The organism is Flavobacterium flavipigmentatum (genome assembly GCF_020911905.1).
GTDB lineage: Bacteria > Bacteroidota > Bacteroidia > Flavobacteriales > Flavobacteriaceae > Flavobacterium > Flavobacterium flavipigmentatum.
In genome coordinates this window covers 2652888-2883573 of the sequence record NZ_CP087133.1, presented here as the reverse complement: position 1 = coordinate 2883573, position 230686 = coordinate 2652888, and the positions used below count along the sequence as shown (strand labels likewise).

197 protein-coding genes and 1 pseudogene are annotated in these 230686 nt (G+C 34.1%); 96 read left to right on the top strand and 102 right to left on the bottom strand.

Going from position 1 to position 230686, the window contains the following annotated elements; translation table 11 throughout:
• Nucleotides 1-48: 48 nt before the first annotated feature.
• On the bottom strand, nucleotides 49-1218 hold the full coding sequence (locus LNP22_RS12540) for a hypothetical protein (RefSeq protein WP_229973749.1): 1170 nt from the start codon (nucleotides 1216-1218) through the stop codon (nucleotides 49-51).
• Nucleotides 1215-2213 carry a DUF2157 domain-containing protein gene (locus LNP22_RS12535; protein WP_229973748.1) on the bottom strand — a complete coding sequence of 333 codons (999 nt, stop codon included), beginning with the start codon at nucleotides 2211-2213 and terminating at the stop codon, nucleotides 1215-1217. Before LNP22_RS12535 ends, LNP22_RS12540 begins: the two co-directional genes overlap by 4 nt.
• A gap of 220 nt (nucleotides 2214-2433) precedes the next feature.
• Here LNP22_RS12535 and LNP22_RS12530 point away from each other — a divergent pair, with 220 nt between their 5' ends.
• On the top strand, nucleotides 2434-3489 hold the full coding sequence (locus LNP22_RS12530; protein ID WP_229973747.1) for a pectate lyase family protein: 1056 nt from the start codon (nucleotides 2434-2436) through the stop codon (nucleotides 3487-3489).
• Nucleotides 3490-3570: 81 nt separating this feature from the next.
• Here LNP22_RS12530 and argH read toward each other — a convergent pair whose 3' ends face one another.
• The 11 genes from argH to LNP22_RS12475 form a co-directional block, all read right to left on the bottom strand.
• Nucleotides 3571-4851 (bottom strand): argininosuccinate lyase, encoded by a 1281-nt coding sequence (gene argH, locus LNP22_RS12525; protein WP_229973746.1) that lies wholly within the window; start codon nucleotides 4849-4851, stop codon nucleotides 3571-3573.
• Nucleotides 4852-5038: 187 nt separating this feature from the next.
• A complete protein-coding gene (locus LNP22_RS12520) occupies nucleotides 5039-6109 on the bottom strand; it encodes a M20 family metallo-hydrolase (RefSeq protein WP_229973745.1) in 1071 nt (356 codons plus the stop codon).
• Nucleotides 6110-6300: 191 nt separating this feature from the next.
• Nucleotides 6301-7074 carry an acetylglutamate kinase gene (gene argB, locus LNP22_RS12515; RefSeq protein ID WP_229973744.1) on the bottom strand — a complete coding sequence of 258 codons (774 nt, stop codon included), beginning with the start codon at nucleotides 7072-7074 and terminating at the stop codon, nucleotides 6301-6303.
• A gap of 103 nt (nucleotides 7075-7177) precedes the next feature.
• On the bottom strand, nucleotides 7178-8125 hold the full coding sequence (locus LNP22_RS12510) for an N-acetylornithine carbamoyltransferase (protein WP_229973743.1): 948 nt from the start codon (nucleotides 8123-8125) through the stop codon (nucleotides 7178-7180).
• Nucleotides 8126-8247: 122 nt separating this feature from the next.
• The gene (proB, locus tag LNP22_RS12505) at nucleotides 8248-9009 is read right to left on the bottom strand and encodes a glutamate 5-kinase (RefSeq protein WP_229973742.1); all 762 of its coding nucleotides are present in this window, start codon (nucleotides 9007-9009) and stop codon (nucleotides 8248-8250) included.
• A gap of 192 nt (nucleotides 9010-9201) precedes the next feature.
• Entirely contained in the window at nucleotides 9202-10395 is a 1194-nt protein-coding gene (locus LNP22_RS12500; RefSeq protein ID WP_229973741.1) for a glutamate-5-semialdehyde dehydrogenase, read from the bottom strand.
• Between the two features lie 72 nt (nucleotides 10396-10467).
• Nucleotides 10468-11601, bottom strand: coding sequence for an aspartate aminotransferase family protein (locus tag LNP22_RS12495; RefSeq protein WP_229973740.1), 1134 nt, complete (start codon nucleotides 11599-11601; stop codon nucleotides 10468-10470).
• A gap of 79 nt (nucleotides 11602-11680) precedes the next feature.
• Entirely contained in the window at nucleotides 11681-12658 is a 978-nt protein-coding gene (argC, locus tag LNP22_RS12490) for an N-acetyl-gamma-glutamyl-phosphate reductase (RefSeq protein WP_229973739.1), read from the bottom strand.
• Nucleotides 12651-13844 (bottom strand): argininosuccinate synthase, encoded by a 1194-nt coding sequence (locus LNP22_RS12485; RefSeq protein ID WP_229973738.1) that lies wholly within the window; start codon nucleotides 13842-13844, stop codon nucleotides 12651-12653. Before LNP22_RS12485 ends, argC begins: the two co-directional genes overlap by 8 nt.
• Nucleotides 13845-13909: 65 nt before the next feature.
• Nucleotides 13910-14551 (bottom strand): GNAT family N-acetyltransferase, encoded by a 642-nt coding sequence (locus LNP22_RS12480; RefSeq protein ID WP_210665889.1) that lies wholly within the window; start codon nucleotides 14549-14551, stop codon nucleotides 13910-13912.
• 467 nt (nucleotides 14552-15018) lie between these two features.
• The gene (locus LNP22_RS12475) at nucleotides 15019-17289 is read right to left on the bottom strand and encodes a M1 family metallopeptidase (RefSeq protein ID WP_229973737.1); all 2271 of its coding nucleotides are present in this window, start codon (nucleotides 17287-17289) and stop codon (nucleotides 15019-15021) included.
• 185 nt (nucleotides 17290-17474) lie between these two features.
• Between LNP22_RS12475 and LNP22_RS12470 the strand changes: the two genes are divergently transcribed.
• The 3 genes from LNP22_RS12470 to LNP22_RS12460 all read left to right on the top strand — a co-directional run bounded on the left by LNP22_RS12470 (nucleotide 17475) and on the right by LNP22_RS12460 (nucleotide 19578).
• A complete protein-coding gene (locus LNP22_RS12470; protein ID WP_229973736.1) occupies nucleotides 17475-18326 on the top strand; it encodes an aldose 1-epimerase family protein in 852 nt (283 codons plus the stop codon).
• A 9-nt stretch (nucleotides 18327-18335) separates the two neighbouring features.
• Nucleotides 18336-18887, top strand: coding sequence for a GNAT family N-acetyltransferase (locus LNP22_RS12465; protein WP_229973735.1), 552 nt, complete (start codon nucleotides 18336-18338; stop codon nucleotides 18885-18887).
• Between the two features lie 133 nt (nucleotides 18888-19020).
• On the top strand, nucleotides 19021-19578 hold the full coding sequence (locus LNP22_RS12460; RefSeq protein ID WP_229973734.1) for a DUF3575 domain-containing protein: 558 nt from the start codon (nucleotides 19021-19023) through the stop codon (nucleotides 19576-19578).
• Here the strand turns inward: LNP22_RS12460 and LNP22_RS12455 are convergent.
• Nucleotides 19575-19805: a VF530 family protein gene (locus LNP22_RS12455; RefSeq protein WP_210665894.1), complete on the bottom strand. Its 231-nt coding sequence runs from the start codon at nucleotides 19803-19805 to the stop codon at nucleotides 19575-19577. The genes LNP22_RS12460 and LNP22_RS12455 overlap by 4 nt on opposite strands.
• 354 nt (nucleotides 19806-20159) lie before the next feature.
• Between LNP22_RS12455 and smpB the strand changes: the two genes are divergently transcribed.
• Entirely contained in the window at nucleotides 20160-20615 is a 456-nt protein-coding gene (gene smpB / locus LNP22_RS12450; protein ID WP_210665896.1) for an SsrA-binding protein SmpB, read from the top strand.
• A 150-nt stretch (nucleotides 20616-20765) separates the two neighbouring features.
• Nucleotides 20766-21773 (top strand): helix-turn-helix domain-containing protein, encoded by a 1008-nt coding sequence (locus tag LNP22_RS12445; RefSeq protein WP_229973733.1) that lies wholly within the window; start codon nucleotides 20766-20768, stop codon nucleotides 21771-21773.
• Nucleotides 21774-21795: 22 nt separating this feature from the next.
• Here LNP22_RS12445 and LNP22_RS12440 read toward each other — a convergent pair whose 3' ends face one another.
• A complete protein-coding gene (locus LNP22_RS12440) occupies nucleotides 21796-22437 on the bottom strand; it encodes a protein-L-isoaspartate(D-aspartate) O-methyltransferase (RefSeq protein WP_229973732.1) in 642 nt (213 codons plus the stop codon).
• A gap of 519 nt (nucleotides 22438-22956) precedes the next feature.
• Between LNP22_RS12440 and LNP22_RS12435 the strand changes: the two genes are divergently transcribed.
• The 10 genes from LNP22_RS12435 (at nucleotide 22957) to LNP22_RS12390 (ending at nucleotide 33519) form a co-directional block, all read left to right on the top strand.
• Nucleotides 22957-25143, top strand: coding sequence for a prolyl oligopeptidase family serine peptidase (locus LNP22_RS12435; RefSeq protein WP_229973731.1), 2187 nt, complete (start codon nucleotides 22957-22959; stop codon nucleotides 25141-25143).
• A gap of 242 nt (nucleotides 25144-25385) precedes the next feature.
• Nucleotides 25386-26459 carry a sensor histidine kinase gene (locus LNP22_RS12430; RefSeq protein WP_229973730.1) on the top strand — a complete coding sequence of 358 codons (1074 nt, stop codon included), beginning with the start codon at nucleotides 25386-25388 and terminating at the stop codon, nucleotides 26457-26459.
• A gap of 2 nt (nucleotides 26460-26461) precedes the next feature.
• Nucleotides 26462-27184: a LytR/AlgR family response regulator transcription factor gene (locus LNP22_RS12425; RefSeq protein ID WP_229973729.1), complete on the top strand. Its 723-nt coding sequence runs from the start codon at nucleotides 26462-26464 to the stop codon at nucleotides 27182-27184.
• Between the two features lie 94 nt (nucleotides 27185-27278).
• Entirely contained in the window at nucleotides 27279-28244 is a 966-nt protein-coding gene (locus tag LNP22_RS12420) for a Gfo/Idh/MocA family protein (protein WP_229973728.1), read from the top strand.
• Nucleotides 28245-28330: 86 nt separating this feature from the next.
• Nucleotides 28331-29218: a 3-hydroxyacyl-CoA dehydrogenase family protein gene (locus LNP22_RS12415; RefSeq protein WP_229973727.1), complete on the top strand. Its 888-nt coding sequence runs from the start codon at nucleotides 28331-28333 to the stop codon at nucleotides 29216-29218.
• A gap of 12 nt (nucleotides 29219-29230) precedes the next feature.
• On the top strand, nucleotides 29231-29752 hold the full coding sequence (locus LNP22_RS12410; protein WP_229973726.1) for a hypothetical protein: 522 nt from the start codon (nucleotides 29231-29233) through the stop codon (nucleotides 29750-29752).
• Nucleotides 29743-30393 (top strand): YggS family pyridoxal phosphate-dependent enzyme, encoded by a 651-nt coding sequence (locus LNP22_RS12405; RefSeq protein WP_229973725.1) that lies wholly within the window; start codon nucleotides 29743-29745, stop codon nucleotides 30391-30393. Before LNP22_RS12410 ends, LNP22_RS12405 begins: the two co-directional genes overlap by 10 nt.
• A 54-nt stretch (nucleotides 30394-30447) precedes the next feature.
• Complete coding sequence (locus LNP22_RS12400; RefSeq protein WP_210665905.1) at nucleotides 30448-31809, top strand: exonuclease domain-containing protein; 1362 nt, start codon at nucleotides 30448-30450, stop codon at nucleotides 31807-31809.
• A gap of 15 nt (nucleotides 31810-31824) precedes the next feature.
• On the top strand, nucleotides 31825-32760 hold the full coding sequence (gene miaA, locus LNP22_RS12395) for a tRNA (adenosine(37)-N6)-dimethylallyltransferase MiaA (RefSeq protein ID WP_229973724.1): 936 nt from the start codon (nucleotides 31825-31827) through the stop codon (nucleotides 32758-32760).
• A 12-nt stretch (nucleotides 32761-32772) separates the two neighbouring features.
• Nucleotides 32773-33519, top strand: a complete 747-nt coding sequence (locus tag LNP22_RS12390; protein WP_229973723.1) for an acyl-[acyl-carrier-protein] thioesterase — start codon at nucleotides 32773-32775, stop codon at nucleotides 33517-33519.
• Nucleotides 33520-33576: 57 nt separating this feature from the next.
• Here LNP22_RS12390 and LNP22_RS12385 read toward each other — a convergent pair whose 3' ends face one another.
• From LNP22_RS12385 to LNP22_RS12310, 16 genes and pseudogenes are all read right to left on the bottom strand, one after another.
• A complete protein-coding gene (locus tag LNP22_RS12385; RefSeq protein ID WP_229973722.1) occupies nucleotides 33577-34113 on the bottom strand; it encodes a tetratricopeptide repeat protein in 537 nt (178 codons plus the stop codon).
• Nucleotides 34100-34789 (bottom strand): annotated as a pseudogene (gene prfH / locus LNP22_RS12380) (peptide chain release factor H). Before prfH ends, LNP22_RS12385 begins: the two are co-directional and overlap by 14 nt.
• Nucleotides 34790-34800: 11 nt before the next feature.
• Complete coding sequence (locus LNP22_RS12375; RefSeq protein WP_229973721.1) at nucleotides 34801-36192, bottom strand: RtcB family protein; 1392 nt, start codon at nucleotides 36190-36192, stop codon at nucleotides 34801-34803.
• A gap of 671 nt (nucleotides 36193-36863) precedes the next feature.
• Nucleotides 36864-37580: a response regulator transcription factor gene (locus LNP22_RS12370; protein ID WP_210665911.1), complete on the bottom strand. Its 717-nt coding sequence runs from the start codon at nucleotides 37578-37580 to the stop codon at nucleotides 36864-36866.
• Nucleotides 37581-37583: 3 nt separating this feature from the next.
• Nucleotides 37584-39170: a sensor histidine kinase gene (locus tag LNP22_RS12365; RefSeq protein ID WP_229973720.1), complete on the bottom strand. Its 1587-nt coding sequence runs from the start codon at nucleotides 39168-39170 to the stop codon at nucleotides 37584-37586.
• A 59-nt stretch (nucleotides 39171-39229) separates the two neighbouring features.
• Entirely contained in the window at nucleotides 39230-39826 is a 597-nt protein-coding gene (gene coaE / locus LNP22_RS12360; protein ID WP_229973719.1) for a dephospho-CoA kinase, read from the bottom strand.
• 1 nt (nucleotide 39827) lies between these two features.
• Nucleotides 39828-40826, bottom strand: coding sequence for a glycosyltransferase family 2 protein (locus LNP22_RS12355; RefSeq protein ID WP_229973718.1), 999 nt, complete (start codon nucleotides 40824-40826; stop codon nucleotides 39828-39830).
• 121 nt (nucleotides 40827-40947) lie between these two features.
• On the bottom strand, nucleotides 40948-42138 hold the full coding sequence (fabV, locus tag LNP22_RS12350; protein ID WP_229973717.1) for an enoyl-ACP reductase FabV: 1191 nt from the start codon (nucleotides 42136-42138) through the stop codon (nucleotides 40948-40950).
• 54 nt (nucleotides 42139-42192) lie between these two features.
• Complete coding sequence (locus LNP22_RS12345) at nucleotides 42193-42897, bottom strand: hypothetical protein (protein ID WP_229973716.1); 705 nt, start codon at nucleotides 42895-42897, stop codon at nucleotides 42193-42195.
• A 45-nt stretch (nucleotides 42898-42942) separates the two neighbouring features.
• Nucleotides 42943-44595 carry a DNA repair protein RecN gene (gene recN, locus LNP22_RS12340; protein ID WP_229973715.1) on the bottom strand — a complete coding sequence of 551 codons (1653 nt, stop codon included), beginning with the start codon at nucleotides 44593-44595 and terminating at the stop codon, nucleotides 42943-42945.
• Nucleotides 44596-44646: 51 nt separating this feature from the next.
• Nucleotides 44647-45534, bottom strand: coding sequence for a type IX secretion system protein PorD (gene porD / locus LNP22_RS12335; RefSeq protein ID WP_229973714.1), 888 nt, complete (start codon nucleotides 45532-45534; stop codon nucleotides 44647-44649).
• Nucleotides 45524-46738 carry a bifunctional phosphopantothenoylcysteine decarboxylase/phosphopantothenate--cysteine ligase CoaBC gene (coaBC, locus tag LNP22_RS12330; RefSeq protein WP_229973713.1) on the bottom strand — a complete coding sequence of 405 codons (1215 nt, stop codon included), beginning with the start codon at nucleotides 46736-46738 and terminating at the stop codon, nucleotides 45524-45526. Before coaBC ends, porD begins: the two co-directional genes overlap by 11 nt.
• Nucleotides 46739-46745: 7 nt before the next feature.
• Nucleotides 46746-47063, bottom strand: a complete 318-nt coding sequence (locus LNP22_RS12325) for a DNA-directed RNA polymerase subunit omega (protein ID WP_007807938.1) — start codon at nucleotides 47061-47063, stop codon at nucleotides 46746-46748.
• A 9-nt stretch (nucleotides 47064-47072) separates the two neighbouring features.
• Nucleotides 47073-47864, bottom strand: coding sequence for an outer membrane protein assembly factor BamD (locus LNP22_RS12320; RefSeq protein ID WP_229973712.1), 792 nt, complete (start codon nucleotides 47862-47864; stop codon nucleotides 47073-47075).
• Between the two features lie 136 nt (nucleotides 47865-48000).
• Complete coding sequence (gene dapA / locus LNP22_RS12315) at nucleotides 48001-48882, bottom strand: 4-hydroxy-tetrahydrodipicolinate synthase (RefSeq protein ID WP_229973711.1); 882 nt, start codon at nucleotides 48880-48882, stop codon at nucleotides 48001-48003.
• Between the two features lie 15 nt (nucleotides 48883-48897).
• Complete coding sequence (locus LNP22_RS12310) at nucleotides 48898-49410, bottom strand: DUF6913 domain-containing protein (RefSeq protein WP_229973710.1); 513 nt, start codon at nucleotides 49408-49410, stop codon at nucleotides 48898-48900.
• Between the two features lie 47 nt (nucleotides 49411-49457).
• On the opposite strand from LNP22_RS12310, the gene LNP22_RS12305 reads away from it, so the two are divergent.
• On the top strand, nucleotides 49458-50237 hold the full coding sequence (locus tag LNP22_RS12305; RefSeq protein WP_229973709.1) for a 5'-nucleotidase C-terminal domain-containing protein: 780 nt from the start codon (nucleotides 49458-49460) through the stop codon (nucleotides 50235-50237).
• A 61-nt stretch (nucleotides 50238-50298) separates the two neighbouring features.
• The gene (locus tag LNP22_RS12300; protein WP_229973708.1) at nucleotides 50299-51210 is read left to right on the top strand and encodes a bifunctional metallophosphatase/5'-nucleotidase; all 912 of its coding nucleotides are present in this window, start codon (nucleotides 50299-50301) and stop codon (nucleotides 51208-51210) included.
• On the opposite strand, the gene LNP22_RS12295 is transcribed toward LNP22_RS12300, so the two are convergent.
• The 10 genes from LNP22_RS12295 to rpsF all read right to left on the bottom strand — a co-directional run bounded on the left by LNP22_RS12295 (nucleotide 51200) and on the right by rpsF (nucleotide 71503).
• Nucleotides 51200-51886: a hypothetical protein gene (locus LNP22_RS12295; RefSeq protein WP_229973707.1), complete on the bottom strand. Its 687-nt coding sequence runs from the start codon at nucleotides 51884-51886 to the stop codon at nucleotides 51200-51202. The two genes, LNP22_RS12300 and LNP22_RS12295, sit on opposite strands and share 11 nt — an antisense overlap.
• Nucleotides 51873-53879, bottom strand: coding sequence for an NAD-dependent DNA ligase LigA (gene ligA, locus LNP22_RS12290; RefSeq protein WP_229973706.1), 2007 nt, complete (start codon nucleotides 53877-53879; stop codon nucleotides 51873-51875). The genes LNP22_RS12295 and ligA overlap by 14 nt, the downstream gene beginning before the upstream one ends.
• 243 nt (nucleotides 53880-54122) lie before the next feature.
• Nucleotides 54123-56057 (bottom strand): OmpA family protein, encoded by a 1935-nt coding sequence (locus LNP22_RS12285; protein WP_229973705.1) that lies wholly within the window; start codon nucleotides 56055-56057, stop codon nucleotides 54123-54125.
• 11 nt (nucleotides 56058-56068) lie between these two features.
• A complete protein-coding gene (locus tag LNP22_RS12280) occupies nucleotides 56069-57001 on the bottom strand; it encodes a PorP/SprF family type IX secretion system membrane protein (protein ID WP_229973704.1) in 933 nt (310 codons plus the stop codon).
• A gap of 44 nt (nucleotides 57002-57045) precedes the next feature.
• Nucleotides 57046-65250 carry an Ig-like domain-containing protein gene (locus LNP22_RS12275; RefSeq protein ID WP_229973703.1) on the bottom strand — a complete coding sequence of 2735 codons (8205 nt, stop codon included), beginning with the start codon at nucleotides 65248-65250 and terminating at the stop codon, nucleotides 57046-57048.
• Nucleotides 65251-66504: 1254 nt separating this feature from the next.
• Nucleotides 66505-66978, bottom strand: a complete 474-nt coding sequence (locus LNP22_RS12270; RefSeq protein WP_229973702.1) for a DUF6495 family protein — start codon at nucleotides 66976-66978, stop codon at nucleotides 66505-66507.
• A gap of 102 nt (nucleotides 66979-67080) precedes the next feature.
• A complete protein-coding gene (locus tag LNP22_RS12265) occupies nucleotides 67081-70251 on the bottom strand; it encodes a TonB-dependent receptor (protein WP_229973701.1) in 3171 nt (1056 codons plus the stop codon).
• Between the two features lie 101 nt (nucleotides 70252-70352).
• Entirely contained in the window at nucleotides 70353-70793 is a 441-nt protein-coding gene (gene rplI / locus LNP22_RS12260; protein ID WP_229973700.1) for a 50S ribosomal protein L9, read from the bottom strand.
• A 66-nt stretch (nucleotides 70794-70859) separates the two neighbouring features.
• Nucleotides 70860-71156: a 30S ribosomal protein S18 gene (gene rpsR / locus LNP22_RS12255; protein WP_002987043.1), complete on the bottom strand. Its 297-nt coding sequence runs from the start codon at nucleotides 71154-71156 to the stop codon at nucleotides 70860-70862.
• Between the two features lie 5 nt (nucleotides 71157-71161).
• Nucleotides 71162-71503 carry a 30S ribosomal protein S6 gene (gene rpsF, locus LNP22_RS12250; RefSeq protein ID WP_007810575.1) on the bottom strand — a complete coding sequence of 114 codons (342 nt, stop codon included), beginning with the start codon at nucleotides 71501-71503 and terminating at the stop codon, nucleotides 71162-71164.
• Nucleotides 71504-71682: 179 nt separating this feature from the next.
• Between rpsF and LNP22_RS12245 the strand changes: the two genes are divergently transcribed.
• On the top strand, nucleotides 71683-72381 hold the full coding sequence (locus LNP22_RS12245; RefSeq protein ID WP_210665933.1) for a LytR/AlgR family response regulator transcription factor: 699 nt from the start codon (nucleotides 71683-71685) through the stop codon (nucleotides 72379-72381).
• Between the two features lie 3 nt (nucleotides 72382-72384).
• Here the strand turns inward: LNP22_RS12245 and priA are convergent, their stop codons facing one another.
• The 5 genes from priA to nadC all read right to left on the bottom strand — a co-directional run bounded on the left by priA (nucleotide 72385) and on the right by nadC (nucleotide 77907).
• On the bottom strand, nucleotides 72385-74835 hold the full coding sequence (gene priA, locus LNP22_RS12240; RefSeq protein ID WP_229973699.1) for a replication restart helicase PriA: 2451 nt from the start codon (nucleotides 74833-74835) through the stop codon (nucleotides 72385-72387).
• 19 nt (nucleotides 74836-74854) lie between these two features.
• Nucleotides 74855-75607, bottom strand: a complete 753-nt coding sequence (bla-B1-FLAV, locus tag LNP22_RS12235) for a subclass B1 metallo-beta-lactamase (protein ID WP_229973698.1) — start codon at nucleotides 75605-75607, stop codon at nucleotides 74855-74857.
• A gap of 3 nt (nucleotides 75608-75610) precedes the next feature.
• Nucleotides 75611-76042 (bottom strand): DUF2147 domain-containing protein, encoded by a 432-nt coding sequence (locus tag LNP22_RS12230; RefSeq protein ID WP_229973697.1) that lies wholly within the window; start codon nucleotides 76040-76042, stop codon nucleotides 75611-75613.
• Nucleotide 76043: 1 nt separating this feature from the next.
• Entirely contained in the window at nucleotides 76044-76970 is a 927-nt protein-coding gene (locus LNP22_RS12225) for a YihY/virulence factor BrkB family protein (RefSeq protein WP_210665937.1), read from the bottom strand.
• 79 nt (nucleotides 76971-77049) lie between these two features.
• Complete coding sequence (gene nadC / locus LNP22_RS12220; RefSeq protein ID WP_229973696.1) at nucleotides 77050-77907, bottom strand: carboxylating nicotinate-nucleotide diphosphorylase; 858 nt, start codon at nucleotides 77905-77907, stop codon at nucleotides 77050-77052.
• 156 nt (nucleotides 77908-78063) lie between these two features.
• Here nadC and LNP22_RS12215 point away from each other — a divergent pair, with 156 nt between their 5' ends.
• Complete coding sequence (locus LNP22_RS12215; protein ID WP_229973695.1) at nucleotides 78064-79164, top strand: DNA alkylation repair protein; 1101 nt, start codon at nucleotides 78064-78066, stop codon at nucleotides 79162-79164.
• 74 nt (nucleotides 79165-79238) lie between these two features.
• Here LNP22_RS12215 and LNP22_RS12210 read toward each other — a convergent pair whose 3' ends face one another.
• A complete protein-coding gene (locus LNP22_RS12210) occupies nucleotides 79239-79652 on the bottom strand; it encodes a hypothetical protein (protein WP_229973694.1) in 414 nt (137 codons plus the stop codon).
• A gap of 1 nt (nucleotide 79653) precedes the next feature.
• On the bottom strand, nucleotides 79654-80115 hold the full coding sequence (locus tag LNP22_RS12205) for a Panacea domain-containing protein (protein WP_229973693.1): 462 nt from the start codon (nucleotides 80113-80115) through the stop codon (nucleotides 79654-79656).
• A 300-nt stretch (nucleotides 80116-80415) separates the two neighbouring features.
• Between LNP22_RS12205 and LNP22_RS12200 the strand changes: the two genes are divergently transcribed.
• The 5 genes from LNP22_RS12200 to rlmH all read left to right on the top strand — a co-directional run bounded on the left by LNP22_RS12200 (nucleotide 80416) and on the right by rlmH (nucleotide 84192).
• Nucleotides 80416-81297, top strand: a complete 882-nt coding sequence (locus LNP22_RS12200; protein ID WP_229973692.1) for a pirin family protein — start codon at nucleotides 80416-80418, stop codon at nucleotides 81295-81297.
• 3 nt (nucleotides 81298-81300) lie between these two features.
• Nucleotides 81301-81696, top strand: coding sequence for an OsmC family protein (locus tag LNP22_RS12195; RefSeq protein WP_229973691.1), 396 nt, complete (start codon nucleotides 81301-81303; stop codon nucleotides 81694-81696).
• A gap of 6 nt (nucleotides 81697-81702) precedes the next feature.
• Nucleotides 81703-81987 carry a GNAT family N-acetyltransferase gene (locus tag LNP22_RS12190; RefSeq protein ID WP_229973690.1) on the top strand — a complete coding sequence of 95 codons (285 nt, stop codon included), beginning with the start codon at nucleotides 81703-81705 and terminating at the stop codon, nucleotides 81985-81987.
• A gap of 207 nt (nucleotides 81988-82194) precedes the next feature.
• Entirely contained in the window at nucleotides 82195-83610 is a 1416-nt protein-coding gene (locus LNP22_RS12185) for an adenosine deaminase (RefSeq protein WP_229973689.1), read from the top strand.
• A 108-nt stretch (nucleotides 83611-83718) separates the two neighbouring features.
• On the top strand, nucleotides 83719-84192 hold the full coding sequence (gene rlmH, locus LNP22_RS12180) for a 23S rRNA (pseudouridine(1915)-N(3))-methyltransferase RlmH (RefSeq protein ID WP_210665944.1): 474 nt from the start codon (nucleotides 83719-83721) through the stop codon (nucleotides 84190-84192).
• Between the two features lie 44 nt (nucleotides 84193-84236).
• On the opposite strand, the gene LNP22_RS12175 is transcribed toward rlmH, so the two are convergent.
• Together LNP22_RS12175 and folP are read right to left on the bottom strand one after the other, a co-directional pair.
• Complete coding sequence (locus LNP22_RS12175; protein ID WP_229973688.1) at nucleotides 84237-84887, bottom strand: hypothetical protein; 651 nt, start codon at nucleotides 84885-84887, stop codon at nucleotides 84237-84239.
• 148 nt (nucleotides 84888-85035) lie between these two features.
• Nucleotides 85036-85860 (bottom strand): dihydropteroate synthase, encoded by an 825-nt coding sequence (gene folP, locus LNP22_RS12170; protein ID WP_229973687.1) that lies wholly within the window; start codon nucleotides 85858-85860, stop codon nucleotides 85036-85038.
• Between the two features lie 151 nt (nucleotides 85861-86011).
• Between folP and LNP22_RS12165 the strand changes: the two genes are divergently transcribed.
• The 6 genes from LNP22_RS12165 to LNP22_RS12140 all read left to right on the top strand — a co-directional run bounded on the left by LNP22_RS12165 (nucleotide 86012) and on the right by LNP22_RS12140 (nucleotide 91729).
• Nucleotides 86012-86551 (top strand): DUF1599 domain-containing protein, encoded by a 540-nt coding sequence (locus tag LNP22_RS12165; RefSeq protein WP_229973686.1) that lies wholly within the window; start codon nucleotides 86012-86014, stop codon nucleotides 86549-86551.
• A 59-nt stretch (nucleotides 86552-86610) separates the two neighbouring features.
• Nucleotides 86611-87732: a BT_3928 family protein gene (locus LNP22_RS12160; protein WP_229973685.1), complete on the top strand. Its 1122-nt coding sequence runs from the start codon at nucleotides 86611-86613 to the stop codon at nucleotides 87730-87732.
• 150 nt (nucleotides 87733-87882) lie between these two features.
• The gene (locus tag LNP22_RS12155; RefSeq protein ID WP_229973684.1) at nucleotides 87883-88551 is read left to right on the top strand and encodes a lipase family protein; all 669 of its coding nucleotides are present in this window, start codon (nucleotides 87883-87885) and stop codon (nucleotides 88549-88551) included.
• 328 nt (nucleotides 88552-88879) lie between these two features.
• Nucleotides 88880-89374, top strand: a complete 495-nt coding sequence (locus tag LNP22_RS12150) for a TlpA family protein disulfide reductase (RefSeq protein ID WP_229973683.1) — start codon at nucleotides 88880-88882, stop codon at nucleotides 89372-89374.
• A gap of 56 nt (nucleotides 89375-89430) precedes the next feature.
• Nucleotides 89431-90183, top strand: coding sequence for a triose-phosphate isomerase (gene tpiA, locus LNP22_RS12145; RefSeq protein ID WP_229973682.1), 753 nt, complete (start codon nucleotides 89431-89433; stop codon nucleotides 90181-90183).
• 229 nt (nucleotides 90184-90412) lie between these two features.
• Nucleotides 90413-91729, top strand: a complete 1317-nt coding sequence (locus LNP22_RS12140) for a serine hydrolase domain-containing protein (RefSeq protein ID WP_229973681.1) — start codon at nucleotides 90413-90415, stop codon at nucleotides 91727-91729.
• Nucleotides 91730-91837: 108 nt separating this feature from the next.
• Here LNP22_RS12140 and LNP22_RS12135 read toward each other — a convergent pair whose 3' ends face one another.
• Genes LNP22_RS12135 through hutH form a run of 3 tightly spaced genes read right to left on the bottom strand, consistent with a single transcriptional unit; the run spans nucleotide 91838 to nucleotide 95419 of the window.
• Nucleotides 91838-93178 carry an inorganic phosphate transporter gene (locus LNP22_RS12135; RefSeq protein WP_229973680.1) on the bottom strand — a complete coding sequence of 447 codons (1341 nt, stop codon included), beginning with the start codon at nucleotides 93176-93178 and terminating at the stop codon, nucleotides 91838-91840.
• Nucleotides 93179-93211: 33 nt separating this feature from the next.
• The gene (locus tag LNP22_RS12130; protein ID WP_210665955.1) at nucleotides 93212-93856 is read right to left on the bottom strand and encodes a DUF47 domain-containing protein; all 645 of its coding nucleotides are present in this window, start codon (nucleotides 93854-93856) and stop codon (nucleotides 93212-93214) included.
• 48 nt (nucleotides 93857-93904) lie between these two features.
• On the bottom strand, nucleotides 93905-95419 hold the full coding sequence (hutH, locus tag LNP22_RS12125; protein ID WP_229973679.1) for a histidine ammonia-lyase: 1515 nt from the start codon (nucleotides 95417-95419) through the stop codon (nucleotides 93905-93907).
• Between the two features lie 647 nt (nucleotides 95420-96066).
• On the opposite strand from hutH, the gene thrA reads away from it, so the two are divergent.
• The 4 genes from thrA (at nucleotide 96067) to LNP22_RS12105 (ending at nucleotide 102057) form a co-directional block, all read left to right on the top strand.
• Nucleotides 96067-98514 carry a bifunctional aspartate kinase/homoserine dehydrogenase I gene (gene thrA, locus LNP22_RS12120; protein ID WP_229973678.1) on the top strand — a complete coding sequence of 816 codons (2448 nt, stop codon included), beginning with the start codon at nucleotides 96067-96069 and terminating at the stop codon, nucleotides 98512-98514.
• Between the two features lie 147 nt (nucleotides 98515-98661).
• Nucleotides 98662-99582, top strand: a complete 921-nt coding sequence (locus LNP22_RS12115) for a homoserine kinase (protein WP_229973677.1) — start codon at nucleotides 98662-98664, stop codon at nucleotides 99580-99582.
• Between the two features lie 100 nt (nucleotides 99583-99682).
• Complete coding sequence (gene thrC / locus LNP22_RS12110; protein ID WP_229973676.1) at nucleotides 99683-100972, top strand: threonine synthase; 1290 nt, start codon at nucleotides 99683-99685, stop codon at nucleotides 100970-100972.
• 671 nt (nucleotides 100973-101643) lie between these two features.
• Entirely contained in the window at nucleotides 101644-102057 is a 414-nt protein-coding gene (locus LNP22_RS12105) for a VOC family protein (RefSeq protein ID WP_229973675.1), read from the top strand.
• 206 nt (nucleotides 102058-102263) lie between these two features.
• On the opposite strand, the gene LNP22_RS12100 is transcribed toward LNP22_RS12105, so the two are convergent.
• Complete coding sequence (locus LNP22_RS12100; RefSeq protein ID WP_229973674.1) at nucleotides 102264-103307, bottom strand: glycosyltransferase family 9 protein; 1044 nt, start codon at nucleotides 103305-103307, stop codon at nucleotides 102264-102266.
• 284 nt (nucleotides 103308-103591) lie between these two features.
• Here LNP22_RS12100 and LNP22_RS12095 point away from each other — a divergent pair, with 284 nt between their 5' ends.
• Nucleotides 103592-104122 (top strand): GNAT family N-acetyltransferase, encoded by a 531-nt coding sequence (locus tag LNP22_RS12095; protein ID WP_229973673.1) that lies wholly within the window; start codon nucleotides 103592-103594, stop codon nucleotides 104120-104122.
• A 103-nt stretch (nucleotides 104123-104225) separates the two neighbouring features.
• On the opposite strand, the gene LNP22_RS12090 is transcribed toward LNP22_RS12095, so the two are convergent.
• Nucleotides 104226-104795: a Crp/Fnr family transcriptional regulator gene (locus tag LNP22_RS12090; RefSeq protein WP_229973672.1), complete on the bottom strand. Its 570-nt coding sequence runs from the start codon at nucleotides 104793-104795 to the stop codon at nucleotides 104226-104228.
• Between the two features lie 228 nt (nucleotides 104796-105023).
• Here LNP22_RS12090 and LNP22_RS12085 point away from each other — a divergent pair, with 228 nt between their 5' ends.
• Nucleotides 105024-106133: a pectate lyase family protein gene (locus tag LNP22_RS12085; RefSeq protein ID WP_229973671.1), complete on the top strand. Its 1110-nt coding sequence runs from the start codon at nucleotides 105024-105026 to the stop codon at nucleotides 106131-106133.
• A 287-nt stretch (nucleotides 106134-106420) separates the two neighbouring features.
• Here LNP22_RS12085 and LNP22_RS12080 read toward each other — a convergent pair whose 3' ends face one another.
• From LNP22_RS12080 to LNP22_RS12070, 3 genes are all read right to left on the bottom strand, one after another.
• On the bottom strand, nucleotides 106421-106804 hold the full coding sequence (locus LNP22_RS12080) for a DUF3037 domain-containing protein (RefSeq protein ID WP_229973670.1): 384 nt from the start codon (nucleotides 106802-106804) through the stop codon (nucleotides 106421-106423).
• Nucleotides 106794-107576 (bottom strand): HipA family kinase, encoded by a 783-nt coding sequence (locus tag LNP22_RS12075; RefSeq protein ID WP_229976382.1) that lies wholly within the window; start codon nucleotides 107574-107576, stop codon nucleotides 106794-106796. The genes LNP22_RS12080 and LNP22_RS12075 overlap by 11 nt, the downstream gene beginning before the upstream one ends.
• A gap of 81 nt (nucleotides 107577-107657) precedes the next feature.
• Nucleotides 107658-108506: an NAD(P)H-hydrate dehydratase gene (locus tag LNP22_RS12070; protein ID WP_229973669.1), complete on the bottom strand. Its 849-nt coding sequence runs from the start codon at nucleotides 108504-108506 to the stop codon at nucleotides 107658-107660.
• A 237-nt stretch (nucleotides 108507-108743) separates the two neighbouring features.
• Here LNP22_RS12070 and gcvT point away from each other — a divergent pair, with 237 nt between their 5' ends.
• From gcvT to LNP22_RS12005, 13 genes are all read left to right on the top strand, one after another.
• Nucleotides 108744-109826: a glycine cleavage system aminomethyltransferase GcvT gene (gene gcvT / locus LNP22_RS12065; RefSeq protein ID WP_229973668.1), complete on the top strand. Its 1083-nt coding sequence runs from the start codon at nucleotides 108744-108746 to the stop codon at nucleotides 109824-109826.
• A gap of 253 nt (nucleotides 109827-110079) precedes the next feature.
• Nucleotides 110080-112110, top strand: coding sequence for a S41 family peptidase (locus LNP22_RS12060; RefSeq protein WP_229973667.1), 2031 nt, complete (start codon nucleotides 110080-110082; stop codon nucleotides 112108-112110).
• A 136-nt stretch (nucleotides 112111-112246) separates the two neighbouring features.
• On the top strand, nucleotides 112247-112960 hold the full coding sequence (locus tag LNP22_RS12055; RefSeq protein ID WP_210665969.1) for a YebC/PmpR family DNA-binding transcriptional regulator: 714 nt from the start codon (nucleotides 112247-112249) through the stop codon (nucleotides 112958-112960).
• Nucleotides 112961-113230: 270 nt separating this feature from the next.
• A complete protein-coding gene (locus LNP22_RS12050; protein ID WP_229973666.1) occupies nucleotides 113231-117952 on the top strand; it encodes a hypothetical protein in 4722 nt (1573 codons plus the stop codon).
• Between the two features lie 2 nt (nucleotides 117953-117954).
• Nucleotides 117955-120030 (top strand): fibronectin type III domain-containing protein, encoded by a 2076-nt coding sequence (locus LNP22_RS12045; RefSeq protein WP_229973665.1) that lies wholly within the window; start codon nucleotides 117955-117957, stop codon nucleotides 120028-120030.
• Nucleotides 120031-120034: 4 nt separating this feature from the next.
• The gene (locus LNP22_RS12040; protein ID WP_229973664.1) at nucleotides 120035-121333 is read left to right on the top strand and encodes a SprB repeat-containing protein; all 1299 of its coding nucleotides are present in this window, start codon (nucleotides 120035-120037) and stop codon (nucleotides 121331-121333) included.
• 85 nt (nucleotides 121334-121418) lie between these two features.
• On the top strand, nucleotides 121419-122600 hold the full coding sequence (locus tag LNP22_RS12035; protein ID WP_229973663.1) for a SprB repeat-containing protein: 1182 nt from the start codon (nucleotides 121419-121421) through the stop codon (nucleotides 122598-122600).
• 23 nt (nucleotides 122601-122623) lie between these two features.
• Nucleotides 122624-127522, top strand: a complete 4899-nt coding sequence (locus tag LNP22_RS12030) for a T9SS type A sorting domain-containing protein (RefSeq protein WP_229973662.1) — start codon at nucleotides 122624-122626, stop codon at nucleotides 127520-127522.
• Between the two features lie 90 nt (nucleotides 127523-127612).
• Nucleotides 127613-130063 (top strand): TonB-dependent receptor, encoded by a 2451-nt coding sequence (locus LNP22_RS12025; RefSeq protein ID WP_229973661.1) that lies wholly within the window; start codon nucleotides 127613-127615, stop codon nucleotides 130061-130063.
• Between the two features lie 54 nt (nucleotides 130064-130117).
• Entirely contained in the window at nucleotides 130118-135043 is a 4926-nt protein-coding gene (locus LNP22_RS12020) for a fibronectin type III domain-containing protein (protein ID WP_229973660.1), read from the top strand.
• An 11-nt stretch (nucleotides 135044-135054) separates the two neighbouring features.
• Nucleotides 135055-136014, top strand: a complete 960-nt coding sequence (locus tag LNP22_RS12015; RefSeq protein ID WP_229973659.1) for a hypothetical protein — start codon at nucleotides 135055-135057, stop codon at nucleotides 136012-136014.
• Nucleotides 136011-136688, top strand: coding sequence for a hypothetical protein (locus tag LNP22_RS12010; RefSeq protein ID WP_229973658.1), 678 nt, complete (start codon nucleotides 136011-136013; stop codon nucleotides 136686-136688). Before LNP22_RS12015 ends, LNP22_RS12010 begins: the two co-directional genes overlap by 4 nt.
• A gap of 303 nt (nucleotides 136689-136991) precedes the next feature.
• Nucleotides 136992-137561 carry a hypothetical protein gene (locus LNP22_RS12005; RefSeq protein WP_229973657.1) on the top strand — a complete coding sequence of 190 codons (570 nt, stop codon included), beginning with the start codon at nucleotides 136992-136994 and terminating at the stop codon, nucleotides 137559-137561.
• 353 nt (nucleotides 137562-137914) lie between these two features.
• Here LNP22_RS12005 and LNP22_RS12000 read toward each other — a convergent pair whose 3' ends face one another.
• Complete coding sequence (locus LNP22_RS12000; RefSeq protein WP_229973656.1) at nucleotides 137915-138670, bottom strand: hypothetical protein; 756 nt, start codon at nucleotides 138668-138670, stop codon at nucleotides 137915-137917.
• Nucleotides 138671-138983: 313 nt separating this feature from the next.
• On the bottom strand, nucleotides 138984-139814 hold the full coding sequence (locus LNP22_RS11995; protein WP_210665624.1) for a M57 family metalloprotease: 831 nt from the start codon (nucleotides 139812-139814) through the stop codon (nucleotides 138984-138986).
• A gap of 591 nt (nucleotides 139815-140405) precedes the next feature.
• Between LNP22_RS11995 and LNP22_RS11990 the strand changes: the two genes are divergently transcribed.
• Nucleotides 140406-143081, top strand: a complete 2676-nt coding sequence (locus LNP22_RS11990; RefSeq protein WP_229973655.1) for a S8 family serine peptidase — start codon at nucleotides 140406-140408, stop codon at nucleotides 143079-143081.
• Between the two features lie 186 nt (nucleotides 143082-143267).
• Complete coding sequence (locus LNP22_RS11985; RefSeq protein ID WP_229976405.1) at nucleotides 143268-143456, top strand: hypothetical protein; 189 nt, start codon at nucleotides 143268-143270, stop codon at nucleotides 143454-143456.
• 121 nt (nucleotides 143457-143577) lie between these two features.
• Here the strand turns inward: LNP22_RS11985 and LNP22_RS11980 are convergent, their stop codons facing one another.
• The 3 genes from LNP22_RS11980 to LNP22_RS11970 all read right to left on the bottom strand — a co-directional run bounded on the left by LNP22_RS11980 (nucleotide 143578) and on the right by LNP22_RS11970 (nucleotide 148112).
• Nucleotides 143578-144492 carry a LamG domain-containing protein gene (locus LNP22_RS11980; RefSeq protein WP_229973654.1) on the bottom strand — a complete coding sequence of 305 codons (915 nt, stop codon included), beginning with the start codon at nucleotides 144490-144492 and terminating at the stop codon, nucleotides 143578-143580.
• A 374-nt stretch (nucleotides 144493-144866) separates the two neighbouring features.
• Nucleotides 144867-145907 (bottom strand): cysteate synthase, encoded by a 1041-nt coding sequence (gene capA / locus LNP22_RS11975; protein ID WP_210665627.1) that lies wholly within the window; start codon nucleotides 145905-145907, stop codon nucleotides 144867-144869.
• 69 nt (nucleotides 145908-145976) lie between these two features.
• Nucleotides 145977-148112, bottom strand: coding sequence for a S9 family peptidase (locus LNP22_RS11970; protein WP_429670522.1), 2136 nt, complete (start codon nucleotides 148110-148112; stop codon nucleotides 145977-145979).
• Nucleotides 148113-148178: 66 nt separating this feature from the next.
• On the opposite strand from LNP22_RS11970, the gene LNP22_RS11965 reads away from it, so the two are divergent.
• Nucleotides 148179-148499, top strand: coding sequence for a YbaB/EbfC family nucleoid-associated protein (locus LNP22_RS11965; RefSeq protein ID WP_210665629.1), 321 nt, complete (start codon nucleotides 148179-148181; stop codon nucleotides 148497-148499).
• 97 nt (nucleotides 148500-148596) lie between these two features.
• Here the strand turns inward: LNP22_RS11965 and LNP22_RS11960 are convergent, their stop codons facing one another.
• Nucleotides 148597-149616: a threonine aldolase family protein gene (locus tag LNP22_RS11960; RefSeq protein WP_229973652.1), complete on the bottom strand. Its 1020-nt coding sequence runs from the start codon at nucleotides 149614-149616 to the stop codon at nucleotides 148597-148599.
• Nucleotides 149617-149768: 152 nt separating this feature from the next.
• Between LNP22_RS11960 and prfB the strand changes: the two genes are divergently transcribed.
• The 8 genes from prfB (at nucleotide 149769) to hemN (ending at nucleotide 157428) form a co-directional block, all read left to right on the top strand.
• A protein-coding gene (prfB, locus tag LNP22_RS11955; RefSeq protein ID WP_229973651.1) for a peptide chain release factor 2 occupies nucleotides 149769-150867 on the top strand; the annotation gives its coding sequence in 2 pieces (ribosomal slippage) (nucleotides 149769-149831 and nucleotides 149833-150867; 1098 coding nt in all).
• Nucleotides 150868-150948: 81 nt separating this feature from the next.
• Nucleotides 150949-151395: a peptide-methionine (R)-S-oxide reductase MsrB gene (msrB, locus tag LNP22_RS11950; protein ID WP_210665632.1), complete on the top strand. Its 447-nt coding sequence runs from the start codon at nucleotides 150949-150951 to the stop codon at nucleotides 151393-151395.
• A gap of 238 nt (nucleotides 151396-151633) precedes the next feature.
• Nucleotides 151634-152632: a UDP-3-O-(3-hydroxymyristoyl)glucosamine N-acyltransferase gene (gene lpxD / locus LNP22_RS11945; RefSeq protein WP_229973650.1), complete on the top strand. Its 999-nt coding sequence runs from the start codon at nucleotides 151634-151636 to the stop codon at nucleotides 152630-152632.
• A 145-nt stretch (nucleotides 152633-152777) separates the two neighbouring features.
• Nucleotides 152778-154406, top strand: a complete 1629-nt coding sequence (locus tag LNP22_RS11940) for an acyl-CoA carboxylase subunit beta (RefSeq protein WP_229973649.1) — start codon at nucleotides 152778-152780, stop codon at nucleotides 154404-154406.
• 122 nt (nucleotides 154407-154528) lie between these two features.
• Entirely contained in the window at nucleotides 154529-154951 is a 423-nt protein-coding gene (locus LNP22_RS11935) for a DoxX family protein (protein WP_229973648.1), read from the top strand.
• Nucleotides 154952-155017: 66 nt separating this feature from the next.
• Nucleotides 155018-155365, top strand: a complete 348-nt coding sequence (locus tag LNP22_RS11930) for a hypothetical protein (protein ID WP_229973647.1) — start codon at nucleotides 155018-155020, stop codon at nucleotides 155363-155365.
• A gap of 104 nt (nucleotides 155366-155469) precedes the next feature.
• Nucleotides 155470-155940, top strand: a complete 471-nt coding sequence (locus tag LNP22_RS11925) for a hypothetical protein (RefSeq protein ID WP_229973646.1) — start codon at nucleotides 155470-155472, stop codon at nucleotides 155938-155940.
• A gap of 123 nt (nucleotides 155941-156063) precedes the next feature.
• Complete coding sequence (gene hemN, locus LNP22_RS11920; RefSeq protein ID WP_229973645.1) at nucleotides 156064-157428, top strand: oxygen-independent coproporphyrinogen III oxidase; 1365 nt, start codon at nucleotides 156064-156066, stop codon at nucleotides 157426-157428.
• On the opposite strand, the gene LNP22_RS11915 is transcribed toward hemN, so the two are convergent.
• The 8 genes from LNP22_RS11915 to LNP22_RS11880 all read right to left on the bottom strand — a co-directional run bounded on the left by LNP22_RS11915 (nucleotide 157425) and on the right by LNP22_RS11880 (nucleotide 166065).
• Nucleotides 157425-158126 carry a sulfite exporter TauE/SafE family protein gene (locus LNP22_RS11915; RefSeq protein WP_229973644.1) on the bottom strand — a complete coding sequence of 234 codons (702 nt, stop codon included), beginning with the start codon at nucleotides 158124-158126 and terminating at the stop codon, nucleotides 157425-157427. The two genes, hemN and LNP22_RS11915, sit on opposite strands and share 4 nt — an antisense overlap.
• A gap of 10 nt (nucleotides 158127-158136) precedes the next feature.
• A complete protein-coding gene (locus LNP22_RS11910) occupies nucleotides 158137-158586 on the bottom strand; it encodes a FixH family protein (protein WP_210665640.1) in 450 nt (149 codons plus the stop codon).
• A gap of 12 nt (nucleotides 158587-158598) precedes the next feature.
• Nucleotides 158599-160017 carry a cytochrome c oxidase accessory protein CcoG gene (ccoG, locus tag LNP22_RS11905; RefSeq protein ID WP_229973643.1) on the bottom strand — a complete coding sequence of 473 codons (1419 nt, stop codon included), beginning with the start codon at nucleotides 160015-160017 and terminating at the stop codon, nucleotides 158599-158601.
• Between the two features lie 5 nt (nucleotides 160018-160022).
• Nucleotides 160023-160973: a cbb3-type cytochrome c oxidase N-terminal domain-containing protein gene (locus LNP22_RS11900; RefSeq protein ID WP_229973642.1), complete on the bottom strand. Its 951-nt coding sequence runs from the start codon at nucleotides 160971-160973 to the stop codon at nucleotides 160023-160025.
• Nucleotides 160974-160991: 18 nt separating this feature from the next.
• On the bottom strand, nucleotides 160992-161171 hold the full coding sequence (locus LNP22_RS11895) for a CcoQ/FixQ family Cbb3-type cytochrome c oxidase assembly chaperone (RefSeq protein ID WP_210665643.1): 180 nt from the start codon (nucleotides 161169-161171) through the stop codon (nucleotides 160992-160994).
• 3 nt (nucleotides 161172-161174) lie between these two features.
• On the bottom strand, nucleotides 161175-163364 hold the full coding sequence (gene ccoN, locus LNP22_RS11890; RefSeq protein WP_229973641.1) for a cytochrome-c oxidase, cbb3-type subunit I: 2190 nt from the start codon (nucleotides 163362-163364) through the stop codon (nucleotides 161175-161177).
• Between the two features lie 2 nt (nucleotides 163365-163366).
• On the bottom strand, nucleotides 163367-163558 hold the full coding sequence (ccoS, locus tag LNP22_RS11885) for a cbb3-type cytochrome oxidase assembly protein CcoS (RefSeq protein ID WP_210665645.1): 192 nt from the start codon (nucleotides 163556-163558) through the stop codon (nucleotides 163367-163369).
• 125 nt (nucleotides 163559-163683) lie between these two features.
• Nucleotides 163684-166065, bottom strand: coding sequence for a heavy metal translocating P-type ATPase (locus LNP22_RS11880; RefSeq protein WP_229973640.1), 2382 nt, complete (start codon nucleotides 166063-166065; stop codon nucleotides 163684-163686).
• A gap of 206 nt (nucleotides 166066-166271) precedes the next feature.
• Here LNP22_RS11880 and LNP22_RS11875 point away from each other — a divergent pair, with 206 nt between their 5' ends.
• Complete coding sequence (locus LNP22_RS11875; RefSeq protein ID WP_229973639.1) at nucleotides 166272-166958, top strand: Crp/Fnr family transcriptional regulator; 687 nt, start codon at nucleotides 166272-166274, stop codon at nucleotides 166956-166958.
• On the opposite strand, the gene mazG is transcribed toward LNP22_RS11875, so the two are convergent.
• The 3 genes from mazG to def form a co-directional block, all read right to left on the bottom strand.
• Nucleotides 166953-167723: a nucleoside triphosphate pyrophosphohydrolase gene (gene mazG / locus LNP22_RS11870; RefSeq protein ID WP_210665648.1), complete on the bottom strand. Its 771-nt coding sequence runs from the start codon at nucleotides 167721-167723 to the stop codon at nucleotides 166953-166955. The two genes, LNP22_RS11875 and mazG, sit on opposite strands and share 6 nt — an antisense overlap.
• 100 nt (nucleotides 167724-167823) lie before the next feature.
• Nucleotides 167824-168303, bottom strand: coding sequence for a DUF5606 family protein (locus tag LNP22_RS11865; protein ID WP_229973638.1), 480 nt, complete (start codon nucleotides 168301-168303; stop codon nucleotides 167824-167826).
• Nucleotides 168304-168370: 67 nt separating this feature from the next.
• Nucleotides 168371-168961, bottom strand: coding sequence for a peptide deformylase (gene def / locus LNP22_RS11860; RefSeq protein ID WP_210665650.1), 591 nt, complete (start codon nucleotides 168959-168961; stop codon nucleotides 168371-168373).
• Between the two features lie 201 nt (nucleotides 168962-169162).
• Here def and LNP22_RS11855 point away from each other — a divergent pair, with 201 nt between their 5' ends.
• Complete coding sequence (locus LNP22_RS11855) at nucleotides 169163-171385, top strand: FUSC family protein (protein WP_229973637.1); 2223 nt, start codon at nucleotides 169163-169165, stop codon at nucleotides 171383-171385.
• Nucleotides 171386-171421: 36 nt separating this feature from the next.
• Here the strand turns inward: LNP22_RS11855 and LNP22_RS11850 are convergent, their stop codons facing one another.
• From LNP22_RS11850 to LNP22_RS11830, 5 genes are all read right to left on the bottom strand, one after another.
• A complete protein-coding gene (locus LNP22_RS11850; RefSeq protein WP_229973636.1) occupies nucleotides 171422-172921 on the bottom strand; it encodes a malate:quinone oxidoreductase in 1500 nt (499 codons plus the stop codon).
• Nucleotides 172922-173029: 108 nt separating this feature from the next.
• Nucleotides 173030-173446, bottom strand: a complete 417-nt coding sequence (gene ruvX, locus LNP22_RS11845; protein WP_229973635.1) for a Holliday junction resolvase RuvX — start codon at nucleotides 173444-173446, stop codon at nucleotides 173030-173032.
• A gap of 24 nt (nucleotides 173447-173470) precedes the next feature.
• The gene (locus LNP22_RS11840) at nucleotides 173471-173740 is read right to left on the bottom strand and encodes a type II toxin-antitoxin system RelE/ParE family toxin (protein WP_229973634.1); all 270 of its coding nucleotides are present in this window, start codon (nucleotides 173738-173740) and stop codon (nucleotides 173471-173473) included.
• A 1-nt stretch (nucleotide 173741) separates the two neighbouring features.
• Nucleotides 173742-173975, bottom strand: a complete 234-nt coding sequence (locus LNP22_RS11835) for a hypothetical protein (RefSeq protein WP_229973633.1) — start codon at nucleotides 173973-173975, stop codon at nucleotides 173742-173744.
• 191 nt (nucleotides 173976-174166) lie between these two features.
• Entirely contained in the window at nucleotides 174167-174796 is a 630-nt protein-coding gene (locus LNP22_RS11830) for a PAS domain-containing protein (RefSeq protein ID WP_210665654.1), read from the bottom strand.
• Nucleotides 174797-175089: 293 nt separating this feature from the next.
• On the opposite strand from LNP22_RS11830, the gene LNP22_RS11825 reads away from it, so the two are divergent.
• Nucleotides 175090-175905, top strand: a complete 816-nt coding sequence (locus LNP22_RS11825) for a 2,3,4,5-tetrahydropyridine-2,6-dicarboxylate N-succinyltransferase (protein WP_026982140.1) — start codon at nucleotides 175090-175092, stop codon at nucleotides 175903-175905.
• A gap of 68 nt (nucleotides 175906-175973) precedes the next feature.
• Here the strand turns inward: LNP22_RS11825 and LNP22_RS11820 are convergent, their stop codons facing one another.
• The gene (locus tag LNP22_RS11820) at nucleotides 175974-176726 is read right to left on the bottom strand and encodes a glycosyltransferase family 2 protein (protein WP_210665655.1); all 753 of its coding nucleotides are present in this window, start codon (nucleotides 176724-176726) and stop codon (nucleotides 175974-175976) included.
• Between the two features lie 129 nt (nucleotides 176727-176855).
• Between LNP22_RS11820 and LNP22_RS11815 the strand changes: the two genes are divergently transcribed.
• Nucleotides 176856-177923, top strand: a complete 1068-nt coding sequence (locus tag LNP22_RS11815) for a glycosyltransferase family 9 protein (protein ID WP_229973632.1) — start codon at nucleotides 176856-176858, stop codon at nucleotides 177921-177923.
• Nucleotides 177924-177945: 22 nt separating this feature from the next.
• The gene (locus LNP22_RS11810; protein WP_229973631.1) at nucleotides 177946-178719 is read left to right on the top strand and encodes a glycosyltransferase family 2 protein; all 774 of its coding nucleotides are present in this window, start codon (nucleotides 177946-177948) and stop codon (nucleotides 178717-178719) included.
• Here LNP22_RS11810 and LNP22_RS11805 read toward each other — a convergent pair.
• Nucleotides 178700-179467 (bottom strand): lipopolysaccharide kinase InaA family protein, encoded by a 768-nt coding sequence (locus LNP22_RS11805; RefSeq protein ID WP_229973630.1) that lies wholly within the window; start codon nucleotides 179465-179467, stop codon nucleotides 178700-178702. The genes LNP22_RS11810 and LNP22_RS11805 overlap by 20 nt on opposite strands.
• 110 nt (nucleotides 179468-179577) lie before the next feature.
• Between LNP22_RS11805 and LNP22_RS11800 the strand changes: the two genes are divergently transcribed.
• From LNP22_RS11800 to LNP22_RS11785, 4 genes are all read left to right on the top strand, one after another.
• Nucleotides 179578-180630, top strand: a complete 1053-nt coding sequence (locus tag LNP22_RS11800; protein WP_229973629.1) for a glycosyltransferase family 4 protein — start codon at nucleotides 179578-179580, stop codon at nucleotides 180628-180630.
• 137 nt (nucleotides 180631-180767) lie between these two features.
• Entirely contained in the window at nucleotides 180768-181727 is a 960-nt protein-coding gene (locus LNP22_RS11795) for a WaaS/CpsH family glycosyltransferase (RefSeq protein ID WP_229973628.1), read from the top strand.
• A gap of 9 nt (nucleotides 181728-181736) precedes the next feature.
• Nucleotides 181737-182705, top strand: coding sequence for a hypothetical protein (locus LNP22_RS11790; protein WP_229973627.1), 969 nt, complete (start codon nucleotides 181737-181739; stop codon nucleotides 182703-182705).
• A 14-nt stretch (nucleotides 182706-182719) separates the two neighbouring features.
• Entirely contained in the window at nucleotides 182720-183673 is a 954-nt protein-coding gene (locus LNP22_RS11785; protein WP_229973626.1) for a WaaS/CpsH family glycosyltransferase, read from the top strand.
• Between the two features lie 2 nt (nucleotides 183674-183675).
• On the opposite strand, the gene LNP22_RS11780 is transcribed toward LNP22_RS11785, so the two are convergent.
• A complete protein-coding gene (locus tag LNP22_RS11780; protein ID WP_229973625.1) occupies nucleotides 183676-184779 on the bottom strand; it encodes a glycosyltransferase in 1104 nt (367 codons plus the stop codon).
• Between the two features lie 308 nt (nucleotides 184780-185087).
• Between LNP22_RS11780 and LNP22_RS11775 the strand changes: the two genes are divergently transcribed.
• Entirely contained in the window at nucleotides 185088-185648 is a 561-nt protein-coding gene (locus tag LNP22_RS11775; RefSeq protein WP_210665664.1) for an L-threonylcarbamoyladenylate synthase, read from the top strand.
• Nucleotides 185649-185811: 163 nt separating this feature from the next.
• Here LNP22_RS11775 and LNP22_RS11770 read toward each other — a convergent pair whose 3' ends face one another.
• The gene (locus tag LNP22_RS11770) at nucleotides 185812-186936 is read right to left on the bottom strand and encodes a cysteine desulfurase family protein (RefSeq protein WP_229973624.1); all 1125 of its coding nucleotides are present in this window, start codon (nucleotides 186934-186936) and stop codon (nucleotides 185812-185814) included.
• Between the two features lie 86 nt (nucleotides 186937-187022).
• On the opposite strand from LNP22_RS11770, the gene LNP22_RS11765 reads away from it, so the two are divergent.
• Complete coding sequence (locus tag LNP22_RS11765) at nucleotides 187023-187976, top strand: hypothetical protein (RefSeq protein ID WP_229973623.1); 954 nt, start codon at nucleotides 187023-187025, stop codon at nucleotides 187974-187976.
• 161 nt (nucleotides 187977-188137) lie between these two features.
• Here the strand turns inward: LNP22_RS11765 and LNP22_RS11760 are convergent, their stop codons facing one another.
• Nucleotides 188138-188689, bottom strand: a complete 552-nt coding sequence (locus tag LNP22_RS11760; RefSeq protein WP_229973622.1) for a Smr/MutS family protein — start codon at nucleotides 188687-188689, stop codon at nucleotides 188138-188140.
• Nucleotides 188679-188864, bottom strand: a complete 186-nt coding sequence (locus LNP22_RS11755) for a hypothetical protein (protein ID WP_229973621.1) — start codon at nucleotides 188862-188864, stop codon at nucleotides 188679-188681. Before LNP22_RS11755 ends, LNP22_RS11760 begins: the two co-directional genes overlap by 11 nt.
• Before the next feature lie 123 nt (nucleotides 188865-188987).
• Here LNP22_RS11755 and LNP22_RS11750 point away from each other — a divergent pair, with 123 nt between their 5' ends.
• Entirely contained in the window at nucleotides 188988-189254 is a 267-nt protein-coding gene (locus LNP22_RS11750) for a DUF2752 domain-containing protein (RefSeq protein ID WP_229976381.1), read from the top strand.
• Nucleotides 189255-189270: 16 nt separating this feature from the next.
• Here the strand turns inward: LNP22_RS11750 and LNP22_RS11745 are convergent, their stop codons facing one another.
• A complete protein-coding gene (locus LNP22_RS11745) occupies nucleotides 189271-189972 on the bottom strand; it encodes a DUF1003 domain-containing protein (RefSeq protein WP_229973620.1) in 702 nt (233 codons plus the stop codon).
• A 190-nt stretch (nucleotides 189973-190162) separates the two neighbouring features.
• Between LNP22_RS11745 and LNP22_RS11740 the strand changes: the two genes are divergently transcribed.
• The 3 genes from LNP22_RS11740 to LNP22_RS11730 all read left to right on the top strand — a co-directional run bounded on the left by LNP22_RS11740 (nucleotide 190163) and on the right by LNP22_RS11730 (nucleotide 192387).
• The gene (locus tag LNP22_RS11740; RefSeq protein WP_210665671.1) at nucleotides 190163-190954 is read left to right on the top strand and encodes a serine O-acetyltransferase; all 792 of its coding nucleotides are present in this window, start codon (nucleotides 190163-190165) and stop codon (nucleotides 190952-190954) included.
• A gap of 1 nt (nucleotide 190955) precedes the next feature.
• A complete protein-coding gene (gene cysM, locus LNP22_RS11735) occupies nucleotides 190956-191843 on the top strand; it encodes a cysteine synthase CysM (RefSeq protein ID WP_229973619.1) in 888 nt (295 codons plus the stop codon).
• 103 nt (nucleotides 191844-191946) lie between these two features.
• Nucleotides 191947-192387: a hypothetical protein gene (locus tag LNP22_RS11730; protein WP_229973618.1), complete on the top strand. Its 441-nt coding sequence runs from the start codon at nucleotides 191947-191949 to the stop codon at nucleotides 192385-192387.
• Here the strand turns inward: LNP22_RS11730 and LNP22_RS11725 are convergent, their stop codons facing one another.
• On the bottom strand, nucleotides 192388-193263 hold the full coding sequence (locus tag LNP22_RS11725; RefSeq protein ID WP_229973617.1) for a sensor histidine kinase: 876 nt from the start codon (nucleotides 193261-193263) through the stop codon (nucleotides 192388-192390).
• 331 nt (nucleotides 193264-193594) lie between these two features.
• Here LNP22_RS11725 and rlmD point away from each other — a divergent pair, with 331 nt between their 5' ends.
• The 4 genes from rlmD to LNP22_RS11705 are packed head-to-tail and all read left to right on the top strand — an operon-like array spanning nucleotide 193595 to nucleotide 197299.
• The gene (gene rlmD, locus LNP22_RS11720) at nucleotides 193595-195007 is read left to right on the top strand and encodes a 23S rRNA (uracil(1939)-C(5))-methyltransferase RlmD (RefSeq protein ID WP_229973616.1); all 1413 of its coding nucleotides are present in this window, start codon (nucleotides 193595-193597) and stop codon (nucleotides 195005-195007) included.
• 10 nt (nucleotides 195008-195017) lie between these two features.
• Nucleotides 195018-195560 (top strand): DUF6452 family protein, encoded by a 543-nt coding sequence (locus LNP22_RS11715; protein ID WP_210665676.1) that lies wholly within the window; start codon nucleotides 195018-195020, stop codon nucleotides 195558-195560.
• Nucleotides 195532-196344, top strand: coding sequence for a DUF6048 family protein (locus LNP22_RS11710; protein WP_229973615.1), 813 nt, complete (start codon nucleotides 195532-195534; stop codon nucleotides 196342-196344). Before LNP22_RS11715 ends, LNP22_RS11710 begins: the two co-directional genes overlap by 29 nt.
• 10 nt (nucleotides 196345-196354) lie before the next feature.
• Complete coding sequence (locus LNP22_RS11705) at nucleotides 196355-197299, top strand: XAC2610-related protein (protein WP_229973614.1); 945 nt, start codon at nucleotides 196355-196357, stop codon at nucleotides 197297-197299.
• Between the two features lie 77 nt (nucleotides 197300-197376).
• Here the strand turns inward: LNP22_RS11705 and LNP22_RS11700 are convergent, their stop codons facing one another.
• Nucleotides 197377-197613, bottom strand: a complete 237-nt coding sequence (locus LNP22_RS11700; RefSeq protein WP_210665679.1) for a hypothetical protein — start codon at nucleotides 197611-197613, stop codon at nucleotides 197377-197379.
• 142 nt (nucleotides 197614-197755) lie between these two features.
• Nucleotides 197756-198913: a THUMP domain-containing class I SAM-dependent RNA methyltransferase gene (locus LNP22_RS11695; RefSeq protein WP_229973613.1), complete on the bottom strand. Its 1158-nt coding sequence runs from the start codon at nucleotides 198911-198913 to the stop codon at nucleotides 197756-197758.
• A 130-nt stretch (nucleotides 198914-199043) separates the two neighbouring features.
• On the opposite strand from LNP22_RS11695, the gene LNP22_RS11690 reads away from it, so the two are divergent.
• Nucleotides 199044-199808 carry a class I SAM-dependent methyltransferase gene (locus LNP22_RS11690; RefSeq protein ID WP_229973612.1) on the top strand — a complete coding sequence of 255 codons (765 nt, stop codon included), beginning with the start codon at nucleotides 199044-199046 and terminating at the stop codon, nucleotides 199806-199808.
• A 99-nt stretch (nucleotides 199809-199907) separates the two neighbouring features.
• Nucleotides 199908-200576, top strand: a complete 669-nt coding sequence (locus tag LNP22_RS11685; protein ID WP_229973611.1) for a ZIP family metal transporter — start codon at nucleotides 199908-199910, stop codon at nucleotides 200574-200576.
• Between the two features lie 220 nt (nucleotides 200577-200796).
• On the opposite strand, the gene LNP22_RS11680 is transcribed toward LNP22_RS11685, so the two are convergent.
• Nucleotides 200797-203187 (bottom strand): TonB-dependent receptor, encoded by a 2391-nt coding sequence (locus LNP22_RS11680; protein WP_229973610.1) that lies wholly within the window; start codon nucleotides 203185-203187, stop codon nucleotides 200797-200799.
• Nucleotides 203188-203341: 154 nt separating this feature from the next.
• On the bottom strand, nucleotides 203342-204484 hold the full coding sequence (locus LNP22_RS11675) for a helix-turn-helix domain-containing protein (RefSeq protein WP_229973609.1): 1143 nt from the start codon (nucleotides 204482-204484) through the stop codon (nucleotides 203342-203344).
• A 222-nt stretch (nucleotides 204485-204706) separates the two neighbouring features.
• Here LNP22_RS11675 and murQ point away from each other — a divergent pair, with 222 nt between their 5' ends.
• From murQ to LNP22_RS11645, 6 genes are all read left to right on the top strand, one after another.
• Nucleotides 204707-205519, top strand: coding sequence for an N-acetylmuramic acid 6-phosphate etherase (gene murQ / locus LNP22_RS11670; protein ID WP_229973608.1), 813 nt, complete (start codon nucleotides 204707-204709; stop codon nucleotides 205517-205519).
• Between the two features lie 113 nt (nucleotides 205520-205632).
• Nucleotides 205633-205854 (top strand): DUF6095 family protein, encoded by a 222-nt coding sequence (locus LNP22_RS11665; protein WP_210665684.1) that lies wholly within the window; start codon nucleotides 205633-205635, stop codon nucleotides 205852-205854.
• 237 nt (nucleotides 205855-206091) lie between these two features.
• Nucleotides 206092-206664, top strand: coding sequence for a pentapeptide repeat-containing protein (locus tag LNP22_RS11660; RefSeq protein WP_210665685.1), 573 nt, complete (start codon nucleotides 206092-206094; stop codon nucleotides 206662-206664).
• A gap of 2 nt (nucleotides 206665-206666) precedes the next feature.
• Nucleotides 206667-207239 carry a DUF1572 family protein gene (locus LNP22_RS11655; protein WP_229973607.1) on the top strand — a complete coding sequence of 191 codons (573 nt, stop codon included), beginning with the start codon at nucleotides 206667-206669 and terminating at the stop codon, nucleotides 207237-207239.
• Nucleotides 207240-207408: 169 nt separating this feature from the next.
• On the top strand, nucleotides 207409-207780 hold the full coding sequence (locus LNP22_RS11650; protein ID WP_210665687.1) for a DNA topoisomerase IV: 372 nt from the start codon (nucleotides 207409-207411) through the stop codon (nucleotides 207778-207780).
• Between the two features lie 33 nt (nucleotides 207781-207813).
• Nucleotides 207814-208671 carry a TerC family protein gene (locus tag LNP22_RS11645; protein ID WP_229973606.1) on the top strand — a complete coding sequence of 286 codons (858 nt, stop codon included), beginning with the start codon at nucleotides 207814-207816 and terminating at the stop codon, nucleotides 208669-208671.
• Nucleotides 208672-208755: 84 nt separating this feature from the next.
• Here LNP22_RS11645 and LNP22_RS11640 read toward each other — a convergent pair whose 3' ends face one another.
• The 8 genes from LNP22_RS11640 to ychF all read right to left on the bottom strand — a co-directional run bounded on the left by LNP22_RS11640 (nucleotide 208756) and on the right by ychF (nucleotide 219318).
• Nucleotides 208756-211476: a DNA gyrase/topoisomerase IV subunit A gene (locus LNP22_RS11640; RefSeq protein ID WP_229973605.1), complete on the bottom strand. Its 2721-nt coding sequence runs from the start codon at nucleotides 211474-211476 to the stop codon at nucleotides 208756-208758.
• Nucleotides 211477-211521: 45 nt separating this feature from the next.
• Nucleotides 211522-212124, bottom strand: a complete 603-nt coding sequence (locus tag LNP22_RS11635; RefSeq protein WP_229973604.1) for a hypothetical protein — start codon at nucleotides 212122-212124, stop codon at nucleotides 211522-211524.
• A gap of 29 nt (nucleotides 212125-212153) precedes the next feature.
• The gene (locus LNP22_RS11630; protein ID WP_229973603.1) at nucleotides 212154-214022 is read right to left on the bottom strand and encodes a DNA topoisomerase IV subunit B; all 1869 of its coding nucleotides are present in this window, start codon (nucleotides 214020-214022) and stop codon (nucleotides 212154-212156) included.
• 162 nt (nucleotides 214023-214184) lie between these two features.
• Nucleotides 214185-215360, bottom strand: a complete 1176-nt coding sequence (pncB, locus tag LNP22_RS11625; protein WP_229973602.1) for a nicotinate phosphoribosyltransferase — start codon at nucleotides 215358-215360, stop codon at nucleotides 214185-214187.
• Between the two features lie 90 nt (nucleotides 215361-215450).
• Nucleotides 215451-216428, bottom strand: a complete 978-nt coding sequence (locus LNP22_RS11620) for a transglutaminase domain-containing protein (RefSeq protein ID WP_229973601.1) — start codon at nucleotides 216426-216428, stop codon at nucleotides 215451-215453.
• A gap of 3 nt (nucleotides 216429-216431) precedes the next feature.
• Entirely contained in the window at nucleotides 216432-216956 is a 525-nt protein-coding gene (locus tag LNP22_RS11615) for an NADPH-dependent FMN reductase (RefSeq protein WP_229973600.1), read from the bottom strand.
• A complete protein-coding gene (locus LNP22_RS11610; protein ID WP_229973599.1) occupies nucleotides 216953-217885 on the bottom strand; it encodes a YihY/virulence factor BrkB family protein in 933 nt (310 codons plus the stop codon). Before LNP22_RS11610 ends, LNP22_RS11615 begins: the two co-directional genes overlap by 4 nt.
• Nucleotides 217886-218223: 338 nt before the next feature.
• On the bottom strand, nucleotides 218224-219318 hold the full coding sequence (gene ychF / locus LNP22_RS11605) for a redox-regulated ATPase YchF (protein ID WP_210665698.1): 1095 nt from the start codon (nucleotides 219316-219318) through the stop codon (nucleotides 218224-218226).
• 321 nt (nucleotides 219319-219639) lie between these two features.
• On the opposite strand from ychF, the gene LNP22_RS11600 reads away from it, so the two are divergent.
• Complete coding sequence (locus LNP22_RS11600) at nucleotides 219640-222417, top strand: TonB-dependent receptor (protein WP_229973598.1); 2778 nt, start codon at nucleotides 219640-219642, stop codon at nucleotides 222415-222417.
• Between the two features lie 83 nt (nucleotides 222418-222500).
• A complete protein-coding gene (locus tag LNP22_RS11595; RefSeq protein ID WP_229973597.1) occupies nucleotides 222501-223253 on the top strand; it encodes a class I SAM-dependent DNA methyltransferase in 753 nt (250 codons plus the stop codon).
• On the opposite strand, the gene LNP22_RS11590 is transcribed toward LNP22_RS11595, so the two are convergent.
• Nucleotides 223243-224406 (bottom strand): hypothetical protein, encoded by a 1164-nt coding sequence (locus LNP22_RS11590; RefSeq protein ID WP_229973596.1) that lies wholly within the window; start codon nucleotides 224404-224406, stop codon nucleotides 223243-223245. The genes LNP22_RS11595 and LNP22_RS11590 overlap by 11 nt on opposite strands.
• A gap of 187 nt (nucleotides 224407-224593) precedes the next feature.
• Complete coding sequence (locus LNP22_RS11585; RefSeq protein WP_210665702.1) at nucleotides 224594-224941, bottom strand: 4Fe-4S dicluster domain-containing protein; 348 nt, start codon at nucleotides 224939-224941, stop codon at nucleotides 224594-224596.
• Between the two features lie 151 nt (nucleotides 224942-225092).
• Between LNP22_RS11585 and LNP22_RS11580 the strand changes: the two genes are divergently transcribed.
• The 6 genes from LNP22_RS11580 to LNP22_RS11555 all read left to right on the top strand — a co-directional run bounded on the left by LNP22_RS11580 (nucleotide 225093) and on the right by LNP22_RS11555 (nucleotide 230183).
• Entirely contained in the window at nucleotides 225093-226166 is a 1074-nt protein-coding gene (locus LNP22_RS11580; RefSeq protein WP_229973595.1) for an acyl-CoA reductase, read from the top strand.
• A gap of 91 nt (nucleotides 226167-226257) precedes the next feature.
• On the top strand, nucleotides 226258-227328 hold the full coding sequence (serC, locus tag LNP22_RS11575; protein WP_229973594.1) for a 3-phosphoserine/phosphohydroxythreonine transaminase: 1071 nt from the start codon (nucleotides 226258-226260) through the stop codon (nucleotides 227326-227328).
• A 218-nt stretch (nucleotides 227329-227546) separates the two neighbouring features.
• On the top strand, nucleotides 227547-228497 hold the full coding sequence (locus LNP22_RS11570; protein WP_229973593.1) for a D-2-hydroxyacid dehydrogenase: 951 nt from the start codon (nucleotides 227547-227549) through the stop codon (nucleotides 228495-228497).
• A 105-nt stretch (nucleotides 228498-228602) separates the two neighbouring features.
• Nucleotides 228603-229160, top strand: coding sequence for a DUF937 domain-containing protein (locus tag LNP22_RS11565; RefSeq protein WP_229973592.1), 558 nt, complete (start codon nucleotides 228603-228605; stop codon nucleotides 229158-229160).
• Between the two features lie 220 nt (nucleotides 229161-229380).
• Nucleotides 229381-229815, top strand: a complete 435-nt coding sequence (locus tag LNP22_RS11560) for a DUF6146 family protein (protein WP_229973591.1) — start codon at nucleotides 229381-229383, stop codon at nucleotides 229813-229815.
• 50 nt (nucleotides 229816-229865) lie between these two features.
• Nucleotides 229866-230183, top strand: a complete 318-nt coding sequence (locus tag LNP22_RS11555; protein WP_210665708.1) for a DUF6787 family protein — start codon at nucleotides 229866-229868, stop codon at nucleotides 230181-230183.
• Nucleotides 230184-230686: the final 503 nt, after the last annotated feature.

Here is a 230686-nt window from a genome sequence, read left to right as displayed (position 1 = left end):
ATTTTTAGACGTTTCACATTTCACATTTTACTTTTAACAGAAACCAAATTAAAATGTTCCACCAGAACCACCTCCGCTAAAGCCGCCACCACCAAAATCCATTGGGGAAGCTTGTGGTTTTAGTTCGGGTTTTATTCCAAAAGCTGAGGCAACAATTAAAGCTTCGGCATTCAGGATAGCATTCGAATTATTAATTCTATCGGGTTTAAAGGTTAATCCAGTTTCGTTGTCTTTTAATTTTCTTATCGAAAAATAAGCAATTCCAAACAAGAAAACTCCGCCTAAAGTAAGCGCAATTTCTATGGGTAAAATCGAATGATAAAATCGGATCGTATAAATTGAAAAAGCAATTGCTAAAAAGCTAATCCAAAGGAGAATTCTATCTTTTGTTTTTAATGCCTGAACCAAGTAAATAGCGGGTACGATAAAAGTAAAAGCATAAAAGAAATAAGTAAACGGAATATCTTTTCCTTGCGCAATTTCGTCTCCTAACAACTCTAGAGAAAGCTCTCTTACAACCAAATAATTGCATGACAAATAAAACAGCACCAGACAAAAACTATTGGCAATCAAAATGCCTTTATGATAGTAATACTGAGTAGTTTTTTCATTCAATTTTTTAGTAAAAAAATAAAAACCCACTGCGAAAATCATCGCTACAAAAGGTAAAATTGTTTTTCCGATAGTTCCAAATTCAAATAGTCCGTAAAATAATATTGCAGAACAAGAGCAGCAAAAAACGAGCATTGACAAAAGATGCAGATATCTTTTGTACATAATAAACGAAGTAATTGCAACAAAAGTCGCGATTATTAGTTCGTTTTGGTCTGTTACGATCTCGAGTGCAATTCCTATATTTAGTATTGATCCTAAGATAAATGCATCTTCTAAACCATGCTGATAATAATTTTGATAGGATAAAGCCTCTGCGCCCACAAATCCTACGATCGCAAAAATAAAACAAACGATCTTGAAAAATGATTCATTGATACCCGATAATCCAAATAAAGCAATTACACCACAAATAGATAAGTACAAAAAGACTCCTAATAAAAAGAAACCGAGCCGAACCAAAATATTAGTATTGCTTTTGAATACTGGTAATTCATTTTTCAAAATTGATACCTGTTCTTTAGATATAAAACCTGCCTCTTGTAAAGAACGCGCTTCTTCGACCAAAATTAAATTCTCTAATAAAGTTTTATCGTGAACTATCATGCTGCAATTTCTTTGTTAAAGTTTTTAATTAATTTTATGAATATTACTATTGAACCAATAAAATAGACTGGCAAAATTATGACAAACAATTCCCAGATTTCAAAGAAATCAATGTATTCACAAATACTAAACAGGAAGACATTGATACCAATATAAGCGTAAATAATCATGAAAACATACAACGAAATTGCTTTAAGTTCGTAGCTGATTTTATAAAAATAATATGCAGATCCCGCTAAAACAACTACAAAAAGCATCCAAAGACTATTATTGTGATAATCGGTTAAACCGCTAATAGATGCAATACTTATCAAGTGCAAAGCGAAAGTTAAATAAAGGAGTTTAAAATGCGTTTTTAATGCAATTTTTGAACTATAAATAGTCCACACAATAAGGATTCCACCCAATAAAATCGCTGAATAAGTTAAGTTTTGACTGGCATAAAAATTATTCCTGAGCAAATCCTGCGGCGTGGCTGAGATACCCACATAAGCTGCTAAACCCGTAATCGCAATAGTTAGTACACTTTTATTATCAAAATAATAGGCACAGAAAAAACTAATTAGAGTCGGAATTAAAGTTGCTAAACCATAATGGGTTCCAAAAGCTTCATATTGAAACTGCAAATAACCTATAAAAATACATGTCAAGATAGTAGCGGCCAAAACCAAATATTCTAAAACAGGACTATCGAAAATGGTTTCTGTTTTTTGAAATCCTTTTGAATTTTTAAAACAATAGTAAAAACAAACGCCAATAATTATAAAGAGAATTGAAAGTATCGCAATATGGCCAATGGTATCAATGTTTTGATAAATTAAAATTCCGATTCCGGAAGTAAATAGCAAAACCGATAAATAAAGGAAAAATTTTAATTCCGCATGAAGCGAAAAAATATTGCGATTGCGGTATGCCGTAATTTCTTCAAACTGATTTTCAGTTATGAATTTACTTTCCAGAAGCTTTTTAGTTGCTTCGCCTTCAAACTTCTTCATATATTATTTTAAGATGCAAACCAAAAATAGTGTTTTTTTATTTGAATAAAACTCCAGCAGTAAAAATAAACTTACTAAATAAAACAGCTATTTAACTATGATGAGTGTTTATTACAATATCTTGCCAAAATGATAGTTTTTAACCATTATTAAACTAAATTAGTGTAATCGATTACAAATAAAACTATCTTACCAAATAACCTCCAAAAATTTATTTATAATGAAGAAAAATCTAATCCTACTCTTTTTCCTTCTGAATCTATCACCTCTTTTTGCCCATAATTATTATATAGAATCGCCTGAAGGATTTGGGGCTAAAGCCACTGGAGGCAGTACTTCAAATCCTATTACAGTAGCATCTTACGAAGATTTAGTTGCAAAAATAAAATCGAATTCTCCCGAGGTCATTTTAGTGTCCGGAACAATTACAATTCCGAGCGGAAAGCCTATACAGGAAATCGTTACGAATAAATCGATAATAGGATTGCCAGGTGCGAAACTTGTAAATGAAAACCAATCGAATCCCGGAGCGGGGATTTTGTATTTAAAATCGGGTTCGAATAATGTAATCATCAGAAATCTGGTTTTTATTGGTCCCGGATCTTATGATATTGATGGTCAGGACAATTTAACAGCCGACTGCACGAATCTTTGGGTGGATCACTGCGAATTTCAGGATGGTCAGGACGGTAACTTTGACAATAAAGGAAAAACAGATAATGTCACTATTTCATGGTGTAAATTTACCTATCTAAAAGGTGCCAAATTAGGAGGTTTTGGAGGAGCTGATGATCATAGCTTCAGCAACTTGATTGGTTCTAACAAGAACGATTTTCCTGCTGACGGACACTACAGTATCACTTTTAAAAACTGTTATTGGGCTAAAGGCTGTAAACAAAGAATGCCACGCGCCAGAAATGCAGAACTTCATATCTTAAATTGTTACTTCAACACGTCTGAATCCGGTTCTTTGGCGATTGGTTTAGGTGGTGGTGTAAAAAACACTAGCTGTTATATTGAAAGTACAGATTTTGCAAAAGTGGATAAGGTTTTTAGAGGATATACCAGCACAGACGGCGGAACCGTTGGAATCGCTTTTTCAAATTGTCGTAAAGGGCCTATGGATTTTGGTACCCCAGTAAATAAACCTTCCTATAATTATACTACAATTCCATTAGGAAAAGTCGAAGAATATGTAACGAATACGTCTTGTGGTGCGGGAGCAACTCTGCAGGTTAGTTCTACTGGCGTGATAAGTACAAGTTGTAAACAATAAAAGCGAATCACTATTTTTATTTGCATAAAAAAACCGATTTGTGTGTGATACAAATCGGTCTTTTTATGAATTGAAATACTTTTAAAAAGCAGCTTTCATTTTATCTTTTATAGCATCCAGACACAAATTATTAATGCTTCCTTCATGCGTATGTTGGGTCTCTTTTGGAGATTGATACGTTCCCGCTTCCAATTGCTCCGCAACCGCTTTGTAGGCGTCTCTAAAAGGCATTCCACTTACAACCATTTCGTTTAAAGTATCTACTGTAAAAAGATAATCGTATTTTTTATCTTTTAGAATATTGTCTTTTACCGTGATGTCTTTTACAGAGAAAATCGCAATATCCAAACACGCTTTTAGGTTTTGAAGCGCAGGAAACAAACCTTCTTTTAAAAGTTGTAAATCTCTGTGATAGCCACTTGGCAAATTATTGGTAATTAATGTGATTTCGTATGGCAAGGCCTGAATCTTATTGCATTTTCCTCGAATTAGCTCAAAAACATCAGGATTTTTTTTGTGTGGCATAATACTCGAACCTGTGGTAAGATGTGCCGGCAAACTGATAAAATCAAAGTTTTGGCTCATGTACAAACAAACATCCATCGCCAATTTTGATAAAGTGGCAGCAACGCTACTCATGGCAAAAGCTACCGTTTTCTCTGCTTTTCCACGACTCATTTGTGCGGCAACGGCATTAAATTTTAACGTTTCAAAACCTAATTCTTTGGTGGTAAAAGTCCTGTTGATAGGAAACGAACTTCCGTAACCAGCAGCAGATCCCAACGGATTTTGATCTACAATTTTTAACGCTGCGTTTAACATAGTTACATCATCTATTAAACTTTCGGCGTAAGCAGAAAACCACATTCCGAAAGATGATGGCATTGCAATTTGCAAATGCGTATAACCTGGTAATAAAACATTTTGGTGCTTTTCTGCAGATTCCATAAGCAAATCAAACAATGTTTTTACTTGTTCTTTTAAGGCTTTTACTTCGTCTTTTAAATACAAATGTACATCTACTAAAACCTGATCGTTACGAGAGCGTGCCGTATGGATTTTCTTTCCGGCATCACCCAATTTTACAGTTAATAAATATTCTATTTTAGAATGTACATCCTCAAAACTGTCTTCGATTTCAAAATTTCCTTTTGCAATATCAGCGATAATTTCGTTTAAAGCCTCAACTAGAGAAGTTGTTTCTTCTGAAGTCAACAACCCAATTTGCCCCAACATTTTTGCATGTGCAATCGAACCTAAAGCATCGTATTTTGCCAAAACCAAATCGAGTTCACGATCGTTACCAACGGTAAAATGTTCGATTTGTTTGTCTGTTGCAATTCCTTTTTCCCAAAGTTTCATAAGCTGTATGTTTTTTTGCTACACAGAGTTTCTCAAAGAAAAACTCAAAGATTCACAAAGTTTTATTTTAATTTATTGTGTTTCTTATTCACCGAATGTCCTAGCCCCGATAGTAGTGGAAATCCTTTTGTGCCGGGGTTCGGCACAAAAGATTGCAACGGATAGCGGGATTAGCTACTAAATAATATTATAATTTAAAGAAATCTGTTAGTATTTTGATGTACAAGTCGACACCTTCTTCGATTTCGTTGATAAAAATAAACTCGTCTGCCGAGTGTGAACGCAGCGTTTCACCAGGTCCTAATTTTAGAGATTGGCAACTCAAAACCGATTGATCTGAGAGCGTTGGTGAGCCGTAAGTTGTTCTTCCTAAAGCGATTCCAGCTTGCACTAAACCGTGCTCAATTGGAATAGAAGAAGCGTTTAAATGCATAGATCTTGGCGTAACCTCTGCTTTTACGTTGGCTTTTACGACTTCGAGAATTTCACTGTTCGAATAGCAATCGTTTACACGAATATCGATCACCAAATCACATTCTGATGGCACGACATTGTGCTGTTTCCCAGCATTAATCTGCGTTACAGTCATTTTTACTGGGCCCAAAACCTCTGAAATTTTATCGAATTGATAGTTTTTGAACCATTCCATTACTGGAATTGCTTTGTACAATGAATTATCATCGTTTTGATGTGCGGCGTGACTTGCCGTACCTTTTACTTTTACGTCAAGAACTAACAAACCTTTCTCAGCCACAGCCAATTGCATTAAAGTAGGCTCGCCTACAATGGCGCAATCTAATGTTGGTAAATGTTGCAAAACACTGTTTAAACCGTTTTTTCCGCTGCTTTCTTCTTCGGCGGAAGCCACAATTACAACATTATGAGACAAGTATTGATTCTCATAAAAATGTACAAAAGTTGCTAATAATGATACCAAGCATCCTCCTGCATCGTTGCTTCCTAGTCCGAATAATTTGCCGTCTTTTTCTATGGCTTTAAACGGATCATTTGTATAGGCTTGATTGGGTCTTACGGTATCATGATGTGAATTCAGTAAAAGCGTTGGTTTGCTTGGGTCAAAATATTTATTGAACGCCCAAACATTATTATTTTCTCTCTTGAAAGGAATTTGATTTTGATTGAACCAGTTTTCTATTAAAAGTGCTGTTTGATCCTCTTCACTTGAAAAGGAAGGAGTTTCAATCAAATTTTTTAATAGACTAATTGCTTCCTGGGTAAGCGTTGCAATATTTTTCATAGTTATGGTTTCTTTGCCGAAAAGGCACGAAGTCACAAAGTTTTAATTAAATCTGTGACATTTTTAATTTGTGTAAATTTCTTAAATTAATATTTAAAATTAATAGCGCAATTCTATTTTTTTGCCACAGATTAAAAGAATTTTCACAGATTTTTAATCCATTTTAATCCATTAATCTGTGGCATTACCTTTTATAAAGTAATGGTTGTATGCAGAACATCGGGATTTTGAAGCATTTTATGATGCCCGATTTTGATTTTTTGCACGCCTCTTGACAAACTATTAAAACAATTATCCAATTTTGGAATCATTCCGGAATGGATTACTTTTTCGGCTTTTAATTTCTTGTAAAGTTCTTCGTTTATCGCTGTAATTACTGAAGAATCATCTTCTGAATCTTGCAAAACACCTTGTTTTTCGAAACAATAGGTTAGCGTAACCTCAAAAACTTCCGATAAAGCAATGGATAGTTCACTTGCAATGGTATCGGCATTTGTGTTTAATAATTGTCCGTTTTTATCATGTGTAATGGCACAAAAAACGGGCACAATATTGTTTTCAAGCAAAGTCTTTAATAAAGTAGTATTGACTTGCTGTACATCTCCTACAAATCCGTAATCTATCGTGGGATGATTGCGTTTTACCGACTGTATCAAATTCCCGTCGGCTCCTGAAAAACCAATAGCATTATTATCTTTTGCCTGCAATTGCGCGACAATGTGTTTGTTGATTTGTCCTGCATAAATCATCACCACAACATCAAGCATTGGGGCATCAGTGATACGGCGTCCCTCAATCATTTGAGGGACTAAACCAATACTTTCCGCCATTTTTGTGGCCGATTTTCCGCCACCGTGTACCAGCACTTTATAGCCTTCGATCTTAGAAAAATCGGTTAAGAATTGTTCTAATTCTGTTGGGTTGTCAATTATGTTACCGCCAATTTTTATTACTTTAACTTCCATTTTTTTATAGGTTCAAAGATTCAAAGGTTCAGAGGGGCAAAAGGTTTTTTTTAAGGTTATACAACCTCTGAGCCTTTGCAACTTTGTGCCTTTGCACCTCAAATTATAACTTCTTTAAAATTTTCTGTAAAACCAATTGTGCCGAATAGGTTCTGTTATTCGCCTGCTGAATTACGATTGAATTTTCGCTATCGATCACTTCGTCACTTACTATCACGTTACGACGAACTGGCAGGCAATGCATAAACTTTCCATTATTGGTAAGAGCCATTTTCTCTGCTGTAACTGTCCAACTTGGGTCGATATTAGTTACTTTTCCGTAATCGTTGAAGTTACTCCAGTTTTTTACATAGACAAAATCAGCATTTTCGAATGCTTTGTCTTGATCGTATTCTATTTTACAATCTTTAGTGATTTCGGGGCTCAATTCGTACCCTTCAGGATGCGTGATTACAAAATCCATGTCTTTTTGCATTTGCATCATTTCTACAAACGAATTGGCAACCGCCTGAGGTAATGCCTTTGGATGCGGTGCCCATGAAAGCACTACTTTTGGTTTGTGTTTTGTTTTGTATTCCTCCATTGTGATGGCATCTGCCAACGATTGCATCGGATGACGAACCGCACTTTCCATGTTAACAATGGGCACAGTAGCATGTTTTAGAAACCCTGAAATTACCGTTTCGGCATAATCTTTTTCTTTGTCCATTAAACCTGCAAAGGCACGAATGGCGATAATATCACAATATTGCGACACTACTTCAGCCGCTTCTTTGATGTGTTCAGACGCGCCCGAATCCATGATGGCGCCGTCTTCAAATTCTAACGTCCAGCCTTCATTGGTAAAATTCATTACCATGACATTCATTCCTAAATTTAAAGCCGCTTTTTGCGTACTCAAACGCGTTCTCAGACTCGGATTAAAAAATAACATTCCCAATGTTTTATTTTTGCCTAACTTCTGATTTTTAAGTGGGTTCTTTTTGATTTTTAACGCACTTTTTACCCATTTTGATAATGAGTCGATATCTTGAATTGAAATGTAATTCATTGCTTTTTGTTTAATCGGTTAATGGTTAATTTGTTTATTTGATTAAAAAATTAACTTTATATTTTTCTTTTCTTTGTAGCGCTATCGATTAACCGAATTAACGATTAAATAAATAAACATTGCTACACAATTTTAGTAAACGGAATTTCGTCTTTTAATGCTTTTAAAATAAAATTATCATCCAATCCGTTGACGATCCAAGTTTCTATATTGGCCGCTTTTGCAATTCCGGCCGCCTCAATTTTGGATTGCATTCCGCCTGTTCCGTGTGATGATTTTGATTCTCCAATTTCTTTTTCTAAAGTTTCTAAATCCTTTACTAATTGTATAGTTTCGGGAATTTTATCATAAATGGAATTTTTCGTGTAAATGCCATTTGTATTGGTCGCAATGATAAGAATATCAACATTTAGAAGAACCGCCGTTAAAGCCGCTAGTTTGTCATTATCGCCAAACCGAATCTCATCTGTCGCAACAGTATCGTTTTCATTAATAATTGGAATATAATTATTTTCAACCAAAACATTGATGGTATTGACAATATTTACTTTTGATTGCTCTTTTTCGAAATCAGAATAAGACAATAAACATTGTGATGTCAACAAACCTAAATCACTGAAATTCTCATGAAAAATCCGCATTAAATGAGGTTGCCCAATCGAAGCAAGAGCTTGTTTTAATGCAATTTCTTTGCCTTTACTTTCGAGTTTTACAAATTGTTTTGCGGCGGCTATGGCTCCAGAACTCACGATTACAAATTCGTAATCTTTGTTTAAAGCGGCGATTTGCATCCCGATATCCTCAATTTTTCCCCGCGAAATATGATTGGTTTCCTTGGTTAAAGTATTGCTTCCTATTTTTAATAAAATCCGCTTTTTTTCCATTTTTATTATTTTAACCGCAGTTTTTTTAACCGCAAGTGCGCAAGGTTTTTTTATAATGTTGTGTTTACAAACGCTAAAATTCGCAAAGCTATATCATTAAATAAATTCCAAATTTTTAAATTCCAATAATCAAAAATCAGAAATCGTTAATCATTAATCATTAATCTAAAATCTGAACTTTAAAATCTAAAATTACCTAATCTGTCCCTCTCCGTAAACGTACCATTTATTGGTAACCAAATGTTGTAAACCAATTGGGCCTCTTTGATGTAATTTATCGGTGCTTATCGCTAATTCTCCGCCCAAACCAAACTGTCCACCGTCTGTAAAACGAGTCGAAGCATTTTGATAAACTGCTGCTGCATCAACTGCTTCCATAAATTCTTGTGCTACTTTATTGTCTTTTGTGATAATAACGGCCGAATGTCCGCCACAATATTTATTGATTTTTTCGATTGCATGTTCTTCAGAATCAATTGCTCCAATAACAATTTTATAATCTAAAAATTCTTCATACCAAATATCTTCGTTTTGAAGTGTTGCTGTATCTTCAAAATTTTCTAATGATTTATCGACGATTACTTCGACATTGAATTCTTTTAATTCTTCAATTAAAATAGCTGTAAAACCTTCAAAATTAGGCAATTTACAATCTATTAAAACCTTATCTACTGCATTGCAAGCTGATATTTTTGAAGTTTTTGCATTCAAAATTATTTTTAAAGCCAAATCTGTATCTGCTTTTTCATGAACGTAAACAAAATTATTTCCGCGACCACTTACAATTACTGGGCAAGTGGCGTGTTGCTTGACAAATTCAATTAGTTTTTCTCCTCCTCTCGGAACAATCAAATCTACTTTTTGAGTCGGTTTTTCTAAGAAAGCCTGTGTTTCAGCACGATCAAAGTTCAAATATTCTACCCAATCTTTAGCAACACCATTCTCTTCCAACGCTTGGTGCCACAAACTCACAATCTTCAAATTAGATTGTAGTGATTCTTTCCCGCCTTTTAATAAAATTTTATTTCCGGATTTAAAGGCAATTCCACCAGCTTCAATCGTGACATCTGGTCGAGATTCATAAATAATCAAAATAGTACCAAAAGCAGCCGTTTTATTAATCACTTTTATACCATTATCATGAACAAAATGAAAACGCTCTACTCCAACCGGATCTTCCTGAGAAGCCAATTGATTGAGTGACAAAATCATTTCTTCAACCTTTTTATCATCTACTTTTAAGCGTTCTTCCATAGCCAAATCTGAGCCATCGTAAGCCAGTAAATCTTCCTGATTGGTGAGAATTATTTGACTCCGCTCCTGCTCGACCAGCTTTGCCATGGTATGCAAAACTAAGTTTCGCTTTTCGATTGATAATGGATTCATTTTTTTTGTTTAAATGGTTAATCGTTAATTCGTTTAATCGATTAACCAGTTAAAGGATTAAATAAATTAACATTATAGCTCTTCCAAACTTTCTTTTAAAGCTACAATAAAGGTATCAATATCTGCTTTTTTTACTGTTAATGGCGGTAAAATTCTCAAGAGATTTTTATTGCTGGCACTTCCTGTAAAAATATGTTTCTCTATAATTAGTTTTTTTCGTAAAGCGGCTACATCAAAATCAAATTCAACGCCAAGCATCAATCCTTTACCTTTTACTCTTTTGATTCCAGGAACTTGTGTGATTTTTTCTGAGAAATAAGCCGAAACTTCGTTTACATTGTCTTGTAATTTCAATTTTTCTATGACATCCAAAACTGCAATTCCTGCAGCACAAGATAAATGGCTTCCGCCGAAAGTTGTTCCTAATAATCCGAAACTAGCTTCAAATTTTGGAGAGATCAAAATCCCGCCAATTGGAAAACCATTCCCCATTCCTTTCGCCACAGAAATAATATCAGCGCTAATGCCGTGATGTTGGAACGCAAAGAATTTTCCACTTCTTCCGTATCCTGATTGCACTTCATCCAAAATCAAGACTACATCGTGTTTTTTACATGCTTTTTCTAAAGCCTGAAAAAACTCGGTTGTTCCCTGATCTAAACCTCCAACACCTTGAATACCTTCGATAATTACAGCAGAAACATCGCCTTTTACTAATTCTGCTTCAACCAATTCTATTTGATTTAATGGCAAAAAAGTAACTACTTGTTGTGCGTTAATGGGGGCTACAATTTTTTTATTGTCTGTAACCGCAACAGCGGCAGAAGTTCTTCCGTGGAAAGAATTATCAAAAGCTATAATTCTCGATTTCCCGTTATGGAAAGAGGCTAATTTTAAGGCATTTTCATTCGCTTCAGCACCAGAACTGCATAAAAACAACTCATAATCTTCTAAACCCGAAAGCTTGCCTAATTTCTGCGCCAATTCAACCTGCAAAGGATTCTGAATCGCATTCGAATAAAATCCTAAATGATCTAATTGATCTTTCAATTTCGCCACATAATCAGGTTGCGTATGGCCGATCGAGATTACACCATGTCCGCTATATAAGTCTAAATATTCTACTCCGTTTTGGTCTGTAATTGTACAATCTAGTGCTTTTACAGGCGTAATATCGTAAAGTGGGTATACGTTGAATAAATTCATTTTTTCTTAGTTTAATTGTTTAACCTTTCTTTTGTTTAATCGATTAACCGAATAAACGATTAACCGTTCTGACAACAATTTAAAATCCGCTTGGTTTCAAATGTAAACCGGTGGTTTCTTCTAGTCCGAACATTAAATTCATGTTTTGAATCGCTTGTCCTGAAGCTCCTTTGGTTAAGTTATCAATAATAGAAGTGATTAAAATCCGGTTTCCTTTTTTCAATAAACTGATGATACATTTGTTGGTTTGAACGACTTGTTTCATGTTGATGTTTGTCGTGGTAACCGTTACAAAAGGCTCATTTTTATAAAAATCTTCATATTTGGCAACCAAATCTTCTAAACTTTCATCAGAAGTGGTGTACAAAGTCGCGAAAATTCCTCGAGTAAAATCACCTCTATTCGGAACAAAAATAAGTTCATCTGAAAAATCAGCTTGTAATTGATTCACACTTTGGTTGATTTCTCCCAAATGTTGGTGTTCAAAAGCTTTGTAATGCGACATGTTATTGTTTCTCCAGCTAAAATGCGAGGTTTCGGCAAGACTTACACCAGCACCCGTACTTCCAGTAGTTGCATTAATATGAACGTCATTTTTTAGCAAGTTATTTTTAGCCAAAGGCAATAAAGCCAACTGAATAGCCGTAGCAAAACAACCCGGATTTGCAATGTAATTTGCTTTTTTTATAGAAGATTTATTCAATTCAGGTAAGCCGTAAACGAATTCTTTTCCTTCGAAATGAGCATCTTTGGTCAATCTGAAGTCATTTCCTAAATCGATGATTTTAGTGTGACTCGCAAATTGATTTTCTTTCAAAAAAGAAATCGATTTTCCGTGACCCAGACATAAAAAAACCACATTTACATTAGGATTAATTGTATCTATAAAATTCATTTCAATGTCCCCCATCAAATCGTGATGCGCCACAGAAAGTGGTTTTCCTGCATTTGTTGTGCTGTAAACAAAATCGATGTTTACGTGGGGATGATACATTAATATTCTGATGAGTTCTCCGGCTGTGTAGCCAGACCCACCAATTATTCCGATATTAATCATGGTTTAAATGATTTACAGATGAAAATATATTTTGTGCATTTCCTAAAATCTTAATAAACCCTTTGGCATCATCAGACGTCCAAGCATTGTTCATCTCTCCGTATTGTCCAAAACCTGTATTCATCAAATCATTATCAGATTCAATTCCGTCAAGCGAAAAATGATATGGTTTTAGTGAAACGGTTACAACTCCATTTACAGTTGCCTGCGTGTCTTGTAAAAATGTTTCGATGTTACGCATTACAGGATCTAAAAACTGACCTTCGTGAAATAACATTCCGTACCAGTTTCCTAGTTGTTCTTTCCAGTATTGTTGCCATTTACCCAATGTATGTTTCTCTAATAAATGATGTGCTTTGATGATAATTAGCGGAGCAGCAGCCTCAAAACCAACTCTTCCTTTAATTCCGATAATGGTATCACCTACGTGAATGTCACGCCCGATTGCGTAAGCGTTTGCCAGTTTTTCAAGAGCTACGATATTGTTTGAAGGTTTGTCAATGGTACCATTTATACCTACCAATTCTCCTTTTTCAAAATGCAAAGTCACTTTTTCTTCGCCTTCTTTTTGCAATTGCGAAGGATATGCTTCACTTGGCAACGGTTTACCCGACGTCAAAGTCTCTTTACCTCCAACACTGGTTCCCCAAAGTCCTTTATTGATAGAATATTGTGCTTTTTCCCAAGAATAATGTACTCCGTTTTGAGCCAAATAATCTACTTCTTCCTGTCTCGAGAGTTTCAAATCTCTAATTGGGGTGATAATTTCAATTTCGGGAGCAATAGTTTGGAAAATCAAGTCAAAACGAATTTGATCATTTCCTGCGCCTGTGCTTCCGTGCGCGATAGCGCTTGCACCTACTTTTTTGGCATATTTTATAGCTTCAATAGCCTGAAAAACACGCTCAGCACTAACTGATAAAGGATACGTATTGTTTTTTAATACGTTTCCGAAAATCAAATATTTTATCGCTTTGTCATAATATTTATCTACAATGGTTAAGTTAGCGTGTTGCGCGCTTCCTAATTCGTAGGCTCTTTTTTCAATTGCTGATAATTCTTCAGCATCAAATCCTCCTGTATCTACTAGTACGGTATGCACTTCGTATCCTTTTTCGTTTTTCAAATATTTCAAACAATACGAGGTATCTAATCCTCCACTATAAGCTAATACAACTTTTTTCATTTTTTATAATTTAGGCCAATACTTTCGTATTTAGCAAGTTTGAGATTTCATTTTAATTAATATTCTTAGGATAAAAAACCGAAAGACAGCATTTTATTTAAAAATAAAGATTGCTTAATTTTTTTCAATCTTTTCAAAACAGCTTCATTAAAAGGATGTCTTGGCGGATCTTTTTGTTTTTCTTTAGGATCGTACAACATTCCAGTACATAGACACATTTTATTCTCTTTGCTTTTTAGAATTTCATAATTCGTACAGGTTTTACAGCCTGACCAAAAACTCGGATCTGTGGTAAGCTCTGAGAATGGCACAGGTTTATAACCTAAATCAGAGTTGATTTTCATGACAGCCAAACCGGTTGTAATACCAAATATCTTGGCATCTGGATATCTTTTTAGTGAATAATCAAACACTTTTGACTTGATTTTTTTGGCTAAACCTAAGCTTCGGTAATCCGGGTGCACAATTAAGCCAGAATGTGCCACGAATTTTCCGTGTTGCCAACTTTCGATATAACAAAAACCTGCAAATTTTCCGTCTGCCAAAGCAATCATCGCATCACCGCTCGACATTTTTTTCTGAATGTATTCAGGAGTCCTTTTAGCAATCCCCGTACCTCTTAATAAGGCCGATGATTCTATCGTGTCGCAAATTTCTTGCGCAAATTTGAAGTGTTCTTCCTGAGTAACAACAATAGAGATTTTCATTTCAATAGTTGAAGTTAGAGTTATAAATTAAAGCATTTTGTTGAGTATGAAATCTGAAAACCAATACAATAAAAATAGACAAGATAGAAGTAACTTTCTTAAAATCAAATAGTTGATTAAAAAAATTAAGGATACAATATGTACTTTTAGGATAGGTTTGTCCAATGGACAAATGATGTGATTTCAAAATGAAAAATGAATATAAATAAATACGCGGCGAAAAACTCTGTGAATACTATAGAGATAGCATCCGTACTTCGGGAGAAGTAGCAGGTGAGTTTGTCCGTGACAAAGAAGTTGTATGTAAACTTATTTTATTCATCGGTGCAAAAATACACTATTTTTTTATTCGTAAAACAAATTTTTAAAATTCTAACATATTTTTATCATATTGTGATTTTTGATCACAAAAAAACCCGATAGCAATCATTAACTATCGGGTTTTCAGAATTTTATTATTTTAAAAATTACTTTTTAGTAAACGGAATCACTTGTCCGTTATCTAAAATAATCATATCAAAACCTGTTTTAGCTTCATTAAATTTAAATTTTAGCCCCGCACGTTTCGATTCAAAACTATCTTTTTCGCCTGCTATTGGCTCTAAAGTAAACTTTGGATAATTGGTAATTTCGGCATTCAAAGTACTATTTTTCTCTGTAAGCTCAATTGTTAAAGGTGCTGTTGGTGTAGAAAAAAGACCTAAGTATCCGTCTAAAACAATGTCTTTTTCTACTTTGCCTGTTCCTGTTGTCCAAACATTATTGCTTTCGTTATAATCTGGAAAAACGTGATCTGGATCTAATGTTATGCTCTCTATTTCTTCTGTAGAATTATGCTTGAAAGACCAGTCTTTGTTACGTTGCCATATTTCGACCGGCAATTTAACTCTTTGTACTTTTCCGCTTTTTGTTTTCACATCCAAAACAATTGGCATAGGCATTTTATCAAAATTTTCAACTGTAATGATAACGCCTTTGGCAGGATCATTTTTTACATATTTGACAGAATTGATGCCTTGGTCAAAACGCCAGTTGTTTACGAACCAGCTTCTCCAGAACCAACTTAAATCCTCACCAGCGACGTTCTCGATTGTTCTAAAGAAATCATCTGGGGTTGGATGTTTGAAAGCCCAGCGTTCAACATAAGTGCGCAATGCTTTATCAAAACGTTCCTCTCCCAAAACTTGCTCTCTTAAAATTACCAATCCTGCGCCAGGCTTTGCATAACATAAAACGCCAATATTGGCTTCTTTCATATTATCTGGCGAACTCATGATTGTTTCTAATTTCGGACTTGTAAAATATTCTGCTTCCTGATGCAAATTAGCCGCTGGCTGTTTGTATTCGCCATTATTAAAGTCATAAGAGCTAACCGAGTTGATAAAAGTGTTAAAACCTTCATCCATCCAAGCAAATAAACGCTCGTTTGACCCTACAATCATAGGGAACCAAATATGTCCAAATTCGTGATCGGTTACTCCCCATAAATCATCGCCTTTAGATTTCCATCCGCAAAAAACGATTCCAGGATATTCCATACCACCTTCGTTTCCTGCCACGTTTGTAGCTGCCGGATAAGGATATTCAAACCATCTTTTAGAATAATTTTCGATAGATGCTTTGGTGTATTCTGTAGAACGACCCCAAGCCTCATTACCGGAACTTTCTACAGGATAAGCAGACAATGCCAACGCTTTTTTGCCACTTGGCAAGTTAATTTTTGCTCCATCTAAAATAAAAGCTGGAGAAGATGCCCAAGAAAAATCACGAGCATTTTTTATCTGATAATGCCACGTTTTTTCAGCGGTTGCATTTGTATTTGCTGTTGCGGCTACTTCATCAGCAGAGCGAATAACAATCGTTTTGTCACTTTGCTTTGCATCATTGTATTTCTTTAACTGTTCTGCCGAAAAAACCTGAGAACCGTTGATCAACTCACCAGAGCCTACCACATAATGATTGGCCGGCGCAGTAATTTTTACATCAAAATTACCGTATTCTAAGTAAAACTCAGATGCTCCCAAATACGGATTGGTATTCCAGCCTCGTACATCATCGTACACACACATGCGCGGGTACCATTGTGCAATTGTAAAAATCTTTCCGTTTTTGGTTTCTAAAACTCCCATTCTATCCGATCCTTCAAACGGAGCGATAAAAGAGAATTCTATTTTAATTTTTACAGAACCTCCTTTAGAAGCCAATTCTCCTGGAAGAAAAATTTGCATTCTGGTGTCGGTCACAATATATTTTGCCTCTACCTCTGTCTTTGTTTTTCCACCAGAAATAACTTTAACCGATTTGATTTTATTTCCGCCATCAAAAACCTGACCCTGAGCACCATTACGACTTCCTGTCAAGGGCAAAATTGCATTTCCCCTTGAATCTGATTTGAATAAATTTTGGTCCAAATTCAACCAAACAAACGATAATTTATCAGGACTATTATTAGTATAAGTAATTTCATCGGTACCAATAATTTCATTGGTAGCATTGTTCAACTTTACCGTTATCGCATAATCGGCTCTGTTTTGCCAATACTCAACACCTGGCTGGCCACTTGCAGAACGGGTTGGTGTACCATTTTTTGTGTAAAAATGAGGTGCAAACGCATCATGATAATCATAGTTATTAACTGGAGTCGCAGCTCCTGCAGATGGGGTTTGTTGCGCCCAAACAGAAGACATTCCAGCAAACAAAGCCATCGTTAAAAAGGCTTTTAAGGTTTGTTTTTTCATACTTTTTAGCTATTTATCTAGCAAATTAATGAAAAAAAAAGGTATTTATATAGAAAAATTAAAGCGTAAATTTATTTTCGAATAAAATTTATGAAATTAGTAATTTGAAAGTTTTTTTTAGAAAAGATAAAATTTATCAAATATATTTACAATGTAAAAAACTAATCCTTTTCAATCGTAAAATTTTGATCACAACCCTATCCAATGCAACGCTCAGTGCTTCTATAAAACATAAAGGAGCCGAATTATATTCTTTAAAAAACCATCAAAACCAACAGTACATCTGGGAAGGTGATCCAGCATTTTGGGGTAAACATTCACCTATTCTTTTCCCAATTGTAGGCACTTTAAAAAATAATACTTTTACCATTGATGGAAAAAAATATCAATTACCAAGACATGGTTTTGCTCGTGATATGGAATTTCAATTGATTGAAAAAACCGAAAATAGTGCCACTTTTTCATTACTGGCAACTTCAGAAACACTTTTGAATTATCCTTTTGAATTTGAATTGCAAATTATTTACACCCTGAAAGAAAATGCCTTGGTTATTGCTTATAAAGTAGTTAATAAAAATAATTCGAAATTGCCTTTTTCTATTGGTGCACATCCTGCCATTGCTCTGCCAGGTGATTTTGAAAGTTATGCTTTTGAATTTGAAAAAGAGGAGAAACTAACATTTTTTCTGCTTGAAAATGATTTAATTTCGAATAAAACCAAAATTTTAGAGACTACAAAAAATGTAGTACCCTTGACGTATGAGCTGTTTAAAAATGACGCTTTGATTTTTAAAAATCTAAAATCTAAATCCTTGAGTATTCTTAAAAATTCAAAAGCGTATGTAAAAGTTGATTTTGAAGATTTTCCGAGTTTAGGACTTTGGACAAAAGATCAAGCTCCGTTTGTCTGTATCGAACCTTGGTTAGGTTACTCGGACACGACTGATAATTCTGGTGATTTATTCGAAAAAGAAGGAATTTTTATTTTGGATGCTCATCAGACTTTCGATGCAAAATTTAGTATCACAATATTATAACGCAAAAAAATGCTAATATTCAATTTTAATCCATTTCCAGTAATTACAACTGAGCGTTTGCTTTTAAAACGCATAACAAATGAGGATGTTGCAGAAATTTTTGAACTACGTTCGAATCCTGAAACGATGAAATATATCCCGAGACCTTTGGTAAAAACAACCGAAGATGCTCTGGAACATATCACTATGATCGAAGATAAAATTGAAACAAATACCGGTATAAATTGGGGAATAACACTCAAAGGAAACCCGAAGTTACTCGGAATTATAGGGTATTACAGATTGCAGCCCGAAAATTATCGTGCCGAAATTGGTTATATGTTATTACCTAATTATCACGGTAAAGGAATCATTCCGGAAGCGGTAAATAGATTGATTGATTATGGTTTTGATGAGTTGCATCTGCACTCAATAGAAGCTGTTATTGATCCGGAGAATCTTGCCTCAGAAAAGGTCTTGCAAAAATGTGGTTTTGTAAAAGAGGCACATTTTAAAGAATCTGACTTTTATGAAGGTCGTTTTTTAGATAAAGTAATTTACTCATTATTAAAGAGTAAGTAATTTTAACACTTTAAGAAAAAAACAATTCTCGTTAAATTATACTATTTCGATAATAGTAAATAGGCAGTTTACGTTATATTTGCACGCGAAATAATAAATTTTGCATTATACCTGCACTTATAAAATCTCTTCCATGAAAAAATTATTGATTTTAATTTTTGTTTTTGTTACTGTAACATCCCAAAGCCAGACTTATTTAAAATTTAATGCCGTTTCTGCATTAATTTTAGTTCCTAATGTTGGAATTGAAACCAGTATTGGCAAAAAAACTACTTTTAGCGTTGATGTTATGGCTTCTTTTTGGGAATCTTTTAATGGACATAGTCCGATGAAACTTTACACGCTGACTCCTGAAGTTCGTTACCATTTTAAAGAAAAATACAACGGATTATATGTTGGAGGGCATGCGGGACCAGACATTTATGAATTACAAAAATGGAATTATTTTAATACAAACATGTATGAGCATGGTTTCGGCTATCGATTAGGAGTTACCGTGGGTTATAATGTAAAAGTAAGTGACAAATTGTTGCTGGATATTTTTGCAGGAGGCGGATGGCATCAAGGTTTTTACCACGGATATTACAACGACGGAACGCCTGGAAGGTACGAAAAAGCAAAAAACTGGAACAAAAGTGGCGAATGGCTTCCGTACCGCGGAGGCGTAATGCTTTCGTACAAACTTAACTAGTTTTCAGGAAACTTCGGAATTGATTTTATATACAATTCTTCTACCTTTTTGCGCGCCCAATCTGTTTTTCTTAAAAAAGTTAAACTCGATTTTACACTTGGATTTGATGTAAAACACTTTATCGGAATCAATTCTGCTAAAGTATCAAAACCATAAAAAGTAACTAGGGTTTCGACTATTTTTTGAAGTGTAAGGCCGTGTAAAGGATCTTTTGACTGGTTTTGCATCTTAGAATTTTAGAATAACAATAAAAAGACCGTCCTCTAAAAAAGTACGGTCTTTCTTTTTTACAAAATTAGTAAATTGAAATCTAAATTAATCCATAACTTTTTAGAATATAAATTTAAATCCAACTGAAAGTTCCGAGCCACGCTGTATCTCAAACTTGATTTATATTTATACTTTCAATTTTAGATAATAGATGGAATGTTTAAAAGCTTCACTTTTTTTCAATATTGAAATTATTTAACAAAGTTTCTAAGTAAGTTTACGATGTTAAATAACAAAAATAACAGCGCAAAAAAAATCTTTCATTATATTTGATGACGTAAAAGTTTTCAATTTTGCATACCTTTGCTACTATGTTAAAAACAGTCAATATACTTAATAAAAGAGCCCGTTTTGATTTTGAAATAATCGATACCTACACTGCTGGGATCGTTTTATCCGGTACCGAAATCAAATCGATACGACTAGGAAAAGCCAATATCACCGAAAGTTTTTGTGAATTTAGCAATCTCGAATTGTTTGCAATCAATACTTATATCGAAGAATATACCTTTGGAAACCAATTCAATCATAAATCAAGAAGCGAAAGAAAATTGCTTTTGAATAAAAAAGAGCTAAAAACTCTTCAAAAAAGTGTTCAGGCAAAAGGATTGACCATTGTTCCTCTTAAATTGTTTACCAACGAAAAAGGTTTGGCCAAGCTTCAAATTGGTCTTTGTAAAGGAAAGAAAAACTACGACAAACGCGAATCGCTGAAAGAACAGGATACGAAACGTGATTTGGACCGTATAAAAAAAGCATACAATTAAAAAAAAGTCCAAATTTGAAAAGTCTTAAAATCAAAAGACTAGAGCACTTTTATTCCTTAACTCAACAAGAAAACAATATTTAAAGTATTGTTTTTTTTATCAAAAGAAAATGACTCAATTTGTCAAGACTTTTTTTAACACGTTTTTTAAATGAAAACACTTCTTAAAAATGCTCGTGAGCAAAAAGGATTTAAAACTCGTGAAGTAGCGCAAATTCTGGGTATTGATCAGGCTTTGATTAGTAAATTTGAAACGGGAACCCGAAAACCAACCAAAGAACAAGTAACAAAATTGGCACAGCTTTTAGAAATAGATTATGAGACGATCATGATCGCATGGCTAAAGGAAAAAATTCTTTACGAAATTGGCAACGAAGAATTTGCCTTGAAAGCTTTACTGCTCGCAGAAAAAGAACTTCAGAAAAATAAAAAAACAATCCATTCTACATTTTTAACCACGATACAAAGCGTTCTGGACGAAATTGAAACTTTAAAACAACAAATTCAGTCATTTCACCATTTTGATTTACACCGTATTTCTAAAATCCTCGAATTAGAATTTATCTCTGAAAGTAATCGTTTGAATGGAAACTCGCTAACATTAGAAGAAACTAAATCTGTTATAAATGAAGGACAAACCATTACCGGAAAAAGCATGAATGAACATCTTGAAGCTATTAATCTTCACGAATCAGTTGCTTACATTAAAGATTTAAATCAGAAAAAAGTACCCATCACCGAAAAAGATTTTCTAAACATTCATAATCTTGCTTTGAGAGGTATAAAACCAGAAAAATCAGGGAAATATAAAAACGATCCAGAAATCATTCGTGAAATGAATTTGTTTTTTAATTGGTACGAAACCAACAAAAATAACCTGCATCCAATACTTTTGTCATCAGAAGCACATCTAAAAATCCTGACAGTCCTTCCTTTTGAAAAAGGCAATCTACAAATAGCAAATTTATTGATGAACTGGATTTTACTTCAAAATGGGTATGTTTTTGCTACCATACAAGGAGATGAAAAACATAAAAATGAATATTTACAGGTTGTGGAACAATTTCAGAACACGAATGATAAATCTTTTTTTATAAATTATATCCTTCAAATCGAAAAAGAAAATCTAATTCGCGCCATTGACTTAGTCTCCAAATAAAAATTAAAAAAACTTTCTTTGCTTAATTTTTATCTTCTAATAAGGGAACAAATCGAAATTCTCCAAACTCATGTTTTTCAAATTGTGTCTCGTTTTTACGGATCAATAATGTCATAATCTGCACTTGTTCTCCCAACGGAATAACCAACCTGCCTCCTATTTTAAGCTGCGCCATCAAAGGCTGCGGAATAAAGGGCGCACCCGCTGTCACTATAATACCATCAAATGGCGCATGATGTGGCAAACCTTTATAGCCATCACCAAAAGAAAGATGTTTTGGTCGAATATTGAGCTTAGGAAACAAAATAGAGGTTTGTTTGAACAACTCGTTTTGTCTTTCTACACTATATACTTTTGCTCCCAACATGCATAAAACTGCTGTCTGATAACCAGAACCAGTGCCAATTTCGAGAATTTTATGCTCTTTTTTCACTTCCAGAAGTTGAGATTGAAAGGCAACGGTGTAAGGCTGCGAAATAGTTTGCCCCGCTCCTATCGGAAAAGCCTTGTCCTGATAAGCATAATCTTCAAAACTTGAATTCAGAAAAAGGTGTCTTGGGATTTTTTTTATCACATCCAAAACAGCTTTATCGGTAATTCCTTTTTGTTCTAAAGTGCTTACTAATTGATTGCGAAGTCCTTGATGTTTGGCTGTATCTTTCAAAATTGATGTAATTATTTTTGGTAAAAATAAGAAAGTAAATCAATTTTAAATGCTTTCGTAAAGAATGTTTTCAACTCAGAAACTTCTTTCAAATTGCCAAAATTGCAAATCATTTACCACTCAAATGCTTGTATTAACCGTTCGTCATTTTTTTTAAAATTTTCATTACATGTGTTCCTACTTTTGAATCATCAAACAAGAAATAATAACTTAAAAAAAATCAAATCATCAATCAAATAAATCAAATCAATTAATTAATCACTAAAATCAAAAACCATGGAAACTAAAAAAGAAGTAAACGTTTACAAAATTGCAAAATCATTTGTCGTAGGATTTGCAGTAGGATTTATACTTTATAAATTCTTTACGCTAATTGTATTCAAATAATCATTAATCAATCAATCATCAATCAATCAATCATCAATCAATCAATCAATCAATCAATCAATCAATCAATCAATCAATCAATCAATCAATCAATCAATCAATCAATCAATCATCAATCAATTCTAATTAATCATGAAAATAAATACACTTAAAAAAATCACCATTTTATCGCTGGGAATTATTATGTCAGGGAATACTTTTGCACAAAGCAAACAAGAAAAAGCACCTTCTGTTCCAGCTACAGATACTTATTTCGGAATTAAAGTGGAAGATAAATATCGAAATCTGGAAGACTTAAAAAACGAACAAACTCTTACCTGGCTGAAAGGTCAGGCTGATTATACTAACAATATTTTAAATTCAATTCCGGGAAAACAGAGCCTTATCAATGAGTTGACTTCTATAAACGACAGAGTTAGCGAAGTGATTAGTGGAGTGCAAATTATGCAAGATGGAACTTATTTTTATCAAAAAACAACACCAAAAGATCAAGTAGCAAAATTGTATAAAAGAAATGGTTTAAAAGGAAAAGAAATTTTAATTTTTGATCCTGAAAGCCTAAAAGGTGAAGGAAAAGACACTTTTAAGATTAGTTCTTTTTCTCCAAATAAAAGTGGAAAACTTATTGGGGTAAACATCTCGAAAAATGGCGGTGAGATGAGTGAAATGCTACTAATAAATGTAGCTGATAATAAAATTCTATCTGATAAAATTGATAAATTGAGATTTGGCTATGCCAATTGGCTGAAAGATGATAAGTCTTTTATATACATTCAATCTCCGACAACAGACATTCATGATGTAAAAGCGCAAATGAATATTGTGACCAAATTGCATGTCGTAGGTACCGATATTGCTCAGGATAAAGTGATTTTTTCTAAAGCAATGTATCCCGAATTGAATGTTACAGACGAAGAAATTCCTGTTCTAAGTTATGATCCAGATAGTGATATGCTTTTCTTTTCTCCATCTTCGGTAAATTCTAATATAAAATTATTTATAGCAAAAGGCTCTGATTTATATAAAAACAAAATAACATGGAAATTATTGACGGACAGAAAAGATGAAATTAAAGCCTTTGCATTTAGCAATAAGGACATTTATTTTTACACAACTCTAAATTCTCCTAAATTTAAAGTTACAAAAACAAGTATTAATAATCCAAATTTAGCAACAGCAACACTTGTAATTCCTGAAGATAAAGAAGCAAATTTAAATCCGATTACGATTACCAAAGATGGAATTTTTTATACCAGAACAAAAAACGGAATTGAAAGCAAATTATACTTTACAGATTTTGATGGTAAAAATCATAAGGAAATTAAAACACCAAAAAAATCTGCTACAATAGCCCTAACTTCACGAGGAAGCAAATTTTCAGACTTATGGGTTAGAACAACTGGCTGGACAACAAAAGGAGAACGTTACAAATATGATATAAAAACAAATACGTTTATCAGAGAAGAACTTTCTACCATCACTGAATATCCAGAATTTGAAAATTTTGAAATTGAAGAACTAATGGTAAAATCGTATGATGGTGTTGAAGTTCCGCTTTCGATTATTTATAAAAAAGGAATTAAAAAAGACAAAAATACTCCTGTTTTATTCTACGGTTATGGCGCCTACGGAATGTCAATGTCTCCAAACTTCAATCCAAGTTTGCTTTTATGGGTAAAAAGAGGCGGAATACTTGCTATTGCTCATGTAAGAGGTGGTGGAGAATTGGGCGAAAAATGGCATTTGGATGGGCAGAAAAGCACAAAACACAACACATGGAAAGACGTTATTGCTTGTACTGAATATATGATTAAAGAAGGATACACAAACACAACAAAAACAGTTATTTACAGTCGAAGTGCAGGAGGAATATTTGTTGGAAGAGCCATCACAGAAAGACCTGATTTGTATGCTGTAGCCATTCCTGGAGTCGGTAGCATGAATACTGTAAGAGGAGAAAATACACCAAACGGACCAGTAAATATACCGGAGTTCGGAACTATGAAAGATGAAAATGATGCTAAAGCTCTAATCGAAATGGATTCTTATTTGCAATTGAAAGAAGGAGTAAAATATCCCGCAACCTTGACTACAGCAGGTTTTAATGATCCAAGAATCATTGTTTGGTCGCCAGCTAAATTTGCAGCCAGACTATTAGAAGTAAATACTTCTAAGAAACCCACTTTATTAAAAGTAGATTATGAAGCAGGACATTTTGGAGGAGCATCAAAAGCAAAATCTTACGAGGAAGTTGCAGATGTTCTAAGCTTTGCCTTATGGCAGGTTGGGCATCCTGATTTTCAACCAAAAAATAATTAGATAATAATGTAACTTTGGCAATAGCAATTATTGCCAAAGTTTTTAAACTTAAAATCATGATTAAATTCGTAATCGCTTTTACTATAGTACTTGTAAAATGGTTTTCACAAATTTAAATTTATATTTGAATAAAAATAATAGCAAAAATACTAGTAATCCTAGTAGTTGCAGTTTGTCTGATTTTTGTATCTGTAATTTATGCTGGATATAAAATGCCTTTTGAATGTTAAATAAACAGTAAAATGCTTAAAAAAAAGAAATATATTTTTGTCTTAGTTCAAATCATCATCTGGACTATCTATTCGGGTGTAAATATTATTCCTGCAATTATTTTTCCGAAATTTAATGTTTTAGGATACAAAAATTGGCAACTTCTTCTTGATTTTTTTTTCAGTGTTTGCTTCCTTACTGCTGTTTCAATGGTTTTAAAATTTGTTTATGACCGCTATATAAAATTAGACGATTTTAAGTTTTGGGAAATCATTAAAATGCTTTTTTTGGTTTTTACATCTGCAATGCTTTATTATGGTGTAATAATTGCTTACAATTACTTTATGCTTTATTATATTTATCAAAGGCCTGAAGTTTTTGACCATCCTACGCAATCAGCAAAAAAACAAGTTCTTTTTATTTTTGTAATGGGATTCCTTTTCTTTCTTTGGATAATTGTGTACACTATTTACAAAACAACTTCGCAGATCAAAAACAATAAAATGGATCGAATGGAAATTGAAAACAATTTGAAAGATTCACAATTAAACGCTTTAAAAGGCCAGATCAATCCCCATTTTATGTTTAATAGTCTCAACAATATTCGGGGATTAATTTTAGAAAATCCTGAAAAATCAAGAGAGATGATAACACGATTATCTGAAATGCTTCGCTATTCTCTAACAAAAAATGATATAACCAAAATTGCTTTGGAAGAAGAAATCGAAATGGTAGAAAATTTCATTGAAATTTCGAAAATACAGCTAGAAGAGCGTTTAAATTTTACTTCTGAAATAGAAAAAAACACTCTGAAATTAGAAATACCACCTATGATTATTCAAATGTTAATTGAAAATGCTGTAAAACACGGAATTGCAAAACTAAAAGATGGAGGCCAGATTTCATTACAAACAAAACTAGAAAATAACAGCTTGCTCATATTCGTTTCAAATACAGGAATGCTTACTATTGAAAAAGATTCTACTCAATTAGGAATCAAAAATATTGAAAAAAGACTGCAATTAATTTATGGCGAAAATGCTAGTTTTAAATTGCAGGAAATAAAAAATGAAGTAATTGCAAAAATAATTATTCCAATACTTTAAGTATGAAAAAAATAAAAGCTGTTATAGTTGAAGATTCTCGTTTGGCACGAAATGAGTTGAAAGAATTACTAAAAAATCATCCTGAAATCGAAATTATCGGGGAAGCTGAAAATGTCGATTCTGGTTTTACGCTCATACAGGAAACTCAGCCCGATTTGCTATTTTTAGATATAAATATGCCCGAAAAAGATGGTTTTGAATTATTGGAAATGCTGGACAAAGTACCCATCACGATTTTTACGACTGCTTTTGACGAATATGCCATTAAATCATTCGAATACAATGCCTTAGATTATTTACTAAAACCAATAAATCCAAAAAGATTTGCTCAGGCAATCGAAAAAGTAGAACAAAATCTTACTGAAAAAGAAGAAAAAAACAGCAAGAAACTCACTTTAAACAATCAGATTTTTATACGAGATGGCGAAAAATGCTGGTTAGTAAAAATTGCTGATATTTTTTTATTTGAAGTAGATGGCAATTATACCAAAATATTTTTTCAGGACGAAAAAGCAATAATAAATAAGTCCTTAAATAACATTGAAGAAAAACTCCCTCATGATTTTTTCTTCCGAGCCAATCGAAACCAAATTATAAATGTCGAATATATCCTAAAAATAGACCCTTGGTTTAGTGGTAATCTGCTTGTGCATCTTCCGAAAGAATTAAAAGTAGAGATATCCAGAAGACAAACCAATAACTTCAAAGAAAAATTAAGCCTATAAATACATTTAAAATTGTTTAAATAATTTAGACTTTGTAGTAACTAAACTTTTACTTTCAACAAATAAATTATATTTTTGTTTAAAATACATTATCATGTTAAAAGTGGGAGTTTTAGGTGCTGGTCATCTTGGTAAAATACATTTACGCTTATTACAACAGTCTGACAAATACGAATTAGTCGGATTTTATGATGAAAATCAAGAAAACGCCGAAAGAATCTCAAAAGAATTTGGCTATAAAAACTTCAGTACAATTGCAAAATTAATTCATGCTGTTGATGTCATCGATATTGTAACACCAACACTTTCGCACTATAAATGTGCAAAAGTAGCGATCAAATCAGGAAAACATATCTTTATAGAAAAACCTATCGCCAATACTGTCGAAGAGGCCGAAGAAATTATTGCTCTGGCAAAAGAGTACAATGTAAAAGGCCAGGTAGGTCACGTTGAGCGTTTTAATCCCGCTTTTATTGCGACCAAAAACATGATCGAAAACCCAATGTTTATCGAAACGCATCGATTGGCCGAATTTAATCCTCGTGGTACAGATGTTCCGGTGGTTTTGGATTTAATGATTCATGATATCGATGCTATTTTGAGTGTTGTAAAATCAAAAGTAAAAAATATCAGCGCAAGTGGTGTTTCAGTAATTAGCGATACACCCGATATTGCCAACGCCCGAATTGAATTTGAAAGTGGCTGTGTGGCGAATCTTACGGCTAGCAGAATTTCTATGAAAAACATGCGCAAAACACGTTTTTTTCAGAAAGATGCGTACATTTCTGTTGATTTTCTAGAAAAAAAATGCGAAGTCGTTCGCATGAAAGACGCTCCTGAAACTCCGGGAGATTTTGATATGATTTTGCAAAATGCCGAAGGGGTAAAAAAACAAATCTATTTTACAAATCCTGAGGTAGAACAAAACAATGCCATTCTAGACGAATTAGAATCGTTTGCAAATGCCATTGTTACCGATACTACTCCAGTTGTTACGCTGGAACAGGCTACAGACGCTTTGCGAGTGGCGTATCAAATTATTGATTGTTTCCAGAAATAATATAAATTATACTCATTAATATTAAGGTTTAAAGATTGCTGAAAAGTAACTTTAGACCTTAAATTTTAAAAACAAAATACAAAAAAATGAAAACTATAGCTGTAATTGGTGCAGGAACAATGGGTAACGGAATTGCTCATACTTTTGCACAAAGTGGTTTTACCGTAAAATTGATTGATGTTTCAGAAAAATCATTAGATAAAGGAATGGCTACTATTGCCGCAAATTTAGACAGAATGTTGTCTAAAGGAACCATTACTAAAGAAGATGTGGCCAAAACCATTACCAATATTATTACCTATACAGACCTAAAAGATGGTGTTGTGGGTGTCGATTTGGTGGTAGAAGCAGCAACTGAAAACGTTGAATTAAAATTGAATATCTTCAAACAATTAAACGAAGCTTGTTCGCATAATACCATTTTAGCAACCAACACTTCTTCGATATCAATTACGCAAATAGGAGCTGTTGTTGCTCATCCTGAAAGAGTTATCGGAATGCATTTTATGAATCCGGTGCCGATAATGAAATTAGTCGAAATCATTCGTGGGTACAATACGAGTGACGAGGTGACCAAAACTATTATGGACTTGTCTGTAAAATTAGGTAAAACTCCGGTTGAAGTAAATGATTATCCGGGTTTTGTGGCCAACAGAATTTTGATGCCTATGCTAAATGAAGCAATTGAAACGTTATATAATAAAGTTGCCGGAGTTTACGAAATTGATACGGTAATGAAATTAGGAATGGGACACCCAATGGGCCCCCTTCAACTAGCTGATTTTATTGGTCTTGATGTGTGTTTGGCAATCTTAAACGTAATGTACGAAGGTTTCAAAAATCCTAAATATGCTCCTTGCCCATTATTAGTTAATATGGTACGAGCTGGGAAATTAGGTGTCAAATCTGGTGAAGGTTTTTATGATTACAGTGAAAGTAAAAAGGCAGAGAAAATTTCGAAACAATTTGTGTAATAATTTTTAAATATGATAACATTTGAGAGTGAATATAAAAATTTCAATCAACGGTTATTTAGTTTAAAGAATTTATTATTTCTTGTTAACCTTATTGTTATTTCATCTGTAATTATCATTTTTAACCTTTCAATTTTTTATATAATTATAATTGAATTGTTTCTTTTGACAATTTTTGTCTTTATCATCATCAACAGAAGTAAAAGTAATATTGATATAATATCTTTCAAAGAAAATAATATTATCTTGAATGGTGAAACATTCAATACGAAATGGGAAAAAATAATAAATATAAAAGAAACTCAAATCGAGATTCAAAGTATAGGTTCTAAACAAGGATTACGTGGTGCAATTTTTTATTTAATACTAAAAAATAAAAAAGATAATTACATCATAAATTCATTTGAAACATATTCAGATGAAGGAATAATGCAGATTTTCAATGAATTTAAGAAATTCAAAGACGAAAAAATAATTATAGACGAAAGACTAGTATTATTGAGAATTCAAGAAAAAATAGAAAAATGTCAATAACATCGAATTTAAATACAATCAAAACCAGTTTACCCGAAAAGGTAACTCTAGTTGCCGTTTCAAAAACCAAACCTGTTTCTGACTTAATGGAAGCCTACGAAGCCGGACAGCGTATTTTTGGAGAAAATAAAATCCAGGAAATGGCCGAGAAATGGGAACAAATGCCAAAGGACATTCAATGGCACATGATTGGTCATGTGCAATCGAATAAAGTCAAATTTATGGCGCCTTTTGTAAGTTTGATTCATGGGGTTGACAGCTTAAAATTATTGCAGGAAATCAATAAACAAGCTTTAAAAAATAACAGAATTATCGATTGTTTGCTTCAAATATACATTGCCGAAGAGGAATCTAAATTTGGTTTGGATGAAAATGAACTGAACGAATTATTATCTTCATCTGAATTTAAAGAAATGAAAAATATTCGTATCTTAGGGTTGATGGGAATGGCAACTTTCACAGAAGATCAAAACCAAATTAAAAAAGAATTTACACATTTAAAATCTATTTTTGATTCGATAAAAAATAAATTAGAATCCGTATCTACTCTATCTATGGGCATGTCAGGAGATTATCAACTTGCAATTGAATGTGGTAGCACCATGGTGAGAATTGGCAGCAGCATATTTGGAGGCCGATAATGTTTTATTGTAGCTGCTAACTGAATACTAAAAACCGAATACCCAACACTGAATTTGTACGCAATATTAGACATAGAAACAACTGGAGGCCAGTTTAATGAAGAAGGAATTACCGAAATCGCCATTTATAAATTTGACGGTCATGAAGTTGTCGATCAGTTTATTAGCCTTGTGAATCCTGAAATTCCGATTCAGCCTTTTGTAGTAAAATTAACGGGTATAAATAATGCTATGTTACGTTCTGCTCCAAAATTTTTTGAAGTTGCAAAACGCATTATCGAAATTACCTCAGATTGCATTATCGTAGCACATAATGCCTCATTTGACTACCGAATTTTACGTACCGAATTCAGACGCTTAGGGTATGATTTTGAAGCCAAAACACTTTGTACGGTTGAACTTGCCAAAAAACTAATTCCAGAACAACCTTCTTATAGCTTAGGAAAACTGGTTCGTGCCCTCGGAATTCCAATGGCAGACAGACATCGCGCCAGCGGAGACGCTATGGCAACGACCAAATTGTTTAAAATGCTTTTAGAAAAAGATCTTGAAAAAACAATCGTAAAAGATTTTATAAAACTGGAAGTCGAAAAAGGCATTGCGCCAAAACTTTTAGACATAATGAGGCAACTGCCTTCAAAAACAGGTGTTTATTATATTCATAACGAAAGCGGTGATTTAATCTACATTGGAAAAAGTCTCAACATAAAAAAGAGAGTCAACCAGCACTTTACGGGAATCACTACAAAGAGTAAAAAAATTCAAGCAGAAGTTTTTACTATTACTTATGATGAAACCGGAAGCGAACTGATTGCACTTTTGAAAGAAAGTGAAGAAATAAAAATAAACCGTCCGAGGTACAATCGTTCGCAAAGAAAAACAATCTTTTTATACGCACTTTACGCCGAAAAAGACGCTAACGGTTATCTGAATTTGAAACTGGAAAAAGCAGATGGCCGTAAAAAAGAAATTACTTCGTTTGCAACTTTACAAGAAGGAAAAAATGCACTTTTCAAATTTACTGCCTCCTACCAATTGTGCCAAAAATTAACCGGATTGTATAGTACCAAAAAAGATTGTTTTCAATACAAAATTAAAGAATGTGATGGTGCCTGTGTGGGTAAAATAAGTCCTGAAATTTACAATGCGAGGGTACAACAATTTATTTCGCAAAGCAGTTTTGAGAATAAAAGCATGATTTTATTAGACAAAGGCCGAAATATTAATGAAAGAAGTGCCGTACTTGTTGAAAACGGAATTTACAAAGGTTATGCTTATTATGACCTTAATTATCAGGTTACGAATATCGATATTTTGAAAAATATTTTAATTCCGATGCAAAACAATCGAGATGTAAAGAACATTATTCAGAGTTACATCAGAAAAAGCAAATCTCTCAAAATACTTAATTTTTAAGGCAAAAAAACTCTTTTGAAATACTTAATCACCATAGTAGGACCAACAGCAATAGGCAAAACGGCTCTAAGCATTGCTTTGGCAAATCATTTTGAATGCGAAATTGTTTCTTGCGACAGCCGTCAGTTTTTTAAAGAAATGACCATTGGTACAGCGGTTCCAAATAAGGAAGAATTGCAATCTGCTACACATCATTTTATTCAAAATAAATCGATTTTGGAGAATTATACAGTTGGTGATTACGAAAAAGAGGCTTTAAATGTTTTAGAAGAATTATTTAAAAACAATGATTTTGCTGTTCTAATTGGAGGATCTGGACTTTACGTAGATGCTATTCTTAAAGGTTTTGACGAATTTCCAGAAATTGATGCTTCGATAAGAACGACGGTAAATTCTAATTATGAAAAACTCGGAATAGATTATTTACAAGAACAATTACAACTTTTGGATGCAAACTATTTTCAACAAATAACAAAAGAAAATCCGCAAACATTGCAAAATCCTCAACGAATGATGCGCTTTGTAGAAGTCTGTCTAGGAACAGGAAAACCGTACTCTTCTTTCTTAAATCAAAAGAAAAACAATCGCAATTTTACGCCTATTTTAATTGGTTTAGAAGCCGGCAGAGCGATTATTTACGAACGAATCAATCAACGCGTAGACACAATGCTTCAGGCTGGTTTGGTTGAAGAAGCAAAAGAATTATATCCTAATAAAGTTCTTAATGCATTGCAAACTGTGGGCTACAGAGAATTATTTAGTTATTTTGATGGTGAATTTTCATTGCCTTTTGCTATCGAAGAAATCAAGAAAAATACCAGACGTTTTTCTAAAAGACAATTAACATGGTTCAAACGAAATGAGGCTACCAGATGGTTTGATTATACAACACCACAAAGTGAAATTATATCGTACATTCAATCTAAAACCAATAATCTAAAAAATCAATAATCTAAAATCCCAATGCCAATATCACCCAATTTTAATTCAGTTTTAAGCAAAGACTGGGAAATCAATTTTACACAATGCACACCAAATGGGTATTTAAAATATACAGATTTATGTAATATTTTACAACTTACTGCCGCTGCACATTCAGAAATAGGCGGTATTAGTTTTTATGATATGCAAGAATTTCACCAAGCTTGGGTTTTAAGCCGAATGCGAGTTGAAATTACAGCTTTGCCAAAATGGCAAGATGTCGTAACGGTAAAAACATGGATTAATAGTTTAGAAAATTCACGTTCTGTTCGTGCACTCGAAATGTATGTAAAGGGTAAAAAAATAGTAGGTTGCGAGACGTATTGGGCTGTTTTTAATACACAAACTCGTCGTCCTGAAGCTTTGGCTTTGCCGTATGAACATTTTGAATTGTATCCTGAAAACAAAGCGACAGTAGAAGGATTTTCTAAAATAAATATCAATCATGAAAAAGAAGCTATCTTTGAAAAAACGGTTTATTTATCAGATTTAGATATTGTCAATCATGTTAATAATGTAAAATATTTAGAATGGTGTTTGGATCATGTTGATGCAAATAGAATTCTAAAGCAAGAAGTAAAAAGCTTCGAAATGAACTTTATGAAAGAGTTGTCATTAAAAGACCAGGTCGTCATTCACGAAAGTGAAAATAACGATAATTCAGCGGCTACTTTTAGCATTGCAAAAGATGAAAAAACTTGCTTTGCTTTACACTTGCACTGGAAATAATATAAAAAAGATGCCTTTTCTTCCTTGAAAAAGCATCGTTTTTGTTTTGGTCAAAAATTATTTAGACTTCTTTTTTGAAGTCTTTTTTGACTTTTTAGACTTCTTTTTATTTTCGGATAAATCAATTTTAGACTTGATTCTTTTCTCCATTTCGACACAATCTGCTTCTATAAAATAATGAACTGAATGCAATTTGGCATTTTTAATTTCTTTTAAAGCTTTTTTAAACTGCATTTGTACTTCAAAAAGAAAGGTTTTTTTAAGCAATATTTCTGCCTTATTGATACCTTTTACAGTTAGTGCAAAATCGATAAGTTTTTCTGCTTCTTGATAATCTTCATTCAAAATTAAAGTATGAATATAATGCGGATAAACCTCAAGAGCTTGAATATTAATAACCAAAGCCTCCTGAAAATAGTTTTTAGCCTCCTCATAATTCCATAATTGTTCTGCCTGAATTCTCCCGTACAAACACAAAACCATAGTGTTTTTAGAATCATACGAAAAAGCATAGTCTAAGGATTCTATCGTCTCTTCGAGCGAATATGGGTAATTATCCATCGCCTGAAAAAGATATTTATCAATTGTTTTCATTTCGTAAATCGTTTTTTAATTTCTGACGAGCTCCTTTATAACTTTTGGTTATTTTATTCTTCTTAAAATCACTTCCGGTAAAAGTTCTCACAGGATTGCCACGCTGAATATTCAGTTGATTTTCCCATTGTTTTACTACATGATTTTTAAGTTGCTGTAGCGCTTCGTCTTCTATTTTTTTTAATAATCTTTCTGTTGCCAGTTTTTTGTTTTGATGCTGGGAACGACTATCCATAGCCACTACAGCAATCCCAGTAGGAAGATGTGTTGCCCGAATAGCAGAACTCACTTTATTAACATGTTGTCCTCCTGCTCCCGAACTACGCATTGCCTGATATTGGATATACATGTCTAAAATTGATGCATTTTTCTGCGGTTCAATCTCAAAAATTCCTATAAACCAATTTTTACGCTTGTGCATTTTTCGAAACTGACTTTGACCAATCCACAGAATCGTTCCTATCCAGGAATTAGCAAATGTTATAGCATTTTTCCCTTTTACGGAAATTGTTGCTGTATTAATCGTGCCATTTTCCTGACCCACTTCTCACTGAAGCAGAGTAATTTCTAATTGTTGCTCTTGTGCTTCTTCCAGCACCTTTTTTAGTACTTGCGCCACCACCCAAGTACATTCTGATGGTCCGCGACCCGCAGTTATCTGAATTATTTTCTCCATTTTTAATTTTTTTATCGGTCCATTCTAACGATTTTAGGCGTAAAAGTCCCTAGTACTTCAACCAAATCAGTTTGATTGGCCATCACTTTCTCTATGTCTTTATAAGCCATTGGCGCTTCATCAATATTGCCTCCAATTAAGGTTACATCATTTGCTTTCAGGACTTTTTTGATTTCGCTTTGTGTAAAAGTACTTTTGCACTTGGCTCTTGAAAATAATCTTCCAGCACCATGTGAAGCAGAGTTTAAACTACTCTCATTTCCTTTTCCTTTTACGATATATCCCGGAGCTGTCATAGAACCAGGAATTATCCCTAGTTGACCTTCTGCTGCAGGCGTTGCGCCTTTTCTGTGCACGATACTTTCTTTACCGTTTACCAACTCCTTCCAGGCAAAATTGTGATGATTCTCTATCGTTACCACTACTCGCTTTCCAATTGCTTTGGCAATTCTTCTATGGATATCATCATGACACGCTTTTGCATACTCTCCGGCCAAATTCATTGCCAACCAGTATTCCTGACCGTCATGCGTATTCAAATCTAACCAAGCTAAATGTTGTACATTTTTGGGCAAAGGACATTGTTTGGTGGCTAAATAAGTATAATGTTTAGCAATATTAGCTCCCAAACCTCGAGATCCACTATGCGACAATACAGCAAAATATTCTCCTGCACCAAGTTTCCATTCATTCTCAGGATTGTCAATTTTGGCGATACCAAACTCTACAAAATGATTACCTCCACCAGAACTGCCAAGCTGCTTGTACGCTTTTGGCAAAAGATTTTTTAGCAAAGGAATATCCTGAAACTCACTTTTGTAAAAAACATCGTGATCGGCTTTTGTTGCATGCGTCTCATTCATCCCAAATTTGGTATTCTCTTTTAAAATTGCCTGTAATTGATGCTCTTTTCCTTTAAAAAATGAAGCTGGCAAATCATAAATAGACAAGCTCATTCTGCAACCAATGTCAACTCCTACACCATACGGAATCACAACATTGTCTGTGGCTAAAACCCCGCCAATTGGCAAACCATAGCCCGAATGGGCGTCTGGCATTAAGGCTCCAGCTACCGAAATTGGTAGTTTCAATGAATCATACAATTGAAACTTTGCCTGTTGATCGATTTCGTTTTCGCCAAAAATGGTAAAAGGAGCTCTCGTTGTTTTCAATTGGTGCATTCTTACCTGAACAGGATTTATAAGCCCTTCGGCAACTTTTCCCCAGGTTCCGTGTCCCTCGAACTTCTCAGGATGCAACAAAACTTCTTTGGCTTCTGTTAGAATAGACTCTTTTTTTTCTCTTTTTCTGTATCTATTTATTTGCCCGAGGGCTATGTTTATTGAATTGTTTTTTGGAAAGCCTAATTTGATCAGGTCTTTTCCAGATAATTTATTTCCCATAAATTTTTTAATTATTCTTACTTTTTTGCATGCGAATTTTAGCCCGAAATGTTTCGGAATAAAATGTAAGCGTGCGGGATCTTTTATCTTTTTGAGATAAATAATGGAACTGTTATTCGGGAAAATTTGAAGTGTCTAGAATAAAAAAAGCCCGAAACTAATTGTCTTCGGGCTTTTTTATATATCTAAAAAGAATTTCTAAGATTGAAATAAGCCACGAAGAAGTGCTGCACCAAATATGTTTGGTGTGAAGCCTTGATATGATAATGTAAATTCAAACATTTTTCTTCGTTATTAAAGGATTATTACTTTTTCGTGTGCAAATATTCAGAATTGTTTTTTGAATTTCCAAATTATTTTAGAAAAAAAAATAAAAAAAGATTTTTAAAGTGTTTATTTCTAATTTAAAAAAAAATGTACCTATCTGAAAAACAAACCCCTAGCCCTGATAGAAGCGGTATCCTTTTTCTTGCTTCTTTAGCAAGGAAAAGATACAAGCGAATAGCAGGAATAGCTTCTTAAAATTGAATTTGAAATTTTTAAAATATAAAATACAAATGATTGAGGTGTTTTGAGATCATCCTCAAATAGCGAGATTATGTGGCGATTACAGTTAAAATTGAACAAAAAAAGCCCTGATTTCTCAGAGCTTTGTTTTTTGTAAGTGAAAGTTATTCTGACACTTTGCTTTTTACAACCAATCTGAAACCTTCACCGTGAATGTTTAAGATTTCAACATCTTCGTCAGATTTTAGGTATTTTCTAAGTTTGGCAATGTAAACATCCATACTTCTTGAAGTAAAATAGTTGTCGTCTCTCCAGATTTTTGTCAATGCTAATTCTCTTGGCATCAAATCATTTTCGTGAAGAATTAACATTTTAAGCAATTCGTTCTCTTTTGGAGATAATTTTATTGCTTCATCATTTTCAAAAGTTAAGAATCTTAGTTTTGAATTAAGGTGAAACTTACCAATATTAAATTCAAACTGAACTTGTTCTGCTTTTGTATCGGCTGATTTTCTTTGAATAATTGCTTTGATTTTCATCAAAAGCACTTCTGAATCAAATGGCTTATTTAAGTAATCGTCTGCACCGGCTTTGTATCCTTTTAACACATCCTCTTTCATCGATTTTGCAGTTAAGAAGATAATTGGCACTTCGCTATTTTTTTCTCTAATTTCTTTAGCCAGTGTATAACCATCTTTATATGGCATCATGACGTCCAGAATACATAAGTCATAAACATCCTTCTTGAATTTCTCGAAACCTTCCATACCGTTTTTAGCTAAAGTAACTTCAAAGTCATTTAACATTAGATAGTCTTTAAGAACTGCCCCAAAATTAAGGTCATCTTCTACTAAAAGTATTCTTTTGTTATTATTTTCCATATTTTAATTTATTAATGGTATTTTTATTATAAAGGTGCTACCTTTTCCTTTTTCGCTTTCAACATATACTTGACCATTGTGGTCTTCAACTATTCTTTTTACGTAAGCAAGGCCTAAACCGTGACCTTTTACGTTATGCAAATCTCCAGTATGTTCTCTGTAGAATTTCTCAAAAACTCTTTTTTGAGCTATTTTACTCATTCCTAATCCATTATCTTTTACTTTTATCAGAATCATGTCTTTTACATTTTCTGTAAAAATTTCGATTTCAGGAATATCAGGTGAATATTTTATAGCGTTTTCTAAAATATTAACCAACACGTTTGTAAAATGTACTTCATTTATCAGACAGGTTGTTCTGGCAGCATTTAGATGTTTTACTACGGTACCATTTCTGTCTTCTAAAATTAAATTTACGTGCTCTATTGCATCTTCTATAATATCATGAATTGCCGTTGGCTCTTTGGTGATATCAAGCTCTTTCTTTTCTAGCTTAGAAATACGTAACACGTTTTCAACCTGAGCATGCATGCGCTTATTTTCATCGCGAATCATCTGGAGATAGCGAAAAACCTTTTCTTTATCTTCGATAATTTTAGGGTTTTTTATCGCATCGAGTGCCAAATTTATAGTTGCGATCGGAGTCTTGAACTCATGCGTCATATTGTTGATAAAATCTGTTTTTATCTCTGATATATGCTTCTGACGTAATAACTGATTTAATGCACTAGTATATGCAACAATAATAATAAGCGTAAAAATGATTGATAATATTGTGATACTTACTAAATCTGATAACAAAAATTTCTTTTTGTTAGGAAACGTAACTAATAACTCATATTTACTATTGCCTTCATTATCGGCAAAAACTGGCGTATTGTAGGTAGCGTCTTTATCAAAATGAAATCCATCCGATTTGATTTTTGTTGCAATCCCGCTACTGTAAATTCCAAATTCAAATTTGGTTTTTACACCATGCTCTTCTAATTCTTTTTTCAGGAGATTCTTTACTTTCTCTTTTGTAATTCTTTCATTTATCGGTAATGCCGAAGCATAATCTTTATATGAAATTTGCATTTGGGCTTTGTTCAGGATGTCTAAATTCCCTTCTTTTTCGATCTTTACATCAGGTATAATGCTTTGATTTAAAGTATTATTATCGATACTATTGTTATTGTTATAAATTTCGGTTAACCTTTTTGAACTAAAATTTTTAAATCGATCAGAACTGAATTTTTTATCAAATAACGAACCGCTTAAATCATAATTTTCAGAGATAATGCTGTTTTTATAAACAATCGTTTTATTTGTTTTTGTATTTCTTTGAACAAATAATATCTCTAATAAATCTTCTTTTTGAGGAATTTTACCTGTACTGTCTTTAATACGGTTAATCTTCTCATAAAAACCATATTCTTCTTGTTTTTCTAACTTATCAGAAACATCACTAATTACTTGAGTAACGTGGTATTTAAACTGTTCGTCATTGTTTTTGAACGAAGAATTGAACCAATATACTTGTACCAGAATGATCCCGATAAGAGATAAACTCATCAATAAAACAAGTATTCTAAAAAATAATTTATTCATCGAAACAAAATTAATATTTTAACAATATACTGAACAATACATTAACCAAATATTAACATTTAAGACTGTTTTTGTTTTATATTTAAAATTTTAAGAATTTCTATCACTTCTTCTCGGGCTTTTTTAAGATTAGTGTTATTAATTACAAAATCGCTTCCAGAAATTCGTTTTTCATCATCCCATTGCATTTTCATTCGGCTTAAAACCTGCTCTCTGGTGGTATTATCTCGTTTTATCACTCTATCAATTCTTATTTCTTCCGGAGCTGTAACCGTTATTATTGTATCACAATGCTTATAACGTCCACTCTCAAACAAAATTGCGGCTTCATAAACCACAAAATTATATTCTTTTTTTTCTGCTAACCATGCATCAAAATCTTTCTTTACTGCGGGATGCACAATGGCGTTTAACTGCGCTAATTTATCAGGATCTTTAAATACAATTTCGGCCAATTTGGTTCTGTTTAGAATAGTATTTTCAAAGATACCTTCGCCAAAAGCAGTTTTTATTTCCGAAACAATTTCTTTACTTTGCATCACTTTTTTAGCTTCATCATCAGCGATGTAAACCGGAACTCCAAACTCTTCAAAAAAATTTGCAATTGTAGATTTACCACTTCCAATACCACCTGTAAGACCAATAACTTTTGTCATATTATATTTTAAAAAACATTCCTGAAAAAGCTTCCTGAGGCTTTCTTTTCAGAAGAATAATTTTTATGTAGGATTCTAAAAATCCTGTTCCATATCCATAAAATTGTTTCCAAACAGCAATAACCGCTAAATATCCTATCTTAATACTTCTATTTTGAATTGTTGCTGTAAGAAAAATTATAACGAAATATACGAAATATAATTGTAACAACAGATCAAAATTAAAAATTAATAGTATAAAAGCTAATAATAATCCTAATATGAATGCTGTCGGAAAGAAAAAAGTCAATTTATTGTGCTCTGGATACCAACTATTTAATATAGGTCTTGCCTTTCCAAATTTATTCACCTGAACCGAAAATTTTTCCCAATCAATTCTTCTTTTATGATATACATACGCATTTTGAAACAATCTGGTTTCAAAACCTAAGTTCCATAATCGGATAGATAAATCAGGATCTTCCCCAGGATGAATATTTCCAAATCCTTTTGAGGCTTCAAAGGCTTTTTTTGAAATTCCCATATTGAAACTTCTGGGTTGAAATTTTCCGATTTTCTCAGATCCGCCGCGAATTCCACCTGTAGTCAGGAATGAAGTCATTGCAAAATTGATTGCTTTCTGGATGTCCGAAAAACTATCCAGCGCTTTATCTGGCCCTCCAAAACAATCCACATATTCGTTATTAAGTGCTTTTCGGACTTCTGATAAATAATTAGGCGGAATGATACAGTCTGAGTCGAAAATAATAAAATAATCTCCAACTGCTTTTTGCATTCCGAAATTTCTTGAATCACCAGGCCCTGAGTTGGCCTTAAAATAATACGAAATATTGAGTTTTCCCTGATAGGTCATCACTACATCTTTGCAAGGAATCGAAGATCCATCCTCTACAAGAACAATTTCAAAAGCTTCATTATAATCAGATTTTGATAAACTTTCCAAAAGTTCATCAACTTCATCCTGTCGATTATACACGGGTATAATTAGAGAAAAAATCATAGCAGAATATGCGTATTAAGTGGCAATTATTGTCAAATTGAAAATTGGAACAAAGATATGTTATATTAACAAAAAAACCATCAACTTTTGATTGATGGTTTTAGGATTATAATGGATGTGATTACTTGATACTTTCTATACCAACTAACTCACTTGTATCTGCTTCGTAATCTACTCCTTCAAACGCAAATCCGAACAGGTTTAAGAAATCATTTTTGTAACCTGCCAAATCGCCAATTGCAGGCAAAGTTTCTGTAGTTGCTTCCAACCAAAGTTGTGCCACTTTTGCCTGAACATCGTCACGCATTTCCCAATCGTCAATTCTAATTCTTCCTTTCTCATCTGTAGGAACATCAGAACCACTGTACAATCTGTCTTTAAACAAACGCTGAATCTGCTCAATACAACCTTCGTGAATTCCTTCTGCTTTCATAATTTTATACAAAAGCGAAATATAAAGCGGAATAACCGGAATTGCAGAACTTGCTTGTGTTACTAACGCTTTATTTACCGAAACATACGCTTTACCTCCTAAATCTTTAAGACTGTCGGTAATTGTAAAAGCTGTGGCCTCCAAATCATCTTTGGCACGGCCAATTGTACCTTTGCGGTAGACTGCCTCTGTCAATGATGGCCCTATGTACGAATAAGCAACTGTTGTAGCTCCTTCTGCCAATAAGTTTTCGGCTTTAAGAGCATCCATCCACATTTTCCAATCTTCTCCACCCATTACAGCAACAGTATTTGCTATATCTTCCTCATTTGCCGGAGCAATAGAAACTTCCGAAACATTTCCTGTATGAAAATCAACGGTTTTATTAGTAAATGTTTGTCCAATTGGTTTCAAGACAGAACGGTGCAAAATCCCTGTATTCGGATTGGTACGTACTGGCGAAGCCAAGCTATAAATCACTAAATCCACCTGACCTAAATCAGCTTTGATTAAATCTAATGTTTCTCTTTTTATTTCATTTGAAAAAGCATCACCATTAATACTTTTTGCATACAAACCCGCTTTGTGCGCTTCTTTTTCAAAAGCCGCTGAGTTGTACCAACCTGGCGAAGCCGTTTTACCTTCTAATGGAGGTTTTTCAAAGAAAACACCAATAGTAGCTGCATCAGAACCAAAAGCACTTGTGATTCTTGATGCCAGTCCGAAACCTGTTGAAGCACCGATTACTAATACTTTTTTTGCCCCCGAAATGGCACCTTTTGATTGTATATATGCTATTTGATTTTTTACGTTTTGCTCACATCCTTCTGGATGAGCAGTCAAACAAATAAATCCTCTCATTCTAGGTTCTATAATCATCTTATATTGTTTATGATATTAATTTAGCTTTTAATTTTGTACTACTCTAAGTAGCTATTTTATTATTTTATCAACATTTTCACGAACAGATGTTATATCTATTTTTTTTTCGGTACAGTCAATAATATTTCCGTTATATTCTTCAATAAGAAGATTTAAATCTTTACAATCTCTTATAAAATTGAATTCTTTTTTCTTTACATCAAAAACAACACCTTTTAAACTATTTAGGTTGGCACCAATTGCTCCTCCAACCGCACCGCCAGTACCATAGGCAAATGCTTTTGACCAGGCATTTGCAAATGGTCCTTCTAAATAGAAAAATTTACCATCATTTATAACTCTGTGATACGAATTTGAATTGTCTCCATCCTGATTCTTATCTGCTTTTACAGAATATTCATGGAAATATTTTTGTTGGATGTAAAGATTGCCGTTATAAGAAATAGCAAAAAAATCTGTGACCTTTATTTTATTTTTTGTCCATGAAAAAAATGCATGATCTACAAGAACATCTTTAGGTATAGATTTGTAACCGAAAATAGTTTTTCTTTCAATCGCATTACCCATATTAATAGCTTTTTTTTGAAGAAAATCTTCATAAGTGTGGTAAACACCTTCTGGAAAATCTTTTATCAAATATAAAGAGTCATTTTTAACTTCTTTTGAATCCACCACGGCGTTTTGAGGCAAATCTTGTGCTTTAATTTGAGTCACAAAAAAGCATAAAAAACATAAAACCTTAAAAATCTTCAACATACGGATTTAATTCTAAAATTGACTAAACAAATATAATTCAAAAATTTAATTTAATAATTCTTTTGCGTGGTTTAATGCCGAATCAGAGATGTTTGCACCAGAAAGCATTTGCGCGATTTCTACGACACGCTCATCTTTTGATAAAAGTTTCAATTCTGATTGCGTATCGTCATCAATGGTAGATTTGAAGACTTTAAAATGCGACTCGCCTTTGGCAGCAATTTGTGGTAAATGTGTAATAGCAAAAATTTGCATGGTAGCACTCATTTCTTTCATGATTTCTCCCATTCTAATGGCAATTTCACCGGAAACTCCAGTATCAATTTCGTCAAAAATCAAGGTTGGCAACTTAGAATATTGTGCCAAAATTGCTTTTACAGCCAACATAATTCGCGACATTTCTCCTCCCGAAGCCACTTTTTTCAGCAATCCGAAATCGGTCCCTTTATTCGCAGAAAATAAAAATTGCAATTCGTCTTTTCCGTTTTGGAAATACGTTTCAGATGGCAAGAGCTCAATATTAAAACGTACATTGGGCATGCCTAAAGTTTCTAAAATAGCGATTAACCTGGCTGATAAAACCGGAATGGCTGTATTTCTATTTTGATGAATTGTTGCTGCAAAAGCATCCAATTCTTGCGTTTTTAAATCGATAGAATTGGTTAATGAAGCAATTTCTTCTTCAATATTTCCTAATTCTAAAACTGAATTTTCTAAATCAGCCTGAATTTGCAATAATTCGTCAACAGTAGTAACCTGATGCTTTTTTTGCAAATTATAAATCAATTGCAATTTTTGACTGATAAATTCTAACTGAGTTGGATCATTTAATAATTTCTCTGAACAATTTTGAAGCTCTCTGGAAACATCATCAAATTCGATTGTCAGGCTGGTAATTCTTTCAAATAAAACTTGATACTCCGAAGAAAAAGGAGCGATTTTTTGCAACGAAGCCTTAATTTCGTTCAGATTATGAAAAACACCAAATTGCTCTTCGTTGGCAATTATCAAAGATTTATCAATAGATTCTTTAATAATTTCTACATTATTCAGCTTTTCAAAATCGGCTTCGAGTTCTTCCTGCTCACCCGATTTTAGCTTTGCTACAACCAATTCATTCAATAAAAAAGTATTGTATTCCTGCTCTTTTCCAGCATCACTTTGCTTTTTCAACAAAGCATTGAGTTTTGACTTCTCTGATTTGTACGTTTTTAAAAGCTTTTGATAGGATGAAATAACTTCTGTGTTATTTGCAATGGCGTCAATAATTTTAAACTGAACACCTTCATCAGAAAGTTCTTGTGTTTGCTGTTGCGAATGAATATCGATCAAAAAAACGCTCAATTCCTGCAATTCCTGAAGATTTACAGGGCTGTCATTTATAAAAGCACGCGATTTTCCCGAAGGCAAAATTTCACGTCTAATAATCGTTTCCTCCTCATAATCAAGATCATTCACTTCAAAAAAAGATTTTAAATTGTATTTAGATATTTCGAATTGTGCTTCGATAACACATTTTTCTTCTTTGTTTTTTAAAGAAGTTAAATCTGCTCTTTTTCCCAGCACCAATCCTAAAGCGCCCAATATAATAGATTTACCAGCACCTGTTTCACCCGTAATTATCGAAAACCCTTTTGAAAAATCAATAGAAAGTTTTTCAATTAGTGCATAGTTTTTAATCGAGAGCGAAGTAATCATATAGCGTAAAAGTAAAAAATTATTGAAGTAGGTAATGGCTTAAAAAATCAACTAATATTTGATTTGGCTCCATTTGACAGCGTTAAGAGGCGAAACTTTGCCTAATGTTTCTTTCAAATCTGTAATGGCAATACTTGGACCACCTGAAAAAACAGAAACAATCTCATCTGACTTAGAATCAAAAAAGACTCTGGTAAGAAAGGCATTCGGTTTAACCGAATTTAGCTTTGCTATCAATAAAAGCGATGATTTCATTTTTTCCTTGGCACTTTTTAAATCCTGACTCATGGTATCTAATCCTGAATGATAGCCGAAAGCAGTTTGACGCAAATCTGAATAAGTAGGCGACAATATATCATTTATTAGAAAATAACGATTTTGAAGACCATCAGACTGGTTCCAGCCTTTTGAACCGCCTTGTTGAGCAACATTACAGATATTTTGAGCAATCTCAAAATAGCGATTTCCAGAACCCAACTGAAAAGTATCGGCATCCAAGCCTAAAATCATATAACTGTAAAAAGAAATTACAGAGACCAAATTAGACTCAAAAGTAGCCGGATTGAACAATAAAGGCTCGTATTCTGTATATCTAAAGTTTAAATCTTTATCACTAAAATTAAAAATCGGAGACGAATAAGACGAATTGTAAATCAATCTGGACGATTGTACCTGTATCGTTCCCGCAAATTGATCTGAATTTGCAGAAGAAAGTGTAATGTACATCGAACAATTGATTCGCTCGTTTGGGTTTAGCACAGCTCCTGTCCAATCTGTTTTGTTTATAAATTCAGCCAAAGCCGTTTGCAACGTTTTGTACACTTGCTGATTGGGATTTGGTAATCTTTCAGAATTTATAGTAACCGTACAGTTTAGCTGTTGCGCCTGAGTAAAGCCAAAGATTAAAAATACTAAGAAAGTAACTAATTTATTTTTCATAGAAATGCGAAATCACTTTGTTTAAAATATCAACTGCAACTGACTCTTTTGATTTTAATTCCATTGGCTCAATTTGAAATGAGTTGTCAATAAAAGTAACTTTATTAGTAGGTTTTTGAAAACCTGCTCCTTCATCCTGCAATGAATTTAAAACAATCAAATCTAAGTTTTTTTTCTGAATTTTCAACTTAGCATTCTCAATTTCATTTTCAGTTTCTAAAGCAAACCCAATTAAAAACTGATTTTTTTTAATGGCTCCTAATGAAAGCAAAATATCTTTTGTCTTTTCGAGTTCTATCGAAAAAGTCTCCGGAGCTTTTTTTATTTTTTGAACAGCAACGACTTTTGGCTTATAATCGGCTACAGCCGCGGCTGCAATCGCTACATCTACTGCATCAAAATGCAAATGGCATGCAGCATACATTTCTTCTGCCGAAACTACGTTTATAACCTCAATCGAGCTGTTTTTTGCTTTAAAATGTGTGGGTCCGGCTACTAAAACGACACTTGCGCCCAAATTTGCAGCTTCATTTGCAATATCAAACCCCATTTTTCCTGACGAATGATTACCTATAAAACGCACAGGATCTATTGCTTCGTATGTTGGACCGGCAGTAATTAGTATTTTTTTTCCTTTTAAAGGTAATTTGCTTTCTAAATCAGCTTCGAGAAAAGCAATAATATTCTCCGGTTCTGCCATTCTGCCTTCGCCATATAAACCACTAGCCAACTCACCGTTCTCAGCAGGAATCATTACATTACCGTACTGATGCAAAGCGGTAAAACTAGCAATGGTAGAAGGGTGTTTGTACATGTCTAAATCCATTGCAGGCGCAAAATAAACAGGACATTTTGCCGATAAATAAGTGGCTATTAAAAGATTATCGCAGTTGCCAGTTGTCATTTTAGACAAGGTGTTGGCTGTTGCAGGAGCAATAAGCATCAGATCTGCCCAAAGAGCCAATTCGACGTGATTGTTCCATTCAGCATTCTCGTCATCTTCATTAAAAAAACTGGAATGTACAGGATTTTTTGACAACGTTGATAACGTAAGTGGTGTTACAAAATCCTTAGAAGCAGGTGTCATTATCACTTGGACATGTGCACCTGCTTTTATAAAAAGTCGTACTAAAGATGCTGTTTTATACGCTGCAATTCCACCAGAAACTCCCAGTAAAATTTTCTTCCCGTTTAAAACTGACATTGTACTATTATTTGTTTGAACCTCTGTGGTACGTTTTACCATCTAACCACTCTTGTACCGCTAAAGCGTGTGGTTTTGGTAATTTTTCGTAAAATTTAGAAACCTCAATTTGTTCTTTATTTTCAAAAACTTCTTCAAGACTGTCATTATATGTCGCAAATTCTTCTAATTTCTCTGTCAATTCTTTTTTAATTTCAGAATTAATTTGATTTGCTCTTTTAGCCATAATGGTAATTGCCTCATACACATTTCCTGTTGGCTCTTCAATAACTGTTTTATTATAAGTTATTGTGTTTACAGGAGCATTCGTCTTTTTTAAATCCATGAATTTATTTTATTTAAATTTTTGTAAATCTGTTTCCACTCTGGCATTCATCTCGTCTGCCTGTTTTTTGTATTTGCTGTTGCTGTTAAATTTTACCAAATTGCCGTAAGCAACTTTAGCAGCATTTAAACGATCCTGCATTTTTGACTGAACACTATTAATGGCCAATTGGTATGCCGAATCGAATTTGTAAAAAAGCGCATCCTCTTTGAAAATTGTTCCAGGAAAATCAGCAATAAAATTATCAAAAGCAATCAATGCCGACTTGTAATCTGAAATCGTGTTGTATCCTTTTGCATTTTCGTATGCTTTTTTCTCCAACTTCTCGCTTAACATTTTTACCGCCTCATTGGCTTTTGGAATGTATTCTGAGTTTGGATAATTATCAATAAAAGCCTGTAATTTCTCTAATGCTTTATTCGTATCTGTTTGATCTAAACTGTAAACCGGAGACAATTTTGAATAGCTGTAGGCACCTAAATAAGCCGCTTCCTGCACTTTTTCGCTTCTTGGATAACCCGAAACAAAACTTTCAAACTGATAACCTGCCAAGTAATATTGCTCTGTTTTGTAATACGCCTGCGAAAACATGTAAAACAATTTTTCGGCTTGTGGTTTTCCTCTATAACTAGGCGCTAATTGCTCAAAAAGCCTAATTGCTTTGTTGTATTTTCCTGCATCATACATTTTTGTTGCTATTTCAAATTTTGCTGCAACATCTTCGTTTTTTAACGCTTTCTGATAGTCACTACAAGAATATAAAAGGACAACAACAACCAATAGAGATACTATTTTTTTCATTTTATTACTTTTATTATGATTTCTTAGTCAATTGTGACTAAACAAAATCACACCGAAGTTTCGGTGGCAAATTTAGTTATTAATTTAGCTACTACAAAATATTTTTTTCTTTAATAAAATACAGCAAATTATGATTTTATCGAATACTGTTTTTTACAAATTCATTTAACCTGCCTGCCAGCGAATCGTCCACTGGTACCAAGGGCAAACGTACAGTATTATCAGCAATACCAAGGGCTTGAAAGACTTGTTTGATTCCTGCAGGATTTCCCTGTTCGAAAATCATATCGATGCAATCTGACAAAAAGTACTGCGTTTTGAATGCTTCATTTACTTTTCTGTTCAGTCCTAAACGAATCATTTCTGAAAATTCTTTAGGAAAACCTTGCCCAATGACCGAAATTACCCCTGCACCACCAGCCAAAACAATTGGCAAAGCGATCATATCATCGCCAGAAATGACAAGAAAATCTTTTGGCGCATTTTTTATCAATTGCAACGCTTGCGCCATATCACCCGCTGCTTCTTTTATCGCCACAACATTACTAAAATCATTGGCCAGACGAATTACCGTAGAAGGCAACATATTACTCGCTGTTCTTCCCGGAACATTGTACAAAATTACCGGTACAGGAGACGCCTCTGCTATGGCTTTAAAATGCTGATAAATACCTTCTTGAGTAGGTTTGTTATAATAGGGAGAAACGGAAAGAATAGCTTCGAAAGCACTAAAATCTCTGGTTTTTAATTCTTCTACAATTTGCATAGTATTATTTCCTCCAACTCCAAGAACCAAAGGCAATCTTCCTTTATTTGTATCGATTACTGTATGGATCACCAACTCTTTTTCAGCTGAAGTAAGTGTAGCATTTTCGGCTGTGGTACCCATAACAACCAAATATTCAACTCCTCCGTCTATCGAAAAATTGATGATTCGGCGTAAAGCTTCTATATCTATTGAGAAATCTTTTTTAAATGGCGTCACAAGTGCAACACCAGTCCCTATTAATGATTGCATATTCTAATTTATAATTTATTTTATGTTACTTAAATACTTAAACAATTCTGAAACGAAAAGTTTATAATTTTCTAAAGGAATGGCTATCATCCAGCGGTTAAAACGCAAATCAATTGAAGCAAATCCTACTTTAAATTTTGCTTTCGATTTTTGTGTTACCATCATCAAAGCGGTCTTTTCGACATCATAATAACTAATCAAAAGATCAAATTCTGCAGCGATAAATTCATTCAAAAAAGTGGGTTCAAATTCCCCTTTCCAATTCATTTGCTTTTTTCCAAAAGTAGCTAAAACGTATTCTTTTTTCTTTTTGAATTTATCTCTGTACACCACTATCTTTATATTTTCCGGGAGAATTCCATTCAGAATAAGCTCTTTCTGCAAAGCTTTAGTATGCCTAAAATTGCTTTCATCAACCAGTAAACCAATAGTTTGTATATTACTGGTAAAGACTTCGTTTTTTACAATATGCAAGTTTTTATTTAATGTTTTTTTTACAAAAAATTCCTTTATATAATTTAAAAACATAGTACTTTTACCAAATTACAAAATTAATTATTTAAGTCTCATTTAAGATGGTAAATCTAGAAAAGTATAACGGGTTTTTAAAACTTTTTGTTATATTCTTAACACTTTTTTTTACTTTTTCCTGCACTCACAAGAGTTACAACCTCACAAAAATTGAAGGAAAGCAGCTTCCGGTAACCGAAAAAGAAGCACAAACTACTGAAATAGAAAATTTTATAAAACCATATCGCGAACATATCAATAAAGATTTAGATAATATTTTAGCTTACTGTCCCGAAACATTAGAAAAAAGTTCTGGCAAATGGCAAACCAGCATTGGGAATCTTATGGCTGATGTTTGTTTGCAAAGAGGAAATATTGTTTTTAAAGCAAGAGAGAAAAAAGAGATCGATCTTTGTCTTTTAAATCATGGTGGTATTCGTGCCATTCTTCCAAAAGGAAATGTAACCACCAGAACTGCTTTTGAAATCATGCCTTTTGAAAATAATTTGGTCGTTTTAGCTCTTAAAGGAACACAAATTACAGAAATGGCGACTTACATCATTAAAGAAAAAAAGCCACACCCTTTGGCGGGTGCTACTTTTACGATCTCAAAAAACAATATTCCTACCAATATAATGATTCAGGGAAAACCGCTTGATTCTGATAAAATATATTATGTTGCCACCAATGATTATCTGGCCAACGGTGGAGACAACATGAATTTCTTTAAAACCAATGTCGCCAAATTTGATTTGAATTATAAACTTCGAAATGTATTGATTGATTATTTTAAGGAAGTAGATACGATTCCGATTGCGAAAGACATTCGAATTACAGAAGAGTAATTTTTCTATTTTTAATACCATACCGATAAAAATTCAGACGTATTTGTCTAAAAATATAGCCATGAAAAGAAGAGAATTCATTGAAAAAACAGCTGCTAGTACCGCATTATTAAGTTTAGGATTGTCCTTGAGCAGTTTTGAAACCAGCGATATAAAACACCTGACTATTTTGCACACCAACGATGTGCACAGCCATATTGATCCTTTTCCTGCCGATGATACCCGTAATGCTAACAAGGGTGGTGTTGCGCGTCGTGCAGCACTTATTGAAACAATACGAAAAGAGAATCCAAATGTACTTTTGCTTGATGCGGGTGATATTTTTCAGGGAACTCCGTACTTTAATTATTATGGAGGTGAATTGGAGTTTAAACTGATGAGCATGATGAAATACGATGCTTCGACTATAGGAAATCATGATTTTGATAATGGCTTGGATGGTTTGTATGCTCAAATGCCGCATGCTACTTTTGAATTCATCAATTCGAATTATGATTTTAAAAATACCGTAATGAATGGCCTCGTAAAGCCTTATAAAATCTTTAATAAAAACGGAATAAAAGTAGGCGTTTTTGGCGTTGGAATCGAACTCTCCGGATTGGTAGACAAGCAGATGTACAAAGAAACTGTATATAATGATCCTGTAGAAATTGCGCAGGACATGACACAATTATTAAAAAAAGAAGAGAAATGCGATTTGGTTATTTGTCTTTCGCACTTGGGATATAGCTATCGCGACGACTCTTCAAAAATTTGCGATTTGAAACTAGCCGAACTAACTCAGGATATCGATTTAATAATTGGCGGGCATACGCACACTTTTCTGGACAAACCTACTGTTGCAAAAAACAAAGTAGGTCAGGATGTACTGATTAATCAAGTGGGCTGTTACGGAATTAATTTAGGCCGAGTTGATTTTTATTTCGATAATAATAAAGCACATACCAACCAAGGAAAATCAATTATTGTGTAACGTTTTTTGTTTTTTTAATTAATAAATAGCGCGTCATAAAATAATACGACAAAATCTGGCAAAGATCTTTAATCACCACCAAAATATCTGAAAAAGGATAATATTGACTAAAAATATAAAACAAGTCTGAAACGATAAAACAGACCGACATAACACTCATTACCAACGCAATATTGGTGCCTTTTGTAATGTATTCGATAAAAGAAACAATACTCAAAAAGCTTAAAATAAAGCCATAACCGCCATATTGTATCTTAAATTGACTCATTTTATCAAACTCTAAACTTAATATCGAAATTAGTAGATACGAAATAAATAGTATTATCATCAAAGTAGGCAAAAGATCTATTTTCTTAATTTTTATTTTGATAGAATCATCGATAAGAATCATTTTTAAAAGTATAAAATAAACAATCATAAAAGAGAAAAGAGATCCCATTTCTGAAATCTCTACATCCATCAAATCAAACACTTCGCCTAGAAAGCAACAGAAAAAAACCAGTCCTTCTTGCTTTGTAATTACATACTGATTACTTACCAAAAAGTAAAAAAATATAGAAGGCACCACGATGGTTTTGGCATACATCGCTACAAATTCAAGATTAAAAAAATCGAAAAAAAGAGTGGCGAATAAGGCTAAAAAGTACAGGATAAGTGAAGGCCTATTCGGTTTCATTTAGTTTTTTTATAAAATCATCCTCCGAAAGAATTGGAATATTGAGTTTGGTTGCTTTTTCAAGTTTTGCTGGCCCCATATTGTCTCCGGCCACAACAAAATCAGTTTTTGCAGAAATAGAACTTCCTACTTTGCCCCCATTATCTTCGATGGTATTTTTTAATTCATCTCTTGAAAACTGTGAGAAAACACCTGAAACCACAAAGGTTTTACCGACAAATTTTTCGGTGGCGTTAGGATTTATTTTTTCAACAATTTCAAACTGTATACCATGATTTCTTAATCTTTCAATTATACTTTGATTCTCATCGTTTTCAAAAAATTCGATCACACTTTTGGCAATTCTTTCGCCAATTTCATCTACCAGCACCAAATCCATTAAAGAAGCCTGACGTAAAGCATCAATATTTTTGTAATGTTTGGCTAATTTTTTGGCAACCGTTTCTCCGACAAAACGAATTCCGAGTGCAAAAAGCACGCTCTCAAACGGAATTTCTTTTGAATTTTGAACGCCTTTTACCAAATTTTCAGCCGATTTTTGCGCCATTCTTTCTAAAGGTAAAATCTGTTCTACCGTTAGTTCATACAAATCGGCATAATTATGAACCAATCCATTATTAAAAAGTAACGCTACTGTTTCACCTCCAAGTCCCTCGATATCCATTGCTTTTCTAGAAATATAATGCTGAATACGGCCAATAATCTGCGGAGGACATCCGTAAAAATTAGGGCAATAATGATTGGCTTCGCCTTCGTTCCTCACCAGCTCTGTTTCGCATTCCGGGCAATGTGTGATGTATTTTGTAACCTCTGAATTTTCAGGTCGTTTTTCTAAATCTACTGCAATGATTTTTGGAATAATTTCGCCTCCTTTTTCAACAAAAACAGTATCATGAATTCTAATATCCAGTTTTTCTATTTGATCAGCATTGTGCAAAGACGCTCTTTTTACGATCGTTCCAGCCAATTGTACAGGTACAAGATTGGCAACCGGAGTTATCGCCCCTGTGCGCCCAACCTGATAGGTTATAGAGTTTAGTTTGGTCGAAACCTGTTCAGATTTAAACTTATACGCCATTGCCCAACGAGGCGATTTTGCTGTATAACCCAGTTCTTCCTGATGCTGAATATCATTTACTTTTACCACCACGCCATCTGTTTCGTACGGTAATTGATGACGATGTGTGTCCCAATAATCGATAAAATCAAAGACTTCCTGAAGATTGTTTGCCAATTTTGCCTCCTGAGGTACTTTGAAACCCCATTTTCTGGCAGAATCTAATCCTTCAAACTGAGAAGAAAAAGGCAAATTATTTCCAGTAACAAAATACAATAAACATTCTAATGGACGCTTGGCAACCTCAGCACTATCCTGCAATTTTAGACTTCCAGAAGCTGTATTTCTAGGGTTAGAATAAGGCGTTTCTCCAATTTCAATCAGATCTTGATTCATTTTTTCGAAACCAGCAAAAGGTAAAATTATTTCTCCCCTGATATCAAATTTTTCGGGGAAGTTTCCTTTTAGCTTTAGCGGAACCGATTTTATAGTTTTGATATTATTGGTCACCTCATCACCCTGAAAACCGTCGCCTCGGGTTAAAGCCTGAACCAATTTTCCGTTTTCATATTTGATACTTATCGAAGCGCCATCATACTTTAATTCGCAGGTATATTGTAGCGCCACATTCCCTAAAACTCTTTGAATACGAGCTTCCCAGTCGATCAAATCTTCTTTAGAATAGGAGTTATCAAGAGAATACATTCGATACTCATGCGCAATCGTTTTGAAATTTTTGGTAATCGCACCACCTACTCGTTGCGTTGGAGAATTTTCATCAAAAAATTCTGGGTGCTTATCTTCTAAATCTTGAAGTTCTTTTAATTTTTTATCGAAATCATAATCAGAAATACTGGCATTATCAAGCACATAATAATTGTAATTGTGCTGATTGAGTTCTTCTCTTAAATTTTGAATGGTATCTTGAATGTTCATAAAGTATTGTAATGAAGCGAATTATAATTTGATGATCTGTACCTCAAAATTAGAACTATTTTATACATATTTATCAAAAAAAGTAAAGTTTTAAAAAAGTAAAAATCAAGTTGCAAAAAGATGCAACTTGATTTTCTCCATTTTCGTTTATTTAAAAAAATTAAACAAAAAACTAACTTCCAAATGGTCTTGTAAAACTCTAAATTTCACCTGACTTTAAACAAGTTACAAGATCAATCTAGATTATTTATGAATAATGATAAAATCTGAACGACGGTTTACAACATGTTCTTCGTCGGTACATTTTACACCATTTTTGCAATTATTTATTAATCGTGTTTCGCCATAACCTATAGCACTCTCGATTCTTGAAGCTTCAATTCCTTGCGAAACAATATAATCGCGTGTAGATTTTGCTCTGTTATCTGAAAGTTTTAAGTTATAAGCGTCCTTTCCTCGAGCGTCGGTATGTGACTCAATTTTGATGCGGATATTAGGAAATTTTTGCATTAAAAAAACCACTTTAGACAGTTCCTCTACTGCCAAAGGTGTGATGTCGAACTTATCAAAATCAAAATAAATAGGTTTTACATCTACTTTTTCTACCCCTTTACTTTTAACAACCAGATCATCATAATTAGTGAGCTGAAAATCGACATCTTCTATCTCTCCGCCATTTGTGCTTGCAGTCTGCACGGTTTTTTCATCATCACTATAATTCATCTTTGTTGCCACCAATCGTACTTTTTTGTCGCAAGGAGCCGAAATTACATATTTTCCCTCTGCATTGGTTTCAGTTGTGCCAATAGATTCATTGAATGCATTATAAGCAATGATCAAAACATCTGACAAAGGCAATTTTGATTTTGTATTTGTAGCAATTCCGGTAATTAATTGGTTGCAAACTTGTTTTCCTTTGATAAAAGAATAAATATTATCGTCACCTTTTCCTTCGGCACGATTTGAAGAAAAATAACCAAACCTACCTGCTGCATCAATAGTAAAAGCAAAATCATCCTTATTACTATTGATGGGTGTGCCCAAATTTTTAGGTTCGGCAAAAGTTTCATTTTCTAAAAAAGCACTTTGATAAATATCCAAATCTCCCAAACCGTAATGTCCGTCTGAGGAAAAATAAAGCACTCCATTTCTAAAATAAGGAAACAAATCGTTGCCAATCGTGTTAATTTTTGACCCCAAATTTTTTGGAGAACTCATGGTACCATCTGCTTCAATTTTTACAACGTACAAATCGGTTTCTCCGTAACCGCCAGGCATATCTGATGCAAAAAACAACCATCTTCCGTCTTCACTAAGCGCAGGATGTCCCACTGAATAATCAGTACTGTTAAAAGGAACTTTTTCAGAATTTACAAGCTTTCCGTCAACAATAGTGCCTTTGACGATCTGAAAATTATTGGTTTTAGATTCATCAATAACCAATTTATTTTTTTTGACAATATTGGTCGAATAATAGATTGTATTCCCGCTGCTATCAAAAGTTGCCGTTGCCTCATGATATTTGGTCATAACGTTGGGCAGGAACAAATTTTCGTTAAACAGGCTATTATCTGCGGTGTTTCGGTCAGCTACATATAAATTCAGGAATGGCTGATTGTTCCAGCTGTAGAGTTTTTCTCCAAAATTGGTGGTATCTCTCGCGGATGTGTATACAATTTTATCTCCATAAAAAGTGGCTCCAAAATCTGACTTACTCGTGTTGATTTCGAGATTTTTGATGTCGTAAAGCGATATTGTTTTGGCCAAACTATCCAACTGTTTTTTTTGAGTCACATATCGATTTATTTCTTTCTGATCTCCTTTTCTATTGAGATATTCTTTTGTAATTCTATCGGCGTTATCATAATCCATAACTCCTTTCATAGACTGAATGTAGCGTAGATAGTAAATATCTGTTAAATTATTTCCTTGCACTTCGTAGAGTTTTTTGTACCATTTGAGCGCATTTTGAGTATCAGAAATAAAATAATACGAATCGGCTGTATTTTTTAATGTTTGTGCAGAAGGTTTTTTGATATTCTGCAAACATTCTTCGTAAGCTTTTGACGCATCCAGATAAGAATAATTCTTAAAAAGTGCATCGGCTTTCTTTAAATTAGTCTGAGCAAAACAAATCGTAAAACTCAACACTAAACTTAGGCTATATAATTTTTTCATAAGTTGTCTTTTTAGAAGAATCGAGGAGATTTAATTTTGCTTTGATCTTTGTTAAACTGATAACGAAGGATGATTTCGTGCGAACCATCATTGTATTTGTTTAATTGGCTTATCGTGTAATCGAAGGAATATCCAAGATAGAAATTTCTCGAAAATTGAAAGCCTGCAAGTGCGCTCACAGATTCATCTGTTCTGTAAGAAGCTCCTATTACAAATTTTTCGGCAATCATAAAATTTGCAGAAACATCAGCAATGACTGGAGCACCAGTCACTGCTTTTACTAAAAAGGCGGGTTTGAATTTTAGATTCGGATTCAAATCAAAAACATAACCTCCCATAAAATAATAATGAAGTCTGTCGTAATTAACCGACTCTTGTACATCATCATAATAAGAGTTTCGAATAAAGCTAGGTATCGAAAGTCCTAAATACCATTTTTCGGTATAATAATAAACTCCGGCACCGATAGCCAAATTGATCTGATTGTTAATATTCTGATTCAGCAGAACATCATTAGGATCGTAAAACTTTCCTTTTGACCAATCTACATCGAGCATTCTAAAACCTGCTTTAAGACCAAACGCTAATCTTTTTTCGTATCCTAAAGGCAATGAATATGAAAAGTTTCCGTCAAGATATACTTCATTTGAAGGTCCTATTTTATCATTTACGATACTCAATCCTAATCCGATTTTTTCGTTTTGAAGCGGCGACTGAATAGAAAAGGATTGCGTTTGCGGCGCACCCGAAATACCTACCCATTGAGAGCGGTGTAAAAGTGTTGCCTCTAAACCTCCTGTAGATCCCGCATAAGCTGGATTTACAGACATTGTATTGTACATATACTGTGTGTACTGAGGGTCTTGCTGTGCGTGAGCATCAACCGTGATAAAAGCACATATTAAGACAAAATATGTTGCTAATGATTTTATATATAGTTTCATAACGATACTTATTTAGTTAAATTAATTAGATGATCGCAAGGTTATTATCTCATAATAGATAACCATCCTTTTTTAACCGTCCCGTTTCCAATATCTATCACATAAAAATAAGTACCTGTTGGCAACAGATCTCCTCTACTGATAGTTCCGGATACATTTGCAGTACCATTCCAATCATTTTCATAATTTACTTTACTATATACTAAAGCTCCCCATCTGTTAAAAACTTTCAGTTCGTTGTTTGGATATGATTCGATACAATCAATTCTAAACAGATCATTTGCTCCGTCATTATTGGGTGTAAACTCATTATAAACGGTTAGACAAATTGGCTGTACAGATGCTGAAGCTGAATTATTTGTAGGGTCAACATCTAACGGAGTTGAAATTTCTATGGTGGCTACATTTAAGTAATTACCTGTTGGCAATACAATAACTCTCACTTGTAATGTTTGGCTTTCTCCTCCATTTAAAGTTGGAATTGTCCAAACCTGCGTTCCGGTATCGTATACCCCTGTAGAAGTGGTAGCCGATACAAAACTATATCCGCTTGGTATTAATTCGCTTACAAGCGTATTAAGAATAGTACCCTGACCCACGTTATTTACTGTTATTGTAAAGACTACTTCCTCACCAAAATTGGGTGTAGGATTGCTAACGGTATTCGTTATAGTAAGATCTGAACAAGTTGCTACTGTTACATCTAATGATTTTGTTGTTGTCTCATCACAGGTGTTTGTGTAAGTTACCTCAACTTTTCCCGGACCAACAAATGGCCATGAAATCGTTACATTTCCATCATTGCTTCCTCCTCCTGAAGTAATAGTTCCGTTTGTAACAGACCATACATAATTTGATTTTCCGTTTGCAATAGAATAACTTACCCCTTGGAAAACACATGGTGTATCATCACTTGCAGTAATGGGTACCGAAGCATCATTTACAAAACCAACTACTATTGCCAGACGTGTAGCGCTTTCGCAACCATTAGTTGCATTGATAGCAGCCGATGCATAATAGGTAGTAGCAATAAGTGGTGTATTAGTAGCTAATGGAGTTCCTCCTATTGGTGTGCTGTACCAAACCACATTTGTTTCGTTTACCACTAAACTGGCTATTGTTGGTACTGCAGATAAACAAAAGTTCTGAGTTGTGTTTGGTGTTGTTATTACACCAGGTATATTAACATTTACCGTCACTACTAATCTTACGGAATTCTCACACCCTGCTGTATTTGAAATTGCTCCATAATACAAACCGCTAACCAAAGGTGTTGTTGCTGGCAGCACCGTTCCGCCTGTTGGGGTACTGTACCAAACTACATTTGACTCATTTAGCTGAATATTAGCTACGGTTGGTGTACTAATACTACAAAAGTTTTGAGTTGTAGCATTTGTAGTTGGCGTTGCACCAGGAGTATTTATCGTTACGGTCACTTGTAGTCTTGTAGTACTTTCGCAACCAACTCCCTGACTTATGGCTCCATAATAGATTCCGTTAGTCAAGGCTGTCGCTACTGGTAATACAGTTCCTCCTGTTGGTACACTGTACCATACTACATTTGACTCATTTACCTGAATGTTGGCTACCGTTGGTGCGTTACTACTACAAAATTCTTGTGTATTATCTGTAGTGGTTGGTGTTGCAGGATTGCTTACCGTAACAGTAATTTGCAATCTTATTACACTTTCGCATCCTGTAACAGCATCTTTAATCGCAGCATAATATACTCCGGTAGTTAAAGCAGTTGTTGCTACGATAGCCGTTCCTCCTGTTGGGGTTGCATACCAAACTATGTTGGTTTCATTTGTCTGAATATTTGCAAATGTTGGCATATTTGCAGAACAGAAACTTTGAGAAGCATTGGATGTAGAAGGTGTTCCTGGATCGGTAACAGTAATTGTAATTTGCAATCTTGTGGCACTTTCGCATCCTGTTACTGCATCTTTGATTGCGGCATAATACACACCTGTCGTTAAAGCAGTTGTTACAGCAATAGCAGTTCCTCCTGTTGGTGTCGCATACCAAATAATATTAGTTTGATTTACCTGAATATTTGCAAATGTAGGATTGTCTACTGCGCAAAAACTTTGAGAAGCATTCAACGTTGAAGGTGTTACCGGATTGGTTACAGTGATCGCAACTTGCAAACGCACAGAGCTTTCACAACCTGTAGCTGAATCTCTAATTGCTCCGTAGTAAGTTCCGCTGGTTAAAAGCGTTGTCAACGGAATCTCTGCTCCTCCTGTTGGTGTCGCATACCAAACCACATTGCTCTCGTTTACCTGAATACTTGCAAATGTTGGCGCATCTACGGTACAAAAACTTTGCGGATTGCTGGTAGTTGTTGGAGTATCCGGATCTGTAACAATAATGGTTCCTACTTTAAGATCTCCTGCCAGATTTTCGCAACTGGTATCGCTGGAAACAGCCACATAATACGATATAGGAGACAATGCTTTTGTTAATCCTGTAACCGTCAAAACTCCTGTTGGACTTATGGTATACGAAACTCCTGCAGGTACTCCGTTGGTAACAGGCTGTGTTTTATTATTATCTAAATACCATGTAAAAACAGGATTTGTTAAAGTAGTAGTTGGTGTTAATGATGCTGGCACATTCGAACAAACAGATGCATTATTTAACTGAATATCTGTTGCTTTTGACTCAGGTAAAATCGTAAACGTTACCGATTTTCTATCTGCCGGTGCAGTCTCACAAAACTCATCTGAACTAACTCCTATGTAATAGGTATAAGTTCCAGACAATAAACCCGTTAGTAATAATTGATTGGACGTTTCACCCACGATTAGTTGACTTGTCGTTCCATTAAACTGATACCAGTAATATACAGGATTTGTCAAAGCTGGGGTTCCGGTTACAGCAGTCTGCAAAGTAACTGACCCTGTTGAAGAGCAGATTGTTGTATCTGTTCCACCATTTACGGTTATATTGGCTATCGCTCCTTGTGGTGCAGTCGCTTTTACTTCTACAATAACTTCTCCTCTGGCCAAATTCTCGCAATTATATCTAATCGACTGGATGTAAAATCTGTAAATCCCTGCGGGTGTGCCTGCCGGTAAGGTATAAGAAACTCCGGTAGTAATTTGATTACCACCCGTTGCCGAATCATACCAGGCATATTTTGCACAATTTTCTTCGGGTATCGAAAGTGTAATAGGCGTTCCCGGACAAACAATTACTTTATTATTGATGTCGCTGCCTATCACTTTTGTATTGGCCAAGCGTTCTACCGTGTGTACTCGCAAAAAGTCTAATACACCAGCAACTCCTCCAAAACGAATTCTAACTTTATCATAAGCCTCTGGCTGATAAAAAACTACAACCGCAGATGATAAACCTCCGTTTAATAATTTTACTTCTAAAATACTGCTGGTATTATCAATAGGAGCTCCCACGGGAACATTACCTAAAAAACGTTGAATAGTTAATCCCGTAAGTACACCCGCAGTCAAAAGAACAGCCGGTTTAGAAACTACTATTCTAAGCGTATCCGAAGCAATAGAAGGCGTTTTAAACAATACTGTTAGATCTGCAGCTGCCAGAATACCAGCACCACTATACATGGTCGCGTAACTGGAGGCATCTCCATCTGCGACATTCCATGCATCACTAACTCCCACGGTGGCAGTTGCTACTCCTACACCTAAGTCAGTTGCTCCATAAAAAACATCTTTTATATCGCCCGGAGTACAAGTAACAGTCGCAACTTGTCTGGAATAATATGCCTCATAAACTTTAGTATTTTGAGCTACGCTTAAAAGTGATGAAGATTGAATTCTAATCTCATCATACTCTTTCGGCCCGGTTGCATCCGCAGGAACAAAGGTAAACTCGAATGAATTATCTCCAGCTAATACATTCAATAAAGAACCAGAAACCGACTGAAAATTTCCTATTTGAACTCCATTTCTAAATCCAACTACAGATAAATTTTCAGCCAAAGCAACTCCGCTATATTCCGAACCTAATTTTACGGTTACCGGAGTTCCTTGCGCAACAGGTGCTGACCACTGCAAATTTTGCCACGTAGTACCAATCCCTAAAAGACCAAGTCCTGTAGTAATGGTCGAAAATGTTTTAACATCTCCGTCGATTGCATTACTTCCGTTTGATACCGTACCCGTTACTATTGAACCCGAGCTTTGGCTATTAGCATAAACTCTTTCTGTTAATGACTGACAAGTATTTGGATCTATAACATTTATAAAAAAAGTACCAGTTTTAGAACAATTTCGAAGTGTTGCTACAACGGTGTATGCATAAATTCCCGGCGTTGTCAAAGTAACTGACGGATTAGCAGGCAATGGATTTCCTTGAGGATCAAACCATGATAAAGTTCCGTTTGAAGTCGCTGCTAAAGCGATAGGACCTGCATTTGGCGCCACTGTAACTGGATCTGCCACAACCAAAGTTGGTGATGGACTGATCGTAACTGTTACTAATTTTCTATCAGAAGAACAATTTCCAATACTACCCTGAGCCTGAATATAATAATCACCTGAAATAGTGATATTTGAAGCAACATCAACTGTTATTGGATTATTTGAAGCATCAAAAAAAGTATAAATCGTACTTCCTGAATTGTCTATATTTTGAATAGCATCTTTTAAATTGGCTTTATCACAACCTGCTAAAGTTGCATTAACATTAAAAGTAGTCACTGCCGGAAAATTAACAACTACTTGTTTTAAAGTGCTTGCCTCATTTTCGCATTGCAAAGCATTAGAAACCGAAATATAATAGGTATAAGGACTTCCTAACGCTGTAAGGCCTGTAATGGTCAAAGCGCCGGTTGCACCGTTTATACCTGTCGTGATTTCACCTGTTTTGTCCGGATTTGCATAGTATTTAAATTGTGCTCCAGCTAAAGCTGATGTTGGTGCCAGAATAACCTCGCCTGTACATGAAGCTGTAAGCGGACTATTAATTATAATATCGGCAGCCACAGATTTTGGTAAAACAGTAACCGTTACTATCTGACGAACACTGTTGGCACAAGTACCACGTGTTGCCTCTAAATAATAATTTGTGGTCGCTGTTAATACCGGCGTTGTATAAGTAGAAGAAGGTACTGCATCTAGTGGCGTCAATCCGTTTGGGGTTGCGTACCAAAGAAATGTTTCTGTACCTACCAAGGAAGATGCTGTTAAAGTGGTTGTATTTCCCTCACAAATTGTTGTATTTCCTGTGATAACAGCCTCTTTGTAGCGATAAGAAGCGTTATAAATATCCAGACGAGCCAAGGCCGTTAGCAATCCACCAAGGGTAACTCTAACGCCTGTAAAATCTCCTCCAGCGGCAAAACTCGCTCTAAAACGATTTCCGCCTAGCAATTGAATATTTAAAAGCGGATTATTAACAGCCGTTAGATCGAGGTTATTACTTCCTCCATTATAACTTTGCAAAGTAATATTTGAAAGTAATGAAATATCTAATAAACCTCCCGGGACTCCCAATTCAACTTCGATAATATCTCCTTGTAAACCTGAATTTGTAAAATCAATTTCTTGAAAAATATCCTGCCCAAGTCCAAGCGGAATTGACAGTGAAGCTGCCGAATCAATATCTGTATCTACAGAATTATTTGGAGAGTTTACAGCACACAATACACATAAAATACCATCGTAAGTTGTAGTTACAGCATTGCCTCTCAAACATCCCGTAAGGGGCTTATTTACAATAACATTTACAGTAGTTCTTACCGGATTTATACATCCTGACGCCGTATTTGTTGCAATAATATAATAAGACGCATTTGCTGTTAAAGGATCTGTTTGGTATGCTGTACCAACAAATTTGCTTTGATCGTTTGAAGCATCAAACCATTCGTAAGTTACTCCTGCTTCAGGATTCGAAACCATCAATAAAGCACTTTGCCCTGATTGAATTGTGACATTTGCCGAAGCCACCGTTGGCGCTGATGGCAATGGATTTACGGTAACAGCTACCTGAGTTCGGCCTGTACTTGTACAAGTGCCTATTCCTGCTTCTACATAATAACTTGTATTAATCTTTAAAATCGGAGTTGTAAACGAAGTACCTGTAGCTAATAAAGTACCTCCAATAGCAGCATCGTACCATCTGTAATCTGTTTCTGTTACTGGATTTGTTATGGTTAAAGTAGTGGCATTACCGGCACAAATAATGGTTCCTGTAGCAGCAATTGTTGGTGCAATAGGATTGTTTACATTCACTTGTACGGAAGTTCTTTCGCTATTTACACAACCATTTCTGGTAAGTTGCACATAATAAGTAGTGGCACCGGTAAGCACTGGCGTGGTGTAACTGGCTGTACTAGCTAATAAAGTGCCCCCGGTACTGCCATCGTACCATGCGACTGTTTCTCCAACACCAAGAGCGGCTGTTAAAGTAGTAGTCTGACCGCTGCAAATTGTTGTGTTTCCTGTGATGGATGGTGCTTTATAACGATAAGAAGCATTGTAAATATCCAAACTTGTAAGCACACTTGCTACGCCTCCCAATCGTACTTCAACACGATCAAAGGCTGCTCCTGCTACAATACTTGCTCGAAATCTGTTTCCGCCCAGCAACTGAACATTCAATAAATTATTAATTGAAACTCGATCATTATTATAAGTAGTACTATTATAAGTAGCTAAAGATATATAATCTAAAAGTCCTACATCCAGTACTCCAGCAGGTAGTTCCATTTCAACATCAACGATATCTCCTGCTCTACCCGGATTATTAAATTGTAGCGTTTGCTGAATGTATGCGTTGACCAATCCTACCGGAACAGAAAGTCGTGTTGCAGTAGCTATATTTCCATCTACAGAAAAATTAGAGTTTGCAACTCCACACAACAAACACAATCCGTTAGCAAAAGTCTGCTGACTGCTTGCCTCAAGACAAGTGCCTAATGGCGATGGTATTACGGTAACTGTTACGGGTACTCTTACAGTGCTTACACAATTTCCTGTAGCACTTTCTGCTTCTACATAATAAGTTTTTGAAGCTGTTAAGATGGGTGTTGTAAAGGATGACGTATTACTTGCAATAGCAACGCCTCCTGTTGGTACATCAAACCAGTTTAAAGTAACATTTGGTTCAGTTGTCATCGCAATCAAAGTTGCATTTTGACCTGATTGTATGGTTACACTTTGCATTAGTACAGTAGCTGCAGCTGGAATTGGTGTAGCGATTACTGTCACTTGAGTTCGGGAAGAACTTACGCAACTACCAATAGAAGCTTCTACATAAAAATTGGTTACTCCAACAGGAACTGTTGGCGAATAACTAGTTCCGCTTGCGAGAGCAACCCCACCACTTGCGGTAGAAAACCATCTATATGTAGTTCCAAGAACCGGATTAATAACTGATAATGTAGTCTGTTGGTTTGCACCGCTGGTACATATAGAAGTCCCTGAATTATTAATAGCAGGAGCAACAGGATTTGACACATTGATTACGACTGGCAATCGCTCACTGCCCTCACAACCTGCAAGTCGTGAGACCCCTATGTAATAAGTCGTATTTGCTGTCAATACAGGAGTCGTAAAACTATTTGCTGTAGCCAATGGAGTTGTAGAAACTGCTGAGCTGTACCATGCTATGGTAGTATTGGCCGCTGGCGTAGCTGTAAGCGTAGCCGTATTTCCTGAACATATTGTTTGATTCGAACCTCCGCTTATAATTGGTTTTGCAAAATCTAAACGCACATCATACAGTCGTAAACTTACTAACAAGCTTAGAAGACCTCCTACTCTAATCTCAATTTGATTAGCATCTGCAGGAAGCGTATACTTAATCATTGCAATAGTATTACCATTAAGCAAATCGAGGTTCAAAAGCGGGCTATTTAATGCCTCTCTGGGACCTACATCGGTTCCAGATAATTTTGCTTGCACAGAAACATTTGAAAGTAAACTTAGATCTAACAAACCATTGCCTGTACCAATATAAAATACTACTTGGTCACCTGCTTTTGCAGTTTGATTAAAAGTTAATGTTTCCTGAACAAAACATCCTACACCTATCGCATTGTTTAGCGTGGCATAAGTGTTTAAACCTGCATCTACATCGAATGCATTGTTAGGACTATCTACATTTAAACCAATACATAAAATTCCGCCCTCGCTGTTCGTCTGAGAAATGGGTCTACAAACGGTTTGAGCCACAGCATTCGTGCATAAAAGCAAAAAAAACAACAGTCTAAATAATCTTGTCTGTAAGTTAAGATTATTGATTTTTAGATAATTTCTCATAATTTGGAAGATTAGAAAATGGACAATAAAATACCTGTTGAGATAAGCCGAAAGGCCTATTCAATTTTAAAATACTAATAATCAAATAATTGAGACTTGTTATGATTAGCTACTTCATAATAAGTCCATTAGAACTCAATTAAAAGCTCAAAATAAATTCATGTTGTTTGGTTCTGAATAAAACATAAAATTCTATCAACCTTATTTTTTCAAACAAGGCAAATTTTAAAAACGGAAACTTGAAGTACTCAATTTTCCAGACAGGAGAGATTTGTGTGGGATTGTATTTTCTAAAAAAAGAAAATCTAAAATTATAGTAGAATTGGGCAATTCTTTAAAACAATATCATAAACTTTTTGCTCAGGAGTTATTTGTAGTTGATTAGAAAACAAATAACAAATCATCGGGAAAGTTGTTAATTACAACTCCCAAATGATCAACAAGTACTAATGGGTTTAGGATGCAACTTATTAAAAAAAGCTTTCAATAAGTTTGGTTGGAAATTTAAAAACGGGTATTCTTTTTTATCCCCCTCTAAAATAAAAGTTGGAACTAAAGAAATAAAATAAACACTCCGTGTGATCTGATTAAAAAAAGTAATTATTAGATTCATAAGCATACTATTAATTGTTCTTGAAAAACGAAAAACTGATTAAAAAACCATCATGTTTAAATACAAGTTAAATGCCTAAAAAACAATTTTCAATTTCATTTACCAACAATAAGCTATAATGCTTATTTCTACATTTGTTTTTGTATAAAAGCATATAATTGCTTTAACTTTTGTTGATTAAAATTACAACCTTTTTTTAAAACTAACAAATATTTAATTCATAATATTTCAAATTATTACATAAAAACAACTGACAGAAATAGCTTATATTTTTAAAAAACCTTATAAAATAAGGAACTTTTTACTTTCATTAATTTCACTACTACAAAATAAAAAAACATCAATATGTTATCAAAAATAAGTAATTACTTACTTTAATGACATAAAAAGACATATTATACTACAATTATGTATTCTGCTAAAGTGTTATAATTTGAAAACTTTGTTACATTAAACACTTACAAAATAAATTTTAAAAATATGAATATAATAAAAAAATAGCAATTAAATAATAAAAAAAACAGTAGACTTTAATAATTCAAAAAAAATAAAGATAAACAAATGTTAAAATAAAAACAAAAAAAACAAGTAATTGTAAGAAATTACCTGTTTTAATTTTTTAATGATGTAATTGGTAGATATTATGACTCTATTATCGTATTAATCTGTTTAAACAACTGACCATCAGTCAAGAAAGCACCTTGCTGTATCAATTCGAAGATCGATAGGTTTCTATCTTCAGTAAATACTTTTTTACCCACTTTCATCTCAATATTTTCCGTAAACATATTATCACTTAACCATTGCAACCCTTCTTTGGTTAGAAAATCTGTTTCAGAGACCAATGCTTTCAAAACAATTGATTGAACGTGTGTTTCAAAACATTGAAACAAAAAGATATGATTTTTAGAAAAATGCTCTAAATATTCTGCCCTTGACAAAACACCTTCCCAAATCAAATCTGAAAAAACATCTAATTCTTGTTCTGCAACTTCTGGTTTGTTTTGCTTTATCGAGTCCCACTCTGCTTTATCAATAGCCTGTGTTGCTAAAAAGTTGGTAAATTCAGCATGTAATTCATCAAATTGCTCTTTTGTTAATCTCGCGTATTTCATTGTTTCTTTTTTGAATATTATAGTTTCATTAAAAGAGGTAAATTAAATTCATAAAAAAGCCCTCTCCAACGAGAGGGCAAATTTAATACATTTTTTATTTGACTAGAAAATATATCTAATACCAAATTGCGCTTGCCACCTTGACGCTAGACTAGCATCATAATTAAACGTTTTGGTCTGTGTATTCGTAAAAGTATACGTTGGGGTAGTACCAACAACCGAAACTCCTATCGGCTGTACACTTGTAGGATTCTGAACCAATCCCCAATCTGAATTTAATAAATTACCGATATTTAAAACATCAATACTAAATTGAATCGTATTTTTTTTCTCTGATGCAGATGATACTTTAAAGTTATAATCTTGTAATAATTTTAAATCCCATCTTCCTCTCCACGGTGCAATAGCACCATAGCGCTCTACATATTCGCCTCTTCTATCTCTTAGATATTTATCCTGACTAATAAATTTATCAAAAGCTTCGCCTTGACCAGCTCCTGTAAAAGTCATTTGACCAATTTCTGCCGTTGTAGGCACGTAAATTAAATCATTTACCGCTGAACCATCATTGTTAATATCTCCACCGTAAGTGTAATTAAAACGCCCTCCTTGTGCATATTCAAAGAAAGTAGACACTGTCGTTGCCCATTTGTCTTTGCCATATTTCCATTTTTTTGAAGCTACCCCAATAAAACGGTGATTGTCTCCGTATTTAGAATTAGAAAGTACCGCATTATTTACGTTTCCTAAAGCAGGGTTAAACGCAAAAGCATCACCAGTGATTTCTGCTTCAATAGAGTTAACGTCTTGAGATTTCATGTAGTTATAAGCCAAACTTGCATACAATCCGTTATCGAAGGATTTTTGCACTTTTACCGAAGCATTAAAAGCACTTCCTTTATCAGAGTTTGTCATTACATACGCATTATTTGCACCTTTGTCACCTGCTGTATAAATCAATCTGTTGTCAGCTCCGGCTAAAGTTCCTGTTGGCGCTTTTAATCCCCAGTTTTGTACTTGCACTCCATTGATATCCTTATTATAAGACATATCAAAAGTCACAATATAATTACTTTCAAATCTGTGATCGTAACCTAAACTCGTTCTCCAGACTTGCGGCCATTTATAATCAGGATCCATGATCTGAAAAAAACTGTCATCGGCACCACTTACCTGGTTTCCTAACCACACAAATGGAATCCTACCTGTAAAAATTCCTGAACCACCACGAAGCTGCGAAGTAGCATCTCCTTTTACATCCCAATTAAATCCGATTCTTGGAGACCAAAGCAATCTGTCGCTTGGCAGATCTGTAGAAACTAAAGGTGTTGCCTCTCCTGTTTCAGGATCAAAATAATTTACGGTATTATCTCTTCCTGCACCACCATTGTCAGTATCTATATATTTTTGAATTAAATCTGCTGTATCAAAATACAAAGGCTTATCAACACGCAAACCTAGTGATAACTTAAAATGATCTGTTAAACTAATATCATCCTGCGCATAAAATGCCAACTGACCAACATTAAGTTCTGCCAGTTTCCATCCGCCATCACTTCCTACTGCAAAATTACTTTTTGAGTTGTAAGTATCTTGTGCATATTGCAAATTTTGCGCTATAATACTTGAAGCATAAGGTCTTGCTGCGTCATCCAAAAATGCCTGAACATTAGAGTAAGGCGTAAAGAAAGTACCAGCGTAACCATTTGGATTTCCAAAATTATCATAACCAGCTAAGTTAAACGAATTTTTAAATTGAAATTTCTCAAATGAAGTTCCAAAAGTAAAAGCATGTTTACCAACAGTATACGTTAAATTATCTGTGATCTGAATTACTTTTTGATCTAAAGTATTATTGATAGAAAAGGGCTCATGCCCCGCAATAATGTAATTGGCACCTGATCCGTCCTGAATATTAATAACAGGAGCAGGAACTGAAAACGGTACTCTGTAATCGTCAAAATGGGTATATCCTGCTTGTAATTTATTCGATACTGATTCGCTAAACTTAGAATTCAGTTCCAATAAAAACGAACTCAATTTGTTGTTGATCTGGTAACCTGAATTCTGAAACTGAAGAATAGAAGCATTTGGACCTCTAAAACCTAAAGCCGTTGGATGAGCCGGTTTGTCTTTTGAAGAATCCAGAAAGTTATATATCACCGCAAGCTTATGATTGTCATTAATATTCCAATCTAATTTTATAATTCCTTTACTCGAATTAGATTCATGCTTAAAACCTTGGTAAGCACCGGTATTATAACCTAAATTTGCCAAAGCATTAGAAACAGCAATCAAATCTGACTCTAAAACTCTGGATTCGTTAATTCCCGCTACACCATCATTGTTGTTTGCTCCAAAATTAGAACCTAAATCACTTCTTTTATCAATTTCGAAATTTCCAAAAACAAATAATTTATCTTTAATAATGGGAGCACCTAAACTAAAACCAGCCTGGGTTTGCTCTAAAGAAGGTACAAATATTTTCTCACCTTTTATTTTGCTTCCTGTTAAATCCTGATTTCTGTAAAAAGCATACGCTGTACCGTGAAATTCATTCGTACCCGACTTGGTTACCGCATTTACAGAAGCACCTGTAAAACCCGACAAAGTAACATCATAAGGCGCTGTTGCCACCTGAATTTGCTCAATTGCATCCAGAGAAATAGGCTGTGCACCAGTTTGTCCACCAGGAGTCGCCGCATCTAACCCAAACGGATTATTAAAGACCGCACCATTTAAAGAATAATTATTGTATTGATCATTTCGACCTCCAAAAGAACCGCCACTTGCCGTTGGCTCTAAACGTGTAAAATCTTCTGCAGATCTCGAAATAGTAGGCAACGAAGTCAATTCTCTTCGGCCAATTGTAGTTTCTACACCGGTTCTTCCGCTTTGAAAGACTTTGTTTTTAGAAACCACTTTTACCTCTTCTAAAGCCTGACTTTCATCGGCTAGAAGAACATCCAAATTAAATACTTTTCCCAAATCAAGATACACATCGTTGTATTCCTGATTTTGATATCCTACAAAGCTAACTACTATTTTATAAGGACCTCCAATTCTCATATTCAAAATACTAAACCTTCCATCCTCATTAGAAAGTCCAGAATATTTAGTTCCTGTAGGAGTATGAATTGCCAGAATGGTAGCGCCCGGCAAAAGTTCATTTCCTGAGCTTTTTACAATTCCCTTAATGCTCGAAGTCGTTGTCTGCGCTGTCACGCTTATAAAGCTAAAGACACACAACAATAATGTAAAGATTTTTTTCATTTTCCTTAATTTTGAATGAGTTATTTCGCTCAAAATTAGGCAAAAAAAAATCACTCCGAAGAGTGATTTTTATATTTTATTAACAAAATGTTAACAGAATATTATTTTTCAGCGATAATTTCGTAAGGCAATTCTACGATAACATCTCTGTGTAAACGGATGCTTGCAGTATATTTTCCTGTACGTTTTACGATACCACTAGTAATGAATTTTCTATCAATAGCGTTACCTGATTTCTCTAAAGCTTCTGCAATATCGATGTTTGTGATAGAACCAAAAAGTTTCTCTCCACCTGCTTTTGCAGTAAGTTTTATTTCCAAAGCTTTTAAGCTTTCTGCAACTGCTTTTGCATCAGCAACCACTTTAGCTTCTTTGTGCGCTCTTTGTTTTAGGTTTTCAGCCAAAACTTTCTTTGCAGAAGGTGTAGCTAACTGTGCGAATCCCTGAGGAATTAAAAAGTTACGACCGTAACCAGCTTTTACTGATACTACATCATCTTTAAAACCTAAGTTTTGTACGTCTTGTTTTAAAATAAGTTCCATGTTGTTGTCCTTATATTTGAGAAGTTAGGTTCCTTTGACGGGAAACCAACAACTTTGTTTTTAATATTATTTTAATAAATCGGCCACGTATGGCATTAAAGCCAAGTGACGCGCTCTTTTTACAGCTACAGACACTTTTCTTTGGTATTTTAATGAAGTTCCTGTTAAACGACGAGGAAGAATTTTTCCTTGCTCATTAACAAATTTCAATAAAAAATCAGCATCTTTATAATCGATATATTTGATACCTGATTTTTTGAAACGACAATACTTTTTAGTTTTGTTAGTTTCAATATTTAAAGGCGTAAGATATCTAATATCCCCGTCTTTTTTTCCTTTTGCAGATTGCTCTATTGTAGACATAATAATTAAGCTTTAGTAGATTTTAATTTGGCTCTTCTTCTTTCAGCCCATGAAATAGCATGTTTGTCTAAACTTACAGTCAAGAAACGCATAACTCTCTCGTCACGTCTAAATTCAGTTTCAAAAGCAATTAGAACTTCTCCAGCTACTTTGAATTCGAATAAGTGATAAAAACCACTTTTTTTGTTCTGGATTTCGTAGGCCATTTTTTTCAGACCCCAATCCTCTTTCGATACCATTTCAGCTCCTCTACTAGTAAGAAATTCTTCAAATTTCGTTACTGTTTCCTTCACCTGAACCTCAGATAAAACGGGATTTAAAATGAAAACAGTTTCATAATGATTCATAAATACAATTATTTATTTGTTAAAATTGGGTGCAAAAGTAAGGATTAAATTTAAATATACAACACTTTTTTATCTTTATTCGTTGTAAAGCGAAAAACATAGCTGTATTTTAGTTTTATTATTAAAAATATAATACATTTACTAAGCTATCCTGAATTTATTCTAAATTTTTAAATGTTATGAAACTAAACTGTGTTGTCGTTGATGACAGTTCTATACAGCGGACAATTATTGCTAAATTAGCAAATAATCACCCTGGTTTGCATTTAATCGGGGACTTTTCGAATGCAATTGAAGCAAAAAGCTGTATCTCTCTAAATAATATTGACTTAATTTTCCTAGATATAGAAATGCCCGTTATTAATGGATTTGACTTTCTTGACGGGTTAAAAACAAAACCGCAAATTATTTTTATCACTTCTAAAGCAGAATATGCCTTAAAAGCATTTGATTATGATGCCACAGATTATCTGCAAAAACCATTATCTGTAGAACGTTTTAATGCTTCTGTAAAAAGAGCGCTCGACTTGCATATCCTTAAAAAGGATATAAAAGAAGAAGAAGGTGATCATATTTTTATTAAAAGTAATCTAAAAAAACTCAAAATTTTTACCTCAAAAATAAAATGGATTGAAGCTTTTGGCGATTACGTGCGGGTAGTGACTGAAGATGACAGCAATCTGGTACTTTCGACAATGAAATCTTTTGAAAATGATTTATCAAGAGACAAATTTATCAGGGTACACAAGTCCTATATAATTAATATCGATAAGGTAGAACGCTTTAATAGTAAATTTGCAGAAATTGGAATTACCAAAATTCCTTTAAGCCGAAACAAAAAAGAAGATTTGGTAAAAGCTCTATCTGCAACTCCGTAGTCGTTAATAAAAATCAACGTTTACCGCAACTTTTATTGCTCTGTACTGAGCTACAGCCTCAAAACTATTCAGCATTTTCTGAATAGTTTTTTTTGTGTTTCCCAATGGCTCGTTTTGCGGAATCTTAATCAAAATTGTTCTAATATATTCATTCCTGATTCTACTAATCGCCGGTTCTTCCGGACCTAAAATAGGCATTTTCAAATTTTGACTTAAAACCTGATACAACCACATCGAACCTTCTTTTAATTTATCAAAATCACGGTGTTTCAACGTCAGTTTTATAATTCTAAAATAAGGCGGGTATTTGTAAATCTGACGATCGTACAATTGCTCCTTATACATACCTATATAATTATGAGTTGTAACTTGCTGTATCGTATTATGATTTGGATTATAGGTTTGAATAACGACTTTTCCTTGTTTTTCTGACCGTCCCGCTCTTCCTGCCACCTGTGTCATCATCTGAAAACTGCGTTCAAAAGCCCTAAAATCGGGATGGTGCAGCATATTATCTGCATTCATAATGCCCACGAGGCTCACATTATCAAAATCCAAACCTTTGGCTAACATTTGCGTTCCTACCAAAATATCAATTTCTCTATTTTTAAAAGCATCAATTATTTTCTCAAAACCAAACTTTCCGCGAGTCGTGTCTTGATCCATCCGACCTGTTTTGGCTTTTGGAAAAAGCGTCATTAGTTCTTGCTCTATTTGCTCGGTTCCGAAGCCTTTTGTTGTCAAATCAATACTCGAACAACTATGGCAGTGACTTGGTTTGGCAATAGAATAACCACAATAATGGCATCGCAATTGGTTTTTATGTTTATGAAAAGTGAGACTCACATCGCATTGTTGGCAATGCGGCACATGACCACAAGTCATACACTCTATAATAGGTGAGTAACCTCTTCTGTTCTGAAACAAAATAACCTGCTCACCCAAAGACAGCGCTTCTGCCACTTCTTCAATTAAAAGATCGCTAAAATGTCCCGTCATTCTTTTTCTAAAATGTTTGTCTTTCAAATCGACAAGAACAATTTCGGGCATTCGCACATTATTATAACGTTCCGAAAGGGTTACCAACCCATATTTTTCAGTTTGGGTATTAAAATACGTTTCGATACTTGGTGTTGCCGAACCCAAAAGCACTTTGGCTCCATGAAAATTAGCCAATACAACCGCGGCATCACGGGCGTGGTATCTTGGTGCAGGATCGGTCTGCTTAAAAGTCTGCTCGTGCTCTTCGTCAACAATCAAGAGGCCTAAATGGGCGAAAGGCAAAAACAACGCAGACCTTGCTCCTATCACAATCTGAGCTTTGTCTGCGTTTTCGAGTGTCTGCCTCCAAACTTCTACTCTTTCATTATTACTATATTTCGAATGAAAAACGGCTACTTTATCGCCAAAATGGTGTCGCAAACGTGACACCAATTGTGTTGTAAGCGCAATTTCAGGCAGCAAATACAGGACTTGTTTGCCTGTTTGAAGGTGTTCTTCAATTAGTTTTATATAAATTTCAGTCTTTCCGCTAGACGTTACGCCATGAAGTAAACACACTTCTTTTTTAGCAAAATTTTCTTTTATTTGATTAAAAGCTTGTTCCTGTGCATCACTCAATTGCAATTGTTTTTCTGAAGCTTTTCCGGCAAAAGAAACTCTGTCGTGCTGCAGAAAATACTCTTCAAAAACCTCTTTTTCGATCAAAGCTTTTACAATCGCAGCGGAAGATTGAGACGTTTCTACCAATTTCTTTACCGTAATGGGTTTCTTCTCAGAAGCGCTCAACTGAAAATAAGTCAGAACGATTTCTTTTTGTTTGTTGGCTCCTTTCAGAATTTCAAGTAATCGCCCTAAACCTTCATCCGACTCATATTTCTCGTGCAATTTTACATATCGAATGAGTTTGGGTTTGTAATTTTCTTTGATTTCATCTTCTAAAACAATGATATTTTTGGCTATCATGGTTTGAAGAATCGGAAAAATATTTTTCTTATTTAATATCGAAATAATATCCTGAACTTTTAATGAACTCTGTTGCTGCAAGGCTTCGTAGACAAGAAACTCATCATTTGAAAGTTCGTTTTTATCAACAAAAACATCTGTTTTGTGCGAAATAATGGTTTCATTTTCTAATAATAATCCTGTGGGAAAAGCACCTCGATACACATCGCCAATACCACACATATAATAGTTAGCCACCCAAAGCCAGTGTTTAATCTGTATTTCGGTAGCAATTGGTTTTTCGTCTAAAATTTGATGAATCTCTTTGGCATCATATAAACTTGGAGCATTTTGATGCATGTCCAGCACCAAAGCGGTGTAGATTTTGCTTTTACCAAAAGGTACGGCGACACGCATTCCTTTTTTTATAAAATGAAATTCGGCCTCAGAAACACGGTACGTAAAGGTTTTGGCTAGTGAAAGCGGTAAAATAACTTCGACAAAAAACATGTGATTTTTAAACTATATATTAAGATTTCTTTCTGCCAGAAGCTTTTTCTGCCAAATATTTCTCTACCAATTTTAAAGTATGATACAAAGAGTCTGTACTGGTCCAATCATCATGCCCAGGAATTATATAAACGGGACTTTTAAATTTAGCTTGCACTTTTTTTATCGATTTCCTCCATTCCTTAACATCGGCATCACCTAAATAACCTAAATCTTTTGCTTCGGCACTTTTTATAAAACAGCCTCCGTACATCACTTTTTCTTTGTCAAACCAAACTACAATATTGTCCGGAGCATGACCTTTACCAGGATAATATACTTGAAAAGTATGTTGCCCAACAGTAAAAGTAGTATCATTCGGAATAACAAATTCGGCTCTGTTTTTTCCTTCTTTTTCAAGAATTTGATCCGTAAGTTGGATGCTATATGTTTTTATACCCTTTTGTTTATAAAAACCAAAACCACCCGATCTGTCGTCATGTGAATGAGTCCCAAAACACATCACAACTTCTTTATGATGTTTCGCTTTTATGCTGTCCAGCAAAGGCTGAAATTGCGTTTCATCCCAAGGAGCATCAAAAAGCACAACCCCTTTTTCTGTAACAAGATACATGGCATTGGCAGAAATCAGATTTCCTTTGTAATCATAAAATGTTTTATAAACATAAAAGTCACCCGTAAGATGACTTATTTGCAATGCGTTATTTTTAGATTGTCCAAAAGCATTTGATAACCCTACTAAAAATAAAACTATCGATGCTACTTTTTGCATATTTTAGTTTTTTACTCGAGTCCAATATTGCGTTCTTCCCATAAGGGCTACTCCAACATAACCGCGCAGTTTCAATTTATCGGCAGACTCTAAAGTGATGTAACATTTGTATTTTTTACCGTTGGTCGGGTCCAGAATAGTACCTCCGTTGTACTCATCATCATCTTTTTTGAGTCCGTTTATAATGTTCATTCCTAAAATTGGTTTGTTTTTTTCTGCACCATCACATTTTGTACATAAATCTTTTTTATGACTGGCTCTTAGTATTTCTACCACTTTACCGTACACCTTTCCAGATTTTTCATAAATTTCTACAACTGATTTTACTTCACCTGTTTCGTCATCAATTGTTTTCCATTTTCCAATAACACTCTGACTCTGCATTGTGTTTAGAGCCAGAAAAACAACTCCAATCGTTAACATCCAATTTCTCATACTATTTTTTTTTGTTTTTTTGTTTTAATTTTCTGATTGAGGCATTCAATTCAAATCCCAAAAGCAGAATCATACAGTTAATCCAAATATAAAACATTAGAATTAATAATGTGCCAATAGAACCATAAAGTTCGTTGTATTTTGAAAATTTTATAACCCAAATTCCAAAAAAGAACGAAGATATAACAATTAATATGGTCGTAAAAACCGATCCAATACTAATAAAAGGTACTTTGTTATATTGTTTTGTACCGTAACGCAATAATAGCGAAGACGTTACCAAAATCATCAGTAAAATAAACAAATACCTGCTCAAAATGATCAGCGGAATTTGATCACTTAACACATCCTGGATAATGGTTTTCTGAATTATCACCTCAAAAACAACGATCGTTGCTACTGTTACAAACAATATTAAGGTCATTACCAGCGAAATAGCAAGTGCCGCTAAATATTGACTAAAAAAACCTCGTTTATCAAAGACATGTTTAGAGGATTCAAAGCCACTTAAAATTCCGTTAATACCATTGGCCATTAAAAAAATAGAAAGCAAAAAACCCGAGGATAAGAGTCCCGAATGACTATTGTTTAAAATATCACTAATAATTTTATTAATCGCATCATAGGTATTTGGAGGAACTCCTTGCTGCACAAACTGTAAAAAATCTGCCTGAAATCCTTCTATAGGTATGTACGGAATTAAATTTAAAATAAATAAAGTAAAAGGAAACAAAGCCATAAAAAAACTGAAGGAAACCGCACTCGCATGATACGAAAATGCGCCCTCAATAATTCCAATGATGTACATTTCGAGCAAATCGTATAGCGAAAACCCTTCCAGCGAAGGGAATTTTATCTTCTTTAAAAGCCGAACTAAATTTCGAACAACAGGGATTTTTTCAATCCGAGCTTCTATTTCTTGCGACATAATTTTATTTTAGATTTTAAAATTCAGGTTTTAGATTAGAATAAAAACACAGAGTATAAATTCCCGTAACTCACGACACTCAAAAAGCTTTCAAACTCAAATCCATGTTGTAAACAGAGTGCGTTAAAGCACCCGAAGAAATATAATTGACACCACATAAAGCATATTCGCGAATGGTTTTTTCGTTAATATTTCCTGAAGATTCTGTTTGGCATTGCTTTCCAATCAAAGCAACAGCTGTTTTTGTATCTTCATAATTAAAATTATCAATTAATATCCTATGCACACCTTCGCTTTGGAGAATTTCACGAATTTCATCCAAATTTCTGGCTTCTACAATAATTTTCAAATCCAGATTATTATCTTTCAAATAATCTTTTGTCGTTGCAATGGCACGTGTAATACCTCCCGCAAAATCAATATGATTGTCTTTTAGCATCACCATATCATAAAGTGCAAATCGATGATTCTCGCCGCCACCAATCTTTACCGCCCATTTTTCGGCCACTCTAAAGTTGGGTGTTGTTTTGCGTGTATCCAAAATTTTTGCTCCTGTCCCTTCCAAAAGCTTAGTATATTGATGTGTTTTGGTCGCAATCGCAGACATACGCTGCATCGTGTTCAAGACTACTCGTTCTGCTTTCAAGATCGATTGCGAACTTCCTGAAACTTCAAAAACTACATCTCCGTAATGCACCTCTTCACCATCTTCTATAAAAGTTTTTACTCTCAATAAAGGATCTACATATTCAAAAATCATTCTGCCCATTGTAACACCGGCAATAATTCCCTGATCTTTTACTAACAATTTAGCTTGCCCATGTGCCAATTCTGGTATACAAGCCAGCGAACTGTAATCGCCTGTACCCACATCTTCTCGAATTGCATTGCTAATTAACAGTTTTAATTCGGATTGAAATTGTTCTTCGCTAATCATTTTTTTAGTTTTATGAGGTGCTAAAGTAGGATAAATTTTGTCTATTTGAAAGTTTCACTTCTTCGAAAATCGAAAAATATGACCAAAACTTCTTGTCCTTAATTACAATAAATTAAAGGAACATTAAATATCTTTGATCCTCATCTTATCAAGATCATGGCATTAATAAAAGACATTTACTCGGTTACTTTTTACGAAAAATTCGGTCAGGCTGTAGCCGAAGTTCATCCAACATTTGATAAACAGCAATTTATCGATACGATTTACCAAGACGATTTTGCTCAAAAAGAATGGAAAGACCGAATGAAGCATACAACAGTAGTTTTGCATCAATTTATGCCCGAAAGTTTCTCAGAAGCCGTTTTACTGATCGATAAAATCATCCAAAACTTAAAGAAAAACAAGTTTACAGAGGGCAATCTGGCTTTTATATTCTTTGCCGATTATATCGAAATGTATGGCTTAGACGATTTTAAAACTTCGGCGAAAGCCTTTGTTTCTATCACTCAATTTATCAGTTGCGAGTTTGCTGTTCGTCCTTTTATTCTTAAATACAAAGAAAAAATGATTGCCGAAATGGTGCAATGGTCCTTGCATGAAAACCATCATGTACGCCGACTTGCCAGCGAAGGAAGCCGTCCTAGATTGCCGTGGGCAATTGCGATTCCGTTCCTGAAGAAAGATCCCGCTTCTATCCTGCCAATCTTGCAAAACCTACACCAAGATCCGTCAGAATACGTGCGTAGAAGCGTTGCTAATAGCCTGAACGATATTGCCAAAGACAGCCCGCAAACTGTGCTCGAAATAGCCAAAAAATGGCGCGGAATCAGCACAGAAACCGATGGTATTATTAAGCACGGCTGTCGCACTTTGCTTAAACAAGGACATCCAGAAATACTGCAGCATTATGGTTTAGACAGCCTAAATATTGTGCTTTCTTCTTTCGAAATTAAAACGCCAGTAGTAAAAATCGGGAGTTATCTGGAATTTCAATTTCAATTGAGTAATAAAAATAGTGAAGCAAAAACTGTTCGTTTAGAATATGCCATTCACTACAAAAAAGCAAAGGGTCATTTGGCCAAAAAAGTATTCAAAATTAGTGAAAAAAGTTATCTGCCGAATCAATCCATTATCATTGAAAGAAATCAATCTTTCAAGATTATTACCACACGTGTTTTTCATACGGGTATCCATCAACTTTCGATCATCATCAACGGAACGGAGAGTGAAGCTTTAGCATTTGAACTTATTTCATAACCAAAATCAAATAACAGATTTATATCTTACATCTACTATTTGCTTGTTTTCTATTTAAAATTAGCAGTTTGGTTTTAAACTTTTGTGGCATTCAAATCACCCGAAGGAAATAGGTTTTTGAGAATAATCAGCATCATTCCGATAACATTTGCTGTAGAAGTAACCAGCAATGCAATTAGCACATTATCGCTAAGATTATAACTATTACAATAGTTCCCTACAAGAATCATAATTACAGCAAACAGCCATAAAGCAATTATAGAGGTAAAAACCATCGCTAATGATTTTCTAAGCGTGGTATCTTCTCTATATCTTTCGACTTCAGACAGTAATTTCTGAATTTGAGCGTCTTTTAGATAATCTTTTGTTTCTAATCTCTGATCGGCATTTGTTGCATAACTTACAGCCTCAGCATAGGCTTTGCCATCAGTATAAATAGATTCTAAATTTTTTGGACTTTGAATTTGATCTAATTTACTTTCTTCCATATTAAGCGCTTTGAGCTCTTTTGGAGTCGTAATGATCTCGTATCAAATTATCTGGAATAGTCAAATTAAAAGTGCTTGCTTGTTGTTTGGCTTTTTCCCAAGTTATCGACCAAGGAGTGCCCGATTCGTGAGTCATTGCACTTAGTTGCAAAGCGCTATAATCTTTGTAAGTATCCCAAATTTTATCTAGAAATTTTGTTAACTCTTCATCTTTTATAGGATTCTCGGCAATTTCAATATCAATTTTTTTATTACCAAATTTTCTAAATTCATCGTATAAACTCGGAATTACTGGACCATATTTCCATGCCTGAGGTGACTCGGTAATCAAAACTTCGTTATACAATCCAAGTCTCCAGCCATGCGCTATATAAACCAATTTTATAAGTTTCATTGTGGTCATATTAGCATCGGTTTGCCCTTTAAATAAAAAGAAATCTGCAATTTGCTTTGGTGAGTACATAATGAAAAGTTTAAATATTATTTACAAATTTATAGATTATTTTGATACCATAAACGCTTCTTTAACATGATTTTAAAATTTCTCTACTACAATTGTGCTATTCTCTAATTTTTACTTCACGTAAAAGGCTTTTTTTTATAATGACACTAAAAAATATTCCTCATTTTTAATTAGAATAGCCCTCTTTTCAGTGGATTTTCCTATTTTTATAAAACAATAGTAAAAAAGTTCTTTCTTAACCTAAATTAAGTTAAAGATCAATAGTAGCAATGTAATTTTGTCTCAATAAAAACCAAAACCATGTCAAATATCAGTTTAATTATCGAAGAACGTTCTGCCAATATTGGCAATTTTATGGTTGGCAGACTATTGCCTTTTCGCGAGAAAAGAGCGGTTGGACCATTTGTTTTTATCGACCACATGGGGCCTGCACACCTCAATGAATATCAGAACATGGATGTGCCTCCTCATCCACATATTGGCCTTTCTACACTAACTTTTTTGTTTGAAGGAAGTATCATGCACCGCGATAGTTTAGGAACAGAACTTGAGATAAAACCAGGCGCCGTAAACTGGATGACAGCAGGAAAAGGAATCGTACATTCTGAGAGAACGCCCGAATACCTGAGACATTCTGACAAAATGCTTCATGGCTTGCAAATTTGGGTCGCATTGCCGAAAGCATTAGAACAAATGGAACCTAATTTTGCACATATCGAAGCAGACGAAATACCAAGTTGGGAAGCCGATGGCGTCTCATATAAACTTATTGCGGGAGAAGCTTTTGGCAAAAAATCGCCCGTTCCTGTCTACAGTCCTTTGTATTTTATCGAAATTAAAAGTACAACTGCGCAAAAAATCAATATTGGAGACCATTTATTTGGAGAAAGTGGCCTGTACATACTCGAAGGAAGCATCAAAAGTGGCGATCATGTTTACGATCCAAAACAAATTCTAATTACCAACGACAGTACTTTATGTGAGTTTGAATTGGCAGAAAACACAACCGTTTACATCTTTGGAGGAACGCCTTTTCCTGAAGAACATTTTATCTTTTGGAATTTTGTTTCTTCGGATAAAAATCTAATCGAAAAAGCAAAAAAAGACTGGACTGAACAAACTTTTCCGAAAGTACCAGGCGAAACCGAATTTGTGCCTTTACCTGAACCAAAAATCAAATAATTTATGCAAACGATATCTGCAACAATCGATACACGTCTGTATCGCACCGAAATAAAATCTTCCAGCGATAATGTTATAATTGCCGATGAACCTCAAGAAATGGGTGGCAAAAATTTAGGATTTAGCCCTTCCGAACTTTTGGCTGCCTCACTGGCGTCCTGCACGCTAATTACGCTGCGAATGTACATCAATCGCAAGCAATGGGAAGTTTCTGAAATCAATATAAAAATTGATTTTGAGAAAGATGCCGAGCAAAATGTGGCACTATTTACACGAAAAATAGAAGTTATAGGCGAAATAGACGAAATACAAAAACAACGTTTGGAAACCATTGCCAACAGTTGCCCCATTCATAAAACATTAACACATTCAATCGAAATTAAAACCACTTTAATATAATTTATCATGACAATAGAACAAACAAACGACGGAAGAAAAGGCTATTTTGAAGCTCTAGAAGAAGGGAAACAAGCCGGAAAAATGACCTATACATGGGCAGGAGATACCAAATTTATCATTGATCACACCGAAGTAAATGAAGCGTTTAACGGAAAAGGTGTTGGTAAAAAAATGGTTATGGCTGCCGTAGAATATGCTCGAGAAAACAATGTAAAAATTCTGCCGCTTTGTCCTTTTGCAAAAAGTGTTTTTGATAAGACACCAGAGATTCATGATGTACTTTTTTCTTAAGGTTCTAAGTTTTTTTTACCGCAAAGCACACAAAGAATTACGCAAGGTTCGCAAAGTTTTAGAGGTAAAGCTTTGCGAACTTTACGTTTGTATTAAGTCTGCAGATAAAAAATCTTGCGTTCTTTGCGTTAAAAAAAATATCACGAAAATCAAATTTTTTAATCTCCTCCAAAAGTCATATATTTGCATGTAATTTAAACTTAGAGTATGTCAAGGATAATTACACTTTTCTGTTTTTTTATAGCACAAATCGGCTTTTCTCAATCGGCTGAAAATTATTTAGAAAAAATCAGAAATAACGAAGCTCTATTAACAGCTTTCTTTCAACAAATGCCAAAAGGTGGCGATTTACACCATCATTTTTCGGGATCAGTTTATGCAGAACCTCTTTTGGAAAGAGCTATTGCAGAAGATTTTTATCTGAATTTAGAAACGATGGCAGCTTCTAAAATAAAACCTGCTGTTGGCAATTGGCAAACTTTCTCTTATCTTAAAAACGAAGGCAAACTGCATTTTTACGAGCAACAAGTCATGCAAACCTGGTCTGCTAAAGATTATAATGGTTCTGTGCCTTCTGATGATTTATTTTTTGATTCCTTTATTAAATTTGAAACCACTATTGCCGGTCATTTTGCAGAAGGTTTGGTTGAATTAAAAAAACGAGCGCTTACAGAAAATGTCAGTTATATCGAAACACAATTGTCTACGATTCCGTGCGACATGAAAATGGATGATTTGAGTGATTTTAATGTAAAACTTCGCCAAGCTGCAACTCAAAAAGACGAGAAAGCCGTGCTACAACTTTTAGACGAATTGTATCAATCAATTCAGAAAAAAGAGGCCAAAAAATATGCTGAGGATTTCAATAACAATTTCATCGCAAAACTACACAACGATTTAAAAATTGATGATGACCGTTTTACAATGCGCTATCAAAATTTTGTACTGCGTTTCATGAATCCGATTGATTTGTTCAAAAACCTGACTATTGCATTTATTTCGGCAAACAGCAGCAAATTGGTGGCGGGAGTTAACATTGTTTCTCCAGAACATGGTGATACTTCTATGAAGGATTACTGGCTGCACATGATGATGTTTAAATATTGCCATACTAAATTTCCAGCTGTAAAATATACCCTTCACGCTGGTGAACTCACTTTAGGATTGGTACAACCAGAAGATTTAACCTGGCATATAAACGATGCTATTTATGTAGCAGGTGCCAACAGAATCGGGCACGGAGTAGACATTGCATACGAAGCAAACTCGTATAATTTGTTGCGCTACATGGCAAAAAATACGATTCCGATAGAGATTAATTTGGCCAGTAACGAATTTATTTTAAAAGTAAAAGAAGGCCGTCATCCATTTACACTTTACAAAGAATTTAACGTACCCATCGTAATTAGTACAGACGATGCAGGAATTTTACGTACCAACATGACCGAACAATATGTTTTACTGGCCAAAAGATATCCTGATGTTTCGTATGCCACCATCAAACAATATGTTTATAACAGTATCAACTACAGTTTTATTCAAGATGAAGCTGTAAAAAAACAATTACTTAAGGATTTGGTTGCAAGATTCAAAACTTTTGAAAATCAATTTTCGAAGAATTAAATATTTTTTATGCCAAAGATTAAAGGAGTAAAAAGGATTATTTTTTAATTCGCTTTCTATTAATCTGTGAAAATCTTCTTAATCTGTGGCAAGAAATAAAACTAAACAATGAACATCAAACTTATCGCCATTGGCAAAACCGACAATAAATCGTTACAGACTTTGATTGACGATTATACCAAACGTTTGTCGTTTTACATCAAATTTGATTTAGAGATCATTCCGGATATCAAAAACGTAAAAAACTTATCTGAAAGCCAACAAAAGGAAAAAGAAGGCGAATTGATTCTCTCAAAACTAACGCCAACCGATCAGTTGATCCTTTTGGATGAAAACGGAAAAAACTTCTCGAGCGTTGGTTTTTCTGAAGAATTGCAAAAAAAGATGAACTCCGGAATTAAAACTTTAGTCTTTGTAATTGGCGGTCCTTACGGATTTTCAGAAACGGTTTACAGCAAATCGCAAGGTAAAATTTCGCTTTCGCTAATGACGTTTTCACACCAAATGGTGCGCTTGTTTTTTATCGAGCAATTGTATCGAGGATTTACTATTTTAAGGAACGAACCGTATCACCACCAATAACGTTTAATCGTTGATTTGTTGATTTTAGTTAATCCTAAAATTATTTAGTAGATATACTCTTTTTCGTCATTTATAAAAACGAAAGGAATCTTTTTATCAACTATCGTTTTTACCAATATTTTACATTGAATATAATCTCCATAAAGCATCTTTTTATCGTATGAAAATATAATTTCAGCTTTTGGATTTATTACTAAGCTATACAGAAAAGGTTTCAAATTATTTTTAGGAAAATCATACGTTTTTCTACCTCTATATTCTATCATTCCATTTTTTCTGAAATACAATTGGCTGCTGTTTTTACTGACATTTTCCATTTTATAATACACTTTCGTGAAAGGTAAAAAGGCTAAATTTTTTCCGATAGAATCGGCGTAAGAGTAATAATTCTCAGCTTTCTCATTTTTATGAGCGCTGTCTCCGCGCTTTTTTTCCTGCAACTTCATTACTTCGGGAATTACCAATTTTAAAGGCAGACGTTTGTCGATATTAAAAATCCAATTGGTCGAAATAATACTATTTTTTCGGTTTACATCGGCGATTGTGTCTTTTCCTTCGGTTTTAAAAAAGATGTAAATAGGCGAATGATCTTCTACCTCTTTTACAATTGTTACGTTTGATTTTGGTAATAATACATCTTCCTTTTTTCCGCAACTAAAAAGAATTAAAGTAATAATTAAAGTAATATATTTCATAATTATTTATTTTTTAAAAACACAAAGTATGTCATTACGACGAAGGAGAAATTTCATCAAGAAACTCGGTAAAAAAAGCCAATCTTTGTCGATTCTGCAACGAAGATTTCTCCTTCGTCGAAATGACAAATTGAAATGTTTATTTATTTTATAAACTAATCTTACTAAACAAAGTAACACATTCTACCGCTTCTTTTACATCGTGAACACGTAAAATTTTTGCCCCTTTTGTCAATGCAACGGTATTCAAAACTGTTGTTCCGTTTAAGGCTTCTTGCGCAGTCGTTTGCAATGTTTTATAAATCATCGATTTTCTCGAAACACCCGCTAAAACAGGCAATTCTAGTATATTAAAAAGTTCCATTTTTTGCAAAACTTCATAATTTTGATCAGTCGTTTTGGCAAAACCAAAACCAGGATCAAGAATCAAATCGTTGATTCCTAAACTTCTTGCTTTTTTTACTTTTTCAGAAAAATAGAACAACATTTCTTTTACAATATCATCGTATTGCGTCAAACTCTGCATCGTCTGCGGATTACCGCGCATGTGCATCATGATATACGGAACGTTGTACTTTGCAATCACGTCAAACATTTTATCGTCTAACTCTCCGGCGGCAATATCGTTGATCATTGCTGCTCCGCTTTCTAAACTCACTTTTGCCACTTCGGCTCTAAAAGTATCAATAGACAATAATGCCTTTGGAAAATGCTTTAAAATAAGTTCAATCGCAGGAACAATTCTCTTAATCTCTTCTTCTTCCGAAACAAATTCGGCACTTGGTTTGCTCGAATACGCGCCAATATCAATAAACGTAGCGCCATCAGACAACATTTTATCTACTTGCGATATAATTTCCTCCTCATTTTTATATTTTCCTCCATCAAAAAAAGAATTTGGCGTAACATTTAAAATCCCCATTACTTTAGGAATCGACAAATCAATCAGTTGGGCTTTGCAGTTAATCAGCATTTTTATTGTTTTTGTTTCAGGTTTCAAGTTTCAAGTTATTGGCATTAACACTTTGTTTAGAAAAAACTTGAAACAAAGAAAACCTTAAACTTGAAACTCTTAAAAAATTATCCTTATTTTTGAAGAAATTTTAGCAAATATACAGCAATAAATGAAGAATACTTCCCTTGAATATGATAATGTAATTACGGTTTGCCGCACTTTATTTGTCAACAAAATGAAAGATTACGGCAGCGCCTGGCGTATCTTGAGATTGCCTTCTCTAACCGATCAAATATTCATAAAAGCACAAAGAATCAGAAGTTTACAGGAAAACGAAATTCGCAAAGTAGATGAAGACGAACAAGGAGAATTTATCGGAATCATCAATTATTCGATCATGGCTTTAATTCAATTAGAATTAGGTGTTGTTGATCAACCTGATCTAGATGTAGAAAAAGCAACTGAATTGTACGATGCTAAAATTAAATTGACCAAAGAATTAATGGAAGCCAAAAATCACGATTATGGCGAGGCCTGGCGTGATATGCGTGTAAGTTCTTTAACCGATTTGATTCTCCAAAAGCTCCTTCGCGTCAAGCAAATTGAAGACAATAAAGGCAAAACTTTGGTCTCAGAAGGCATAGATGCTAATTATCAGGATATGATCAATTATGCTGTTTTTGCCCTAATTTTAAATCCTATTAAATAAATATTAAGCTGCGAATTACATTATTTAAGTGTTGTGATTTGTCGCAAAAAAATTAAAATATGAAAAACATCCTTACTCAGTTTTCCCGATTATTTGTCGGAGTATTATTTATCATTTCAGGATTGATTAAACTTAATGATCCTGTTGGATTCTCTTATAAACTAGCAGAATATTTTAGCGAACCCGTTTTTAACATGCCGTTCTTAGAGCCGTTGGCATTGGCATTGGCGATCATTTTGGTTATTCTCGAAGTGGTTTTGGGCGTAATGTTGCTGGTAGGATATAAGTCAAAAATAACGATTGGAAGTTTACTGATTTTAATTGTCTTTTTTACCTTCCTTACCTTCTACTCCGCCTATTTTGATGTTGTAAAAGACTGTGGCTGCTTTGGCGACGCTTTGCACCTTACACCATGGCAGTCGTTTACAAAAGATATCGTTTTACTTTTCTTTATTTTGATTTTATTCTTCAATCAAAAATTAATAAAACCTCTATTTACAGGTCAAAAAAACAATTTTGTAGTGTACGTGAGCGTTGCTTTATGCGTCTTTATGGCCGTTTGGGTATTGAACCACAATCCGATAAAAGATTTTCGACCTTATAAAGTGGGAACCAATATCGAGAAGGGGATGGAAATTCCTGAAGGAGCGCCAAAATCTGTGGTTGAAATGATTTTTATCTATAAAGTAAACGGCGTTGATAAAGAATTTAGCGAAAAAGATTTGATGAACATTCCGGAAGGAGCCACTTTTGTTGACCGAAAAGACAAAGTAATCACAGAAGGTTATGTGCCGCCAATTCACGATTTCACCATGACAAAAGACGATTCTGATTATAAAGAAGAGCTGCTAAAAGAACCAAAATTATTGATTTTTGTTACCTACGATTTAAAATTGTCTGCACAATCTGGAATGCAGAAATTAGAAAAACTGAATCAGGAAGCAAAAGCAAAAGGTTACAAGGTAATTGCCATGACGGCTTCTGGAGCTGATGAAATTGCAAAAGCAAAAAAACAATTTGGCTTAAATGTAGATTTTTATTTCTGTGATGCCACGACCTTAAAAACGATCGAAAGAGCCAATCCGAGTATTGTGGTTTTGCATAACGGAACTATAATTCAAAAAGTACATTACAATGATATTGCTGATTTAAAATTATCAGACGTTGCTTATAATCTTTAAAAAACGATAATTTATAAATACAGAGGGCGCCAATATTCTATATTAGATTATTGGCGTTTTTTTTTCTAAAGATGGTATAAAAATAAGAAAGTTTAGCCTGAACTATTTTTCTTATATTTGTTGAAAATATTTCGAAAAAAAAGCCTTTTAATGAAACGATTTCAAAGATTCTTCTTTACTTTTTTATGTATTACACTAAGTTTTTTCACAGGCTTTAGCCAAGAAAAGACACCAAAACAAGATCAACATTATATATTCTTTTTGCACAATAAATTTATTGAAGAAAATGATTTAAGTGTTGCGCATCCTGAATATGGAAAAGCGGAATACAATGAAATTTTGGCCTCATACAGAAAAGATGGTTTTATTGTTTTTAGCGAAATCAGAAGCAAAAATACCAATGCAGCTGAATATGCTGAAAAGATTGCCAAACAAATTAAAAAATTAATTAAAAAAGGCGTAACTGCTAATAAAATTACTGTGATCGGAACTTCAAAAGGGGGTTATATCGCACAATATGTATCGACTTATCTCGCAAATCCAGATGTAAATTTTGTTTTTATTGGATGTTTTAGAGACACTGATATAGCAGAAATTCAGAATATTAATTTCTGTGGAAACATATTAACTATTTATGAAAAATCAGATATATATGGTGTTTCGGCTGTTAACCGAAAAGAAACGTCTACACTTACAATAAATCATTTTAAAGAAATCGAATTGAATACGAATCTTAAACATGGCTTTTTATACAAAGCTATGGACGAATGGATTATTCCTTCTAAAAAATGGGCAAATGGCAATTATGATTTGAATTAAAAAATATGAGTAAAAGCCTTCAAAAAAGTCTTCAGTACATTCTAAATTCAGAATAAGTATTAAAGGCTTTTTTATGTATATCTGACGTTTTTTGACTTCTTAAATTTCTTTTTAAATAAAAAAACATTATTTTTTTTACTCCCTTCTTAAAAGCTATTGCTCAAAATTCATTAAAATTTGAGATTTCTACAACCAACTATTACGATTTCAGAACCTTTTTTCTAACCAAAATTTTAAGATTTGTGATAAAATAAAGGAGTGTTCAAATTTTGTTAATCTCCATTTGGCATTCAAATTGTTTGATTAACTTTGTTTAAAACAAATTAAAATGAAACAAATAGCACTACTACTTTTTGCCGTTATAACTTTTTCTTGCTCACAAGCTCAAAAAACAAATTTTTCTAAAGAGGCTTTGTCTCAAAAATTATTAGCTACAGATGACAGCCAGGTTACTTTCAAAAACATCTTAAAAAAATACAAAGGAAAAACTTTGGTGATCGAAGTTTGGGCTTCCTGGTGTGGCGATTGTGTAAAAGCAATGCCTAAAGTAAAAGAACTTCAAGCAAGCCATCCTGAAGCTTCCTATTTATTTCTTTCAGCTGATAAAACGGCGGATAAATGGAAAATCGGAATTGAAAAACACGAATTAAAAGGCGATCATTTTATGATGAATGACGGTATGAAAGGTGTTTTTGGAAAAGCCATTGATCTTGATTGGATTCCGCGATACATTATCGTAGATAAAACAGGTAAAATTGTTTTGTACCGCGCTATCGAAACTGATTTTGATAAAATCAACGAAACTTTATCGAGCCTGAAATAAATTTGAAATTCAATTTCAAGAAAACAAACAAAAATTAAAAAATAAAAACTACCAAAATGAGGAAAAAAATTGTTGCAGGAAACTGGAAAATGCACAAAAACGCTGGTCAAACAGAAGAATTATTAACTGAATTAATTACTAAAATACCAGCTCAAACTACTGCTCAGGTAATTGTTGCACCAACATTTGTAAACTTAGCTGCTGCTGTGGCAAAAGTAAAAAACACAACTATTGGAGTTGCAGCACAAAACGTTCATCAGGCAGAAGGTGGTGCATTTACAGGAGAAATTTCTGCAGACATGCTTAAAAGCGTTGGTGTCAATACTGTGATTTTAGGCCACTCTGAGCGCAGAGCTATTTTTCACGAAAGTGATGCCTTAATTGCATCTAAAGTTGATACTGCTTTGAAACATGAAATGACTGTAATTTTTTGTTTTGGAGAAGAATTGAAAGATCGTCAATCAGGAAATCATTTTAATATTGTTGAAAATCAATTGCGTGATGGTGTTTTTCATATTGCAAAAGAATCGTGGGCCAATATCGTACTGGCATACGAGCCTGTTTGGGCAATTGGAACAGGAGAAACAGCTTCACCGGAACAAGCGCAGGAAATGCACGAATTTATTAGAGAAACCGTTCGTAAAGCTTTTGGAGCCGATATTGCTGACGAAGTTTCTATTTTGTACGGTGGTTCTGTAAAACCGGATAATGCCAAAGAGATCTTCTCTAAACCAGACGTAGACGGCGGTCTAATTGGAGGAGCTGCCCTAAAAGCAGATGACTTTGTAGCAATCGTTACTGCGATCTAAATTTTAGATTTATATAAAATTGAAAAGCGATACTTAACGGTGTCGCTTTTTTTTTATGCTTTTAGTATATGAATGACTCTCATAACTCGTAATTAGTTTTTTTAAAAGCGATGCATTCAAAAAAATAAAATTATTACTTCAATAAAAATTAACACTATTATCTTTATTGTTTATCTCTCTATTTAGTATATTTTTATACTACAAAAAATCAATTTAAAAACGATACTTCATGAAAAAATTACTTTTTTCTTCGCTGTTCTTCCTTATTATTAGTAACGGATTTGCTCAAAATTTCAACTCAAAACGACTTGACAGCCTTTTTCAGCTATTAGATAAAAATAACAAATACATGGGAAGTATCGCAGTTTCTGAAAATGGCAAAATAATTTATTCGAATGCTATTGGATATGATGACATCGCGACCTCAAAAAAATCAGATGCGCAAACAAAATACCGAATTGGTTCTATTTCCAAAATGTTTACCGCCTCTTTGATTTTTAAAGCGATTGAAGAGAAAAAATTAAATTTGAACCAAACAATCGACAAGTACTTTCCGACAGTAAAAAATTCGAACAAAATTACCATTTCTAACTTACTCAATCATCGCAGTGGTATTTATAATTTTACTAGTGATAAAAATTACGCAGAATGGCAAACACAGTATCAGTCTAAGGAGAAAATGATTGAAAGAATTAGTTCGGGAGAAATTGTTTTTGAACCAGATACAAAAGGAGAATATAGTAATTCTAACTATGTTTTACTCACATTTATTATTGAAGCTGTTTACAAAAAATCGTATTCTGAAATTTTAAATCAAAAAATCATCAAACATCTACAACTAAAAAACACGTATTACGGAGGAAAAATCAATTTAGATACTAAAGAGTGTAACTCGTATACTTTTTCGGGAGAATGGAAAAAAAGCACAGAAACAGACCTATCAATCCCACAAGGCGCTGGAGCACTTGTGTCTAATCCTACTGATTTGACTATTTTTATTAAAAATCTTTTTGCTGGAAAAATAATTTCATTAGAAAATGTAACTTTAATGAAAACCATAAAAGACAAATACGGAATGGGAATGTTTGAATATCCTTATTTTGAAAGAAAAAGTTACGGACACAGCGGAGGAATTGATGGTTTTAGATCTTTATTGAGTTATTTCGAAAAAGAAAAACTTGCGGTAGCACTTACTTCAAACGGACTGAATTATGATCTAAATAATATTGTTTTATGTGCTTTGAGTTCTTATTTCAACAAACCTTTTGAAATGCCTAATTTTGAGAAAGTAACATTAAAAACCGAAATATTAGATCAATATTTAGGCACTTATGCTAGTTTAGAAATTCCGCTAAAAATAACCATTACTAAAAAGGAAGCTTCCTTGATGGCGCAAGCAACAGGTCAATCTGCATTTCCTCTGGAAGCAAATAGCACAACAGTTTTTAAGTTTGATCAGGCTGGGGTTGTGTTAGAATTTAAGGCCAGTGAAAAACAAATGACTTTAAATCAAGGGGGAAAAGAATTTTTATTTACAAAAGAATAAAAGCAATATAAAAGTATAAAAAAAAGCTAGTTTCAAATTCAGAAACTAGCTTTTTTTTTATGTTCTAAAAATGCGATTTTATCTTTCACATTTTACAAAAATCATTATTTACATAAATATACTTAAAATAAAATAAACCAATCCAGCCAAAATTGCCGAAATAGGAATAGTCAATATCCAAGCCCAGATCAAACTAACGGTAACTCCCCAACGAACTGCGGAGACACGTTTTGTTAATCCAACTCCAATAATAGAACCTGTAATTGTGTGGGTTGTACTTACTGGAATTTTTAAATGCTCAGTAAAATATAATGTTAAAGCTCCAGCTGTTTCTGCGGCAACACCTTCAAAAGAAGTTACTTTTGTGATCTTAGAACCCATTGTTTTTACAATTTTCCAACCACCACTTAAAGTTCCTGCTGCAATTGCAGAATAACACGCTAACGGAATCCAACCCGGCATTACACCTTTTATACCCATATCATCATTTGGCAGTACAACGTCTAACCATGAAGCCATGTGAACTCCCGGATTTGTATTGATATAAACTGCAACAGCCGCTGCTATAATACCCATTACTTTTTGAGAATCATTTCCTCCGTGACCTAAACTAAAAGCCGCAGAAGATAATAATTGCATTTTCTTTAGCGCAGCATCAGCCTGATGTAGATTTAAACTACTAAAGATCAAACAAAAACCACTTACTGTTAAGATAATAAAGGCCACTAAAAGCCATTTGATATTATGCGGATCGAAAGCTACGCTCCAAAAATGCGAATCAAATCGAGGTTTTCCATGCGCAACAATCTCTTCATAAGGAACCATCAAGCGACTAACAACCCATACAGTAGCGATCATTAAAACAACTGTGAATATTTTAGGGCCAATAACTTTACGAGAAGCATTTAACAACCAGATTGAAATTAGGTATGATGCTAATGCTCCCAATAATGGTGCTAAAACAATAAAGGCAATAATGATAAGAACTCCCGAAGGCATTGCACCATCTTTACCTGCTTTGTACCAACTTACGATTTCGTACCAATAATGTGTAGTTCCATCTTCGCCTGCATAACCAGAAAAACCGTGTACTGCTATTGCGTGAGCCACAGCTGCTCCGGCAAAACCACCGATCAGAGTGTGTGATGAACTAGAAGGAATTCCTAACCACCATGTCAATAAATTCCAGCAAATAGCCGCAATAACACCCGCTAAAATCACTACCAAATTAATCTCCATGGTATGTGCGGTTTTTGCTACTGTATCTGCAACACCAAATCCGAAAACCCAATAAGCTAAAAAGTTAAAAAAAGCTGCCCAAAGTACGGCCTGAAAAGGCGTTAGAACCTTTGTTGCAACAACTGTAGCTATAGCATTTGCCGCATCATGAAAACCATTGATGTAATCAAAAATTAAAGCTAATACTATAATAATTATAAGTAGCGTCATAAAATTATAACTTCAGAATGAAATAAATTGAATTTAAGAATGTTTTACCGAAATAGATTCTAGTATGTTTGCAACACTTTTACATTTGTCTGTTGCAGATTCTAAAACAGATAACACTTCTTTATATTTAATAATATTTTTAGCGTCTGTTTCGTTTTCAAAAATTTCAAAAACTGCTTTGTTATAAACGTTATCCGATTTGTTTTCAAGTTTATTAATTCTGGCACATGCCTCCTTAATAACATTCATGTTTTTTAAGTTGCTCAACTCTTTTACGGCACTGTCAATATTTTGACACGCCTCAAGGTTGATTTCGGTCATCTTTCTGATTGATTTTGTAATTTTATCAACCTGATATAATCTCATTCTGCTGGCTGCACCATGCAAATAATCAGCCACGTTATCAATAGATGTTATTAATGTGTGAATGTCTTCTCTATCGAATGGAGTTATAAAGTTTCTACTCAACTCTAAATTAGTCTGACGTGTAATGTCTTCTCCTCTTTGTTCTAACTCATCTATTTTCTGAAAAAGAACTTCTCTTTCTTTCAAAGGAAGGTTTACAGCTTCGTGTAAATTAGAAGCCAATTCGATCAAATTGCTTGAAGCCTCTTCAAAAAGTGGAAAGAATTTTTTGTCTTTCGGCACTAAAAATTGGAAAATACTGTTTATTGACATTTTTATATTTTTGATACCGCAAAATTACTTCAATATTAATTTGCAATGTTAAGCCATTGTTAACAAATCGTTTTCTATTTGGAAACTATCCAGGAATACAACGGTCTTTTCGATATCGTAATGCAAGATCCTGTCTTCTTTTACCAAAGGCACAATCTCTCTGTAACTACTGAGAAACATCTCGATAAAATCACTTGATTTCAGGGGTGCTCTATACGCAATTGCCTGCGAAGCATTCATTAATTCGATCGCCAAAATACGCTCTAAATTATCCATAACACGAAGTGCTTTTGTGGCTCCATTTGCGCCCATACTTACATGATCTTCTTGCCCATTGCTCGAAACAATACTGTCTACACTAGACGGAGTTGCCAATTGTTTGTTCTGACTTGCAATACTTGCAGCAGTGTATTGCGGAATCATAAAGCCGGAATTCAAACCAGGATTATCTACCAAAAAAGCAGGAAGATTGCGCAATCCCGAAATCAATTGATAGGTTCTTCTCTCTGAAATACTGCCTAATTCGGCCAAAGCAATTGCTATAAAATCTAAGGCTAAAGCCAAAGGTTGACCGTGAAAATTACCTCCCGAAATAATCTCATCGGCTTCTATAAATATATTGGGATTATCGGTAACCGAATTGATTTCGGTTTTGAATACTTTTCTAACATAATCCATCGCATCTTTTGAAGCTCCATGAACTTGAGGCATACAACGGAAAGAATACGGATCCTGAACATGTTTTTTCTCTTGTGCAATAATTTCGCTTCCTTCCAAAAACTCATTGATGCGCTGTGCAGTCAAAATTTGTCCTTTATGAGGGCGCACAAAATGAATCAATTCGTTAAAAGGTTCACTTCTTCCATCAAAAGCTTCTAGCGAAATAGTTCCGATTAAATCTGCTAAATACGAATATTTGTAGGCTTTCATCAAAATATGAGCTCCGTAAGCACTCATAAATTGCGTTCCGTTTAGCAATGCCAAACCTTCTTTAGATTGCAAAACGATCGGCTGCCAGCCAAAATGTTTCAAAACTTCGCTGGCATGTACTTTTTTGCCTTCAAAAAACACTTCGCCTTCTCCTAATAAAGGTAACGACAAATGTGCCAAAGGTGCCAAATCTCCCGAAGCTCCCAAAGAACCTTGTGTATAGATAATAGGTAAAACATCATTATTATAAAAATCAACCAAACGGTTCAAAGTCTGCAATTGTACTCCCGAATGACCATAGCTTAGCGACTGTATTTTAAGCAATAACATTAGTTTTACGATTTCTAATGGCACTTCTTCGCCTGTTCCGCAAGCATGCGATTTTACAAGATTTTCCTGAAGCTGTGATAAGTTTTCGTTCGAAATTTTTACATTACAAAGCGATCCAAAACCAGTATTGATTCCATAAATAGGCTCCGAATGTGTGGCCATTTTTTTATCTAAATAATCACGGCATTTTTGAACATTTATTTTGGCTTCGTCAGACAATTCAATCATTTTTTGATGTACAATTATTTCTTGCAAAACTTCTAATGTCAATAATTCTGAACTTATATAATGGATTTCTTTCATCTTATCTGTATTTTGAGAGCTCAAAATTCAACAAATCAATATTAAAAAGCAACCTTTATTCCTAATAATTAAAATTTTAACCTTTTATAAATTATCTTTTTATTCCGTAAACAAACGTAACTCAGCAATAAACCATATGTTTACTTTTTTTACCTGCGCTGTCTCTTTAAATTTCAAAAAAATCATTTACAAAAACATATTCTACTTAACATATAGGACAAAGTAGGTATTTTTTTATTCCTTTTTTATAAAATAAATCTTTGAAATTCAGTTTATAGCATCAAAAAAATAAGTAAAATTATACGAATACGGTAACCTTAAAGATTTAATTTTAGTAAATACGTAATATTAAATTGGTACTTTTTGAATTATTGAAATATTCGCAAAAAGAAAATAAAGGTTTTTCTCTTTTATAAAAAACTGTACTTTTGAAAACAAGAAATGAAAAGTAACAGCTACAAATATCTATCTACAATGACAACTCAAAACAGAGTTGCAATTGCTGCTACAACATCTACTACAACTACTACTACCCCTTAGGGGTATACATTTTTACATATAATCCTTGGTTATCTATACTTTTTTCTCGAAAGAAGAGAGTCGTTGGATACATAAAAACATTTGCTTTAAAAGAAAAAAATATCAAAATGAAAGTATTAAAATTTGGCGGAACTTCGGTAGCCAATGCACAAAATATAAAACTCGTTCTAGAAATTATTAATCAAAATTCAAAAGAAGGAAGACTAGCAGTAGTCGTTTCGGCATTAAGCAAAGTAACCGATTTACTGCAACTGGCAGCAGCAAAAGCAGCCGCTAACGATGAAAGTTTTAGAGAAATCGTTGCCGAAATTGAGAAAAAACACCTGGATGCGCTAAAAGAATTAATTCCGGTAAGCGAGCAAAGCAGCTTGTTAAGTCATATAAAACGAATTATCAATCACCTAGAAACTTTGCTGGATGGCTGTTTTTTATTAGGCGAATTGTCTCCGCGAACTGCCGATACTATTTTGAGTTTTGGAGAGCTGCTTTCGTCTTATATCATTGCGCAAGCGTATCATCAAATTAATAAAAACTCTGTTTACAAAGACAGCCGCGAAATCATTAAAACAAATGGTAACTTTGGTAAAGCGGTAGTAAATTTTGAAATTTCAAATCAATTGATTCAAAAATACTTTGCTCAAAACGAATCTCAAATCAATATTTTACCAGGCTTTATCGCCTTGACTCTTGACGGCATCACAACTACTTTAGGTCGCGGAGGTTCAGATTACACCGCGGCAATTCTTGCCGGAGCGCTTGATGCTGAACAACTCGAAATCTGGACTGACGTCAACGGAATGTTTACTGCTAACCCAAAAATCGTAAAACAAGCCCAGCCAATTGCTACTATTTCGTATCAGGAAGCGATGGAGTTGTCGCATTTTGGAGCCAAAGTTCTGTACCCGCCAACAATTCAGCCGGTTTTGCGCAAAAATATTCCAATTTTAATTAAAAATACTTTTGATCCTCAGGCAGAGGGTACTTTAATTACCAATCAGGCACCTGCAAATGGCACAGCCGTGAGAGGTATCAGTCATATTGATAACATTTCGCTTTTAACACTAGAAGGCCCAGGAATGATTGGAGTTTCAGGTTCTTCAAAACGATTGTTCGAAGTCTTGTCACACGAAAAAATCAATGTTATTTTTATCACTCAGGCTTCTTCAGAGCATTCTATTTGTATCGGAATTCTAAATTCGGATGCTGATAATGCCGAAATTGCCATCAATAAAGCTTTTGAAATTGAGATTTTACAAAACAAAATCGATCCGTGTATTGTAGAAAAAAACCTTTGTATTATTGCTTTGGTCGGTGAAAATATGAAAAATCATCAAGGTCTAAGCGGAAGAATGTTTAGTACTTTAGGAAAAAACAATGTCAATATTCGCGCTATTGCACAAGGTGCTTCTGAAAGAAATATCTCTGCAGTAATTAACGAAAGAGACGTAAAAAAAGCATTGAATACACTACATGAAAACTTCTTTGAAGAAAACACCAAACAACTCAATTTGTTTGTGATGGGTGTTGGAAACGTTGGAGAAAAATTCATCGAGCAAATTCACAATCAAAGAAAATTTTTAAAAGATAATTTAAAGATAAACGTTCGCGTAATTGCGTTGTCAAATTCTAGAAAAATGCTTTTTGACGAAGACGGAATTTCTCTAAAAGAATGGCAAGCGGCTTTAGAGAATGGCGAAATTGCCCAAAAAGAAGCATTTATCGCCCGTGCGAAAGAACTCAATTTACGCAACAGTATTTTTGTAGATATTACAGCCAATGCAAGCGTTTCTGAAACCTACGAGCAGTTCTTAAAACAAAGTATTGCCGTGGTAACCTGCAATAAAATCGCGTGTTCATCGGCTTACGAAAATTATAAAAAACTAAAGAGTTTATCGCGTCAGTACAACGCTCCATTTTTGTTTGAAACCAATGTGGGTGCGGGATTACCGATTATCGATACGGTAAAAAACTTAATTGCTTCTGGTGATAAAGTACATAAAATACAGGCTGTTTTGTCTGGAAGTTTGAACTTTATCTTTAATAATTTTGATAAAAATAACTCGTTTCACGATGTGGTAAAAGAAGCGGGTGTACAAGGTTTTACCGAGCCTGATCCGAAAATTGACCTCAGCGGAATTGACGTAGCACGCAAAATACTGATTCTCATTCGCGAAAGCGGTTACGAAATGGATATTGACGCCATTGACAACGAATCATTCCTGCCAGCCGAATGTTTAGCAACGACTAATAACGAAGACTTTTTTACCTCTTTAATCAAACATGCTCCTCATTTTGAGAAAATCTATGAAGAAGCACTCAGTAAAGATTCGAGATTGAAATATGTAGCGCAATTCGAAAACGGAAAAGCAAGCGTTGGCCTGCAATTTATTCCCAAAGATCATCCTTTTTATAATTTAGAGGGAAAAGACAATATCGTCCTCTTTTATACCGATCGCTACGTAGATCAGCCATTATTGATAAAAGGAGCCGGAGCTGGTGCTGCCGTAACGGCTTCTGGTATTTTTGCAGATGTAATTCGTATTGGGAATAATTAAAGGTGCTAAGCTACTGAGTTGCTAAGTTTCTAAGTTTTTTTATAAACTTATCTTAGCAACTTAGTTACTCAGAAACTTAAAAAATATTACAGCAAAACCTTAGCAACTTAGAGACTTAGAAGCTTAGAAACAGAACCTTAAAAAAAAATGACAGAAATAAAACTCTTTTGCCCAGCCACAATCGCGAATCTTTCCTGCGGATTTGACGTTCTGGGACTTTGCCTGGACAATGCAGGTGACGAAATGATTGTTCGAAAAGTAGACCAAAAAGGTGTTCGCATTACTAAAATTATAGGTGCCGATTTGCCTTTAGAAACCGAGAAAAATGTTGCAGGAGTAGCCGCTCTCGCAATGCTGGCAACCTTAGAAGTGGATTGCGGATTTGAAATCGAAATTTACAAACACATCAAAGCCGGAAGCGGTATTGGTAGTAGTGCTGCTAGTGCTGCAGGAGCTGTTTTTGGCATCAATGAATTATTAGGAAAACCTTACTCTCGCAAAGATTTGGTGCAATTTGCCATGCAAGGCGAAAAATTAGCCAGCGGAAATGCACATGCCGACAACGTTGCCCCTGCCCTTTTGGGAGGTTTTACGCTGGTGCGAAGTTATCATCCACTGGATATTATCAGGATTGACAGTCCTGAAGAATTGTTCGCAACGGTGGTTCACCCTCAAATTGAGTTAAAAACTTCTGATGCCCGTTCTGTTTTAAAACAAACAGTTTCCCTAAAAAGTGCCATCATGCAGTGGGGAAATGTAGGTGGGTTAATTGCAGGGTTGTACACCAAGGATTATGATTTGATCGGGCGTTCGCTTCATGACGAAATCGTAGAACCGTTGCGTAGCGTTTTGATTCCTGGTTTTGATTTAATCAAACAAACAGCTTTAGAAAACGGTGCTTTGGGCTCCGGAATCTCAGGTTCTGGCCCTTCTATTTTTGCTTTAAGCCGAGGAAAAAATACCGCAGATCAAATTGCCAAAGCGATGAGTGACGTATACGAAAAAATGAATTTGCCTTATGAAATTCACGTTTCGAAAATAAATCCTGATGGCGTGAGAATTATTTAAAATGAGTACTTAGTTCTTAGTAATTGGTCCTTAGTTGCAAAAGCTAAAGATTGAAATTAAGACTAAGGACTAGGAAGTAATAACTAAGAACTTAAAAACAATGAAATACTATAGTTTAAATCACAATGCACCAGAAGTTTCGTTTAAAGAAGCTGTAATTCAAGGACTAGCAAGTGATAAAGGATTGTATTTTCCGCAAATCATTACACCTTTAAATCCAGCGTTTTTTAACGTAATCGAAAATCTCAGTCACAATGAGATTGCTTTTGATGTCATTCATCAGTTTGTAGGTGATGAAATCCCCGAGGCAAATTTAAGAGAAATTATTGCCGACACTTTAAGCTTTGATTTTCCAGTTGTTGAAGTCGAGAAAGATATTTATTCTCTAGAATTATTTCATGGTCCAACTATGGCTTTCAAAGATGTTGGTGCCCGTTTTATGTCGCGTTGTCTGGCCTACTTTAATAAAGACAACAAAGACAGCAAAAATACCGTTTTAGTAGCCACTTCGGGAGATACAGGTGGTGCTGTTGCCAGCGGATTTTTAGGCGTAGCTGGTGTCGATGTCGTGATTTTATACCCTTCCGGGAAAGTGAGCAACATTCAGGAAAAACAGTTAACGACTCTCGGAAAAAACATCAAAGCCCTAGAAGTTGATGGTGTTTTTGATGATTGTCAGGACATGGTCAAAAAAGCTTTTTTAGACGACAGTTTGGCTCACAAAAACCTTACTTCGGCCAATTCTATCAATATTGCGCGCTGGCTGCCACAAATGTTTTATTTTTTCTTTGCTTACAAAGCTTTAAAAAAACTAAACAAACCTTTGGTTTTCTCTTGTCCGAGTGGAAATTTCGGAAATATTTGTGCCGGAATCATGGCAAAAAAATTAGGCTTGCCAATTGAGCATTTTGTAGCGTCTACCAACGTAAACGATACGGTACCAAGATTCTTAGCAAGCGGAGAATACGACCCAAAACCTTCAAAAGCAACGATTTCTAACGCAATGGATGTGGGCAACCCGAGTAATTTTATCCGAATTCAGGAATTGTACAATCATGATCTAAAAGCTATCGAAAAAGACTTCTCTTCTTATAGCTATAACGACGAGCAAACACTTGAAGCTGTGAAAAATATTTATAACACAAACGGCTACATTGCAGAACCGCACGGTGCCGTGGGCTATTTAGGGCTTAAAAAACAATTACAAAAACACGATAATGCCATTGGTGTTTTCTTAGAAACGGCACATCCTATTAAATTCCTAGATGTGGTCGAACCTGCTTTGGGCATTACGCTCCCAATTCCAACACAAATTGAAAGCGTGATAAACGAAGAAAAAGTTAGTGTAAAAATTTCTAATTATGAGGATTTGAAAGCCTTTTTACGATAATTTTTTTACTGTTTTAAAATACAAGCCACAACATACAACCAATATATTTTGATGTAAGTTGTGGCTTTCTTTTTTATTTTTGAATACGTTTTTTACCTTTCAATACTATATTTTTTTAACCACACTATTAAACATAAGTAGCTATATTGTCGTGGTCTTTTATACTAAAATGAAAGCTGCTGTTTAAAAAAACTAGCGAAGCAATTCGCAAAACTCGTGAAGCAAGTTATAAACCTATCGAAGCAGTTTGTAAATCTTGCGAAGTAATTTATAAAACTCGTGAAGCAAGTTGTAAACCTAGCGAAGCAGTTTATAAATCTTGCGAAGCAGTTTACAAAACTCGTGAAGCAATTTATAAACTTAGCGAAGTAATTTACAAAACTAGCAAAGCAGTTTATAAAATTCGTGAAGCAAGTTATAAAACTAGCGAAGTAGTTTATAAATCGAAAGAGTCACCAAAAAACAGTGTCCCTTTGCCACTTACAACCAAACAACATAGCAGAAAAACCATGACTTCAATAGCAACATTAGCCGATATTCTCGCATTAAGCACCTTGATTAATTCTGCTTAAAGAGTCAGAACTTGCATAGATAAAGCAATAAAAGAATCCAATATATTGTATAGAATGACAACTTTAATTCTTACATTAGTACAACTAAAAAACTAAAAAATGAAAGAGCAAAACAACGATACAAATAAAGACATGACCCCGAAAGTAACCGGAATTGGAGGGATTTTCTTTTTTTCTGACGATCCAGCAGCAACAAGAGCTTGGTACGATAAGAATTTAGGAATTGAAACAAATGATTATGGTGCCAGTTTTGAATCTAGAAATATCGATAACCCTGAAGAAATAAACATGCTGCAATGGTCGCCTTTTACAAAAGGGAGCGCATATTTTGCTCCTTCAAAAAAAGAATTCATGATCAATTATCGCGTGCAAAATATTGAAGAACTTGTAAAGCATCTTAAAAGCAATGGTGCGACCGTACTAGATGATATTGAAAATTCTGAGTACGGAAAATTTGTTCACCTACTTGACCCAGATGGAAATAAAATAGAATTATGGGAACCTACCGAATAAAAAATCTTTCAAAAAAACAATAATACAAAAAATGCCTCCATTAATAGGAGGCATTTCCCTTCTAACACCATAAAAAAACAATAAAATTCATTATGAAAATAATTTCTCTCTCTATTCAAATTCCTATTTGAGTTTTCTGAGTTATACCCTTTTTTAGATTGCTGCTTTCTTGCTGATTTGCTTTCTCTATTTTGCTGCGGAGCTTTTTATTTTTCAAGAAGTATCTCGATCTTTTCGATAATGGTTTGTATGGTCAAGTCATTGGTATTGAGTGCCAAATTATTATTGCCATAAGGGCCATACGCTTCTTTGTCTGTGGTTTTAAATAAACCAATAGTCGTCGTACTAGTAGCGTTTGCCAAATGCATAATATCGCCATCTGTACTGATAATCAGTTGTAAATTATCAATAAAACCAGCCATTTCTCTGATAGAAGGACTAAAAAATTTCGGAATCTTATCCTTAATATTAGATCGCTTGGTATCGGGCAAAATTTCGACAAAATCATAATCGGGTAATGTACTTTTTAAACCGTTGTAAAGCTCCTCCCACCAGTCACTATCATATTCTTTTTCACAGGTTGTCGCCGTATACAAACCTATTACCTTCTTGGTCGTATGTAGGACATCAAAAACTAAATCAAGTCCTTCTTCTACTTCTAAAGGTGTTAATCGTAAATCTAATTTTGGAAAAAAATTATAGTTCATAATCATACCGCTATCCATATAAGTTCTTAGGGCAATAATTGGTTTAAGCGCAATGTGTTTGTTTGTCTTGATAAAAGGATAAGCACAATGTGTATATATTTTATTTTTCGAATGTACCAATCGTGTCGCCAGTCTTCCAGAATTAGAATTTTCTACAACATTGATCACCAAGTCATAACGTTTAAAAGGTAATGTTAGCCAAGTAAATAAGTACAAAAAAATGTCTCTAAAATGATGTTTAGGCAAAGAAATGATCGACACATTTTTATACGATTTAAAAATGGTAAAACTCACCTTTCCTTTTACAAATAATTGAATAGCGGCATTCGGAAACTGATTTTGCAATTCGGTCACCAAAGGCAACAGCAGCAATTGATTTCCTAAACTATGTTCGGGTCTTACCACTAATATCTTAGTGATACTTTCGCAATTTGGTGCAATAATGCCCATTTTATTTTCCTTCGAAACTACTTTGGTTACAAGACTCAGTACACTTTGTCTATAACCATTTATCTTTGCTTTTGTCTCAATAATATACTCCATCGTATTGCGTTGCTAAAGGTTATTTTTTAGGTCTCTGAGCAGATGCTACTGCTTTTCTCTACCAAAATTAGACACAATATTGAGCGAAAAAATATTATTTATTCCAAATGAAAGAAACTGTCGACCAAATGCAATTTTCGTTAGATTTACTAATGAAGGCCTTTGCAACAAAAAAGCAGCTACTTTGTAACAGAAAATGTCAAAGTACTCAAAAGAAGTTTTTCTTTTATAAAACGAACGAGGCCACTTATAAAAATATAGAGTCTCCTAAAAACAATGTACCTTTGAAAATTATAATTACAGCAACCATGATTTCAATAGCAACATTAGCAGACGTTCCCGCATTAAATACCTTAATGAATTCGGCCTACAGAGGCGAAACCTCAAAAAAAGGCTGGACTACAGAGGCCAATATCCTCTCAGGAAAAAGAACCACCGAAGATGAACTGACACAAACCATCTTAGACCCTAAAAATACGATACTGAAATATACTCAGGAAAACACTATTATCGGTTCGGTTTTGTTGGTAGCACAAGAACATCAATTGTATTTGGGAATGCTCACTGTTTCGCCCGAATTGCAAAACAGCGGCATTGGCAAAAAGATGTTGGCCGAAGCAGAGAATCATGCCAAAGCTTTAGGATTGTCGAGTATTATCATGACGGTAATTTCGGTTCGCGAAGAGCTGATTGCCTGGTACAAACGTCACGGTTATGAAGACACAGGCAAAAGAGAAGCTTTTCCAGAAAGCGATATTCACATTACCACTTCAAAAGAACCTTTAGAATTTATTTATCTAGAGAAAAAGGTTTAATTTTTATTTCAGGTTAATCGCAAATTTCGCGAAAGGGTTTTTAATATAAATCAATAAAAAAACCTTAGCAACTCAGCATCTAAGAACCTTATTTGCTAAAAAATTAACAACTACGCTTAATCTTCGATAAAAATTCATGAGAAACCCCCAAATACGAGGATAAATTTCTGTTGTTGACGGTTTTTATTTTGTGTGGATATTTGTTTATAAAATCCAGATATCTTTCTTTGCCGGTTTTGTTCAAAACATCCAAAAGCCTCTGTTGTATGGCAATGTTGGCTTTTTCGACCATTAAAATATGAAACTGAATTAGTTTGGGAACTTCCTTAAATAAGAGGGTTTTATTGGCTTTATTAATGACCAATATCTCGCTGTCTTCTATCGCTTTTATATTGTAGGTAGTGGGTTTTTGATGATAAAAACTTTCGATATCACACATCCACTCATTTTCGAAAGAAAAAAAAATAACAGTTTCTGTTCCGTTATCATTTAGAATGTAAGTTTTAAATGAACCTTTGAGAATAAAGACTTCATAAGAACTATTGGAGTCCTGAATTTGCAGGAATTCATTTTTCTTCAATTTAATAAATTCTACTTTTTCTGCAATACATCGCCACTCTTCATCGCTGAGACTAATTTTTCTTTCAATACTTGATCTGAGGGACTGGTACATGTTTTTTGTTTTTATTTCTATCTAAATTATTTTAAATAACGGAAACAATTAAAATAATGTAATCGATTACGCAAATGTACTTTTTTTATAGTTTTTTGTAAACTTACAACTGTTAAAAAAATATTTTTACCCTAATTATTTTCAAAACGTTGAACTTGTTCAACTTTTCTTTCAGTTTTTATAATCAGATTTGTACTGTTAACTATTTATAACCTCAAATTTTTTATTATGAATTTTAAATCAAAATGTTCAGCGCTTTTAATGGCACTGATGATCGGTCTTACGGGATGTAATACCGAAGAAATGGCTTCGACAGCAAATGCTGAAGCAACTGTAGAAACAACAGTACCTACAACAACTGACTTTACAGCAAAAGTGGGTAATTGTGCTCAAGTTCCGGGATGGGCCTCTCAAAACGGAGGAACACTTGGTGGAGGAACGTCCGCCGAAACAACGGTTACTACTTACGCTCAATTAAAATCTGCCATAGAAAGCAGTTCTGTAAAAGTGATCAAAGTTACGGGTACTATTACCGTAACAACAAGACTGTCGCTCCAAGACCAAACCGGTAAAACTATTTATGGTACAAGCGGAGCAAAATTGGTTTCTACCAACCAGACAAAAGATGGCTCAGGTATCATCAACATCAAAAGATGTAAAAATCTAATTATCAGAAATCTTATTTTTGAAGGACCCGGCGCTTATGACACCGACGGATGGGACAACGCTATTTTGGACGATTGCCAAAATGTATGGGTAGACCACTGCGAATTTAGAGATGGTGTAGATGGCAACTTTGACATCAAAAACAAATCAGATTATATTACGGTTTCTTATTGCAAATTTGGTTATTTAAAACCACCAAAAGCTGGAGGTTCAGGAGGTTCGGATGATCACAGATATTCAAACTTAATAGGTTCAAGCGATGGCGCAACTGCAGATCGCGGGAAACTAAGAATTACTTTTGCTCGTTGCTGGTGGGCTCCTGGCTGCAAAGAAAGAATGCCAAGAGTTCGTTTTGGAAAAGTACATTTGATCAACAATTACTTTAACAGCACCGTAAGCAATAAATGTATCGCTGCAGGATTTGAAGCTGATATTAAAGTAGAGAACAATGTTTTTGAAGGCGTAAAAACTCCTATTGATTTAATGACTGGTTTTACAGCTGTTACAGCAGTTGGAAACGTGTTTACTAATACTAGCGGAAATACAGCAGGAAGCAAAACAGCTTTTACACCTCCTTACACTATCGTAACGCTTGCGGCTTCGGCAGTAAAAGCGGATGTTACTGGTGGAGCGGGCGCTACATTCTCAGGTAATACTTGCGGTTCTTTCTAATTTTTCAAAAAAAGAAACCACAATTCTATTACCAATTTTTAAAACTTTAGTTTTAAAAATAATAGTAGTTATTAAGTTTTGGTTTTGTCTAACCCTATTTTTGATATAAGTAATACAAAGTTCAAATTAACTCTGAACTATTATTTACTTATATCAAAAATAGGGTTATTCCTTTTTTAAGAGAATAGATTTGCCTACGAGTTAGGACACAAATAATTCTGTAAAAGCCTAAAATTAGAAACAAAAAACAGTAAATGATTAGATTTAAAAAACTAATAAATTGCTTTTTACAATACTAATTCTTCAAATAAACGTTGCATTGTTTTCTCTAAATCTAAAGAGAGTCCCGGATGCGGTCGTGATGTTTGTATCGCCGAACTGCGAATCGCAGTTAACCAGCGAAAACGCGACGGAATATCCATCGCTGCAATGGGGCCGCCATCTTGGGCACCATTAGCTATTTTTTCCAGAGCGGTCAAATTACATTTGAGTTGTTCGATATCAAAATCATTAGAAAGTGCTTCTATTTTTACTTCATTAATATGGAAGAGCACTTTTATAAATTTGGCTTTTTTGCAAAACAAAATCACTCCGATATTCAGGAATTCTTCGCGTTCCACCCTTGGTACCGCACGAATTACGGCATACTCATATAAGTGACTATCTTGCATTGTGCGCTTGATTTACAAAGATTTCTGAATGATTTAAACGAGTTGTCAAAAACTGCAAATAGATATTTCGCAAAGCCTCGGGAGATTCATCGGTATCCTCCCACTCGAGCCATTCCAGCGGAATAGTATTTACAATTTCTTCTACTATTTCGGGAGTCAAAATAGTTTTAAACTCGGCATCAACTTCTTTTAAAAGCGTTGCTTGTGGCAATAAAACATGATCTTTTATAAGAGCAAAAGGACTTTTGGCATGTTGCTCCCAATTGTTCCAGGAATGATGAAAATATAAGCACGCTCCGTGATCGATGAGCCATAATTCTTTGTGCCAGATCAGCATATTGGTATTTTTGAAAGTTCTGTCTACGTTTGTAATATAAGCATCTAACCACACTATTTGCGAAGCTAGTTTGGCATCAACGGTAGTCACAACGGGATCAAAAGTGATGGCACCAGACAAAAAATGAAGTGCCAGATTGAGTCCCTGACTGCCTTGTAGCAAATCCTGAATTTCTTCGTCGGCTTCGGTTCTTCCAAAGGCTTCATCGAGATTTGCAAAAACCAATTCGGGCAATTGCAGTTGCAATGCTTTGGCTATTTGACCACCCACCAGTTCTGCAATCAGGGCTTTTACACCGTGACCCGCCCCTCTGAATTTTAAGACATATTTAAAATCGTCATCGGCTTCTGCCAAAGCTGGTAAAGAACCTCCTTCTCGCAAAGGAGTAATGTAACGCGTTACGTTTACGGTTCTGAGATCGAAGTTTTTCATAATACAAATCTACAATTTTGTTTATTGAACCGCAAAGATCAAAAGGGTTTTGCGTAATTCTTACCGAACTTCTTTGCGATTAAATTATTTCTCTAAACTTAAAAAAGCTCTTCCTAAATTCGCAATAATATCAGATGCTATAAAAGATTGATAACCTGTTTCTGGCAGCGAAATATCTGCTGTTAATCCGTGGAGGAAAACACCAAGTTGGGCTGCATGTAGCGGTTCGTAACCTTGCGCTAATAAACTTGTGATGATACCCGTAAGGACATCACCACTTCCTGCAGTTGCCAAAGCGGCGTTTCCGGTTGTATTTTGGTAAATTGTATTTTTAAAAACAATGTGGGTTGGAGCGCCTTTCATGACCACGATTACGTTGTACTTCTCTGAAAAAGCCATTGTATTCTCAACCTTTTCAGAATCTGACTGCCATTTACCTATTAAACGTTCGAGTTCTTTCGGATGCGGTGTCAAAATACTATTTGGAGGCAATAATCCCAACCAAGATGGGTTTTGCGCCAAAATATTAAGTGCATCTGCATCAATAACCAAAGGCAAAATGTTATTTTCTAGAAATTTGAATACTGCTGTTTGAGTAGCTTGCTCCTGACCTAATCCCGGACCAATTCCGATTGCCTGAGGAATTACTGGAAGTTGAATATCGGTAATGAAATTAGAATTTGCATCGGTGACAACCATCACTTCGGGAATAGTCATTTGGAGGATTTCATAGCCACATTTAGGCACAAAAGTAGTCACGAGACCGCAGCCCGATTTTAAAGCGGCTTTGGAACTTAAAACCGCTGCTCCTATTTTGCCATAACTCCCCGCAATTATCACGGCATGTCCCTGAATTCCTTTGTGTGTAGCAGGATTTACTGGTTTGTAAATCTTTAGTATCTCTTGTTTTGTAATGGGAATTGGAATTTTCATTTGGAATACAATTTTCCTTAAATTTACGTAATTTTCTTTGAAAAGCCGACTATTACTTGATTATCGAGATGCCCTAGCCCTGATAAAAACGGCATCCTTTTTGTTTTTTCTTTAAAAACAAAAAGATATAGTGAATAGCAGGAAATAGCTCCTCATCTTTGCGATTTTTATAATTTATACTGCTTCTTTTCGATATTTTTTGAATAAATTTGCGTCACAATTTTATAAAACAACACAATGAAAAATACTGCGCTTACGCACATACATGAGAGTTTGGGAGCAAAAATGCTTCCATTTGCTGGTTATAACATGCCGATTACTTACGAAGGCGTGAATGCTGAACACGAAACGGTTCGTAACAGTGTGGGCGTTTTTGACGTTTCGCACATGGGTGAATTTTTACTTACGGGACCGAATGCTTTGGCTCTGATTCAGAAAGTGACTTCGAATGACGCTTCGACTTTGACAATTGGAAGAGCACAATATTCTTGTTTACCGAATAATGACGGCGGAATCGTAGATGATTTGATTGTATATAAAATGAAAGAAGAGCAGTATTTACTGGTAGTAAATGCTTCGAATATTGAGAAAGATTGGAATTGGATTTCGGCTCACAACGATTTGGGTGTTGAGATGAAAAACCTTTCTAATGACTATTCTTTATTGGCCATTCAAGGTCCGAAAGCAGTTGAAGCGATGCAACCTTTGTCTTCAATCGATTTATCTGCCATCGCCTATTATCATTTTGAAGTGGCTGATTTTGCTGGAATAGAAAACGTAATCATTTCGGCTACAGGATATACTGGTTCGGGAGGTTTTGAAATTTACTGCAAAAATAGTGAAGCTGAACAAGTTTGGAATAAAGTTTTTGAAGCGGGCGCTGCTTATGGTATCAAACCAATAGGATTGGCGGCTCGTGATACTTTACGTCTGGAAATGGGTTTTTGCCTATACGGAAACGACATCAACGATACTACTTCTCCGCTGGAGGCTGGCTTGGGATGGATTACAAAATTTAATAAAGATTTTACCAATTCTGAGAGCCTGAAAAAACAAAAAGAAGCAGGTGTTACCAAAAAATTAGTCGCTTTTGAAATGCAAGAACGTGCAGTGCCAAGACATGATTACGAAATTGTAAATGCTTCCGGTGCTGTGATTGGAATTGTAACCTCGGGAACGATGTCCCCTTCTATGAATAAAGGGATTGGTTTGGGATATGTTACCGTAAACAACAGTGCTCTTGACAGCGATATTTTTATCCGAATTAGGAAAAATGATGTTCCTGCAAAAGTGGTAAAATTACCTTTTTATAAAAAATAAATTTTAGTATTGATCAATTAGAAATGCACTATTTTTAAAAGTAGTGCATTTTTTTTATCGTTTAAAATCTTTTTGTTTTCTTGTTTTTAAATTCAATTTTAGCATTAAAAAAAGTAGAAAGTCTTTTTTATTGCTAAAAAATGATGTTTTTTTTATTAAAACAAATCGTTTGTATGTAAGATTTTTTAGAAAAAATATAATGCTTGGTAAAATAAATTAGTGTAATTTTAATCTAAACGATGTTTTTCGATTTATGAAAAAAAATTCTCTACTCTTTTTGCTGACCTCAGGTGCCCTATTTAGTCAAAATAGCACCAAAACATGCGAAATATTAAATAAAATAAATTCGCTTATCCAGTCAGAACACATTCAGCCTAAACCTGTAGATGATAGTTTATCTGCTTTTGTTTTTGACAATCTCATGAACGAATTAGATCCCGCACGAAACATCTTTTTTAAAAGCGAATACAAAGAACTCTCGCAAAAATACCGTCTGAATCTTGACGATTTAATTTTAAAAAACGATTGCAGTTTTCTTTCAGATATTGAAAAAACATACCATACCGGATTGGAAAGAACCAAATCTGTTCTGGAAAAAATTAAAGTGCAGCCCATTGATTATAATTTAAAAGATACCATTCGGTTTTATAAAAAATCATTTGATTTTTATGTAGAAAAAGAAAATCTGGAAAAAGTATGGACAAAAAAAATTCGTTATCAGATTCTGGATGATATTGCAGAATCGAGCGAGGATCCAGATGCGGCTCAAACTAGCTTTAAATTGCTAGAAAGTGCTTCTAAAGAAATGATTTTAACCAATGAAATTTGCAGAATCAACACACTTCTGGAAACCAAAAATACGCAGGAAGAAAAACTATATAATTTTTTCTGTATCTATTTTGATCCGCATACGGCCTACTTTAGCAACGATTCTAAATCAAGTTTTGTAGCTTCATTATCCAAAGAACGTTTGTCACTTGGCATGAGCGTCAATCTGAATGAAAAGAACGAAATCATCATAGAAGAAATTGATCCGAAGGGTCCCGCCTTTAAAACGGGGAAAATAAAAAAAGGCGATCAGATCATATCTATTTCCAATCAAAAAGAAACGTTGCATGTTTCGTGTTCTTCGTTAGAGTCAATTTCGACGATGATTTTATCCGAATCTAATAAAAATATTACGCTTACGCTCAAGCGAAATTCTGGTAAAAACTTTGAAGTATATATCGAAAAACAAGTAATGAAAAATGAAGAGAATTCGGTTTTTAGTTTTCTTATTGGTAAAGAAAATAAAATTGGTTACATAAAAATTCCGAGTTTTTACGCTGATTTAGACGGTAATTCTAGAAAAGGATGTGCTGATGATGTGGCGCGCGAAGTATTAAAATTGGAAAGAGACCATATAAAAGGTCTGGTGATCGATTTAATTGATAATGGCGGTGGTTCTATGGAAGAAGCTATAAAACTAGCCGGAATGTTTGTAGACTACGGCCCGATCTCGATTGTTGTTGATAATAAACTTAATCAATCTATTATCAACGATCCCTACAAAGGTGTTATTTATAAAGGCCCAATAGTGATTTTGGTAAATAGCAATACGGCTTCTGCAAGCGAATTTTTTTCATCTATTTTGCAGGATTACAATCGCGCTTTGTTGCTTGGGAGCGGTACTTTGGGCAAAGCAACCATGCAAACCATTGTTTCTCTTGACGAAAATAAAAACACAGATTTCCTAAAAATTACTATCAATAAATTTTATCGTGTTACGGGCAAAAGTCATCAAAAAAATGGGGTAAGTCCCGATGTGATTCTCCCGGAATTTTACCAAGATATTTTCCAAAAAGAAAGTAATTTCAGTACCGCAATTCCTAATGACAGTTTGCCTCAACCGCTAAAATACAGACCGTATGTAAAACGGGGTATTATTGATAAAGTAGCGCATAACAGTTCGGTGCGACTTGCCGATAATTATTATTTTAACAACATTAAAAAAATAAATCAAAAAATAGATGAGATGGTCAATACGCCAAAAGCAGAGATTCCGATGACTTTGGATGCCGTTTTTGAACAGAAAAAAATCCGAAATAGTTTGTGGAAAGAAATCAATACCCTTAATGAAGAAAACAATCCTTTGGACATTTACAACTCAACCGTAAATCAGTTTTTATTAGGCACCTACCCTTCTGAGAAAGTGATGAATGAGTATCAAATTAACAGTCTGAAAACCAATCCTTATCTAAATGAAGCGGTAAATATTATTAATGAATTTAATGGTTTCAAGTAGTTTCAGGTAAAAAAACTTGAAACTTGAAACTTTTTTAACTTGAAATTTGAAAAACATAAATTAAAAAAGAATAGAGATTGATTTTGGAAAAATAAGGAATAACCGTATTTTTGCATCTCAAAATAAAAAATTAGTAATGGGAAGAGCGTTCGAATTTAGAAAAGGAAGAAAAATGAAACGTTGGTCAGCAATGGCTAAAACATTTACCCGAATTGGTAAAGACATCGTTATGGCGGTTAAAGAAGGCGGTCCTAACCCTGATGCCAATTCTAGATTAAGAGCCGTAATACAAAACGCAAAAGCCGCCAACATGCCTAAGGACAATGTGGAACGCGCTATAAAAAATGCGAGTAATAAAGATACTGCCAACTATAAAGAAATTTTGTTTGAAGGGTATGCGCCTCACGGAATCGCAATTTTGATTGAGACTGCATCGGACAATAATAATAGAACAGTTGCCAATATTCGCAGCTACTTTAATAAATGCAACGGAACAATGGGAACTCAGGGCTCGGTTGAATTTATGTTTGATCATACTTGTAATTTTAGAATTGCAAAAGGAGAACTTGATCCAGAGGAATTGGAGTTGGAACTGATTGATTTTGGTGCAGAAGAAGTTTTTGAAGATGAAGACGGCATTTTAATCTACGCCCCTTTTGGAAGCTTTGGTGCCTTGCAGAAAGAATTAGAAAATAGAGGTTTAGATATTTTATCTTCCGGTTTTGAGCGTATACCGCAAATTACAAAAGAACTTACCGAAGCTCAAATCGCCGATGTTGAAAAACTAATCGAAAAAATAGAAGAAGATGATGACGTAATGAACGTTTATCACACAATGAAAGAAGAATAACATTTTTGTTTTTTTATACCCACAAAAGCTCTGAATTTTTTCAGGGCTTTTTTTGTTTTATGATTTGATTGAGATTTTTTGGCTCTAAAAACTACTTAAAATAGCAGTAAATAAAAACATGTTAAAAAATATTTAAAAAACTTTTTTTAACATGTCTTATTCTTGTTAAATAAATTATATATTTGAACGCCATTAACAAATTCTACATATAAAAAATAGGTTTTTTCTTAAATTCTATTGTTTTATTTTAGAAACTTAACAAGTCTAAAATTGAAAAAAACTACTCTTCAGTTACGCTCTTTTCTATACTCTATTATTTTATTTTCGCTCAGTTTAAATTGTTTTTCAAGTACTTATACCGATACGATAAGCAATTCGAAAAAAACTTTAGCAGTTAAAAATGTTCTTTCTAAGGATCATATTTCCTCAGAAAAAAAATCCTTTGTTTATAAGCAAAATTCAGAAAGTGAATTTACAGATGAATATTTAAGAAAGAATTTTCCTGTTAGTAGCCAGACTGGTGACGATTTAAAAACTGCAATGGCAACTTGTCTTAAAATAGACGAGAGTGGTAATTTAACAGATGTATTAGAACCTAAAAAATTGTCGATGCTACCACTTGGTATCAAAAAGACAATTGGTGGTATCCAATATTTATTAGGAATAAGTAATGCCAAATTTACACCTGAATATACTGAACTTACGGCTTTTGTTAGAATCATCATACCACAACACGGTGCAGACGGAAAACCAAAAGAATTATTTTTTGGAGCCAACAATATTAGATTATCCCACAAAGGAGGTTTAGTTGGCGATACAAATTTGGTTTTATTAGGCGACGTACCTATCAAAATTAATGGTGAAAACTTACTATTGATTCTGAAGGGCGGAATGGATATGAAGACTGGAGTCGTTAAAAACGAAACATACGTAACTATAGATTGTAAAGGTTTTAAAGAACTTGGAATAAGTGCTGAAGTACAATTTTCAAGAAAACTTTTAGAACCTGTAGATAATAATTATGTTGCTTTAGCAGACCCCGCTCTTGTTAAAGGGACGTTTAAAACTGTAGTTTCTAACTGGAATGACATTTTAATCGAAATATCATTGCCTAAATTTCAATTAACTTCTAAAAAAGGCTTCTGCTTCGAATTAAACACAGCCGTAATTGATTTTAGTGATTTACGAAATTCTACAAGTGTAGTTTGGCCTCCCAATTATGCAAGTAAATATTTAGTTCCAGGAAATGAAAATCTTTGGCGTGGCCTTTATGTACAATCTCTTAAAATAGTTTTACCCGAAGAATTTAAGAAAAAACAAAGTAAGGAAAGAATTCGATTTGAAGCAACAAATCTACTGATAGATCGTATGGGGGTCTCTGGAACGTTTTCAGGTACTAACCTAATAGGAATTGATGAGGGAAATGCGTCTGGATGGCAAATGTCCCTTAACAGTGTGAGTATAACATTAGTTGCGAATTCTTTGACTGCTGCCAGTTTTGGCGGTGATATTCTTTTACCTGTTTCTGATAAATCAGAAAAATGTAATGGCGGCACAAGGTCTGAATTAGCTTATAAAGGATTGATAGACCCTGTTAATAATGAGTACTTATTAAATGCCCAGGTTACAAACGGAATTTGTTTTCAGGCTTTTAAAGCCCAAGCTGTCATCGAAAAAAACTCTTATGTCGAATTAAGAGTAAAAGATGGCAATTTTCTCCCAAAAGCAGTTCTATACGGTACTTTATCATTAAATGCCAGCAACAAACCTATAACTGCAGCTGAAGCAATTGCATTAGAAAAAACGGACTCTGGAAGTGGAAATTCTGCTACAGGAGAGAAAAAAGAAACTGTATCCTTTAAAGGGGTTATTTTTCAAAATCTAATGCTTCAGACTGTTTCTCCCTATATTAGTGCCGATTATTTTGGGTATAAAAATGTGCAAAATGATGGTTCAACTGTTAGTAATTTCCCAGTTACTATCAATGAAATTGCTTTAATGACTACTCCAGAAAGTGCTAGCTTAAAGGTAGATCTTGCCATTAATATGATGGAAAATCAATTTAATGGGCAAACTAAATTTTACGTAGTTGGAAAATTTGGCAAGGATGAAGGAATTCAGAAATGGAAGTATGATCATCTTAAATTTGAACAAATTTCGATTGGAGCAGATTTAGGTGGAATGAAATTAAAGGGAAGCATTACCATAATGGATAATGATCCAGTTTATGGAAAAGGCTTCAAAGGAATGTTAAGCTGCGACTTCACAGGTGGGATAAAAGTAGAAGCAAATGCTATTTTTGGGTCTATAGGTTTTAGATACTGGTACGTTGACGCAATGGTAGATGGTCTAAACATACCAGCGGGTGCCATTACTTTTAAAGGTTTTGGTGGAGGCGCCTATTATCGAATGAAAAAAGACGGTTTCAGTAATCGCTTTGCTGCTTCAGGGTCTAATTATGTTCCTGATATCGACTCTGGTCTTGGTGTAAAAGCCATGATTAAATTTGCGGGAACCGCAACCGCTGATGCTTTTTGGGGTGGTGCCGGTTTTGAAATTGCCTTTAATAGCAAAGGAGGTATAAATCGAGTTAGTATTTATGGTGAGGGTCACGTTATGCAGACTTTTGAAATTCCTGGCGCAAGTGAATTAACTGACGCCTTAAAAGCGGTAACAGAAAATGAATCTCTAATGGGTAAAATAGCCGTAGAAGCCCTAAAAACAACTAATTTATCAAAAGCGGCTGCACAATTATACCCAAATGATGTGGGAACTTCTATGGGTATTAATGCTTTTGCTGCTATAGAATATGACTTTAGAGCCAAAACATTACACGGTTCATTCGATTTATATATCGCTACTCCTGGTGGTTTTATTCAGGGTCGTGCCTCAGGAAACAGAGCTGGATGGGCAGTTTTACATTTTGGCCCAGATAAATGGTATGTCCGTGCGGGCACACCTACTGATAGATTAGGAATAAAATTAGCTATTGGATCGTTTGAAGTTGAAGCTGGTGGTTATTTTATGATGGGAGATGATATTCCTGCAAGTCCACCGCCGCCGGATATTGTTGCTAAGTTACTTGGTGTTGATGTTGCAACTCTTGATTACATGCGAGATGAAAATAGTGTGGCATCTGGTAAAGGATTTGCTTTTGGCTCAGATTTTAGCCTAAAAACAGGAGATTTAAGCTTCTTAATGTTTTATGCCAATTTTCAGGCTGGTTTTGGTTTTGATATTATGGTAAAAGATTATGGCGAAGCACAATGTAAAGGATCTGGACAAATTGGCCTTAATGGATGGTACGCCAATGGTCAGTCGTATGCCTATTTACAAGGTGAACTCGGAATTAACATAAAATTGTTTTTTATTAGAAAGAAAATATCCATTATAAAAGGTGGAGGTGCTGTTTTACTACAAGCAAAACTTCCAAACCCAGTCTGGATTCGTGGTTATATGGCAGGATATTTTGATATCTTGGGTGGTGCGATTAAAGGTAGTTTCCGATTTAAACTCGAATTTGGTAAACAATGCGAATTTGTAAATGATGCACCTTTAGGAGGACTAAAATCTATTGCAGATATAACTCCTTCTGAAGGAGCCAAAGATGTAGATGTTTTTACGGTACCTCAAGTTGGTTTTAATGTGCCCGTCGAGAAAAATTTTACTCTAGAAGAAGATAGCGGCACAAAAACTTATAAATTAAAATTGGAAGAATATACTATTAAAAAAGATGGTGTAGCCCTTCCCGGACAAATTTCTTGGAATGATACCAAAGATTTATTAAGTTTTACCTCTACAGATATATTGCCTCCTAATTCTGATTTGATATTGACTGTAAAAGTAAGTTTTCAAGAATATACAAATGGGGCATGGAAAACTGTTTTAGACAAAGGACAAATTGCTACAGAAACAGAAACAAGAAATTTTGCGACTGGTACAGCTCCAAAAAATATTCCAGTTAATAACATTTCTTACTCTTATCCCGTTTTTGATCAAAAATATGTCTATCAAAACGAGTCTAAACAAGCGTATATCGTATTAAAACAAGGTCAGCCTTATCTCTTTGATCTAAAACCAGGTCAGTCACAGCAGGCATTTTACAAAACAGGAGATAATACAGCTACAGGTTTAATAACTTATAACAATTCAGATAGGAAGGTTAGTATTGATTTACCTGCCTTGCAAACATCAAAGCCATATAATATTACTTTAATGACATTGGAAACCAAAACCGATGCTAATTCTAATTTATCACAAAATTACGAATCTCAAGATCTGGGTGATGGTGCAAATATTGAAATGAAAAGTAATACATTAAATGCAACGGTAACAAGCGGTGAAGGTGTAGAATTATTACAATACAAATTTAATACCAGCCAATACAACACATTTAAAGAAAAAATGGCTGCCAAGAAACCAAAACAAACTTTGGTAGAAATCATTTATTCAGATGTACACGCATTACAATCTATGAACAACTCAACAGAACCTTTTGATGAAATTGAAATTATCGGAAATTTAAAAAGCCAAAACATACCTTTAGTAGCTGTTGAGGCGGTGTTGGATGACAATTATTATAAAAACGAAATATTTCCTCTAATATATGCCGGATATCCACTAGAACGAGATTTAACTTTAGACAGAGTTGATGCGAAATTAGGAATTCCACCAATTAAAGGAGTGGAAACAATGGCATGGTATCAGGATTATATCCTTAATAATCCGAGTAGTTTTATGTTAAAAGAGTATTTACCTTATCGCTACAATCTACCTTATTATTACAAAACAGATTTTGTTAATTTAAGATATAAAGTCGTAAACAAGTACTTGAATACACTCAATCAGGCAATGATTACTAAATACGATTATATCATAAACGGTAAATTTCCATACATCAAACAAGGAATTTACACTATTAAATTAAACTATACTCTCCCTGGCGGCCAAGCGGGAACTAGTTCAATTTTTACATTCAATAAATCAAATTAAGCATGAAATTCAAATTTTTAATTATACTTTTTTTTACCATCATTAGTAATGGTTTTTCTCAAGATAAAACCGAACCCATTGCTGCTGAAAATAAAAAGCCAGAAATACAAGTTATTGCAAGAGTACAAAAAGATAGAATTTTATTGCGTTGGGCTGTCACTAGCCCAATCGCTTGGAAAAAATTAAATAAATATGGTTACTCAGTAGAAAGATACACTGTCACAAGAGATAATAAAACTTTGTCTAGCCCTGAGAAAATAGTTTTAGTAAAAAATTTAAAACCAGCACCTCTAGAAGAGTGGGAAAAACTCATTGAAACCAATGATAATGGAGCTATCCTTGCGCAAGCAATTTATGGAGAAGAGTTTGCTGTAACAGGAAAAGATAATTTAGAGTCGATTATTAACCTTTCTGAAGAAATAGAACAACGATTTACTTTTGCGCTCTATTCAGCCGATAAAGATTTTGAAATTGCTAAAATAGCGGGTTTAGGATTTGAAGACAAAACGGCGAAGATAAACGAAAAATATGCATACCGAATTTCCTCTAACGTACCGGAAATCGAATTAAGCATTGACTATGGCGGACTATTTGTTGGATTGAAGGAATACGAACCGTTGCCAAAACCTATGGATTTTACAGCTCATTTTACAGATAGCAGTACTATGTTGAGTTGGAATTTTAAAATATTAGCTCACGCCTACGGAAGTTACTATATAGAACGATCGACTGATAAAGTAAAATTTGAAAGGATTACAGAGAAACCCTATACAAGTTTAAATCAGCAAAATGCGAATAATAATCGTATCTTTTATGTAGATTCTATTCCCAACAATACTTCTTACAGTTATAGAATTCAGGGTATTTCTCCTTTTGGAGAGCTCAGTCCTTATTCCGACATTGTTACTGGAAAAAGTAAAGCTTTACTAAAATATGTACCACATCTTACAGTAAAAGAATTTAAAGATGATACAACTGTAAACTTAATTTGGGAGTTTCCTGAAGAAGGTGATAATGAAATTTCTGGTTTTGAGCTTAATCGTTCCGATGAAGAGGGTGACAATTATAAAACAGTACTAAAAAATATTTCTCCAAAATCTCGTAATGTGGTGTACAATAAGTTATCGGCAACCAATTATTTTACCCTTACTGCAATTGGTAAAAACGGAAATAGTAGAACCTCTTTCCCAATGTTAGTGCAACCGGTAGATTCAATTCCACCGGCAAAACCAATTGGTCTAAAAGGAGTTATTGATAGTTTGGGCGTTGTAAAACTTACATGGACACCTAATAAAGAAAAAGATCTTCTAGGGTATCGTATTTATAAAGGGAATATAGCCGAAGAAGAATTTAGTCAATTAACGATTAGCCCTAGTGAATCCAATACTTTTGAAGATAAAGTATTAATTAAAAACTTGAATCCTAAAGTCTATTATAAAATTATCGCAGTTGATTATCGCTACAATATGTCTGATTTTTCAGAAACCTTAATTCTTAAAAAACCAGATATTATTCCTCCTGCATCACCTGTTTTTATGAATTATGAAATAAAAGACGGTGCTGTTTTCCTTGAATGGGCAAATAGTCACAGTGAAGATGTGGCAGTACATCAATTGTATCGAAAAGAAGATGATCAAAAAGAATGGAAATTAATTTTAGAAACAAAAAATAAAGAAGAAAAATTTGAAGATAAAACCGCCCTTGAAGGACATACCTACACGTATGCCATTTTTGCAAAAGATGAAAGCAAATTAGTCTCTAATCCTTCTCCTGAAATACACTTATTTGTACCCAATTATTCTGTAATGCCTCCTGTAAAAGGTTTTTTTGCACAGGCTAATAAAACAACAAATACAATTGATCTTTCTTGGGAATACCCAAATGCCAATGTTGATAGTTTTGAAATCTATAAAGCATCTGACAAAGATCCTTTGCAATTAATTCAGATTGTGGGAGGAAAGATTAAGCGTTTATCAGATCCAACAATTGCCATAAATACCAATTATAAATATGGTATAAGAGCCATTTTTAAAGACGGAAGAACCTCTCAAATGGATTTTTATTCTGTTAAATTTTAAATATATGAGAAAACTTTATATATTATTTTTCATCCTTTTTAGTAGTGTGTTTTTTGGACAAACATATAGTATAACTCTTAGATATAGAGCAAATGGTGCTGGATGCCATGCTGCTGGATACAACTGGAGTTTTTATGGTAATACAACTTCGCTAGCTTCATTTAGTGATGGTGGAAACAGTATGGATGTACCTACTACTTATACCACCTACGCAAATGTTGCTAACTATCTTTCGTTTAAATTGTACCTCAGTAATTCCTGCGTTCCTCTTGGGGCAGCCACAAAAGACTGTAATGATAATAATAGCTCAGAGGTTACCACTATAAACCTCATAAAAGGAGCATATTTAGGATTGAACGGTTGCAACGGAGGAGTTTCTGTTGATAAATTTATACCTAACGTAAATATTAAAAATCTAGACGTAGCCAACCCAACAGAGGTTTGTGCTGGTTTTCAACTTGGATTAGCTGCATTTCCTGACGGATTTCCTGCGGAAGCATATCATTGGCAATATAGTTCAGATAATATGATCACGTGGGTTGATGTCCCTGCGACCATAAATGGAGTTAGAACTAATGATATAAAAACAGTAAATTTTTCGATGCAGGATATTTTAGGTACCAATCATGCCAATTTTCTTGATAAACAAATCTATTTTAGATTAGGATATACGCAAACTAGAGCTTTTTCTTCTCCAATTGCCATCAAATATTCGTCATGTGCTCCTGTTGTAAAGCAAGTAGTTTATATTGCTCCTAAATGTAATGGTGATAATGTTCAACAAATTGATGTTTATTTTAATCGAAACTTAAAACCTAATGAAGATATTTTTCCTCTTTATTTAAAAAATGAAGATCCAACTAAAACATCCCCTCTTTTTCAGCTTCCTTCTCCTGTGACTTCTTTAAACTTTGATACCGCAACTAATTGGTATACCTATTCTTTTATAAATCCAGGAGTACTAGAAAATAATAATAGTTACACTATAAAATATCAAGCCAGATTAAGTGGTGAACCTGCAGGTTCCCTACAATCTTCGCAAACTCCATTTGTTTATACAGATCCTCCAAAAATGCAATTTAAAATAACGGGGCAAACGCAGCCAACTTGTTTTGGTGGTCAAGATGGAACAATTGATATAGAAATATTGAGTGGTACATCTCCCTATAATTTTTATGTGGATAATGTTCTCACAGCAGCTTCCAAAATTGATAATTTACATTATAAAATTACGAGTTTAAAGGCAAACCATTTAGGATATAAAATCAAAGTAACCGATACAAATGGCTGCATTGAAAAATAATAATCAATAATTTATGAAGAAACTTTACTTTCTTTTTTTTCTTTCTCTAAGTTGTGTTAACAATATGCAATCTCAAATGTATATTATGAAAACTAATTATGGAGGTTGCTGGAATTTTCATGATGGTACTCATACTTATGAAGATGACTTTGAATATAAAATAACATCTCTTGATGGAAAATGGTTATGCCAAATTACTGAAGTTGGACAATATCTGATTTTTAATGAAAAACCTAACTATTATATTTACGCAGATTTTAAAACGGAATCAACAGGATGCAATGGTCCTTGCGGAGATGGCTACTCAGTTTCCTTAATGACGACTTTAAATGACTGTCAAAAAGCTGTAGGGACTGTTTATGGTAACTATTGGTCAAACGCTCCTTTTTTTGAAATAATGAGTAATAAAGTTTTAATACCCCCCACTGTTGTTAGTAATTCTTTTTGTAATAAAATAACATTAACTGCTGTTGGGTGTACAGGAGCTCAAAGATTTTTTTGGGAATATAGTACGAATGGTAATGATTTTTATAAAATAAATATTAGTACCGGATTTAATGAAAACTACGACTTTATTAAAGAAAATTTCCCTTTATTAAAAAATTATTCAGGAAACATCAATTTTCGCGCATTAATCGACTCCGATTCTGAAATTACTGGAGAAGAAATTTATTCAAATATAGTTTCTTACAATATTATACCTTGCTCTCCCAATTTAGTTGGAAGTCCTGAAATAATAAAACCTTCTTGTTTTCAGGGTAAGGATGGTCAAGTTACTTTTACTTTTGATCGAGATTTGATTGATAATGAAACATTTTTATTAAATCTAACGCAAGTAGTAAATGGCAATAATCTTCCTCCGAAAGAAAAAAACGTTTCAAAAGCAGAATTTCTCAATAAAAAAATAACCTTTACTGGACTAGAATCTGGCAATTATTTCTTGCATTATCAAACTTTTCAAAATAATAACACTACTCCAACAAGTGATAACTTAAGTGACCTTTTTTTTGTAGATCAGTCAAAAGCACTAAAATATATAATCAATACTACTAATCCTTCATGTTATGGAGCGAATGGAGAAATAGTAGTAGAAGCATCAGGTGGAACACCACCCTACTACTATTCTATCAATAATGCAACTAAAACACCATTTACAAATCCCTTTACTTCAGATGCGAACGGATTTAAAGGAAGCCAAATATTGACAATTCCAAACGGTAGTTACAATATAAGAATAACGGATAGTAATAATTGCATAGAAAACTAAACAACCCAAAACACAAAATACTGATGAAAAAATATTACTTACTACTATTATTCTTTACTAGTTTATTGGGTTATTCTCAGGTTGGTGCTCTTCAGGGCGACGGATCAAGAGCTGTAACCATCACAGAACCTTCAGCCATACTAATATCTGGGACAGCTGTTGATGCAAAAGGATTTAATGAGACTAATGGGCAAATTACTGGTTATGGAATTTCTGGAGGAACACCCTTTGGCGGTAATACTTATACGCAAAACTGGACAAGGAATGGCCTTCCATTTACGATGACAAATTTTAATACGCTTTCTGCAGGTAGCTATGTCATAAATGTAAGTGATTCAAAAGGCTGTCCGGCAAGCAAAACCTTTATAGTTAATCAACCTGCATTACTTGAAGTTACAATTTCAAACCCAGATAAAATAACATGTAATGGCAAGAATACTGGAACATTAACTGCAAATCCAGTTGAAGGTTATCCTATAGGACCATCAAATATGGTTCGTACTTATTTTTATGAATGGTATGAAACAGATGATTTAGCGGGAACAAATCCTGTATCTATTAACCAATATTCAAAAAATGCAATTAACTTAAAAGCAGGATTTTATAAAGTAATTGTTAAAGATCAAGCAAATAATGTCGCATCAGTTGTAAAAGAATTAGAACAAAACAAACTTATAACTGTTACTCCAACCTTAACACATGTAAAATGTTTTGGTGAAGAAACTGGAGCCATAATTTTAAACATTATTAACGGCACAGGTGCTTATACAGTTACCTGGAATGATGGTCCTACTACCAAAGACAGAACGAATTTATCCGCAGGGATTTACACATATACTATTACCGATGCAAATGTAGCCGGATGCTCAGTTACAGGCAATGTTACGATTACAGAACCCAGTAGTCCATTAGTCATTGATCCTATCACACAAACGCAACCCTCTACTCCACTTTCTAGTGACGGAACTATAAAAGTTACAGCAAGTGGCGGAACGCTTAATTATACCTATAACTGGACAAAAGACGGAGATCCTTTTACTCCAAACACAGACCCTATAACAGGACAAACAACAGGTTTATCCAACGGAAAATATAAAGTTGTTGTTGTTGATGGTAATAATTGTACAGAACCTAGTGCCGAAATAGTTTTGGATGCATTAGGTATCGTTCTTCTTGATAAAGTAAATGTGTATTGCAAAGGCGATACAAGTGGAAGCATTACGATTAAAGGAGTTGGTGGTTTTGGAAATTACGACTACCAATGGTATAAAATGAACGGTGCAATAGCAAATATTCTAAACGGAGAAACAAATCCATCGCTGACAAATCGGGAGTTCGGAACCTATCGCATTATTGTCAAAGATGGTGTAAATCCAGACGCTTATGAAGATTATGAATTAACAGAACCTGCGCAACCACTTACGGCAACTTTTACGGCTACAAACGTTAATTGTGCTGGCGGAAATGACGGAACTGCTTTTATAACAGCAGTTGGCGGAACCCCAGATAATGGTGTTTACAACTATCAATGGTATAAAAATGGAATAATATTGCCCGCAGTTACGACTGCTAGTTCAAGTACGCTATCTGCAGGAGTTTATAAAATAATCATAAAAGATAAACTATTGTGTAGTACAGAAGTAAGTTTTACACTTACTGCACCTCAACCTATTATTATTCCTGATGCAACCATTACAAAAGTTGCTATTTTTGGACAAAGTACAGGAGCTATCGCACTGAATCCTGTAACGGGTGGAAACAGTGGTTACAGCTACAAGTGGACATACAATCTTGATCCATTATTCCTAAAAACAACCAAAGATATTTCGAGTTTAAAAGCCGGAATTTACACTGTTGAAGTTCACGATGCAAAAGCGGGAGTTCCTGATAATACAGGTTGTATAGCCACAAGAAGTTTTACTGTTACTCAAAATCCGGAATTGCTTGTTACATTAAACGAAACAAAATCAATTCAATGTAATGGCGATTTTAATGGTGAGATTAAAGCGAACGTAATTGGAGGAGTTTTAGGCTACACGTACCAATGGTCTAACAGTAAAGGAGATATAATTGGTGGAGATAGCAATACAATAAGCAATTTAGGCGCTGAACAATACAAAGTAATTGTAACCGATTCTCAGGGAGCGCAAACAACTTCTGCTGTTCTCGATTTAATTCAGCCTGAAAAATTAACGGTATCGCTTACCAATAAAACAAATGTTCTATGTTTCGGAAATGATACTGGAATTATCAATATCGATGTGATCGGAGGAACAAAACCGTATACTTTCGAATGGAAAAAAGATAATGATGCCGCCGTATATGCAACAACCGAAGATTTGGCAACATTAAAGTCTGGTGTTTATAGCATTTATATTTCAGATGATAATGATTGTATCACAAAATTAGAAAACATTACCATAACACAGCCTAGCGCACCATTGATAATAACAGATATTGAAGTTAAAAACTTAAGCGGTTTCGAAACCACAAACGGAAAAATAGAGGTCTCAATTTCTGGTGGAACTCCCGCTTATACTTATGCATGGAGAGTAAAAGGTTCCCCAACAGTTATTGGAAACGCAAAATTATTGGACCAATTAAAGATTGGTACTTATGAATTGACTGTGACCGATAGTAATAATTGTACTATTGTTAAAGAATATTCTTTAATACAACCTGACAAACTTTTAATAACCGGAATTACTCAAACCGATTATATAAAATGTTTCAACAATAAACAAGGGGTTCTTCAAGCAACAATAACAGGAGGAGCACCAATTGGAACTTTAGATGCCGATAAAAGCTATATTTACAAATGGTACAATCAGCTTACACCTTCAGTGGTTGCATCAACAACCAATCCTTCTGAGGCATTACTTGCTGGTACTTATTTACTAGAAGTTTCTGATGGTTTTGGAAATAGCTTTACATCAACTCCAGTTACAATAGCACAACCAGCACTTTTAAAAATTAATTATACCCAACAAAATGTTTCCTGTAAAAATGGTCAGGATGGTGCTATCAATATTACAATTACAGGAGGAACTGCACCTTACAGCATTGTATGGAGCACGGGTCAAAATACCAATCAAAATGCTATAACAGGCCTTAGAGCAGCAACCTATACCGTAACCGTAACCGATGATAATTTATGTACCACTTCGGAAGAAGTTACAATTACAGAACCCGATCTTTTATACTTGAGTCAGATTGTCAAAACGCCTCCATCAGCATTAGGAGTAGATGATGCCAGTATTGCGGTAACTGTTCAGGGAGGAACTCCAAACTACAATTTCCAGTGGTATGATAAAGACATGAACTTGATTTATACCGATAATAATAAGGCTTCAAATACAAGTATCTATAACATATATGTCGGTCAATATTTTATTTCTGTTACCGATGCAAAAGGCTGCGTAATTACCAAAAGAGATTTAGATCAGGTAGATCCTTTATTTATTGAGGTAAACCAAATTAATATCGTAAAATGTCACGGAGATGCAACCGCAAGTATAAAAGCAAACACTACTGGTGGACTCCCAACTTATTATTACAAGTGGTATGAAATCAGCAATCCGGCAGTTATAGTGGGTCAGGCAGAAACCTTAACAAATGCAAAAGCAGGAACTTATTATGTAGTTGCAACAGATTCTTTCGGTAAATCAATTCAAAGTCAGAATATTACCATTACAGAACCAGCCGCTTTAACAAATTCACTTTCTGCTGAGTATGTTCGTTGTGGCGATGGTAATGACTGGACCATCACATCGGCAATTGCAGGAGGAACTTTACCTTATACCTATTTATGGAATACGGGAGCAAAAACTGCCAATTTAGCCAATACACTTCCCGGAAATTACTCGTTACTCGTAACCGATAACAATGGTTGTACAATTACTAAAACAATTACAATCACGGCTCCAACACATTTAAGTGCCACTCAAATTACAAAAATTCCAACCTGTTTTGGAGGTTCTGATGCATCGATCGTGGTGACTCCAGTCGCAGGAATTGCTCCTTACAGCTATTTGTGGAATACGGGCGAAACTTCGAATATATTAAGTAATGCTAAAGCGGGTACTTATACTTTAGAACTAAAAGATAACAAAGGATGTATCATCAATGAAACGTACATTATTGAAAATCCTCCAAAAGAGGTAATAGATCTTGGTGAAGATGTAACCTTGTGTTTCGATCAGACTCTAACGATCAATGCTACAATAAGCGACGATCAAGCAAAATATCTATGGACATCCGATAAAGGTTTTACTAGCAATAAAGCTATGATTACGGTTTCTGAGGCTGCAAACTATACCGTAGTTGTAACCAATAGACTAGGTTGTGAGGCTACAGATACCATCAAAATAGGAAGTCAAAGCACTGCTATTAGTGCTGAGTTTGCTATGTCATCTCAAGCATTTCTCAACGAAAAAATCATCATAGTAGATATTAGTAATCCTATTCCAGACTCTTTAGAATGGGTACTACCTGCTGGCGCAAATATAATTTCAAAAAATAAGGATTATGCTGAATTAAGTTTTAATACACTTGGTGAACATGATATTACCCTCATTACAAAAAAAGGAAATTGTGTAGCCACTCAAACCAAAACTATCATGGTTACAGAAGGTGAATACCAAAATCCAGATGATACGGACGCACAGAAAAAGTTTGATCTAAAAATTTATCCTAACCCGTCAAGCGGAAAATTTACTGTAGATGTAACATTGGATAAAATAATGCCGGGACATATCAAGGTGTACAACTTAAGCAACAATCAGGTGATTGCTTCTAAATATGAAGAAGGAAAAGATAATTACTCTTTCAATTTTGAGTTGAATGGTCTTGCTTCAGGAATTTATTTTGTTCTCTTTGAATCACAACAGGGAACTAAATTGAGAAAAATAATCATTCAGTAATTCATTTTTTTCAAAACAAATAGCAAATAATAATGACAATCAATCGGCAGAAAATAACGCTGTCGATTTGATTTTCATAGCACAAAAAAGATGATTTTAAAAAGATTAAAATTTCACATACTAGCATTTTTTGTCTGCACATTGAGTTTTGCACAAAACTTTAATGTTCAGGAAGTCGCAAAAGCAAAATTAGTAAACGTATCCGGAGGTGCCTCTGCCAATACTGTATTCTATTCTGGAAATGCAGCCAGAGACCCATTCAGCTACTTTTTAAACGGAAATATTAATTTTAACATAGCAGGGCTTTACAATATTCCATTATCGTTTTCATACACCAACCAAAAATTTGGATATGAACGACCTGTATTAATGAATCGGTTGAGCATACACCCATCCTACAAATGGATCACGGCACATATTGGAGATGTAAGCATGACTTTTTCTCCGTACACCTTGAGCGGACATCAATTTTCAGGTTTTGGAGTTGATTTAACACCGCAAGGAAAATTTAAAATTAGCGCGATGTACGGCAGATTATTAAAAAATAGCGAATACAACAGCGCATATCCTGACTTGCTGCCTACTTATAAAAGATTTGGTTATGGATTTAAAACCAATTATGCTTTAGAAAAAATAACTTTAGGAGTTACCTTTTTTAAAGCTAAAGACGAAATAAACTCCATCACAAACCCAGTTCCATTTGAATTAGGGATTGCTCCAAAAGAAAATACCGCTATAAGTTTTGAAACCGGTTTTAAACTTTTTCAAAAGCTACAAGTATCTACAGAATTTGCCAACAGTAGCATTACCGAAGATACCCGAACAATTGATGGTTCGAAAGCTAAAGGAATAGCTGCTTTGTTTTTAAGTCCGAACAATACAACAGCGAGTTATAATGCCTTCAAAGGTCAGCTGGTTTATCCTGCAGGAAAAGGTACTTTGGGCTTAGGATATGAACGAATCGATCCTAATTACAGAACTCTCGGAGGTTATTATTTCAACAATGATTTAGAAAATATTACTGTAAATGCTTCGCAATCGCTTTATAAAGACAAAGTTTCTGTGTCTGTCAATTTAGGACTTCAAAAAGACAATTTAGACAAACAAAAAGAAAGTCAGATGAAACGATTGGTATCGGCACTGACTCTTGATTACAGAGCCAGCGAAAAACTTAATTTTAATATTAATTATTCTAACTTTCAGTCGTATACCAACAGTCGCAACCAATTTGATTACATCAATCAGGTTTCTGATTTTGATTATCTCGATACTTTAAATTTTAGACAAGTCAATCAAAACGCTTCGCTTGCGATTAATTATTTATTAAAAAATGATAAACGAATCAAAAAATCGATCAATGCTAATTTTTCGATGCAAGATGCCGTCAATCAGCAACAAGGAAAAACAATTGAAGGTGGCGCTAGTACCTACTACAATTCTGGAATAGCCTATAGCATTGGCTATCCCGAAAAAGATTTGAATATAAATGCTTCCATTAATAACACTTACGGAAAAACAGATAGTGGCAAAAGTTTGATCTTTGGCCCTACCATTGGTGCTACAAAATTATTTTTTGACAAAAAATTTACAACCTCTGCTTCTACCAGTTATAATACCAGTTATAACGATGGAACCAAGCAAAACGATGTAATCAATTTTAGAGTAAACGGATCGTATATTTATATGCAAAAACATAATTTTAATATGGGTCTTATCTCCTTGTTTAGCAACTCAGCCACTCAAAAGAACAATGATTTTACCGGAACTCTGACCTATACCTATTCTTTTGATAAAATAAAGCTACGTCCTAAAAGGGCTCCTAAAACAGAAGAAGATCAGGATGTAAATCCAACGCTGAAAATAAGTTTTAACGGAAAAGTTTTCGAAGGAAGTCGTGATCAAATTGCAACTCAGCTCAAAGACATGCAGTTGGCTCTACAACCTTTGCCCGCAGAAGAAAACACCAATTTGGAGCGTTTGCTTACACTGGCTACCCTAACTCCTGATGATAAACAGTTTAAAGAAAAAGTACTGGATTATCTCGAAGCTTATGATGCAACCGCTGAAACACTAAAAAAATACAATGAATATCTGGCAGAAGCTTCTCAGAAATTAGAAAAAGATATGGCTAGTAAAGACCAAAGTCTTGAAAATGATTATCTAGTTGCTGTTGGCCGAGTAAATAATCATGCCTTAAATGGCAAAGAAGAAGCAGATGTAACCAATAAAACTGCGTATAAATCGTATTTGAAATTAGTTGAAAGAAGCAATAATAACCGTGATAAATTAATGCATCATCGATGGATGTATCGCGAAATTTCGGCATTATCGAAAATTCCGTCAAGCGAAATACAACAAAACCAATATGCAGCTAATTTTAGCATTCAAGAAATTGAAGAAGCTTTTAAATTAATAAAAGACAAAAAATCAGCAACCGAAATAGTAGATATTATTGAGGTAAAAATGATTCCGTTTTATCATGATCTGGCCGTTAAAAATGCCACTATTGATGATATTGATTTAAAACATATTCAGAAATAAAACTGTAGAAAACTAAAGTCGAAAGACAGTAATAAGATAGTAATACCAAAAATAATGGATAAACCGCAAGTACCCAAAATGCTAAAAAAACTACACCTTCTTGTTTTTATTGTATGCTCTTTTATAGGATGGAGTGGCCACGCACAGACATTTCCTGTTACAATTAGCACTCAAATCACGCAGCCCTCTCCTATTTACTTGAGTAACTATGCCGATGCGACAACCATAAATAGCCCGATTAAAATACAAGTGGCTTTAAACGATTTGACGATCTCGAACCGACAAGTGCGATTAAAGTTCTATTTTCAGGGCAATTCTATTTCGTTTGCTACCAACGATTTTGTTGTAGGCGCAAGACCCTTATATCTTGAGGGAGGTTTTCCGTTACAACTTACCAATGTTGACTTAGCACCTTATTTTGAATTTCAAAACATACTGGGTCTAAATCCAAATCAGTACGCGCAGCCTTTGCCGGAAGGAATTTACAATTTTTCTGTTGAGGTATATGATTTTGCTACCAACAAAAAGCTGTCTAAAAAAACGAGTGTCACCACTATTATTTTCCAGAATGAGCCTCCGTTCTTAAACTTGCCTTTGAATAATGCTTCTATAATGCAGTCCAATATTCAGAACATTGTATTCAGCTGGACACCAAGAAGTATCAATGTTAGCAACGTAGAATATGAGTTTTCTTTGGTAGAAATTTGGGACAATTATACACCTGTTCAAAATGCTTTTGCTTATTCTCCGCCTTTATACACCACTACAACCAGAAATACAACGCTGCAGTATGGCATCAATCAGCCACAGCTTATACCGGGCAAAAAATATGCCTGGCGCATAAAAGCAAAAGCCATCTTAGGCGCCGAAGAAATTGGAGTATTTAAAAACAATGGTTATAGCGAAATTTTTTCTTTTAACTACGAAGTATCTTGTACAGCTCCCTTATCGATCACAACCACTGGCGTGAGCGAAAATCAAGCCAAGGTAACCTGGAGTGGCAATATTGATAATTATGATTATCAGGTCAATTATCGCGAAAAAAATGCCAACTCAGAGTGGTACAAGATCGTTACACCCAGAGAATCTGCAACCATTAGCAACTTAAAACCCAATGCTACCTACGAATATACCGTAGGAGCTTCTTGTGATGTGGGCAAATATATCCACAGCACCATTCACGAATTTACGACACTTGCACAAGACGAAATTGCTTTTGCAGGTTGCGGAATCAAGCCAGACCCAAAGGATTTGGCCAACAAAAACCCTTTACCTCAGCTTTTTCCAAACGATGTTGTTACCGCAGGAGATTTTCCTATTGTAGTTTTAAAAGCAACAGGAAACAACGGCAACTTTACCGGAGAAGGGTATGTAACACTTCCTTTCTTAGAAAAATTTAGAAAACTAATAGATGCCGCAGATGCTTTAGGCGGGGAAAAAATAAACATCGGGCAGTTCTCCCGTATCCGAATCACCTTTAATAATATCGGAGTCAATACCGATTTTAAATTAATTTCAGGTGAGATTGTAGCTAGTTATGATCCGGATTGGAAAGGGATGGCTGATCTAGATGGTGTCGTAAATGATGCTTTTGGTGATGCCGGTAATGTTGTCAATCATCAGTATGATTTATCTATAAAATCTGTTGTAAAGAATCCTGATGGAAGTATAACAGTTACTAGTTCTACAGGTGTAACTTCTGTTATAGAGAAAACGGTAAATGATATAGTCATTACAGATAAAGACGGAAAACAATTTGCTGTTCCTGCCAATGCTCTCGCCGGAGATATTAAACAAACAGGACAATTAGCTCCGGGCGGAATTCCGACTTCTAAAAACACAAACGGAATGGGATCTGGCGGCGACGTAGCCGAGATTTCTTCTGCAGATGTAAACGTGGTTTTCTCTAAAGGAGATGGAAAATATGCCTTTGATACTGCACCAGCAACCGAAAACGGAAGCCTGACTAAAACCTATCAAACCATTCCTCAAAAAAGCGGTGGCACTTACAAAGTAAATTATAAAGCGATATCAGACAACCCTAGCACTGATGTTGTTGTGGCTACAGTAGATTTTAAAAATGGGAAAACCAAGAAAGATCTTGTCTTTAAAACCCAAAATGGTACCGCAATAGACAGTACTCAAATTGCCTGGAAAGACAATGTTGCAACGCTAACTTTGAAAAAGACTTTAGATTTTGCTAAAGAAACGATCATTGCAACTGTAAAACCAGCAACGCCTAAAGATCCTAAGGAAGCAGCAGGAAAATATGATATTGCAGGAACTATTGATTTGTGGCATTTGACCAATAAAAAAGTGAATGTGACCTTGGTAAGTGTTAATAAAGCTACGATACCAAGCAATGCTCAGAAGCAATTAAACGAAATTTATGAGCCTGCAGGAATAACTTTCAATGTAAATACCATAGATGTAACCTTAGATAATATTTGGGGTGAAAGCATACAAACTAGCGAAAGTGGTTTATTAGCTACTTACACAGACGAACAACAGCAAATAACGGCCAACTTAAAACAAAAATTAGGCGCAGATTACAAAAAAGATACTTACTATATAATTTATACTGATGCTCCATCAGACAAATCGAATATACTAGGTTTCATGCCTCTAAAGCGCCAGTATGGTTTTATATTTAATAAAAACAATATTGTTCGCACCTTAGCACACGAACTTGGTCATGGAGTCTTTGGTTTACAACATCCTTTTACAGAATACAACACGTCTACAACAACCAATTTATTAATGGATTATGGTACAGGTGTTGTATTAAGCCACAACGATTGGCAAGTTCTTCATGCGCCCGGATTGCAGTTGTATCCTTTTATTCAGGGGGATCAGCAAGGCGAAAGTTACTGGACAGTACTTGACGACAAGTTTTTAAATTTAGATAAAGATTCAAAAGATAAGACTAAAGGAAGTTTTTCTTTTCTTTCATATCATGGGGAAATCGTAACCTTAAATAAAGCTACATTAGAACAAATATTATTTAATTATGGAACAAGTGACTATCAATTAAGTGGAGAACAAGCACCGGGAATTCTTCAAAGTTTTATTATTAATACAAACGGAACAAGAACAGTGTATACAATAAGTTTTAATGATGGTAAATACAAAGATGAAAAAGGGACACCATACCAATTTCCAGATATAAAACCAACAATAATTGACGGAGTTATTGCTTTTATACCCTGTGGCGCGGATGGTAAAACTTATAAGTTTAAAAAATCAAATTTATCAACTTATACAAATGCAAATGCAAAAGCCAACATAACAGCCATTGATGCGTTTCCCTTTGTTCCTTTTTCTACAAGTAATCCAGCTTTAGTGTCAGGAGGACTAAAAATATCTCAATCATTTAAATTATCAGATGAAGGGTTACGCTGGAGTTACGACCAGGATACTGCAGATATGACTAAGAACTATTGCGAAAAGCCTGAATTGTTTTATATTCTAAAAATTGCACAAATACGAAAAAACTATCCTGAAGCATTTGATGCATTTACTGACATTAAGAAATGGGAAAACCCTGAGCACATTACTGAAAATAACGGGATGCGTGAAGGAGGAGTTATTATAAAAAAAGCTTTTCAATGGACTTATTTTCTAGATAAAAAAGAAAATGCACAATTAAGAACTGATTATCTAAACAAAGTAAATCTTGATAATTATTTTAAAATAATGTACAGGCAGTTTGCTACATTCATACAAATACAGATAACAGATAGCGATGGTTTCTGGGCAGAAATACAGAAAAAAAATGAAGTAGAAATTGTAACACAGGTGGAAAAAGAAAGCGTAGTTCAATTAGAAAAAAGAACACCTGAACAAAAAGAAACTGCTATAAAAACCTTAATTAAAGGATTTGTTGTAGAAAGTAAAGAAGATGCGATCATTAAATTAATAGCATCGTTTACAAAAAAAGAAATTACTAAACTTGAAAACTTACTAATAAATGATATTGGTCTAAAAACTTTAGACAGTAAATTTGATAATTTCCTTGGAAAAGAAAACTTTACCAAAATTATGACAACAGTTGCTGGAATATCTCCATCAATAGATCCAACAGTCGCAGACTCTAAAACTGCTATTGCCGAAGGAAAAATTATAAAAATTGATAATAGTATTTTCTTTAACGAAACATCTGATGGATCTATTGATTCTAAAAATATAAAATTTAGTAAAGATACTTACACTACTTATCCAACAAGCAGCAGCTATAATGCTATGGGATATTCTGTATCTAAAGAGAATTTCTTAACTGTACCTTATAATCAGTTAGTTTTTGTTGAATTTGCAAGCCAAATGAGTTTTAATGGTGTTGATCATCCAAAAGGAGATATCGTATTAGTTCCTGCTATTGTTGCCTATGCATTAATAAATAATGCAAATACAGAACAATTACAAAAAACTTCATGGCTGTTAGTTGATGGTGTGCTATTCGCTACTGGCGCAGGAGAAATAAAAATATTTTTCACAGCGGGTAATTGGGTAAGAAAAATAATTGTAAGTGCAGATCTGATAGGTTCAGGTGCAAACTTACTTCTTGATGCTGGTCTTGAAGAACATTTACCACCAGATATTGCAAGAAAATGCAGAATTGCAGGGTTATTATTATCTATTCCTAATGGTTTATTAGCCTTAAGAGATTTAGGCGGACCACTTGTAAAAGAATTTAGAGCCGCCAGAGCCGAATTGAAAAGTGCTAAAGAAGCAGAAGAATTTGAAAAGAGAATTGTTTCTTTTGAAAAACAAATTGTAAAAGCTGATGAAGCAGCCGCCTTAATTACACAAATGGAAAAAATTTCAGAAAAAGTTCCTGTAAATTTACGTGAACAATTTATAAAAGATTTTGCAAACCCTAGTGAGGAGATATTACAGGCATTATCAAAAGAAAATTCTGAATTGATAAACGGATGGAAAAAATTTAGAAAAAATAATCCAACAACAATCTTATGTCAATAAACATTTCTAAAATGAAAAAAATATTTATTTGCTTATTAATAAACTTCTTGAGCATTTGTAGTATTCACGCACAATGCTGGTTTACGCAATTCAAAAAAGATTTTGAAACGGGAAGTATTGAGTTTAAAAAATTTATAGATGAGAGCAAAGATGGGATGGGCACCTATCAACGTTTGTATGATGGAGGAAGTACTTACGCTTTAAAAAACGCAACATATCTTAAAAAATTTGAAAAAATAACTCCAGATGCTCAAAAGTTTATTGCTCAGCTTACTGATGACAAAGCTGGGGCAACTCTTAGTAAGTTTCTTGACGATTGTGACAGTGATTTTGTTACATTGTTAAATTCTGACAGTCGATATGCGGAGGCAATAGTTGGACATAAAAATAAATTTACTAAAGGTGACTACGAAAATTTCGCAGATGAAATTGGAGAATTGACATCATCATCAGCTTCTAAAGAAAAATTAGAAAGCTGGATAAACAGAAGTTCAAAAATATCTAATTTTGGAGAAGTTGTTGCAACAGGTAATCGTTTAAGCAAAAACATTACAGATGCGATAAAACTAAAGTCTGGTAAATTATTTGAAGACCTAGCTCAAAAACTAGGATTAACAGCAGATGAGCTTAAGCTCTATGATGTATTAACAGAAGTACCTCTTGTGACTACTGGAGGATTTATGAAAGCAGATGTCCTATTAGTTAAGAAGAATGCACTTGGAAAAATAGAAGATACAATTATTATTGAAAATAAACTTTCCCAAGGTACTGCATTGACAAAAAGGCAAAAAGAAGGCTTTGGTGCAATCATTAATGGTGATGATAGTATGAAAATTAAATATAATGTCCCGGGGTTGGATGTCACTAAAGGACCGTTAAAAATAACGAAAGATAAAATTTTTAAAATCTCTGATGCAGGAACAGATATGATTGATAATGTAACCATTAATAAAATAATCAGCGTAAAATGAAAAAATCAGATAAAAAAGATTTTGTCTTTTCAAAATTGTTAGAATTATTAAAAACACAAGATTTTTACTTAGTAAAAACTGGATTAGATCCTACATTTGTCTTAAAAGAAAAAGACCACACTATCTCATTCTTTTTTAATTTTAAAGACGTGGGAGAAATAGATTTTTCAAAAGTAAGATTAACTCTTAATGTTGTTGAGGAGATAATGTTTGAAATAAAACTTCCTAATCAGGATTATTCGACTTTAGATAATAAGAAATATTTCTTAATTACAATTGAAGATAAAATCTCAGTAATGCCTGAAGGATATCAATCTGGTATAGGGTACAATGTAGAAACACAGGAACAGTTGGATTTTTTCACTAATTGGATCATAAATTACTTAGAAAAAGAAGGTAAAGAATTTATTAAAAAATTCACTTATTTACCTAACGTTTTAAAAGAAATGGATAAATTAGAGCATGACGGAAAATATTGGAATGAATTATTAGCTGGCGGTCCTGAATTTTTATTTAGAGGATTAATAATATCTAAACTTTGCAATGATGAAAAATATGAGAACAAACTATTGTATGTTAAATCTCTTCTTAAATCTATGGCAGATGAGTACCTCACTTACTTTGAAAAATTAAAATTTAGATTAGAAAATTTAGAGCCTAAATATAATATTTAAGTTAAATAGAATTTAAAAAAACGCCCAGCTCGTCCCCCCGCTGGTGCTCGTTTGCAACGAGTACTACCTAAATTAAAAAAACAAATCGTAGCGTTTGCAACGCGACTCACTAAAACAGAAGCATTTCTTAAAACAAATACTTCTGTTTTTTTATTTCTTAATTTTACCCCCACGCCGGTGCAAGCCTTTTGGTTATACTGTTCTAAAAATCAAAACAATAGTTAAAAAATAAGAAAAATAGTATAATAATAAAAAAATAATTATACATTTGCTTGATTAACAAACCATTAATGAAAAGGAACCATGGCAGAAAGTAAAAACAACATTATCACGCACGGATTAAGTGGTAAGGTAGGCGACATTATCGTGTTTAGCCAACGCGGAAGTAAAACAATCGTTTCTAAAGCACCTAAAGAGCGCTCGGGAGCACCCACTGAAAAACAAAAGCAGCACATTGCACGATTTCAAGAAGCAATTATTTATGCAAAAGTGGCCATAAAAGACGCTGCTACCAAAGCGATGTATCAAGCCAATGCAGATCCTCAAAATAATATTAGTGCCTACAATATAGCGGTCGCCGATATGTTAAACGCTCCAAAAATAGAAGAGATCAATCTATCGCTTTACACGGGCAAAAAAGGAGACAGCATTGGTATAAAAGTAATAGACGACTTTAAGGTAGCAACCGTAAAAGTAATTATAGAAAATGCCGATGGGACATTGGTAGAAGAAGGCAACGCCAAAATAAGTACAAATGGTCTCGACTGGATCTACACTGCTACTGCAGAAAATACAGATCTAGCTGGTGATAAAATCACGATTCAAGCTACTGATATCCCTGACAATCTGACAGAAAAAGAGCAAATACTCTAAAACATCAAAATAAATTTCAGACGGAGACGTGACGGAAGAGTGACGGAGAAATGAGCTAAAAAAGTAGAATGTCAAACTGGCATACGTAACGGCATATACTCGAAAATATCAACTCTCCTACCCTAGTGATTATGTATAGCGAGTACCCGATAGTGCGCCTGGGTCACAACCTAAAATAGCAAAGATTTTTAATCTGTAGCCGTTATTTTTAAACTTACAGACTTCTCAGTATAGTGTATTAAATCACAAAGTACATCATAGCACCGCTAGTAGTCCCATTCGTAGTTATTCTAATAGGTTAAAAAAACAAAAGCCTTCCGTATTTCAGAAGGCTTTCAGTCTATAAGAACATTTCATAGCTCACCACTCCCCTTTTTATCAATATAATTCACACCCAAACCTCCCATTATCATGACTTTAGACAATTCTTCTGTTGCAATAATGATATTTTGCTGTAAAACATTTCCTTTAACCCATTTTATGTCAAACGGTATTGTTTTAGAAAAATAATAATCGCCGCTTACGATAGTAATACTAAGATTATTACTGTTTTTTAAAATTTTTAATGGAATAGCAAATTCACCAGTTTTTGCATTGACCTTGAAAGGAGTTGGCGAATTATTTATAGTTAGCAGTAAGTTGGGATATGTTTTATTGTTTAAAGGTTTGTTTGTTTTAGAATCTAATAATTTTCCTTTTACAATGATCGAAACTTCCTCTTCAATCTGGTGATTAACGGCAATTTTACCCACAATATGATTGTTAGGTTCTGGAGAAATAACTTCGATTTTAACAGGCTCTTTTTCTTGTCCAACAACATTGGATGTTAGTAAAACCGAAGCCGCAATTGCAGCATATTTAAGAGTATTAATTTTAGACATTTCATTGTATTCAAATTCTTCCTCCAACTGTGTAGATTTTATTCGTGCACAAATGTTTTTACCTTTATTATCTGCAATAAATTTAGATATTTCAGAGTTCGTTTTTTTACTAAAATCAATTACATTTTTAGCACAGGAATCACAAAAAGAACCTGTTGAATTAGGAATCATTCTATCAAAATTTTCAGAACAGGGAGTGGTTATTGCTAAGGTGAATTTCTTTTTCATACTCTATTTTTTAAAATTAAAATCATTCAAAATGTTTTCTATTTATATAGAGATTGTTTTTAAAGAAAAGGTTGGGAAGCAATAAAATTATTTTCTGATTTTTATCATTTATGGCGCATTTAAATAACTATGTGATCTACAAATCAAATATACTATTCATTTACAACGATAAAAAAAGAAATTCTAAAAGAATAAAAAAACAGAACCTTCGTCATACGATTTTACAATAGGAATCATTACATAAAAAGAGAGGCTGTCTCATACAGTATGAGACAGCCTCTTATATTTTGTAAAGAGAACCTTAATTCATCTTTTAGTATAAATAATTCAGAGCAGTAACATCGTTACCATTAAAAGCTCCGGTTTCATTTGAACCGAAACATGCTCTCATGTAAGAAGTTGAATCATATCCTGTAGGAGTTCCCGGGATATGAACCGCTCCAACACCTGCTGTTCCTTCACTTTGATTTGATCCACAGCTTTGACGGCTAAACCAGTCTGTATGGCGTAAACCAATACAGTGGCCAATCTCGTGTGCAGCTACGTGCGCATTCACTCCTGTAGTATAACTATCAAGTCCAGAATATAGTGTAACTGAATTATAAGGAGCTCCTCCAGAAGGAAAACCAGCTACTCCACCAGCAGAACCAGTCTGTCTTCTTACGACAATATTTGCTCCTGATGTACTTGAACTAAAAGTTAAAGTAAAGTTGATAGATAATCCTAAACTATTGTATCTGTTTATTGCGGCTTGCAATCCGTTACGCATGTTTGTAGACAATGCTGATGTACCTGTGCCTGACAATCCAACAACTCTGATAGTTCTTGGAGCAGATACTAAATTGGTAGTACGGTATTGTTCTGTTGTAATACCACCATGAAGATCCATCTTATTTAATTGATCTTTGGTCATAACAATACATCCTTCGATCAAAAAAGCATCTTCGGTAGTGCCATCTAACTTAGTGTTTTTGATCACTTGAACGTCTTTGTTATTCAATGAGAGTGCACTAATTTTATTTAACACATCTTGTGTTACTTTAGTAGACTCTGGATTTGTTTGAGTTAATTCATCTTCTTTGTTACAAGAAAATAGCGTTAGCGCTATGCACGACAGGGCTAAAATTGATTTAATTTTGTTCATTTATTAGTTTTTTTAGGTTAGTTAAAAGGTTGACTTTAAGGCTCTTTACAAAATATTAACAGTATTAATATTCAAAGCTAATTTATTTTAATCTTAAAATACTTATAAAAATAGAGTTTAACAAAACACAATATTTATAGTAAAATAATTAAGTTTTTATTAACTATAATCGTAAATTTATTGTTAAAAAAATGTAAATATATTATTTTACAGACATATAATTAACAAGAAAAAACATAATCATGCTTTTTCTTCAGCTTTAAAACTATCTTTAGAAGCTTAATAAAACTAAAATTATATATTAAAATCTTAAAATAATATATATTTTCTTATAAATAACACCTATAACTCGTAAAAACCTTATTTTTTTCCATATAATAGCATAACTTTGATAAATTTGTAAGAAATAAATAGATCATATCGAAATATTTAAGATTATATTTCGTTTATATTTTCCACTTAACTAAAAAATTATAAGTGACCACTAAGGATACTACTGATTTTTGGTTTGGTCCAGCATTAATAAATTGGTTAAAATTGCCCTAATACCTAAAGTAAATGAAGACAAAACTTACTTGTTTTTTTTTGATAATGACAACATTCTGTTTCTCTCAAAGCCTGGACAAATGGAAACAATTCATAAAAAAAGAAAAAGAACCTAATCGAGAGAAGTACTATTTTACCTCTTTAGAAAATGCACATCAAAACAAATATAAAGTTGTAAAAAAACTTGATACTAATTTTTGTATTATTGAAAAGGAAAGTTTCAATGCACTTTTAAACGACGCCCTACCTACTAATAATTTATGGAAACTTCCAGCAAATTTTATACACCATAAAGAAGACAAAGAATATATTGTAGCAACTGATACCATCGAATCCTTACTTACTGATTTAAAATCAATAACCCTTGCTAATGTTCAAATTATCAATGAAAGGCTTGTAATTATAAAAAGTAATTCAGAAATAATAATCAATAAAATCATTCCTTTACGCAGTGTCTCTTCGATCTCTCAAGAATCAATGCAACCAAAAAGCGAGTCAAAAATAATCGATCAAAATTTTAGTATTAATAATATCAATAAAGCCAATACCAACTTTCCTTTGGTCACTGGCGAAAACGAAATTGCAGCAATCAAAGATGACTTTTTTGACTTGAATGACATTGATTTATTGAATAAACACATTCCTTCCAGCACGCAGTCCAGTACCGTGTCTAGTCACGCAAGCGCTATGGCAACTATTGTTTCCGGCCTTGGAAATAGCTCTGTTTTAGGAAAAGGAGTAGCTCCAAAAGCAAAAATACTGTCGTCTGATTTTTTGAATGTCTATCCCGATGAGGTAACCACATTACAGGGAGCAACCACTCAAAATCATTCTTATGGAACAGTTATTGAAAATTTTTACGGAACACTTGCTAATGCGTATGATGCTCAATTATTTTCGAATACAAATTTGACTCACTGTTTTTCCTCGGGCAACAGAGGGCTTGAAGGTTCTAAATCGATTACGGGAAATTTTAAACAATCAAAAAATAGCGTCGTAATAGGCAGTATTGATCAAAACGAAGTAATTATGCCTTTTTCATCAACAGGACCCGCCTATGATGGCCGGATAAAACCAGAATTGGTCGCCTTTAGTACGCAAGGAACTTCTAATGCTACTGCAATAACTACGGGAGTTATCACTCTGATGAAACAACATTATAAAACATTAAACAACAGCTCTCTCAATAATGCATTAGCAAAAGCAATTCTAATTAATAGTGCAAAAGATTTAGGCAACATTGGCCCTGATTTCATTTATGGCTATGGCAGTATAAATGCTGATAAATGTTTAAAAATGATCAGCGAAAACAGATTTATCTCAGATAATATAACCTCTGGTCAAACTAATTCGCATACTGTTATGGTTCCATCAAACGCAAAAAACCTAAAAATAACATTGGTCTGGAATGATTTACCTGCTTCTATTAATAGTAATATCAGTCTGGTAAATGATTTAGATTTGGAAGTTATTTCGAACAATAACACGACTTTTTTACCTTGGATTCTTAATCCAGAAGCTCCTCAGCAGCAAGCCACAAAAGGAAAAGACAAACTTAATAATGTAGAGCAGGTCGCGCTGGAAAACCCGGCATCCGGAATTTATACTATAGCTGTTTTCGGCTCTGTTATATCCAATACTTCTCAAGATTACAGCATCGCATACGAATATGAACTGGAAAATCAATTTGAATGGAACTATCCTTTAGCCAATGATAATTTTCCTTATGATGGTCAGACTATCTCCCCTTTCAAATGGAGCTCTTCATTTTCTGGTACCTCAGCTCTGTTATCAATTACTTATAATGATGGGCAAACTTGGGAAATTATTTCAAATAATATAAATCTGGATAACGAACAATTTACTTATACTCCTGCTGAAGAAAAATTTGCTAAAGCGAAATTAAAAATGACCATCAATAATGCAGAATATGTCTCTGATAGTTTTACAATTTCTTATGATTTAAAAATCAATACCAGTTTGGTCTGTGATGGTACAACAGAGATTAACTGGACAAAACCAACAGATGTTGTTTCCTTTAAAATCTATCAATTGACAGGGGAAGGCTTTGCATTTAAAGAACAAACAACAAATACTACCTATACGTACAATGACGGAAAAATTTATACCGTTGCGCCTGTAATTGATAACGATGAAGGGATAAAAAGTGAATCAACATTACAGAATGCTGAAAATTCTAATTGCTATTTTGAATTGACCTTTGCTGAAATTGATGAGGAAAACACAATTAAGATTAGTGCAAGTCTTTTTAGTCTTTATAATATCAAAAGAATAGAGCTCATAAAAATTACAAATACGACCGAAAATGTCATTAGCACTATAACTGATGTCAATTCAAAAGCATTCTATTTTTTGGATTCTTCTCCGGTAAAAGGCAGTAACAAATATCGAATAGCAATCATTTTGCAGTCTAATAATGTGATAAACTCCCCTATTCTGGACACTAATTATTTGGGGGATGATTTGTTTTCTGTTTATCCAACGCTATTAAGCAAAAACGAACCCTTAAATATTGAAGCCAAAAAAGACGAAGCCGCTACTTTTTATTTGTATTCTACCACCGGACAAAATACTTTTACTACCTCATTACCCTCTAAATTGAGCAATATAAACATAAAAACCACCTCATCGGGAATTTATATTTATAAAATAGTGACCAACTCAGGGGGAACACAAACGGGTAAAATCGCTATTTTTTAAGTTGTTCTAATTAGATTTTTAGAACTAAACAAAGTTTGTACAATATTTTTGAAACATATTCCCTTTTAAAGATAAATAGTAAAAACAAACTGTATTTGAATCATATTCTGTTGTTTGTATTTATTTTAAATAAAAGAATTTTAGTTATACAATACAGATTAACTAATATATTTGCTTAAAAAAAATATGAAAACATCAAAATACACTAAAGTTGCCGTAATTGTTATGGTAATTTTGTTTGTAGTGATTAGCGTGATCAGCTGTACTGCACACGTACACAACGGCAGTAATAAAGTACCACCTGGACAAGCTAAAAAAATGTCGGGAAGTAAAAGCGCAAAAGCCTATGCTCCGGGACAACAAAAAAAGCATTAATTTAGCTAAAAAGCCTTCTGAAATATAATTTCAGAAGGCTTTTTACTATTAAAATGGTTTCAAAAAAACATTAAAATATTTAATAACAGGAGCATCAAAAGTTTTAATAACAAATTCTATATTATTTTTTTGGAGAAGTATCAGTTATTTTTAGCAGGTAAGTTCCTTCAGGCAAATCATTTATACTGGCCCCAGTAGTACTTCCCAACACTTTCTTTCCTTGAGAGAAAACTTCAATATTCTTAGAAACTGTATTTTTATCATTGGCAGCTGTGTTATTGGCAGGTAGCGTTTTTGCTGAAGCTGTATTTTTTGTATTTGTAGCGCCCCCTTTTTTTACCGCTTCTGAAGACGAAACTGCTGGGGTTGCAATAATAAGAGGTTTAGAACTGCTATAAGACTCCATAACCTGCTCATCTGTCATCGCAACATTGTATATTTTAAGATCGTCTATATCTGCATTAACACCTGTTGTTGTATTTATTTCTCCAAGTCTAAAAATATAACCTTTGGTGGAGCGTGAGATTCCATCTACTGATTTTAATAATTCGCCATTACGATATACTTTTGAAGCATTTCCGTTGTAAGTAACAGCATAGTGATACCAAACCTCTTTTGCTAACGGAACAGATACGATAACATCATTTGCAGCTCCCCAGCCCGCCAAACTTAAATCAGAATTGCCCGAAGACGAAGCTTGCTGTAATAAGCCAAAATATTGCCCATTTGATGGACTGCCATAGCCAAAAATATAATTGGCCGCGTTAATCGTATTAAATTTTACCCAGAGAGAAATTGACCTCGGTTTATTGTCTTGCGGAAGATCACCTACTACTGCCTGCAATGCTTTATTAACTAGTCTTTGTGCGCTTTTAGCAGCTCCCATTCTGTCATTTACATAATTGGCTGCCCCTAAAAAGGAAATGGTATTATCAGCACTGTTTAAATTTCCATTGAAATTGAATTCCTGAACAGGATTTTGGGCATCAACATTCAAATAACTTACAAGCATTAGAGTAAGTAATATTTTTTTCATGGTTAAAGATTTTGGGTATTAAAATTTATTTGGTTTAGTTATAAGGAAATTAAAGAACAATTGATTTTATCGAAAATTAATCACTAACTCGAAAAAGCAAAAACTACAATAATAAAAATTGATCGTTATTATCTTCTGATTGCTCCTTTTTATGTTTTTATGTTTATTATTAAAAATTTAAATTTACATCAATCAACCGTACCTATTCTTACATTTTTATAAAGCATTCACATAAAATTATGAAAAATATAGACTTTAATAAATTTATTTTTCTCAAATCTAATACTATTTTACCTTTCTGCAACATCTAAAAACAAAAAAACTCCGAATGAAAATTCATTCAGAGTTTTTATCTATTTTATTGAAGTATTTTACTACTTTACAAATTCAATTTTTTGAACTTCCTCTTCATTAATGCTGTCAAAGAAACCTTGTTCATTCATCCAGTCATCACTAAAGACCTTACTCATGTATCGGGAACCGTGATCTGGAAAAATAGCAATAATATTGCTGTCTTTTGTAAACTCGCCCTCTTCTGCGTATTGTTTGATGGCTTGCATCACCGCTCCAGAAGTATATCCAACAAATAAACCTTCTTTTCTGGTAATCTCTCTGGCAGAGTGAGCACTTTCTTCGTCGGTTACTTTCATAAATTTATCAATAATATCAAAATCTGTAGCCGATGGAATCAGGTTTTTTCCTAAACCTTCTATGCGATAAGGGTAAATTTCTTTGCTATCGAACTCTTTTGTTTCGTGGTATTTTTTTAATACCGAACCAAAAGCGTCTACTCCGAGAATTCTAATGTTTGGATTTTGCTCTTTTAAGAATTTTGCAGTTCCTGAGATTGTTCCTCCAGTTCCGCTACAAGCAACAAGATGTGTGATTTGTCCTTTTGTTTGTTCCCAAATTTCCGGACCTGTGCTTCTGTAATGAGCGTCAATATTCAGTTGATTAAAATATTGATTGATATAAACAGAACCTTTTGTTTCTTCGTGCAAACGCTTGGCAACGTTATAATACGATCTTTCATCATCTGCAGAAACGTGAGCTGGACAGACATATACTTTTGCTCCCAAACTTCTCAACATGTCAATTTTATCTTTCGATGATTTTGAACTTACAGCCAAAATACAATTGTAGCCTTTTATAATACTTACCATTGCCAGACTAAATCCTGTGTTACCAGACGTTGTTTCGATAATGGTATCCCCCGGAGAAAGTATCCCTTTTTTCTCAGCTTCTTCAATGATGTATAAAGCTATTCTATCTTTTGAGGAATGTCCTGGATTAAAAGCTTCTACCTTTGCGTAGAAATTTCCTTCTAACTCTTCGGTGATTTTATTTAGTTTGATAAGTGGTGTATTACCTATCAATTCTAAAACATTATTATAAGCGTTTATTTCTTCTTTCATAAAAAAATAGTTAATCAAGGTAATTTTAAATGACCCTGATAGATTGCAAATTTAACAAAAAAATTCTAATTAGCTTTTAATTTTCTCTAAATCTAATAAAAAACTAAATTCTTTTGCTAAGTCTTTTAAAGCCTCAAACCTCCCTGAAGCCCCGCCATGTCCAGCATCCATGTTGGTATCTAAAAACAAAAAATTATTATCTGTTTTCATACTTCTCAACTTGGCAACCCATTTGGCTGGTTCCCAATATTGCACCTGAGAATCATGTAATCCCGTAGAAATGTACATGTTAGGATATTTTTGAGCTTTTACATTATCGTACGGTGAATACGACAACATATAATCATAATATTTTTTATTGTTGGGATTTCCCCACTCGTCATATTCTCCAGTTGTTAGCGGAATACTATCGTCTAACATTGTCGTAATTACATCTACAAAAGGTACCTGAGCAATCACTCCGTTGTATAATTCCGGCGCTTCATTTACGATTACGCCCATCAAAAGTCCTCCCGCAGAACCACCTTCGGCATACAAATGTTCGGGCGAAGTAAATTTCTCGTTAATTACAAATTTAGAGCAATCGATGAAATCTGTGAAGGTATTTTTCTTTTTTAACAGTTTCCCGTCTTCATACCATTGCCTTCCCAAGTCCTCCCCTCCTCTAATATGTGCAATTGCATACACAAAACCTCTGTCTAACAAAGAAAGTCTAGTTGATGAAAAATAAGCGTCCATGGTGATCCCGTAAGAGCCGTAAGCGTAAAGCAACAACGGATTTTTACCGTTTTTCTCTAAACCTTTTCTGTAAATCATCGAAATTGGCACTTTTACACCATCTCTGGCGGTAGCCCAAATACGTTCTTCTACATAATTATTTTTATCAAATTTGCCTCCCAAAACCTGTTGTTCTTTTAAGATTTCTTTGGTTTTGGTCTTCATATTAAAATCAATTACAGAGGATGGCGTAGCAAGCGACTGATAGCTGTAACGCAAAATATCGGTATCAAAATCGATATTTGTAGTGGTATATGCATTATACGTTTCGCTTCCAAAAGGCAAATAATAATCCGGCTCCTCATTCCAAGGCATGATGCGAATATGATTCAAACCATTGGAACGCTCTTCTACCACCAAATAATTTTTGAAAATTTCAATATCTTCCAACAAAACATCTTCCCGATGCGGAATAACATCTACCCAATTTTTCTTTTCTGTTTTATTCTCAGGCGTTTTCATCAATTTAAAATTGGTGGCCTTATCCTTATTGGTCAGGATATAAAAAGAATCTTCATAATGCGAAAAACTATATTCTAAACCACGCACACGAGGCTGAAACACAACAAATTCACCATCTGGAGTATCAGAATTTAAAATTCGATATTCGGTCGTCAATGTACTTCCCGAACCTATTACGATATATTTTCTTGATTTTTCTTTGCTTATCGAAACATTAAAAGTATCATCAGTTTCATTAAAAACCAAAATATCACTTTTTGAATCTGAATTTAATTTATGTCTAAAAACTTTATCCGAGCGCAAAGTCACTTCGTCTTGTTTTACATAGAAAATAGTGTGGTTATCATTTGCCCAAACCGAAGCACCGGTGGCATTTTCGATTTTATCTGCCAAAATTTCACCCGTTTCCAGATTTTTAATTTGAATGGTATAAATACGTCTTCCAACCAAATCAAGTCCAAAACTTGCAAATTTATTATCAGGGCTTACGCTAAGACCTTCTAATTTGAAATAGGCATGTCCTTTTGCCATTTCATTACAATTGAATAAAATTTCTTCATTGGCAGAAAGACTTCCTTTTTTTCGTGCGTAAATAGGATAGTCCTGACCGGTTTCAAAACGTGTAATATAAAAATAGCCATTATAAAAATAAGGAACCGAAGCATCGTCTTCTTTAATACGGCTTTTCATTTCTTCAAATAACGATCCCTGCAAACCTTTTGTCTGCGCGGTCATATTTTCGTAATAAGCGTTTTCTTTATTCAAATAATCGATAACCTCAGGATTCTCGCGGTCATTCAACCAAAAATAGTTATCAACTCGGGTTTCTTTATGTTTTTTTAGATTTTTAGCGATTATTTTGGCTTGTGGAGCTACTATATTGTCTTGCATTGATTGAGCGTTTGTTTTCATAATAAGAAGGGCAAAAATAACACATCGAGAACAGAACAGAATTAATTTTTTCATAAAATATTACTTTATTATACACCTTAATAGATTAATTTTGTTGAAAACAATTTAAAATAAACAAAAATGGATTTAATGGGAATGATGGGTAAACTTAAAGAAACCCAACAAAAAATTGAAGATACAAAAAAACGTTTAGATACAGTTTTAATTGATGAACAAAGTGCTGACGGCTTGCTAAAAGTGACTATGACAGCTAACAGAAAAGTAACTTCTATCTCTATTGATGATGCTTTACTAGAAGACAAAGAGCAACTGGAAGATTACCTAATCGTGACCTTAAATAAAGCTATTGCAAAAGCCACCGGTGTAAACGAAGCAGAGCTTGACGCCGTTGCCAAAATGGATATGCCAATGATTCCGGGAATGGATAATTTATTTAAGTAAGGTTCAAAGGTTAAAAAAAGGTTCAAAGGGACAAAGGTTTTATTCAAAATGAAAAAGCCTTTGAACCTTTGAACCTTTGCATCTCTGGGCCTTTTACCTAGAACTTCGAAAGTGTTTCTAAAACATACGTATGCATCACTTCTCTGTAATCAAGATGTGTCACAATCCTTAATTTTCCGTGACCCATGGAGCTAATAGAGATATTTTTTTGTTTTAATTTTTCCATCAATAATTGATCGCTAAAACCTTCGGCCAAAGAAAAAATCAAAATATTAGTTTCTACTGGTTCTATAGCGGCAACCCAAGGTTTTGTGCTTAAAACAGCAGCAATTTCTTTGGCTCGGCGATGATCTTCTGCCAATCGCTCGATATTATTGGCCAAAGCATACAATCCTGCTGCAGCCAAATACCCTACCTGACGCATTCCGCCACCGAGTATTTTTCTGATTCTCAACGCTCTATGAATATCAGATTTACTTCCTAATAATACAGAACCAATTGGAGCTCCCAATCCTTTAGACAAACAAACCGAAATAGTATCGAAAATAGCACCAAATTCTTTAGGATTTTGCCTTTTTGCAACCAATGCATTCCAGATTCTGGCACCATCCAAGTGAAATTTTAAATTGTTAGCATCGCACACTTTTTTTATTTCTCGCAAATCATCCAATTCATAGCAAGCACCACCACCTTTATTGGTTGTATTTTCTACACAAACCAAACTCGTTAGCGGACTATGGTAAAACTCAGGATCGTTGATCGCAGCTGCCACTTGGCTCGCATTTATCATTCCGCGATGACCGTCCAGCAAACAGCATGAAACACCGCTATTGAAAGAAACGCCACCACCTTCATAATGATAAACGTGTGCATATTTGTCTGCAATTAATTGCTCTCCGGGTTGTGTGTGCAATTTTATAGCCGTTTGATTGGCCATAGTTCCAGAAGGAAAAAAAAGCCCCGCTTCCATACCAAAAAACTCAGCCACTCTGGCTTCCAATTCAATTACTGTTGGGTCTTGTTTGTATACATCATCGCCAACTTGGGCATTAAACATATACTGCAACATTTCGTATGTAGGTTTGGTTATGGTGTCGCTAATTAAATTTATTTCCATATTCTAAAAACTATATCTTATTTTTGTCGAACAAAATTACGTATTACTAACAGTTATTCTAAACAAGTTTTGATAAATTTTAACTTGTAAATTAACTGTAAAAACAAATTAACGTAATATTTATAAGAAACTGATAAAACTAATATTAATTTATGACAACAACCGAACAAATAAAGGGTATTGTGGAGCGCCTTGGTGCGTTGAGGAGGTATCTTTGACGTTGATGCCAAACTGATCGAAATTGCGAACGAGGAAGAGAAAACTTTTGCTCCCGATTTTTGGAACAATGCAAAAGAAGCTGAAATCATTGTAAAAAATCTTCGAAATAAGAAAAAATGGATTGAAGATTACGACAAAGCCATCGAGCTTACAGATGAACTTCAACTGGCGTATGATTTTTATAAAGAAGGGGAGCTTTCTGCAGAAGAATTAGATGACCATTACAGCACAACACAATCGCATATTGAAAACATCGAATTTAAAAATATGCTTTCTGATGAAGGCGATAGTTTAAGTGCGGTAGTTCAGATTACAGCGGGTGCTGGCGGCACAGAAAGTTGCGATTGGGCCGGAATGCTCATGAGAATGTACATGATGTGGGGAGAAAGCTATGGCTTTAAAATAAAAGAACTAAACTTTCAGGCTGGTGAGGTTGCGGGTATCAAAACGGTAACTTTAGAGTTTGAAGGCGATTATTCTTTTGGTTATTTAAAAGGAGAAAACGGCGTGCATCGCTTGGTCCGAATCTCCCCTTTTGATAGCAATGCCAAACGTCATACCTCGTTTGCCTCTGTCTATGTCTATCCGCTGGTGGATGATAGTATTGAAATAGAGATTAATCCTGCTGATATAGAGATTACAACTTCTCGCTCGAGCGGCGCCGGAGGACAAAACGTAAATAAGGTAGAAACAAAAGTACAATTGGTGCACAAACCAACAGGCATCCAGATTCAGTGTTCAGAAACACGATCGCAACAAGACAATAGGCAACGTGCCATGCAAATGCTACGTTCGCAATTGTACGAAATCGAACTTAAAAAACAACAAGCGCAACGTGCCGATATCGAAGCGGGGAAAATGAAAATCGAATGGGGTTCGCAAATACGTAATTACGTTATGCAGCCTTACAAATTGGTAAAAGATGTCCGCACGGGTTACGAAACCAGCGATGTTGATGGCGTTATGAACGGAAATATTGATGCGTTCCTAAAAGCATTTCTGATGATGATGGGACAAAAAGAAGAGGAATAAAATTTAGGTTTCAGTCACAGTATTTAGTCAGCATGACTGAAGCTGTGGCTACTAAAAACTTCAAACTAAAAATACAGTATTATGATCAAATGGGCAAACGTAATTCATTTTACAAATAAAGGAAATCCTATTCCAGACAAAAAAGTTGAAAAAACGGAAGAGGAATGGAAGCAATTATTAACTCCAGAAGAATATCAGGTTACAAGACTAAAAGGTACTGAAAGGTCTTTTAGCTCTGAATTGTGCAGTTTGTTTGATCCCGGTCTTTACGAATGTAAATGCTGTGGCACATTGCTTTTTGATGCGAGCGAAAAATTTGAATCAGGAACGGGGTGGCCATCTTTTACACAGCCATTAAAAGAAAACGCAGTAGCCTATAATGCTGATAAATCGTACGGAATGATTCGTGTAGAAGTGGTTTGCAATACTTGCGATGCACATCTTGGACATGTTTTTCCTGATGGCCCGGAACCTAGTGGCTTACGCTATTGCATCAACGCAATATCATTATCTAAAATAAAAGAGTGATTTTTTTTATTGAATGGAGTCGGAAAGTTTAAAATTGACGATTTCATTCAATAAAAATATTTTAACAATACAATTCTAAATGAAACAAATGTTAAAAAATCACGATATAAAATATTGAAACCACAATTACTTGGCTATTATTCTAAAAATTTATCAAAATCTTAAAAAAAATATTAGGTAATTAGAATCTAATTGATTTTATTTGAAAACTCAAATCAAAAACCAATTCCAAAATTCAATGAAATCCTACTCAATTCAAGAAATTAACGAAGTAATAAATGGCGTAATATATGGCACAACTTCGCAATGCATTACAGCAACAGAACAATTAGAAAAAGCTACAGCTTCTGAAATTTCTTTTATAGGAAACAAAAAATACGAGAAGTTCTGGGAAACATCAAATGCTTCAGTAGCAGTTGTCAACGAAGATATTTCCATAGAACCAGGCGAAAATCGTGCCTTTATAAAAGTTAAAAATGCAGATTTGGCAATGTCACAAATTTTAGCACTTTTTGCCCCTCCTACTCCAATATTTCACACCAATATTCATAAAACTGCTACCGTAGACGAAACTGCAATTATTGGCGAAGACGCCCGCATTGGTGCAGGATGTTATATTGGTCCGAACGTAGTAATAGGTGCAAACGCAACTATTTATCCAAATGTGACTATTTTAGACGAATCGACTATCGGTAAAAATACAATTATATGGTCAGGAACCGTTGTTCGTGAGCGTTGTCATATCGGTAGCGACTGCATCATTCATCCCAATGCTACCATTGGTGCTGACGGTTTTGGTTTTAGACCCTGTAAAGAAAAAGGCTTGGTTAAAATTCCACAAATTGGAAACGTAATTATTGGTAATAACGTCGAAATTGGAGCTAATTCTTGCGTTGATAGAGGCAAATTCAGCTCGACTGTTTTAGGTGATGGATGTAAAATTGATAATTTAGTTCAGATAGGACATAACAGCAAACTGGGTAAATTTTGTATTATGGCAGGGAATAGCGGTTTGGCAGGTTCTGTTACCTTAGGAAATGGTGTAATAATTGGTGGAAGCGCCTCGATAAAAGACCACACCACTATTGGCGATGGCGCTATTGTTGGTGCTGGTTCTGGTGTAACTGGTGATGTTGCAGCAGGAAAAACAATGTTGGGCTATCCAGCAGTAGAGGCTCGCGATGCCTTAAAACAATGGGCAATTCTGAAAAGAATGGTCTGTGATTCTAAAAAATAATTCAAAATTGAAAACATATTCAAAAAACAGAAGTTCGCTTCTGTTTTTTTTATTTAAAACATAAACATTAAATTAAGAATATTCTCTTTATTTCAATTGATTTTGTAAATTAGCGAACATTTTTTTATTAAAAACTCAATAGCACATGGATTTAAACTTCAATAAAAACGAAGATCACAATAAACTATTACTTTCTGACCTTAAACAGAAATTTGCTAAAGTAAAATTAGGCGGAGGAGAAAAACGAATCGAGAAATTACATGCCGAAGGCAAAATGACAGCCCGCGAACGCATTGATTATTTATTGGATGACAATTCGAAAAGCATTGAAATTGGAGGTTTTGTTGGAGAAGGAATGTATGCTGAACATGGCGGTTGCCCATCAGGAGGCGTTGTCATTAAAATAGGCTACATAAGAGGAAAACAATGTATTGTTGTGGCAAACGATGCTACCGTAAAAGCGGGTGCTTGGTTTCCCATTACTGGAAAGAAAAACTTACGTGCTCAAGAAATTGCGATGGAGAACAGAATTCCGATCATCTATTTGGTAGATAGTGCTGGTGTTTATTTGCCGCTTCAGGACGAAATATTTCCTGATAAAGAACATTTTGGACGCATTTTTAGAAACAATGCTCAAATGAGCAGCATGGGGATTACTCAAATTGCTGCTATCATGGGCAGCTGCGTTGCAGGCGGAGCCTATTTGCCTATTATGAGTGACGAAGCCTTGATTGTCGATAAAACAGGAAGTATTTTCCTTGCGGGAAGTTATCTCGTAAAAGCCGCTATTGGCGAAACAATTGATAACGAAACTTTGGGTGGAGCCACCACGCATTGCGAAATCTCGGGAGTGACCGATTACAAAGCAAAAGACGATGCAGATGCGCTTGACAAAATAAAAAATATTGTAGATAAAATAGGTGATTATGATAAAGCGGGCTACAGCCGTATTAAAGTCGAAAAACCCGCTCTTGAACCAAAGGATATTTACGGAATTCTTCCAAAAGCCCGAAATGAGCAATATGATATGATGGAAATCATCAATCGTCTGGTTGATAACTCAGAATTTGAAGCATACAAAGACGGTTACGGTCAAACTATTATAACAGGTTATGCCAGAATCGACGGTTGGGCAGTTGGTATTGTGGCCAATCAGCGAAAAGTTGTAAAAACGAAAAAAGGTGAAATGCAATTTGGCGGTGTTATTTACTCAGATAGTGCCGACAAAGCCACACGTTTTATCGCCAATTGTAATCAGAAAAAAATACCGCTGGTTTTTGTACAGGATGTAACTGGTTTCATGGTGGGCTCAAAATCTGAACATGGCGGAATCATCAAAGACGGTGCAAAAATGGTCAATGCCGTGAGCAATTCGGTGGTACCAAAATTTACGGTAATCGTAGGAAATTCTTATGGTGCAGGAAATTACGCCATGTGCGGAAAAGCCTTCGACCCAAGATTGATCTTTGCGTGGCCAAGTGCAGAACTTGCCGTAATGGGAGGAACTCAGGCTGCAAAAGTATTGGCGCAAATTGAAGCTTCTTCGCTTAAAGCGAAAGGACAAGTGGTAGACGAGGCTACAGAAGCCGAATTATTCTCTAAAATAAAAGCACGTTACGACGAGCAAACTTCTCCATACTATGCCGCATCAAGATTATGGACAGACGCTATTATTGACCCTCTTGATACCCGAACATGGATTTCTATGGGTATCGAAGCTGCCAACCATGCTCCTATTCAAAAACCATTTAATTTAGGTGTAATTCAAGTTTAAACATTTAACGGATTCCTAAAACAACTCAAATAAAATACAAAAAACTCATTTTCAGATACTTAAAAATAAATATTTAATTAAAAATTAGTAACTTAGCTTCTAATTTTTAATTAAATAGTATCATGGAAAATGTAAAAAGCTTGAATAAGTGGGCCAATGCGCACACTTATTTACCTGTTGATTTGGTACGTATTGCATTGGGTATTTTTTTATTTATGAAAGGAATTTCATTTGTGACAAACATTCAGTACTTGCATGATTTAATTTCACCGATTGATCAATTTGGTGGCGGAATGTTTCTTTTGCATTACATTGCACCAGCGCACATGATTGGCGGAATTATGATCGTTTTTGGATTGCTTACCCGTTGGGCAATTGCCGCTCAGTTACCCATTCTTTTTGGAGCAGTCTTGGTTAATTTTATGGGACAAATGCATTCACAAAGTTTAATTCTTGCTGTTGTGGTACTTATCATTTGCGTGTTTTTCTTATTTTATGGCAGCGGAAAACATTCAGCTGATTATTACTTCAAAATGCAACAATAATGCTTTTTAAGACTTATTTAGTAAATTAAATTTAGATTAATGTGTTTTATGAATTAAATTCGCCACATGAAGTGGATTCGTAAAACCATTATTTTTGTCTCACTCTTATTTGCCGCATTATTTGCTTTTCAAGCAGATCAAACTGCTATGGATAAACGTGATTCAGAAAAAAAAGAGAATACCTTCTCTGTTCACAATAGTGATGCTCTGGCTTTTATTCAGCCTCAGGCAAGTTTTCAACTTGTGGCCAGTGCAAAAACAAGTTATCCTGTCGTTCTCAAATGGTTTGAAGCTTTATTAATAGAAATCCCTGATTATCAATCCATATTATTTGCAAATAATTTTGCAAACCAATGCTTCAATCAAAGCAAAAAGCTTTCTATACTACTCTATCCTTTCCATTTTTTTTGGTAATTAAAGAATGAAATTTTACGGAGAATAAAAACTATTCTTCAAAAAAAAACGGTTTTACCCCTGTAAACTGTTGATCATTTTATTCAAAATTAATTCATAAACAAATGGATACATCTGTAACTATTATTGGTCTCGTGATTGCACTCATCGTGGCCATTCCTGTATATTTTTCTGCGCGCTCAACCGCCAACAATAAAGCAAAAATCAAAGAAATAAAGCAAAAATTTGACCCGTCTAATCTGCTTGACTTTGACCAAACCGAAGCGATAAACAATAAAGTGCTTACCCTTGATCATCAAAATAGAAAGTTTATTTTGATGAATTTTAATCCAAATAAAGAGGAAGCTTCTTTTGTCGATCTAAAAACTGTTTCTTCTTGTAAATTAATTCTAACGACTGAAGGAAATTCTAGTACGATTGTAAAAATTGATTTTGAATTTTTAGAAAAAGAAACATCCAAAAAAATCACCCTCCCTTTTTATGATTTTGATGATGATCGCATCAAACAAATTAGTGTATATCAGGATCATCAATTTGCCAAAAAATGGCTCAAAATCATTCAAAATTCTATTTAGTGTTCGTTATTTAATTCAAAGGAGAGGCTCAAAATTGAGTCTCTTTTTTTGTGCCTTTTTATGATAATTATCATTTTGATTACGAAAGGAACGTCTTACTTTTGAGCATCTTAAACTATTTTTATGAAAGTTTCTTTAACTCAAAAATACAATGTTCCAGGTCCCAGATACACCAGTTATCCCACTGTTCCGTATTGGAATGAGGCAGATTTTAATGATTCGAAATGGATAACATCGCTTCAAAAATCATTTGTTGAGAGCAATTCAGAAAACGGAATAAGTTTATACCTTCACCTACCTTTTTGCGAGAGTATGTGTACTTTTTGCGGATGCAACAAACGTATCACCAAAAATCATTCGGTAGAAGAAACATACATTAAGGCTCTTTTAAAAGAATGGAGTTTGTACTGCAAATTATTGCCTGAAAAACCACTTATCAAAGAAATTCATTTAGGTGGTGGGACACCCACTTTTTTTTCAAAAAATAACTTAGAGCATCTTATAAATGGGATCTTTAGTTATGCCAATAAAGCCGAAAATTACGAATTTAGTTTCGAAGGGCATCCTAATAACACGACTTACGAGCAACTTCAAAAATTATATAATTTAGGCTTTCGCCGAGTAAGTTTTGGAGTTCAGGATTATGCTTCAAAAGTACAAAAGGCCATCAACAGAATACAGCCGTTTCATAATGTTGCAAAAGTAACATTTTGGGCCAAAGAAATTGGTTACACTTCGATTGGTCATGATATCATTTTTGGACTACCTTTTCAAACCATGGAAGATGTTGTCGATACCATCGAAAAAACAAATTCTCTAAAACCAGACCGTCTGGCTTTTTACAGTTACGCTCATGTACCGTGGATAAAAGGAAACGGCCAACGTGGGTTTGATGAAAAAAACCTTCCAAAAGATGATGAGAAGAGAAAATTATACGAAATTGGTAAAACACTTTTATCTAAAAATGGCTATCACGAAATTGGTATGGATCATTTTGCTTTGTCTACCGATACTTTATACAAAGCTTCATTAAACAATAAATTACACCGAAATTTTATGGGTTATAGCGCCTCAAAAACACAATTGATGATTGGTTTGGGCGTTTCTTCTATTAGCGATAGCTGGTACAGTTTTGCACAAAATACCAAAAATTTAGAAGATTATTATCAATTATTAGAATGGGATAAATTACCAGTTTCTAAAGGACATATTTTGAGCAAAGAAGACCTGATTATACGCAAACATATTTTGAATTTGACCTGCCAATTTGAAACTACCTGGAACGATTCTGAAGGTTATTTTGATGATCTTGTAACCGTTTTAAACAGTTTGAGAGAAATGGAAAATGATCAGCTAGTTGTATTAGAAGAAAATAAACTTACGATTACTGAAGCTGGAAAAGCTTTTGTACGCAATGTGTGTATGGCTTTTGATTTGCATTTGAAAAGAAAATCGCCAGAAACCAATTTATTCTCTATGACAGTTTAATGACAATTAGGAACCTCCTGCACAAATAAAGTCATATTGGAAGGAGAAATATAAGGGATTCCCAACCCTAAACCTCTTAGAATAAACAAAATTCCGATGCATACAGTAACATACGGAATTACTTTCTGAATTTTATTGCGATAAGAAAGTTTTAGAACAGCATGTATGTAAACTACCAAGGTCATCAAAGGGATCGTTCCTAAACCAAACAAAACCATATACAAAACGCCCAAGTCTGCACTTTGCATAGCGATAGCACCAAATAAGGCGACATACACCATTCCGCAAGGCAGAAAACCATTGAGTAAACCAATTATAAAAAGTGATTTGTAGCTTTTGTTTTTGAATTGACTTCCTAAACTTGATTTAATTTTAGAAATAAGTTTATAAACTGGCTGCGAAAAATTATAATTGGCGAATGCTTTTTCTGGAATTAAAACAACCAAAATAATCGCCAATCCGATAAAAATAGACATTTTTTGCTGTAATCCTGCTAAGAAAAAACCTCTGCCCAATAATCCGAAAATTAATCCTATAGTAGCATAAGCGGTTATTCTGCCAAAATGATACGTACCAATTTGAAATGCTTTTTTGACTCCGTTTTGATTATCTACGGGTAACATCATAGCGATAGGGCCACACATTCCGATACAGTGAAAACTACTTATTATTCCGAATATAAAAGCTGAATACAACATTTTCTTTTCCTTAATTTACATAAACAACTTCTTTTGTCTGGTAACTTTTTTTGTCATATTGCCATTCAATAGTAACATCCCAACGACCTGCAATTAATTTTTTCTGCGGAATAAGCAAAACCGAATTATGTAAAGCAATTGGTGTATTAAAATCAAATTTCTTGTTAGATGGTCGATACAAAAGAACGTTCCCTTTTATATCATTACTTTTAAAACCATTTGGAAAAATAATTTTAACTCCTTCATTAGTAGCTACAATGGAAGGTTTTTCTTTTAGGTCCTGTGCGTTTTGTATGCGAACCATTTCGTCCTGAAAATGCGAATCATGCTTGTAATATTCTTCTACAACCAGATCATTATCGTATTTAGAATTGGACTGTACTTCGAAAACAAAGTATAAAATAAACGTCATAAAAAGTCCGAAAGCAATGACAATTCCTGTTCCCCAATTGATTTTCATAATAATATTTTTTTAGTTAAAACTTCGTGGACCTAAAAAGTTTGTAGAAGCAGTTTCAAGCAGTTTATTACCTTCATAAACGCCAATTTTTACAGGAGTTTTGTCACTTTCTAAAAGAGCCTGATCTATTTCTATAAAAAGTGTTCCTTGCGAAATACCTTCTTTTTTTAGTGCAAAATGTTCCTTTCCGACATTTTGTATCTTCCCAACTTGATCAATAAGCTTAAAATGAATATCCGTGTAATCTTTCATCGTTTTATTGACAATTTTATAGGTATACACATTACTAATTTTATCTCCTTTGTGCTGAAAAAGCTGGCCCGGTAAACGTAAAATAATTGCCTGAACATCATTTCTTAAAAATAACATTCCCACAAAAACCGTCAATAAAATGCATAAAACTGCTGTATATCCTTTCATTCTGGTGGTAAACTTGAAAGGTGCTTTTTTCTCAATTTCATCTTCAGATGCATATCGAATAAGTCCTTTGGGCAAACCTACTGTTTCCATAATCGAATCGCATTCATCGATACATGCCGTACAATTGGTACATTCTAACTGGGTTCCGTTTCTAATATCGATGCCCATCGGGCAAACCAAAACACATTGGTGACAATCGATACAATCCCCTTTTCCGGTGGTTTCCCTGTCTTCTTGTTTCTTGAATTTTGCTCTTCCCAACTCTTTCTCTCCGCGGACAAAATCATAAGCCACATTGATCGATTTATTGTCTAAAAGTACGCCTTGCAACCTACCATAAGGGCAAGCAATGATGCAAACCTGCTCTCGAAACCATACAAAAACAAAATAAAAAACAGCGGTAAAAATGAGCAATGCAATAAAATTACTCGCTTGTGCAACAGGCCCCTGCTCGACCATTAAAAACAAAGTATCGCTTCCAACCAAATAGGCCAGAAAAACATTGGCTATGCCAAAAGATATTAGAAAAAAAACGGCCCATTTTAGCAATCTTTTTCTAATTTTTTCAGCATTCCATTCCTGCTTTGCTAATCGCGATTGTGCACCACGATCACCATCGATCCAATATTCAATTCGGCGAAAAACCATTTCTAGAAAAATCGTCTGCGGACAAATCCATCCGCAAAAAATCCTTCCGAAAACGACCGTAAATAATATGACAAACACAACGCCAACCAGCATTGAGATGACAAAAAGATAAAAATCCTGCGGCCAAAAAGGAAATCCAAAAATATTAAAACGACGTTCTAAAATATTGAACATCATAAATTGGTTTCCATTGATTTTTATAAATGGATTTGCGATTAAAATAGCCAGTAAAAAGTAGCTGACTATCTTTCGGTACTCATAAAATTTACCAGACGGTTTTTTGGGGAAAATAAATCTCCTTTTACCACCTTCGTCAATAGTTGCAATGGTATCTCTAAAAGCTTCGTCTGGTAAATTTGACATGATTGTTATTTTTTTACTTCTGTGTTATTTTCTGTTTTCTCTTCTGCATTTACTTCGGTAACTTCATTCTTTGCGGCACTTTCGTCTACCCATATTTCTCCATCCGGAGCTTTTGGGTCTTTTGGATTACTTCCTTGCAAAGACAAAATATAACTGGCGACTTTCTGGATTTCTTTAGGTTTTAATGTTCCTTTCCAGGAAATCATTCCTTTTCCATCGCGTCCTCCGTTGTTAATGGTGTGAAATAAATTCTTAATTCCGCCACCTAAAATCCAGCGATCATCAGTTAAATTTGGGCCAATTTGCCCTCCTCCATCTGATCTGTGACAGGCTGCGCAATTGTTTGCAAAAATTTCTTTTCCTGCATCTAAACTGGGTTTATCGGTAAGTAAAATAACTGTTTTTTCATCCATCAAATCCGGAGCTGTTTTTAGATATTCTTCAACATCAATCTTAGCCTGAGCCATTTCTTTTTTCAGTTCAACTTCCTGATTATCGCCACCAAAAACTTCATAACGGGCAAAATACACTACTCCGAAAATAATTCCAATGTAAAATAAGTATACCCACCAAGGTGGCAAATTGTTATCCAATTCTTTGATTCCGTCATAATCGTGATCCAGCAACAAAATAGACTCATTTTCAATAGGTTGTGTTTTGGTTAATCTATGCATCAGGCCTTTGTACCAGTCGCTTTCTTTTAAACTCAAACTATTTTTATAGGCCAATTGTTCTTTTTCCTCGGGTGTCATCAACTGAAATAGGATACGATTGACCGCACTTAGCGTAATTTCAATGGCAATTAAAACAAAAAGAAATACAGCCAAAAAAATTGACAACATAGGAAATTTGATAAAAGCGGCTCTGTCTCCAGAATCGATACAATATTCCATCAAACCAAAAACGAGGAAGAAAATCAGCGGTACTCGCACATATACTGGAAAAAATTTTTTCATATTCTAATACTTTTGAAATTATACAATATGATTTTCATCTAATGGAATCTCACTCATTTCCTGAATTTTCTCCTTTTTATAAGAGAAAACCCAGAAACCTAATCCCACAAAAAAGAAAAAGAAAATCAATAACGATAGAATGGGATAGACTTCGATACCCGAAATGGTCTCCATATTGTGTTTTATTTGTTCAAACATAGCCTAGTTATTAGTAGTTTTTTTGACCTTTATATCTGTTCCCAGCCTTTGTATATAAGCAATTAATGCTACAATTTCTCTTTCGTTCATAGGAACAAATTTTTCGCCTTTAGCAGCCGCTTTCTTTTTACTATCCTCATAACTTTTTACAAAATCAGGATCGTTTTCAAGGTTTTTTTCTATCGAAATTGCCTGTGCACGTAATGCTTGTTGGGCATTTGCAACTTCCTCTGGAGAATAAGGTACTCCTAATGTAACCATGGCTTGCATTTTCCTTTGAGTCAATGAAATATCCATTGGTTTATTATCAAACAACCATTTGTAACCTGGCATGATCGAACCTGCAGAAATACTCTGAGGGTTCCAGAAATGATTAAAATGCCAGTTATCATTGTACTTACCTCCTACTCGTAACAAATCTGGTCCCGTGCGTTTTGATCCCCAAAGAAATGGATGATCGTATACAAATTCTCCTGCTTTTGATTGTGGTCCGTAACGCTCTACCTCGCTTCTAAACGGCCTAACCGATTGAGAGTGACATCCTACACAACCTTCACGAATGTATAAATCACGCCCTTCTAATTCCAGTGGTGAATAGGGTTTTACACTAGAAATCGTAGGTATATTAGATTTTACCATCAACGTTGGAATAATCTGAATGATACCGCCTATTAAGATGGCAACAGTAGCCAGAATCGTTAACTGAATTGGTTTTCTTTCTAACCAGCTATGGAATTTTTCTCCACCAATTCTGCTTTTACTGATTTTTTGCAATGCTGGAGCCTGTGCCAATTCATCTTCAATAGTCTGACCTTTTCTAACGGTCATGATAATATTGTATACCAAAATGAACATTCCGATTAAATACAAAGTCCCTCCTATCGCTCTCATCCAGTACAAGGGCATAATTGTCGTTACTGTTTCAAGGAAATTCCCGTATTTCAGCGTTCCATCCGGATTAAACTGTTTCCACATCGAAGCCTGTTGAAAACCTGCCACATACATAGGAAGTGTATAAAAAATGATTCCCAAAGTACCAATCCAGAAATGGAAATTAGCCAATTTATTAGAGAACAATTTGCTTTTTGTTATTCTTGGAATCAACCAGTAAATGATACCAAAGGACATAAATCCGTTCCAAGCCAAAGCACCTACATGCACGTGTGCGACAATCCAATCTGTATAGTGTGCAATGGCGTTAACATTTTTTAATGATAACATCGGACCTTCAAAAGTTGCCATTCCGTAACCTGTAATCGCTACTACAAAAAACTTCAAAACCGGTTCCTCACGAACTTTGTCCCAAGCACCTCTTAGCGTCAACAATCCGTTGATCATACCACCCCATGAAGGAGCAATTAACATTACAGAAAATGCTACACCTAAATTTTGTGCCCAGTTGGGTAAAGCAGAATATAAAAGGTGGTGTGGTCCCGCCCAGATATAAATAAAAATTAAAGACCAAAAGTGAATAATTGACAAACGATACGAATAGATTGGGCGATTTGCCACTTTAGGAACAAAATAATACATCAATCCTAAAAATGGTGTAGTCAAAAAGAATGCTACTGCATTATGCCCGTACCACCATTGCACCAAAGCATCCTGAACTCCTGCATAAACTGAGTAACTTTTTAAGGCCGAAACCGGAAGTTCTATATTATTAAAAATATGTAAAACGGCAATTGTAACAAATGTGGCAATGTAAAACCATATAGCAACATACAAATGACGTTCTCTACGGCGCAACATCGTACCAATCATGTTGATCCCCATTACCACCCAAATGAGCGCTATGGCAATATCGATAGGCCACTCTAATTCGGCATATTCTTTAGAAGAAGTGTATCCTAGCGGCAGGGTAATCGCTGCAGCAACAATAATGAGCTGCCATCCCCAGAAGTGAAGATTACTCAAAAAATCACTGAACATTCTGGCCTTTAGCAATCGCTGCAGTGAATAATACATTCCCGCAAAAAAAGCGTTTCCTACGAAGGCAAAAATAACTGCATTGGTATGCAAAGGTCTTAATCGACCGTAGCTTAACCACGAAATCCCATCAGTCATGTTGGGAAAAAGATACATTAATGCCAGAGTAAGCCCCACTAACATCCCGACTACTCCGAAAAGGATAGTAGCATAAATGAATTTTTTTACAATTTTGTTGTCGTAATAAAACTGTTCCATTTCCATAATTAAACTTGTTTTTCTTCTGTTGATGAATTAATATTTGGTGCGGTAATTTTGGTTTCGTCGTCAAAAAGCATTCTGACCGAAGGAGTATAATCATCATCATATTGTCCCGATTTTACTGCTACGATAAAGGCAATAAAAAAACAAATGGCGATAAAAATACTTACTGTAATTAATAGATAAATGACACTCATACCTTAAATTTATGTTAACAAAATTACCTGCTTATGATCGATTAAAATATGATATTTATCATAGTCAAGATAATAGGCTCCATTTATAAAAAATAAACACAAAAAACTCATTATCATTTGTTTATTTATTTCCTGCTAGCGTAAAAATTACTCATTAGTGTTACAAAACTCACGATCGTTATTGTACTCAACGGCATAATGATTGCCGCCACCAAAGGCAATAAATTACCGGTTATGGCAAAAGAAAGCCCGATAACGTTGTACAGCAGCGATAAGACAAAACTCATTTTGATGATCTTAATCGAGTCCTGAGATAATTGCAGGAAATAATCCAATCGCGAAAACTCTGAGGCATCTAAAATGGCATCGCAAGCGGGAGAGAAAACGTTAACATTTTCGGATATTGAAATACCAACATTACTTTGTGCCAAAGCTCCGGCATCGTTTAAACCATCGCCCACCATCATCACGTTTTGCCCTTTTTCCTGCAATTGTCTTATAAATTCGAGCTTTTGTTCTGGCTTTTGATTAAATATCAATTCGGTATTTTTGGGCAATACTGCTTCTAAATTGACTCTTTCGCCATCATTATCTCCAGAAAGTACTTTGATTTGATACTTTTCGCTTAAAGCGAAAAACAATTTTTCGAGTCCGTCACGATACTGATTTTTAAAAGTATATTTACCGCAATAAATACCTCCTATTTTGATGTGAAGAGCCGTCTTCTCTATTTGAGATTCGTTCAAGATTGGGGCGCCAACGAAAGATGCAGAACCAATTTGAATCGTCTCATTTTCGACAGAAGCGACAATTCCTTTTCCGGTAATTTCCTCAAAATCATCAATTTTAAGTTTTTTAGTTTCGGGCAAAAAGTCATATAGCATTCGGCTTAGCGGATGATTTGAAGCCCGTAAAACATTCTTCAAAACGATTAAATTTTCATCCGAAAGAGGAACACCTTCATACGTGATATCCGATTTTTTATTGGTTGTAATAGTGCCGGTTTTATCAAAAACAATGGTATCTACTTTTGCTAATTGCTCGATAACCAAAGCATTTTTGAGATATAATTTTTGCTTGCCGAGAATTCTCAAAATATTTCCGAAGGTAAACGGAGCTGTGAGTGCCAAAGCGCAGGGGCATGCCACGATCAGTACCGCTGTAAAAACATTAAAAGCGATATTGGCATCAAAAAATATCCAATAACCAAAACCTGTAAAGGCGATCAATAATAAAATAGGCGTAAAATAACGGCTAATTGCATCGGTGATTGTTTTGTGTTTTTGAAGTACTTTTTTCTGAAAAATTTCGTTGCTCCACAATTGCGTCAGGTAACTTTGCGAAACCGAAAATAAGACTTCCATCTCGATAACTTTACCAATTTGCTTTCCTCCCGCAAAAACTTTATCTCCCGATTTTTTTTCTATAGAAACTGCTTCGCCTGTTACAAAGCTATAATCTATCTCGGCTTTTTCACTGATCAGAATACCATCAACTGGAATCAATTCCTGATTTCGAATGAGTAATCTGTTGCCTTTTTCGACATCATAAATAGGAACACTTTCTTCGGATGCATCCAAATTGATTCTGGTCACGGCGATAGGAAAATAGGATTTAAAGTCTCTTTCGAAACTTAAAAAACTATAGGTCTTAATTTGAAACATTTTACCTAGCAGCATGAAGAAAATCAGACCTGTCAAACTATCAAAAAAGCCCGATCCGTAGTTCATCACCACATCAAAAGTGCTTCGTACAAACATGACAATAATACCAAGAGCAATAGGAATATCAATATTTAACATCTTTGATTTGATGCTTTTATAGGCCGAAACATAATAGTCACTTGCCGAATACAAAAGACTTGGCAAGGATAATATAAAAATTAACCCTCTGAAAAAAGGCTTATAATTATCGAGCCAAAACTCTTTTATTTCGAAATATTCGGGAAACGAAAGCAGCATAATATTCCCAAAACAAAAAAATGCCATACCCAATTTATAGGTCAGTGTTCTGTCTACATTCTTTTGACCCGTTTCGTAATTTTCAAGGCTAATGTAAGGCTCATAACCAATTGAACTTAACATATAAACAATCGACTTGAGCGAAACCTGATCAGAATCAAACGTAATTCGTACTTTTTTTTCCGGAAAATTAACTTGTGAAGAGCTAATTCCAGATTGAATTCGGTTTAAGTTTTCGAGAATCCAAATGCATGAACTGCAATGAATATGCGGAATATTTAGTGATACAATGGCCGTATTTCCTTCCTGAAATTCGAGAACTTTAGACAAAATAGCTTCACTGTCTAAAAAGTCATATTTACCCTGAATATCCTGCGGAGTGGCACCCGGAGATTTTTCAAAATCGTAATAACACGTTAAATCGTGGAGACTGAAAATCTCGTAAACCGTTTTGCAACCCTGGCAACAAAACTTTTTTTCATCAAAATCGATTTCTTCATTTTTAAGAATGGTTAACCCACAATGAAAACAACTTTGCTCACTCATAATCTGGCTTTTTACTGCAGCAAATATTATAAAATGAAGGCATTATTAATATGACATTTATCATACTGCGCAAGTTTATAAATTGTAGTCCTGATTTTGAAAAAAGAGGAGAGTAAAATTTCCTTTTGAAATAATTTTAAATTTTTATGCTACAATTACTCGTGGACTTCTAATATTAGTTAATTTTGCAGTAAACAAATTTTACTATGAACAAGTGTGATCAATGTATCGTAAGGCAACTTTCTTCTCTAAAAGCATTGAATAAAGAAGAAGTTGTAAAATTGGCGAATAGTAAAACGACGCGAAAAATAAAGAAAGGTGATGCTATTTTTGAAGAAGGAGAAATCACCAACGGCGTTTTTTGTGTAAAAGATGGTGTTGGAAAACTATCTAAATTGAGTGCCAACGGTAAAGATCAGATTATAAAATTGGTAAAATCGGGAGAACTTCTCGGGCAGCGATCGATGATAAGCAACGAACCTGCCAACCTAAGTGCCAAAGCACTGGCTGATATGGAAGTGTGTTTTATTCCGAAGACCGAAATCATTGATTTTTTTAATAATAACAATCAGTTTTCGATGAATTTGATGCAATCTATTTGCGAAGATTTGAAAGAATCTGAAAACGATAAAATTGCACTGGTTCAAAAAACAGTAAAACAAAGATTGGCTGAAACATTATTGTATTTACACGATTCTTTTGGCGAAAATACTGATGAAACATTGATAGTTCAGCTGTCAAGAGAGGAGTTGGCAGGTATGATTGGTACCGCCACCGAAAGTTGTATTCGACTATTATCTGACTTTAATAAACTGAAATTGATTGAATTAGTTGGTAAAAAAATTGTCCTTAAAGACATAAAAGCATTAAAAAAACTAGCAGAACAATTATAACTTTTTGGCTTCATTCCAGAAGACATCCATTTCTGCCAAAGTCATATCCATCAAGGGTTTACCCAATTCTCCCGCTTTGCTTTCTAAGTATTGAAAACGCTTGATAAATTTTTTATTGGTGCGTTCCAGAGCATCTTCAGGGTTTACATTTAGAAATCTGGCATAATTGATCATCGAAAACAAAACATCGCCAAATTCAGCTTCAATTTTATCCTGATCACCGCTTTTTACCTCCACTTGCAATTCTTCTAATTCTTCTTGCACTTTTTCCCAAACTTGGTAAGGCTCTTCCCAATCAAAACCCACTCCTTTTACTTTGTCCTGAATTCGGCTTGCTTTTACCAAAGCAGGTAAACTTCTCGGAACACCTTCCAGAACAGACGTTTTGCCTTCTTTAAGTTTCAGTTTTTCCCAATTTTGTTTGACTTCCTCTTCATCTTTCACGACAGTGTCACTATAAATATGAGGATGACGATGTATTAATTTATCGCAAATCTCGTTGCACACGTCTGCGATATCAAAATCATTGGTTTCACTACCTATTTTTGCATAAAAAACAATATGCAACAACAGATCACCCAACTCTTTTTTTACTTCATTTAAATCATTGTCCAAAATTGCATCGCCCAATTCATAAGTTTCTTCAATAGTAAGATGCCTCAGGGTCTGCAAGGTTTGTTTTTTATCCCAAGGGCATTGATCACGCAGCTCATCCATGATAATTAATAATCTCTCGAAAGCCTTTAGCTGAAGTTCTTTGCTCATTTTGAAGTTTTTTTAAGTTGTAATCCTGATAATGTAAAAGTAAAAAATCCTGCTAAGAAAACATCTTAACAGGATTATTATATTTTGAAAGTAATACTTACTATTCTTCTTTTTTGGCTTTTGCTTTTTTGGCAGGCGCCTTTTTTGCTGGTTCTTCAGCTACGATTTCTTCAGACGTTGAAGCTGCTGCAGGAGCTTCATCTGTTACCAAACCTTTTGACTGAAGCGTATTGTACCAGTTTAATACTTTTTTAATATCAGAAGGATAAACTCTTTCTTCGTCGTATTCATGTAAAATTTCTTTAAAATAACCAGCCAAAGCAGTGTTGTCTTCTTTGTGAGACATCGCCTGACCTTTGTTTTCTTTTGTAGCAATGCGTTGCATTACTTCTGTTAAAGGTTTTTCGCCTTCGTAAGTATAAATTGAAATTTCAGACAATAAACTTACGTTACTTTTTAGGTTTACAGTAATTTTTTTACCGTCTGTTAATGATTCTGCCACAAAACCTGTACGAGTTTGCATTTTCAATACATATAAACCTGGTTTCCCAGAAATGGCTAAAATTTTGTCTAAATTCATGTTTATTATAATTAGTATTAAGAATTTGGTTTTTATATATTTTTTATTCTAATAAAAATTAGAACGATTATCTTCCTTTTTTAGCGGCGGCAAATTTCATTCGGTATTCCTGAAATGTTTTGCCTTCGGTAATATTTTTTAATTTCTTTTGAATCAAACGCTTTTTTAGTGATGATATTTTATCCGTAAATAAAATTCCTTCAATATGATCGTATTCGTGCTGAATAACTCTGGCAATCAAACCATCAAAAACCTCCGTTTTCATCACAAAATCTTCCTCACAATATTCAATTGTAACGGTTGGTTTTCTGTAAACATCTTCACGAACATCAGGAATACTCAAACATCCTTCGTTAAAACTCCACTCCTCACCTTCTTCTTTTATGATTTTGGCATTGATGAAAGTTTTTTTGAAACCTTTTAAATCTTTTTGATCATCGGCATCCAAATCTTCATCATCGCTAAAAGGAGTCGTATCAATAACGAACAAACGCAATGCCATCCCTACTTGTGGTGCAGCAAGACCTACTCCGTAAGCATTGTACATCGTCTCATACATATTTGCTATTGTCTCTTTTAAGTTTGGGTAGTCGGGCGCAATTACCGCTCCTACTTTTCTTAAAACTGGATCACCATATCCTACAATTGGTAAAATCATTTGTCTTTTTTTATGAATTATCTATCGAAAGCCCTGAATTTATTAAGCCGAATTCAGCTGGCAAAAATAGTAAAAATTAGTCAATGAATAATTGCAAACCTTATATTAAATCTCATTTTTATCTAACTCTGAAAATCAAAGCAATTATTATGCCTAATTAATTCGTACAATTCTTACCTTTGCTTACCAACCTGTTTTTATATGTTTGATCATGTCTTAAAATTTACCAATAGCACCTCATTCATCAATGCCTTAAAAGTAACGATCGCCTCAGTTGTACCCGTTTTGCTATTTCATTTTCTAGGACATTTTGAAATTGGTTTTACCATTGCTCTTGGTGCTTTTTTTACCTATCCAAGTGATATTCCGAGTACTTTAAGTCATAAAATAAAAGGATTGATCGTAGCTTCTTTTATTGTTTCCGGGGTCAATTTATTAGTCAATTTTGCATATCCATATCCGTTTGTATTTTATCCTTTTTTAGGCTTTTTGCTTTTTTTATGTTCTATGATTTCGGTATATGGACAGCGAGCTACTTTAGTCTCTTTTTCGGCTTTAATTTCGATTTCTTTATCTTTCGGACATTTACATAAAGGTTGGGAAGCACTAGAATATTCTGGTTACATTTTTGCAGGAGGTATTTTATATTTAATTGTTTCTCTGATATTTCATTTTATACAACCTTATAAATATGTCGAGTTGCAGATTGCAGAAGGTATCAAACTTACGGCAAAATACTTAAAACTAAGAGGCGATTTATGGAGTCCTGAAGCCAATAGAAAGGCCATTACAGAAAAACAGTTGAATCTTCAGGTCGAACTCAATCTAATTCACGAAGACCTTAGAAAAGTATTGATTGGTAACCAAAATAGTTCGGTCAACAGTCAGAATCGAAAAATGCTATTGGTTTTTATCACTCTGGTCGAAATTCAGGAGTTGGCTTTGTATACTTCATTTGATCACAGTAAAATTAACGAAAAGTTTGACAAACATCCTGATGTTCTAAGAACTTACCAGAATGTCGCTTACAAACTGGCTTCGACCTTAAAAAAACTTTCTAAAAATGTACATAGCATCGCCGTCTACATTGATAAAAATGATTTAAAAAACGAACTTGATGCGCTTGAGTTTGCCATTTTTGATTATGAAAAAAGCTTAGGCAAAGAAAAAGCTTCCGAAGGTGTATTGATGCTAACCAATATGCTAAAATATGCTAAAAATCAGGTAAGTAAAATTAAGATTATACAACGAGCCTTTTCGCTCGCAATGCAGTCTTACAAACTTAAAGACAAGGACAAAGAACTCGAAAAATTCTTAACACCTCAATATTATCCGCTCAATACTCTTATCGAAAATTTAAGCTTTTCGTCTTCTATTTTCAGGCATTCTTTACGGCTGACGATTACAATTTTGATTGGTTTTATTTTAGGAATATTTCTTCCGTTTCAAAACGTGTATTGGATTTTACTGACCATTGTCGTGATCATGCGGCCAGGATACGGACTTACGAAAGAACGTTCTTACAATAGAATTTTCGGAACTGTTTTAGGAGGATTAATTGCCTTTGGAATCGTTTCGGTCATTCAGAATCATGTGGCGCTGAGTATTTTTTCGATTATTTGCATGTTATTAGGGATTTCTTTTACACAAATAAATTACAAAATTAGCGCAACTTTTGTAACCATGTATGTCGTTTTTATTTATGGTATTTTGGTCACCGATATTGTCGAAGTAATTCAGTTTCGAATTTTAGATTCGCTTGCAGGAGCCATTTTGGCATTTTTTGCCAATCAGTTTTTGTGGCCTGCATGGGAATTTATTAACACTCCCATTCATATTGAAAATGCCATTCGAGCCAATCGAAATTACCTTAAAGAAATTGCAGATTTTTATAATAAAAAAGGAGAAGTTCCTACCTCGTACAGATTGGCCAGAAAGCACGCTTTTGTAGAAATTGGTAATTTAATGACCTCGTTTCAGCGTATGATGCAAGAACCAAAATCAAAGCAAAAAACATTACCATTGGTCAATAAATTGGTTGTACTTAATCATTCTGTACTTTCTGCTTTGGCTTCCTTATCTACATACATTCAATCGCACAAGACAACATCCGCCTCAGAATCATTTAATTACATCATAAAAACGATTCTTTTGAATTTAGATCATTCGATTGCAACTTTAAAAAACCAAACCATCCTTACCGATACTTTTTTTGACAAAGAAGATCTGACTTTGCAATTTGAAGAAATGAAACGCAAAAGTTTTACTCGCTTGGCCAGTGATGACGAATTAGACAAAGAAACCCGACAAGCAAAAATGCAAGAAGCCCAAATGGTCATTGAACAATTGATCTGGATGAGCAATCTATCTGAAAAAATACTTAAAATAACCCAAGATTTTAAAGCAATACATCCAGATAATTAGTCTGGATATATTGCTTTTATAAAGTAAAAATTAATTCTAATTGTTGCTAAGTTTTAAAACTTCTGAAGTATGCTTTCTAACTTCGGCCAGGACCTCTGGTTTATCATTTAAAGTTTGTCCGTAAGAAGGAATCATGTTTTTCATCTTCGCTTCCCACTCTGGTGTTTTAATTTGATTGGCAAAACATCTGCTTATCAAATCTATCATGATCGAAACTGCTGTTGATGCACCGGGAGAAGCTCCTAATAAAACGGCCAAAGTTCCGTCGTGCGTATTGATTACTTCGGTTCCAAATTCTAAAATACCGCCTTCTTTTTCATCTTTTTTTATGACTTGCACACGTTGTCCAGCTTTCTCTAACACCCAATCTTCAGAACGTGCCGTTGGCAAATATTCGCGCAAAGCTTTTATCCTGTCCTCTGGTGATTGGCGAACTTGCTCTATCAAATACTTAGTCAATGGAATATTGCGATATCCCGCTGATAACATCGGAATCAAATTGTTTGCTTTAATAGATAAAGGTAAATCTAAGTACGATCCGTTTTTTAAGAAACGGGTCGAAAATCCTGCAAAAGGGCCAAAAAGAAGTGCTTTTTCGCCATCAATTACACGTGTATCAATGTGGGGAACAGACATCGGAGGTGCTCCAACACTGGCTTTCCCATAAACTTTTGCCTGATGTTTTGCAATAACTTCTGGGTTGGTACACTTTAGCCATTGACCACTAACCGGAAAACCGCCATAACCATTTCCTTCTGGAACATTTGCTTTTTCCAGCAAAGGTAATGAACCACCACCTGCACCAATAAATACAAATTTAGTGTAGGCTTTTCTCGTATTTCCTGTTCCTAAATCTGTAATTTTAATTCTCCATGATTTATCCTCGCGTTGTCTTAATTTTTTAACCTCACAATTAAAATGTAAGCTGACACCATCTAATTTTTCTAAATAATTGAACATACTTCTTGTCAAGGCACCAAAATTTACATCGGTACCAATTTCCATGTGAGTAGCAGCTAATTTCTCATTGGGCTCTCTGCCTTCCATAACAAGAGGCATCCATTTTTTTAGTTGTTCAAACTCTGAACTAAAAGTCATTTGAGAGAAAATCGGATTGCTTTGCAGCGCTTCAAAACGATTTTTAAGGTATTCTACGTTTTTATCGCCCCAAACAAAACTCATGTGAGGCACACTTTTGATAAAATTATCAGGAGACGGAACTTTATTTTGTTGTACTAAATAAGACCAAAACTGGCGGGAAACTTCAAAAGATTCTGCTATACTAATGGCTTTTTTAGGATCAATCGTACCATCTTCTTTTTCGGGAGTATAATTTAATTCGCAAAAAGCAGAATGTCCTGTACCTGCATTATTCCAAGCATCAGAGCTTTCCGCAGCAGCGATATCAAGTCTTTCGTAAATTTCAATTTTAATATCCGGTTGTAATTCTTTCAAAATTACTCCAAGGGTTGCACTCATAATTCCAGCTCCAATGAGTACTACTTCACTATTTGAGCGTATCGTTTCGTCAGGCATATCAGTATTTTTTTAAAGTGCAAAGGTAATTTTTATAATTGCAAAAAAAAACTAATTTTTACATGATAAAAGTTAGAAAAATATAAACTTCAGTAAATTGTGATTTGCTTAAAATCGGTTGGAAGAAAGGTAATCTTGTAGCATAATAGTAGCAGAAATTTCGTCTATCAAACCTTTGTTTTGGCGTTGTTTTTTACTTAATCCACTATCAATCATCGTCTGAAAAGCTATTTTTGAAGTAAAACGCTCATCAACCCGAATAACCTTCATTTCTGGAAAAATATTCGAAAAATGAGTTACAAATCCTTTTATAATAGACGCACTTTCTGAAGGCTGACCGTTCATTTGTTTGGGTTCGCCCACTAAAACAGCTTCGACTTTTTCTTTGGCAAAATAATCTTTCAAAAAATCAATTAAAGTATTGGTAGGAATGGTTGTCAGACCTGATGCGATAATTTGCATTTCGTCGGTAACAGCAATTCCGGTACGTTTTTGTCCGTAATCTATGGAGAGAATTCTTGGCATTTTGTAATTTTTATCAAATATAGCCTAAAATATTTTTTTATTTTTCAAAATCCCTAAAACAAAAACCGTTTCATTTTCAGAATCCATTTTAACAACTACCGTGTATCCTTTAAAAATATAATCTCGATAAAGTTCATCTTCAAAATAAATCGATTTTTTAAAATGAAAAGGATTTATTAAATTTTTTTTTATTTTTTCTATAAGATCATTTTTAAATTTTCTAGCCGCAATAGGTTTATCTTTTGAAATAAAATGTACTATATTATTTAAATCATAATTAAAATCAATAGTCAACTCAATCCTCATATTTTGAAATTGTATCTTCGAGTAAAATATCTAATTCTTCAAAAGTGCTGTATTGAGCTGTACCATTCGTGATTTTCAGCGCTCGTTCTTCCAACTTTTTTTTATTTTCCTCAAAATCTGAATACTCCTCAACAATCTTTAATTGATCCGAAGAAAAAGAACTCAATAATTCTAAAATCTTCTCTTTAATCTCTGATTTAAATTCTAATCTAATCGCTTCCATAATACTTTCATTTACAATACAAATATAATGTATTTTCTACAAATTTTCTTTTAATTTTATAAAGGTAAGCAGCTTGTAACCGACTGTTTTTGAAGATTCTCGTGCATTTTTCAAAAACGAAAAAATCCATTTCGAAAATTCAAAACGGATTTCTTCAACATGTAAAAAACCTAAAAAAAAAATCTAATTATTTATCTATTAAATAAACGACTAAAAAAACCTCTTTCATCTTCTTCCTCTTCCACAATTTCTTGCTGTTGAGGAAATTTTGACTGTGATTTTTCGTGTTCATAAATCAGTTCTTTAATGTACTCGACATAAGAACGTTTTTTCTCTTCTAAAAACCCAATCAAATATTTCTCGCTAAATTCTACACCACTCGCTGCCTCGATTTGCAATAATTTTTTATACAAAGGTTCGATATGCAAAGCAATTACTTCTTGAGGTACAGCCTGTCTTCTTCCAAAATAATTTACAATAACATCATTCTCGTCTCTGGAAATTTCAAAATCGGTAATTACCCAGTAATACCTTCCGGACTTTGCAAGATTTTTTACAATGGCATGAAAATTTTTCCCATTTTTAAGATTCTCCCATAGCACTTTAAAAATTACTTTGGGCATATCAGGATGTCTGATAATATTATGAGGTTGCCCCATAAGTTCATAATCTTCATATCCGCAAACGTCTATAAAAACCTCATTTGCATATTCTATGATACCAAATGCGTTGGTTTTACTCATGATCACCTGCGTTTTGTCCCACGAGACTTCTTTGTCAATAATTGTAACTTTGTTTTGAAGTTGATTTTCCTGATTCATATTATTTCTATAAAATCGTTAATGTTGGTTTAAAATTTTTATTCTTGTTTGATATTGAAGAATTTTAATACAAAAATAACGAGATATTAAAATTCAAAATCTGACATTTATCATGTCACAAAATAAAAAATAGTATTTTTTAGAATTTCGTTCAATTCTTTAAAATTCGAATAAAAATGAAGTAGTTTCAATTCAATAAATTAAAAACAAAAAGTTAAATATGTAACATTTTAGGAGGTTTTTGTCTTTTTGATTTTATTCAAAAAACTTATCTTTGCCAAAAATTAAAACCTATGAATTCTTTACAAACTATTATAGAACAAGCTTGGGAAAACAGAGCTTTATTACAAGAAACTACAACAACAGATGCTATTAGAGAAGTTATCGAACTAGTAGATGCAGGAAAATTACGTTGTGCTGAACCAGTTGGCGACAAGTGGCAGGTAAACGAATGGGTTAAGAAAGCGGTTGTAATGTATTTCCCGATTCAGAAAATGGAAACATGGGAATCTGGTATTTTTGAATATCATGATAAAATGTTGCTAAAAAGAGGTTATGCAGAAAAAGGAATTCGTGTGGTACCAAATGCTGTTGCACGTTATGGAGCTTATATCTCTAGCGGTGTTATCTTGATGCCAAGTTATGTAAATATTGGTGCGTATGTAGACGAAGGAACAATGGTAGATACTTGGGCAACTGTGGGTAGTTGTGCTCAAATTGGTAAAAATGTTCACCTTTCTGGTGGCGTTGGTATTGGTGGCGTTTTAGAGCCTTTGCAAGCTGCTCCTGTAATCATTGAAGATGGCGCTTTTATCGGTTCTCGCTGTATTGTAGTAGAAGGTGTTCATGTAGGTAAAGAAGCTGTTTTAGGTGCCAATGTTTGCTTGACGGCATCAACAAAAATTATTGATGTTACTGGCGACGAACCAGTTGAAATGAAAGGATTTGTTCCAGCTCGCTCTGTTGTGATTCCTGGAAGTTATACTAAAAAATTTGCTGCCGGTGAGTTTCAAGTGCCATGTGCATTAATTATTGGTACTCGTAAACCATCAACTGATTTGAAAACGTCTTTGAATAATGCGCTTCGCGAATACGATGTTGCGGTTTAAAACCTAAATAAATTTTTATATTTTAAAAATCCAAATTCCAATTGATTACGATTGGAATTTGGATTTTTTTATTTGGAATTTTTCTTTTGAAGCTTTAAAAGCTTGGCATATTTCATATACGAAAAAAAGCTTTGAATCATAGCAATCGACAATCCATCGATCCCATTTAGAAAACCTTTTTTGAAGAAATAACAACGTACAAAAGCCACAACTCCGTTTAAAACCGGTTTAAAAGCATTTACTCTTTTCCCCTGATCAAACAATTGTTGCGCATGCCAGCCAGAGTACTGATTCTTTTTTGCAATAATCTGATCTAAAGAATCCCAGCCATAATGCAATATATGTACGGCCACTTTTTTCTCATTTTGCGTGATTATTTTTTGATGCACCTTTGCTTCTGATGGATGAGCGGTTGTTTTATTAAAAAAGCGCACTTTATGATCCGGATACCAACCCGAAAAATCAATGAGTTTATCGCCTAAAAAATTCTTTACTCTAAAACTAAAAGCATCATATCCTCCCTCTAAATATTTTTGCTTCACAATAAAATCTGTGGCATCCAAATCTAAAAATTCATCGGCATCCAGATTCAAAATCCAATCATTTTTACAAAAAGGCAAACCATGTGAACGCTGAGGACCATCACCCAAAAAAGCCTGTTCTACAACTATCGCTCCTTTTTGTTTAGCGATTTCGACCGTTTTATCTTTACTCAAAGAATCCACAATTATTACTTCATCACAGACTTTAAACAAAGCGTCTATACATTTTCCGATATTTTTTTCTTCGTTGAAAGTGATAACCAATCCGCTAATTTTCATTGTAAATTTTAATTTAGGTGAAGCAAAAATAAAACTTTTTAATTAGTTTCTTCTTAATCTTTCTCTCTACTTGCTGACTTCGTAAAATAGTTTGTAATTTAGCCCTTGAAAAAGAATTTAGAATCAAAAATGAAAATACTAGTCATACAACAAAAAAGAATTGGAGACGTGTTAACCAGCACCATAATTTGTAACAATCTTAGAACAAAATACCCCGATGCTGTAATTGATTACATGTGTTATCCCAACTCTGTTGATGTACTAAAAGAAAATCCTAACATTGACAATATCATTATTTTGACTAATAAAGTCAGAAAATCAATTCCTTCTTTGTTTCAATTTATTTTTCAAATCAGGAAGAAAAAATACAACGCTGTAATTGATGTGTATTGCAAACTAGAAACCAATTTAATTACATTATTTTCCGGAGCAAAATACAAAGTATCTTATCATAAATGGTATTCACCTATTTTCTACAATCATACTTACGAACGTTTTGACGCTGTAAAATCTGAGCACGGACTGGCTATTGAAAACAGATTACTGTTATTAAAACCTTTTATTTCTGAAAAAATAACAGATGTAAAGCCAAAAATTTTCCTTAAAGAAGAAGAAATTACTACCGCAGTACAACTTCTTAAAGATCATAATATTACGATAGGACAAAAACCTTTAATCATGTTTGGGATTTTGGGCAGTGAAGTTTACAAAACGTATCCTCTTGATAAAATGGCCAAAATCATAGATTTTACTGTTGAAAAAACAAACGCCACCATAATTTTTAATTATATCCCGGATCAAAAAGAATTAGCTCTAGAAGTCTACAATAATTGCTCTGAAGAGACAAAGAAAAATATTGTTTTTGATTTGTATTGCATTGATTTGCGTGCTTTTTTGGCCTTGCTTTCGCAATGCGATATGCTTATTGGTAATGAAGGCGGAGCTGTCAATATGGCTAAAGCACTGGATATACCAACTTTTTCAATCTTTACTCCATCTGTTCGAAAAGAAACCTGGCAGCTCTTTGAAAACGAAGCAAAACACACTTCTATTCACTTAAAAGATTTAAAACCAGAAATATACGAGCAACATACCGAACAATATATTAAAGAAAATACTTTTCAGTATTATGATGAATATCCTTTGCCATTGATGCTTGAAAAACTTGAAACGTATTTTCAAGAATACAAAAACTGATTGCAGAACAAAATAATTCCGGATGAATACTATCGAAAAGCAGAAGCTATCCGTTTTAATTATTACTTTAAACGAAGAACTTTATATAAAATCTTTGCTTAAAGACCTTGATTTTGCTGACGAAATCATTGTTATCGACTCGTATAGCAATGATAAAACAACTGCAATTGTGGAAAGTTTTAAAAACGTAAAACTCATTCAGAATACATTTGAAGATTTTACTACACAACGCAATTTTGCTCTAGAAAAAGCTTCAAATAACTGGATTTTATTTATCGATGCCGATGAAAAACTTTCGCCTGAATTAAAATCTGAAATTATCAATACAATAAACAATCCCAATCCTGCGAGTGCTTATCTGGTGTACAGGACTTTTATGTTTAAAAACACCAAATTAAGATTTAGCGGTTGGCAAACCGACAAGATTTTCAGGCTTTTTGACAAATTAAAATGCAAATATACCACCGAAAAACTGGTTCATGAAAAATTAGAAATCAAAGGTGAAATTGCCGTTTTAAAAAACAAACTCATTCATTATTCGTATACTAATTTTGATGATTATAAAGCAAAAATGAAGCGTTATGGAATGCTAAAAGCCCGAGAAAAATTTAAAAAAGGTCATCAACCTTCTTTTATAATGATGCTATTGCACCCCATTTATACTTTTTTATATCAATTTATAATTCGATTAGGTTTTTTGGACCACACAAACGGAATAATTATATGCTATCTTAATGCGTACAGCGTATTTATTCGTTATAAAGAGTTAAAAAAAATTACTTCTTCCAGAATTTAAGTTTTTTCTTCAAGCGTTTTTTTCTATAAAATTGCTCTTGAAAATCGGCTGTAAATTGCCACAAAATCTCCATTATTTTTTCTTCAGATGCTTGTTTATACAATTTAGCATATTCGTTACTCATTATAACTACCATTTCTTTTAGAGGCGTTAATCTGCAAAGATTTTTCATTCTTTTTTCGAAAGACATTTCGTTATGAAATTCCATTCGATTCAAATCGACTAAGAAAAAATCGTAGTCACCAGCAGCATTTTTCTTTATGAGCGTATTACCCGGCGAATGATCCAAAAACTCAATTCCTTTTTCATGCAAGCCAAAACTAAATCTGGTAAATTGTCTCAATATAGTATCGCGATCAGGATAATCCGGAATTTCGACAAGCTCGCGATACGTTAGATCACAGTCTAAATGTTCACTAATGTAAAAACTTTTATCTAAACCAATTACATTGTAATTTTCAAAATATGCGATGGGCTGTGGTGTTCCAACTCCTAAACTCAGCAAACGATTTGCGTACTCAAATGAGCGTCTTGCTTTTGATTTTCTAAAGTATTTATAAGCAATTTTATTTATAAAATGTGGAATTTTAAACGATTTTATATTAATCGTTTTACCATCCAAATCAAACAGTTTTATAACGTTTCGCTGTCCATTACCAAAAATAGTTCCTGAGTCGTTAAATTCTTCAATAGTATTTAATAAAGACTCTGTATGGGCTGTAAAAATTGGATTTACTTTAAAATTCATTTAGAATATTTTTATGAAAGACAAAAATACGTATAGAATTTAAGACTTCAAATTAATATCGTATTTTCGTGAAAAATTTAAAAATAATGTCAAATCAAAAAAGTGTTTTTTTGGAAACACATAATATCAACAACAGAGCCGGAGGCTTGGGGACTTTTAATTATGAACTAATCAAAGGTTTCTCTGAATTGAATTTTGACGAGATGAGGCTAACATTAAATGCGAGCGACACTAGACTTCTTAAAGATGAATTTGGGAAAAAATTCGAGTATAATAAATATTCGAGTTTATCCAGATTAAATCTTTTTAGAATTAGAAAAAATTACGATTTATGGCATTCTGTAAACCAGAATACAAAGGTTGAACCTTTTGCTTGTAAAAATTACTTGCTAACCATTCATGATGTAAATTTTACCGAAGAAGTTTCTTCTGATATTAATCATAAACGAAATAAACTTTTCTTAAAAAAACTGAACAAAGCAACTGCAATTACTTATATTTCGGAATTTTCAAAAAACCAGACCCACAAATATTTTAATGTACCTAATGTTCCAGAATATATCATTTATAACGGAAATCCAATTTCAATACTATTAAACACATCCTCTTTTGTTTCTCAAGTACCTGTAGATAAGCCTTTTTTTTACAGTATTGGAGATTTTATCGAAAGAAAAAATTATGGTACTATCGTAAAAATGATGAAATTAATTACAGGTTATAATTTAATTATTTCGGGCAATCACTTAAAAAAATATGGTGAAGAAATAAAAGACCTCATTGCTGAACATAATCTCGAAAATCAGGTTTTTTTGACCGGAAAAGTCAGCAATGAAGGAAAGCAATTTTACATGAAAAACTGTACAGCGTTTCTTTTTCCGTCTATCAGAGAAGGATTTGGTTTACCACCAATAGAAGCGATGAGTTTTGGTAAACCTGTTTTTTTATCTGATCAAACTTCTTTGCCGGAAATTGGTGGAAATGTCGCAAATTACTGGACAAATTTTGATCCTGAATACATGAAAACAGTACTTTTTGAAGGACTAAATAACCACGAAAACAATAAAGCTGCATGTGAAAAACTTTTGAAAGAAAGAGCTGCATTTTTTGATTGGAAAGTAGCGGCCCAAGACTATCTAAAGGTATATAAGGAGATTTTACTTTAAAATAAATGCGAATTATTCAAATTTTAAGAAAAATAAAGACAATTTGATACTATAATAGAAATATTAAAGTTATTAATTATTAAAGAAAATAAAAATTAAGGCTAAAACCAATTGTATCTGATCATAACGAAAAAAATATGCGTATTACTTTAATAAGCCTTGATAATTGGGGATTTAATAATCACATTGCAATCACTTTGAAACAAAAGGGTCACATTGTGCATCATATTAATTTTAATAAATATGAATATAAATATCCTAATTTTCTCTATCGAATTTATAATTTTGGTTTAAAAACTTTTTTTAAGAAGAACCTTAAAACAATTTACTTTGGAAAAAAAATCATCGAAGACCTTACCGAAATTAATCAAATTCAAGATTTAATATTGGTCATCAAAGGAGATTTTATTGATCCTAAAAGTGTCTTGGAATTAAAGAAATTTGGAAAAAAAACAGTCGCTTATTTTAATGATAATACAAATCGTTGTCCAAAAATCATTCGGGTTATTCCTAATTTTGATGAAGTCTTTTCGTTTGAAAAGGAAGATTGTAAAAAATACAATTTAAAATTTGCAACCAACTGGATCTATAATTCTGTCTCTGTAGTGGCTCCAAAGCCTTTTGAATATCAGGTTTTTAATATTATTTCGAAAGACAAAAGATTGTCTATTCTTTCTAAAATTGCTGATAACTTAAAATCAAATAATATCAGCCATAAAATATTTGTTTATGATAAAAAATACAGAAAGAAAACATCAACGATTGAATTTATTACCAACCACATTCCTTTGGCAGAAATAAAAGAATACATCAACAGATCTCAGGTTTTATTGGATATTAACAGAAAAAGCCAAAGCGGACTAACATTTAGAGTATTTGAAAGTATGGGATTGCAAAAGAAGCTGATTACCACTAATGCAGATATTGTAAATTATGATTTTTACAACCCAAATAACATACTGGTAATCAACGAAAAAAACCCGATTATTCCGGTTTCGTTTTTTGAAAAAGAATATGAAAAACTACCCGATGCCATTTTTAATAAATACACATTAGAAGGCTGGATAGACATCGTGGTGTACAATACTCTAAGATAATTAACAAAAATGGCACAAAATATATACATTATCTGTCCTCCTAAAAAAGCAACAGGCGGACCAGAAGCGTTGCATCAACTGGGCTATATCCTTAATTCACTTGGATATAATGCCAAAATGTTATACACAAAGAATAAAAAAAATCCTGTTCATCCTTTTTACAAAAACTATAATGTTCCTCATGTAAGAAAGGTAAAAGACAGTCCTGATAATGTCATGATAATACCAGAATCGATGACTAATCTTATTGCAAAATATCCTTTGGCTGATAAAAAAGTCTGGTGGCTGAGTCTTGATTTTTATGAAGTTTTGATGAACAGCCGGGAAAAGAAAAAAAACTGGATCAGGAAGCTAATTGTTCCTTTTAAACATACTGAATATCGCTTTGAGCCCAACAAAACGGTCACGCATTGGTATCAATCTCAAAGAACAAAAGAATTTCTTTTGACCAAAACTCTTGATAATAAAATCGCTTACTTATGCGATTATGTTACGGAACTTTTCTTTGAAAATTTACCAGAATTAGGGCATTTTCAAAAAGAAAACATCATTACTTATAATCCAAAAAAAGGATTAGATAAAATAGAGAAGTACATGAGTCTTCTGCCCGAATACCGCTGGATTCCTCTAACAGGAATGTCGCGCGAAGAAATGCGAGACACCTTGAGAAAAACAAAATTACATCTCGACTTTGGCTATTTTCCGGGACGCGATAAAATACCCAGAGAAGCACTTATTTCGGGTGTATGTTTGTTAACAGGCAGAGATGGCACATCTGAATTTAAAGAAGACTTAGGAATACCGGAAAGGTACAAACTACATAATCATGAAATGCAACCCGAAAAAGTCGTTGCATTAATTAACCATCTCATGAATAATTATGATGAAGTTTTTGAAGAGTTTTTAGATTTCAGATCTTTTGTAATGAATGAAAAGCAAAATATGATTGATGGCGTAAAAAAACTTTTTACAAAATAATAAAGGATGCCATTATGAAAATTTGCTTAATTAGTTTTGATTCTACTTATTACGATCACAACATTGTTGCCGAATTAAAAAAAAGAAACATCGAGGCAAATCATCTCGATATTTCAAAATTTAAATACAAATACACCTCAATTTTTGATAAAATTAGTAATGCTGTAAACAAAACATTTTTTAATAAAAACAAGAAAGTTACAGCCTTAGAAGATTATATTGTTAATCAAGTAAAAGAATGGGGACATCAGGATGCAATTTTGTTTATACGACCTGATAAAATAAGCCTAAAAACGCATTTAGAACTAAAGAAATCAACCAACAAATACCTTGCATATATTTATGATAGCTGCAGGAGATTCCCTATTGATCATTTGCTAGATGGAGTCTTTGACGAAATATTTTCGTTTGATTTGATCGACGCTAAAAAATATAATTTTACATTCATTTCTAATTATATTTATCTTCCAAAGCGAGAATTATTCTCTAAACCTACAAACGAAAATATTTTTATTGTCATTTCTATAGATGAACGATTTGATTTTTTGAATAAACTGGCCAATTATCTTTCTAATCATGCTATTCCATTTAAATTTATAGCAGTTGGTAAAAAAGCCCCTCAAAATAGTAATCAAAACATTATTTATTCACAAAATCTGGTTTTTCCTGAAGCATTACAAACTGATTTTGAAAATTCAAAAATATTTCTGGATTTAATTCGAAAAGACCACAACGGACTGAGTTTTAGAATTTTTGAAGCTTTAGCCATTCAGAAAAAAATAATCACCACAAATAAATCAATTTCTGAGTACGACTTTTACAACCCAAATAACATTTTGATTCTCGATGAAAATGCGACAATTGTCATAAATCCTGAATTTTTAGCGACTCCTTACGAACCATTGGACGAGGAAATTTATAACAAGTATACCATTGAAAATTGGGTAAAAACAGTATTTAAGTTTTAGTATTATCGAACCAAACTAATTATTTTCTTTTCGATAGTGTTATTAGAAAACGGCTCGATAACCATCTCCGAGTCTGAACTTATTTTGTTCCAGAGCGTTTCGTCTTTATAAATTTCGAGTATATTCTTAACTATTTCTTCTTTTTTGTCAGCAACAATCCAGTTGGTATTTTCTTTAAAATCAAAACCTTCTGCACCTATTTTTGTGGTTACCAAAGGCAAACCAAATTCTAAGCTCTGACCGATTTTGCCTTTTATTCCTGCACCATAGCGCAATGGAGCTACAAAAACTCTTGACTCTAAAAAATAGGCAGAGACATCTTCTACATAGCCCAAAATTTTAAACTTTTCTGAATGCAAAGCCAGAATTTCTTTAGAAACATTGCTTCCAATAATATTAATAACAATTTCGGGATCAGTATTCCATAATAAAGGCATGATTTCGTTATGCAGATAATGCACAGCATCAACATTTGGTTTGTGCTCAAAACCACCTATAAACAATAAATCTTTGCGATCCTGAAAGCATTTTGAAGCATCGCTTTTTATAAATTGATGAATATTTCCTATTGCAATCATTTTATCTTCATCTCTATAATAGCCTTTTAAATTTTGCTTTTCAAAATCAGAAATTACAATGATTTTATCTGCTTTTTGGCAATTATCAAGCTCAAGACTCAGATATTTATTGGCTATTTTCATTATTTCTGTATCACCAGTTAACTCGGATTCTCTCTTAAATCTGAGATAATGAAAATCAACCATGTCAAAAAATATTTTTATCAAAGGTTTATTTTTATTTACAATCGGATAATATTTTTCGAAAATTTCAGGTCTGTGCAACCATGCAAAATTCACGTTAGGAAGAATTAATTCGATAAACTTATTTTTAGTAATTAGTTTTCCTGAAGCATCTAAACTTGGCTCGTAAACCACAACTCCTAAATCTTTAAAATACTGAACATATTCTGTTCTAAATTTAAGTTCTTTAAAATCAGCCAATAAAAAAACACCTACTTTATTAGTAATCAGTAGCTTTATAATTTCTGTTAATCGTCTTGACCCCGAATCTTTGTTATATTCAGGCACTTTTGTATCTATTATCAAAACATAAGAGTCAAACTTTAAATTACTAGTAAAACTGCTATATTTTTTTTCTTTTTTAAGCCTTCGGGTCAGAAGAATTAATCTAAAATATAATTTAAGCGATTTATACATTATAAATAATTAGAGTGAAGAAATAGAATTAAAGCTGTAAAGTAACTATTTTAAGAACAATTTTACTACTTAATATTTTATAATTTTTCAAAAAAAAAAGTAATGTACCTCTATAACTTGTACAAGAAAATCCAATAATTCAAATTCTAGCATTATTACTATATTTGCAAATAAATTTTAGAATTTAAAATCAGATAATGAACGAAGAAATACATAACGCTTACGAAGTAATCAAAGAAGGCGGAATCATACTTTATCCTACCGATACCGTTTGGGGAATTGGCTGTGACGCCACAAATCCAGAAGCTGTCGCCAAAATTTACAAACTCAAACAACGCGCTGAAACACAGAGCATGATTGTACTGATGAATGGCGAAAAAATGATGTACAACGTTTTTAAAGACATTCCGGAAGTAGCGTGGCAAATTATGGATGTATCGGAAAGACCTACGACACTCATTCTTGATGAACCTCGAAATGTAGCGCAAAATATTATTGCCGCAGATAATTCGTTAGGAGTACGCTTGGTAAAAGAGCCTTTTTGCTTTAAATTATTAGAAAGAATGAAAAAACCATTAGTTTCGACTTCTGCTAATATTTCGGGACAGCCTACTCCTATTGCTTTCAAAGATATTAATCCCGCTATTATCAATGGTGTGGATTATGTGGTAAAACTAAATCAGGACAAAATTGCCGGAAAACCATCGACAATAATCAAACTAACCAAGGATTCGCAGGTAAAAGTGATACGGAAATAATTTTAGATTTTAGAATATTTTGTTTCAGGTTTCAGGTTTTAAGTTTCAGGTTTTAAATTTCGTGTTAAACAATTGAAATTTAAAACCTTATAAAATTAGTAATTTAACATCTGAGTAACTTTAAAAAAAAATGTGCCTTTGCCTCTCTGTACCTTTGAACCTCTTATAGCGTTTTCAAGCTCTCTAGCAACCAATCGATATCTTCTTTTGTGTTGTAATGGCTAAATGAAATTCGGAGATTGGGTAGCTTCAAATCTGTCTCCGAAAGCATTTCTTTAAGCACATGAGACGGTTTTACGCTTCCGGATTGACAAGCGCTTCCGCGGGAAACTGCAATGCCTTTCATATCCAGAGTAAAAAGCAACATAGCTGTTTTATCTGCCGAAAAAGGCAAAATAATATTGATAATATTGTAGAAATCTTCTTTTTTACCGTTGATTTTAAAACCTGGAAAATGAATTTCGAGTTGCTCGATTAAGTACATTTTCAAATCATAAATATATTTTCTGTCGGCTTCTAAATTTTCGTAAGAAAGCGATAAAGCCATTGCCATGCCGGCAATTTGATGAACGGCTTCGGTTCCGGCACGCAGTCCTTTTTCCTGCTCACCTCCAAAAATTAAAGGTTGTATACCTGAATTTTTTCGAATAAAAGCAAAACCAACACCTTTTGGTCCATGAAATTTATGTGCGCTTGCCAAAATAAAATCTACGGGGATTTTTTGCAAATCGATTTCGGTTTTACCCACAGACTGTACGGTATCTGAATGGAATAAGGCTCCGTATTGTTTGCAAATGACGCCAACTCTATCTAAATCCAGAATACTTCCTGTTTCGTTGTTAACGTGCATTAAACTCACTATCGTCTTCTTTTCATCGGATAATAAACTTGATAAATGTGTCAAATCAATACTTCCGTCAACATTAACTTTTACGTAATCGACCTGAATACCAAACTCCAGTTGCAACGCCAAAACGGCATGCAGGACAGCGTGATGTTCTATTTTTGAGGTAATAATACGCTGTGTTTTGAGATCTTTTACAACAGAACGAAGAATCCAATTATTTGATTCTGTACCGCTGGAAGTAAAAATTATTTCCTGTGCAGAACAGTTTAAATGTTTAGCAATATTTTTTCTTGAAAGTTCAATAATGGTTTTAGTATTTCTTCCAAAACTATGTGTTGAAGAAGGATTACCAAAATCGTTGGTCATGATTTGAACCATTTCCTGAATGACTTCGGGACGAATTGCTGTGGTAGACGCGTTATCGAGATATACTTTTTTCATTACTGCAAAGTTAAGGAATATCAATTGTCTATTCTAAAATATCATTTGCGAAAATTTTCACTATTTTTGACGCAAATATAATTACGATGAAAAAATATGCCTGCCTATTATTATTTGCCATGCTGCTAAACGGTTGCGATGATGGAGATCTGACCGAAGAAAAAATTGATTTTACCGAAATAACGCCTGTAGGTTGTGATACTAAAACCTATGATTTACTTTATAAAATAAAAAATCAGGAATCTTTACTGCTTAAATTACCACAATACACATTAGCACCTGAAATTGGTACACCTGTAGTTGGTACTAAAGAATTTGATATTGTCGCTGATGGAGCCTATCAATTAGTGTACAGAGCGTATGATGGTGTAATATCAAAATCAAATATTTGCGATGATATCAGACCTACTTTCCCTAATGTGACCAACGAATGGTTTGCTACTGGTGGTAGATTAAAGATCGTAACAACAGCAACAACTACTGAAAATACAGAAAATGGTAGCTCATCTATAACCGGTTTTGCTCATTTAATTATTATAGAAAAGGTTACCTATTCAAAACCACAAGGATCACAAGTTGAAAATGAAGATCTTGTATTTGGAACTATAACCACCGGCTATACCTCTCCAAGCGTAACATTTGTAAACGCTGTAGACGAATGTCCCACCACAAAACAACTTTACAATTACACCTCTAAATATTCTATGACGATTAATGATATTGATCCGAATTTAATTGTAGATGCAGAAACCCCTGTTGGTTCTCCAAGGAGCAGTAGTATAACAGCCACTCAAAATAAAGTGGTTTACAATACTTATAATGGTGCAATAGATGTCAATTACTTCTGTAATGGCACACCAACTTCACCCACTATCAACACAACTTGGAATGCTGCCGTGGGCGGAATAATAGAGGTAGCAACTACCAAAAGTGGAACAACATTTACCCACACTATTACGCTTAAAAATGTGCAGCTTGTAAACGGTAATCTAAGTTTCAAATTAGGCAATAGTTACTTATTAGGCATCTTAACAAAATAACAAAAAGAAGTCTTTTATTGTTTATAACAAGCAAAAAATATTTCGCTTTTATTCTTACAAATAAAACGTCTGTTTTTAATCTGATTTTGATAAAAAATTAAATTAAAAACAGACGTTTTTTTATGCTTTGATATTGGTGCTTTTAACACTCAAAAAATGTCTTATTTATTATTTTGTCTAAAATAAACTTCGGTAGCTCCGAGACCATATTTTTGATAATTGGCATCCTGAAAATCGATTCCGTCATAACGGCCCAATAAAAAATCAAGTTCTGCTTTAAGAATTCCTTCTCCAACTCCGTGAATAAAAACAATCTTCGGGATTCGATTTTTGATCGCAAATTCTATATGCCTTTTTGCTGTTTCTGTTTGTAAAGTTAAAATATCATAATTTGACATTCCTCGTTTATTGGGAACTAATTTTTCGATGTGCAAATCAAATTCAGGAGCCGAAATTTCGCGTTTATCTTTCTTTTCTTTTACAAAACTTCGTGGTTTTGGCTCTTCTTTTTCTTTGGAAACCTTATCTAAATCAATTCTTTTGATGGAATTCATTAAATTACTGGTATCCTGAATTTTAATTAATTCTTTGACAAAAAATGTCATCAAAAAACCTTCCTCAGTTTCAATCAAAACCTCTTGATTTTTGACTGAAATCACCACCCCGTTTATGGCCTCATCTAAGACGGAAACTTTATCTCCTTTAGTCAGCATCCTGTTCCTCCTTTTCTTGATTTTTACTTGGTACTTTCGCACTCAACTGCATCATTCCAAACATAAAAACGGCAATCGCAATCACCATGATGTAGATGTTTTTTTCTTCCGAAACCTGTTGGTATAATGCAACCGAAATTGCCAAAACCATAATTAATATTTTAAAAAATTTCATTTCATAAAGTATAAGACTTCAAAAGTAATAAACTTTAAAATAGCACTTCTCAACTTCTCCTTTATTATCCAATCTTTTTTTGTAAAATTGTAAAAAAGAAAAACCGTGAATTTAGAAAAATACATGTTGCCATGTCTCAGCAAAACACTCTTCGGAATTGAGTGTTTGGGTTGCGGTTTTCAGCGTGCTTTATTCTTACTTTTTCAGGGGGAATTTTTAGCCACTTTCAAAATGTATCCGGCGATCTATACTACACTTTTATTTTTGTTTTTTGTGGCTTTGCATTTTTTAGATAGGTCAAAAAACTACAACAAAATACTTTGGATTTCTGCCATCATAAATGTTATTTTTATGATAGCCGGATACTACTACAAACATTTTTATATTTGACTTTTTTAAGCTGAAATTATTTTTTTATTTGATTCAAAATATCATTCATCATCTCAATTTGTACTTTCTGAATTTCGATTAATTCCTGCTGTTGATGCATAATCAAATGATCAATTTTATCATGAATCATTCTTATCTCTAACTCTGATTTCAAATTAATCATATAATCTTTTTTGGCGCGCGTGCGGTCTTTTTCTTCCTGACGATTTTGACTCATCATAATTACCGGAGCTTGTAATGCCGCGATACAAGACAAAATTAAATTCAATAAAATAAATGGATAAGGATCAAAACCTTTGTTGAGCAAGATATATACATTGGCCGCAATCCAGAGGACGATAAAAAGCAAAAATGAAAGAATAAAAGTCCAGCTTCCGCCAAAGTCAGCTACTTTATCTGCAATTTTTTGTCCAAAACTTCGATTTTCGTTTTCATCTTCAACCGAACTCACAATTGATTTGTCTTCTCTTAAAGATTCCATCACACTTTTTTCAAGATCAGAAAGCGCTCCAATTTCGGTAGAAAGATAATTTGAAATGTATTTTTGTCGATACGTATTTAATTCTTTTATTGCAATAAAATCATCCTCGCAAAAAGAAGGAAAATCTTTTACAATAAGTCCGAGAACAGGATCATGTATGGATTTTCCAGAAATTTTTTCTTTTTCAGGATAATCGATATTAGAAATGGCACTTTTAAAAGTTGAATTGTTTTTCATTTTAAATTTATTTACTTGCTAATTTACGCATTTAACCTGTTAAGAATCTTATAAAAAATTGGCTTTAAAAATGTATTAAGTATCACAAATAAGAATGTAATAAGTAAAATTTCTTTGGCTTTTTCGTGCCTCTATTTCCAAAAAACGCCTTACTTTTAGCGTTTCAAATTACTCATACAATTTTAAAGTTTTGACAAGAGATACTATCATACAAAATATAAAGGCCTTAAAAAGTTATTCGAATATCAATTACGGAATCAAAACCAAAACAGAAGATTTTACCGAAAAGCTTTTTTACACGCTGTTTGATTCGAATGCGCCATTGGATAAAAGTATTGACGAGCTGGAAATACGTTTTAAGGAAATTGCCGTTCTGGCCTGCAAAAAACCTGAAAATTTATGCGAATCTATTTGGGATAAATTTCTGGAAAAATTACCCGGCGTATTAGAAAAATTAAATCAGGATGCCGAGTATATTTTAGAAAATGATCCTGCCTCCAACAGTATCGACGAAGTATATCTGGGTTACCCTGGATTTTATGCCATCGCTATTTACCGATTGAGCCACGAATTGTACCAGCTTGATTTATTGCTTTTCTCAAGATTGATGAGTGAATATGCGCATCGCATAACAGGGACAGACATTCACGCAGGTGCCGATATCGCCTCACCGTTTTTTATTGATCACGCCACCGGAATCGTTATTGGCGAAACTACCATCATCAAAAAACATGTAAAAATTTACCAGGGAGTAACTTTGGGAGCGCTTAGTGTGAGTAAAGAGATGAAAAACGCAAAACGCCATCCAACAGTAGAAGCAAATGTCTGTATTTATGCCAATGCCACTATTTTAGGAGGTGAAACTATTATTGGCAAAAACAGTATTGTGGGAGGAAACGCATGGATTACCAAATCTATCCCCCCTGATTCTATCGTTTTAAACACCACTACAACGGAAGTAAAAATAAAAGAAAAAAAATAAAATGGGTCCACAAAAATTGCTAAACCTAATTGGAAACACACCATTGATGGAATCAGTCAATTTGGTTAAAAATAAAAATGTAAAGCTTTTACTAAAACTCGAAGGAAATAATCCCGGCGGAAGTGTAAAAGACCGAGCAGCATACAACATGATTGCGTCTGCTTTGGAAAGGGGCGATATCAAAAAAGGAGATAAACTTATTGAAGCAACAAGCGGCAATACAGGCATTGCTTTGGCGATGATTGCGCAATTGTTTCAAATAGAGATAGAATTGGTCTTACCCGAAGATTCTACCAAAGAGCGTACACAAACCATGCGTGCTTATGGCGCTACAGTGATTTTGACACCCGCTAAAGACGGAATTATTGGTTCACGTAACTACGCAGATAAAAAAGTGGCAGAAGGCGGCTATTTGATGTTAAATCAGTTTGCAAATGACGACAACTGGAAAGCACATTACAAAACCACAGGTCCAGAAATTTGGAATGATACAGAGGGAACAGTAACCCACTTTGTTGCGGCAATGGGAACAACAGGAACGATCATGGGAACTTCGACTTATCTGAAAGAAAAAAATCCAGCCATTCAGATCATAGGAGCTCAACCAAGCGACGGTTCTCAAATTCCGGGAATACGCAAATGGCCTCAGGAATATTTACCCAAAATTTTTGATGCCTCAAAAGTAGATACTGTCATTGATGTAAGCGAAGAAGAAGCCAGAAAAATGACTAAACGTTTGGCACTCGAAGAAGGCGTTTTTGCCGGAATGAGCAGTGGAGGCTCTGTTGCTGCTGCCTTAAAAATTGCCGAACAATTAGAATCAGGCGTTATTGTAGCCATTATTTGCGATCGTGGCGATCGTTATTTGTCTTCTGACTTATTTGATTAAAAAGAGGAACTAAGATACTAAGAAGCTAAGGTGCTAAGTTCTAAAACCTGAAACTTTGAAACTTTGAAACTTTGAAACTTTGAAACTTTGAAACTTTAAAAAATTGACCCATAAAAACTTTAAAGAATGGTTTAACCGCTATAAATATGCCGAATTAGCAAGTACAAGTGCAGCACTTAGTACTTCTTTACTTAGTTCTGTTTATAGCGACTTAACAACTGCATACTTAATTACCATAGCAGAATATTTAGCTTTTTACAGCGTTATTCTGTTTTCTTCTTATAAAAAATTAAAACAACAAAACAAACTTCAAAATACAACTACGTCTTTTAAAGATTTGCTTTTACTTGTAAAAAATTTAATATTAGAATTTGGATATCCCGCTGTTTTAGACTTTTTGGTTGTTCGTCCGTTTTGTATGTATTGGATGCCGATTTTGGTGGGCAATTACTTTTTCGGAATAATATTCGGGAAAATTGCTGCCGATTTGTGTTTTTATTTTTTCGCCATTGTAAATTACGAGCTCATAAAAAAAAAGCAATGATTACAAATCAAAAACAATTTTAAACTCAGCGCCTTTATTTTTACCTTCGCTTATTGCCGAAAGTTTTCCTTTACTTCTTTCGATGATCTTTTTGCACAAGTACAGCCCAATTCCTGTCGAAGTTTCGTTTGCTGTTCCTAAACGGCTCATTTTGGTAAATTTTTTGAACAATTCATCAATTTCGTTTTTATCAAAACCTATTCCATTATCCGAAACACTTATAGCAAAATCTGAATTATCTTTATAAAATTTAACTTCAATTTTTCCTCCAAAATAAGAGAACTTAATAGCATTACTAATCAAATTTACCAGAACCTGAATCAATAATCCTTCATCAATTTTAAGAGAAGCTTCCGTAATTTCGAGTGTCATACTCAACTTGATATTTTTATCCAGCAAACGTTGTTCGACCTGCTCGCTGACAAAAGGTAAAATATCCGAAAACACAATCGTTTTGATCTCCCTAGTTCCTTTTATAAATTTATCTTGCTCCTTTAACAGATTAATAAAATTTTCGATGTATCGAAATTGCAGATTGGTCGATTCACAGATTAAATTGGCCAAATGCTCAACTGATTCTGATGGATTTTCGAGTAAAATTAGCTTGGCTAAACCTTGAGGATTTCCTGCAAAATTTTTCAAATCATGCGAAAGCATATAAATCAGATCCTGCTTTTCGTTAATAAAACTTTCGGCTTCCAAAATAGATTCCTGAATATTGTACATCAACAAACCCGCTTCATCGGCATATTCTGTGGGCAAAACAGCTAATTTTCTGTCGTTTCTGTATTCTTCTAAAGATTTGGAAGCAGTTGCAATGGGTTTTATCAATTGATTTAAAATTAACAACGTTACGATTGTCGCTAACAATGTCATGATCAGCGAGAAAATTAAAATTGACGTGGCAGAAATACCGTTATTTGAATAAAGTACAAAAAACAGAATACCTATTAAAGGAATGTGAATACCTATAAATGCAACAAACAAAAACTTTAAGGCATAACTTTTTTTTAGGAAGCTAATCTGTGAAAGATTGTGATACAAATTCATAAAAAAACAACAATAATCAAATTAAAATTGTAGGTTGGTTGATTATTGCTAAAACAAAGTTAGTTTTTAAACTTAATTAAACTACGAAATTAAATAAATTATCAAAATATTTTCAAATTTGAATTTATAAAAGTTTACAAACCCTTATTTTTGCGCTATGGGAAGAAAAAATACAGACAAAATTGTCTTTCATCAGATTCCGGTTCTTGACGCTGGAGCAAAAGGGGTATCAGTAGCAAAAGCGCCTGACGGAAAAGTAATTTTTATACCGAATGTCGTTCCGGGCGATGTCGTAGATGTACAAACTTTTAAGAAAAGAAAAGCCTATTACGAAGGTAAAGCCGTAAAATTTCATGAGTTTTCTGAGCATCGTATAGAACCAATTTGCGAACATTTTGGCGCTTGTGGCGGATGTAAATGGCAGAATATGAAATACAGCCAGCAACTTTACTACAAACAAAACGAGGTAAAAAACCATTTGCAGCGTATTGGAAAAGTTGAGCTTCCGGAATTTGAAACTATTCTGGGTTCTGAAAAACAGTTTTTTTACAGAAATAAAATGGAATTCTCTTTTTCGAATAGCCGCTGGCTGACAGAAAAAGAAATAGAAAGCACAGAAGATTTAGGGAACCGAAATGCATTAGGTTTTCACATTCCTAAAATGTGGGATAAAATTCTCGATATCAACAAATGCCATTTGCAGGAAGATCCTTCAAACGCCATCAGAAACGAAATAAGAGCTTTTGCTAACGAGCATAACCTGACTTTCTTTAACCCGAGAGAACATTCTGGTTTATTAAGGACTTTTATGATTCGTACTGCCTCTACGGGCGAAATCATGGTTTTAATTCAGTTTTTTGAAGAAGATAAAAACAATCGCGAGTTGATTTTAGATCATCTTTACGAAAAATTTCCACAAATTACTTCATTGCAATATGTAGTAAATTCTAAGCAAAACGATACTATTTACGATCAAAATGTAAAACTATATAAAGGTAGAGATTATATTCTGGAGGAAATGGAAGGTTTAAAATTTAGCATCAACGCCAAATCATTTTACCAAACCAACTCAGATCAAGCCTTTGAATTGTACAAAATAACACGCGATTTTGCCGGGCTTTCTGGTGATGAAACAGTGTATGACTTGTATACCGGAACCGGAACAATTGCTCAATTTGTTGCTAAAAAAGCAAAAAAAGTAATTGGTGTAGAAAGTGTACCTGAAGCTATTCTGGATGCAAAAGCCAATGCCGAACGCAATAATATTAGCAATTGCGTGTTCTTTGTTGGAGACATGAAAGTCGTTTTTAACGAAGCCTTTATTGCGCAACATGGAAAACCAGATGTCATTATAACAGATCCGCCAAGAGACGGAATGCACAAAGATGTTATTGAGCAAATCCTAAAAATTGCTCCTAAAAAAGTAGTTTATGTAAGCTGTAACTCTGCTACACAAGCGCGTGACTTGGCTTTGATGGATGAGAAATATAAAGTGACTCGTGTGCGTCCGGTTGACATGTTTCCGCAAACGCATCATGTCGAAAATGTTGTACTTTTAGAACTTCGATAATAAAAATTCAATGAAAAAAATAATTTCACTTTTCCTCCTTTTAGCTTTTGGATTTTCGGGTTGCGAAAAAGATGATATTTGCGATGCAAATACTCCCACCACTCCTCGACTTGTGCTGACATTTTACTTTGCCGATCAGCCCACAGTATTAAAACCTGTAACCAGTTTGAAAGTGTACGGAGAAGGTCAGGATGCGACAAAAGGTATTATTTTTAATGAAACAGCAATTACCGATGAATTAAAATACACTACTAACGCAAGTAAAATTTTAATTCCGCTAGACCCCTCAAAAGACAGTGTGACTTATCATTTTATTTCGAATTTTAGCACAACAAATCCCGCTTTACAAAACGACGATATCTTAAAATTTACTTATACCAGAGAAAATGTTTATGTATCAAGAGCATGCGGTTTTAAGACCATTTACAAATTAAATACAAGTGTTGAGCGTCTGGGAGGCGAAAATATCAATACGTATTGGATGAAAAACATCAACGTAATAACCCCTAATATCGAATCAGAAAATGAAACACATGTCGAAGTATTTTTCTAGTATTTGTCTTTTGTTTTCGATGTTTTTGACTCAGGCTCAGGAAACACCAACCACCACTTCTCCAAAAGAAGTGGTGAAGGAAAAACCAAATGCTGAAGCAAAAAAAACGGCAGAAGTGGCCAAAAAAGACAGTATTCCTGCAAAAACAGATCGTTATGGTTTGCGTGTAGGTGTCGATTTGTACAAACTGACCCGCGGTTTTTATGATAGCGATTATAAAGGAGTCGAATTTACGGGAGACTTTCGCTTGACGAAAAATTATTACCTGGCCGCCGAACTTGGTTTTGAAGACAAAAAAACAGATGATGCCCGATTAAATTCTACTGCAACCGGAACGTACATCAAAGCTGGTTTTGACTATAATATGTACGAAAACTGGCTCGATATGGAAAACATTCTGTCAGTTGGTTTACGTGGAGGTTTTAGTACTTTCAGCCAACAACTGAATACCTACAAAATTTACAATCCCGATCCATATTGGGGAGAAATTCCTCCCTTGACGTCTGGTCAAAAATACAGCGGGTTATCGGCAACATGGATAGAAGTTGCTTTGGGATTAAAAGCAGAGGTATTTAATAATCTTTTTGTTGGTTTTGGAGTGCAATTGAAAACTTTGGTGACCAACAAAAAACCGAGTGGGTTTGATAATCTTTATATTCCGGGCTTTAATAGAACCTATAATGGAAATTTCGGAGTAGGTTTTAATTATACGGTATCTTATTTTATTCCGATTTATAAAAAGAAAGTACTTCCAGAAATAGTAAAAAAAGCGCCTAAAAAATAATTTTTGATCGATGAAAAAAATTTTGATTCTGCTCCTTTTCACATTGAGCCAAACTACTTTTGCTCAGAAAACAACGATCACTACTTTTTTGCATTTTACCGGAAAAATAGCTCAATATCCGATTGTAATGACGGTTGGTTTTGAAAAAGGAAAAGACACTGTTTATGGAGAATATTATTATCTAAAAAGTGGCAAAAACAAAAATATTCACACAAAAGGTACTTTTGATCAAGGCAAAATAAAACTGGAAGAAACTACGTATGTGACTTCAAAAGGCAAAACAAATCCGCAAAAAACGGGTAGTTTTTCTTTACACTTAAACAATCAATATGAATTAAGTGGCATTTGGCAAAATGAAAAAAAAGACAAACAATTTGATGTAACACTTACTTGTTTAGAAGATTTATCGGCCTTTGATCCAAAGAATTTTAGTTTTAAACTGAATCAGTACAAAGGTAAAACAGAAGGTTACGACGGCCAACTGCAGGAACAAGACTTAATCAATCGCCTAGAAATTTTTAATTCGAAAAAAGAAAAAATACAGACGCTTTCAGGATTTAATGAAGCAGTTTACGACCAAACTGGTGAAATTGAATTTGAAGATCTCAATTTTGATGGAGTATTAGATTTAAAAATTGCCATCTACTTTCCGAACCGAATTAAATATGATGGTAGTTTTATGTATTTTATTTACGATAAAAGCAAAGGACAATTTATTCGAAATTTAAAACTGGAAGAATTGGAATATTTAACTTTTGACCAAGTAAATAAAGAATTTGTAAAAATGCTGGCCGACGGAAGCGGAAATGAATCCGATTCGTATTATAAATGGTCTAATAATAATTTTTACTTGATCCGAAAAGTCGAAAACTTTGAAGACAAAGACAAAACGTTTTATACCGAATATCGGATAAAAAATAACCAATCTGTTAAATTCAAAGAATATCAGCGATAAAAAAAGCCACAAATCCAGAACTAATAATTCAGAATTTGTGGCTTTTATTTTTACTCAGAATCTGATTTCCTTTATGATTATCCTATTTCTTTGATTCCTTTTATAAAAATCCATTTCATAAAGAGCTTCTCACCATCTTTAGTTTTTACTGCCTGAAATTTTGGCGAAATCAATGTAGAAACTATAAATGCCGTCATCGGAATCCATAATCCAGATAATTCTGTAAAACGCGCAATTAGATATCGTGACGAAATAAATAAAATCGCGAAACATCCTAATTGATATAAAAAACCTCTTACTTGTAATTTTGTCATTTTTTTTAGAGTTGCTAAGGTTCTGAGAATCTAAGTTGCTAAGTATTACTTTAGCACTTTATTACCCAACCTTAAATTACTTATTGTAGAATTACTCAAAGCTAAAAATCTTAGTAACTTAGTATCTTAGAAACTAAGAACCTTAGACTTGAAACTTCGTTCTTTTACTGCCTTCGTACATTTCGTATTTTACCAAACGTGCTTCTAAACTGGCATTAAAAAGTTTTATTTTTCTTGAAGGTTTTAGTCCCACAAATTTTAAGGCTTCGAGATTGGCTGTAATGAACCACGCATTGGTTCCGGGATAACTTTTCTTTAAAGTATCGCCGATATTTTTGTAAAATTCTTCCATGTGAATATCCAAACGCTCATCATAAGGCGGATTGAAAACCATGTGAAGCTTTCCTTCTACTGATTTCTCGGTATCAAAAAAGTTGTTTTCTTCGATGGTAATATAATCGTCTAAATTAGCATTTTTGATATTATCTTTTGCTTTATTAACAGCACTTGGCGCTTTATCAAAGCCTTTTATAGTGTAATGAAATTCCTTAGTCTTTTTCATCAGACTGTCTACAATTTGATCGAATAAATCATTGTCCCAATCTTTCCATTTTTCAAAAGCAAATTCTTTTCGGTTGATGTTTGCTGGAATATTACACGCAATCATCGCCGCTTCTGCCAAGAAAGTTCCAGACCCACACATTGGGTCTAAAAAGTGACTTTGACCTTCCCAACCCGATAATAGCAAAATTCCAGCCGCCAAAACCTCGTTTATAGGCGCAATATTCGTAGCTGTTCTGTACCCACGTTGGTGCAATGAATTTCCAGAAGTATCCAGCGCTACCGAAACCTGATCTTTATCAATATGAATGTTAATTCTTAAATCCGGGAACGCTTTGTCAATACTCGGGCGCTGTCCTGTTCTTTCTCTAAACTGATCTACAATAGCATCTTTACATTTTTGAGAAACAAACTCAGAATGGTTAAAATAAGTAGAATGCACCGTTGCATCAATTACAAAAGTTTGGTTTGCATTGATCAATTTAGACCAATTGATACCTGATATTCCTTTGTAGAGCGCTTGCTCATTATTGGCCCTAAACGAATAAATCGGTTTTAAGACTTTAAGTGCTGTTCGCAAAGACAAATTGGCCTTGTACATAAATCCTTTATCGCCTTTAAAGCTTACCATTCTCACCCCTTTCTCAACATCTTGAGCGCCTAAAACTTTCAATTCTGCTTCTAATATTTCTTCAAAACCAAAAAAACATTTGGCAATCATTCTAAAATTTTCTTCCATTTTTATTTTTGTATTAAAAAAAATCCCAACCTATATCCTTCGATTGTTTTTAGGTATCGCAGCGAAATAGTAATTTTTTGGCAAAAATACACTAAATTTGCGGGACTTTGAATTAATTGAAATAGAATAAATGTCTGAAGCACATAACTCATCTACACCAAATCAGGAGCGTAACAACGAAAATTGGTTTACTTCATGGTTTGATACTCCGTATTACCATATCCTTTATAAAGATAGAAATTACCGAGAAGCCCAGATTTTTATGGATAATCTTACCCATTATCTCAACCTTCCCGAAAAAGCAAAAGTATTAGACTTGGCTTGCGGTAAAGGCCGCCATTCTATTTATTTAAACCAGCTAGGATTCAATGTTTTAGGAGCAGATTTATCCGAAAATAGTATTGCCGAGGCGAGTAAAAATAATAACGAAACTTTGCATTTTAAAGTTCACGATATGCGCGAGCCTTTCGAAGAAAAATTTGATGCCATTTTTAATCTTTTTACCAGTTTTGGATATTTTGAGAGTGATGATGATAATCTTACCACATTAAAAGCGATTAAAGAAAGTCTTTCTGAATACGGATTCGCTGTGATTGATTTTATGAATGTCACACAAGTTATCGAAACCCTGGTTCCTGAAGAAGTAAAAACCGTTGAAAACATCGATTTTAGAATAAAAAGATATGTACAAGACGGACATATTTTTAAGGAAATTGATTTTGAAGATGATGGACGCCAATATCATTTTACCGAAAAAGTTAAAGCACTGACTTTAAACGATTTTCAGGAATTAATGGAAGAAGCAGGGATTTTTCTTTTGGATATTTTTGGAGATTATAAACTCAAGAAATTTCATAAAACCGAAAGCGAGCGATTAATCATGATTTTTAAATAACTGGTTAATTGTTCAATTGTTTAACCGTAAAATCGATTAAACAAATCAACGATTAAAGAAAAAACCAATTAAACGAATCAACGATTAAACCAAAACAAAATGAATTATTTATTACCTCTATTCTCAGTACTTTTTGGTTATCTGGTGGCGTTGTTTTTAAAACCAAAAAGCAAAACCAATCTAAAATTGCTACTTGCTTTTAGCGGTTCATTTTTACTGTCTCTAACTGTAATGCATTTACTGCCTGAAGTTTACGAATCACACAATCATAAAATTGGTTTGTTTATCATGGTCGGAATTTTATTTCAGATCATACTTGAGTTTTTCTCCAAAGGAGCCGAACACGGGCACGTACACGGGCATGCTAAAATGTCTCAAATTCCGTGGTTATTGTTTATTAGTTTGTGTATTCACGCCTTTTTAGAAGGTTTTCCTGTTGGGCATCATCACGATTTAGCAGTCGGAATCGCGATTCACCACTTACCTATTGCCATCATTTTGACTACCTTTTTTAGCAACGCTCAACTAGACAAAAAAGCTATTTTTGCTTTTATGCTCGTTTTTGCAATTATGACACCAATTGGAACAATTGCTTCTGATTTTTTACCTTTCTTAAATGAATATTACACTCAAATAACAGCGATCGTAATCGGAATTCTATTCCACATTTCATCAACTATAATTTTCGAAAGTAGCGAAGGACACAAATTTAATATTGCCAAAGTTTCTATGATTGTATTGGGAATATTTTTAGCGTATATGTTATAATTAGGGCGTGACCACAATAAATAAAATGGGCTAATCAGCAAAACGTTGATTCGCCCATTTTTTTATTGTGGTCGGGCTATCCAGGCTACTTCGGTAGCTTCCTCCTATCCCTCACGCAAAAAAAACTCCTGTACAAAAAATACCTAACAGGTTTTAAAAACCTGTTAGGATAGTTTTATTTTCAAAGCCAATCAATTCAATTATCTAATTTTCTAATTGACTAATTATTAGTCGTTCTCCTTTTCTCCTCCTGATTTCCAAAAGCACGCTCTTTCACATTGATTTTTTTGTTTCCAAAATTATAAACCACAGACAAACGCACAAATCGATTGCTTTCTTTTTGGTCATAAACCTGTTTTACATCATTTACAACCGAAGTAAAATCTTTTAAATAAGAAGTATTAAAAATATCATTTGCCAAAAATGCGACCTGCAACGTTTTATTAAACAAATCCTGTTTAAAACCAATATCAAAACTAGATGTATAGCCTACTTCATACAAACCACTTTTAAAAGGTGTGCTGTACGCAAAATCGACTTGTAGTTTTGTTGTTTTGCCTAATACAAAAGTATTATTCGTCGAAAAATCAACTTGCAGACTGTTTGATGGCGTTGCATTAATATCCTTAATAAATTCCGTTTTGGCTCCTAAAAAGTATAGTGAGTTTTCGCTTGACCACCAATCTGCAAAAGTGGCTGAATACGTTTCTCCTAAACCATAATTTAGGTTTTTAAAATAATTCTCACGTGTAACAATCTGTGTATTAGTTTCCGGATTTGATGTAAATAAAACGCCGTAACCGTTTGAGACTGCATTTACAAAAACGCTAGTTCTCAAAATTTCTTTATAAGAATGTGAAAATTCAAAATTATCACTAAATGAAGGTCTTAAGAACGGATTTCCTTCAGAATAGCTATTACTGTTAATGTAAATTCGAAACGGATTCAACAAATCAAAACGAGGTCTGTTGATTCTTTTTCCGTAATTCAAACTAAAAGTATTGTTTTCATTTTTCCTGTAAGAAGCATAAAACGTTGGAAATAATTTCAAATAATCATTAACTGTTTCCTGATACAAAGTTTCAGAAAAACCAGTTGTCTGCGTATTTTCCAGTCTTAGTCCGATTTGAAAATTCCATTTTTCCCCAAATTTTTTATCTCCATTAACATAAAAAGCCTGATTATTTTCGGTGTATTTAAATCGGTTAGATTGATTAGCATCTAATTCCGGAGTTCCTGAAATAGTATTGTAATACAACACATCACTTATACTATTGGTAAAACTTATTTTTGCGCCGTAAGATAAATTCAACGCCTGAAAAGGATGTTCCATATCGGCTTTAAAACTCAAATTGTCAATAGCCTGATTCGAAATATTTCTACCAGACTGATTTACATCGACAAATAGCATATCAGGCGTATAATTATTGGCGATAAAATTCCTGTCGAAATTGGAATGATAATCGAAATAATCTATATCAAAAGATAATTTTCTTTTTAGAGAATCCAGTTTCGTAATCAAATGTGCATTATAAGTCTGATTTCGATAGCCTTTGTCTGTAAAACTAGTATTCAGCGTAACATCTTCCAATTGATTTTGAGTATTATAATTATCAATTCTAATATCCGATTTAAAATCAGGATTATTTCGGTCATTTAAATATTGAAAACCAACTGTAGTTCGTTCAGAAAGATCATAATCTAAAGCTAGTTTTCCGGAAAGATTCTCGGTTTTTACTTTTGTTACGCTTTTCATGTGTGAAAGTCCGCCAGGAAAATACATTTTCAAATCATCGGTAGCATTGATATAACCCTTTTTTGCATTCACGCTGACCGAAAATCTAAACTTGTTTTTATTGTAAAAAAAGTTATCTCTTAAAGTATAAATCCCATATTTATTCTGATCATAAGAAGCAGTTGTTGTGTTTTTCCAGGAATCACGAACTCCTTTTTTCATAATAATATTAATTAATCCGCCCATTCCTTCTGCGTCATATTTTGCTGGTGGATTGCTGATAATTTCAATGTTTTTAATATCACTAGCTGATATTGATTTCAAAAAACTATTCAGTTCCTCACCCGACAGTTCGATCATACGTCCATCAATCATAACGCGCGACGTTCCTTTGCCTAAAATATTTATTGTATTATTCTGTACCACAACGCCAGGAGCGGTATTAATAGCGCTCAAAGCATCACCGCCCACTGTTACAACATTGTTTTCGAGGTTATAAACCAAACGATCGGTTTTTTGCTCCATCGTTTTCTTTTTAGATTGAATAACCACTTCTCCTAATTTTGTTGTGTTTTCTTTTAGAATAATTACTTCTAAATCAGTATCACTTTCTATTGCAATCTCTTTTTCAAAATCTGAAAATCCCAAAAGATTGATTTTTATTTTATAGAAACCTTTTATAATATTGATTTCAAAAGTACCATCTTGTTTACTGGTAGTGCCATCAATAATTTTTCCTTCAGAATTTGATATTGAAACATCTGCCCATTCTAGTGGCGTTGTTTCATTTGTTATTTTCCCTTTTAATTTTAAGGTAGATTGTGCTAAACAAAATAAAGGCAATAATAAAAAGATAAGGAGGTTCGTTTTTTTCATGATTTCTAATTTTAAACTTGTTCAATTAATTTGAAGCAAAGTTGCCTTAGAAAATCCCGTCCTGCGACCGACAAAAAAAAGTCGAACCAATTTCTATAAATGAAATTGGTTCGACTTTTTTGGGTATGCAGTTCGACTTTTTACAAACCGTTAGTTATGAAGCATTTCGATAAGCTGTAGGTGTTAAATTTGTATATTTTTTAAAAGAAGTATTAAACGAAGATTTGGAATTAAAACCAACTTCATATAAAATTTCCAAAACAGTAACATCATTTTTTGAGTGGTCTTTTAAAATCTGCATGGCTTTTTGTATGCGATATTCATTTACAAAATCAAAAAAATGCTGATCCATATGATGATTAATCAAAATAGACAAATCCCTGACTGGAGTATCAATTTGATTGGCAAGTTCCTGAATGGTGAGTGAAGGATCCAGAAAAGGTTCTTTCTCAGCCATATATTGTTTTAAGATAGAAATTTGACTAGAAATCACATCATCCTGAACATCGACTGGCTGCACATTTTCTTCGGCTTTAGGCAGTATATCTTTTGCTAATTGCAATTTAGAATTAATTCCCTTAAACAATTCAGGATACTTCATCGCTTTCATGACCAACCAGCAGGTAACAAATAAAGCAACAGCTCCTACAAATACATTTAACCAAAGAAATACTTGTCTGTAATCACTGTAGCGTAATAAATTTTTTAATGCCACTAAGCAGTGAGCTATAAGAAAAACCGTAGTCACCTGAAAAAGATACTTATAAATCAAAGTACTGGGATTAGTGTAATTTTCCAGATAAATCTCTCTGTATTTCTTTAAAATTAAAAAGGCACTCACGATATAAAACAAGTATTGACATTCGATAACAATCTGAATAAAATAAATTTCAGGCATTTGATCAATTCCCTCTAAAATTTTTGTCTGATCTGAATCATTCATTAGATAAAGCCTCGGAAGAAAAGCCAAATTGACTGCGATAATGGGAAGCAGATACACTAAATGTTTCCACTTTAATCGAAAATCGGAATAACAAACCGACAATACATAAAGATAAAACAAGGGCATTGCCAACAAACAAATGGTCCATCTGAAAATTACTAAAGTAAAAATATCCTTGATATAATCAAAAACGAAAAAACCGCTAAGATCGATAGCAGAGACAATAAAAAACCAGGCAAATAAACGGTTGGCTAATTTATTTTCGGTTTTAACCGTCATTAAAAAAAACGCCATCAGTAAAGAAACAAAAACAGAGATCCGTGCAATCCCCTGCAATAAGCTTAATCTATCCATTTATTTTTTAATTTTAACAAATATAATATTTTAGTTTGCAAAATAGTTTGAAAAAATATTCGTTTGGTAAGAATAGTATAGCTTTAAAATTTCCACCAATATCTTAAAAAGGATAGCATCTTGGCGAATCACTCAAAAAAAATCCTACCAATCAAATAGAATTTCATTGTTACAACAACTAAAACTTTGTACCTTTGAAACTTAAAATTTGCATATTCGATAATGACATTTATTAAAACTACTGAACAAGCCTCAAAATACGAACATTTAGAAGAAATGTCTGTTCATGAATTGCTTATCAACATCAATCAAGAAGATAAGACCGTACCTACTGCGGTAGAAAAATCCTTACCCCAAATAGAGGCTTTAATAGAGCAAGTTGTAACAAAACTAAAGCTTGGTGGCCGTATTTTTTATATTGGTGCTGGAACATCAGGACGTCTTGGCGTTGTAGATGCTTCAGAATGTCCGCCTACTTTTGGAGTTCCTTTTGATCTGGTTAACGGAATCATTGCTGGTGGCGACAGTGCCATTCGCCGAGCTGTAGAAAATGCAGAAGACAACGATAAACAAGCCTGGTTAGACTTAAAAGCCTACCATATAACCGATGCTGATATCGTAATTGGTATTGCAGCGTCTGGAACGACTCCCTATGTTGTAGGTGGCCTAGAAGCATGTCACCAAAATAATATAGTTACCGGTTGTATCACTTGCAATGCTGGTAGCCCATTGGCGTTAACCGCTCAGTTCCCTGTAGAAGTTGTCGTGGGTCCAGAATTTATCACAGGAAGTTCCCGTATGAAAGCAGGAACCGCGCAAAAACTGGTGCTGAATATGATTTCGACCGCAGCTATGATTCAACTTGGAAAAGTAAGAGGCAACAAAATGGTCGATATGAAACTCAGCAATACCAAGCTGGTAGATCGTGGTGTAAAAATGATTATGGAAGAAATTCCGGTCTCTTATGACCAAGCCAGCGAATTGCTCCAAAAACACGGTAGCGTGCGCAAAGCAGTCGATAATTATAAAGTGTAGAAAGCATAAACTATCTTCTGTAAAATGTGAGATAAAAAATAGGTGAACACTGCATCTTAAAGTTCGTGAAATTCTACAACCAGAAGGTTTTTAACTTGAAACAAAAACAAAAGATGGCAACAAATACAAAATTACTAGGAAAGGGTGTTAAATATATATCGGGATCGTTACCGTTACTTTTTATTGGGCCATCCTTGATTTATAATGCTTTTATGAATCAGCATACCAACTGGCATTACTTGGTTCTAGCAATTGGAATCGTTGCTTGCCTAAGCGCGATGTTCCTGATTTTTTACGGATTAAAAATCATTATGAAAGCTTTGTTTAATGACTAATTTGTATCTTTACTACAATCTTTTACTATTGATATTCAAGCATAAATAAAATGGATTCATCTCAAAATGATAAAGTAAAAGACTCCAATTTTGTCGAAAAACTAAACTAATTCCTGCAATCCGTTAACAACATAATGTTAGTTTTAGCGTGTATGATTTTAGCATTTCCTATCCAATACACAACATATAATTTACATTCTTAGAGTACGTCATAACGCTCGAAAATCCAAAAAAATCATGGAAAGTCTCATTCACATTCAGAAAACATTCGAGAAAGTTATTTATATCGATAAAAAAATAAACAACCGCGAATTTGAAGACTGTGTTTTTAAAAACTGTGATTTTTCTAACAGTAATTTTGCTTACAATACTTTTTTAGACTGTGAGTTTATCGATTGTAATTTGTCGATGACCAATTTGCTGGGGACAAGCTTAAAAAATGTTACTTTTAGAAATTGTAAATTATTAGGCATCGCTTTTAACGAATGTGATGACTTTTTGTTTCAGGTTTATTTTGAAGAAAGTGTGCTGGATTACGCTGTTTTTTCGAATAAAAAAATGCCAAAAACCAAGTTTATCAATTCTTCTTTAAGAGAAGTGACTTTTATCGGTACCAACTTAACGAGTTCTGTTTTTGATAATTGTAATTTAGAAGGAAGTATTTTTAACGATACACAATTGGCAGCTGTTGATTTTCGAACAGCTTATCATTACAAAATTGACCCAGAATTTAATCCCATGAGAAAAGCGCAATTTTCTACACAGGGAATTGTAGGACTTTTGGACAAATATGACATTAAAATTGTATAATCATGAAAGCAGATGAATCTTATTTAGAAAGTGTAAAAAAGCAATTTCTTTATTACAAAATGCTGGGTGAAAAAGCAATGGAGCAACTCGAACCTGCGCAACTTTTTGAGGCTGTAAACGAAGACACCAATAGTATTGCCACAATTATCAATCATATTGCTGGAAATATGTTGTCGCGCTGGACGGATTTTCTAACCACAGATGGTGAAAAAGAATGGCGCAATCGCGATGCCGAATTTGAAACTATTTTAGAAACTAAAGAAGAGGTTCTAGAAGTCTGGAACAAAGGTTGGGATTGCTTTCTGAATGCTTTAGCGAGCTTAAAACCGGAACAACTTTCAGACATTATTTACATCAGAAACGAAGGCCATACGGTTATTGAAGCCATCAATCGCCAATTGGCACATTATCCTTATCATATTGGGCAGATCGTTTTTTATGCCAAACAACTCAAGAACAGCAGTTGGGACAGTTTATCGATTGCTAAAAATAAATCTAAAAATTACAACAGCGAAAAATTTGCTAAAGACAAAGAAATTAAGAACTTTACCGATGATGAGCTCAAGAGATTTTAGATTCTTGATTAACGATCTATGAACTAAGATTAAAAAAAACTAAAAGCACTTTATTGCGATGATTTTTAGCCCTGATTGAAGTGAAAATCCTTTTGTGACGCTTCTTTAGCGGTACAAAAGATTGTAACGGAAAGCAGGATGAAGCTCCTGAAAAAATAATTACTAAACTATGAAAAAGATACTATTCCTCCTCCCGCTGGCATTATTGATGTCTTGCTATGAGGCAGAGCACAACTGTAAAGACTTTAAAAACGGAAAATTTAAATTTGAATTTGATGTAAATGGAGAAAAGAAAGCAGGTTTTTTTGAGCGTAAAGACAGCATAGAAATTGAGACTTTTGAAGGAAAAACAGATACTTCTACGGTACGCTGGGTAAGTGATTGCGAATATATTTTGCAGAAAAAACACCCGAAAAACAGGGATGAAAAGAAAGCTATTGGCATGAAAATTTTAAGCACTTCTAAAGATTCTTATACCTTTGAATATGGATTAGTAGATTCTGAAGAAAAAAAGCGCGGAACTGTAACCAAAGTTGATTAAATACTCTCGTAACCACAACCAATCTTTATATAAATGGAAATTTTATTTACTCCAAATGCTCTTATAGCATTGTTGACACTTACTTTTTTGGAAATTATTCTGGGAATTGATAACATCGTTTTTCTTTCTATCGTTTCGGGAAAACTAAAAGCCGAAGATCAACCCAAAGCCAGACGTATTGGTTTGCTTTTGGCAATGGTTTTTCGTATTATTTTGTTATTCGGAATTACATGGGTTTTAAGTCTTCAGGAATCGCTTACTCATATTGATTGGGGATTTTTTAAAGCAAGTCCAACGGGTCAGAGTTTGATTATTTTTGGAGGAGGACTGTTTTTATTGTACAAATCGGTTACCGAAATTCACCATAAATTAGAAGGCGAAGAAGAAGGCGAAAAAGGAAAAGCAAGCAACGGATTGTCTGCCGCTATTTTGCAAATTGCGCTTCTGAATATTGTTTTTTCTTTTGATAGTATCCTGACCGCAGTAGGTTTGGTCAGTATGAAAGATCCTGCACAAGGCGGTTTTGGCTACGAGGGCGCATTGCTTATTATGATTTTGGCCATCATTATTTCTATTATTATAATGATGATTTTTGCCGGACCAGTTTCTAAATTCGTAAACGAACATCCTACGATTCAAATTCTTGGTTTGTCTTTTTTAATACTAATTGGAGTTATGTTACTTGCCGAAGGTTCGCATCTGGCACATTTTAGTTTTGGTAATGATGGCGAAGTCGGCACGATACCAAAAGGATATTTATATTTCTCTATTTTCTTCTCTTTGTTTGTAGAGTTTTTGAACTTAAAAATGAAGAAATCGAAAAAGACGGTACAACTTCATAATAGCGAAATTGTAGACGATAAACTCAAAGATACCGACTTTACTAATTAAGCATCAAATAATTAATAAAAAAAACTCCTTTTTGTAGCTACCAAAAAAATATTGGTTTTAAGCACTACAAAAAGGAGTTTTTTTTTATTCTAAAACTAAGCCTATCTGGCCATCATCATCTAATTCTGTTTCTACAGATTCATCATCTGTTAATTCTGGCTTTTCAGGAACTTCTTCAACAGGTTCTTCATAAGGCAACGGCTCTAATAGATTTACTTGTTTTAATTTGTCTCCTGTCAACTGATTTCCTAGTGCTTTGAAGCCTTTTACAGCGATAAAATCTTCAATATCTATGTGTAAATCTTCTTTCTGAACTCCTTTTACTTTTGCAAAAACCAACTGAGCAACCGGACGATAATCTGTTGAAACAATTTCTAATTGCGAATTTGGATGTTCTGTGATAAAACTTTCTTCTTTATTTTCGGTTTCAACCAGAAAACGTTTGACATAATAACGTTCTTTTTCTCCATCAAAATAAATTGCCGAAATTGGTTTTTTAGGCTTCCATTTTTCTAAAACAATCATGTCTTCGTCAAAATGAGTTGATAACTCCGGAATAATAACCTTCAATTTACCCGACTGATTAATTACCAATATTTTGTCACTTGGTTTAAATTCACCAAGCAATTCTCCCCTCGCATCTACATTCAAACGTTTTACTGTATCATCAAACCACACTTTTCGTGGCAATAAAGTCGAAATTCCTTTCTCTTTTAATTCGATCTTTTTGATTGGATATTTGGTTACCAAGTTACCTTTTGAAGCACGTCCTTTTATCGCTAATTTGGCAAAATCAATATCAAATTTCAGTTTTTTGATAGTTCCTACCTGACGCAATAAAATCGTAATTACCTCAGCTTCTCCATTTGGATTATGTGAAAAATAAACTACTTGTGATCCAGCTGTTTCATTGGTCAAATCGTAGGGTTTATCACGGGTAACACCCGTAACATTGAATCGTTTGATGTACGATGGGCCTGATTTTCCGTCACGGTACATCATATTGTAAATCGTACGTTTATCACTCTTGTCAAAAATAGCAACGTGAATAATATCTTTACCCACAAAGGTCTTAGCATCAACTTTTGTTACCAACATTTTTCCGTCGCGTAAAAACACAATTACATCATCAATGTCAGAACAATCGGTAAGATATTCGTCTTTTTTCAAGCTGGTTCCAACAAAACCTTCTTCGCGGTTTACGTATAATTTGGTATTACGCAATACAACTTTTGTGGCCTCAACGTTATCAAAAACACGAAGTTCCGTCTGGCGTTCGCGACCTTTACCATATTTCTCTTTTAATTTTGTAAAATAAGCAATAGCAAAATCAGTCAGATGTGCCAAATTATGCTCTACTTCTTTCATTTCATCTTCTAACTTAGCGATAAAATCATCGGCTTTATCAGAGTCAAAACGGGTAATACGAATCATCGGAATCTGAGTCAATCGTTGCAAATCTTCGTCTACAATTTCTCTAACGAATGATTTTTTGAAAGGCTCAAATCGGTCGTACATGTACTTATAAAGAGCTTCTCTGTCAGAATACAATTTGAAATCAATGTACATTTCTTCGCGAATGAAGATCTTCTCTAAAGTAGAGAAATGCCACTTATTTTTTAATTCCTCTAACTGAATTTCTAATTCCTGACGAAGCAAATCTACCGTCCTGTGCGTCGAAATTTTCAACATTTCAGAAACACCTATAAACAAAGGTTTGTTGTCTTCAATCACACAACCTAAAGGCGCTACAGAGGTTTCGCAAGCTGTAAAAGCAAACAAAGCATCAATAGTTTTGTCTGGAGAAACGCCTGGAAACAAGTGTATTAAAATCTCAACATCAGCAGCGGTATTGTCTTCGATTTTCTTGATTTTGATTTTCCCCTTATCATTGGCTTTCAAAATACTATCAATCAAAGTCGTGGTATTGGTCGAAAACGGAATTTGCGTAATCACCAAAGTATTCTTGTCTAATTGCGCAATTTTCGCACGCACGCGTACACGTCCGCCACGCAATCCGTCATTATAATTCGACACATCGGCAATACCTTGTGTCATGAAATCAGGATATAAGGTAAACGCTTTTCCTTTTAGAATTTTAATCGAAGCATCGATTAGCTCATTGAAGTTATGCGGCAATACTTTGGTCGAAAGACCCACTGCAATTCCCTCTGCTCCTTGTGCCAAAAGCAACGGAAATTTCACCGGAAGATTGTTCGGTTCTGCACGACGACCGTCATACGAAACACCCCAATCTGTAATTTTTGGCGAATATAAAACCTCAAGAGCAAATTTGGACAAACGTGCCTCGATATAACGAGAAGCTGCAGCGCCATCGCCTGTTAGTATATTTCCCCAGTTTCCCTGACAATCAATTAATAAATCTTTTTGGCCAATTTGTACCATTGCATCACCAATACTCGCATCTCCGTGTGGGTGATACTGCATAGTGTGTCCTACAACATTGGCAACTTTATTATAACGACCATCATCCAACTCTTTCAAAGAGTGCATAATACGACGCTGAACGGGTTTAAAACCATCTTCGATCGCAGGAACTGCACGCTCCAGAATTACATACGAGGCATAATCCAGAAACCAGTCTTTGTACATGCCCGTTACTTTCGTAATAACATCATCTCCTTCTTCTTCCTGGTTTTCGTAAAAATGCTGTCCTTCAAAATGCTTAGCATCTACGTTGATAATTTCATCATCATCTCCTTCTTGATTATCATCAAGTTGGTTTTCATCTGAATTATTCTCGTCGTCGTTCGGAATTATGTTATCGTCTTCTTCGTCTTTCATTTTTATGCTGAATTTATTTCAGTATTTTTAGTGTATGATATACTTTTAATAACCTTTTTTTCTTAAAACTTCATATTCTTTTTGTTCATCAGCATAATCAACAAAAAGTTTAATTCCGAATTTTCTAAATAAATCGCCCATCTCGTACAAGCAATATTTTTGAAATCCATCAAGATTTGCTGAGTTTCTAGCCCCATTACAACTCATACAAAACTCATTATATGCGATAATTCTATTTTTGCTGTCTCTAAACAAAATCATATGTCTAGGTCTATAACATGCAGAGGACATTTCCTCAGGAATACAAGTATCACAAACCATCAAATTTAAAAGTTCTTTTTCTTGTTTTTTATTCAAAGTAACTCTCTCTTCAATCATTGTACTATCAAAAGTCAACTTGTAATTATCAACTAAATCTTTAGCAAAAGGTTCTTTGTTTTTATATTCTATAGTATCCCAAGCAATTCGATCGTAATAAGAAATCAATTCAATTTTTGAAAAATTGCTTAAAGTAAAATTTCTCTTTTTAATTACTTTACTTACTGATTTTACAACTTCTACTCCATCATTACTTATTGAAGGCACATTGCTTTCTTTTTTACAGGAGTTCAGAACTAAAATTATAATCAAAAATAGTAATCTGTTCATTGAATTAATTTTATTAGAAATTGAAAAAGTTAAACCTCCTCAACAGCATCCAATTCTACCTTCAAATTCTTGATAATAAATTCTTGTCTGTCCGGAGTATTTTTTCCCATGTAGAAAGACAATAATTGCTCGATCGAAGTGTTTTTGTCCATCATAATGGGGTCTAATCGAATGGTTTCTCCAATGAAATTCTTGAACTCATCTGGCGAAATCTCTCCCAAACCTTTAAATCGTGTGATCTCCGGTTTTGGTTTCAGTTTTTCGATCGCTTCTTTTCTTTCTTCTTCCGAATAACAATAAATGGTTTCTTTCTTGTTTCGAACCCTAAAAAGTGGCGTTTGCAAAATATACAAATGCCCTTCTTTGATTAATTCTGGGAAGAATTGTAAAAAGAACGTAATCAACAGCAATCGAATATGCATTCCATCGACATCGGCATCTGTTGCGATCACAATATTGTTGTAACGCAATTTTTCTAAACCATCCTCGATATCCAGAGCCGCTTGCAACAAATTGAATTCTTCGTTTTCATACACGATTTTTTTGCTCATTCCGTAGGAATTCAAAGGCTTTCCACGTAAACTAAATACCGCTTGTGTATTGACATCACGCGACTTGGTAATCGATCCAGAAGCTGAATCTCCCTCAGTAATAAAAAGGGTACTTTCTAAGTTTCTAGGATTTTTGGTATCGGGAAGATGCGCGCGACAATCTCTCAATTTTTTATTGTGAAGATTGGCTTTTTTAGCACGATCTGTCGCCAATTTTCTAATTCCAGATAACTCTTTACGCTCTCTTTCGGCCTGCAAAATTTTACGCAATAACGCTTCTGCCGTTGGAGGATTTTTATGCAAATAATTATCTAACTTGGTTTTGATAAAATCATTTACAAACGTACGAACAGAAACTGGAGGCGTTCCATCATCAGAACCCATATCTGTAGAACCTAATTTGGTTTTGGTCTGAGACTCAAAAACGGGTTCCATCACTTTGATACTGATGGCACTCACAATCGACTTTCGAACATCTGAAGCCTCAAAGTTTTTGTTATAAAACTCTCTAATCGTTTTTACAATTGCTTCTCTATACGCTGCTAAATGCGTTCCTCCTTGGGTGGTATTCTGACCGTTGACAAATGAGTGATATTCTTCGCTATATTGTGTTTTACTGTGTGTTAAAGCGATCTCGATATCGTGATCTTTCAAATGAATGATTGGATATTCCAGATCGTCTTCGCTAATTGTTTCTTCTAATAAATCTCTAAGACCATTCTCCGAAATGTATTTTTCGCCATTGAAAATAATCGTCAAACCATTGTTTAAGTAACAATAATTCTTCACCATTTTAATGACATATTCCATACGGAATTTGTAATTTTTGAAAATCGTTTCATCAGGCGTAAAAGTTACTTTTGTTCCTTTTCGCTTGGTTGTATCAATTATATCTTCTTCTAAAACCAGGTTTCCACCTGAAAATTCTGCCGCTTTTTGTTTGTCATCACGAACAGATTCTACGCGAAAATAATTCGAAAGTGCGTTGACTGCTTTTGTTCCGACACCATTCAGACCTACCGATTTCTGGAAGGCTTTAGAATCGTATTTTCCACCTGTATTCATTTTCGAGACTACATCAACGACTTTTCCTAACGGAATTCCACGTCCGTAATCACGAACCGAAACTGTTTTGTCTTTGATGGTCACCTCGATGGTTTTTCCGGAACCCATGACAAACTCATCGATACAGTTGTCTAAAACCTCTTTGAGAAGAATATAAATACCATCATCCGGCGAAGATCCATCACCTAATTTCCCGATATACATTCCGGGACGCATACGGATATGTTCTTTCCAATCGAGTGATCGAATATTATCTTCGTTATATTGATTTTGCTCTAGCATAAATGAAGTTTGGATTTTTGGCTAATGTACCATTTATAGTCAAAAAATGAAAGCGTATTTTTTTTTTGTTATGATTAATAACAGCTTTGAATTCTATTTGAATTGATTTTAAAAAAATACTTGCGTCAAAAATATAAAAAATCACCTTTCAAAAAAAAAATACTATTTGATACCAAGCACTCCTTTGGCTAAAGCAATCATTTCGGGCGTTCCTGTATTTTTATTTTTTTCATCAGAAAGTTTCACAACCCCTTGCCAATGGGCGTGATCGAGTTTAACTTCTGTCAATTTAATAACCATATTCATCGACGGTAGGCCGACATCATTGGTAAAATTGGTTCCGATGCCGAAAGACATTTTAATTTTATCCTGACAAAAATTGGCTATACTTTTTACTTTTTCATAATTTAGTGAATCTGAAAAAACAATCGTTTTTGATCGAGGGTCAATACCCATTTTGGTGTAATGCGTAATCACTTTTTGCGCAAACGCAATTGGATCTCCGCTGTCATGGCGAACACCATCAAAAAGTTTGGAGTATTTTTTATCAAATTGTTCGAAAAAAACATTTGTCGTGTAAGTGTCTGTTAAGGCAATTCCGAGATCACCTCCGTATACTTGTGTCCAATTGTCCAGACTAATCAGATTAGCCATTTTAAAACCATATTGCGCGGCATGAAACATAAACCATTCGTGTGCATGTGTGCCCAAAGGCCGTTTATTGTTTACCATTGCAAAATGTACATTGCTGGTACCAATAAAACTATGTCCACCATACGTATGCAACGTTTCATTGACCAAAACATGTACATCGTAGGAGTGGCGACGTCTGGTACCAAATTCTAAAATAGCAACTCCAAGCGCATTATAATTGTCAATCTTCTCTTTGGTTACATTTTTGATAGCTTCATCGTTTAAGCGAATAAGAAGATTTGTTTTGTAAAAAAGCTCAGAAATCAAAGCCATTAACGGTACTTCCCACAAAATAGTGCGGTACCAAAAACCTTCAATTGTAACTTTTATTTCAGATCCCTCCTGAATAATTTGAACTTCTGAAGGATCGTAGCGATAACCCTGTAAAAAATCTAAATAAGTAGGATCTAAATACGGACAGTAATGTGATAAATAATGCTTTTCGTCTTTTGTCAATATCAAATTGGCCATTTCATCCACCGATTTTCGCAATAATTCTGCAAATCCCGCTGGAAATTGATGTTTTCCCCGATTGATAAAAGCATAACGAACCCTTGCCTTAGGAAAAAGCTTTATTACGGCATGTTGCATCGTAAATTTATAGAAATCATTGTCTAAAATAGATTTCAGAAAAGTTGTTTCCATGATGATACTGCGTTACAATTAAATCTGTAAAGCTTTTAATTATTCATAATAAGGTCTTCAAAAAATATAAAAACGGCAAAAAAAACACTCTTATTGCGGTATGATTTTAAAAGAAACAATACTGCTTTGATAATAAAAAAACGTAATAAAGTTGCCTATATTTTTGTCATACGTCACCTCAAATTCTAAAGTCCCTTTTCTTTCTTTGGGACTTTCAATTTTAACTGGCTGGTTCTTTTTATTGAGATAAAAAAGGTTTTCCGGCTTTGTAATATTTTTGAATTTGAAGGTTATTTTATCGCCATATTTTGCTTCAATAATTCCGGATTTAGGCGCAATAATTTGATACTCTTTTTCGATCGTTTTATTATAAATTAATGGCCCGTTGAGAAAATCTTCCTTGCTCAATTTGTCTCCCAAAAAAGAACCTGAATCAGGAAAATGTTTGGTAAAAAAATAATCTGGAGCTGTATCAAAATAAACCGGCGAATAATCATTTACCATTTTACCTTTACTGCTATCGTAGTAGCCCTGTCCCCAGGTAACGTCAACTAATCTCCATTTTTTATCAATCAAAACGTTGTTCCAGGCGTGGTTGGAAGTGGTGTTTTTTCGCCCAATATCACTTAAATTCGTTTTAGAATCTCCACGAACAATTTCAGATTTCAACCCTGCCAATTCGGCTAAATGCTGATACAACGCTGTAAAACCTTCGCAAACTGCTTTTCGGGAAGTAAATGTTTTTTGTACTAACTGATCATTAATCTGACGGATTTTCCTTTGCTTTTCGGCCTCATTAGAATAGCTAAAACCTTGAGTTCTTTGTGGCTTTAACAACGCTGCATAATCATACTTTATATTGAGTGCAACCCAGCTGTAAATCGCTCTCGCTTTGTCATAATCTGTCGTAAAATCTTTTGTGATTCTTTCTGCCAGATTTTCTGTGGTATTAAATTTTGGATATTTTAGAACTGTATTATCAATCGCATTGTATTTTTGAGAAAAAGATACATTTAGAAAAACAATATTCAGAACAAAAAATGCAAAAACAAGCTTTTTTATTGTCATGGATTAAAAACTAGATTTAATACTATCAGTTAATTCTTTGTTTAGCTCAGCATTCGAAATTTTATTTTCCTGTAAATCGAAATTGGCATTAAAAGCCGGTAACGAAAAAGTAGCTTTGATCTGCGCACCATACCTTGGAAAAGCATTATTGGCAATTTCTAAAACCGAAGCACCGCCTCTTGGACCGGGAGAAGTCGCCAATAATAACATTGGTTTTTGCTGAAAAACTTCTTTCATTATTCTGGAGCACCAGTCAAATATATTTTTGAAAGCAACTGAATAATTACCGTTATTTTCGGCCAGAGAAACGACCAGAATATCTGCTCTTTCGATTTTCTTCAAAAAAGCTTTTGCCAATTCATGCTGCCCCACTTCTTTTTCCAGATCAACACTAAATAATGGCATGGCGTAATTATTTAAATCTAAAACTTCGACTTCTGCATTTTCAAATAAACTTGCCGCATACGTTGCAAGATGTTTGTTGATCGACTGCTGGCTGTTACTTCCTCCAAAGGCTATTATTTTCATTTTTTGTGTTTTACAGGTTCACTTATTTCAAAAATTTCTTTTTTTATCTCTACCGAATACTCGTTGGGGAAAATTTTACCACCGTAGGATTTTGCATATACTTTGGTAAATTCTGCCCCAAAATACAGAATTATTGCCGAATAATAGACCCAAACCAAAATAATTATTACCGAACCGGCCGCTCCATATAAAGAGGCAACGGTTGAACTGCCCAAATAAAAACCGATAGCAAATTTACCGATCATAAAAAGTACCGCCGTAACAATAGAACCTATAAAAGCATCTTTCCACCTTATTTTTCCGTCGGGTAATGTTCTGAAAATGATCGTAAACAGAAATGTAATACTCGCCAAAACAATAATCAAATTGACTACATAAAACAAATAAACGGTGCTTTCTGGAAAATATATTTTTAATCGTGAACTTACGACATCAAGTGTGGTATTGACAAAAAGACTCACCAACATCAAGAAACCAACTGAAGCAATCATTGAGAACGACATGAGGCGATTTTGTATGAATTTTTTAAGTCCTTTGTTGGGTTTGGCGCGCAAGCCCCAAATAAAATTGATAGAACTCTGGATTTCCGCAAAAACTCCCGAAGCCCCGATGAGCAGCATAATAACTCCGAATACGGTAGCAAAAACATTGTTGCCTGACAGTTCTACATTTTTTATAGCTTCTTGAATCTGAATTGCGGCTCCGTTACCTACCAAACCATTTATTTGTCCGTATAATTGTCCCGCCACGGCTTCTTCTCCAAAGAAAAATCCGCAGATTGTAATGATAATAATCAATAAAGGTGGTAACGCAAAAATGGTGTAATAGGATAATGCTGCACTGAGTTTGATCGCATTATCATCATCAAATTCTAAAAAGGTATTCTTTAACAGAAACCATGTTTTTGCGAATATATTTTTTACTTTCAAGACTGCTCTGGTTTTTGGATATATGCTCAAATGTACGGATTAATAAGAATATAGATTTCCTGCTTTTTTTGTAAATTTTATATTTTTACCATGTTGTTTCTATCTACCCCAGATTGCAATGGAAAGCATTTTTTGTGAATGGCTATTTTTTGTGGCGATAAAAAAGCGACTGAAAGAAGCTCTTTTTATGCCCAACAAAAAAAGCAATTTGCGAAAAATCTTGGAGTGTAAAGCTGGATTGGGTTCTGAAAATTGTTCTTTTGAAAAGATACTTTTTGAGCATAAAAAAACTGCTGAATTTCTTCAGCAGTCTACTTTATTTATTTATTGGTGGAAATTTATACGTTGAAACGGAAGTGCATTACGTCTCCGTCTTTTACAATGTATTCTTTTCCTTCTACTTTGAATTTTCCAGCTTCTTTTGCTTTTGCTTCAGAACCGTAATGAACGTAATCTTCGTATGAAATTACCTCTGCACGGATGAATCCTTTTTCGAAATCGGTGTGGATTACTCCTGCGGCTTGTGGCGCAGTTGCCCCGATGTTGATGGTCCAAGCGCGCACTTCTTTTACACCTGCCGTGAAATAAGTTTGTTGTTTTAAAAGTTTGTAAGCTGCACGAATTAAAACAGATGCTCCTGGTTCTGTCAAGCCCATATCTTCTAGAAAAACCTGACGCTCTTCGTAGCTTTCTAGTTCTGTAATATCTGCCTCTGCTCCTACCGAAAGAATGATTACTTCGGCGTCTTCGTCTTTTACTAATTCGCGAACCTGATCTACATATTTGTTTCCGTTTACTGCCGAATTTTCATCAACATTACAAACGTACAATACTGGTTTTGACGTAATCAACTGAAAAGCTTCCATAAGAACCTCTTCATCATTATTTTGAGGAATTATAGTTCTTGCCGATTTTGCCTGCAACAACGCTTCTCTAATTCTGTTTAGCAATGCCTCTTCTACCTGCGCTTCTTTATTACCTGTTTTGGCAGCTCGTTTTACTTTTTCAAGACGTTTTTCTACCGTTTCTAAATCTTTTAATTGTAGTTCGATATCAATCGTTTCTTTGTCACGAATTGGGTTTACATTTCCGTCTACGTGTACAATATTGTCATTATCAAAACATCTTAGCACGTGAATAATCGCGTTGCACTCTCTGATGTTTCCTAAAAACTGGTTTCCAAGACCTTCGCCTTTACTTGCCCCTTTTACCAAACCTGCAATATCTACGATATCTACGGTGGCCATTTGTACGCGCTCGGGTTTTACCAATTCTTCCAATTTATTGATTCTCGGATCTGGTACATTTACAACACCAATATTAGGTTCGATGGTACAAAACGGAAAGTTGGCACTTTGCGCTTTTGCATTTGACAAACAATTAAATAATGTTGATTTTCCAACATTTGGCAATCCTACAATTCCTGCTTTCATCTGTAGATACTATTTATTTTTATTTGATCCTGAGTGACTCAGGCCTTACCATTACTGCTTCTGCCTTACTGTTTTAGGAGAAACTATTACGGAAATATGTTTTGTTATTTCGAATTATCAATTTCTGACAAAATGATAGTTTTTAGCTTTAAAATTTTGCAAATATAAGATTTATTAGCTTGTAATATACCCAAAATTGCGGATTAATGTTTTTTTAAGGCAATTCCTAAAAAAAAACAAACTTATTACTAATCTTTTGTTAAAAACTACTACTTTTATCACAATAGATAACAAACCAATAACCAAAATTAAAAACAAAGTATGAAAAAAATTGCAGTATTATTATTTCTATTTAATGCCTTAATTGCCTTTGCTCAAAAGGAAGTTACGGGTGTAGTCAAAGACAATACGGGTAATCCCCTACCTGGTGTTAACATTGTTGAAAAAGGAACAACTAACGGTGTCACTACCGATATCGAAGGTTTTTATAAAATTAAAGTGCAGGAAGGTGCTTCATTAGTTTATAGTTATGTAGGATACAATACTATAACCAGATTGGCAAATGCTACAACAATTGATGTTTCATTATCAGAAGAAGGTGGTCAGAATCTTGATGAAGTGGTCGTAACCGGATCACGAACAGCAGCAAGAAGCAACACTACCACTGCATTACCAATTGATGTACTATCCTCCAAAGACCTGACCTCGACAGGACAAGCTTCCTTTGATAAAGCATTACAATACAAAATCCCTTCTTTTAATACCGTACAAACTCCTGTAAATGATGCTACATCATTATTAGACCCGTACGAAATTAGAAATATGGGGCCAAGCAGAACCTTGATCCTTATTAATGGTAAACGTAAAAATTTAAGTTCATTACTTTATGTGCAGACTTCTCCGGGACGTGGAGAAACAGGTGCCGATATTTCTGCTATTCCAACAGACGCTATCGAAAGAGTGGAGATTTTACGTGATGGTGCTTCTGCTCAATACGGTTCTGATGCGATTGCCGGAGTTATGAACATTATTTTAAAGAAAAACAGAACAGATAGTGCAGTAACTTTAAGAAGCGGAATTACTTCTGAAGGTGATGGCGAAATGCTGGGTGTGAGCTTAAATAGCGGTACAACCGTTGGAGAAAAAGGATTTTTGAATTATACTATCGATTTCTCTAAAGTAAGTTTAGCCAACAGACCTGGTACTGTTGATGCAGAAGGTGACGCTGGAGATTTTGGTGCTAATATTGCTGATGTTCAATCTTTTCTTAACCGTCGTCCAGATGCTGGAAACGTAAATGGTTCTCCAGAAACAGCTGCTGCAAAATTCTTAATTAATGGTGGAAGTCCAATTAGTGAAAACACAGACTTATACTATAATGCGGCGTATGTATATAAAAAAGTAAACTCTTTTGCTAACTACAGAACACCATATTGGAGACCATTAGATCCTGCTAATCCTTATTTAAATGATTTTTTCGGAAATGGTGATGATTCAAATCCTTCTTATGATGGTTATGCTCCTACTTTTGAAGGAGAGTTAAATGATTATAACGCTACTTTAGGTTTCAAAAATGTCAAAAATGGCTGGAATACAGATGGTAGTTTAACTGTAGGCGGTAATAAACAAACTTATACGGTAAACAACTCCGTAAACAGATCTGATTTGGTTGACGCAGATGGAAACAATATTTATCTAGAAAATAGCCCTATTTCGTTTAAGCCAGGTGGAACTTCTTTTAACCATGTTGTTGGAAACATTGATATTTCGAGAATTGTATCTGATCAAATAAGTATTGGTTTTGGAACTGAATTTAGAACTGAGAATTTTTCTGTAATTGAGGGTGATAAAGCCTCTTGGGATGGAACTGGTGCTGACTCTTTTGCAGGAAACAGACCTGAAAATTCTGGAAAATGGAACCGATATAACGTGGGTGTTTACTTGGATGTGGCCTTTGATATCACAAAAGACTTCTTGATCAACGGAACAGTTCGTCATGAAGAATATAGTGATTTTGGTGGAGCTACCGTTTGGAAAGCAAGTACCAGATATAAATTTTTGGAAGATAAAATTACTTTAAGAGGATCTATTTCTACAGGTTTTAGAGCACCAACATTACACCAAATTTATACGCAAAAATCACAATATTCTTTTGTTCCTGGTGAAGGAATTCAAGTGAGTGGAATCATTAATAATGTTTCACCTCAGGCTCGTAAATTAGGTGTAAATCAATTGCAACCAGAAAAATCAACAAACATAACAGTTGGTCTTGGAGCAAAACCTTTCAAGAATTTTAATATAACACTTGATTACTACAATATTAAAATAGAAGACAGAGTAACTTTAGGAGACAGAAGATATGAGGTGATAACTCCAGCAGATCCAGCTCAACCTTCAGAAGTTATTGGTAATGTTGCCTATTTTTCTAATGCTTTTGACTCTAGAACTACTGGTTTAGATGTCGTTACTGGTTATAGTAACATTGGTATAGGAGAAGGTAAATTAGGTTTTAATTTATCTGGAAACATTACTTTTGAAAACAAAAGAATTTCTGGAATGAAAAACAATAGTTCTTTCAGTGATATTTTAAACTCACTTGCTTTTACTTCAAGACCAAATACAAAATGGATTTTTGGAGCTAATTATGATATTGGAAAATTTGGATTCTCTCTTAATAATACTTATTTTGGAAAATCTACTTTTAACCAAGACGGTTTAGTTTCTAATGAAGTAAGAGATACTGATGGAAATTTGGTAAGAAATCCTGATGGTAGTGGTGAAACATTGCGAGATGACAACCAACCCAACCTAAAAACACAATTCCTTGCCAAAATTGTTACTGATTTAGGAGTTAATTTTACTGCTACAGAAAAATTAACAATCTCGCTAAACGTAAACAACTTATTTAATGTTTTACCAGAATGGAAATTTGTTGCCGAAAATGCTGCTGGATCAGCATTGTTAGCAGATCCTGCACAAGTTAAAGCACAATCTAACTTAATTACATTCAACCAACGTTATTCTAGAATGACATATGATGGTTCGCATTTTAGTCAATTAGGAACTATGTTTAATTTATCTTTAAACTATAAATTCTAATTTAGAATATTAAAAATATTTAGAAAGGGCTATCATTTGATATGCCCTTTTTTTTATAATTTTATAATTAAAAAACAATTGTTATGGCAAATTTATACGACGGAAAAATGGCTGCAATTTACGATGCAATGTATCAAACTTTTGTTGACTACGACCAAGAATATGCTTTTTACAATACTCTGATACAGGAAAATAATGCCTCCAGTATTTTAGAAATTGGCAGCGGCACCGGAAACCTTGCCAAAAGATTCGAACAAAACAAACAAAATTACCAAGGTCTCGATTATAGCGATGACATGATTGCCATTGCCAAAGAACGCAATAAAAATTGTTCTTTTATGCAAGGTGACATGCGCAATTTTCAACTCAAAAATCCGGTAGACGCTATCCTAATTACGGGACGAAGCACCAGTTACCTCATTACCAATGCTGATGTCAATACTACTTTTGATGCCATTTTTAAGAATTTAACTAAAGATGGTGTTCTTATTTTTGATTTTATAGATGCCAATCGATTTATTCCTTTTACCAAAGAAAACCCTGTTATCACTCACGAAGCTGAATATAAAAACGTCAATTACATAAGGGAAAGTCATTGGGATACCAACAATTCTCTGGAAAATTTTATGCTCGAATGGAACGCAGAATATTACACTATGTCAAATGGTAAAAAAGAAGTGATTGAAAATGATTTTTCGACAGTGCGTGTTTTTACTCTTAATGAAATTCAGCTTTTTCTCTATCTTAATAATTTCGAAATTATTAAAACTATCGACAGAAAAACGTACGCTTATGATACGTATGTTATTGTAGCAAGAAAAAAAATCACAGCTTAAATTCCAACGAATCAATAATTGCTTTTTCTTCGTCGGTTGCTGTAAATCCAGAAATATCCCAGTATTTTGTCAGCACTTTATTCTTTTTATTGAAAAGTGTTTTTTCTTTAAAAACATCACTTTCATTGTAAGTGAAATTTTGTTTATTAAAATTGGTAGTAATAAAATTATTGCGAACCTGAATATTTTTTACTTTATCTTTCAGAACCAGATCATAGGCTATTTCTTCGTTAGAACTGAGCAAATAATAATCCTCACCATCAATTCTGTAAGTTACCTTAATTACCGATCTGGTAACATTTTTAGCACCTAGTTTCGTTTCTTCTTCAATTTGAATTAGATTGGCAGGCTTAATAATAATACTATATTCTACAATTAACTTTTTTATCGGATCATAAATAATCTCATACGTTTCAAGCGCCTTTTTAGATGTATCCAACGGAGTCACAGACATAATATAATAGTCCTTATTATTTGGATGACCCGTTGTTGTAAACTCATATTCTTTCTTCGTTTTTGAATCTAAAAGAGGATCAAGATATTTTAAATTTGAATAATTTTCCATAATATTATTCAAATTATATCCCTTTAAATCGGCACTAACATCAGTTTCCAGCAATCCATAAGACCTGTTTTGCTCTACTAATAATGTGGTGGTAGATTTCTTTTGATTTCCTTCAAATTGAAAATTTACCAATCCGTCATTATAATAAGAATATTTATTATCCAGCATGAAAAACTCTCTTACATACACTTTTAATCTGTACGAATTGGCAAGTTTCTGCCTTGAATTAGAAACAATTTTTTGAAGATTTTTTTCAGGATTCTCTTTTGAGACAACAATTTCTGCCAATTTATTGTTGTTACTTTTAAGATAAACGACAAATAAATCCGGTTTTAAAGATGCCCAGCGAAGCAACACTTTTTCGTAATTTGTTTCAGAGACCTCAATATTTGAACCTCCCGTTAACATAAAACTTACTTTACCTTCTTTATTACTTATCAAAATTTGTTTTGTCTTTGCTATTACAACGGTTGCATTTTCTATGGGCAACTGAGTTTCTATATCTTTTACAACAATAGAATATTCTTTGCTTTGAGAAAAAACGGTAACATAAAAGAATATGAAAAATAAAACTATTAATCTCTTCATTGTTTATTGTGAAATTTACTTTTTATGAATTCACATCAAATTAACAAAAATAAAACGTTAAATATCAATACAATACACAACAAAACGCAAAAGAGCAAAAAAAAAGCAAAAAAAATCCTAAGTTTAACACTTAGGACTCCTTTTTTATGTAAGTTTTGAAATGAATTCAAAATTATATGACTAACTGTTATCCATGCAAAAACGCCTGTCTGTTTAACAAGGTTTCTTCATCTTCTACGTGATTATCATCAGGTATACAACAATCAACAGGACATACAGCAGCACATTGAGGCTCATCGTGAAAACCTTTACACTCAGTACATTTACCAGGAACGATGTAATACACTTCGTCAGAAATAGGCGTCTGCGCATCTTCTGCATCGACCTCAGTTCCGTCTGGCAAAATTACTTTTCCAGAAAGACTTGTTCCATCTTTATATCTCCAATCGTCAGCACCTTCATAAATTGCTGTATTTGGGCATTCTGGTTCACAAGCCCCGCAGTTTATGCATTCGTCAGTTATTATTATTGCCATTGTTTTTCAGTCTTAAAGTTAAAAGTCTTATTAGTTAAAAAGTCAAAAAAAAGCATTTCAATCTTTTGACCAGATGCCTTTTGACTTTCGACTTATTTATGCTTATTTTTGTGCAAAATTACAATCAAAACCTTTCATAAACAAATTACTTATGTTACAAAACGAAAAAAAACAATCTTTTATAGCACTAGGGCAATTTTTAAGTCAATTTTCTGAGGAAGGAAACACTAAAAACGAATTGGTTTCAGGTAATGATTTGTTTTTTGATGATTTTACACATTTAATTCAGCTTTCTCAATCTCACAATGGATGGTACACCCCTGAACAAGTGTATTTTGCTATACAATCTTGGGCTACAGCCTTGACCGAGGAAAACATTAACAAATGGCTAGCACCTTATTCTTCAAACGCTTCTCAGGACAATAAAAATATAAAAACGGTTGCTTTAATTTTGGCCGGAAATATTCCTTTGGTAGGCTTTCATGATTTCTTATCGGTTTTGATTACGGGAAATAAAACCTTAATCAAAACTTCTTCAAACGACCAGCATTTATTGCCTTTTTTGGCTAAATATTTAATTTTTATTGATGAAAGCCTGAAAGATAAAATCACTTTCGTGGAAGGAAAATTAGAAAATTTTGATACCGTAATTGCTACCGGAAGCAACAATACAGCTCGCTATTTTGAATATTATTTTAGAGATAAACCTTCGATCATTCGAAAAAACAGAAATTCGGTTGCTGTTTTGAATGGACAGGAAACCAAAGAAGATTTGGAAGCATTAGGCGAAGATATTTTTAGGTATTTTGGTTTAGGATGCCGCAATGTTTCGAAAATATTTGTCCCAAAAGGCTATCAATTTGATGCTTTTTTTGAAGCTATTTTCAAATATCAGGATGTTATTCATTACGAGAAATACGCTAATAATTACGATTATAATAAAGCGGTATTTTTGATGAGTAATTTTAAATTGCTCGACAATGGGTTTCTTACCATCAAAGAAGACACCAGTTACGCCTCTCCTATTTCGAGCGTTTTTTACGAATTTTACGAAAATATAGACGACCTACAAAAACGACTTCACGCTGATGCTGAGCAAATTCAGTGCATCGTGAGCAATAATCTCATTCAAAACAGTATTGCGTTTGGCGAAAGTCAAAAACCCCAATTATGGGATTACGCAGATAACGTAGATACTATAACGTTTTTGTTAACAACAAAGTAAAAATATGTTCAATTATTTCGAATAATTTATCGCTTTTTCAGCTCCTATTGCCGAAATTTGCGTTTTTAAAATTCGGACTATTTACTATACCATGAAAAAACACAACTACAGCGCAGGACCAAGTATTTTACCACAAGAAGTTTTTGAAAAAGCATCAAAAGCAGTTCTAAATTTTAACGATTCCGGATTATCTATTCTGGAAATTTCGCACAGAAGCAAAGATTTTGTTGCGGTAATGGATGAAGCTCGATCGCTAGCCTTAGAATTATTAGGATTGGAAGGAAAAGGATATCAAGCCTTATTTTTGCAAGGTGGTGCAAGTACAGCCTTCTTGATGGCGCCTTACAACTTGATGAAAGAAAACGGAAAAGCAGCTTATTTAGACTCTGGAACCTGGGCAACGGCCGCGATCAAAGAAGCGAAGCTTTTTGGAGAAACCGTAGTCGTAGGCTCTTCAAAAGAAGAAAATTACAACCATATTCCTAAGGGATACTCGATACCAACTGATGCCGATTATTTTCACTGTACGAGCAACAATACCATTTTTGGAACTCAAATGAAAGAATTTCCAGCTACCAACATTCCTGTGGTTTGCGACATGAGTTCTGATATTTTTTCGCGCAATTTAGATTTCTCTAAATTTGATTTGATTTATGCCGGAGCTCAAAAAAATATGGGTCCTGCAGGTACTACTTTGGTGGTCATCAAAGAAGAAATTTTGGGTAAAAACGGAAGAACAATTCCAAGCATGTTAGACTATGCCAAACATATTAAAGCAGAAAGTATGTACAATACACCTCCTGTTTTTGCCGTTTATGTTTCGCTATTGACTTTGCAATGGATTAAAAGCAAAGGTGGCATTGCAGCTGTTGAAAAACTGAACGATGCAAAAGCCGCTTTATTATATGCAGAAATTGATAGAAACCCATTGTTTAAAGGTGCTGCAGCTGTTGAAGACCGTTCGAATATGAATGTGACCTTCTTGCTCAACAACGATGAACATACAGCCACTTTTGATGCTTTATGGAAAGAAGCGAATATCTCTGGATTGCCAGGACATCGTTCTGTGGGCGGTTACAGAGCTTCTATTTACAATGCGATGCCTATCGAAAGTGTTCAGGTATTGGTAGATGTAATGAAGGCTTTGGAAAGTAAAGTTTAATTGTATATTCGGTTAATCGTTAATTTGATTAATTGTTGAATCGAAAGTAGCAATTGAACACTGGATTTCTAGCCCCGATAGCAGTGGAAATCCTTTTGTGCCGGGGTTCGGCACAAAAGATTGGAGCGGATAGCGGGATTAGCTCCTGAATCAAAAAAAAAAAAATTAATATTGAGGATGATGAGATTGCTTCGTTCCTCGCAAAGACATAAACTAAAATGAAAGTATTAGCCAATGATGGAATTTCTAAAAGTGGAATTCTAGCTTTAGAAAAAGGTGGATTTGAAGTTATAACAACAAAAGTAGCGCAGGAACAAGTTGCTAATTTTGTGAATGAAAACAATGTAGACGTAGTTTTGGTGCGTAGCGCAACAAAAGTTCGTAAAGATATTATTGATGCTTGCCCGGGGCTAAAAATTATTGGCCGTGGTGGTGTTGGTATGGACAATATTGATGTGGATTATGCTAAAAGCAAAGGAATTCATGTGATTAATACGCCGGCATCTTCATCTGAATCGGTTGCCGAATTAGTGTTTGCGCACTTGTTTTCTGGTGTTCGTTTTTTACATGATTCGAATAGAAATATGCCTTTGGAAGGTGATTCTAACTTTGATGGTTTGAAAAAAGCATACGCAAATGGTATTGAATTAAGAGGGAAAACGTTAGGTATTGTGGGTATTGGCCGTATTGGTCAAGCTACTGCAAAAATGGCGCTTGGTTTGGGTATGAAAGTAATTGCAGCAGATAGTTTTATTCCGTCTGTAGATGTAACGGTAACGTTTTTTGATGGCCAGTCTATCACGACAACGATCGTTTCGCAATCATTAGAGTCTTTGTTTAAAGAGGCAGATTTTATTACACTACACGTTCCGGCACAAAACGGTTACATTGTTGACGAAGCGGCTTTGGCTACTATGAAAGACGGTGTGGGTATTGTAAACTGTGCTCGTGGAGGCGTAATTGATGAAGTGGCTTTGATAAAAGCATTAGACTCTGGAAAAGTGGCTTTTGCTGGATTGGACGTTTTTGAAAGCGAACCAAAACCGGAAATGACGATCCTGATGCACCCAAAAATTTCGTTGACGCCACACATCGGAGCCGCAACCGGAGAAGCACAAGACAGAATCGGAACTGAATTAGCCTCACAAATTATTACATTATTAAGCTAATCAGGATTATATACTATATTAAGAAAAAGGGATTTATTACAACTGTAATAAATCCCTTTCTTTTTTTTACTAAATTTGATACTTGTAACCAAAAATCTAAAAAAAATGTTTGAACAATTATCACAATTAGTACAACAATACGGCGGTTATGCTGTCGTAAAAAACAATGCTGTTCCTAATGAGCAAAACGAAGATGTAATGAAGGAAGCGAGCAGTTCTATTTTTTCGGGACTGCAAAAAATTGCTGCTGAAGGTGGCACCGAGCAATTGGCTGGATTATTTCAAGGAAAATCTATTGACAGTTCTAATCCCGTTGTGAAACAACTTACAGAACAATTGACTGGAAATTTGGGTCAAAAATTTGGTTTGAGTAGCGAAACTTCTTCTGGAGTTGCGGCAAGTATGATTCCGCAAGTATTAAGTGCCTTAGTCAACAAAGCAAAAGATCCTAATGACAGTAGTTTTCAAATTTCGGACATTATTAGTGCTATTTCTGGAAATAGCGGTCAAGCCTCCAGCATCATGGACACGATTTCTAAATACGGAATGCAATTTGGCCTAGACCAAAACGGAGACGGAAAAGTAGATCTAGGCGACGCATCTGCTCTTGCCTCTAGCAAAGGCGGAATTGGTGGTTTACTTGGTAAATTATTTGGAAAATAGGTTTATTGAAGGCGCTGAGATACTGAGGTCCTGAGATACTGAGTTTTTAAAAAAGCTGTTTACTTTGTCGTAAATGGCTTTTTTTTTTGTGGAGGTACAAAGGCTCAAAGATGCAGAGGTGCAGAGGTTGAGATAGTGAGAGACTCCATCAACAAGCAACTGACAACAAACATCCAAAACCAGTTTTTTTTCGTACTTTTAAGTTCAAAATTTCAGGAATATGAAAAATTGCATTTACATACTGCTTGTTTTATTGGTGATTATTGCCTGCTCGACACCGCAAAAAACACTTGATGGTACTACAAAACAGAAGCTCGCCGTAAATGATACGGTGCGCATTGCCAATGATTCTCTGGAATATGAAGTAATTATTATCGATAACGGATTTAGCAGCTGGCTCGCCTCCAGAGCTCAGCCTCGTAATTACCATTCGCTGTCGTATCTCGAAACCAAGAATCAGTTTTATGTTTTAGAATGGAATAATCGGGTCATGCAGCCACAACGCTACAATCCTAATTTGTATGAAATGACGATTGATTACAGGCCCAATATTCGCTACGGGTACGAAGTAAATTACCTGATTTACAACTATATGATTTATTTTCAGAATACCTACCAACAAAATCTTGGCGTAGGTTATATTCCTATCAGATAATTTTAGTCCTTAAATTTAGATTACTATATTTGTAATCATTACAAATAAAAATGAATCGACTAAAGAAACGTTGGGGCATTACCTCCAATTTACAACTTGCCATAATATTTATTGTATTTGCCATCACCGGATCGGCATCTGCATGGTTGTCTAAACCTTTTTGCGCATGGTTGGGCATCACTAAAGCAGATTTTGGCGGCTGGTTTACTTTAATTCGATTACTTATCATCTTCCCTATTTATCAGGTTTTATTAGTGGCTATAGGCACTATTTTTGGGCAATTTCGCTTTTTTTGGACTTTCGAAAAAAAGATGCTCAAAAATATGGGACTTGGTTTTTTGTTTAAAAATGATCAGCCCAACAGCTAAATATGTTTTTTATAGTGTATCAAAAAAACAAATATATTTGATAGCCGTAATTAATGAGATTAACTTTTTGGTTTGCATCTGAATAAGGCAGTTTGTTTGGGTTATAAATAAGTTGGTGGTAATTCTACAGATCCTTACCGAATTAATTCTTTCGACTAAGGGAAGAAAGTTAGAATTTGGATAAATACTAGAAAAAACCGATAATTTTCGGCGCATTAAATAAACTCGTTAGGATTTTCTCATCACACTGATATGAAACAGATAACAAAAAATATAATCTGGATTCTTTTATACACATTGATAACAAGTGGAGTAATTTTCATAGGCTTAAAAAGATTTGATCAACTATGGGAAAAATCAATATTAGTATTACTTGGTGTGGCGAATGTAGCATTATACATAAGAAACATAAAAAGAATCAAATATTTCACTTTTATTGATAATACATTGGTCATCACTCAAATATTTTCAAAGGAAAAAAATACGATTTAAAAGTAATATCG

Excerpts from the sequence above, each read along its gene's own strand:
- LNP22_RS12540 (WP_229973749.1), bottom strand. The coding sequence starts at position 1,218 with ATGATAGTTCACGATAAAACTTTATTAGAGAATTTAATTTTGGTCGAA.
- LNP22_RS12535 (WP_229973748.1), bottom strand. The coding sequence starts at position 2,213 with ATGAAGAAGTTTGAAGGCGAAGCAACTAAAAAGCTTCTGGAAAGTAAA.
- LNP22_RS12530 (WP_229973747.1), top strand. The coding sequence starts at position 2,434 with ATGAAGAAAAATCTAATCCTACTCTTTTTCCTTCTGAATCTATCACCT.
- argH (WP_229973746.1), bottom strand. The coding sequence starts at position 4,851 with ATGAAACTTTGGGAAAAAGGAATTGCAACAGACAAACAAATCGAACAT.
- LNP22_RS12520 (WP_229973745.1), bottom strand. The coding sequence starts at position 6,109 with ATGAAAAATATTGCAACGCTTACCCAGGAAGCAATTAGTCTATTAAAA.
- argB (WP_229973744.1), bottom strand. The coding sequence starts at position 7,074 with ATGGAAGTTAAAGTAATAAAAATTGGCGGTAACATAATTGACAACCCA.
- LNP22_RS12510 (WP_229973743.1), bottom strand. The coding sequence starts at position 8,125 with ATGAATTACATTTCAATTCAAGATATCGACTCATTATCAAAATGGGTA.
- proB (WP_229973742.1), bottom strand. The coding sequence starts at position 9,009 with ATGGAAAAAAAGCGGATTTTATTAAAAATAGGAAGCAATACTTTAACC.
- LNP22_RS12500 (WP_229973741.1), bottom strand. The coding sequence starts at position 10,395 with ATGAATCCATTATCAATCGAAAAGCGAAACTTAGTTTTGCATACCATG.
- LNP22_RS12495 (WP_229973740.1), bottom strand. The coding sequence starts at position 11,601 with ATGAATTTATTCAACGTATACCCACTTTACGATATTACGCCTGTAAAA.
- argC (WP_229973739.1), bottom strand. The coding sequence starts at position 12,658 with ATGATTAATATCGGAATAATTGGTGGGTCTGGCTACACAGCCGGAGAA.
- LNP22_RS12485 (WP_229973738.1), bottom strand. The coding sequence starts at position 13,844 with ATGAAAAAAGTTGTATTAGCTTATAGTGGAGGATTAGATACCTCGTAT.
- LNP22_RS12480 (WP_210665889.1), bottom strand. The coding sequence starts at position 14,551 with ATGAAAATCTCTATTGTTGTTACTCAGGAAGAACACTTCAAATTTGCG.
- LNP22_RS12475 (WP_229973737.1), bottom strand. The coding sequence starts at position 17,289 with ATGAAAAAACAAACCTTAAAAGCCTTTTTAACGATGGCTTTGTTTGCT.
- LNP22_RS12465 (WP_229973735.1), top strand. The coding sequence starts at position 18,336 with ATGCTAATATTCAATTTTAATCCATTTCCAGTAATTACAACTGAGCGT.
- LNP22_RS12460 (WP_229973734.1), top strand. The coding sequence starts at position 19,021 with ATGAAAAAATTATTGATTTTAATTTTTGTTTTTGTTACTGTAACATCC.
- LNP22_RS12455 (WP_210665894.1), bottom strand. The coding sequence starts at position 19,805 with ATGCAAAACCAGTCAAAAGATCCTTTACACGGCCTTACACTTCAAAAA.
- smpB (WP_210665896.1), top strand. The coding sequence starts at position 20,160 with ATGTTAAAAACAGTCAATATACTTAATAAAAGAGCCCGTTTTGATTTT.
- LNP22_RS12445 (WP_229973733.1), top strand. The coding sequence starts at position 20,766 with ATGAAAACACTTCTTAAAAATGCTCGTGAGCAAAAAGGATTTAAAACT.
- LNP22_RS12435 (WP_229973731.1), top strand. The coding sequence starts at position 22,957 with ATGAAAATAAATACACTTAAAAAAATCACCATTTTATCGCTGGGAATT.
- LNP22_RS12430 (WP_229973730.1), top strand. The coding sequence starts at position 25,386 with ATGCTTAAAAAAAAGAAATATATTTTTGTCTTAGTTCAAATCATCATC.
- LNP22_RS12425 (WP_229973729.1), top strand. The coding sequence starts at position 26,462 with ATGAAAAAAATAAAAGCTGTTATAGTTGAAGATTCTCGTTTGGCACGA.
- LNP22_RS12420 (WP_229973728.1), top strand. The coding sequence starts at position 27,279 with ATGTTAAAAGTGGGAGTTTTAGGTGCTGGTCATCTTGGTAAAATACAT.
- LNP22_RS12415 (WP_229973727.1), top strand. The coding sequence starts at position 28,331 with ATGAAAACTATAGCTGTAATTGGTGCAGGAACAATGGGTAACGGAATT.
- LNP22_RS12410 (WP_229973726.1), top strand. The coding sequence starts at position 29,231 with ATGATAACATTTGAGAGTGAATATAAAAATTTCAATCAACGGTTATTT.
- LNP22_RS12405 (WP_229973725.1), top strand. The coding sequence starts at position 29,743 with ATGTCAATAACATCGAATTTAAATACAATCAAAACCAGTTTACCCGAA.
- LNP22_RS12390 (WP_229973723.1), top strand. The coding sequence starts at position 32,773 with ATGCCAATATCACCCAATTTTAATTCAGTTTTAAGCAAAGACTGGGAA.
- LNP22_RS12385 (WP_229973722.1), bottom strand. The coding sequence starts at position 34,113 with ATGAAAACAATTGATAAATATCTTTTTCAGGCGATGGATAATTACCCA.
- LNP22_RS12375 (WP_229973721.1), bottom strand. The coding sequence starts at position 36,192 with ATGGGAAATAAATTATCTGGAAAAGACCTGATCAAATTAGGCTTTCCA.
- LNP22_RS12370 (WP_210665911.1), bottom strand. The coding sequence starts at position 37,580 with ATGGAAAATAATAACAAAAGAATACTTTTAGTAGAAGATGACCTTAAT.
- LNP22_RS12365 (WP_229973720.1), bottom strand. The coding sequence starts at position 39,170 with ATGAATAAATTATTTTTTAGAATACTTGTTTTATTGATGAGTTTATCT.
- coaE (WP_229973719.1), bottom strand. The coding sequence starts at position 39,826 with ATGACAAAAGTTATTGGTCTTACAGGTGGTATTGGAAGTGGTAAATCT.
- LNP22_RS12355 (WP_229973718.1), bottom strand. The coding sequence starts at position 40,826 with ATGATTTTTTCTCTAATTATACCCGTGTATAATCGACAGGATGAAGTT.
- fabV (WP_229973717.1), bottom strand. The coding sequence starts at position 42,138 with ATGATTATAGAACCTAGAATGAGAGGATTTATTTGTTTGACTGCTCAT.
- LNP22_RS12345 (WP_229973716.1), bottom strand. The coding sequence starts at position 42,897 with ATGTTGAAGATTTTTAAGGTTTTATGTTTTTTATGCTTTTTTGTGACT.
- recN (WP_229973715.1), bottom strand. The coding sequence starts at position 44,595 with ATGATTACTTCGCTCTCGATTAAAAACTATGCACTAATTGAAAAACTT.
- porD (WP_229973714.1), bottom strand. The coding sequence starts at position 45,534 with ATGAAAAATAAATTAGTTACTTTCTTAGTATTTTTAATCTTTGGCTTT.
- coaBC (WP_229973713.1), bottom strand. The coding sequence starts at position 46,738 with ATGTCAGTTTTAAACGGGAAGAAAATTTTACTGGGAGTTTCTGGTGGA.
- LNP22_RS12325 (WP_007807938.1), bottom strand. The coding sequence starts at position 47,063 with ATGGATTTAAAAAAGACGAATGCTCCTGTAAACACAATAACTTATAAT.
- LNP22_RS12320 (WP_229973712.1), bottom strand. The coding sequence starts at position 47,864 with ATGAAAAAAATAGTATCTCTATTGGTTGTTGTTGTCCTTTTATATTCT.
- dapA (WP_229973711.1), bottom strand. The coding sequence starts at position 48,882 with ATGCAATCATTAATAGGGACTGGTGTTGCACTTGTGACGCCATTTAAA.
- LNP22_RS12310 (WP_229973710.1), bottom strand. The coding sequence starts at position 49,410 with ATGTTTTTAAATTATATAAAGGAATTTTTTGTAAAAAAAACATTAAAT.
- LNP22_RS12305 (WP_229973709.1), top strand. The coding sequence starts at position 49,458 with ATGGTAAATCTAGAAAAGTATAACGGGTTTTTAAAACTTTTTGTTATA.
- LNP22_RS12300 (WP_229973708.1), top strand. The coding sequence starts at position 50,299 with ATGAAAAGAAGAGAATTCATTGAAAAAACAGCTGCTAGTACCGCATTA.
- LNP22_RS12295 (WP_229973707.1), bottom strand. The coding sequence starts at position 51,886 with ATGAAACCGAATAGGCCTTCACTTATCCTGTACTTTTTAGCCTTATTC.
- ligA (WP_229973706.1), bottom strand. The coding sequence starts at position 53,879 with ATGAACATTCAAGATACCATTCAAAATTTAAGAGAAGAACTCAATCAG.
- LNP22_RS12285 (WP_229973705.1), bottom strand. The coding sequence starts at position 56,057 with ATGAAAAAATTATATAGCCTAAGTTTAGTGTTGAGTTTTACGATTTGT.
- LNP22_RS12280 (WP_229973704.1), bottom strand. The coding sequence starts at position 57,001 with ATGAAACTATATATAAAATCATTAGCAACATATTTTGTCTTAATATGT.
- LNP22_RS12275 (WP_229973703.1), bottom strand. The coding sequence starts at position 65,250 with ATGAGAAATTATCTAAAAATCAATAATCTTAACTTACAGACAAGATTA.
- LNP22_RS12270 (WP_229973702.1), bottom strand. The coding sequence starts at position 66,978 with ATGAAATACGCGAGATTAACAAAAGAGCAATTTGATGAATTACATGCT.
- LNP22_RS12265 (WP_229973701.1), bottom strand. The coding sequence starts at position 70,251 with ATGAAAAAAATCTTTACATTATTGTTGTGTGTCTTTAGCTTTATAAGC.
- rplI (WP_229973700.1), bottom strand. The coding sequence starts at position 70,793 with ATGGAACTTATTTTAAAACAAGACGTACAAAACTTAGGTTTTAAAGAT.
- rpsR (WP_002987043.1), bottom strand. The coding sequence starts at position 71,156 with ATGTCTACAATAGAGCAATCTGCAAAAGGAAAAAAAGACGGGGATATT.
- rpsF (WP_007810575.1), bottom strand. The coding sequence starts at position 71,503 with ATGAATCATTATGAAACTGTTTTCATTTTAAATCCCGTTTTATCTGAG.
- LNP22_RS12245 (WP_210665933.1), top strand. The coding sequence starts at position 71,683 with ATGAAACTAAACTGTGTTGTCGTTGATGACAGTTCTATACAGCGGACA.
- priA (WP_229973699.1), bottom strand. The coding sequence starts at position 74,835 with ATGTTTTTTGTCGAAGTTATTTTACCGCTTTCACTAGCCAAAACCTTT.
- bla-B1-FLAV (WP_229973698.1), bottom strand. The coding sequence starts at position 75,607 with ATGCAAAAAGTAGCATCGATAGTTTTATTTTTAGTAGGGTTATCAAAT.
- LNP22_RS12230 (WP_229973697.1), bottom strand. The coding sequence starts at position 76,042 with ATGAGAAATTGGATGTTAACGATTGGAGTTGTTTTTCTGGCTCTAAAC.
- LNP22_RS12225 (WP_210665937.1), bottom strand. The coding sequence starts at position 76,970 with ATGTCGCAAGAAATAGAAGCTCGGATTGAAAAAATCCCTGTTGTTCGA.
- nadC (WP_229973696.1), bottom strand. The coding sequence starts at position 77,907 with ATGATTAGCGAAGAACAATTTCAATCCGAATTAAAACTGTTAATTAGC.
- LNP22_RS12215 (WP_229973695.1), top strand. The coding sequence starts at position 78,064 with ATGGCATTAATAAAAGACATTTACTCGGTTACTTTTTACGAAAAATTC.
- LNP22_RS12210 (WP_229973694.1), bottom strand. The coding sequence starts at position 79,652 with ATGGAAGAAAGTAAATTAGATCAAATTCAAAGTCCAAAAAATTTAGAA.
- LNP22_RS12205 (WP_229973693.1), bottom strand. The coding sequence starts at position 80,115 with ATGTACTCACCAAAGCAAATTGCAGATTTCTTTTTATTTAAAGGGCAA.
- LNP22_RS12200 (WP_229973692.1), top strand. The coding sequence starts at position 80,416 with ATGTCAAATATCAGTTTAATTATCGAAGAACGTTCTGCCAATATTGGC.
- LNP22_RS12195 (WP_229973691.1), top strand. The coding sequence starts at position 81,301 with ATGCAAACGATATCTGCAACAATCGATACACGTCTGTATCGCACCGAA.
- LNP22_RS12190 (WP_229973690.1), top strand. The coding sequence starts at position 81,703 with ATGACAATAGAACAAACAAACGACGGAAGAAAAGGCTATTTTGAAGCT.
- LNP22_RS12185 (WP_229973689.1), top strand. The coding sequence starts at position 82,195 with ATGTCAAGGATAATTACACTTTTCTGTTTTTTTATAGCACAAATCGGC.
- rlmH (WP_210665944.1), top strand. The coding sequence starts at position 83,719 with ATGAACATCAAACTTATCGCCATTGGCAAAACCGACAATAAATCGTTA.
- LNP22_RS12175 (WP_229973688.1), bottom strand. The coding sequence starts at position 84,887 with ATGAAATATATTACTTTAATTATTACTTTAATTCTTTTTAGTTGCGGA.
- folP (WP_229973687.1), bottom strand. The coding sequence starts at position 85,860 with ATGCTGATTAACTGCAAAGCCCAACTGATTGATTTGTCGATTCCTAAA.
- LNP22_RS12165 (WP_229973686.1), top strand. The coding sequence starts at position 86,012 with ATGAAGAATACTTCCCTTGAATATGATAATGTAATTACGGTTTGCCGC.
- LNP22_RS12160 (WP_229973685.1), top strand. The coding sequence starts at position 86,611 with ATGAAAAACATCCTTACTCAGTTTTCCCGATTATTTGTCGGAGTATTA.
- LNP22_RS12155 (WP_229973684.1), top strand. The coding sequence starts at position 87,883 with ATGAAACGATTTCAAAGATTCTTCTTTACTTTTTTATGTATTACACTA.
- LNP22_RS12150 (WP_229973683.1), top strand. The coding sequence starts at position 88,880 with ATGAAACAAATAGCACTACTACTTTTTGCCGTTATAACTTTTTCTTGC.
- tpiA (WP_229973682.1), top strand. The coding sequence starts at position 89,431 with ATGAGGAAAAAAATTGTTGCAGGAAACTGGAAAATGCACAAAAACGCT.
- LNP22_RS12140 (WP_229973681.1), top strand. The coding sequence starts at position 90,413 with ATGAAAAAATTACTTTTTTCTTCGCTGTTCTTCCTTATTATTAGTAAC.
- LNP22_RS12135 (WP_229973680.1), bottom strand. The coding sequence starts at position 93,178 with ATGACGCTACTTATAATTATTATAGTATTAGCTTTAATTTTTGATTAC.
- LNP22_RS12130 (WP_210665955.1), bottom strand. The coding sequence starts at position 93,856 with ATGTCAATAAACAGTATTTTCCAATTTTTAGTGCCGAAAGACAAAAAA.
- hutH (WP_229973679.1), bottom strand. The coding sequence starts at position 95,419 with ATGAAAGAAATCCATTATATAAGTTCAGAATTATTGACATTAGAAGTT.
- thrA (WP_229973678.1), top strand. The coding sequence starts at position 96,067 with ATGAAAGTATTAAAATTTGGCGGAACTTCGGTAGCCAATGCACAAAAT.
- LNP22_RS12115 (WP_229973677.1), top strand. The coding sequence starts at position 98,662 with ATGACAGAAATAAAACTCTTTTGCCCAGCCACAATCGCGAATCTTTCC.
- thrC (WP_229973676.1), top strand. The coding sequence starts at position 99,683 with ATGAAATACTATAGTTTAAATCACAATGCACCAGAAGTTTCGTTTAAA.
- LNP22_RS12105 (WP_229973675.1), top strand. The coding sequence starts at position 101,644 with ATGAAAGAGCAAAACAACGATACAAATAAAGACATGACCCCGAAAGTA.
- LNP22_RS12100 (WP_229973674.1), bottom strand. The coding sequence starts at position 103,307 with ATGGAGTATATTATTGAGACAAAAGCAAAGATAAATGGTTATAGACAA.
- LNP22_RS12090 (WP_229973672.1), bottom strand. The coding sequence starts at position 104,795 with ATGTACCAGTCCCTCAGATCAAGTATTGAAAGAAAAATTAGTCTCAGC.
- LNP22_RS12085 (WP_229973671.1), top strand. The coding sequence starts at position 105,024 with ATGAATTTTAAATCAAAATGTTCAGCGCTTTTAATGGCACTGATGATC.
- LNP22_RS12080 (WP_229973670.1), bottom strand. The coding sequence starts at position 106,804 with ATGCAAGATAGTCACTTATATGAGTATGCCGTAATTCGTGCGGTACCA.
- LNP22_RS12070 (WP_229973669.1), bottom strand. The coding sequence starts at position 108,506 with ATGAAAATTCCAATTCCCATTACAAAACAAGAGATACTAAAGATTTAC.
- gcvT (WP_229973668.1), top strand. The coding sequence starts at position 108,744 with ATGAAAAATACTGCGCTTACGCACATACATGAGAGTTTGGGAGCAAAA.
- LNP22_RS12060 (WP_229973667.1), top strand. The coding sequence starts at position 110,080 with ATGAAAAAAAATTCTCTACTCTTTTTGCTGACCTCAGGTGCCCTATTT.
- LNP22_RS12055 (WP_210665969.1), top strand. The coding sequence starts at position 112,247 with ATGGGAAGAGCGTTCGAATTTAGAAAAGGAAGAAAAATGAAACGTTGG.
- LNP22_RS12045 (WP_229973665.1), top strand. The coding sequence starts at position 117,955 with ATGAAATTCAAATTTTTAATTATACTTTTTTTTACCATCATTAGTAAT.
- LNP22_RS12040 (WP_229973664.1), top strand. The coding sequence starts at position 120,035 with ATGAGAAAACTTTATATATTATTTTTCATCCTTTTTAGTAGTGTGTTT.
- LNP22_RS12035 (WP_229973663.1), top strand. The coding sequence starts at position 121,419 with ATGAAAACTAATTATGGAGGTTGCTGGAATTTTCATGATGGTACTCAT.
- LNP22_RS12030 (WP_229973662.1), top strand. The coding sequence starts at position 122,624 with ATGAAAAAATATTACTTACTACTATTATTCTTTACTAGTTTATTGGGT.
- LNP22_RS12025 (WP_229973661.1), top strand. The coding sequence starts at position 127,613 with ATGATTTTAAAAAGATTAAAATTTCACATACTAGCATTTTTTGTCTGC.
- LNP22_RS12020 (WP_229973660.1), top strand. The coding sequence starts at position 130,118 with ATGGATAAACCGCAAGTACCCAAAATGCTAAAAAAACTACACCTTCTT.
- LNP22_RS12015 (WP_229973659.1), top strand. The coding sequence starts at position 135,055 with ATGAAAAAAATATTTATTTGCTTATTAATAAACTTCTTGAGCATTTGT.
- LNP22_RS12010 (WP_229973658.1), top strand. The coding sequence starts at position 136,011 with ATGAAAAAATCAGATAAAAAAGATTTTGTCTTTTCAAAATTGTTAGAA.
- LNP22_RS12005 (WP_229973657.1), top strand. The coding sequence starts at position 136,992 with ATGGCAGAAAGTAAAAACAACATTATCACGCACGGATTAAGTGGTAAG.
- LNP22_RS12000 (WP_229973656.1), bottom strand. The coding sequence starts at position 138,670 with ATGAAAAAGAAATTCACCTTAGCAATAACCACTCCCTGTTCTGAAAAT.
- LNP22_RS11995 (WP_210665624.1), bottom strand. The coding sequence starts at position 139,814 with ATGAACAAAATTAAATCAATTTTAGCCCTGTCGTGCATAGCGCTAACG.
- LNP22_RS11990 (WP_229973655.1), top strand. The coding sequence starts at position 140,406 with ATGACAACATTCTGTTTCTCTCAAAGCCTGGACAAATGGAAACAATTC.
- LNP22_RS11985 (WP_229976405.1), top strand. The coding sequence starts at position 143,268 with ATGAAAACATCAAAATACACTAAAGTTGCCGTAATTGTTATGGTAATT.
- LNP22_RS11980 (WP_229973654.1), bottom strand. The coding sequence starts at position 144,492 with ATGAAAAAAATATTACTTACTCTAATGCTTGTAAGTTATTTGAATGTT.
- capA (WP_210665627.1), bottom strand. The coding sequence starts at position 145,907 with ATGAAAGAAGAAATAAACGCTTATAATAATGTTTTAGAATTGATAGGT.
- LNP22_RS11970 (WP_429670522.1), bottom strand. The coding sequence starts at position 148,112 with ATGAAAAAATTAATTCTGTTCTGTTCTCGATGTGTTATTTTTGCCCTT.
- LNP22_RS11965 (WP_210665629.1), top strand. The coding sequence starts at position 148,179 with ATGGATTTAATGGGAATGATGGGTAAACTTAAAGAAACCCAACAAAAA.
- LNP22_RS11960 (WP_229973652.1), bottom strand. The coding sequence starts at position 149,616 with ATGGAAATAAATTTAATTAGCGACACCATAACCAAACCTACATACGAA.
- msrB (WP_210665632.1), top strand. The coding sequence starts at position 150,949 with ATGATCAAATGGGCAAACGTAATTCATTTTACAAATAAAGGAAATCCT.
- lpxD (WP_229973650.1), top strand. The coding sequence starts at position 151,634 with ATGAAATCCTACTCAATTCAAGAAATTAACGAAGTAATAAATGGCGTA.
- LNP22_RS11940 (WP_229973649.1), top strand. The coding sequence starts at position 152,778 with ATGGATTTAAACTTCAATAAAAACGAAGATCACAATAAACTATTACTT.
- LNP22_RS11935 (WP_229973648.1), top strand. The coding sequence starts at position 154,529 with ATGGAAAATGTAAAAAGCTTGAATAAGTGGGCCAATGCGCACACTTAT.
- LNP22_RS11930 (WP_229973647.1), top strand. The coding sequence starts at position 155,018 with ATGAAGTGGATTCGTAAAACCATTATTTTTGTCTCACTCTTATTTGCC.
- LNP22_RS11925 (WP_229973646.1), top strand. The coding sequence starts at position 155,470 with ATGGATACATCTGTAACTATTATTGGTCTCGTGATTGCACTCATCGTG.
- hemN (WP_229973645.1), top strand. The coding sequence starts at position 156,064 with ATGAAAGTTTCTTTAACTCAAAAATACAATGTTCCAGGTCCCAGATAC.
- LNP22_RS11915 (WP_229973644.1), bottom strand. The coding sequence starts at position 158,126 with ATGTTGTATTCAGCTTTTATATTCGGAATAATAAGTAGTTTTCACTGT.
- LNP22_RS11910 (WP_210665640.1), bottom strand. The coding sequence starts at position 158,586 with ATGAAAATCAATTGGGGAACAGGAATTGTCATTGCTTTCGGACTTTTT.
- ccoG (WP_229973643.1), bottom strand. The coding sequence starts at position 160,017 with ATGTCAAATTTACCAGACGAAGCTTTTAGAGATACCATTGCAACTATT.
- LNP22_RS11900 (WP_229973642.1), bottom strand. The coding sequence starts at position 160,973 with ATGAAAAAATTTTTTCCAGTATATGTGCGAGTACCGCTGATTTTCTTC.
- LNP22_RS11895 (WP_210665643.1), bottom strand. The coding sequence starts at position 161,171 with ATGTTTGAACAAATAAAACACAATATGGAGACCATTTCGGGTATCGAA.
- ccoN (WP_229973641.1), bottom strand. The coding sequence starts at position 163,364 with ATGGAAATGGAACAGTTTTATTACGACAACAAAATTGTAAAAAAATTC.
- ccoS (WP_210665645.1), bottom strand. The coding sequence starts at position 163,558 with ATGAGTGTCATTTATCTATTAATTACAGTAAGTATTTTTATCGCCATT.
- LNP22_RS11880 (WP_229973640.1), bottom strand. The coding sequence starts at position 166,065 with ATGAGTGAGCAAAGTTGTTTTCATTGTGGGTTAACCATTCTTAAAAAT.
- LNP22_RS11875 (WP_229973639.1), top strand. The coding sequence starts at position 166,272 with ATGAACAAGTGTGATCAATGTATCGTAAGGCAACTTTCTTCTCTAAAA.
- mazG (WP_210665648.1), bottom strand. The coding sequence starts at position 167,723 with ATGAGCAAAGAACTTCAGCTAAAGGCTTTCGAGAGATTATTAATTATC.
- LNP22_RS11865 (WP_229973638.1), bottom strand. The coding sequence starts at position 168,303 with ATGAATTTAGACAAAATTTTAGCCATTTCTGGGAAACCAGGTTTATAT.
- def (WP_210665650.1), bottom strand. The coding sequence starts at position 168,961 with ATGATTTTACCAATTGTAGGATATGGTGATCCAGTTTTAAGAAAAGTA.
- LNP22_RS11855 (WP_229973637.1), top strand. The coding sequence starts at position 169,163 with ATGTTTGATCATGTCTTAAAATTTACCAATAGCACCTCATTCATCAAT.
- LNP22_RS11850 (WP_229973636.1), bottom strand. The coding sequence starts at position 172,921 with ATGCCTGACGAAACGATACGCTCAAATAGTGAAGTAGTACTCATTGGA.
- ruvX (WP_229973635.1), bottom strand. The coding sequence starts at position 173,446 with ATGCCAAGAATTCTCTCCATAGATTACGGACAAAAACGTACCGGAATT.
- LNP22_RS11835 (WP_229973633.1), bottom strand. The coding sequence starts at position 173,975 with ATGGAAGCGATTAGATTAGAATTTAAATCAGAGATTAAAGAGAAGATT.
- LNP22_RS11830 (WP_210665654.1), bottom strand. The coding sequence starts at position 174,796 with ATGAATCAGGAAAATCAACTTCAAAACAAAGTTACAATTATTGACAAA.
- LNP22_RS11825 (WP_026982140.1), top strand. The coding sequence starts at position 175,090 with ATGAATTCTTTACAAACTATTATAGAACAAGCTTGGGAAAACAGAGCT.
- LNP22_RS11820 (WP_210665655.1), bottom strand. The coding sequence starts at position 176,726 with ATGAAAATTAGCGGATTGGTTATCACTTTCAACGAAGAAAAAAATATC.
- LNP22_RS11815 (WP_229973632.1), top strand. The coding sequence starts at position 176,856 with ATGAAAATACTAGTCATACAACAAAAAAGAATTGGAGACGTGTTAACC.
- LNP22_RS11810 (WP_229973631.1), top strand. The coding sequence starts at position 177,946 with ATGAATACTATCGAAAAGCAGAAGCTATCCGTTTTAATTATTACTTTA.
- LNP22_RS11805 (WP_229973630.1), bottom strand. The coding sequence starts at position 179,467 with ATGAATTTTAAAGTAAATCCAATTTTTACAGCCCATACAGAGTCTTTA.
- LNP22_RS11795 (WP_229973628.1), top strand. The coding sequence starts at position 180,768 with ATGCGTATTACTTTAATAAGCCTTGATAATTGGGGATTTAATAATCAC.
- LNP22_RS11790 (WP_229973627.1), top strand. The coding sequence starts at position 181,737 with ATGGCACAAAATATATACATTATCTGTCCTCCTAAAAAAGCAACAGGC.
- LNP22_RS11785 (WP_229973626.1), top strand. The coding sequence starts at position 182,720 with ATGAAAATTTGCTTAATTAGTTTTGATTCTACTTATTACGATCACAAC.
- LNP22_RS11775 (WP_210665664.1), top strand. The coding sequence starts at position 185,088 with ATGAACGAAGAAATACATAACGCTTACGAAGTAATCAAAGAAGGCGGA.
- LNP22_RS11770 (WP_229973624.1), bottom strand. The coding sequence starts at position 186,936 with ATGAAAAAAGTATATCTCGATAACGCGTCTACCACAGCAATTCGTCCC.
- LNP22_RS11765 (WP_229973623.1), top strand. The coding sequence starts at position 187,023 with ATGAAAAAATATGCCTGCCTATTATTATTTGCCATGCTGCTAAACGGT.
- LNP22_RS11760 (WP_229973622.1), bottom strand. The coding sequence starts at position 188,689 with ATGCTGACTAAAGGAGATAAAGTTTCCGTCTTAGATGAGGCCATAAAC.
- LNP22_RS11755 (WP_229973621.1), bottom strand. The coding sequence starts at position 188,864 with ATGAAATTTTTTAAAATATTAATTATGGTTTTGGCAATTTCGGTTGCA.
- LNP22_RS11750 (WP_229976381.1), top strand. The coding sequence starts at position 188,988 with ATGTTGCCATGTCTCAGCAAAACACTCTTCGGAATTGAGTGTTTGGGT.
- LNP22_RS11745 (WP_229973620.1), bottom strand. The coding sequence starts at position 189,972 with ATGAAAAACAATTCAACTTTTAAAAGTGCCATTTCTAATATCGATTAT.
- cysM (WP_229973619.1), top strand. The coding sequence starts at position 190,956 with ATGGGTCCACAAAAATTGCTAAACCTAATTGGAAACACACCATTGATG.
- LNP22_RS11725 (WP_229973617.1), bottom strand. The coding sequence starts at position 193,263 with ATGACATTGTTAGCGACAATCGTAACGTTGTTAATTTTAAATCAATTG.
- rlmD (WP_229973616.1), top strand. The coding sequence starts at position 193,595 with ATGGGAAGAAAAAATACAGACAAAATTGTCTTTCATCAGATTCCGGTT.
- LNP22_RS11715 (WP_210665676.1), top strand. The coding sequence starts at position 195,018 with ATGAAAAAAATAATTTCACTTTTCCTCCTTTTAGCTTTTGGATTTTCG.
- LNP22_RS11710 (WP_229973615.1), top strand. The coding sequence starts at position 195,532 with ATGAAACACATGTCGAAGTATTTTTCTAGTATTTGTCTTTTGTTTTCG.
- LNP22_RS11705 (WP_229973614.1), top strand. The coding sequence starts at position 196,355 with ATGAAAAAAATTTTGATTCTGCTCCTTTTCACATTGAGCCAAACTACT.
- LNP22_RS11700 (WP_210665679.1), bottom strand. The coding sequence starts at position 197,613 with ATGACAAAATTACAAGTAAGAGGTTTTTTATATCAATTAGGATGTTTC.
- LNP22_RS11695 (WP_229973613.1), bottom strand. The coding sequence starts at position 198,913 with ATGGAAGAAAATTTTAGAATGATTGCCAAATGTTTTTTTGGTTTTGAA.
- LNP22_RS11690 (WP_229973612.1), top strand. The coding sequence starts at position 199,044 with ATGTCTGAAGCACATAACTCATCTACACCAAATCAGGAGCGTAACAAC.
- LNP22_RS11685 (WP_229973611.1), top strand. The coding sequence starts at position 199,908 with ATGAATTATTTATTACCTCTATTCTCAGTACTTTTTGGTTATCTGGTG.
- LNP22_RS11680 (WP_229973610.1), bottom strand. The coding sequence starts at position 203,187 with ATGAAAAAAACGAACCTCCTTATCTTTTTATTATTGCCTTTATTTTGT.
- LNP22_RS11675 (WP_229973609.1), bottom strand. The coding sequence starts at position 204,484 with ATGGATAGATTAAGCTTATTGCAGGGGATTGCACGGATCTCTGTTTTT.
- murQ (WP_229973608.1), top strand. The coding sequence starts at position 204,707 with ATGACATTTATTAAAACTACTGAACAAGCCTCAAAATACGAACATTTA.
- LNP22_RS11665 (WP_210665684.1), top strand. The coding sequence starts at position 205,633 with ATGGCAACAAATACAAAATTACTAGGAAAGGGTGTTAAATATATATCG.
- LNP22_RS11660 (WP_210665685.1), top strand. The coding sequence starts at position 206,092 with ATGGAAAGTCTCATTCACATTCAGAAAACATTCGAGAAAGTTATTTAT.
- LNP22_RS11655 (WP_229973607.1), top strand. The coding sequence starts at position 206,667 with ATGAAAGCAGATGAATCTTATTTAGAAAGTGTAAAAAAGCAATTTCTT.
- LNP22_RS11650 (WP_210665687.1), top strand. The coding sequence starts at position 207,409 with ATGAAAAAGATACTATTCCTCCTCCCGCTGGCATTATTGATGTCTTGC.
- LNP22_RS11645 (WP_229973606.1), top strand. The coding sequence starts at position 207,814 with ATGGAAATTTTATTTACTCCAAATGCTCTTATAGCATTGTTGACACTT.
- LNP22_RS11640 (WP_229973605.1), bottom strand. The coding sequence starts at position 211,476 with ATGAAAGACGAAGAAGACGATAACATAATTCCGAACGACGACGAGAAT.
- LNP22_RS11635 (WP_229973604.1), bottom strand. The coding sequence starts at position 212,124 with ATGAACAGATTACTATTTTTGATTATAATTTTAGTTCTGAACTCCTGT.
- LNP22_RS11630 (WP_229973603.1), bottom strand. The coding sequence starts at position 214,022 with ATGCTAGAGCAAAATCAATATAACGAAGATAATATTCGATCACTCGAT.
- pncB (WP_229973602.1), bottom strand. The coding sequence starts at position 215,360 with ATGGAAACAACTTTTCTGAAATCTATTTTAGACAATGATTTCTATAAA.
- LNP22_RS11620 (WP_229973601.1), bottom strand. The coding sequence starts at position 216,428 with ATGACAATAAAAAAGCTTGTTTTTGCATTTTTTGTTCTGAATATTGTT.
- LNP22_RS11615 (WP_229973600.1), bottom strand. The coding sequence starts at position 216,956 with ATGAAAATAATAGCCTTTGGAGGAAGTAACAGCCAGCAGTCGATCAAC.
- ychF (WP_210665698.1), bottom strand. The coding sequence starts at position 219,318 with ATGAAAGCAGGAATTGTAGGATTGCCAAATGTTGGAAAATCAACATTA.
- LNP22_RS11600 (WP_229973598.1), top strand. The coding sequence starts at position 219,640 with ATGAAAAAAATTGCAGTATTATTATTTCTATTTAATGCCTTAATTGCC.
- LNP22_RS11595 (WP_229973597.1), top strand. The coding sequence starts at position 222,501 with ATGGCAAATTTATACGACGGAAAAATGGCTGCAATTTACGATGCAATG.
- LNP22_RS11590 (WP_229973596.1), bottom strand. The coding sequence starts at position 224,406 with ATGAAGAGATTAATAGTTTTATTTTTCATATTCTTTTATGTTACCGTT.
- LNP22_RS11585 (WP_210665702.1), bottom strand. The coding sequence starts at position 224,941 with ATGGCAATAATAATAACTGACGAATGCATAAACTGCGGGGCTTGTGAA.
- LNP22_RS11580 (WP_229973595.1), top strand. The coding sequence starts at position 225,093 with ATGTTACAAAACGAAAAAAAACAATCTTTTATAGCACTAGGGCAATTT.
- serC (WP_229973594.1), top strand. The coding sequence starts at position 226,258 with ATGAAAAAACACAACTACAGCGCAGGACCAAGTATTTTACCACAAGAA.
- LNP22_RS11570 (WP_229973593.1), top strand. The coding sequence starts at position 227,547 with ATGAAAGTATTAGCCAATGATGGAATTTCTAAAAGTGGAATTCTAGCT.
- LNP22_RS11565 (WP_229973592.1), top strand. The coding sequence starts at position 228,603 with ATGTTTGAACAATTATCACAATTAGTACAACAATACGGCGGTTATGCT.
- LNP22_RS11560 (WP_229973591.1), top strand. The coding sequence starts at position 229,381 with ATGAAAAATTGCATTTACATACTGCTTGTTTTATTGGTGATTATTGCC.
- LNP22_RS11555 (WP_210665708.1), top strand. The coding sequence starts at position 229,866 with ATGAATCGACTAAAGAAACGTTGGGGCATTACCTCCAATTTACAACTT.